The following is a 226295-nucleotide window of genomic DNA, read 5'->3' as shown; positions in this document are numbered from 1 at the left end:
GAACCTGGGTGCCAGGCTTTGTGCTCTGAAGGGAGTCGCACAGTTCATTGACAGCTGCGACATTGGGCTCGTAACGGCGGCTCAGGAGTTGTTCACGGAAAGATTCAGTAGCCATGGCTGTCATGTAAGTGCGGTGTCTCCTGCGGGGATCGGTCACGCTGCCGTACCGGAAGCGGGCGCGCCAAGTCCGGGACGATTTGAAATGAGGGTGGATCGATGCCTGATCGATCCTTATCAGTTTAGCAAGCCGCACCAAGGGCGAGTTCCGCTCCTGCTTCCTTGGCCGCGTTCTAGTAGGTAGACTGGTCTACCTACTAGGACAGGAGTTAAGGACGAGGATGAGCGGGCAAGAGGCAGCACCAAAGAGCCGATCACCCCGGGGGCACGCCCGCGAGGCGCTGATCCAGGCAGCCTCGCGGCGCTTTTATGCCGACGGTCTGGCTGGAACGGGAATTGACGCCATTACATCGGAGGCGGGGGTCGCGAAGAAAAGCCTCTACAACAACTTCGCCTCCAAGGCTGAGCTGGTCACGGCTTACCTGAACGCCCGCCACGAGGAGTGGATGGGGCTGTACCGGGCGCGGCTGGAGGGAGCAGCCAGTGCCAAGGAGCGCGTCCTGGCGGTCTTCGATGCCTATGCGGACCACGCCGATCTCGCATACGAGCGTGTTTTCAGGGGCTGTGGGCTTCTCAACGCAGCAGCCGAGTTGCCTGCGGGCGATCCTGGCAGGGCTGTGGTCCGGCGCCACAAGGAAGAGGTTGAGGCGTTGTTAGCCGAGCATGTGGCCCAACTTCTCGCGCACTCGCCGCAGCAGGCTGCTCCCCTTGCCCGGCACCTGGCCTTCCTGCTTGAAGGATCGATGGTTCGCGCAGGCCTCGAAGGAAACGACCGGTGTGTCAAGGAAGCCCGCGACATGGCGGCCGCACTGGTCGGCGGCCTGTGAGGACCGCCGGCTTTACGGGGAGCACGTGGGGCGCGGGGTTTGTGCTGGCGGCGTCGGTGTTGTGGGGAACAACCGGCACCGCGGCCACCTTCGCTCCGGACGTCAGCCCGCTCGCGATCGGCGCGGTGGCCATGGGTTTGGGCGGCCTGCTCCAGGCCGCTGTCGCGGCAGGGCCGATCGGTCTCTTCGCGGCCGCCCTGCGCAGGCAGTGGCCAACAGTGGCGCTGGGATCCCTTGCCGTCGCGACGTACCCGCTCGCTTTCTACTCCTCAATGCACCTGGCCGGCGTGGCTGTCGGGACCGTGGTCTCCATCGGTTCGGCTCCCCTCGCCTCCGCCGTCATTGAACGCGTTGTGGACAAGAGATTGTTCACGCGGCGGTGGGCAATGGGTGCAGTCCTCGGCCTGTCGGGCGCCGCGCTGTTGTGCTTTGCGGACGGCGGGCACGGCGGGCCGGGTCCTGACGCTGCAGGGGGCTGGTCCACACCCGCCGGTATTGGCCTCGGACTGGTTGCCGGGCTCACCTACGCCCTCTACTCCTGGGCTGCGCACCGCCTGATCAACACCGGCGTGCCCTCGAGGGCGGTGATGGGGACTGTCTTCGGCATAGGCGGGCTGCTGCTCATGCCTGTGCTGGTGATTACGGGTGCACCGCTGCTGGCCTCCTGGCAGAACATGGCTGTGGGCGTGTACATGGCGCTTGTCCCCATGTTCGCAGGCTACGTCCTGTTCGGCTGGGGGCTGGCCCGTGTCCGCGCGAGCGCTGCCACGACGATATCCCTCGCCGAGACACTGGTGGCCGCCGTCCTGGCTGTGCTGGTTGTCGGCGAGCAACTGCCGGCCTTGGCCTGGGCCGGTGCCGCCCTTATTACTGGCAGCCTGTTCGTCCTCACGCTGCCTGCCCCCGCGAAACGTTACGGACCGGCGGCACCGGCGGACGGCCCTGACGGTACTTCCGCGGCCGATCGGCTAAACTTGGGTGGTAAGAGCCCCGGAACTCTTGCGCTGAGCCCTGCGGTCAACACCGCGGACGCCGGCGATGAAATTCGGGGCATTCTCATGAACGGCGCTGACCCCGGCCAGTCACCACGGTGATGCAGGCAGGAATCGGCCCGAACGAATGGGGGAGGATCCCATGCCAGCAATCGTGATCGTCGGAGCCCAGTGGGGCGACGAAGGCAAAGGTAAGGCCACCGACCTGCTTGGCGGCCGCGTCGACTACGTCGTCAAGCCGAACGGCGGCAACAACGCCGGGCACACCGTCGTCGTGGGCGGTGAGAAGTATGAGCTCAAGCTCCTTCCTGCCGGCATCCTGAGCCCCAACGCGGTTCCGATCATCGGCAACGGCTGCGTGGTGAACCTGGAGGCACTGTTCCAGGAGATCGACGGCCTTGAAGCCCGCGGCGCGGACACCTCCAAGCTGCGCGTTTCGGCCAACGCCCACCTCGTCGCTCCGTACCACCAGGTGCTGGACAAGGTCACCGAGCGCTTCCTCGGCAGCCGCGCCATCGGCACCACGGGCCGCGGAATCGGCCCCGCCTACATGGACAAGGTGGCCCGCCTCGGCATCCGCGTCCAGGATGTCTTCGACGAGTCCATCCTGCGCCAGAAGGTGGAAGGCTCGCTGCGCCAGAAGAACGAACTCCTGGTCAAGGTGTACAACCGCCGGGGAATCCTGGTTGATGAGATTGTCAACTACTTCCTGTCCTTCGCGGAACGGCTGCGTCCCCTGGTCATCGACAGCACCCTCGTGCTGAACACCGCACTGGACGAGGGCAAGGTAGTGCTCATGGAGGGCGGCCAGGCCACGTTCCTGGACGTTGACCACGGCACCTATCCGTTCGTCACGTCCTCCAACCCGACCGCCGGCGGTGCTTCGGTGGGTTCCGGCATCGGCCCCACCCGGATCTCGCGCTCCATCGGCATCATCAAGGCCTACACCACGCGTGTGGGCGCCGGCCCGTTCCCTACGGAGCTGTTCGATGAGATGGGCGTATACCTGCAGAAGACCGGCGGCGAGTTCGGCGTGAACACGGGCCGCCCGCGCCGCTGCGGCTGGTACGACGCCGTCCTGGCCCGCCACGCTTCCCGTGTCAACGGTTTCACGGACTACTTCGTCACCAAGCTGGACGTCCTCACCGGCATCGAGCAGATCCCGGTCTGCGTGGCCTACGACGTCGACGGCGTCCGGCACGACGAAATGCCCATGACCCAGACCGAATTCCACCACGCCAAGCCCATCTTCGAATACTTCGAGGGCTGGACCGAGGACATCACCGGCGCCCGCACGCTCGCGGACCTGCCGGAGAACGCCCGGAACTACGTGCTGGCTCTGGAGAAGCTGTCCGGTACACGGTTCTCCGCGATCGGCGTTGGCCCGGACCGCGACCAGACGATCGTGCTGAACGACCTCATCAACGACTGACACTCCGGCTGCAACCTCAGCAGTCCCGACGGCGGCGGGTCACCTTTTAAGGTGGCCCGCCGCCGTCGTGCATCCGGCAATAAAAAGAATTTCCGTTGCCGCGTAACCTGCGCACCATCCGCTGCGATTACGTCTGTGTAAGCGCCGGGCCGGGACTGTCCCCCATCGGCCCCCGGCCCGGCCTTCAACCAACCAAAGGATGATTTTTTCTCATGAAGAGTGTTAGCAAGACCACCAAGATTGCTGTCGGCGCCGCCATCATCGCTATCGGAGGTTTCTCCAGCATCGGACTGGCCAACGCGGCCCAGGTAGCCAGCTCGCAGCACGCAGAGGTGACCCCCGCTACGCCCGCCGTTCCGGCCACGCCGTCTGTTCCCGCCACGCCTGAGGTCCCGGAGGTGCCCGCAGTTCCGGCCACCCCCGCCGTTCCCGCGACGCCGGACGCCAAGGCCAAGGCTGCCGGCGAGGCTGCTGACGCTGCTGACGCCGCTGTGGAAGCCGACAAGAACGCCGCTAACGCCAAGGTCAACGCCTCGGGCGCCGGTGCAGACGTGAACGTCACCATCCCCGCCACGCCTGCTGTTCCCGGCGGCGCCGGCGTTCCCGCCACCCCGGCCGTTCCCGCCACCCCGGCTGTCCCGGACGTTTCGGAGAAGGTCGGCACCCCGGCCGCCCCGTCGGTCTCCGCCGATGCCGAGGCCAACGCTGAAGCTGACGCCGACCTGCCCGAGGCCGGCAAGTAACACGATCCCTTACGGGACCGCGCAATAGGGCGATCCCCAAATAGGGTTGCGAGGTGTGCGGCGGCTAGGCTTACTACCGCCGCACACCAGCAGTAAGGGAAGGACAGCTTCTTGGCAGCCCAGCTGACCGATGACGAATTGTCAGCCGCCCTTGCTGGCGACCCTTCCGGCTTCAGCGCTGTCTACAGCACCATTTCCCCCGCCGTTCTCGGCTATTTCCGCGCCCGCGGCGTGGACGACGCCGAAGCCCTGACGCAGGACGTCTTTGTGGATATCCTGCCAAAACTGACCGGTGTAAAAGGCGGCCACACCGGGTTGCGGACGTTCATCTTCTCGGTGGCGCACGCCCGGCTCGTCGATTACCGGCGCCGGTCCGCCAGAACGCCCCACCTGACCGAATTCGACCCATCGCAGGACCAGCGGCGGTCGCGGTCAGCCGAGGACGAGGTCCTCGGGTCGCTGGGCGGAATAACCTCCTCGCTTTCGCAGCTCAATGACGAGCAGCGGGAAGTCCTGGTCCTGCGGATTGTCGCGGACCTCTCGGTCGAACAGGTGGCCGGCATTATGAACAAGACCCCCGGAGCCATCAAACAGCTCCAGCGGCGCGGGCTCATTGCCCTGCGCGAACTCGTCAAGGAAAAGGACCACGCAGCATCATGAGTGTCACGCCGACAGGCCGAGAAGACGGAGAGATCCAGGCGATCCTCCTGGATTCCGGGCTCGAAGAGGACGCCGATCTTCGCAGGTCCCTCGAGGAACTGCGCGGGCTGGCCCAGGTTGCTGCCCCGGCACCCCGCGCGGACCTCGCCGCACTGCTCACGCCGGGCGTGGCCAGCCTGGAACTGCGCCGCCGCAACAGGCAGCGGAGGATGGGGATCGTTGTGAGCGCCGCAGTGGTCGGGGCAATGGGCCTTGGCGCCGGCGCCGTGGCAGCCTCCAGCGAGGACTTCCGCCGCAGCGTGGGCCACGCCGTGGAGAACATTCTCCAGCCTGCCGGCCGGACGACGGCACCCGAGCCCGACACGGCCCCTCTTTCGCCCGCTGACATGCCTCCCGTGCTCGGGCCAACGGGCTCGGCGGTACCTTCAGCGCCGGTCCAGGCAGGAACGACCTCGCCGTCGGCACCGGCCGGGGCCGAGCCGCGCCACTCGGACGGTTCAGCTGAGCCTGGTGGTGGAAAGCAGACGCAGACTCCGCCTGCCGGGCCCGCACACGTTCCCGCTATTCCCGGGACCGGCACCGCTCCCAAGTTGCCTGCCAAGCCGCTGCCGTCACTTCCTTCGCTGCCACCGAATGTCCCCGGCGCGGTGCCCAGCCCAATCCCGACCGAGCCTGTCCCCGGGAAGCCCTGATTCGGCCGCAAAAAAAGTTCCAAAAACTTTTGGAGTCGGCGTAACCTCCCGGGCCCGCCCGTCGATTACCGAAGTGAGAGTGCCGCCTGGACATTGTCCCCCATCAATATCCAGGCCGGCACTTTTCTTGTTTCCAGTCCGTCGGCGGTTCCTTCCAGGCCGACTGCGACGTCCGCTGAGGCGTTCACTTATTCGATGAACGTGGGCAAAGCCTGCAGGAGTAGGCTGGCTGCATGGCACACGTTAACGATCGAGCAGTGATTGAACGCCTCATGCGAACTAAGGGGACGTGGGCCATCGTCGGCCTCAGCACGAACGAATGGCGCTCCGCCTATGACGTGGCCCTGTACGTCCGTGACCGGATGGGCATGGAGATCATTCCCGTGAACCTGCGCGGGGACGATGTCCACGGGGAAAAGGGGTACCGCTCCCTGGCCGACATACCGCTGGCGAAGCACCCCATCGACGTCGTGGAGTGCTTCGTGAACTCGCAAAAGGTCGGGGCGGTCATTGACCAGGCAATCGCCGTCGGCGCCAAGGCAGTCTGGCTGCAATTGGGTGTTTTCGATGACGCCGCCGTGGAGCGTGCAAAGGCCGCCGGGCTGGATGTCGTGGTGGACTCCTGCCCTGCCCGCGAAGGCTGGCACTACGGACTCTGAGACCGTTGGCTGGCCAAGCTCCGGAACAGCTCAGCGCTTCATCAGCTCCGGGTAGTGACGCTGCGTGACATCCGGGTGCGCCCGCATCCTGCCCTTGAGCATGTTCAGCCCGAACGAGGCGAGCATCGGGTTGGAAGGGTCGTCGGAGATGCCGCGGGCCTGCGCCTTGAGTTCTGCCGGAAGTGGTACCGGATCGATCACCGCATCGAGCCGTGGCGACCAGAAGAACGGCACAGAGTAACGGTCCACCCCGGGCGGCGGCGCCTGCACCCGGTGGATCGTGGCAGCGAGGTATCCCTCGGTGGCCACCTCCAGCATTTCACCGAGGTTCACCACCAGGGCTTCGGGGATGGGTTCCACCGGCACCCACTCGCTTGCGCCCGGCGGGAGCACTTCCAGCCCGCCCACCTGATCCTGCAGGAGGAGGGTCACAAAACCGTAGTCAGCGTGCGAGCCGACGCCTTGGTTGCCGGCCTCCTCGACGACTCCGCCGACATAGTGGACCAGTTTGCCCATCCAGGCCGGTGAGTCCCGGAAGGGTTCATCAAAGTAGTCTTCCGGCAGCCGGAGGGAAACGGCGATGGCGCGCATCAGTTCCGCCCCGACTTCCGCCATGAGCCCGGCCCATGCCATCGCCGCCGGCTTCAGCTCAGGCAGTGACTCATCCGGCCACAGGTTCGGGCCCTGGAGGAGCCAGTACGGCTGATCGGGAGGATAATCCCTTACCGGTTCGCGGTCCGGCGAGAAATCGATCTGTTCGCGCGCATCCGCCCTTCCCTGGGTGACTTCCGTGCCCATCCGGGTGTAGCCACGGAAATGGGGCGAGAGTCGGTTGTCGAGCTTCATCCGCTCCTCGAGGGGCAAATCAAAGAAGCGCTTGATCGTGGCCAGCAGCTCCTTCGCCTGGCCGGGTGAACCTCCGTAGCCGGTGACCTGGAAGAAGCCGACCCGGTGCGTGGCATCGCGGAGCTTGCCTATGAAGTCCGGGCTGAACGATCCATCGGCCTGGCGTGCCGCGCCAAGGTCAAGCACGGGTATGGTCTGCTGACCTGCTGCCATGCTCGCAGACTAGCACCGCAGGGAAAGGCTTTGTAGGCTCGCTGCATGAATCCAGCCGAATTGAGGGAAATCTGCCTGTCGTTCCCTGGCGCGTTTGAGGACTTCCCGTTCGGCCCGGAGACGTCGGTTTTCAAAGTCCGGGCGGCCGTAGCGGGAGGAGCCAGGCACGAGGCCAAGATGTTCGCGGCGTCCACTATGGATCCGGAGGACTGGTCCGTGAGCCTGAAGTGCGAACCGGCACTGGCCGAACAGCTGCGGGCCGTGCATCCCGAGATCACCGGCGCCTGGCACATGAACAAGATGCACTGGAACGGCGTCAGGCTGGACGGCACACTGCCGGACGACATGATCCGCGACATGGTGGAGGACTCCTACGACCTCGTGGTTGCCTCGCTGAGCCGGAAGCAGCGTGAGCAACTCGGATGGGCCAGACTCGTGGGCAATGACTGAAAGACGCCTGGCGCAGGGTGAGCTCAACTACCCGGGAATCGGCTCCACGCAGGGCGGGATGCCCCCTGCGGGGTTCCCTTGCCTGGTCACGCAGACGTATCTGGGAGAGGGACACGCGACGTACCGCCGGGTGGCCCGGGGCATCCTCTCCTGGGAGCTGCAGCGCCGCTCCGGGCTGCGGGTCCGCACCGAGTCCGACGCCGTGGTTCCCGGCGCACGCGTGGTGAGCGGCTTCGGCGTCGGGCCGTTCCGCATCAACGCACCCTGCGAGGTGGTCTGGGTGCGGCAGCCTGCGCCGGGCGCTGGGCCGCAGTCGGCCGGCTTTGCCTATGGAACACTCCCCGGCCATCCCGAACGGGGTGAGGAAGCCTTTGAAGTGGTGATCGACGAACAGCAACGTGTGTTTCTCAAGATCACGGCCTTCAGCAGGCACTCGAACTGGTTTTACACCGCAGGCGGTTTGCTGGCCAGGGCGGCGCAGCGGTACATCACTTCCCGATACATTGAAGGGGCACGCCAACTCGCAACCGGTGAAAGCTGATCAGGAGACGGTACATGCTGGACCAAAAGACCCTTGACCGACTGTGGGATTTCGACAACCCCGGGCTGTCCGAACGGCGGTTCCGGGAAGCGATGGACGACCAGAAGTACGACGCCGACGAAAGGGCGGAGCTCGCCACCCAGCTGGGCCGGGCGATCGGGCTGCAGGGCCGCTTCGAGGAGGCCGATGCCCTGCTGGACTCGATCGACGGCGAGGACGAACCCACGATCGGCATCCGCATCATTCTCGAGCGCGGACGGATCCTGAACTCCAGCGGCCACCCGGCGATGGCGGTTCCGTTGTTCGAACAGGCCGCAGAGCTGGGCGACCACCTGGGTGAGGAGTTCCTCGCCGTGGATGCCCTTCACATGCTCGCCATCGCCGATGCTGACCATGCGGAACTGTGGACCCGGAGTGCGCTGGAGTACGCTTCTACGGCCCATGACCCGAACACCAGGCGCTGGATGGTGGCGCTGCACAATAATCTGGGCTGGGCGCTCCATGGCGCCGGCCGTTTCGCCGAGGCGCTCGTGGAGTTTCAACTGGCCGAGCAATGGGCGGACCGGGTGGGAACGCCGGCCCAGCAGCAGTACGCCCGCGACGCCATCGCAGAATGCGAGCACGCCCTCGCCGGCTGACGCCGGTAGCATGAGGGCATGTGGATCGGATGGATTGAGTTCGACATCCTCCTTGGTGATGTTCACAGCCTGAAGGAGAAGCGTTCCGTGGTGAGGCCGCTGCTCGCTGAACTGAAACGCCGCTATGACGTCTCCGTGGCGGAGGTGGGGGAGCAGGACCAATACCGGCGCACCCGGCTCGGCGCCGGCCTCGTCGCCGCGGACCGGGCGCACCTCGTGGAGGTGCTCACCGCCGTCGAACGCTTTGTGGCCGCCCGCCCCGAAATGGACCTGCTCAGCGCGCGCCAGCGCGAAATCCACAGCGAGGACTGATCGACAGGTTAAGCGCGAACGGACTCTTGTGGCCCCAAGGGGCTGCAAGAGTCCGTTCGCGTTTGGTGCCCTGAGGGCTTAGCCGAAGTACTTCGGCAGGGTGGCCTCGTGGGCTTCGCGGAGGGCATCGAGCGGGAGTGCGTCCACGCCGTTGATCTCCAGCTGGCCGCTGGCAGCGTCCACCACACCGATGCGGATGTGGGCGAAGCCACGGGCGGTGCACATGTCCGTGAAGCGGACTTCCTCCGAGCGGGGGACGCCCACGATGGCGCGGCCCTGGGACTCCGAGAACAGCGCCGTGAACAGGTCAATGCCGTCGCGGTCCAGAACATCCTGCAGCGCGATCCGGGCACCGACGCCATAGCGGAGTGAGGACTCCACGAGAGCTGCCGCGAGGCCGCCCTCGGAGAGGTCGTGCGCGGAGTCCACCATGCCGTCGCGGGAGGCGTTGATCAGGATTTCACCCAGGGCGCGCTCGGCCGCCAGGTCAACCTTGGGCGGCAGGCCGCCGAGGTGTCCGCGCAGGTTCGACCACTCGGAACCGTCCAGCTCTGCGGCCGTCGTGCCCAGCAGGTAGATGGCCTGGCCGTCCTCGCGCCAGCCGGAGGGCGTGCGGCGCGCGACGTCGTCGAGCTTGCCCAGCACAGCAACCACCGGGGAAGGGTGGATCGGCGTCGTGCCGGTCTGGTTGTACAGCGAGACGTTGCCGCCCGTGACAGGGATGCCCAGCTCCATGCAGGCGTCCGACAGGCCGCGGATGGCCTCGGCGAGCTGCCACATCACGTCAGGATCCTCGGGGGAACCGAAGTTCAGGCAGTCGCTGACGGCCATGGGCACGGCGCCGGAGGTAGCTACGTTGCGGTAGGCCTCGGCGAGTGCCAGCTGGGCGCCCTGGTACGGGTCAAGGTAGGTGTAACGGCCGTTGGCATCGGTGGCCAGGGCAACGCCCAGGCCGGTTTCCTCGTCCACCCGGACCACGCCGGCGTCGTCCGGGAACGCCAAAGCCGTGTTGCCGCCGACATAGCGGTCGTACTGGTCCGTGATCCAGGACTTGTCGCACATGTTCGGCGAGGAAATGAGCTCGGTGACGGCGGCGGCCAGTTCCGCGGGGGCGGAGGGACGGCTGGTGTCCTGGACGGAGCCGGTGAAGGCGTCCGCCTGCACGGCGTCCTGCCATTCCGGCCGGGCGTACGGGCGGTCGTAGACCGGGCCGTCGTGGGCCACGGTGCGCGGGTCGACGTCGACGATGACCTCACCGTCCCAGGTGATGATCAGGCGGCCGGTGTCGGTCACCTCGCCCAGCCAGGAGTACTCCACGGCCCACTTGTCCATGACCGCTTCAAAAGCGGCGACATTCTCGGGCGTGACAACGGCCATCATGCGTTCCTGCGACTCGGACATCAGGATTTCGCCCGGGGTCAGCGTGGGATCGCGCAGCAGGACGGAGGTCAGCTCAACCTGCATCCCGCCGTCGCCGTTGGAGGCGAGCTCGGACGTGGCACAGGAGATGCCCGCAGCACCCAGATCCTGGATGCCTTCCACCAGTGAACCCTTGAACAGCTCAAGGCAGCACTCGATCAGGACCTTCTCGGCGAACGGGTCGCCCACCTGGACGGCGGGGCGCTTGGACGGCTTGGTGTCGTCGAAGGACTCCGAGGCCAGCACCGAGGCGCCGCCGATGCCGTCGCCGCCGGTGCGGGCACCGAACAGCACCACCTTGTTGCCCTTGCCGGAGGCGTTGGCGAGGCGGATGTCCTCGTGGCGCATGACGCCGACTGCCAGCGCGTTAACCAGCGGGTTGCCCTGGTAGACGGAGTCGAAGACCATTTCGCCGCCGATGTTGGGCAGGCCCAGCGAGTTGCCGTAGCCGCCGATGCCGGCGACGGCGCCGTGGATGACGCGGGCCGTATCAGGGTGGTCAATCGCTCCGAAACGCAGCGGATCCATCACGGCCACCGGGCGGGCGCCCATGGAGATGATGTCGCGGACAATGCCGCCGATGCCGGTTGCGGCGCCCTGGTAAGGCTCCACGAACGACGGCGAGTTGTGGGACTCGATCTTGAACGTCACGGCCCAGCCGTCGCCCAGATTGGTGACGCCGGCGTTTTCGCCGATGCCCACCAGCATGTCCTTCTTCATCTCGTCCGTCACCTTTTCGCCGAACTGGCGCAGGTGGTTCTTGGAGGACTTGTAGGAGCAGTGCTCGCTCCACATGACGGAGTACATGGCCAGTTCGGCGCCCGTGGGGCGGCGGCCCAGGACCTTCACGACCTCGTCGAACTCGTTCTGTTTCAGGCCGAGCTCGGCCCAGGGGAGTTCGGTGTCCGGGGTCTTGGCCGCGTTCTCGACAGTGTCGATGTTGAACTTCTTGCCGACGGTTTCAGCTGAGGTGGTCACTTGGCGCCTCCCACAATCTTGTTCAGTACGGAAGTGAAGAAGCCCAGGCCGTCCGTGTCGGTCCCGCCGATGCCGTCCAGGGACTGGGGGCCGAAGCCCTGCTCCACAGCGTGCTCGGGGTGCGGCATGAGGCCCACCACGTTGCCGGCGGCGTTGGAGATGCCGGCGATGTCGCGGCGTGAGCCGTTCGGGTTGAAGCCCACGTACCGGAACACGACGCGGCCTTCAGCCTCGAGCGCGTCCAGCGTCTTGTCGTCGGCGATGTACTGGCCGTCCTGGTTCTTCAGCGGCACCGTGATCTCCTGGCCCTCGGCGTAATCGAGGGTCCAGTCGGTGCGGCTGTTCTCGACGCGCAGCACCTGGTCGCGGCACATGAACTTCAGGTGGTCATTCTTGATCATGGATCCGGGCAGCAGGTGCGACTCGGTGAGGATCTGGAAGCCGTTGCAGATGCCGAGCACCGGCAGCCTGGCATCGGAGTTGGCGGCATCGATAACCTTGGACATCAGCGGAGCGAAACGCGCGATGGCACCGGCCCGGAGGTAGTCGCCATACGAGAAGCCACCGGGAATGATGACGGCGTCCACGTCACCGAGTGACGTGTCGGCGTGCCACAGGGATACGGGCGTGCCGCCCGCGAGCTGGACTGCGCGCGCAGCGTCGCGGTCATCGAGCGTGCCGGGGAAGGTGATGACGCCGATCTTCGCGCCCGCGAGGCTGCGAGCACCTGGAGCGCCGGCGACTGCCTCGCCGATCAGGGGGAGTTCAGTCATCTCAGGCCTCGACGACCTCGACGTTGACGACGTCCTCGATCACCGGGTTGGACAGCAGGGTCTCGGCAGCTTCCCGGGCCTGGGCCAGGATTGCTTCGGTCACCTCGCCGTCGACGGTCAGTTCGAAGCGCTTGCCCTGGCGGACAGAGCTAAAGCTGGTGAAGCCCAGGCGGGGGAGTGCACCCACGATGGCCTTCCCCTGCGGGTCCAGAATCTCGGGCTTGGGCATGACGTCGACAACGATCCGGGGCATCCGGTAACTCCTGTGCGTGAGCATTGGGTAAGGGCGCAGCGGAGTGGTGCCGTCTCACGCCGTTCGTCTGCGGCCTTCTGGCACAAATGGCACAACATGGACGGGCGCTCCGCGAGCTTGCCTGCCCATTCTACCGGCCCCAGCGGCGCAAGCCGTATTCGGGCCCAGTGACGCTGGCCTCCTGTGAAGGCCGACGGCGGCTCTGGTCCGCCGTCGGCCCCGTCAGTAGGATTGCGGCATGGCTCAAAAACCGAAATCCGTAGTGTTGCCAGTGGTCGTTGCCGCCGTGTTCGCAGGGCTGGGGAGGATGGTTCTGCAAAAGATCAAGGCGGACCGCGCCGCCAGGAACAGCCGCACGGCGGGTCATGTGGACGAGAAGACGCGCCAGTGGATCAGCGAGGTGGTCCGCACTCCGCGCCAGTAGCGCTCCGGGCAGCCGTCTTCGGATGGCGCCGGTTCCGTCCACGGCTCGGCGGGCACCCCTTCCAGGGTGCCCGCCTCCGTCATTTAAGGGCGCCTGTTGGTCTGAGTGACAAATTTTAAAAAGTGGTTTGTGGCATATGTCATAAGCGCGTGACAGTAGGTACTGTGGGGATCGGCTGACCTTGGGGGAATCGACAGGACCTGTCAATCTCGCGCGGCTTGGCCGCATGAGCCTGGCGGCGCAGCCGGGACCGTTCCTTCTGAAAGGTTCAAATCACTCGTGAATTCCGCAGGAAAAAGCTTCTTCCGAAGCCGGGGGGTGCGGAAAGCAGCGGCACTGTGTGTCGCTCTGCCTCTGCTCCTTTCAGCCCTCGCCACATCGCCGGCCGTCGCCGCCCCCACCCAGGGCATGACGCAAGCGGGGGAGCATAAGACCATTGATCCGAAGGACTTCCAGGCGGGCCGCTACATCGTGGTCCTCACTGACAAGCCCGCAGCCACGTACGACGGCGGCACCGCAGGATATGCGGCCACCAAACCGCGGGCAGGGCGGAAGCTTGACGCCCGCCGCGCCGAGGTGCGGAGGTACCAGTCCCACCTTGAGGCCAAGCAGACAGCGCTGGCCCAACGGGAAAATGTGCAGATCCGGCACAGGTACACCGCCGCCCTCAATGGATTCAGCGCCACACTGACGGCTGACCAGGCGGTGAACCTTGCCAAGGACCCGGGCGTCCTCACGGTCGCACCTGATACCCAGCGGGCACCGGATTACTCCACCACCGACTTCCTCAAGCTCAGTGGCCCCAACGGCACGTGGAATACACAGTTCGGCGGCCACGACAACGCGGGCAAAGGCGTTGTGGTCGGGGTCATTGATTCCGGCTACACCCCCTCCAGCGCCTTCTTCGCCGGAGGTGAGGTGAAGCCGCTCAAAGGGGAGCCGCAGGTCGGCGTCCCCTACCGCACCGCGGGCGGCAGGATTGCCATGCTGAAGTCGGACGGCAGCACCTTCGAAGGCGAGTGCCAGAAGGGCGAAGGATTCGATGGCAAAGCCTGCAATTCCAAGGTCCTGAGCGCCCGCTACTTCTCCGAAGCCTTCGAGGACACCGTGGCCAAGAAGGACCGTGCACCGGAAGAACTGATTTCCCCGGTGGACGTCGGCAGCCACGGCACACATACAGCCAGCACCGCCGCCGGCAACCCTAACGTCGAGGCATTCGTGGACGGCCGCAGCTTCGGCGTGACCAGCGGCGTTGCCCCGGCCGCCAAGCTTTCCATTTACAAAATCTGCTGGGAAGACAACGACCCCGCCACGGGGGGCTGCTACACCTCCGCTTCCATCGACGCCATCAACCAAGCGGTGCTGGACGGCGTTGACGTGCTGAACTACTCCATCTCGGGCACCACATCCACCACGACGGACCCGGTGTCCCTGGCGTTCCTGTCGGCAGCCTCGGCAGGCATTTTCGTTGCGGCGTCTGCCGGCAACTCCGGGCCTGCAGCCAGCACCGTCAACCACGGTGAACCCTGGGTCACGACGGTTGCGGCGAGCAGTTTCTCCCAGGAACTGCAGGGCACGGCTGAATTTTCGGACGGCAGCAGGTTCCGCGGCGCCAGCATCATGAACCGCGAGGTTACCGGCGCCGGGGTGGTCCTCGCCGCTAATGCAGGGTCCGGGCAGGATCCCGCCCCGCAGCTGTGCGGTCCGGGTTCCCTGGATCCGGCGAAGATTTCCGGCAGGGTGGTGGTTTGTGACCGCGGCACCTATGACCGCGTAGCCAAGAGTGCTGAGGTGGCCCGCGGCGGCGGTGTCGGAATGATCCTGGTCAACGTGACCAGTTCGTCCCTCGACGCGGACAAGCACTCTGTGCCCACCGTGCACGTCAACCCTCCTGCCACGGAGGAGATCAAAGCCAAAGTGACCGCGAACCCGGCCATTACGGTTTCGCTCGTGAACAAGGACACCACCGGACTGCCGGCCGAGGCGCAGCCGCAGATCGCCGGTTTCTCTTCCCGCGGACCGCTCATCGCCACGGACTCGGATCTCCTCAAGCCCGACGTCGCCGCCCCGGGCGTTGCTGTCCTGGCCGGCGTCTCGTCCATCGGTGCCGGCGGGGACACCTTCGGGTTCATGTCCGGGACGTCCATGGCGGCTCCGCATGTTGCCGGATTCGGCGCCCTCGTCCTGGGCAAGAACGCCCATTGGTCCCCGGCTGCTGTGAAATCGGCCATGATGACCACGGCCGGCGACGTCAAACTCGCCGACGGCTCGAAGAACACTGATGTCCATGCCACCGGTGCCGGCCAGGTCGACCCGGCCCGGATGCTGAACCCGGGCCTGGTCTACGATGCCGACGGCGATGACTACCTAAGGTTCATCCAGGGGACCGGGGTTGACCTGGGCATTCCGGACCTTGGCAGCACCAGGTCCCGTGACATGAATGTTCCGTCCTTCTCCCTCGGAAACCTGGCAGGCAGGATCGAGGTCACCCGGACGGTGACCGCGCTGACCCCGGGCGTGTACCGGGCCAAGGCAAGCGTGCCCGGTGTGAAGGTTGCGGTGACCCCGTCCATCCTGTCCTTCAACGCTCCCGGCGAAAAGCGCACGTTCAAGGTGTCCTTCGAGAACCAGAGCGCCGCACTGGGGCAGTTCGCCATGGGTTCTCTCACCTGGCAGGGCTCGGACACAAGCGTGGTCTCTCCAATCGCGGTGCGCCCGCAGTCAGTGGTGGCTCCCAAGAATGTTGCCTTCAGCTCCACTGGAGGCAACGGCTCCGGAGATGTCAGCATCGTCTCAGGCACCGATTCGCCTACCAACGTGACGCTCGACGGGCTGTCCAAAGCTGATTCTTCCGCCATTGAGCTGGTTCCCGGGCCGTTCAGTTACACGACTGACGCCTCGAACTTCGTGAAGACCGTGGAGGTTCCGGCCGGTGCCCCGCTGGCCAAGCTGTCCGTCTTCTCGGCCGATGGAAAGGCCGACTTCGACATGGTGGTCATCACGCCGGGCAACCAGGCGATTGTCGCAGCCACTGCATCGGCCAGTGAAACGGTGTCCATCCCCAACCCCGCACCGGGGACCTACCGGATGCACGTGAATCTGTACGACAGCCCGGGCGGCCAGGCGACCAAGGCCTCTGTGGATGCCGCGGTCCTGGGAGCAAACGTTGGAAACGCAACGGTAGCCCCTGACCCCGTGCGCCTCGACAACGGCAGATCCGGCAACTTGGCGCTGTCATGGCAGAACCTGGCACCCGGCTCGTACATCGGCCGGATCACGTTCGACGGCGCCAGCGCACCGACCTTCGTCAGCGTCGTGGTGACGCCGGGCGCCGTCGCGGGCGTTCCACCGGCTTCGGAAGATCCGAAGAAAAAGAAAGAACGGGGAAAGGTCCATAACGAGGACCTGACACGGATTCCGGATAACTCCATCTAGGAAGGTCCCGGAACCGGGTTCCCTTGGGGACTCCCTGGCAGCAGTGGCCGGCGGTGCACGCCGCCGGCCACTGCTGCTTTTAAGTGGGACTCTGTTGTTTTAACGCGCCCCTGCTGTCTTAGACTGCGCCGGTGGACCCGGAAACCCCACCCAGCAGCGGAGCGAGTGCGTGCCAGCGCGCAATTTCGCAGCCGTCTGTCAGGGAGAACCGGGAGTGCACCTGCCGGTCACCGAACGTTCCGGTGACCACGGCCACCTGCGGGCCACCGTACTGCTGCGTGCAGAGCATGGGAGGTCCCGGAACGGGAAAGAAAATCCCTTCCCCGAACCGTTCGACGGCGGCAACCGCCCCCGCAGGGTCCGGCAGATTCGATTCCGGGGGATGTCCCGGCCGCCGGGCCAGGCTGAAGGTCCACTCCGGACCTCCGGGCGTCTCGGTCAGGGTGACGGTCAGGTCCAGGTCCAGGCCTGAATCCGGGCCGGGGGCATTGGCGCCGGCGCCGGTCATTGCTGGCCTCCTGAAGCGTCCTCGCCGAGGTCCTCGAAGAGAGGAGCGAGCGCCGCCAGCAGTCTGCCGCGCAGCATCTGCGCCTCTGCGGAGAAGGCACGCTGCTGCTCAACGTAGGTGGCCTTGCCTTCTGCCGTCTCAATCCTGATCGGAGGATAGCCCCAGTCGGCGAGATCATAGGGAGAGGCCTGCATGTCCATGGCCCGCACCCGCCATGAAAGTTCAAAGCAGTCCATCACCAGTTCGCTTGGCAGCGCTGGCGAAAGCTTGTAGGCCCACTTGTACAGGTCCATGTTGGCGTGCAGGCAGCCTGGCTGTTCCATGGTCCGTTGGTTCTCCCTGCTGGGCGTGAGTTCGTTCAGCGGCAGCGCATCCGGCGTGTAGAAACGGTACGCGTCAAAATGCGAACACCGGATCCGGTTCTCTTCAACCACTTTGTCCGTGCGGGAGCCGCCCAGCCGCAGCTTCAGGTATTCGTGCCGCAGCTCAAACTTGTCTTGGCGGTACACCATGGCCCATTCGTGCAGGCCAAAGCAGCCGAACTGCGCCGGACGCGCGGCGGTGCCCGCCAGGATGATCCGGGCAAAAATGAGGGCGTCGCGTCGCGCGGCCAAAAACGCCGGGCGGTCGAACGTGACCGCGGTGCGGCCGGGCGGCAGGCCGCGCAAGGCGAGTTCGCCGGCGTCGAGCGCGCGGTAGAACTTCCATGTGCTGCGCGAGCCGGCTTCCGTTCCGGCGAGAATGACGCCGTCACCGGGATGCCAGCGCAGCAATTGGCCGGGTTTTTGCGTGTAATAGGTGAAGAGGAAGTCCTCCACCGGGTGCTTCCTGCCGGCGGAGCGCCGCTCAAGGTAGGGATCGGCGTAGCGGCGTACCCGTTCGGCATGGGCGGCTTCGCGGTCCCGCCAGTCGGCAGCCGGGAGAACGAGTGGGTGATCCTGCATCTCGAGCGTTACGCAGGGCACGGACCTAAACTGCCCCACCGGCAGACCCCAGGATGTCCTTGGCGGCGTTCCAGGCGCCAATTTCGCAGCCGTTGCGCAGCATGAAAGTACTCTCTACGGGGGTGCCGTCAACAGCTCCCGTGACCGTGGCTACCTGGGGGCCGCCGTACTGCTGGGTGCACGAGACGTCCTTGCGGGGTGCGGGCTGGTTCAGGACGGCGGGGTTCTCCTTCAAGGCGGCACAGGCCGCGGCGGCACTCGGATGCTGGCTTTCGGCCACCGGGGCGCCCGCCTTGCAGACGAGTGTGTAATTGACGGCGGTTCCGTCCCCGGATGGCTTAACGGCGATGGAGAGCTCGGCATCTCCGGTTCCGGGCCCCGAAGGCAGCGGAGCGGGCGCGGACGGAGCAGGGGCAGGCACGGTCGTCTCGGCGTCCGGGGGTGTGGTGCCCGGTGCTGTGGTGCCGGGCGCAGATGTACCGGGTTCAGAGGTGCCGGGTGATGCGCTCGTGGCTCCGGGAGTGGGCTGCCCCGTTCCGGTATCCGGACTGCAGGCAGCCAGGCCGCCCAGCACTCCGAGGGCGAGCAGCACAGAAATGAATTGCTTGCGCATGCCGGGTCTCCTCAAGTTTTTCCCATTCTACCGTCGGCCCATCCGGCGGTCCGGAACGGCCCGGTAACGGTGTCCGGCAATCGCTAACGGAAGGGTATCGATTCTTAGCGGCGTCCGCGGTATCTTTCTGACATTGACGGGTGCGCGGCTACAACCAAAGAGTGATGACGCCTAGGGGGGCGGAGCGTCCAGTTCGTGGGACCGAAGGTCTGCAGGTCCAAGAACCAAGGAAGGCATGTCCCCAATGACCACCCAGCAAGAATCCTCCCGCCCTAAACTCAGCAGGCGGCTGCCTGCCGTGCTCGCCGTCGGCCTCACCTTGGTCCTCGGCCAAGGGCTCGCCGCGCCCACATCGGCCGCACCCGGGCCGTCCGACGGCCAGTCGGCTTTCGACGACGGACGATACATCGTGATGCTCAAGGACAAGCCGCTGGCCACATACTCGGGCGGCGTGGCCGGCCTTCCGGGCACGGCCGTTCCGAAGGGCAAGAAGCTGGACTCCTCCGGGTCCAACTCCCGCAAATACGACGCGCACCTCAGGTACAAGCAGCGGCAAACGGCCGCCGCCAAGGGCGTGCAGATAGACCAGAGTTTCACCCTGGCCGTCAACGGCTTCAGCGCCGCCCTGTCCGCGGAACAGGCCAAGCAGCTGGCCGGTGACAGAAGTGTGCTGGCCGTGGTTCCCGATACGATGCGCAAGCCGGACTACTCCAGCACCGATTTCCTCGGTCTCCCCGGCCCGGACGGTGTCTGGAAGCAGCAGTTCGACGGCAGGGATGACGCCGGCAAGGGCGTCGTCGTCGGCGTCCTGGACACCGGCTATTCGCCGGACAATCCGTTCTTCGCGGGCGACACCGTCCCCCCGCTCTCGGGAAGCCCAAAGATAGGCCGGCCCTTCCACCTGCAGGGCAATGTCATCGCCATGCGCAAGGCCAACGGCGGCACGTTTGTTGGCGATTGCGTTGCCGGGGACGGGTTCGAGGGAACGGAGTGCAACAGCAAGGTCATTGGTGCCCGCTACTACGACCAGGCCTACAAGGCTGTTGTTCCACCCGAGCAGAGATCCCCGCAGGAGCTTTTCTCCCCCTTGGATGTCAACGGACACGGCTCGCACACGGCCAGTACGGCAGCCGGAAACAGCGACGTGACCCAGACGGCAGGCGGACGTGATTTCGGCACGAGTTCGGGCGTCGCCCCCGCGGCGAAGATTGCGGTGTACAAAGTCTGCTGGGAGGGCGCTACCCCCGCAACGACCGGGTGCCTGGAATCGGACATCATCAGGGCCATCCAGGACGCCATCCTCGATGGAGTGGACGTGATCAATTTCTCGATCTCGGGCAACAACACCACGACCATTGACGCGGTATCCCTCGCCTTCCTCAACGCCGCCGCCGCCGGGGTTTTCGTGGCAGCGTCGGGCGGCAATTCCGGCCCCGGTCCCAGCACGGTTAACCATGCCGGGCCTTGGCTGACCAGCGTTGCCGCTTCGACGTTCGACAGCTCACTCCGTGGAACCGTTGAACTCTCAGACGGAGCGAAGTTCGCCGGAGCGAGCGTGATGAGCACGGAGGTCACCGCGAAGCCGATCGTCCTCGCAGTCGCCGTCAAGGCTGCCGCCGCCGCTGATGCGGACGCGGCGCTGTGCATTCCGAACACGCTCGATCCGGCCAAGGCTGCGGGAAAAATCGTGGTGTGTGACCGCGGCATTATTCCCCGGGTCGACAAGAGCGTTGAAGTAGAGCGTGCCGGCGGAGTGGGCATGGTGCTGGTCAACCTGCTTCCAGGCTCACTGGATGCCGACTTGCACAGTGTTCCGACCGTCCACGTGGGCGATCCGAAGGTCAAGGACGTGGTCGCGGCGAATCCGGGCCTGACCGCCAGCCTCAAGGCAACAGACACCACGGGGGCGCCGCTTCCCCCGGTCCCGCAGATCGCCGAATTCTCGTCCCGCGGCCCGACGCTGGCATCCAACGGCGATCTCCTGAAGCCCGATGTCACGGCACCCGGTGTGGCTGTCCTGGCAGCCGTCTCGCCGATCGGCTTCAAGGGCGAGACCTTCGGCTTCCTCTCGGGAACGTCCATGGCCGCGCCGCACATTGCAGGATCGGCAGCGCTCCTGCTGGGTAAGAACCCGCAGTGGTCCCCGGCGGCTGTGAAGTCGGCCATCATGACCACGGCATATGACCTTGTGGGAGCGGACGGAGCGAAGGTTCACGACGTCTTTGCCCAGGGCTCAGGGCATGTGGATCCCTCCCGGTTCGCATCGCCCGGCCTGGTATACGACGCTGGGCTCGCTGACTGGTTCGGATTCCTGCAGGGCCTCGGCATTGACCTGGGTGTGGTGCCGGTGGCCGCCAAGGATGTCAACCTGCCCTCCGTGGCCCTTGGGTCCCTGGCCGGCAGCCAGACCGTCACCCGGACTGTTACCGCGGTCAAGGCGGGAACCTACCGCGCAACCATTGAGGTTCCGGGCGTGCAGGCGACAGTCAGCCCGGCGGTGCTGACCCTCCGCGAGGGCGAGAGTGCCACGTTCACGGTCACCTTCACCACGGCCGGAGCCCCTCTGAACACCTACGCCACAGGTTCGTTGACGTGGGCATCATCGGACAACACCGTGCGCTCGCCAGTGGCGGTGCGGCCCGTGGCCGCCCCGTAGCGGCGGCAACTCCGGCAGGCCCGCCGGGAAGGCATGCCAGCCAGAACGACGCCGGCACTCACCACGGGTGGTGAGTGCCGGCGTCGTTCGTTTACTAAGCCCGCGGGCCGGCGGTGGCGGCAATGAGATCCATCATGGTGCGGTGCAGCGACTCCACCTGTTCCCGGGTCAGCCCGAGCTTGGCCATCATGGTGCCCGGCACGGACGTCGCCTGTTGCCGCAGTGCTGCGCCGGCCGGCGTCAGGGCGACAGCCAGGGCGCGTTCGTTGCCTTCGACGCGCCGCCTCGTAATCAGCCCGGCGGATTCCAGCCTCCGGAGGAGCGGCGAGATGGTGGCGGGCTCCTGGGCGAGTGCCTCGCTGATGTCGCGCACCGTGCGCGGGCTGGATTCCCAGAGGCACAGCATCACCAGGTACTGGGGGTGTGTCAGGCCCAAACGCTCGAGTACCGGCTTGTACGCGCCAACAACGCTGCGGGAGGCGACGGTCAGTGCGAAGCACAATTGACGTTCCAGCAGGAGGTCGTCATCGGCCTCAATCACCGAGGTCCGCCGGGCTGCCCCGGCCGGGGCAATGTGCGGCGTTCCTTCGCTCCGGGAGGCGCTCATAGATGTCCCTTCAATAGTTAGTGCACTAATTATTAGTGTATCGTTGATTCTGGCAGCAGGAGATAGGGAGAAGTGGATACTGTGCCACAAGAGAACGCAACACAAAGGTTCATGCGCGCAACGGGCAAGCTAAGGGCGATTTTCGGCCCCGCGAACCGGAGCTCCCTGAGTCACGAAATGACCGAGGAAAACCGCCGGTTGCTGGCCCAGCGCGAGGCGGAAACCCAGCAGTGGGAAACGGTCCGCCGCCCTGACGGGAGCACGTATGTGGTGCCCCGTAATCCTGACGATAAGTCGCTCCGCTAGGCCCTTTGCCCCGACGGTTACCCGGGGCCGTGGGGCCGGGGCCTTTTCTGCCGGCCCGGCGTAAAATAAGGGCACTGGCAGTTACGAAGAGCAGATGCTCGCTACCTTCGATCAGGGAAGGGGGTGGTACTTGTGGCACATGTACTCACTGGTTTCATGAACCTGACCGACAGGCTTCGGTTCGTATTCGGCCCCGCCTCCGTAGGCGACAACGCAGCGCCCGTGGTTCACCGGCATGACGACTTCGAGCACGCCTCGGAGGAAGACCTGGCACAGTTCGAAGTCGAGACCGATTCCGAGGGCCACCACTACGCAATTCGCAAGAGTGACCTGAAGTACCTCGAATAGGCAGACACGAAAGCGGCCGCCAGCCTGGTTTTGCCAGGCGGGCGGCCGCTTCCATGTGCTGTGCCCGTTCCTTAGCGGCCCGTGCCGCCGTAAACGGTGGCCTCTGCTTCGCTGTCGAGGTCGAAGGCCCTGTGGATGACGCGCACTGCCTCGTCCAGGAGGTCGGCGTGGGTCACCACCGAAATACGGATCTCGGACGTGGAGATCATGTTGATGTTGATGCCGGCGTCGGACAGCGCCTTGAAGAACGTGGCGGAAACACCCGGGTGGGAGCGCATGCCAGCGCCGATCAGGGAGAGCTTGCCGATCTGCTCGTTGTACTCGATGCTCTCGAACCCGATCTCTGCCTCGGCGGCACGGAGGGCTGCAAGGGCATCCGCACCATCGACGATCGGGAGCGTGAATGAAATGTCCGTCCGGCCGGTCCCGTGGGTCGAGACGTTCTGCACGATCATGTCGATGTTCGAGTGTGCGTCCGCGATCACCTGGAAGATGGCGGCGGCCTTTCCGGGAATGTCCGGGACGCCCACCACGGTGACCTTGGCTTCGGAACGGTCGTGTGCAACACCGGAGATGATTGGCTGCTCCAAGGCAACTCCCTCTTGAGTCTTGATCTTGTCGTCGGCACCGGGCATGACCCACGTGCCTTCGTGCTGGCTGAATGAAGAACGGACGTGCAGGGGCACACCGAACCGGCGGGCATATTCGACGCACCGCAGGTGGAGGATCTTGGCCCCGGACGCGGCCAGTTCCAGCATCTCTTCGCTGGAAATGCGGTCGATCTTCTGGGCCGACGGCACCACACGCGGATCGGCCGTGTAGATGCCGTCCACGTCCGTGTAGATCTCGCAGACGTCGGCGTCCAGGGCTGCGGCAAGGGCAACGGCCGTGGTGTCTGAGCCGCCCCGGCCGAGGGTGGTGATCTCGTTGGTGCTGCGGCTCATGCCCTGGAAGCCGGCAACGATGGCAATGTGCCCCTTGTCGAGGGCGGTCCTGATGCGGTGCGGATCCACGTCGATGATCCGTGCCTTGCCGTGGATGCCATCCGTGATCATGCCGGCCTGGGAGCCCGTAAAGGACTGGGCGGAGGCTCCGAACTTGTTGATGGCCATGGCCAGCAGTGCCATGGAAATGCGCTCACCGGCGGAAAGGAGCATGTCCATTTCGCGCGCCGGAGCGGAGTCGGTGACCTGCGCGGCGAGGTCCAACAGTTCGTCGGTGGTGTCACCCATGGCCGAAACCACAACAACAACCTCGTTGCCGGCCTTCTGCGCGTCGACGACGCGCCGGGCAACCCGCTTGATGCCGTCAGCGTCGGCTACCGATGACCCGCCGAATTTTTGCACAATGAGCTGGGCGGTCGATGCCGGGTTGACGGTCAGCTCCTGCAGCTGCGGTTCGGTCTTCACATCGGTACTGGGCATACTCATGCGTGCACCCTCACTGGATCAAATCGGAGTTCTGGAGGCCAGGCGGCCTTGCGGCTCGACGGCGTAACTGATGTTGACAGTTTATCGCCGCCCTCCGCCGGGCGTTTAATTGTGACCGATTCCGGTCCCGAAGGTGCTCCGGGACTGGCCCGCCGGCGGCCTCTGATCAGCTGAGAGCGTTGCGCCGGCCCTCGAAAGCGCGGCCCAGTGTGACCTCATCGGCATACTCCAGGTCGCCGCCGACGGGGAGCCCGGAGGCCAGCCGGGTCACGGTGATGCCGATGGACTTGAGCATCCGGGCCAGATAGGTCGCCGTCGCCTCGCCCTCAAGATTGGGGTCGGTGGCGATGATGATTTCCTGGATGGCGCCGTCGTTGAGACGGGTCAGGAGTTCACGGATCCGCAGCTGTTCGGGGCCGACGCCGGCGATCGGATTTATGGCCCCTCCGAGCACGTGGTATCTGCCGCGGAAAGAGCGCGTCCGTTCCACGGCGAGGACGTCTTTGGACTCCTCCACCACGCAGATAACGGTCGGGTCCCGGCGGGAGTCCCGGCAGATATTGCAGAGCTCCTGCTCCGTCACGTTGCCACAGACCGTACAGAACTTCACGCGTTCCTTGACAGTGGTGATGGCCCGCACAAGGCGCTTCATGTCCTCGGGGTCGGCCTCCAGGATGTGGAAGGCCAGCCGCTGAGCCGACTTGGGCCCGACGCCGGGCAGGCGTCCGAGCTCGTCGATCAGTTCCTGAACTGCACCCTCGTACACAATGTCCTCGATTACCTGGTTGGATGATTACCGGCCGTGCTGGCCAACGTCGTGCCTGGTCAACATCGTGGGTTGCTGACGTACGGCCCGGTTGCCGTGCCTGCCGACGGTATGGGCTTCCGATTCCCTTGCAGGCGCCGGCCGCTGCCGCATGGCCGGAACCCGTTCGGTCTTGCTAGCGGGGCAGCAGAGGACTTCCGTCCAGCGACCGTTCCTCGATCAGCTTTCCGCCCAGAATACGCTCAACCGCAGCCCGGCCAAACACGCCTGATTCCTCGATGGTTTCGTCATCCGCGCTGGGGATGTCCTGTGCGTAGGAGGCCGTGGGCTCTGCTTGGCGGGCGGGGGCCTTGGCCCGCCCCGCTTCAGCCTCCGGGCTGTTCGACAATCGCTGGTACAGGCTCAGCTTGCCGTTGCCGGTGGGTGACGGAGCTGCCACAGCTGCCGTGCCCTGCGTTGCGCCGGGCGCCCCCGCCGGTGGAGAACCCAGTGCGGTCACCCGGGTCGGCGCCAGCTGGGGCTTCGCAGAGGGCACGGCGCCAACTGCAAACCCGGCCCCGCCTGATCCCGCCGCCGGCGCAGAGGCCATGGCATAGGCGGGAGCGAAATCGGCGGTGTCCGGCTCGGGCGCTGCCGGCTGCCCGGGTACGGGGCGGTGAGTGTGCTCTTCTGCCTGTACCTGGGACGGGCGGGAAGTACCTGCAGGGTCCGGAACCCGCGGCTGTGCTGAGGGCGGAACCTGGGCAGCCGCTGGCTCATAGTGGGGTGCGGCCGGCGCCGGGGGTTCCTGCCCGGCTTGGTCGCCCGCCTCGCTCAGGTATTTGCCGACGTTGGTTTCCGAGCCCAGGGCCCACACTCCAGGCGCCTGTTCAACGGCGCGCGACCACGGGTCGCTTGACGTGTCCCCGACCGGACGGGCTGGCCCGCCGGCCGGGGCGGCGGCCCGGGCAGGGGCGGCCGCCTGGACAGGCGCGGCGGACTGGGCAGCTGGGCGGGAAGCGGCCGCCGGTGAAGGCTCGCTGCGTGGCTCACGCGGGGCCGGGGGCTCCCAGTCAGCTGGCGGTTCTTCGTCCAGCGGCGGCGCATCTTCATCGAGCGGCGGGCCCCAGTCGTCGTCCGGATAGGAGTACGAATAGGTCTGTCCCGCATCGGCTAGCTGCCCGGGATCTGCGCGCTGCCCCGGATCGCCGGACTGCCCTGGATCACCGGACTGCAGGGGAGCTGAGGGCCCGAGGGGAGCGCCCACGGAAGGCGTGGAGGGCTGGATGTCCGCGTTGCCGTCGTGGCCGCGGCCGGGCGTCATGACTGACGGCTGCCCTGGCCGGCCTGACCCGGTTGCGGTATTGACAGTCTGGCCAGGGGCTGCCGGGGGAACAGGCATCTGCGGAGAGGCCGCCTGAGGCGCGGGGGCCTGCTCTTGCCGGTGAGCCGGTGCCGGTGCCTGTCCGGTGTCGGGCCCGGCAGGGGCCAGGCCCCAGTCCGCGTCCGTCGTGGTAGCCGGTATATCCCGGCTAATAGGACCTTTTGGGTTTGGCTCAGAGCTCGCTGCGCTGTTGGATCCGCCTGCTGTGGCGGTGATCTGGCAGTCGATGCCTATGGTCTTGTGGATGGCCTGCCGCAGGTTCTCGGAATGGTCGGCACGCCCGAACGCGCCGGCCAGTCCGGGCGTCGTGAAGACCAGCGTCAGGACCTGGCCGTCGAACTGGCCGACCTGGGCGTTCGGCTCGACCAGGGCCCACGTGCTGCGCTTGATCTTGGTGAGGGTCTGCAGGATCTCGGGCCAGGCGCGGCGGAGCACTTCGACGTCGGAGCCGCCACCCGGGGACGCCGGCTGCGCGGGACGGGGTGCGCCGGGGGCTGCCGCGGCTGGAGCCGGCCGGGCGTCCTGAGCTGGCGCAGGCCGTACGGGCGCCGGCTGAACGGGAGGCGTGGACTCGGGTCCGCCGGTGCGAACCTCATCGGCGGAGGGTCGGCGGGGGCCGGACTGCGGTTCGTCAACTGGCCAGTCGGTGGTGCTGATCCGTGGCGCGGAGATGGGCTCCCGCTGCGCGGGCAGCTGGGCCGCGGGGCCCGATGGCCCTGTGCCGGGCATCTCGGCGCCAGATGGAGGAGCTCCGTGAGCTGCCCCTGCCGGGGAAGGCGCCGGCCGCGGAGCAGAATCAACGGCAGAAGCCGCGGCAGCGGGTGCCGCGGAAGGCGCAGGGGCAACAGGGGCAGGAGGCACAGGCGCTGCGGGAACAGGGGCTGCGGAAACAGGGGTGGCCGTAGGGACGTCGGGTTCGTTCCCCGCGTAATTCAGTCTCCGCTCCACACGGTCAATACGTGCGGCAATTCCGCGTTCGGTCTGTTCGGAGCTTGGCAGCAGGATGCGGGCGCACAACAGTTCGAGATGCAGCCGGGGCGACGTGGCTCCCGTCATCTCGGTGAGCGCGGTGTTGGTGACGTCCGCCGCGCGGGACAGTTCCGCCGCGCCCAGGTTGTGCGACTGGCTCTGCATCCTGGCGATCTGGTCGGCGGGCATGCCACGAAGAATGGACTGGGCGCTCTCGGGCATGGCCTGGACGATGATGAGGTCACGGAAGCGCTCTAGGAGGTCTTCCACAAAGCGGCGCGGATCGTGACCGGTCTGGATGACGCGGTCAACCGCCCGGAAGACAGTGGCCGAGTCGGAGGCTGCAATGGCCTCGACCACATCGTCCAGGAGCGAGGCATGGGTGTATCCGAGCAGCGCCACGGCCAGCTCGTAGTCCAAGCCGTTCGGACCGGCACCCGCCATGAGCTGGTCCAGCACCGAGAGCGAATCCCTGACGGAACCGGCCCCGGCGCGGATGACCAGGGAGAGCACACCCGGCGCAACCGGGACGTTTTCCTGGTTGCAGAGAAGCTCGAGGTACGCCAGGAGCGGCTCCGGGGGCACGAGCCGGAACGGGTAGTGGTGCGTGCGGGAGCGGATCGTCCCGATGACCTTGTCCGGCTCCGTGGTGGCAAAGATGAACTTGATGTGTTCCGGCGGCTCTTCAACGATTTTCAGCAGGGCGTTGAATCCGGCGGACGTGACCATGTGGGCTTCATCGATGATGAAGATCTTGTAGCGGTCCCGCACCGGGGCATAGGTGGCCCGTTCCCGAAGGTCCCGAGCGTCGTCCACGCCGCCGTGGCTGGCGGCGTCGATCTCGATGACATCGAGGGATCCGGCACCGCCGCGGGCCAGTTCAACGCAACTGGGGCACACGCCGCACGGGGTATCTGTAGGGCCTTTGGCGCAGTTGAGGCAGCGTGCCAGGATGCGGGCCGACGTGGTTTTACCGCAGCCACGGGGACCCGAGAACAGGTAGGCGTGGTTCACGCGGTTCTTACGCAGGGCCGTCATGAGCGGCTCCGTGACATGTTCCTGCCCGATAACGTCTGCGAACGAGTCGGGACGGTATCTGCGGTAAAGGGCGGTAGTAACAGTCACAGGGAAAACCCTACCAATCGGGGCTGACATAAAAGACCCCCCATGCACCCGCCAGAGCCCGCCTACCCTTGCTACCTTCCGGTCCTGGGGGAGTTCAACAGGATGACGCCACATGAGGGGCCGTCAGATACTTTACCTGAAATTTCGGTGTGCCCCGAATCGGCCCGGTTGGCGGTTGGGTGGCCGGCTACCGGTGTCCGTTCACCGGCCAGCTCATGAAGGCCGGCTCCTCATAGGGGTGCGCCGTGCGCAGTGCACGCACGACGGCGTCGAGCACTTCATCCGCGACGACGCACTCCACACGCAGTTCGGCCACCTGCTCGGGAACTCCTTCGGCTCCGATAAATGGCCGGGAGCCGCTCAAGGGGGTGAAACGGCCTAAGCCGGGCGACGTGAACGAGCAATGCGAGTAGTCACCCAGCCGTCCGGCGCCGGCGTCTCCGATGGCGGCCAGCACGGCTTCGGCGTGGGACTCGGGAACGTAGACGACCAGGGCGTGCAGCTGCGACATGACACCATCCTGCCAGCGGGATGCAGCTAAGTCGCGGCTGCGCAGCCCTCGAGGGGCGGGCAGGTGGAGGGCAACAGCAGGAGGGCTTGGAGGCGGGCAAATTGCAGACCGCATCGCTCGATTGGGCGATGCCGGAAAGTTCGGGTATTCTAGTATCTGCTTTTGATTCAGAAGCAGCTGGAGAATTCGCCTAGCGGCCTATGGCGCACGCCTGGAACGCGTGTTGGGTTAACGCCCTCGGGGGTTCAAATCCCCCATTCTCCGCCACCGGAAACCCGGTTCCGATTTTGTCGGAACCGGGTTTTCTTTTTCTTCCGGTATTCGGCGCCGGCTACGCCAGCCCCAGCCGCCGAAGGCGCTGCCGAGCGGCACGTTCGCTGGGTCCCATCCGGCCCAGCGCCAGGCGTACGACGGCGAGAGTCACCCTTGTTGCCAGTCCCACCGGCAGGGGCAGCGGACCTAGCTGTGCCTTCCGCAGCCCCAACATCTCTCGGTACCGCGGCTCGAGGCTGAGCACTGCACCCGCGAAAAGCACCCGGTATCCAGGCATCAGCCATGGATGCAGGGGAGGGTTCCGGATAAAGGCTACGGTCTCGGCAACCCGTTCGTCCGCTCGCAAAGCACCCGTCGCGAACCAGTTGTTCAATTCCCGGACCACCTCGGCTTCACGGAGCGGCGGTGAACTGACGCCCATCAGCCGCCCTGCCTGGGCCCATTCACGGACATAGGCGTCGGGTCCGCCCGGAATGGGTCCGCCCCATTTCTTGTGCGCGGTGAGGAAGGAATCCGTAAACGTGACGTGGACCCAACGGAGTAAGTCCGGATCGTTCGCCGAATAGTCACGCGTGGCTCCGCCCCCGTCAACGTACTGCCCGCGGACCGAATCGTGAATCCGGAGGACGGAATCTGTCACTAAGCGGGCATCCGCCGTGGAGCCGTACGTGACGGCATGGATCCAGCGCGTCGTCCGGGCAAGGCGTCCGAGGGGGTCGTCATGGAATTGGGAGTGTTCATAGACACCGGCCATAACCCCGGGGTGCAGCGTCTGCATCAGAAGCGAGCGGATGCCCGCGACGATGGTGGGCATCCCGCGATGGACAGTCCAGACGGCGGAGCCGGGCAAATAAAAGCCCGGGTCATTTCCCTGGGCGAACTTCTCTGCCCAATCGGGCGGCGCAGAAGGGCTGCCCGTCAGCGTCCGTCTGACCTCCGCCTGCCATTCCCTGAGGAAATTGCGCATGCTCCATTCTCGCGCACCTAACTGAGAGCTGGACCACAATTTTGCGGGCCCTTCCGCCGGCCGGTTTGCGTGCCCGCAATGAAGGATCTGGCCCTCCATGCGGGGTGCCCGTTTGGGGGGGTTAAACCTATAAAGCACAGGGATTCACCCCCCAGTTTTAGGGGTTTCCCGGCGCCTTCACGTGTGGCCACAATGGAGGACATGCTCGTCGAGACAAGGAGTTGGCGGGTCCTACATCAGGAGAATTCTGTGGCAACACATGGGGGAAACCAAGACACCGCCAGGGCGAACGGGCCCGGACGAATCGCTTTGCGGAGCCTGTCTGCGGCGGTTGTCGTAGGCTTCTCCGTTTTCGCGTTCGGGTTCCAATCGCCGGCCAGCCACATCCAGACTCCGGCAGGGGCCCTCGACGAGGCTTCCGTCCGCGTGGTTCCGCCTTCCGGCGTCGTGGGACCTGCGCTGCTTGACCCGGCCAGCACTTCCGAGGGCCGCACCGTAAGCGGTCCGGTGGCGGAGTTGGTTGCCAAAGTACCGTTTGGCCGGACGATCGTAGAGACGTCGTCCAAAGGCGTTGCCTCCACGAGCAGGGTCAAGTCGCAGTCCCCCGGTGTTGCATCCGCCGCCTTGAAGCGGCCAGGAGCAGGTTTCCTCATGGCACCGCTCGAGGTTTTGTACCCGAGTTCCTCCTTCGGCCTGCGGCATAACCCCCTGACGGGGGAATCCGGTGAGTTCCACTGGGGCCAGGACTTCGCCGCTGCATGCGGCACCCGTGTCTACGCAGCCGATTCCGGTGTTGTCCGGGCCGCAGGATGGCATCCGTGGGGCGGCGGCAACAGGGTAGAGATCGACCATGGCAACGGGATCATCACCACGTATAACCACCTCCAGTCCGTGGCCGTTGCCAAGGGCGACGCAGTGCGTGTGGGTGAGGTCATTGCTCAGGTAGGTACCACAGGATCGTCCACCGGGTGCCACCTCCACTTCGAGGTCATCGAGGACGGGGAGCACCAGGATCCAGCAAAGTGGACCCTGCTGCCCATCCGGCAGGTAGATGCGCTGCAGCAGGCGGTCATGACCAGCTTCGATCCCGCTGCTGCCAATCTGGCGGGCTGGGCGATACCCTTCCTTCGCGGGAACACCGGCGACGGCAGCTCTGAGGCCTCCACCTATTATGATGCCCGGCCGTTCACCTGGAGCCCGTCTAGCCCCTCACTGATGCCCAGTTCGACGGCAACGTGGGCTTCAACCCCGCAGACCAGTTCCAGCCCGCTGCAGACCATCGCACCCGAACCGACGGCCACGTCCAAACCCGCTCCCTCGCCGTCGACGAAGCCGGCCCCCTCGACTCCGCCTGCAACGACGGCCCCCCCGACAACGACCACTCCGCCGACAACGACCACTCCTCCGACGACCACCGAGCCGCCGACGACCACCGAGCCGCCGGCAACGACTGAGCCGCCGGAGACCACTGATCCGCCGACGACTGAACCGCCGGCAACAACTGATCCGCCGGCCACTGATCCGCCGGAGACGACTGATCCGCCGACGACTGAGCCGCCGGCCACTGAGCCGCCGGCGACGACCGAGCCGGATCCTGCACCAGTAGAGCCGTTGCCCGAACCCGCCCCTGGTCCGCCTCCCGTTGATCCGACGCCGGACCCCTATGTTGAACCCGTCCCAACTCAGCCGGCACCCGCACCGGTGGATCCGCCCACCGCAATTGTTGTCGAGCCCGCGCCTGCTCCGGCTCCCGCTCCGGCTCCCGCGCCTGCTCCGGCTCCCGCGCCTGCTCCGGCCCCCGCTCCCGCGCCTGCTCCGGCTCCCGCTCCCGCGCCTGCTCCGGCCCCCGCTCCCGCGCCTGCTCCGGCTCCCGCTCCCGCGCCTGCTCCGGCTCCCGCTCCAGCTCCTGCACCCCCGGCCCCTCCGACGCCGCCGGCCCCGCCCGCAGCAACGCCTGTGCCAACAGCTGTCCCTGGCTCAACAGCTCCTGCAACTGCACCTGCAGGAACAGAAACAGCCGTGACGGCGGCCCCCACAACCGCGCCGTAGCGGCGCGGCGGGGTTCGCCGTCCGGCTGTTCACCAAACCGTGAGGAGGTCGAAGGAATGCACCGGAGCACATATCGGTTGTCATTAATGACGACCATGCAACCGGCCAGGGAGCACCAAGTGCAGTCCTTCCGAAGGATCCGGCTGACGTCCAAGGACGGAGCCGTACCCGAGGCCGCCGGTTTTGAGCCTGGGCAGCCCTCGCGCTGCCAGGGCCAACGGTCCCCGGCCGTCACATTTCCCCGTAGCGCCAGGGCAATTTCCCTTGGCCCGGGACGCAAAGTCGTGGGGCGGCCTGCCCCCGCCGTTGTTCCGGTGATCCCGGAACCGCGGCACTTCCAAAGCGGTCATCATCCGGTGCCCGCATAGATGAAACGAAAGCGAGGAGCGTTAGCAAGGTAAGCGGTAGGCATCGTAATTTTTCGACATGCCAACTGCAGTTTCCCCACAGTTTGCTTTTTGTCTGGTTGGATGGAGCGTACTGAGAGGGACACTGGAAGTACCCCGCTTCCTAACTACCGCGAAGGCAGCAATGGAGCTCATCGAGGCCGAGCACCCGAGGCCACGTCATTTTCTACTCCACCTGAGCGACCCCCATTTGTTGGGAGGTCCGGACCCACTGTATGGCGCTGTTGACAGCGAAGCCCGCCTGATCCAGCTCTTCGATGAAGTCCAGGCATCAGGCGCCCGCCCGGAAGCCGTGATTTTCACCGGCGACCTGGCGGACAAGGGAGACCCCGAGGCTTACGCCAAACTCCGCGCGATCGTTGACCCGGCGTGCAGGGACCTCGGCGCCAAAGTCATCTGGGCCATGGGAAACCACGACAACCGCGCGAATTTCAGGGCGGGCCTGCTGGACCAGCCGGGCAATGACGACCCGGTGGACCACAGCTATTACATCAACGGCCTGCGGGTCATCACCATGGACACGTCCGTGCCTGGGTACCATCACGGCGAACTCAGCGGCGACCAGCTGGACTGGCTGGCCGCGCAGCTGGAAACGCCCGCCCCCGACGGCACCATCCTGGCGCTGCACCATCCGCCGGTACCGTCGGTACTGGACCTGTCCGTGCTGGTGGAGCTCCGTGACCAGGCTTCCTTGGAGGCCGTGGTCCGCAACTCGGACGTCCGCACCATTTTGGCCGGGCACCTGCACTACTCGACGACGGCGAGCTTCGCCGGCATCCCTGTGTCGGTTGCCTCTGCCACGTGCTACACCCAGGACCTGAACGTTCCGGTGGGAGGAACCCGCGGGCGTGACGGCGGGCAGGCCTTCAACCTCGTGCACGTCTACGAGCACACCATTGTGCATTCCGTGGTGCCGCTGGGAAGCACACCGACCGTGGGGGAATACGTCACCCCCGAGGAAACGGAGCGGCGTCTGGCTGCTGCGGGTATCCGGATTCCCGAGCGGGCGAACCGGCCGATTCTTACACGAAACTAGCCTTAAGCCAAAGCCCCCCGCAGTCATGACTGCGGGGGGCTTTGGCTTAGGGTATTTACTTCTCCCAGGGTGCCTTGATTGGGTAGTACTTCTCCAGGAATTCGGTGACCAGATCGGCCCTTTCCCCAGCGGGAACCTCCGGGAAGCTGCCGTCATTGAGGCAGAAGAAATCCATGTTCCGCTTTGCGAGCAGCTTGGGCAGGTAGTTGAGCCCCGCACGCAGTGTGGTGTCCACGTACCTGACCTTGGCGGCGGTCTGGGTGACAGCGCGGCCGGTTAGCAGCGCGTAATAGTGGTAGAACGAATTGGTCACCGAGATGTTGTCCGCTGCGCGGAAGGTGCTGGCAGCAGTCTTGGCAAATTCGCTCGGGAATTCCTCCTCCATCTGCTCCACGACGCTGCGGCGCAGGGGTGCAGCCGTGTGTTCCAGGTGACGCGTAGTGATCCGGCCAAACCGGTTCCAGAGGAGCTTTCGGTTCACCCTGGCGGCATTCTCGAAGCCGCTGCGCTCGGCCGCATTCTCGCCGAGGCCGATGCGGGTCTCCGCCTCGATGAACTTCGTGATGCCGCCGGGCGTGAAGAACATGTCGGGCCCCACGGGACGGCCGAAGAACATGTCATCGTTGGAGTACAGGAAGTGCTCCGACAGGCCTTCGATATGGTGCAACTGGCATTCCACAGCCTGGGAATTGTGTGTAGGCAGCACGGAGGGATCGGCGAAGAACTCTTCACTCCGGACAATCGTCACGGACGGGTGGTCAGCCAGCCATTCAGGTGCGGGGGAGTCCGTGGCAATAAAGATGCGGCGGATCCATGGTGCGAACATGTAAACGGACCGGAGTGCGTACTTGAGTTCGTTGATCTGCCGGTAGCGTGCTTCATGGTCGTCGCCCTCCCCGAGCACGGCAGTGGCCTGGCGCGCCCGGCGTGCTGCGATGTATTCGGGAGAAGTGCCGTCCACCCACGAGAAAACCAGGTCGATGTCGAAGCTGATGTCACTTGCGTGGTCAGCGAACATATTCTCGATAGTGGGCCAGGTGTGCCCGTACCGTTCGACAGTTCCGCGCACGGCGTCTTGGGCCAGCATGGTCCGCCGGGTCAGGGAATTCTCGATCGGCAGGATCACCTCGTCGTCTTCGAAGCTCCAGAGCTCCACCTGCACGCCGGCTGAAGCGCCGAACTCGAAGCCGCCGTTAGGCTCCACCCGCGGCCTGTACAGCCTGAAGATTCTGGACTGACGGTTCGTGGAGAGCTCTCCGTCGGCCACGAGCACCGACGTCTTCTTCTTGGCATCCACGGTCATGGAGTAGAAAGGCTCATTGCGGCACGCGTCCACAAGGGCAGCGCGCAGCTTCTTGCGGTTTTTCCAGTCCAGCGCAATAACCGGGCGGTCGTTGTTGCCGCGGACCAGCAGGTAATCCAGGCCGGCCTGCGCCAGCACGTTCCGGAGGAAGAGCAGGTCCTCCACCATGGCCTGGTACGGCGTCCGGTTCTTGTTGATCAGGGCATACCGGCCTGAGGTGCGGACCACGTCCGGCCGGTGTTTGAGGCGCGCAACAGCAGCCGGCGATGTTACTTCCGCAAGTACGGGCACGTCCTCGGAAGTCTGTCCGCCATAGTAGATGTCATCCTGAACCGTTACGTCTGTAATGGTGATTCTCCGTGCTGCTAGGGGTGGGCTCTTACTTGCATGATAGTCCTGCAAAAAAAACTGCAAGGAAAGTTGCCGGTGGGGCGCGGCATGGCGCGAAGCGGCGGCAGCGGGCTCAGCCCGCCAATGCCTCACGCCAGCTGCGGAGAAATGCCGCTCCGGCGTCGTCGTGGATAACCGTCGCATCCATGCCGAGGTCTTCGGCCGTAAGAATATCGTAGGGCTTGTCCGGCACACCATCGGCGGGCCGGACATCCACATGCTTGACCGCGTGGTCATTGTGGTGCAGCCAGTCGGCCATGGCATAGTCCGTGCGCGAATCACCTACGGTCCGCCAGGCCTGCGGCGTGATGCCCTGTGCTGCCAGCAGCTCCACGGCCCGGCTTGCGCCCAGGTCCTTGCCGAGCCGCACTGATTCGATGTCTGTGGAAATAATCGTGGGGTCCACGCGGTAGTCGATCTCGTCGTCGGAATTGGGTGCGTGGTGGTCCAGGCGAACGACGCCCAGGCCGTGCCGCTGCATCAGCTCCATGGCTTCGGCGTCGAAGAGCCGCTGCTCGGCGAGGTACTCGCTGTTCGGCACCTTGATGTGCTGTTCGACCGAGACCATGGCGCGCTTGGTCTCGTCGAAGAACATGTGCGAGGAGTAGTCCTCAGCCACCATCCTCCGGATGTCGTCACCGTAGGCGGCGGGAACAGCCAGTTCGCGGTCCACGTGGATCGGTCCGGCCCCGGCGGAGGTGTAGCTGAACCAGACGGCGCCCTTTTCGCAAATGGCATGTATCAGGGTTCTGCCTGGCATGCCCGCCGCGATCATCGGCTCCATCACCTGCTCGCGGATGAAGGCGTCCGAGCGCCCGGTGTTGAAAATGACTGGTATTCCGGCGTTGGCGAGGGCCACCAGGTCCGCGATGATCTCCGGCTTGACGTCCCTGGTGACAGGGCTGGCCACCGGGCCATCGACGTCCAGGAGCAGGGCCAGGGCGGGTGCCGAGGGCGTGTGGGCGGTGAAGCCCGCGGCAGCATTCGCTGTAGGTACAGTCATGGTTCCATTCTGTCAGCCGCCGCCAGTGCGGAGTCCCAGGCAGGCACAAGTGCCGCGGATGTGACTCATGGTTACTGTTTGGCTACAACCTCGGTCCGCGACCCGATCCACATTCCCTAGAACAGGCAACATGCTTACGCTTGCAACGTGATATTCAAAGCTGTGGGCGAGGGACGCCCTTACCCCGACCATGGTTACAGCACGCCCAAGGACTGGGCAGCGCTGCCTCCCCGGCCCGTGCGGCTGGATGAACTTGTGACCACCAAGCGGACGCTGGACCTCGAAGCCCTGCTGGCCGAAGACTCCACCTTTTTCGGAGACCTTTTCCCGCACGTTGTGCAATATAAAGGAACGCTCTATCTCGAGGACGGCCTTCACCGGGCTGTCCGGACGGCGCTCCACCAGCGCACCGCAATCCACGCCCGGGTGCTGGTGATCGATGGCTAAGAAACCCAAGGACGTCACGGTTCTGCACGGACACCGTGTCATCACTGGTCCAGAGCTCCGTGCCACCCTCGTGGCCGACGACGACCCCGCTGACCACTCGGCAAAGCTGCGCCGGAAGATCCTGCACGGCGTGGTGCTGATGATGCTCCTCGGGCTGATCGTCACGGGCGTCATGGGAGCCGTGGCCGTCATGAAGGGGCAGATCAAGCTTCCCGGGACCGACGAGAGCCCGGCCCAGACGTCCGCGTGCCCGGCCACGACCTTCGATTACACGCCGAACGCCAAGGTCAAGGTCAACGTCCTCAATGCCACGACCAGGGGCGGGCTGGCGAGGTCAGCAGCCAACGAGTTCACCGTCCGCAAATTCGCAGTGGGCAAGGTCGGCAACGTCGAAACCGGCTACCGTGGCGTGGCCGCCATTGTGTCCGGCGCCGCCGGCCAGGCCGCGGCTTTCACCGTGCAACGGAACCTGCCCGGTTCGGACTACTTCCAGGACGGGCGCTCCGATGCCAGCGTGGACGTGATTCTGACCGGCGACTACCGGGGCCTGGCCAAGCCTGAACTCGTGGACCAGACTCCCGGCAAGCTGGAGTGCCCGCGGGAAAGCCGTCGCATTGCCGACGACGCCCAGTGGCCCGTAGTCCCCACACAGGGCGCGAAAGGCTAACCCCCTAGCCAGCCGCGGCGGGAGGTTCGCTCAGACGGATGGGACGGCCGCCGTCGTCGAACCTGGCTCCGGCACCCAACTGAATGAACCGCACTGTCCGGGAGATCCGTTCCTCCATGTCGTCCGCCTCCCCGCTGCCCCGGGCAGCGCTGGATGACAGGGTTCCATGGATCAGCTGCGCCTGCTGCCGGACGTCCGCCACCGGGAAGTAGCCCTGGTCCATGCCTTCGCGCAGGATCTCCTGGAGAAGGTCACTGAGGCCGCCGACGTGATCTGCAAGCTTGGCGAATGACGCCGGGGACAGCACAGCTCCCATGGCCGGGCCGGGCGGCAGGTGGCGGCGGCTGAGGTCCTCCACCTGCGAGCGCACATACAGCGCGAGCCGGTCCACCGGATTCTCCAGCAGGTTGAGGGACTCCTTCAGCTCCGCCAGGAAGCGCTCCGTTTCAATCAGGGCGTAGGAGATGAGCAGCTCTTCGATGTCCGCATAGTAGTTGTACACGGCAGTGCGCCCGATTCCTGCATGACGGGCAACATCCGTCATGGTCAGCCCGGGCAGCCCGTGCGTGAAGAGAAGTTCGCCAAAGGCATTGAGGATGCGGCGCTGGGTCTCGGCGCGCTGCGCAGCGTTGCTGGGGGCCGAAATCCGTGGCATACGGACACTTTACCGCGCTCTGTCAGTAAAACCGTGCGTGTCTTGCCCCCGCTAGACCGCGCAGCCGTCCGGGCCGCAGGCCCCGCCGTCCTGCACTCCGCCGACCTCTGGCCCGGGGTCGCCGGCGCTGACCATGGCCAACGGATGGGCGTCCGCCCAGGCTTGCTCGAGGGCCATGCTGAACGCTGCCGGGGGCTGGGCGCCGGAGAGACCGAATTTCCGGTCAATCACGAAGAAGGGGACCCCGCTGATGCCCAGCGCCCGCGCTTCGGCAATGTCATGGCGGACCTCGGCGGCGTACTTGTCAGTGGTGAAGAGCTCGGCAACGGCGCCGGCGTCGAGGCCCAGTTCCCCGCCCAGCATGGTGAGGTAGTCGCGGCTGCCGATGTCCTTGCCGTGTTCGAAATGATCACTGAGCAGCCGCTCCTTGGCGGCGTCCTGCTTCCCGGCCGCGGCGGCCAGGTGGATGAGCCGGTGGGCGGTAAAGCTGTTGGCGACCACGACGGCGTCGAACCGGTAGTGGAGGCCCTCACCCTTCGCCTGGGCCGCCACGTGGTCAAACATCTGTGAGACCTGCTCGGGGGCCAAGCCCTTGCGCGTGCTGAGGTAGTCAAGCTCGGTGCCGTCATAGTGTTCGGGCAGGGACGGATCCAGCTGATAGCTGCGCCACTGCACCTCCACGGCATCGCGGTGGGGAAACTCAGCCAGGGCGGTCTCGAAGCGCCGCTTGCCGATGTAGCACCACGGACACGCGACGTCTGACCAGATTTCAATCTTCATGCTTGCCACAACCTTCACCGGCGCTCTGGCATTCCGCCGCTGCGGTGTCGGATGGGCCACAGGCGGCCTGAAGGCGGACAGTCTTGCCCGCGGCCACGCGGGATCCTATCGTTTGACATAGGTTATGACGTCAGTCGTCGGATGGCGTTCATCCGAACGCACCCGTTACTCGGGTGTGCCGAGGCAGGCGCTTCTATCCGTTGTCCGGAAGCATCCTGCCCTGTGTCCCAGGAGGCCGGGCATGCGGATAGGACTAATTGCGGGACCGTGGATTCCGGTTCCCCCGCCCGCTTACGGCGGTACTGAGCGGGTAGTGGACAGCCTTGCCCGAGGGTTTGCGGAGGCCGGCCATGAGGTGGTGTTGGCTGTGCCGTCCGACAGCGAATGTCCCGGTCTCCGTGTCCCTGACATGCGGAAGGCCGAAACGGCCGAACTGGGGTTCACGCTTTCGGAACTGAGTCACGTGATACGCGCCTACCGGGGGATGGGGGGAGTGGACATCATCCACGATCACACCATGGCCGGCCCGCTGTACCCGCACCGCCCGCCCGGCGTGCCGGTGGTGACAACCATCCATTGCCAGCTGACGCCGTCGGCGGTGGACATTTACCGGGACATCGGCAGGACCGCAAGCATTGTTGCCATATCCCATGACCAGGTCAGCCGCACACCGGACGTGCCGGTGACGCGGGTAATCCATCACGGGATGGATCTGGCCGGAGTGCCCGTGGGCACGGGGCAGGGAGGCTACGCGTGCTTTGTGGGACGAATGTCCCCGGACAAGGGTCCGGCCCAAGCCATCGCCGTCGCCCAGAAGGCCGGAATCCCGCTGCGCCTCGCGGCAAAGATCCGCGAACCTGAGGAGCTGCGCTACTTCAGGGAGGTCGTTGAACCCCTTCTGGGGCCCACCGTGGAGTTCATCGGCGAGCTTGGGAATACCGAAAAGTACGCGCTGATGGGCGAAGCCTGCGCCTTCCTGAACCCCATCCAGTGGTCCGAACCTTTCGGGCTAGTGATGATCGAGGCCCTGGCCACAGGAACCCCCGTGATCGGCACGCCCATTGGTGCAGCGCCGGAAGTGGTGGACCACGGATCCACCGGCTACCTGGCTTCCCTTGACGAACTGCCGGCGCTGTTGCTCCAGGCTGGCGAGCTCAGCAGGGCAGCGTGCCGCGCCTCCGTCGAGCAACGGTTCAGCTCGGAACGGATGGTCGCGGACCACCTGGATCTATACACCCAGCTATTGGAGCAGAAGTTGCCTTCCGGGGTTTCCGATCCGGCCATGGTGCGTGAGAATCAGATACACGATTCGCTGGCGCCCGGTTCCTGACCCCAGCCGCGGCGCCTGGCAAGGGAAGGGATCAGCCCATGAATGCCTGGAATGCCGGTACCGAAGCGGGTCCATCCGAAGCCGGCTCGGTCACCGTGGTCGAAGGGTCCTCGTTCTGCATCTCCTCCCACAACGGCGACATCATTCCTGGCGGACCACAAGGGGTCTTCTACCAGGACACACGGGTGGTTTCCCGCTGGATGCTCCGGGTCAATGGAGCCCTCCGTGAACCGCTGGGCACCCAGACGCCTGCGCCCTTCCAGGCCACCTTCGTTGGCAGGGCGCGCTCCGCTGACGGTAGATTCGACAGCCCGCTGGTGGTGCGGCACCAGCGGCACATAGGTCCCGGGCTGAGGGACGACATCACTATCGTCAATTACTCGTCCGAGCCGGCGGACTGTGACATCGAGCTCAGCATCGAGGCCGACATGGCGGACCTCTTCGATGTCAAGGGTGGCAGGGCCGCAACCGGTGCCGTTGTCCGCAGGTCGGTCCAGGGTGCGGAGCTCCATATCGAAGCCGAGCGCAACAGCCAGCGCCGGGGTGCGGCCATCCGCGCAGCAGGGGCGCTGGTACGCGAGGATGCACTGGCTTTCCGGGTGGAAATTCCGCCCAGGGGACAATGGTCCACCGCCGTCATCGTGGTTCCACTGATCAACGGAGTGGGGCCGGATGAGCCCTTTTCCGAGGCTTCGCCTCCGCACCACAGGATGGGCGTTAAGAGGCATCTGGCTTGGGGGGAGCACGTACCGCGGGTGACCGTCCTGGATCGGAACGTTCAGAATGTTCTGAACCGGAGCCAGAACGACCTGGGCTCCTTGCGCATCTTCGATGATGCACACCCTGACCGGGCTGCTGTCGCCGCAGGCGCCCCGTGGTTCATGGCGCTCTTCGGCCGGGATTCGCTGCTGTCCGCGTACATGGCGCTGTTGGTCGACCCGAACCTGGCTGCCGGCACGCTGCAGACCCTCGCCGGGATCCAGGGCCAAAAGGTGGATCCGGACTCTGAGGAAGAGCCGGGGCGGATCCCCCACGAAGTGAGGTTTGGCATCAGTGCCGGCCTTGCCCTCGGTGGCACAGCGTATTACGGCACGGCCGACGCGACGCCCCTGTTCGTCTCCCTCCTGGGGGAGCTCAGCCGCTGGGGACTCGGCGAGGACATCATTGGATCGCTGTTGCCGCATGCGGATCGTGCCATGGAATGGATCGAGCATTTCGGGGACCGCGACGGGGACGGCTTTGTGGAGTACCAGAGGCCCAACCCCCACGGACTCTTAAACCAGGGGTGGAAGGACTCGTGGGACGGGATAAATTTCGCCGACGGCAGGATGGCCGAGCCGCCGATTGCGCTGTGCGAGGTCCAAGGCTACGTGTATGCCGCCTACGTGGCGCGGTCGCTGCTTGCCCGCTGGGAGGGTGACAAATCCAAGGAGCGCCACTGGGCTGCGCGCGCGGCCCGTTTAAGGACGTCCTTTAACGAACGCTTCTGGATGCCGGACAAGGGGTACTACGCCATCGCCCTGGACAAGGACAAGCAGCAAGTTGACTCGTGCGCATCAAACATGGGCCACTGCCTCTGGGTTGGACTCGTCGACGAGGATAAGGCCCCGCTGGTCGCGGAGCGCCTCATGTCACCGGAGATGTTCACGGGCTGGGGAATCAGGACACTGGCCTCGGACATGGGCGCGTACAACCCGGTCAGCTACCACAACGGTTCGGTATGGCCGCACGACAGCGCGCTCGTCGCCACCGGGCTGATGCGGTATGGCTTTGTGGACGAGGCCAGCAGGGTTGCGAGCGGGCTCTTCGCGGCGGCGGCCCACTTTGGCGGACAGCTGCCGGAATTGTTTTGCGGGTTTGACCGGGGCGACTTTCCGGAGCCGGTGCCGTATCCGACGGCGTGCTCCCCGCAGGCATGGGCGGCAGCGGCTCCGGTTCAGCTGGCCCGCATTCTTCTGCGCTTCGACCCGGACTTCACTCGGAACGAGGTCCACCTGGCACCGATCCTTCCGGACCGGATGGGCGACATCACCGCCGATAACGTTCTCCTGGGCAGTTCCAGGATCACCATCCGGGCCAAGGGAAGGGAAGGCAGCGTGGAGGGCCTGCCGCCGGGACTGACGCTCCGGAACGACCCCCGGCTGCCACTTTATAAAGACCTCGTGAGTTAGCCGCCCAGCCGCCGCTCCATCACGAAGTCGTGTTCCACAGCGCTTCCCAGCCGGAAGGATTTGGTCCCCACCTTCCGGAAGCCCGACTTTTCGTAGAACCGGATGGCCTTGGTGTTCTGGCTGTTGACGCCGAGCCACACTCCCGTTGCCCCGGCGGCTGCGGCGTGCCCGATGGTGGCCTGCATCAGGTCAGCCGCGGCGCCGAGGCCGTGATGGTCAGGGTGGACATAGCATTTGCTGAGCTCCGCCGAGGGCAGGGCGGTGAGCGCAGAGGCCACATCAGGATCCAGGGCAGGCCGGTTCACGAGCAGGCTGTAGCCGCGGAGACCGCCGCCGCCGGCATCGATGACCAGTATCGTCACACCGGGGTCGGCGAGATACGCGCGGAAGTGCCGCTCGCTGAGTGTGTCGGCGAGGTGGGCCGCTATGTCCTCGGGGGAGGAGCCCGGCGGGCACGCCAGCGGAAAGGTGACGGCCGCCAGCTCAGCCAGCCGCCCGGCGTCGTCCGCTGTTGCCTTACGGATGGTGTGTGTCATGGGTCCCGATGCTACTGCTTGAAGGCGGCGTCGAAGCTGCCTTGGGCTGCGGGGAAATCGAACTTCTTGAGCGCGGCGAGGGCTTCGGGGGCGCCGTGGAGGCGGTCCATGCCGGCGTCTTCCCATTCGATGCTGATGGGGCCGGTGTAGCCGATGGCGGTGAGGGCGCGGAACGAGGATTCCCAAGGGACATCGCCGCGTCCGGCGGAGACGAAGTCCCAGCCGCGGCGGGGGTCGCCCCAGGGCAGGTGCGAGCCCATGACGGTGTTCCGGCCCGTCATGCGCAGCTTGGTGTCCTTGCAGTCCACGTGGTAGATCCGGTCCTTGAAGTCCCAGATGAAGGAGACCGGGTCGATGCCCTGCCACATCATGTGGGAGGGGTCCCAGTTCAGGCCGAACGCCTCGCGGTGGCCGATCGCTTCCAGGGTCCGGACGGTGGTCCAGTAGTCGTAGGCGATCTCACTCGGGTGGACTTCATGGGCGAAGCGGACCCCGCATTCGTCAAAGACGTCCAGGATGGGGTTCCAGCGGTCCGCGAAGTCCTGGTACCCGGCGTCGATGACCTTTTCCGGCACGGGCGGGAACATCGCGACGTACTGCCAGATGGAGGAACCGGTGAAGCCGACAACGGTGTTCACGCCCAGGGCCTTGGCGAGCCGGGCGGTGTGTTTCATTTCCTCGGCGGCGCGCTGGCGGACGCCTTCGGGGTTCCCGTCGCCCCAGACCCTGGCGCCGACGATCGCCTCGTGACGGAAGTCGATCGGGTCATCGCAGACGGCCTGGCCCTTGAGGTGGTTCGAGATGGCCCAGACCTTCAGGTTGTACTTCTCCAGCACGGCGAGTTTGGATTCGACGTAGCCGGGTTCGTCCCAGCGCCAGGCGTCCAGATGGTCCCCGGACACGGCGATCTCGAGGCCGTCGTAGCCCCAGCCGGACGCGAGCCGGGCGACTTCCTCGAAGGGCAGGTCGGCCCACTGGCCGGTGAACAGGGTGTACGGGTGGGGCATGTCAGGCTCCTTCGGCGGGGGAAACGCTCACCGGGGCGGTGAGCTGGACGGTGGAGGACTTTGCGCTGGCGGACTCCTCGACGGCTGCCAGGACGCGCTGCACGGCCAGGCCCTCCTCGAAGGACGGCGAGGGGGCGCTGCCGCCGTCAATCGCAGTGAGGAAATCACGGATCTGGTGGGTGAACGTGTGTTCCCATCCGATGATGTGGCCTTGCGGCCACCAGGCGTCCATATAGGGATGTTCAGGTTCGTTCACAAGGATGCGGCGGAAGCCCTGTTCCCGGGCCGGGGCCGTCGCGTCCAGGAAGCCCAGCTCGTTCAGGTTCTCAAGGTCGAAGAGGAGGGCGCCTTTGTCGCCGTAGATTTCCAGCTTCAGTGAGTTCTTTTGCCCGGTGGCCATCCTGGAGACCTCGACCGAGGCGATGGCCCCGCCGGTGAGGGACAGCGTCGCCCAGGCGGCGTCGTCGACCGTTACATCCTCCGGGCCATGCTCACCAGGCCGGCTGGAAACGAAGGTGTGCAGCCGCCCGGAGACCTCGGTGACGGCTTCACCGAGGAGGAACATGACCTGGTCGATGGCGTGGGAAGCGATGTCGCCCAAAGCGCCGGAGCCCGCCGCGTCCTTGCGCAGCCTCCAGGTCATCGGAGCCTGTGCATCAGTGAGCCAGTCCTGCAGATAGGAGGCCCGGATATGGCGGACGGTGCCGAGCCGGCCTTCGGCGATGAGTTCCCTGGCCAGGGCAAGCGCCGGGACGCGGCGGTAGTTGAAGCCGATCATCGACTGCACTCCGCGTGTTCGCGCCGCCTGTGCCGCGCGGGTCATTGCTTCGGCCTCGGCCATGGTGTTGGCCAGCGGCTTTTCCACCAACACGTGTTTCCCGGCCTCGAGGGCAGCGAGTGCGATCTCCGCGTGCATCCACCCCGGGGCGCAGATGTCCACAATGTCGATGTCGTCGCGGTCCACGACGGCGCGCCAGTCGGTGGCGGACTCAGCCCACCCATAGGTGGCGGCGGCTTCGGCGACGTGGACCTTGTCCCGTCCCACGAGCACTGTCCGCTCGAAGGCCGGAACGTCGAAGTAGCTGGCCACGTTCCGCCAGGCGTTCGAGTGGGCCTTGCCCATGAACGCGTAACCGATCATGGCCACACCCAGCGGGCGGGCATCCGGGCGGGCACCAGGGCGGGTTTCTTGGGTCGTCATTGCGCTGTTCCTAAAGTGTGGAGGTGCTAAAGGGGCGAGGTCCTAGAGTGTGGAGGCAGTGGGGTCCCAGTCCTCAGGGAGTGCAGGGGAGGCCGGCGCGGAGCTTTCGACGTCGATGAACGTTCCGGAGTCCACGGACTCGGAGATGGCGACCATGGTGTCCAGCACGTGGTAGGCGAGCTGTCCTGTGGCGCGGTGCGGGCGGTCCGAGCGGATGGCGCGGGCCATGTCCAGGACGCCCATGCCGCGGCCGTGGGAGGGACCCGTGGCGGGGATGACGGTCCAGTCCTCGTCGCCGGCGCGCCAGAGCCTCAGGTCGCCGTCAAAATAGTTCGGATCCGGGAGGGCGATCGTGGCTTCGGTGCCCGTGATTTCCACGAAACCCACACGCTCGCGGGGCGATTCGAAGCTGAAGACGCTGTGTGAGGACTGGCCGCCTTCGAACTGTGCCATAGCGCTGACATGGGTGGGGACCTCGACGCTGAATTCCTCGCCCAGCCTCGGGCCGGACCCGATCACGCGGACCTCCCTGGACTTCGAACCCATGGCCGCCACTCTGCTGACCGGACCGAACGTCTGAACCAGGGCGGTGAGGTAGTACGGCCCCATGTCGAACAGCGGGCCGGCGCCGTATTGGAACAGGAACGCCGGGTTTGGATGCCATGATTCGGGCCCCGGCGTCTGGAAGGTGGTCATCGCCGTCAGTGGCGTGCCGATGTCGCCGCGTTCGATCAGGCGGCGGGCGGTTTGGAGGCCCGCACCGAGGAACGTGTCCGGGGCGCAGCCGAGCCTGCGTCCGGCGGCGTCTGCCGCTTTCAGCAGTCCCAGTCCGGATTCGCGGTCCAGCGAAAAGGGCTTCTCCGTCCAGACGTGCTTGCCGGCGGTGACGGCGGCGGTGGCCACTTCCACGTGGGCGGCCGGGATGGTCAGGTTGACGATGATTTCGACGTCGGGATGGTTCAGTGCCGCGTCCACCCCGCCTGAGGCGGGGATGCCGTATTCCCTGGCCCGCGCCGCCGCCGCGTCCTCGGAAAGGTCGGCGATGACGAGGACCTTCAGGTCAGGGAACACCGTCAGGTTGTCCAGGTACTGCTTGCTGATGTTGCCTGCGCCGATGACGGCGACGCCCACCGGGCCGCTGCCGCCTGCCGGTGTCTCGGTCATGAACGTACCTGCCCGGTTGCCGCCTTCTGCAGGAAGGACAGGCTCTGGGCGATCCCGTCAAAAATGTCTCCGGCGTAGTCGTCAAACTCGACCACCCCGACTTCCAGGGATTTTGCGGCGGCGATGACATCCAGCACTGCCACCTTGCCCTTGCCGGCCGGCAGTTGCGCCTTGGTATCTGTGGTGAGCGGGCCGTCCTTGATGTGGATGAGCCGCACCCTGTCGCCCAGCCGGGTGAGAATTTCGACAGGATCCTTGCCGCCAACAGCAACCCAGTAGGTGTCGACCTCCAGGACCACCTGAGGGTCCAGCAGCCCGGCGAAGTACTCCAGGGCGGACTGGCCGTCGATGGTGGACTCCAGCTCCCACTGGTGGTTGTGGTAGCCCACCCGGATGCCGTAGTCGGCAGCCTTCCTCGCGGCAGCATTGAGTTTCTCCGCGGTGGCCTGGATATCCTCGGCGGACTGCCAGTGCTCCGCCGGTATGTAGGGCTCGATGACTGTTTCCATGCCCAGGTCCCGGGCCGCGGCAAAAATCTGGTCCTGGTCCTCGCTGAGCAGGGGAGCGTGACCGGACGGGGCCGTCAGGCGGTTAGCCCTCAGCGCTTCCCCGAGCTCCTTGGCTGTCGCCACGAAGTTGTAGGGCTCCACTTGGGCGAAACCGATCTCGGCCACTCTTTGGATGGTGCCGGCAAGGTCCTCCTCGAGCGGTTCGCGGAGGGTATAGAGCTGGAGCGAGTAGGTCATGGCTTTCCTAACTTCGTTGCCGGCCTTACCGGCATCAGCGACGGGAAACGTGCCCGGGAGTAGGTCAATTACGAAGCTACGGCTACTTTTGCCGCAAGTCAATCAAAAGTTTGCAGAACTACTGACATAAGTCCTCCGTTGTGTGCTATTCCTTAAACCATGCAGACATCCCCCGCCCTTGAGCGGCCGTCGGAGGACACCGGGCTCCTGGCCCGTGCGGGCGACCTCTTTCAGATGCTCCGTGACGGCAAGGCACGGACCCGGGCCGAACTGACAGCGGTCACCGGCCTTGCGCGGACAACAGTGGCGGCCAGGATCGACGCCCTGTCAGCCCTGGGTTTCGTGGGACCCGCAGGCGAGGCAGCCTCCTCGGGCGGCCGGCCGCCGTCGCGGTTTGTCTTCAACGCGGGCATGAAGGTGGTGTTCGCGGCCGACGTCGGCGCTACGCATGCTTCCGTTGCCGTCACGGACCTGAACGGGGACATTCTGGCCCGCCACTCCGGTGGCCTGGCCATCTCGCAGGGTCCGGAAGCCGTCCTCGACTGGGTCATAGAGAACTGCAGGACGCTGCTGCGAAGCATCGGCCGTGCGGAAGGAGACGTGGCCGGTGTGGGAATCGGCCTGCCGGGGCCCGTGGAGCACGATACCGGCCGGCCGGTCAAGCCTCCCATCATGCCGGGCTGGGATGGGTTCGACGTGGCCGGCTATGTCGGCGCCGAGCTGGGAACCGACGTCCTGGTGGATAACGACGTCAACATCATGGCTGTGGGCGAGCGGCATGCCTACTGGCAGGACCACCGGAATCTGCTTTTTGTGAAGGCTGCCACCGGCATCGGGGCAGGCATCATCAGCAGCGGTCAGCTGCAGCGGGGAGCAGACGGCGCCTCGGGGGACCTTGGACACGTCCGCGTTCCCAGCGGCGAGGACGTCCAATGCCGCTGCGGCAACCACGGCTGCCTCGAGGCGTTGGCGTCCGGCCCCGCGCTGGCAGCAAAACTGAGGGCCCAGGGCATCGATGCGGACTCCGGGACTGCCGTGGTGGACCTGGCAGCACAAGGGGATGTGCAGGCCATTCTCGCGCTCCGGCAGGCGGGAAGGGACATGGGGGAGGTGCTTGCCATCTGCGTCAATCTCCTCAATCCCTCCGTAATCGTGGTTGGCGGCAGCCTCTCGCGGGCCGGTGACCAGCTCCTGGCAGGCATCCGGGAGACCGTCTACCGCCGCTCACAGCCGCTTGCCACATCCAAGCTGCGCATCGAGCAGTCCAAAGCGCCGGTTGATGCTGCCATCTGGGGAGCGAGCCGGATGGTCATTGAGCACGTACTTTCGCCCGAGGCGGTGGAATCCGCCATCAGGAATGCAGCCCTTCACACCGCCTAGCGTTTTCACATCGACGAGAAACAGAGGATTCATCCGTGAGCAACCATCAACCATCGTCCCTCCCGGGAACGGCACCCCTGAAAGTTGGGGTCGTCGGCATCGGATGGGCCGGTCAACAGCACATCAAGGCCTTCAAGAACATCGACGGTGTGGAGCTCGTCGCCGTCGCGGCCATGGAAGCGGACCTGCTGGCCGGTATCAAGGCCGAGTACGGCATCCCCCACACGTTTGCCCGCTGGGAGGACCTGATCGAACTCGAAGGGCTCGACGCCGTCAGCGTCGCTGTGCCGACGTTCCTGCACGCCCCGATTACGATCGCCGCGCTTGAGCGGGGGCTGCACGTGCTGAGCGAGAAGCCCCTGGCCCGCAACGGAGAAGAGGGCCGGCAGATGGTCGAGGCAGCCCGCGGGGCCGGCCGCGTCCTGGATGTCGCCTTCAACCACCGCCGCCGCGGCGACATCCAGAAGCTGAAGAGCATCATGGACGACGGCGAACTGGGCCGCCCGTACTACGCCAAGGCCTCCTGGCTCCGCCGGCAAGGCATCCCCATGCTGGGCAGCTGGTTCACCAATCCCGCGCTCGCCGGCGGCGGGCCGCTGGCGGACATCGGCGTCCACGTCCTGGACTACGCGCTGCACCTGCTGGGTGAACCGAAGGTCCTCTCCGTGTCTGCGTCCACACATTCGGAGCTTGGCCCCCGCGGTCTGGGCGGGAATGCCCGGTACACCGCGATGCAGTCGGCCCACAAGTTTGAGGTGGAAGACTTCGCCTCTGCCTTTATCCGGCTTGAAGGCGGAGGAACGCTCATCCTCGAGGCCGGCTGGGCGGCTTACCGGGACGAAGCAGACCTGATGGACTTCACCGTCTACGGTACCGACGGCGGGGCGGACCTGCGCGCCGTCGGGGCCTCCGACGCCCCCGTCGCAGACCTTCGCATCTTCAAGGAGAAGGACGGCGAAAACGCTGACTACACGGTGGTGGCGGAACCCGGCCGGGCACACCAGGCCGTGGTGGAAGATTTCGTGGAAGCCGTCCGGGGAGGCGAGTCCGTGTGGGGCGCCCACGACGGCTCACTGGCGTTGACCCGCGCCCTGGTGCTCGACGCCTGCTACAAGTCCGCCCTCGAACAGCGCGAAGTGAGGCTCTGACATGACTGACAAACTCAACATCCTGGTGTGGAACGAAGGTGTCCACGAGGCCCATAACGAGCCGGAAACCATGGCCGAGATGTACCCCACCGGCATCCATGGCGCCATCGCGGACGGCCTAAAGGGCTTTTACGCGGATTCCAGCATCACCACGGCCACCCTGGCCGACCCGGAGCACGGTCTTTCTGAGGAAACCCTGGCCGCGACCGACGTCCTGCTGTGGTGGGGGCATGTGGCCCACGGCGAGGTCAGCGACGAGGTCGTCGAACGCGTTCAGCGCCACGTCTTGGGCGGCATGGGGCTCATCGTCCTCCACTCCGGCCACTTCGCCAGGATCTTCACCAGGCTCCTGGGAACCACCTGTTCCCTCAAGTGGCGCAACGACGGCGAACGCGAACTCGTGTGGACAGTCAAACCTTCGCATCCGATTGCCGCCGGCGTGGAAAGCCCCATCGTCATCCCGAAGCAGGAGATGTACGGCGAGCTTTTCGACATTCCGGAGCCCGATGACCTGATTTTCATCAGTTCCTTCGAAGGCGGCGAAGTCTTCCGGTCCGGGGTCACTTTCTCCCGCGGCAAGGGCCGGATCTTCTACTTCAGCCCGGGTGATCAGGAGTACCCCGTCTACCATCAGCCCCAGATTCAGCAGGTGATCGCCAACGGCGTCGCCTGGGTGGCGCAGCCCGCCCAGTTCCGGGAAGCCCCCGGCGTGGGCAACGCCCAGCGGGGCTGGTACCTGTAGGGGCTGGCTCCGCCGGGCGGGACGCACGTGATAGCAATGAACTGATGAAACCGCCTGCCGTGCTCCCGCCCACCCACCCCGCCGTTCCATGAGGGACCGTGTCGGCTCTAGAATTCCCAGCAGCTGGATTCTCCTCGCCTGCATAGGCCTGATTGCCCTCAACATGCGGGGACCCTTCGTGGCTGTGGCACCTGTGGTGGCGCCGATGCAGCTGGACCTCGGGTTCTCACCGGTGGAGCTGGGTCTGCTCACAGGCATCCCGGTGCTGTGCTTCTCCCTCGCGTCGCCGCTTGCCTCGCTGGCGGCGCGCCGGCTGGGTGCGGAACTGGCCATCACCCTGACCCTCCTGGGGGTTCTGGCGGGCGTCGTCGTGCGCTCCGTGGGCGGCGGGGCCACGGTGATGCTCGGGACCGTGATTCTTGGCGTGGCCATCACGGTCGGGAACATCGCGGTGCCACTGATCATCCGGCGGGATTTTTCCTCCCGCCGGCAGGGGACTGCGCTGGGGATCTACACCGCCGCCCTGAACGTCGGTTCGTTCATCACGTCCGTGGTGACTGCGCCCCTGGCTGAAGCCGCCGGGTGGCGGCCGGCGCTTGCCGCCAGTGCGCTGTTCGCCGTCGCCGCAATCGCCTTCTGGGTTCCCGCAGCCGGACGCGGGGCATACATCCCCGCAGCCGACGATGGTTCCGGAGGCCCGCCTGCCAGCGGCCAGCCGGCCTCGCCGTGGACAACGGTGGGGCTGACCGCCGGTTTCGCCGGTCAAGCCATCTCCTATTACGGAGTGACGGCCTGGCTGCCCACGCTGCTGTCCGACGAACTCGGCATGGCACCGGCCGCCGCCGGCGCTGGGTCCTCCCTCTTCCAGATCCTGGCAATTCTGGGCGGACTGGGGGTTCCGCTGGCGGCGCGGTTCATGAGTACGACGGCGGTCGCCCTTACCTTGGGAGCCATGTGGCTCACCGTTCCCCTCGGGCTGCTGCTGGCGCCGCAGCTGTGGTGGCTCTGGTCGTCAGTCGGCGGCGTGGCACAGGGCGGTGGCATCACGGTGATCTTCACGGCCATCATCAAGCTGGCCCGCGACCAAACTTCGGCTGGCCGGATGTCGGCGGTGGTCCAGGGCGTAGGCTACGGCGTCGCGGCCGCAGCTCCGACGTTCGTGGGCTACGTCAACAGCGTCACCGGAGGCTGGACGGTGCCCCTGCTGGTGATCCTGGCATCGGTAGTGGCGTTCATCCTGGGCACGACGCTGTCTGTGCGCAAGGTGCCGAAACAGCGCTAAAGCCGCCACCCGCCGTCGTCCGCGCCCTTGAACACCAAGCGCGACCGGACACTCAAGCCTCCGGACGTGACCAGCTCTCCCTCACCGGCGAGGTGTAGGCGAACAGGCTGTTCCCACGGCTGACCCATATCGATAGGGTGATCACGGGCGGTGTCGATGAAGGATCGCCCGGTGGGATCAGCGGCCGGTAACGGGGGTGATCCCAGCCATTCGATTCTCGGGAGGAAGCATGACCAGTCCAGAGCAGGATCCAAGCCAGCAGGAAGGCCCGGCGGACGGTGGCGCGGCCGGCGTCCCCGGCATGCATGATGGGGGCGCCGACGGGGGAGCCGACAGCGGTGCAGACAGCGGCGCTGACGGCGGTGCAGACGGCGGCGCTGACAGCGGTGCCGACGGCGGCGCTGACAGCGGCGCTGACGGCGGTGCAGACAGCGGTGCCGATGGAGGCGCTGACAGCGGCGCTGACGGCGGTGCCGATGGAGGAGCCGCAGAACGGGGCATCTAAATTTTGAGCACCACCCGCACTGACCTCCACGACCCCGGCGCCGTGGAAGGCGCCGGGGTCCTGGAGACACGTCTGATTGATATCGGCCGCGAGAGGTTCGCCGGCGACATCTGGGGGCGCACAGCGCTGCTTACCCGTAGCGCCGGCGATTTCTCCGATCTGTTCTCTGCTGAGGCCGTCGACGAACTGATCTCGCGCCGTGGACTGCGCACGCCCTTCCTCCGCGTGGCCAAGGGCGGCTCCACATTTCCCGACTCGTCGTTCACCTCTCCCGCCGGTGTCGGCGCTACTATCTCTGACCAGCTGGACGATACCGCGCTTTGGCGGAAGTTCGCGGACGGTGCCACGCTCGTCCTGCAGGCCCTGCACCGCACGTGGGAGCCAGTCTCTGACTTCAGCACCAAACTGAGCACCGAACTCGGACATCCGGTACAGGCCAATGCCTACATCACCCCGCCTCAGAACCGTGGGTTCGACGATCACTACGACGTCCACGACGTCTTCGTGCTGCAGATCGCGGGGACGAAGCGCTGGATCATCCACGAGCCGGTCCACCCGGATCCACTCCGTAATCAACCCTGGACGGATCGCCGCTCCGCTGTCGCCGAGGCTGCGAAAGGCGAGGCCTATATCGATACCGTGCTCGAGCCCGGGGATGCCCTCTACCTGCCGCGTGGCTGGTTGCATGCCGCCCAGGCGCAGGGCGAAGTCTCCATCCACCTCACGCTCGGAATCCACAGCTGGACCCGCTACGCGTTGGCCGAACAGCTCGCGCAGGCCGCGCTTGCAGTGCTGTGCGACGACCCCGAGATGCGCCGTACCCTGCCACTGGGCGTCAACGGACCGGACGCGGAGATCGACACCGTCCGTGACCGTCTCGCCGCCGCCCTCGCTGAGGCTGATGCCACTTCTCTTTTCCACAGCACCCGGCGAGGTCAGGGACGCCCGGCGCCGCTGGGACCGCTGGCCCAGCTCGCCGCCGTCGAGGGCCTCAGCCCCGAGTCCGTGGTGCGGCTTCGTGGTGCGCTGGAAGCACGGCTAGAGGGCTCGCGCCTGACCACGCGCGTGGGCGGGTTCGACTTCGCAGAGACCGATCTGGCGTCTGTGACGCGCCTGCTCGACGGGGAGGTCCACACCGCGAACGATCTCGGTGTCGGACTCGTCGAAAGACTGTTGCGCGCGGGGGTCCTCGTTCCCGTTGAACAGTGACTCCGTGAACAGTGACTTCGTGACCAGTGACTCCGTGAACAGTGACTCCGCCGCAGTGGCTGCCACGGAACGCTTCTTCTGCTCTGAAGGCGCCCGGAAGCGCGGCGACCCGATTGCCGGCACGGCCTCGCACGGCGTCGTCTGGGTGCTCATCGAGTACCGGGGCGGGTGGCCGCTCAACGGCTTCGAGGGGCTTGATCTCGAGCCTGAGACCAAAGCAATCGTGCTCGCCGCCGCAAAGGCGGCGCAGGCGCGCGTGCTGCTGGTTAGGCGGCCCGGCCCCCGCCGCCGTGAGGGTCACAGCCATTGGGCAGTACTGCGCCATGAGAACTCCGGCGCCTATCGTCAACAATGGGGAACCTGGAGCAAGGATGAGGATCTGGCGGAGATTGCCACGGCCCTCAGCATCCCAGGAAAGCTCGGCCGTCCACCTGTCATCCTGGTCTGCACTCACAGTCAACATGACCAATGCTGTGCGGTGTGGGGACGGCCCGTGGGACGTGCACTGAGTGAGCGCTGGCCGGAGCTGGTGTGGGAATGTACGCATATTGGCGGTGACAGGTTCGCAGGCAACGTCGTTGTCGCTCCAGACGGCGTCTACTACGGCCGTCTGGATGCCGAGTCGTCCGTCGCCACGATCGAAGAGCATCTTGCCGGCCGCATCCAGGGGGAGTATCTGCGCGGATACACGGATCTCTTCCCGCCGCAGCAGGCCGCTGTCGCGGCCACACTCAGACGTTTCGGCCCGGCCGGCCGGCATGACTATCTGGTCACGGAGACCTTCCGCGACGGCGACCACTGGCGGATCCGCATTACCGGTCGGACGCCTCACCCGGCGCGTGTCGATGTCGAACTGGAGGCCCGCCGCGCCCCGCCGTGCCAGTTGACCTGCCGCGGACCGGGCATGAGCTCGGCCCTGGTCTACGAGCTCACATCGATCCGCCCAGTCTGAAGGTTGAGTCACGCCCGGGAAACGCGAACGGACACTTGAGCCCCCTCTGAAGGGGCCCAAGTGTCCGGTTCGCGATATGGAGATGGCTCCGCTGCCGGGCTGCCTCCCCGGATTTCGGGGGTGCTGTTGCGAAGGCGTGGCAGCCCGGCGGGCGGAAATCTGGGCCGGTCTTTTCTAGGCGGCCACGAGCTCGTCCTCGATGGCTTCGGCCGTGGCGTCCGCATTCTGGCGGGCCTCGTGCAGGTACCTGGCATAGGCCGGAACCGTCAGGAAGCTGGGGAACGTGTCGCTGAGCGTGACTTCCTCGAAGATGTCGCGGGCGTCGGCGAAGCGGTCGCCGTCAAAGCGTTCCAGCCGGGCGAACTCCTCGTCCAGCATGTCCTCGACCCACTCCTTGGTGATGATCTCGCCGTGGTCCGTGATGGCCCGCGAGTAGATCCACTGCCACAGCTGGGAGCGGGAGATCTCCGCGGTGGCGGCGTCTTCCATCAGGTTGTGGATGGCCACCGCGCCGTTGCCGCGCAGCCAGGATTCGATGTAGCGAATGCCCACTTCGATGTTGTTCCGGATGCCCTGCTCGGTAATGGTGCCGTGGGTGGCGGCGACGTTGATCAGGGCACGGTCGTCCGGGATAACGTCCTCACGGAGGCGGTCCAGCTGGTTGGGGCGGTTGCCGAGGACGGCGTCGAACACCTCGCGGCAGACGGGAACGAGGTCGGGGTGGGCCACCCAGGAGCCGTCGAAGCCGTCGGCGGCCTCGCGGGTCTTGTCCGCGCGGACCTTTTCGAAGGCGCTGGCGTTGGCGGCCTCGTCCTTGCGGTTCGGAACAGCGGCAGCCATGCCCCCAATAGCCATGGCTCCCCGCTTGTGGCAGGCGCGCACCAGCTGCTCGGTGTAGGCCCGCATGAAGGGCTGGGTCATGGTGACCTGGCCGCGGTCCGGCAGGACGAACCGGGGGCCGCGGGTGCGGAAGTTCTTGATCAGGGAGAAGATGTAGTCCCAGCGGCCGGCGTTGAGGCCGGAGGCGTGGTCCCGCAGTTCGTAGAGGATTTCCTCCATCTCGAAGGCTGCGGTGATGGTCTCGATCAGCACGGTGGCGCGGATGGTGCCCTGCGGGATGCCGATCAGGTCCTGGGCCAGGATGAAGATGTCATTCCACAGCCGGGCCTCGAGGTGGTTTTCGATCTTCGGCAGGTAGAAGTACGGGCCCTTGCCCTGGGCGAGCAGGCGGCGTGCGTTGTGGAAGAAGTACAGGCCGAAGTCCACGATGCCTCCGGCCACCGGGGCGCCGTCGATCAGCATGTGCTTCTCGGGCAGGTGCCAGCCGCGCGGCCGGACCACGATGGTGGGGAGTTCGTCCGCGGCGCGGAGCCTGTACTCCTTGCCCTCGGGGGAGGTGAAGTCGATCCGGCGTTCCAGCGCGTCCGTGAGGTTCAGCTGGCCCTGGATGACGTTGCGCCAGGACGGCGTGGAGGAGTCCTCCATGTCCGCGAGCCAGACCTTGGCGCCGGAGTTCAGCGCGTTGATGGTCATCTTCTTGTCCACCGGCCCGGTGATCTCCACCCGGCGGTCCTCCAGGCCGGGGGCCGGGGGAGCGACGCGCCAGTTCGGATCGTTGCGGACGGACTCGGTCTCCCGGAGGAACCGCGGGTCCTGGCCGCCGGCGATTTGATCCCGCCGTGCCCTGCGTGCCCTCAGCAGCTCCTCGCGCCGCCCGGCCGTGGCCTTGTGCAGCCTGGCGATGAACGCCAGAGCATCAGGAGTGAGCACCTCGCCCTGCCGGCAAATAGGCTGCGCAGTCAGCGTGATCCCGTTGATAGTGAAGGTATCGGTGAAGCTGTTCATTTCTGTCTCCTTAAAGACGAAAAAGGGAAGTTCGACGGCGCTTGGCGGCACTTCGGTGAGTCGGGCATGAAGCCGAAGGAGCCGGTATCGCGGCAGCGTGCGTAAAAGGGGCCCTGTGGCCGGCTTCGTCCTCGCTCAGCGAGGTAAGAAGCCGGCCATGGGGAATAGCATGCCGAGCGATGCCGGTCCGAAGGCCGGCGGCGACGACCGCCGTCGAACGGTAAGTTTTAGTGGAACTGGCCCTCTTCTGTGGATCCCACGAGTGCCAAAGTGGATGCGTTCGGGTTGAGCGCAGTGGCGATGTCGTCGAAGTAGCCGGTGCCGACTTCGCGCTGGTGCTTGGTTGCGGTGTAGCCGCGGGACTCGGAGGCGAATTCCTTCTCCTGCAGCTCGACGTAGGCGCTCATGCCTTCCCGGGCGTAGCCGTGGGCGAGGTCGAACATCGAGTAGTTCAGGGCGTGGAATCCGGCCAGGGTGATGAACTGGAAGGTGAAGCCCATGGCGCCGAGTTCGCGCTGGAACTTGGCGATGGTGGCGTCGTCCAGGTGCTTGCGCCAGTTGAACGACGGCGAGCAGTTGTAGGAGAGCATCTGGTCCGGGAACTCGGCCTTGACGGCTTCGGCGAACTTGCGGGCCAGCTCCAGGTCCGGTGTGCCGGTTTCCATCCAGATGAGGTCCGAGTACGGGGCGTAGGCCTTGGCGCGGGCGATGCAGGGTTCGATGCCGTTGCGGACCTTGTAGAAGCCCTCCGGGGTGCGGACCGGCTGTCCGCCTTCGCGGAGGATGAATTCCTGGTCGCGTTCGTCGACGTCGGAGGTGATCAGGGTGGCTGCCTCGGCGTCGGTGCGGGCGATGATGACGGACGGTGTGCCGGCGACGTCGGCGGCCAGGCGGGCGGCGTTCAGGGTCCGGACGTGCTGCTGGGTGGGGATGAGGACCTTGCCGCCGAGGTGGCCGCATTTCTTCTCCGAGGCGAGCTGGTCCTCCCAGTGAACGCCTGAGGCGCCGGCCTGGATCATGGACTTCATCAGCTCGTAGGCGTTGAGGGGTCCGCCGAAGCCGGCCTCGGCGTCGGCGACGATCGGGACCATCCAGTCCTCGACGGTCTGGATGCCTTCGGAGAATTCGATCTGGTCTGCGCGGAGCAGGGCGTTGTTGATGCGGCGGACCACGGTGGGAACGGAGTTTGCCGGGTACAGGGACTGGTCCGGGTAGGTGTGGCCGGAGTTGTTGGCGTCGGCGGCGACCTGCCAGCCGGAGAGGTAGATGGCGCGGAGGCCGGCCTTGACCTGCTGCACCGCCTGGTTGCCGGTGAGGGCGCCGAGGGCGTTGGTGTACTTGCCTTCCTTGTGCTCCTCGGTGAGCTGCTTCCACAGCTTTTCGGAGCCGCGGCGGGCCAGGGTGTGCTCTTCGGAGACGCGGCCGCGGAGGCGGACGACGTCGGAAGCCGAGTAGTCGCGGGTGACGCCTTCCCAACGCGGGTTGGCAGCCCACTCAAGCTCCAGGGCGGCAGCCTGCTCGCTTGCTGTGTCCTGTGCGGACGGCTGCTGGGTGGGCTCAAATGCTGCAGTCATCGTTGTCTCCTTGTTTGCTCCCGGGTCATTCCGGGTGATGGCTCCGGGCTGACCGGCCCTGCGCCTTTGCAGTTCCGGCCAGCTTCCGGAAGGGTGTTTCCTTCGTGACACTTACTTTTCTGCACTTTCCAAATGCTTTCTAGAGCAAAATGCTGGAAAGAAATGCAGTTCTTCACGTATTCTTCAGAAATGTCGCCTTCAAGCTGGAACAGGGAAGTTTCGCAACCGCCGTCGTCGCCGCCAACGGCGGAACTGGACGTCATCGCGCTGGGCCGCCGGGTCCGTCACCTGCGCAAGCAGGCTGGCATGACGCTCGATGACCTGAGTGCCGCCGTCGGGACCGCACCGAGCCAGCTGAGTCTCATCGAAAACGGCAAGCGGGAACCGAAACTCGGCCTGCTGCAGCACCTGGCAGGGGCGCTGAACGTCGGCATTGACCAGCTGCTCGGAGCCGAACCGCCCAGTCGCCGTGCGGGCCTGGAAATCGAGCTCGAACGCTACCAGCGCGGACCCCTCTACGAGTCCCTGAACCTGCCGAAAATCCGCATCAGCTCGCGGTTGCCGCTGGATGTCCTGGAGGCCCAGGTCGGACTGCTGCAGGAGCTCGAACGCAAGATGAACGAGCAGGTGGCCACACCGGAAGAGGCCCGCCGCGCGAACGGTGAACTGCGCGCCATGATGCGGGAACGGGGAAACTATTTTCCGGAGTACGAGGCCGAGGCGAAGAAGGTGCTCCAAGAGGTCGGTTACACCACCGGACCACTGAGCCAGCACGTCATCGCAGACATCGCGGCGCACCTCGGATTCACCCTTCACCACGTGGGTGACCTGCCGCATTCGACGCGTTCGGTGACCGATTTGAAGAACCGCAAAATTTACCTGACGCAGGGTGAACGGCAGGACCACGATCCCCGGTCCGTGCTGCTGCAGGCACTCGGCCATTACGTCCTGGGCCATGAAACGCCCCGGAACTACGGCGATTTCCTGGCCCAGCGGGTGGCTACGAACTATTTCGCTGCGGCCCTCCTGCTGCCGGAACAGGCCACCGTGGAATTTCTGCAGAAAGCCAAGGCCGCAAAGGAGATCGCGGTCGAGGACATCCGCGATGCCTTTGCCGTGTCCTACGAGACGGCCGCCCACCGATTTACCAACCTGGCCACGAAGCACCTGGGCATCACCACGCATTTCCAGAAGACACACCAGAGCGGGATCATCTACAAGGCCTACGAGAATGACGGCGTGGACTTCCCGCAGGACCACACGGGTGCCATCGAGGGGCAGCCGTCCTGCAAGGCCTGGACCTCGCGCGCCGTGTTCGACGTGCCTGACAAATTCAGCGCCTACAGCCAGTACACGGACACGCCCTCGGGCACATACTGGTGCACGGCACGCACCGACCGGTCGGCGAACGGGCAGTTCTCGCTGAGCATCGGGGTGCCGTACCAGCACGTGAAATGGTTCCGCGGACGGGAAACGACGGCGCGGGCAACATCAAACTGCCCGGATCCCAACTGCTGCAAGCGGCCGCCGGCTTCGCTGACGTCGGAGTGGGCAGGCAACGCGTGGCCATCCGCGCGGGCGCACTCCCACCTGCTCGCCGCCATGCCGCCGGGTGCCTTCCCCGGCGTGGACGAGACCGAGGTCTATACGTTCCTGCAGGCGCACTCGGGGAACTGAGGCGGGCGACGCTCCCTCACTTTTGGCCGGGTCTTGACCGACGCTCCCTCAGTTCCTGTCGGTTTGCCGGCGGACGCAGGGACTGCGCCGTACGGTCGATTACGTCCTGCGGCGCTCGGCGGCGAGCAGTGCCGCCGTCTTTTCGATGAGTTGGTACGGGATGGCTTTGCCCAACGGGAATTTCAAGGTCCCCTTGGCAGATCTGTACGGCGCGATTTCGGTGACGAACTCGGCGTCGCCCACTGGCACAGGGTATACGGAAATGTGGTGCGCCCAGGCCGCGAAGTACACCACATACTTGCCGTCCAGGGTGATGGTAGGGATGCCGTAACTGATCATTTCACCGCAACCAGGAACGGCCGCGTGGCACCGGATTCTGATCTGGTTTAGGGCGGCCTGCACTTCGACCGGGAACGACGAGATGTACTCATCAACGCTCGCGAAATGCTCTGTCATCGCTCGCTCCTCCGCTCGAGGTTCCGACGCAGCCGCTTGTGCTCCACATCCGGGTTGCCTCAAAGATACGCCCGGCAGCCAGTGCGAGAGCGTTTGGCCGGATCGCACGGGAAGTGAGGGAGCGCTGGGTCAAAACGTGCGAAAGGTGCGGGAGGGAAACCGAGACCGAAACGACAACAAACCGTGACCGGACAGGCATCGATACTGTCGGACCCTGGTGCTTGACTGTGGACAGGCGAAACTTCCGCTGACTGTGTTTCCGCTGACTGTCTGAGGACGGCGATGAAAAGGATTCGAGTGGCTAAATTGGTGGCGGCTTCGGCCGTGGCGGCCCTGACCGCGTGCTCGGCGGCGCAGCCCGGGCTCTTGAAGGCCGACGGCGTTCCCCGCGACACCGTGGACCGGGCCACGTACTCGGCCGAGCTGAAATCCCTGCGGGATTCCGCGCTGACACTCGGGGAGGCACTGCTGGCCGACGGCGGCGACGGTGCAAACGGCAATGTGGTGGCATCCCCAGGCAGCCTGCTGATTGCGCTCGCCATGCTGCGTGCGGGGGCATCGGGCGGGACGGCCGCCGAGATGGACACGGTCTTGCAGCTTCCGGTGGAACACCGCGACGAGGCCATGAACGCACTGCTTGCGTCCCTGGAAAAGTTCGACGGCGACCCCGGCTCTGTGGACGAAGCGAACCCGCCGCGCAAGCCCATAATGCACCCGGCGAACGGTTTGTTTGTCGACAAGGGTGTCACCACCGGCCCCGCCTACCTGGACACGCTGGCCCGGCACTACGGCACAGGCGTGTATCCGGTGGACTTCAGTGATGAGGCGGCCACCAAGCCTGCCATCGACGCATGGGTGGACAAGAACACAGGCGGCCGGATCAAGGAGGCTCCTGCGGAGTACGATCGCCGCAACACCTTCAGCGTCCTCAACGCGCTGTATTTCGCCGCCGCCTGGAATGCTCCGTTTGATCCGAACAACACCTCTGACCTGCCGTTCACCACGGCCGGGGGCAAGGAGGTCACCGCCCCCGCCATGCACAACCTGCTGCAGATGAAGTACGCGGAAGGCCGGGGTTGGCGCGGCGTGGACCTTCCGTATGCAGAGGGCTTCGTGATGCGGCTGGTCTTGCCTGACGAAGGGGCCGGCAAAGGAACGGGGCTGAGCGCGGAAACGTTGACGGACATCGCCGAAGCCATGGATACCGCCCGGTTGCAAACGGTCCGGATCCAGCTGCCGCGGTGGGACCACAAGTGCACCTTCGACCTCCGCAAGGTCTTCGAGTCACTGGGCCTGCGGAACACTCTCGCAACCACCGAGGACTTCAACGCGATCCAGCCCAAGATGGCAATCACCCAGGCCGCGCAGGCCGCCAACATCACCGTCGCTGAGAAAGGAACCGTGGCCGCGGCCGTAACCCAGATCAATGGCGTGGTCACGAGCGCGCCGCCCGCGCCGGACCGGACCATCGAGTTCGATAGGCCGTTCCATTACCAGGTTGTTCACGTCGAAACCGGACTGCCGCTCTTCATGGGCACTGTTGCGGATCCCCGCTGAGGGCAGGCTGTCGCCGTCGCTCTCTGCTGGCTAGCCGTGCAGTGTCCTGTACGCGGCCGCAGCAGCGGGATGCAGCGGGAGTCCCGCCGTGTTGATGAGCGATTCCGGGCTCAGGAACTGCACCCCGAGACTGGACCGCGGGACGAGCTCCTGGGCATGGTCCACCAGCAGTTCGACGGTCCGCTTCACCGTGCCGTCATCCAGATCGTTCCGGCACAGGAGCAGGTTGGCCACACCGACCGTCCACACAGCCTGAGTGCCTTCGTAGCCGCCCTCGGGAATCAGCACCCGGTCGTAGAACACGCCGTACCGCGACCGCATCACCGGGATGAGCGCAGAGAGGTCGAGCAGTCCGAGCCCGGTTTCCTTGTTGGCGGCAGCGATGGCGGCTGTGGGCACGCCTCCGGACCAGAACAAAGCGTCCACCGATCCGCTCTGGAGCGCTTTAAGTCCGTCGTTCAGGCCTAGGTTCATGACGGCCACTCTCTTCTCCCTGGCACCGGCACCGGGACCGGCCGGGGATGATGTCAGCCCGGCGGCGTCGATGAGGCGGGGAGTGATCAGTGACGTCCCCGAACCTGGCTGGCCGACGGCGACGGTCCTCCCTGCAAGGTCGGTGAAGGTCCGGATGCCGCTGTTCCTCCGCACGACGCAGTGGACGTAGTTTTCGTACACCTTCCCGAGGGCGGCAATTTCGACGTTCGACGTGCCCCCGGCTGCCACCTGCTGCGCCGCCGCGTCCGCCAGGGCGACGGCGAAGGTGGCCTTGCCCGTCAGAAGATGCTGCAGGTTGTCCAGGCTCCCTCCCGTGGTCAGTGCCACGGCATTGTCCGCCACTCCATGACGCTGCAGGGACTCTGCAAGCAGCGTTGAGAACTCAAGGTAGAAGCCACCCGGCTCACCCCCCGCCACGGTGACCGTACCCGGGCGGTTCTCGGAAGTGCATGCGCTGAGAGCCGGCACCAGTACGCCGGCCAGGCCCGCGGCCAGTCCGGCCTTGAGGGCGGCCCGTCGGGGAGGAAGCCCCCGGGCGGTGATCACGTCAGCCATGGGGGTGCTCCTGGCCGGGCGGGGTCACGGGGAAGGGAAACTCGAGTCCTGCAATCAGGCCGTGGGGTGCCCGTTCGGCCAGCAGCAGGCGGCCTCCATTGGCTCCCGCAAGCTTGTCCACGATGGTCATGCCCAGGCCGTTGCCGCGGATATCCCGGTTCCGCGGTGACCGCCAGAACCTGGTGGTGGCCGCGGCCCTTTCCTCCGCCGTAAGTCCGGGCCCGTCGTCGGACACCTCGATTATCGCCGCTCCCGACTGCGCGCGGACGCCAACGGAAATACGGGCGCCGGGGGCGTACTTGATCGCGTTGTTGAGAAGTTCCCCCACCATCTGGGCGAGTTCGGCGGCGTTGCAGGCCAGTTGGAGTGGCGGATCGGGTGGACCCTCGAGCAGGATTGAGGCTCCGGCGCGCTCCGCGGCTGGCCCTGCCCGTTCGACCTCTTCCTGCAGAACAGGGTAGGGGTCGATGAGTGCCCTGTTCCCGCCGGACCCGGGGCCAAGTGTGCTGCGTGCCGAATCCTCGAAGGCCCTGTGCTCGGCCGCCGCCAGCTTCAGGACCCCGTCCAGGATCTCTTCCACCCGTTCGAGCTCAGCCAAAACACCCGCCGCCGCGGTGTGTTCCCTGGCCGTCTGCAGTTCCAGCTGCAGCAAATCGATCCTCAACCGCAGGGCGCCGATGGGATTGCGCAACTGGTGGGACGTGTCGGCTATCAGCTGGCGTTGGGAATCAATGCTTTCGCTGACAGTCCGCGCCATGGTGGTGAAGGAACGGCTCAACTGCCTCAGTTCCGGCGGGCCGTCCTCGGGAAGATGGCTCGTCCGCCCCGTCGCTTCAAGTTCGGTCACCGCAGAATTCAGGCGATGGACAGGACGCAGCACCCAGCGGGTCACGCGCGCCGCGGCCAGGAGGAGCACCGCCCCAAGGGCGGACGCCGCCAGGCCGACGACGAGCCACCGCTCCCGCAGTTTCTGCCGGGCCGGCTCGGTGTTGACTTCGAGGACGGCCTCGCCAAGGACCTGGCTCGCGCTCCCAAAGGACCGTGAGATCACTTCAGCGCCGGATCCGAACGGTTGCAGCGGGGTCAGCGTGGTGTCGCTGAGGTTGAGGTTCGCCCTGGCCACTGCGTCCCGGACGTCCGCCCGGTCCTCGCCCAGGCCGCCGGAACGCAGCGTGCCCTGCTGGAGCCGGATCAGGACCCCCTCCCCGTACAGCTCGGAGTACCTATCCATCTCTCGCTGGAGCTGGGTGGAGTCGCCGTCCAGCGCCGCGTCATAGGCCACCTGGGCGAACCGGTTCAGCGCTGCCACCCGGTTGATCTGCAGCTCCTGGGTGAGCTCCCGGCTGGCGGACGTCAGGATGGCGTTGGAGACGAAGATGACCATGAGTACTGACAGCAGGCTGAGGATGCCCAATACACGCAGTTTCACGCAGGATCTGCCTCGATCCGGTAGCCGACACCGCGGACATTGATGATGAAACCGGGCAGTTGCAGCTTGGCCCTCAGACCGGTCAGGTGCACGTCCAGGGACCGCGATGATGCCAGGAAGGCGTCACCCCACAAAGCGTCGAGGATCTGTTCACGGGTGACCACGGAACCTGCATGGCGGGCCAGCAGCGCGAGGAGATCGAACTCGGTGGCTGTCAGGGGCAGCACGCGTGATCCGAGTGCCGCCACGCGCCGCTCGACGTCGACCTCCAGGTCTCCGAGCACGATGCTTTGCTGCACCTTCCCGCCGGAACGGCCCGCGCGCCGGGTGACAGCTTCGATGCGGGCCAGCAGTTCAACGAGTTTTACCGGCTTTACGAGGTAGTCATCAGCCCCGGACCGCAGCCCCAGCACCACGCTCCGTTCATCGTCGCGGGCGGTGAGGATCAGGATGGGACAGGGCGTGACCTGGCGAAGTTTCCGCAGCACCTCGAGGCCGTCCATATCCGGAAGCCCCAGGTCCAGCAGGATCACCTCGAACTTCCTGTGGACCAGCAGGGCATCAGCTCCCCGGGACACCCTGGTTGCCTTGTGGCCTGCGGAGATGACAGCTGCGTCAAGAGCGGCCGCCATGGCGTCGTCGTCCTCGACGATGAGCACTTCCATGGCCTGGTCCCTTTATCGCTGGTCGGGCGTCCGCATCTGCTGCCCGCTTTGGAGATTACCCTTTCTCCCGCTTTTTTGCCCTGCGCCGGTGTTGTCCGGCGGGATGGGCAGGAACGGAAAACCTAAGGAAGTGTTAGGAAATCCCCGTCCACGTTGGTTGTGCCCTGCATCACCAATAGTTTTGATCGGGTCCTCTGCTGTTCAGGGGACTGTCAACGTCGAGGAGGAACCATGAGCAAAGTTGCCGTGGACAGCATGAAAGTCTGCCCGGACCGGTCGCCGGTGGCGGCGCCGTCAAGGAAGGTTCAATGATGAGCACCCAGCAAGCCGTGACCCAGGATGACGCAGCCCAGACCCGCCGGGCCGTGAGCAACATCCTCAAGGGCTCCGCAGGCAACCTCGTGGAGTGGTACGACCTCTACGTCTACACAGTCTTCGCAGCCTACTTCCAGTCCCACTTCTTCAACTCCAAGGACGAGCTGCAGGCCGGCCTCGAAGCGATGGCCGTCTTCTCGACGTCGTTCCTCATGCGGCCCATTGGCAGCTGGTTCTTCGGCCGCTATGCCGACCGCAACGGCCGCAAGGCCGCCCTGACGCTTAGCGTGACCATGATGTCGGCCGGCTCATTCGCGATCGCCATCCTGCCCACCACCCAGCAGATCGGCGTCTGGGCACTGCTGCTGCTCATCCTCGTGCGCCTTGTCCAGGGCTTCTCCGTGGGCGGCGAATACGGCACCAGCGCCACGTACATGTCCGAGGCCGCCACCTCCAAGCGCCGCGGCTTCTTCTCCAGCTTCCAGTACGTCACCCTGATCGGCGGACAAATGCTGGCCCTGCTGATCCTCGTCATCCTGCAGAACACCATGGGTAAGGACGTGCTGACGGAGTGGGGCTGGCGCATTCCGTTCGCCATCGGCGGCGTCGCCGCGCTCGTGGTCCTGTGGCTGCGGCGCTCGATGGAAGAGACTGTCTCCGAGGAGCAGGTCCTTGCGGCCAAGGCACCGGTTGTGGCCGGCGAAGCCCGGCCCGGCACCATGAAGCTGCTGTTCACCCAGCACTGGAAGCCGCTGCTGATCTGCATCGGTGTGACCCTCGGCGGCACCGTTGCGTTCTACACGTACACCAACTTCATCCTGAAGTTCATGAACGATACGTCTGGCATCGCCAAGACCGACACCTCCGTCATCAACTTCTGGGCCCTGCTCATCTTCATGCTCCTGCAGCCCGTCTACGGCATGATCTCCGACAAGGTGGGCCGCAAGCCGCTGCTTCTCTGGTTCGGTTTCGGCGGCCTGCTGTTTACCTGGCCGCTGCTCTCCACCCTGGCCGGCACCAAGGATCCGTTCACCGCGTTCCTGCTCATGATGGGCGGCCTGCTGATCGTTGGCGGCTACACCTCCATCAACGCCCTGGTGAAGGCCGAGCTGTTCCCCGCGTCCATCCGCGCCCTCGGCGTCGGCCTCGGGTACGCGATCGCCAACTCGCTCTTCGGCGGGACCGTCCCGCTGATCGGTGCGGCGCTGCAGAAGGCCGGCCAGGTGGACCTATTCTTCACCTACGTCACCGTGGCAATCGGCCTCTCCCTGCTGGTCTACATCTTCGCGCTGAAGAACAAGAAGGCAACGCACCTGGACCGCGAGCAGGGCGACGCCTGGTCCCGGGCAGCTGTTGCCGCGGACGATGCCGCGGATGCAGGCCGCACGGACGACGACAAGGACCTCGTGGACGCCTCGCGGCGCTAGGTCCGCGGGCCGTTTCGATGGTTCCCTGCACACTCGATGCGCGAAAGCGTCGAGGCGGCAGGGAACCATCGAAATGGACGCGTACGACGGCGGGCGGCCGGCGCGCGTACGAGAGGCAACGCGGGTGAGAGAATGGGGTCGGTTCCGGCCAGCCCGGCGGGATCCGTCCAGTGCTAATACAGCCGGCTGCCGCTGCTTCCCGGGGAACCACGGCATCCGAGCGAACCACTACGAATGGAACAGCCATGACTTCCGCCCAGACTTTCCCGGCCGCCTCAGCACCGCCGAAATTCGCTTCGATCGGCTCGCCCTACTTCGGCATCATGCTGGCGGTCATGGCCGTGGTGCTGATCCTGTCCAACATCGGGGCGTCAAAGGGTGTGGCTCTGGGCCCCATCGTCACGGACGGCGGCTTCTTCCTGTTCCCCCTGGCCTACATCCTGGGTGACGTCATCAGCGAGGTGTACGGGTTCAGGGTGGCGCGCAGGGCCATCATCACCACGTTTGCGCTGTCCGCCTTCGCCTCCGTCTGCTACTGGATCATCATCGCGCTGCCCGGTTTCGGCGACGAGTTCGGCGCGTCGAAGCAGGCCGCCCTGGAGGGGGCGCTTGGCCCCGTGCCGCTGATCGTGCTCGCGTCACTGCTCGCGTTCCTCGCGGGCCAGACCCTCAACTCCTGGATCCTCGTCAGGATGAAGGCGCGCTCGGGCGAAAAATCGCTCTGGGCCCGCATCATGAGCTCCTCGGTGGCGGGTGAGTTTGTGGACACCCTGATTTTCTGCAGCATCGCGGCGTCCGTGATCGGCATCAGCGACTTCGGCATGTTCGTGAACTACGTGGTGGCGGGATTCCTCTACAAGACCCTGGTTGAGTTCCTCTTCGTGCCCGTGACGGCTCTCGTGATCGGCTGGATCAAGAAGCGCGAGCCGAGCTACGGCGCGGTGACCGGCGCAGCGTAACCGGTCGACCGCCGTCGTACTTTGGCCGCCGATTAGACGGTTCCTGCCCCACTCGATGATGCGTGACGTCGAGCCTGCAGGGAACCGTCGAAACGGCGCTAAGGGGGCTATCCGAAAGGACCACGGGCAAGCGCCCGGAGCACCCTGTATTTGAATTCCGTTTCATTGAACAGGTCTTTCCATTCGATCCGGAGGAAGATCCAGCCCTGTTCCATGAGCGCCTTTTCGCGCCGGCGCTCCGCAAACAGGACCTCATCGGTGGGCTGGTAGTCGAAGTACTTGGTCCTGCCGTCGAATTCGAGGGCCACTTTCCGCTTGCGCCAGGCGAAGTCCAGCCGGTGCTCGCCCAGTGGTGTGTGCACGACGTACTGGGGTTCGGGCGGTTCGATCCTGAGCCTGTGGAGCAGTTCCCTCGTCAGGGTTTCGCCGGGTGATTCGGAGCGCGGATCCGCCAGTTCGATGGCCCTGCGCAGTGCGACGACTCCGTTGCGCCCGGCCAGTTCAGTGCAGCGGGAACGCAGGGCCTCCAAGTCCGCCCCGAGCCGGCAGGCATGATCCATAAGGATGAGGGACTGGCGAATATTGAACATCAGGCAGCAGTCCACCACTGTCCGTTCAAGTGACGTGCAGGGGAGACCGTCCACGAAGCTGATGTCGCCCGGATCCAGGGCCCGCGTATGGGCGACAACGTCGCTGCCGTGCGAAATCCGGGACGGGCAGGTTTGCTGGGTCAGGTGGATCCGGCCGTCAGCCTTCCACAGGTGAAGCCGGCGCAGGCGGGCACTCGAGGTGTGGCTGTAAACAAAGCCGCCAGCCGACGTCGTAAGCGTCCCGTGTGCGTGGGCATGGATGAGGTAGCGGCTGCGCATGCCCGGCTTCAGGCCGTTCCACCAGCTGGCCCGGACATAGCAGCCACGCCGCGCACGCACCAGGTCTCCGCTGCGCATCAGGCGGCCGATGGCGCGTGCATGGAGGCCGGCGCCGAACAATTCCTGGGTGCGCCACATGTTGCCGGCGGGAAGCTGCGGCTGGGTCATGGTTCCAGCCTCAACTTCGCGGCGGCCTGTATCCAGACCGAACCTCGGCTATGTGGAAATCCGCTTCGACGGTTCCCTGCCGGCTAGATGCGGCCTTGCGTCGAGAGCGCAGGGAACCGTCGAAACGGAGGGCCTAGGCGTAGTACCGGCGCAGGGTCTCGGCCTTGAACTCGAAGAAGGAGCCGTCCTCGATGGCCAACCGGGCGTCGTCCACCATCTTCACCACGAACCGCTCGTTGTGGATGGAGATGAGGGTGGCGGACAGCATCTCCTTGGCCTTGAAGAGGTGGTGGATGTAGGCGCGGGAGTAATTCCGGCAGGCGTAGCAGTCGCAGCCTTCCTGCAGCGGGCCGAAGTCGCGCTTGTACTTGGCGCCGGACAGGTTGAACCGGCCGTCGGGAGTATAGAACGCCGAGTTGCGGGCCACCCGGGTGGGGGAAACGCAGTCGAAGGTGTCGGCGCCGTTTTCGATGGCCGTGAAGATGTCGTCCGGCTCGGAGATGCCCAGCAGGTGCCGCGGCTTGTTCTCCGGAAGCTCCTCGTTGCACCAGCGGACAATCGTGCCGAGGTTCTCCTTCTCGAGCGCCCCGCCGATCCCGTACCCATCAAATGCCATGGCGCCGAGGTCCCGGCAGGCCTTTCGGCGGAGGTCCTCGTACTGCGCCCCCTGGATCACGCCGAACAGCGCCTGGTAGGGCTTGCCTGCCCGGGCGGAGGTCAGCCGGAAATGCTCGTCCAGGCAGCGCACGGCCCACAGCCGCGTGCGTTCCAGCGACTCCTCCTGGTACCGGCGGGAGTTCTGCAGGGTGGTGAGCTCGTCGAAGGCGAACATGATGTCCGCCCCGATCTGGTGCTGGACCTGCATCGAGATCTCAGGCGAGAAGCGGTGGCGGTCCCCGTTGAGGTGGCTCTTGAACCACACGCCGTCGTCGTCCACGTGGGCGAGCCGCTCCTTGCCGGCGGCCACGGCGTCGTCAGACACAGCCTGGTCCTGGGGTGACACGGACTTCATGTCGATGACCTTCTTAAAGCCCGAGCCCAGGCTCATCACCTGGAAGCCGCCGGAATCGGTGAAGGTTGGGCCGGGCCAGTTCATGAAGGCTCCCAGCCCGCCGGCCTCGTCCAGGACGTCCGGCCCCGGCTGCAGATACAGGTGGTAGGCATTGGCCAGGAGGGCCTGCGCCCCGAGCTCCGCCATGGACTCCGGGAGCACGGACTTCACGGTCGCCTTTGTCCCGACGGCGATGAAGGCCGGAGTCTGGATTTCGCCGTGGGGCGTGGTGATGGTGCCGGTCCTGCCCAGGAATTCGCCGCCGTTGGCAGACACCTGCTCAGCGGATGGGCGGCAAGTTTCAGTGAGCCGCTTGCCGACGCGGAAGGAAAACTCCGACTGCCGGGCGGACGGCACTGACTCAGGCGGCATTTGTTCAGGATTGGCTGGCACGGTTCAAGTGTGCCAGCTACGGGCGGGCGGTCTCAGCGGATGGGCTCCGATGTGGGGTAGTTCTCAGAACGCCAGTCGTCCCAGAGCGTGCGGATGGTCTCCAGCGTGTGGGCGCCCAAATCGTAGGTCGAGATGATCACCATCGACCCGCCGTCGGGCCTGACCTCCGGAATCACGGGCTGGTCCGCCACGATCAGCAGGCCGTCGCCGTGCTCGGCGTAGCTGTGCACGGTCAGCCCGACCTGGTGGTTGGACTTGTACCAGACCTTGCCGGCGATCTCCTCACCCGTGCCCAGTGTCAGCGAATAGTCCTCGCCGCGTTTCGGTACCTCCTGGAGTCCGAGTTTCTCTATGGCCGAGCCGCCGCTTCCCGGAACCGAGAAGAACATCGTGTGACGCTTTCCATGCGGATGCCGCTCCAGTGCAAACCTGAGCTGCTGGAGGAAGGTGAGCCAGCCCTGGGTGATGTCCTCGTCCCAGGCCGCCCATTCGGAGTTGTGATCCAGCGCCGCCCGGGTCACGCTGACTTCCGTCCCGGTGGGCACGGGTTTCAGCGTGAACACGTCGCCGCCGTCGACTGTCAGCGAGGTATGGTCCGGGCTCTCGACAACGGTGCTGTTGAAGTAGATCTCATTGATTTCCGCGGCCAGGTCGTCTGCCTGCCAGCCATGCCACTCGGCCACTTTGGCGGGCTCACGCAGCATCGTCCAAACCTGCGGCGCATCAGAGTTGATCACGACACTCAGATTGTTCGTCATGGCCCGAATTTACAACGTAGCCACAGCCGCGGCTAGAGCAAAACCGCAATGCCTTCGCGGCCCTATCCGCGGACCGACTCCAGCTCGTTGGCGATCCGCCGCTCCAGCTCACCGGCACTGATGGTCTGTGACCCGCCATGCGCCCGCAGGAACAGCAGCGACTCCAGACGCAGCAGGCGCCACTCGCGCTCGGCCTCCGCGTTGGAGTTGTCTATGGACCGGAAGATCTCTTTGTCATAGAGGTTGGGCTCGTTCAGGGAGCGCTGGCGCACCCTCGCCTGCATGCGGGCCTTGAACGGGTCCGTCTCCTGGTTTTCGGGGGCCCGGAGCAGCTTCTCGTAGACGGCGGCACGCTCCTTCTGGCCGGTCTGGCGGCAGATGTACGTGGAAAGTGCGAGCGAAGCCTCCACGGACGACCAGCGGCCGGGATTTCCGTCGAAGGGCAGCACATTCAGGAGGTCAGCGACGGCGAGCGCGCCGTCCGCGTCCTTGAGCATGACGAACAGTTCGTGGGCGAGGTCGCTGAGGTCCTTCAGGCAGCTGCCGGATTTCGTGTTGATGCCTTTGACGAGCTTGTCGGCCAGCAGCTGCACACCCACAGAATCGGGATGCGCCTCCGCCACGGCCTCGACCACTGCTTCGGGGGTCCCTGCGGGTTCTGGGATGAGGGCCAGGTCCTCGACGCTGGGCCCGATGATCGCCGGCGTGGAGGCCGGCAGGGGAGGAACGACGACGGCGGGAGGCGCCGGGGGCAGCGCCGCCCCCTCGTTCTGGTTCCCGACCACCTGAAGCGGGGTGGCGGCGTCGGAATTCCTGGCAGCGCCGGACGCGGCGGTGGCCGCGGCACCGGCCTCGAAACCGGCGGCAGGGACAGGGCCGTTGGCAGGGACGGCGGTGCCCGGGCCAGTTCCGCCCTGCGTGACGGCGCCGTCCGTGGCGCCGTTGTCGGCGCTCGTTAGGCCCTGGACCGCGCCATTTTCGGCGGCGAAACCTGTTCCCTCGATCCGGACAGACGACCCGGCAGCAATGCGCAGCATGCCGCCCCCGGTCAGGGTTGCCAGGACGATGGCGGGCGCGCCGAAGTCATCATTTTCAATCTCTACGGAGTGGACTTCGGCCGTCCTGAGGCCGTCTGGCAAAAGAAGGTGATCCCCCGGCTGCAGAGACCCAGCCTGCTGTTCGCGGTAGGTCTGGGCAGCTGGTACGTGGTTCATGGGAGTCCTTAAGTTCTCTTGCGGTCCGCCCAACAGTCTACAAAGGAGGCAGTGCGAAGTCCGGGAGGCGGCGGCCTCAGGGTGCCGTCAGCTGCCGACGCCGGCGAACGCCAAGGCCTGGCGCACGAGCGAGCCGCGGCCGCCGCTGAACTCCTGCTGGACGTCCTCGCTGAGTACTTCCTGCGGAGTCATCCAGGTCAGTTCCAGCGCGTCCTGGCGCGGGTCGCATTCGCCAGTGACCGGGATGATGTAGCACAGCGAGACGGCGTGCTGGCGGTCGTCGGTGAATCCTGTGTGGGAAGGCGCGGGGAAGTACTCTGCCACGGTGAAAGGCACCGGGCTGATGGGCAGCTGCGGAAAAGCGAGCGGGCCGAGGTCCTTCTCCATGTGGCGCAGAAGCGCGGCGCGGATGGTTTCCCGGTACAGCACGCGGCCGGACACGAGGGAACGGACCATGGTGCCGTCGGCATCCGCCTGCAGGAGGGTGCCCACTTCGTTCACGAACCCCAGCGGGTCGAGTCGGACCGGCACTGCCTCGACATAAACCATGGGGAGCCGTCCGCGGGCCTCGAAGAGGTCCTCGTCGGAGAGCCAGCCGGGATTGGGGTCGGGGGTGCGCACGTTCATGGTTAAGTTCTACCCCATCGCCGTGCATCCGGCCGCCGACGCGTGGGATCTCCGCTCTTAGCGGAGGCCATATGACTAGGCACCGAGCGGAGCCTGCTTCGAGATCCACAGGGTGGGTGGTACGTGCGGTCCGGAGGCATCACCCGCCGCGTCGGGGTTGGCCAGGTGCAGGGTCCGCCCGAAGGCCTCCTCCGTCATGCTGACCTGGTGGCCCGCGGCGGCCAGCCGGTCCCGCAGGGCGGACAGGTCGCCGTCGTACTCAAAACCGAAGCCTGACCGCGCAGGGCCCGAACCGGGGCGCACCATCAGCACACCGCCGTTCTTGGCCGTAAAGTCCGCGGTCTCGTCATTATCCGGCACCGGTCGGGACCTCGCGCCGATGCTCCTGAGTGTCTCGGCGGCCGCGGCGGTGTCTTCGGTGAACCAGACGGCGACGACCGACAGCCCCGTGTCGGCGTCGGCGCACTGTGCGAAGTGGGCCGCTTTGTCCGCCAGGAAGCTGAAACCGTCCTTTCCGGTGATTCTGCAGGAGTCGCCGATGTCCGCGGGAATCAGTTCGGCCGGCGTGGTTCCGGACTCCACCCCCGCCAGATTGGTGCGGCGGACAAATTCCTCCAGGTCGCCCACCTCGACGGCGAAGGACGACGCGCCGTCGTTCTCGGCACCGGCAGGGACGTGCTGCAGCGCAAGCCGGCCAGACGCGGCGTCGAATTCCCGCCACGTGTCGTCATGAAGGGTTTTGATCATTCCCAGGTCCGTGAGGAGCCGCTCCCACTGGTCCAGGCGTGAAGTGAAATGGACGGGGCGGACACGCAGCATGGTCTCTCCTCGGACTCGAACGGCTTGGATTCAGCAACGGCGCAGTCATGGCCATAATGCCACGACTTGCATCCCGCGGCACCGGGGCCGAAAGGGGCAGAATAGGCGCATGGCTGCTGAACTCGAGGAACTGCTGGTCAAGGACGCCGCCGAGTGGCGACGCTGGCTCGAACTGAACCATTCCACGAGCCCGGGCGTGTGGCTGGTGCTGCACAAAAAGGGCGGCAGCGTCACGGAACTCGACTACGAGGCAGCCTTGCAGGAGGCACTATGCTTCGGATGGATCGACGGCCAGGGCAAAAGGCGCGACGACGAGAGCTCCTTCCAGCGGATGACCCGCCGGGGACCGAAGAGCGTCTGGTCGGCACGGAACGTGGACCGCATCGGGCGGTTGGAAGCCGCCGGCAGGATGGCAGAGGCCGGCCGGGCCGCCGTCGACGCGGCCAAGGCCGACGGGCGGTGGGAGGCGGCGTACTCCGGCCAGTCGTCAGCCGAAGTGCCGGAGGATCTCGCGGCCGCCATTGCCGCGGTTCCCGAAGCGCAGGCCATGTTCGACGTCCTTAGCTCAGTCAACCGCTACGCCCTGATCTACCGCACGAATTCGGTCAAGCAGGCCTCCACGCGGGCACGAAAAATCGCCGGTTTCGTCGAGATGCTGGCCCGCGGCGAGACACCCTACCCGCAGAAGAAGCGGCCTGCAGGCCCAGCAATTAACCCTTGACGCGGCCGGTGCCAGCACTCCCGGACAGCCCGGGAAAGGGGCCGCGGTAAAATTGAATCTGGCCCAGTGAAGCGCCGGCAGCGCTCGCAGCCTGCCGGCGCTTCCCCATTTTCCGACGATCGGCGGACATGCAGCTGAATTCCCTTCGAAAACTCGGCCCCCGAGGCAGCTGGATCGCGGTGGCCGCAGTCCTGGCTGTCGTGCTGGCCGTGGCTGCTGCGATAGTTCAGGGGAGCAGACCAGGAGACCAGCCCAACCCTGGCGCCGGGAACGGCGGCGCGCAGGAAACGGCGCCGGCCAGCCCCAACTTCAGCCGCCCGGAGGGGGCATCGCAGTTCCGGCCGGCCTACCACCTGACGCCGGAGAAGGAATGGATGAACGATCCGCAGCGGCCGTTCCTGCTGGACGGCGTCTGGCATTACTACTACCTCTACAACGCCGACCATCCGGAGGGGAACGGCACAGAGTGGTTCCACGTCACCAGCACTGACCTGGTGCACTGGAAAGACGAGGGCGTGGCCATCGAGAAATTCAAGAACGGCCTGGGCGACATTGAAACGGGCAGCGCCGTCGTGGACACGGACAACACCGCCGGCTTCGGCAAGGACGCCGTTATCGCCGTGATGACGCAGCAGGACAAGGGCGTCCAGCGGCAATCCCTGTTCTACTCCACCGACAAGGGTTTCAGCTTCAAGCCTTACGATCGGAACCCTGTCATGGACAACCCCGGCGCAGAGCACTGGCGGGATCCGAAGATCATCCGTGACGACGCCAACGGGCAGTGGGTCATGGCCCTGGCAGAGGGCGAGAAGATCGGTTTTTACACCTCCCGCGATCTCAAGGACTGGCGGTATGCCTCATCCTTTGAGCGCCGGGGGCTGGGCATCCTGGAATGTCCCGACCTTTTCCAGCTGGACGTCGACGGCGATCCCGCCAAGGGCACCTGGGTCCTGGCCGCAAGCGCCAACGGTTCCGAGGAAGGCCGGACGACGGGAGTGGCCTATTGGACGGGAAACTGGGACGGGACCGCCTTCACTCCGGCTGACGACCGGCACCAGTGGCTCGACGCCGGATCGGACTTTTACGCGGCCGTCACCTGGGATGATCCCCGGCTTCCGGAAAACCAGCGGATGGCGTCCCGCCATGCCATCGGCTGGATGAACAACTGGACCTATGCGCGCAATCTGCCCACCACTGACTGGCAGGGCGGCGCCGATTCGATCGTGCGGGACATCCGCCTCAAGACGGTCCAAGGCAGGCCATCCCTGGTGTCCAGCCCCACCAAGGCCGTGTCCGTTCTGGAGGGCGCCGCCGAGACCGTCACCGGCCGGCAGGTCACAGAGGACGGTGCGGGGGAACTGCCGGTGCCGGACAGCGGCGCCTACCGGCTGGATGTGACCCTCGAAAGGGGGCCGGACGACGACGCTTCTGAAGCCCTGCTGAAGCTGGGCAGCGGAGCGGCAGAAAAAGGCCCGGCGGACTTCGCCACGGTCGGATACGATTTCGACGACGGGACGGCCTTCGTGACGCGCTCCGCCGTGGTCCCTGGCGTCGAATCGCTCGGCCGAGTTTTCACCGACCGACGGTCAGCCGCGAGTCCACTGCGCGGCGGTTCGGCACCCGGCCGGGGGACCGTGGAGCTCACCGTGTTTGTGGATTATTCATCGGTGGAGGTCTTCGTCAACGGCGGCGAGCAGACCCTGACCTCGCTGGTTTTCCCGCGGGAGGGCGGACATACCGTCACCGCCGCGACGGCTGGCGGGAGCGCAACCCTGAAGTCGTTCAAGTACACACCGCTGGCCACGGCCGGCTGACGAAGAGGCGAGGCGAGGCCAGGCCAGGCCCAAGGTCAGGCCAGGCCGAAGGTCAGGGCTAGGCGGAAGGTCCGTCGCCGTTGACCGGGAATGCGACGGCCTCGCCCACGACGCGCAGGCAGAGCTCCATGCCCGGCCGGGCGATGGAGGCGTTCCAGTGCCGGATGGTGATCACTTCCCCGCCGCCGGGGTAGCGGTGGTCCGGCATGGCACCCGCGAGTTTCGGCGGCACGGCCAGCTTCAGCCGCACCGTGGTTTCGGGGCCGAAGTAGTCGGTGTCCACCACCACCCCGCGGATGTGCCCGTCCTCGGCAATGCGGATCTGCTCGGGACGCAGCATCAGCTGCACGCGGCCCTGGGCCGGAGGGCGGCGTACGGGGATGCCGCCCAGCGAACACGTTGCCAGCGAGCCTTCCATCCATGCGTCGAGGATCACGGCGTCGCCCAGGAACTCGGCAGTGGCCCGGTCCGCCGGGCGCGTATAGACAACAAACGGGTTGCCGATCTGCGCCAGCTTGCCGCCACGCATTACGGCCACCTGGTCCGCGAAGGAGAGGGCCTCCGCCTGGTCGTGCGTCACGAGGATCGTGGTCACACCGGCCTGGTTCAGCACCTTCGCCACGGCGCGGCGGGTGGCCACGCGGAGCCCGGCATCCAGGGCAGAAAACGGCTCATCCAGCAGCATGAGCTCAGGCTCGCGCGCCATGGCGCGGGCCAGGGCGACCCGCTGCTGCTGGCCGCCGGAAAGCTCATGCGGCCGTCGCTTGGCCATGGCGGGGTCCAGGGACACCATCTCCAGCAGCTCGGCAACCCTGGCCGCAACAGCACGCCGCCCGCCGTTGAGCTTTGATGCGCTCAGCCCGAAGGCGATGTTCTTCCCCACCGTCAGGTGCGGGAACAGGGCACCGTCCTGGGCCACATACCCGACGTGACGCTTGTGCGCGGGTGTCCACACGCCGTCGCCCGCCACAGGGGAACCGTTCAGCAAAATACTGCCGGTACCGGGATGCTCGAAGCCGGCGACCAGGCGCAGCAACGTGGTCTTGCCGGAACCGGACGGCCCCACGATCGCGGTGGTGCCGCCTCTCGCCACCGAAAGGTTGACGCCCCTGAGAACCGCCTGGGAACCGAAGTTTTTGGTGACGTCCTCGATCACCAGGTGGCTGTCCGTGCTTGGAGCCACTGACGGCGAGATGCGGGGTTCGGGAACCCTGGAAGGCAATTGTTCGGTCACTGTCCCGCTACTTTCTTGGACTGCTGGAAGAGCAAATACGTCATGGGTGCCGAGATCGCGATCATCAGCAGGGCATAGGGCGCCGCGCCGGCATAGTCGATTTCGCTGCTCTTGGCCCAGAACTCGGTGGCGAGCGTGCGCGTGCCGTTGGGGGAGAGGAGCAACGTTGCGGTGAGCTCGTTGACGATGGCCAGGAACACGAGGGCTGCACCGCCGGCGGCTGCCGGGGCCGTCAGCCTCAGCGTGACGCGGATGAAGGCCAGCAGCGGCGGCGTTCCCAGCGCCTGCGCCGCCTCATCCAGTTCCTTGGGCGCCTGGGCCAGCCCGGCCCGGATGTTCACCAGCGACCGGGGGAGGAACAGCAGCACGTACGCAGCGATCAGCACGCCCGCCGTCTGGTAGAGCTCAGGGACCAGCCGGATGCTGACGGTCACGAATGCAAGCCCCACCACAATGCCGGGCATGGCACTGGTGATGTAGTTGGACAGCTCCAGGGCCTTGCTGAACCAGCCGGGGTGACGCACGGCGAGGTAGGCCATGGGGAACGCCACGGCTGTGGTCACCACGGCGCCCCCGAGCCCGTAGCCGAGGGTCTGCAGGAGCGCAGGGAGGAACTCGTCAGCCGCCCAGATCTCCGCGCCGCCGGCCACGATCCACCGCAGCACGAAGGCCAGCGGAAGCCCGAACGCCAGCGCAGTGAGCGCCACAAGGAACAGCTGTGCGGGCACCTGGTAGGCGCGCAGGGGGAGCCGGAGTGCTTTGGCCTGGGCGCCCGAACCCACCCGGGCGTAGCGGGCGGTGCCGCGGCTCCGGACCTCAGCCAGCAGCAGCAGGAGGCAGAGAAACACCAGCACGCTGGCCAGCATGTTCCCTGCCGTGCCGTTGAAGGTGGACTGGTACTGCACCATGATGGCCGTGGTGAACGTGTCGAAGCGGATCATGGCGAACGCGCCGTATTCGGCCAGTAGATGCAGCGCAACCAGGAGGGCGCCGCCGGTCATGGCGATCCGCAGCTGCGGCAGGACCACCCGGAAGAAGGCCCGCCAGGCGCCCAGCCCCAGGGACGCCGCGGAATGCTCGATGGCGGGATCCAGCCGGCCCAGCGTCGCCGCGGCAGGGATGTAGACCAGCGGGAAATAGGAGAGGGTGGCAATCAGCACGCCGGAAAACAGGCCCTGCAGGGACGGGATGGCGGACACCCAGGCGTAGCTGTTCACGAACGCGGGGATGGCCAGCGGTGCGGCAAGGAGCACCGCCCAGACCTTGTTCCCCCGCAAGGTGGTCCGCTCCACCAGCCAGGCTCCGCCGACACCGAGGACCAGGCACAGCGGCACCGTGAGCACCACCAGCAACACCGTATTGAGGAGCAGTTCCCCCACGCGTTCGCGGAATATCAGCGCCGCGGCCGTCTCCCAGCCGGTGGCCACGGTCATGACGACGACGTAGCCAAGCGGAACAAGTGAAAACAGGGCGATCAGCACCGCCAGGACAGCAACAGCAGAAACGCCGAAAGGCGGGCGGGGGCGCTTGCCCCGGCCCGCCATCGTCGTGCCTCCGGAAACCTCCGGCGCCGATGCCTGCGCGGTCACAGAATTACAGGAGTCCTGCCTTGGTCATCAGCTCGGTGACCTTTGCGGAGTTCAGCTTGGCGGGGTCCACTGCCGGAGCCTGGAGTTCCTTGACCGGAACCAGCTTGTCGTGGGCCGGGACGCCGGAGGCAATCGCGTACTCGAACGAGTCGCCCTTCTGCAGCACTTCCTGGCCCTTCTTGCCAGTGATGAACTTGAGGAAGGCCTGCGCCTTGTCAGCGTTCTTGGAGGACTTCAGCACGCCGCCGCCGGACACGGAAAGGAAGGCGCCCGGGTCCTGGTTCTTGAAGTAGTACGGAGTGACGTTCTTGGAGTTCTCGCCGGTCTTGGCCTGGTCGCCGTAGTAGTAGTAGTGGTAGATGAGTGCGGCATCGACTTCGCCGGCGTTGACGGCCTTCATCGCGGTGCTGTTGCCCTTGTACGCCGTGAAGTTTTCCTTCATGCCCTTGAGCCAGGCCGCGGTTGCTGCTTCGCCCTTGAGTTCAAGCAGGGCGGACACGATGGCCTGGAAGTCAGCGCCGCTCGGGGATGCAGCCCACTTGCCCTTCCACTCCGGCTTGGCCAGATCCAGCATGGACTTGGGCAGCTTGTCCTCGGTCAGCTTGGCTTTGTCGTACACGAGGACGGTGGAGCGGGCCGCGATGCCGGTCCACTTGCCGGTGGTCGGACGGAATGCGGCGGGAACCTGGGCGATGGTGTCCTTGTTCACGTCCGCGAACAGGCCTGCGTTCTCCACCTGCGCCATTGCGGGGGAGTTCTCGGTCAGGAATACATCGGCGGGGGAGGCCGCGCCCTCCTGGACGATCTGGTTGGACATCTCCGTGTCCGAGCCCTGGCGGAGGGTGACCTTGATGCCGGTTTCCGCAGTGAACGCGTCCGCCCATTCCTTGGTGAGGCTTTCGTGCTGGGCGTTGTAGACCGTGATCTCGCCGTTGGTCGCTTCCGGGGAGGCGGTTCCGGCGGGGGATGGGGAGCCGCCGCAGGCAGCCAGTCCCAGTGCTGCGGTGGCGGCGAGTGCGATGCCGGCCAGGGCGTTCTTGCGGATCTTCATTGGGGCTTCTTTCTGAAAAAGTCACTCGGACCTTGGTCCTGGTGAGCAGGGGAAGTCAGGCGATGCTCACTTCCGAAACTGTAGGTTAGCCATACCTAAGTGGCATGCTTAAGTGACCATTATCACATCAATTACGGAAGTGTTGCATGACGTAATTCCGCGGCCCGCCGGTGTTCAGGACCCCCCTGCGGGTGGGTGCGGCGTGCCGGCGGTCGCTGCCGCTTCCAGCACCATCCACGCCTGCAGCTGTGTGGAAAGTTCGACGGCGGCGCCCGGCGGATAGGTATCAGTCGCCGGCCGCTGCGGATGGTGGGAAAAGATCAGCCGGCCCGGCCCGCCGTGCCTGGCAAGGGCTTCGTCGGGGGAAACGGCCCTGCGGCCCGCCCAGAGCGCGGCAGCGGTGTCGGTGACCATCCGGCCGGCGGTCGTGCGGGTCGCCTCGGGCAGGCGTCCGTCGCGCGCGGCCAGCGCCAGGTAGCGCGTCAGTATCCCGGTGAAGAGCCCGCCGTCGCCCGTTCCGTCGCAGCGGAGCACCGCGCCGCGATTTGCTGAGCCGCCGTTCGCTGAACCGCTGTTCGCTGAGCCGCTGTTCGCTGAACCGCTGGCCACCGCGCCGCCGTGGGTTGAGGTGCCGGCCATGCCCGGCGCAAGGCTCGCTTGTAGCGTAAGGTGCCGGGACACCGCATCCACCACCACGGCGGCGCGCTCCAGGTTCCTGGTTCCGCCAAGCTCCAGGAGGGCGCCGAGGACCGGGCCCTGGTTGTAGGTGTAGATCGCGTTCTCGAGGACGGTTTCGCCGGTGGGGCCGATCCGGAGTCCGTCCAGGTAGAGCCCGCGGCCCGCGTCGAAGAGCCTGGCGTCGAGCCAATCCAGGAGCGCCTGTGCCCGAGCCGTGTGGCCCGTGCGTGCGAAGTAGAGCGCCACCGGGGCCGTTGCCGGGGTGTTCTTGAAGTCGCGTTTCGTGCTCCAGAAAGTGCCGCCGCCAAGGTCGTCCGTGGACGCCGAATCGAACTGGAGCATCAGGCTCCGGCGGAGGCGCGCGTACCGGCGCGGGACCGGGCGGCGGCTTTCCTCCGCCAGCCTTTCGATCCGGAGGCTGGACAGTGCCAGCCACGCCATGTCGTCGTAATAGCTGTTGACGAAGGTGAAGAAATTGCGCAGCCGGATGCCGGTGACCAAGCGGGAGGCGAGCTGGCCGGCGCTGGCGCGGTGTTCGCCGTCGAACCGGGCAGGCGGCCGGCCAGCGGTGCCCAACTCACGGCGGCCGGTGTCAACGAGGCAGTCGACGTAGTGCGCCTGCCACCAGTAGTGCCACGGACGGAGGAGGCTCCTGAAGCCCCCGGAGGGGCGGGAAACCGCACCGATGTGGGTCCCCGGCAGGAAAAGGAGCCGGCAGCCGAACACTCGGGTGACTGACCGGGCGGCCTCGTCGGCGCGGGCGGCCCAGTCGGCCGGGGCTTCCGGCTTCCCCGGTGTTCCGGGTTTTCCGGGGCGGGGTCGGTCTCCGGGGGCCGCTGACGCATGGGGCTGGGTCATTCCGCCAGCCTAGCGAACCGGGGCAGGGTGCGCGCGTCCCGGCTTTCAGTTAACATTCACTAACTAATGTTCGCGCCGGCTGCCGGTTTCCGCATCAAGGAGGATGTATGGACATCAAGGGTTCTGTCGCGCTGGTCACTGGCGGGGCGTCGGGACTGGGCGCTGCCACTGCCCGGCGGCTGTTCGACGCCGGCGCCTCGGTGGTGATCGCGGACCTCGGCTCTTCGGCCGGCGCGGCTTTCGCCGAGGAGCTGAACTCCGGCCGAGCGGAAGTGCCTGCCCCCGGCGGTGCCGGGAACACCGCAGTCTTCGTTCCGACGGACGTTACTAGCGAGGGCGATGTGCAGGCCGCCGTCGACTCCGCAGCGGCGCTGGGTCCGCTGCGGATCCTGGTGAATTGCGCCGGCATTGCCACACCCGGCAAAGTACTGGGCCGCGACGGTGTCCTGCCGCTGGAGACCTTCACCCGCGTCATCCAGGTCAATCTGGTGGGCACCTTCAATGTGATCCGCCTCGCCGCCGCGGAAATGGCCCTTACGAAGCCGGCCGTCACCGATCTGGGCGGGGAAGAGCGCGGCGTCATCATCAACACGGCCTCCGTTGCCGCGTTCGATGGCCAGATCGGCCAGCCGGCCTACGCCGCCTCGAAAGGTGCCGTGGCGGCAATGACGCTGCCGCTGGCCAGGGAGCTGGCCCGTTCACTGATCCGCGTGGTCACCATCGCACCGGGCATCTTCGAGACACCCATGATGGCCGGCCTGCCGACGGAGGCACAGGAGTCCCTCGGCAAGCAGGTGCCGCACCCGTCCCGCCTGGGTCGGCCGGCTGAATACGCCAATCTCGCGGCGCACATCGTGGACAACGCGATGCTGAACGGTGAAACCATCCGCCTCGACGGCGCCATCCGGATGGGCCCGAAATGACGCATCTTTCTGCCGCTGAATCCGCCGTCGAAGCACTGCCCACCGCGGACTTCTACGACTACGAGTCCCTGCTCAGCGGCCCCGAACGGCGCAAGCTCCAGGAATTGCGGGAGTTCCTCGCCGCGGAGATCGCCCCGTACGCGGAGGAATGGTGGAACAAGGCCGAGTTTCCCTCCCAGCTCCTGCCGAAGCTCGCCGCACTCGAGCTGAGCACACCGGCCCAGCGCGGCTACAGCCACCTCTTCGCCGGACTCGTCATCGCGGAAATAACCCGCGTGGACACCTCGATCGCCACGTTCTTCCTGGTCCACCATGATCTCTTCGTCGAGGCGCTCTACAAGTTCGGGTCGGATGACCAGCGGAGCCGGCTGCTCGAGGACGCCTCCAACCTGCGCATCACCGGCGCCTTCGCGCTGACCGAACCGGGGCACGGCTCCGATGTCGCCGGCGGCATGGAGACACGTGCCCGCCGGATACCCAGCCAAAGCGGAGCAGCCGACGACGGCGGTGACTGCTGGGTGCTGAACGGCGCCAAACGCTGGATCGGCAACGGGACGTTCTGCGACTACATGCTGGTGTGGGCGCGGGACGAGGCCGACGGCGCCATCCGCGGGTTCATCGTGGACGCCTCCCTGCCGGGAGTGACGCGCAGCCGGATCGAAAACAAGATCGCGCTGCGGACCGTGCAGAACGCCGACATTGTGTTTGAAAATGTCCGCGTGCCCGAGGCCGACCGGTTTGCGACGGTCGACGGCTTCGAGGACACGAACGAACTGCTCCGCGGCTCACGCATCATGGTGGCGTGGCAGGCCGTGGGGCAGCAGCTGGCGGCATTCGACGTCGCCCGGCAGTACGCCGTCGAACGGCGGCAGTTCGGACGGCCGCTGGCAAAGTTCCAGCTGATCCAGCAGCAGCTCGTCTCGATGCTGGGCAACACCGTGGCCAGCATGGGCATGATGGTGCGGATCGCCCAGCTGCAGGACCGCGGCGCCGATGACATGGCGCAGGTGGCGCTGGCCAAGGCATACACATCGGCGAGGATGCGTGAAACGGCGGCCATGGGACGGTCTCTGCTCGGCGGCAACGGCATTGTCACGGACTACCGCATGGCCAAGATTTTCGCCGACGCCGAAGCGATCTACACGTATGAGGGCTCGTACGAAATCAACACCCTCATCGTGGGCCGCGCCGTCACCGGGGTCTCCGCCATCGTCTGAGCCGTCCCACCCAGAATACGAAGCGCGAACTGGCAGCTAATGCCCTCAAAACCCAGGTTTGAGGGCATTACCTGCCAGTTCGCGCTCAGGGGTTGGGCTGTTTTTCGCCTGCTTCGATCCTGGCGTCGAGGCTGTTGTTCTTCACGGGCATCGGGCAGGTGCCGTACGGCGTGAACGCACTGGGGTAATTGATGGCACGGTTGAAGTCCAGGACCACCGAAGCGTTTCCCGAAGCATCGACCCGTGGACGGGGCGTGGAGACTTTGCGCCATTCATCCGTGCTGTCTCCGTTCGTCTCGTCATGAAACGTGACCGTTAAGGCGCCGAGCTTCTCCTCCTCGGCGTGAAGCCGGTACTCGTGGTCCTTTCCCGGGAGCCGGAACACGAGCTCGCCCACTGTCCGGTGCACGCCGTCCACCAAAGGGTTGGCGGTGGCGATGGGGATGTCGACCGGTTCGGGATAGGCCTCAAAACGGGCCTCCACCACGAGGTCCGGGCGGTAATCAAAGGTGGGTACGCCGTCGAACTCCGTGAGCACCGGCGACAGCGAATCACGGGTGCGGATGGCGTACTTGTCGGCACGCATGGCAAGCTCCACCACCACCCGGCGGCCGTCGGGGCCGCCGAACTGGACCCACATCAGGGACTCCTCGTTGGAGAGCCGCGCCGTGACGGTCCCGTCCACCGGCTCGCCGGTTTCCACAAGCGTCAGCCCGTCGGCCGCCGCGGCGGTAAGTGCCGCCGTCGTGCCGTCGGTTGACCACAGCCCGGGGGCGAGATCGACGGCGGAGGGCTGGCTTTCGAGCCACTGGAACGACGTGAGCGTGAGCCAGCCGTGCTCAGCGGCGAGGGCGGCATTGCGGTTGTTGCGGAAACGGTGCCAGCGCTGCAGCTGGGCATCGGGTGCTGTGCTCATGGTTCCTCCAACGTAGACGGCTGCCTGTACAACCGCACGCAAAGATACTTCATTCCGTTCTGGATTCCGGTGCACGGGGCAGCTGCCGGCACGGGGGATGGTGCCCCATAGCGGGCCGGGATGCCCGGTTCAAGGCCGTAACAGGATCTGTGACATATTCCCGGCCGCGGCGCGCTGCGGGTAACATTCCATAGGAACAGGTAACCCGGCTCACAGTATCCAGCGCAGTGTACGAGCCAAGTCCGAACCCTCGAAAGATAGTTTCCATGGCTGACACTGCAATGAATTCCGAAACAGATCTCGCCGCCGAACTCCGCGCAGACGTGCGCCGCGTCTCCACCCTGCTGGGCGAATCGTTGGTCCGCCAGCACGGCCCCGAACTCCTGGACCTTGTGGAGCAGGTGCGCCTGCTGACCAAGGAGTCGAAGGAAGCCGCCCGCGGCGGTGCGGACGCCACCGGTCCGTGGAGCGCGCACGACGTCGTTGCCCAGGTCCGTGAGCTCCTCGCCTCCCTGCCCCTTGAGCAGGCCACCGACCTGGTCCGCGCCTTCGCGTTCTACTTCCATCTCGCCAATGCCGCCGAACAGGTCCACCGGGTCCGCGGCCTGCGCACGCGGCAGGAAAAGGACGGCTGGCTGGCCAAGGCGGTCGACGACATCGCCGGCCAGGCGGGCCCGGCAGTGCTCCAGGAAGTCGTCAATGAACTGGACGTGCGCCCCGTCTTCACCGCGCACCCCACCGAAGCCTCGCGGCGCTCCGTTCTGGATAAAATCCGCAAGCTCTCCGATGTGCTGGCCGAACCCACCGAGGAAGGCACCACGGCCCGGCGCCGGCAGGACCGCCAGCTGTCCGAGATGATCGACCAGATGTGGCAGACGGACGAGCTCCGCCAGGTGCGGCCCACGCCGGTAGATGAGGCCCGCAACGCCATCTACTACCTCAACAGCATCCTCACCGACGCGCTGCCGGAGATGCTCACGGACCTCTCCTCGCTCTTGGGCGAGCATGGCGTCACGCTGCCGGCGCACAGGGCCCCGATCAAGTTCGGTTCGTGGATCGGCGGCGACCGTGACGGCAACCCCAACGTCACCGCGGCCGTGACCCGTGAGATCCTACAGCTGCAGAACCAGAACGCCGTGCGGATCAGCATCGCCATGGTGGACGAGCTCATCTCCATCCTGTCCAATTCCACAGCCCTCGCCGGTGCGGACCAGGCGCTGCTGGACTCGATCGACGCGGACCTCGCCAAGCTGCCCGGCCTCGACCCGCGCGTCCTCAAGCTCAACGCCCAGGAGCCCTACCGGCTCAAACTCACCTGCATCAAGGCCAAGCTCATCAACACGGGCAAGCGCGTGGCCGCCGGTTCCGCGCATCAGCCAGGCCGCGACTACACCGCCACCGAGGAGCTCATCACCGAGCTCGAGCTGCTGGAACTCTCGCTGCGCAACCACTCGGCTTCCCTCGCGGCGGACGGCGCGCTGGCCCGCGTCCGGCGTGCCATCGCGTCCTTCGGCCTCCACCTGGCCACGCTGGACATCCGCGAGCACGCAGACCACCACCATGACGCCGTCGGTCAGCTCATGGACCGCCTCGGCGGACCCGGCATCCGGTATGCCGAACTGACCCGTGAACAGCGGCTCGAAGTGCTGAGCGCCGAGCTGGCCTCCCGCCGTCCGCTGTCCGGCCACCCGATTAAGCTCGACGGCGTCGCTGACGGCACGTACGACGTCTTCCGCGAGATCCGGCGCGCCCTGCGCACGTACGGCCCCGACGTCATCGAGACGTACATCATCTCCATGACCCGCGGCGCCGACGACGTCCTGGCCGCGGCCGTCCTGGCCCGCGAAGCCGGCCTGGTCAGCCTTTTCGGCGACGCCCCCTATGCGAAGATCGGCTTCGCGCCGCTGCTCGAAACCGTTGAGGAACTGCGTGCCTCCGCGGAGATCGTGGACCAGCTGCTGTCCGATTCCTCCTACCGGGAGCTGGTCCGCCTGCGTGGCGACATCCAGGAAGTCATGCTCGGATACTCGGACTCCAACAAGGAATCCGGCGTGATGACCAGCCAGTGGGAGATCCACAAGACCCAGCAGAAGCTGCGCGACATCGCCGCCAAGCACGGCGTCCGGGTCCGGCTGTTCCACGGCCGCGGCGGATCCGTGGGCCGCGGCGGAGGGCCCACCTACGACGCCATCATGGCCCAGCCCCACGGTGTCCTCGAGGGAGAAATCAAGTTCACCGAACAAGGCGAGGTCATCTCGGACAAGTATTCGCTGCCGGAGCTGGCCCGCGAGAACCTGGAGCTTTCCCTCGCCGCCGTGATGCAGGGGTCCGCCCTGCACCGCACACCCCGCAACTCCGACGACCAGCGCGAACGCTTCGGGCACGTCATGGAGATCATTTCCGACGCCGCCTTCGACCGCTACCGGAGCCTCATCGACCACCCGGACCTGCCCGCCTACTTCATGGCGTCCACCCCGGTGGAGCAGCTCGGTTCCCTGAACATCGGCTCCCGGCCCTCCAAGCGCCCGGACTCCGGTGCGGGTCTCGGCGGGCTGCGCGCCATCCCGTGGGTGTTTGGCTGGACGCAGTCGCGGCAGATCGTGCCGGGCTGGTTCGGCGTGGGATCCGGCCTGAGGGCCGCCCGCGAGGCCGGGAACTCCGCCCAGCTCGTGGAGATGATGGACCGTTGGCACTTTTTCCGTTCCGTGCTGTCCAACGTGGAGATGACCCTGGCCAAGACGGACCTCGACATCGCCGGCTACTACGTGGACACCCTGGTCCCCAAGGAGCTCCACCACCTCTTCCACGCCATCCGCGAAGAGTACGAACTGACTGTTACAGAGATCCAGAACCTCACCGGTGAGAACGTGCTCCTGGACGCCCAGCCGACGCTGAAGCGCTCGCTGGAAATCCGGGACCAGTATCTCGACCCGATCAGCTACCTGCAGGTGGAGCTGCTCCGCCGTGTGCGTACTGAAGCTGCGGCAGGCAAGTCCATTTCCGGCGGCGAGATCGACGACCGGCTCCAGCGCGCCATGCTGATCACGGTCAACGGAGTGGCGGCAGGCCTGCGCAACACCGGGTAGCCCCCGCGCCCTCCGTCGCTTTGCAGATAAGGGGCGGGAGGCACAGCGTTCCCCGGAGTCAGCTCATGCGTCCTGTCCTGCAGCAGTTTGCAGGGCCGGGGCGGCGGCCGTAGGAATATCCGCCGCCGACACGGCCGGGGCTGCGGCCGTAGGAATATCCGCGGCCGACACGGCGGATGCGGGAACGGCGGGTGCGGGAACGGCGGGTGAGGATACTGCCGGCGAGGCCGCATCGGGGACCAGCGCTAGGGGAGCCGCCTGCCCTGCCGGTGCGACCAGCGGGATCGACTCCGCCGGCGTCGCCTCCGTCCGGGCTGGAGGTGCCGGGGCGGCAGGTGGCGGCGGCGATTGCACGGATTCCCCCGGGATGGCCACGGACAGTACTCCGCCGCGGACCAGCAGCGGAAGCGGGTCCAGGTGCAGGTCTTTGTCCTCGAGGCAGGCCCCAGCGTGGTGCACGTCGAAGTGGCCGCGACAGGTGGGGCAGCGGAGGAGGCTTCCGCCGGTCTGTGGCGCGCCGGTCTGCGGCTCGCCGGCCTGCAGGGCTGCGCCGGCCATGGAGCCGGTGCAGCGCGGGCAGTAGTCGCGGTACGCGTAGACATCCTGTCCGGCGCGGCAGGCCAACACCGGGTAGCCGCCAATCAGGAAGCCCGCGACCTCCCCGGATTCGAGCCCGGCGATTTCCGGAACCGCTTCCCAGGTGCCGCCGGTCATGTCGTGCCAGGACGACGCGGGCGTTGCGTCCTGGGGATTGATCGCACGGACAGGCAGTGAGTCCACGGGAATGAGGTCCGGCATTCCGGGCTTTCTTTCCTCTTCGACGACGTCGATGGCGGCGACGTCCGGTGCCGCTGTTTTGATGGCTTCCTCCACGGCGGACTTGAGGTCGGGGGACGATGGCGGGCCACCCGGCTCGGTGTAGATCTTTAGCCGCACCACTCCGTCCGTGCTCGTCCCCTCCAGCTCCACGTCGCTGCCATGGGAACCGAGGTAGGGCCGGATCCGGTCCAGCGCCGCGGCCACGCGCGCTTCCAAGGGGCGCGGGTACAGCCCGTGGACCAGCAGGAGGGCAGACACGAGGTCGTCCGCCGTCAGCGCCTCCAGCGTGGCTTCGTCGAGCTTCCCCTGGCGGTGCAGGATTTCCATGATGCGCCGCAGCCCCGATCCATACAGCTCCGCCACCTGCCGGACCAGGTCCTCGGCGCCGCCGCGGGCGACCACACCATCAGTGCCCCAGACCCGGAGAAAACCGCGGATCCAGTCGCTGCTCTCCAGCGGCCGGTCTTCGCCCGACATGTTCTACCTGCCCGTCAGATTCTGGGTGGGGGAGTGGGCTTCTTCCGCCTTGCGGGCAGTTTCAGCAGGCATCGTTGCCTCTTTCAATGGCCCTTGCGGGGCCTGGTGTCCTCTTGTCAGCGATCCGGGCAAGGTGCCGGACCGGTTTGTGCCCGTATGAAATGCGGATGGAGGCCTCGTTGCCGCACCCGCACGTTGTACGCATTGTTCTATGGCACCTCCGCGGACATCAGTCTGAGTTTTCGGCCGCTGCGGACGTCAGCGCGGCCGCAGCCATAGAACGGGAACAGGGCAATACCGACGTTGAGTGCAGTGGCCGGCCGTTCTCCTGTAGGGTCCAGAACGGCGCCGGCAAGGCTCTGCGTGACAGAGAGTTCGTGCATGATCGCGCCCCTTTTTGCAAACATAGGCTCGCCCCAGACAAAACGCAACTGCCCAATTTCTCGGCCAACTTTTCCGCAGCGCGAACTGGCAGCATATGCCCCTTGGAGCCGGATTTGCGGGCGTCAGCTGCCCGTTCGCGCTCGGGAAGTGTCGGCTGTCATCTGCCGCGCCGCTAGGCTGGAGTCCATGCCGTCGTTCCAGACCAGACTGAAGATCACCGGGCTGAAGCCGGGCAATCCTCCCGAAGCAGTGATGGCCGCCGCTGTCGACGCCCTGGGTACGCGCCACCACGTGGAAGCGAACCAGCTGGAACTGGCAGGGGGTGTGCCGCAGCTGAACCTCCGGTTCCTCGTGGAGCCCACCGAATACAGCGGTGAGAACCACCAGGCGCTGGAATCGGCCGCAATGATGCGCGACGCCGTCGAGCGCGTTGCGGTGACCGGCTCGCTGGTGGTGCTCCGCCGCAGCCGCGGCAAGTGGGCGCCCGTCTGACCTTTTGGGGCGCCTGTCAGGGGACCGGCTACGCAGGCTCGTCAGGCTCGTCGACCGGGGACCTGCTGCCGCGGCGCCGGGTGGCGATGACCCCGACGACGGCGCCGATCACGAGGCCAGCGGCCACTCCGATGAGCGAGCTGGCCCAGAAGGGCAAGCGGGTGGCTGAGCCGGTGAAGTAGCCGAGCCCAACGAGCCACGTGGCCCAGAGAACCCCGCCCAGCCCCGCACAGAGGTTGAAGCCGCCCGAGGAGACGTCGGCGATCCCGGCCGCGGCGGATGTTGCGAGCCGGCCTCCCGGAATGAACCTGGCCCCGATGATGGTGCCGTACGTGGAGGACCGCCCCGCCTTGGCGATCGCTTCATGGATGCCGTGGTGCAGTTTCCTGCCCCACCGCCAGCGGTCCAGCACATGGCTCAGCCGCCGCTTGAACAGCTGGAACACCACGACGTCTCCCGCCCAGGAGGCCGAAGCTGCCAGGAGGCCTATCAGGAACAGGTTGGCACGGCCCTCGGCGGAGAGTGCGCCGCCGGTGATGAGGACCATCTCGGAGGGGACGGGCGGAAAGATGGCGTCGCCCAGTACCGCCGGGACGATCCAGAAATAGATCGCGGCCCCCCAGTTGTCCGCGTTGCCGAAGTCCATGCGGCCAAGGTACCGCACTTATTGCCGGCAGGGGATCCGCGGGTCTTCGTCCGAACCTGCAGCGGTGCCACACTGGCTGCATGCAGATCGACATTGTTCAGGGCGACATCACCGGCCGGCCCGTTGACGCGATCGTCAACGCAGCGAATTCGTCGTTGCTGGGCGGCGGCGGCGTGGACGGCGCGATCCACCGGGCAGCGGGGCCGGAACTGCTGGAGGCCTGCCGCGGGCTCCGCGCCGGGGAACTGCAGCACGGCCTGGCGGTTGGTGAAGCCGTTGCCACGCCGGGGTTCCGGCTGCCGGCGAAGTGGGTGATCCACACCGTTGGGCCGAACCGCAGCGCCGGCCAGACCAACCCGGCGCTGCTGGCCTCGTGCTTCACCCAGAGCCTGCGGATAGCTGAAGGTCTCGGGGCGCGGTCCGTGGCGTTTCCGGCTGTCAGCGCAGGCGTTTATGGCTGGGATGCCCGCACCGTGGCTCAGGTGGGGATCCAGGCGGTCCGCGCCTACGCCGGCCGTCCGCCGAAGGCCGGTGAGCAAAGGGTGGAGCTGGTGGAATTCGTGCTGTTCAGCGAGGAGACCGCCGAGATCTTCCGGCAGGCCCTGAATGAAACCGGCGGCTAGCGGGCCTCGCTCAGCTCGAGCCGGCTCCGGTACTCCACGGGCTTCCCGGTCATCGGATCCACGAAACGGATCCCGCGGGCGAGGAGCTGAAGCGGCTTGGTGTAGTCGTCCGGGGCCTTGTCCAGGAGCTCCGGATAGAAGGCATCGTGCAGGATGCCCAGGCCCAGCGATGCCATGTGCACCCGCAGCTGGTGGGTCTTGCCCGAGTGTGGCTCCAGCCGGTAGAGGCCGAGGCGCTGGGCCCGGTGGCCGGAGGGCCCGGTGTCCGCGGGGACCGCAGTGGTGGGTTGCCCGCCGTCGGCAGTTACGGCGTCGAAGGTCTTCAACAGGTCAATCCGGGTCTCGGCATTCGGCTCGCCGTCGATGACCTCGGCGAGCAGGTAGCTGCGGGACTTGGTCATCCGGTTCCGCACCACGACGGGGAAGTCGACGGCGGGGTGCCCGGCCGCGGGCTCAGCGGCGGCCACGCACTCGTATTCCTTCTGCACTTCGCGTTTCTCGAAGAGCACCTGGTATCTGCCGCGCGTTTCCGGGTTGGTGGAGAGCAACAGGATGCCGGCCGTCATGCGGTCGAGGCGGTGCATGGGAATCAGGTCCGGAAGGTTCAGCTGGTTCCGCAGCCGCACCAGCGCGGATTCCTGGATGTAGGTTCCACCGGGCGTGGTGGGAAGGAAATGGGGCTTATCCACCACGAGAATGTGATCGTCCTGGTGCAGGATGTTCAGCTCGACGGGCAGCCGCGTCTCGGGCGGGAGGGTGCGGTAGTACCAGATGAATGTGTGGTCCTCGAGCCGCGTCCGGCGGTCCAGGGGGATGCCGCCCTCGCCCACGATCTCGCCGGCGTCGAACCTGTCCTCGATGCCCTGCGGGTCGATGTGGCCCCAGCGGTGCATCATGTAGTCCATCGCGGTGTCCCACGGCCCCTCGTCCGGCAGGCGCAGGCGGGTTGCGTTCACGCCGTCGCGCACGGGGAGGGGGGATTGCATCACCGGTCCATTCTACGTGCCGGGCCGCGGTGGCGGACGGGTCAGGCGGCCCAGCCCCGGGTGACCCGTCTCCGACTGCTTGATCCCCGGGGGTCAGGCGATGGCCACGGCCGGGGAATCCCTGAGGGTTCTGCGCAGCTGCGGGGAGGCGTCCAGCCGGTCCTGGGCCGAGCGCAGTGCCAGGACCGCCTGCTCCAGCTTGTCCGGCGGCAGGGTGAACGGCACGCGGAGGTGGTTCTCAAAGACGCCGCCCACGCCGAAGCGCGGTCCGGCTGCGAGGCGGATGCCGAAGTCGGGCGCGATCACGGTCAGCGCCGTGCTGCTGGCGGAGGGCAGCCGGCACCAGACGGCCAGGCCGCCGTCGGGCCTTTCGGGCTGCCATTGCGGCAGGTGGGCGCCGAGCAGCTCCAGCAGCGCCGTCCGGCTTTCCCTGAGTGCGGCCAGGCGCGCCGGCAGCGGCTCCTCCAGGGCCCGGACCAAGTGGGCCGCGGCCAACTGCTCCACCACCGGGCCGCCGAGATCCATCGTGGTCCTGGCGGCGGCGAAGTGCTGGATCATGCTTTCGGAGGCCCGGATCCAGCCTGTGCGAAGCCCCGCCCAGTGCGACTTGCTCAGCGATCCGATGGAAACCACCGCGGGACTGAAGGCTGCCAGCGGCGCCGCGGCTCCGCCGTCGAGGTTCAGTTCCCGCAGGGTCTCGTCCGCCACCAGCACCGTGCCCGACGCCGCGGCGGCGCGGACCAGCCGGCGTCGCTGGGCGTCGGGCATGAGCCGTCCTGTGGGGTTGTGGAAGTCGGGGACGATGTATGCCAGCTTGGGCCGCTGCTGCATCAGGGCGGTCTCCACCGAGTCCAGGTCCCACCCGGAATCAGGCGCGGGGGGCAGTGCCACGGGGACCATCCGGCAGCCTTGCGCCCGGATGGCATCGAGGGCGTTTGGATACGTTGGCTGCTCCACCAGCACCCTGTCCTGCTTGCCGGCCATCGCCCGCAGCACGATATTCAGGGCATGCTGGGCTCCCGAGGTCACCAGAATCTGGGCCGGTGCGGTGGGCACCCCGACGGCGGAGTAGCGGGCAGCGATGGCCTCCCGGAGCGCTGGGACGCCCAGGGCGTCATAGCCGAATCCGGGCAGGAGCGCCGGCAGTTCGGTCAGCGCCGAAGCAAAGGCCCGGTGCACCACCTCGCCGCTGGCCGGGAGGGATGCGTAGGCGAGATCGATGACCCCGTCGGGGACGGCGAGGCCGGGAGCGCCCGAAAATGCTTTACCTGTCTCGGCGCCTGCCTCTGTGCCTGAGCCCGCGCCGGAGCTGCGGGGAAGGCAGGTGCGGCCGCGGGTGCCCTGGCCGCTGCTCAGGAATCCTTGTTCGCGCAGGCTGGCGTAGGCGGCGGTCACGGTGGTCCGGCTGACGTCCAGGGTGTCGGACAAGGTCCGCTCGCTCGGGAGCGCGGTTCCCAGGGGAATGCGGCCGTCGAGCACGAGAAGACGGACGACGTCGGCCAGTTCGCGGTAGGCGGGGGACGCACCACGGTGCCACTGGCCCAGGAGGCGTGCGAGTGCTGCGGGGCTGAGGGAGCCGGACATAAGGCCAGTATTTCAAACTGGCCATGGAAAACAAGGCCAGTTGTAACCCAAGATGAGTCAATGATGACTCGCAGACTGCTCCAGCTCTTCACCGGCCTTGCCATGTACGGCATCTCACTGGCCATGTTCATCCGCGCCGGGCTGGGCCTGGATCCGTGGGACGTGTTCCATCAGGGACTCGCTGGCAGGACCGGTTTGAGCATCGGGGCGGTGGTGATCATCGTCAGCTTCCTGGTGCTGCTGCTGTGGATTCCGCTGAAGCAGTGGCCCGGATTCGGAACGCTCTGCAACGCCGTGCTCGTGGGCCTATTCGCCGACATCGGCCTCGCCCTGATCCCCGATTTTTCGCACCTGGGAGGCCAGATCGCCCTGCTCGCCGGCGCCGTGGTGCTCAACGGCATCGCTTCCGCCTGCTACATCGGCGCACGGTTTGGTCCGGGCGCGCGTGACGGCCTCATGACCGGATTGGCCCGGCGCACGGGATGGTCCGTCCGGGTTTCCAGGACGCTGATCGAGGTGGTGGTTCTTGGCGCGGGCTGGCTGCTTGGCGGATCCGTCGGCGTGGGTACCGTGGTGTATGCGCTGGCGATCGGGCCGCTGGTGCAAATCCTGCTGCCGTACTTCATGGTCCCGGCTGCAGTTCCAGCTGCGTCAGAAGCGGCGCGGACGGCTGATGCTACCCAAACGGTCTGACGACACCCATATGACCGGACGCGACGGGAATACCAGCGTCGCCGGACCTTTTGCGCATCCCGTGGCAATTTGCGCGTCGGGAGGGGCAGCACCGGCTCGGATGCCGTTGCGGGTGTCAGGCGTCGGCCGCGCCCAACAGCGGCTGGCATTTCGGGCAGAAATAGATGTCGCGCTCCTCCGTGACCAGCTCCGGCACGCCTGCCGCCGGATTACCCGAAGGTTCACCCGCGCCCGGCGCGCCCCTGCCCGACGCGCCCCCACGCGGCGCGCCCCCACCCTGCACACCGGAGGCCGGGATGGACGCCGGTGATCCACTGCGGGGCACGGTCCGGCCCAGCACGCCATGACGGATGGGAGTCCGGCAGCGGAGACATGGCTGGTGCTCACGCCGGTAAACCCAGTACCCGGGGCGGCCAGCGGCCCTGCCTGCCGGCGTGCCTCGCGCATTCAGCACGGTGGTGCGCCGGCCCGGGCCGAGGTTGGCTTCGAGCAGCTGTTTGGCATTGTCGAACAGGGCCGGCAGGTCCGTCACGGCCGAGACCGGCGAGGCAGGGTGGATTCCCGAAAGGAAGCAGGCCTCGCAGCGGTAGATGTTGCCGATGCCGGCGAGGTTTCGCTGGTCCAGCAACGCCACACCGATCGGAACGTCCGGCGCTGCTGCCACGCGCCGCTCCGCCTCCGTCGGATCCCAGTCCGGGCCCAGGAGGTCCGGCCCCAGATACCCCACGGCCTTGTCCTCCTCGGAGGTTTTGATGACTTCAAGCAGCCCGAGGGAAAAGCCGACGGCGTCCGCCACCGGCGTGCGCAGCACGCACCGGGCGGTGAACCCCGGCTTCCGCCAGCGTCCGCCGGGCGGGTAGACCTGCCAGCTGCCTTCCATCTTGAGGTGGGAGTGGATGGTCAGCCGTTCACCGTCCGGACCGGCCAGCCGCATGAGCAGGTGCTTGCCCCGCGGAACCACTTCCTCCACTGTCCAGCCCCGGAGGTTGAGCGTGGCATAGCGCGGCACGCGGAAGTCCGAGGCCGTCAGTTTCTGGCCCGCGAGGGCGCCGTAGAGCTGATGGGCGGCGCGCCAGATCGAATCACCCTCAGGCACGGATTCTCAGTCCCTTCGGCGTGGAGTAGGCGCCCGCCGCCGTCAAAGCCGCGGCGGCCGGTGTGTCCAGGATGCTGTGGCCGTTGACCTTCTCCATGACCAGTTTGTCCACGGCGCCGCGTTTCACGACATCGACCAGCGCCGCGGCGGCGGCTGCCAGCACCGCATCGTCCTCCGTGAAAACGAGGAGTGTCTTGCCGCCGCGTTCCACATACAGCGCCAGGGCGCCGTCGACCAGCACCACCAGCGCTCCTGCCTTGCGGCCGGGACGGTGGCCGCTGCCGGCTTCGATGCTCAGGGCCGGCCAGGGCAGCGCGGCGCCGTAGGGGTTGGCCGGGTCCGTGGCGGCGAGGGCCAAAGCCACGGGTTCCGGCTTGGCAAGCTGGGTGTCCTCAGAATAGGAGCGCAGGCGGTCCACTGTGGCAGGAACGGCGAACTGGGCCGCTCCGAGGTGCTCGATGAAATAACCGCGGCGGCAGCGTCCGGCCTCCTCCAGTCGCGCGAGCACCTTATACATGAGTCCGAAGCCGCCCAGAATGTTTTCCGCCATGACCGAACCGCGGGTAACGACACCGTACCTGTCCAGGAGCAGTTCTGCTGTGGCACGGGCGTGAATGGTGGCATCGAGCTCAGGGGAGGGGAGGGCGGACCACCGTCCCGCAGCCAGCGGCGGCGTCGGGGCTTGTCCGGTGACGGCGCCGTACCGCCCGCCGGAAAGGCCCGGCGAACCCAGCAGGCCCGTTCCATGTGAGCGTCCCAGCCTGCTCATCCGCGGAGCACGGGCGCGGGGAGCCCGGGCTACCTGTCGGTGGGCCGTGTGCCCGCCGGCGATGAGGGCGCGGACGGGCGCGAACGTATCACCCGTCACGCGGCCCGCCCACGCCAGGTCCCACAGCGCGGACACCACGTCCTGATCGCTGAGCACGGCGTCCATTCCGCCAGCAATGTCGGTAAGTTGCCGGAAGAAGTAGCCGCCCCCGGCGGTCTGCAGGTGGTCCAGCAGCCTGCGCTGGGCATCACCGGGTTCGAAGTCGATGGCCGGATTCAGCGTCAGCTCCGCCGAATCGGCCAGATGCATGCTGATCCAGCCGTCGTTGCCGGGCAGGGAGCCTGCACCGGACCAGAGGACCTCGCCGGCTGCCATGAGCTCGTCCAGCATGGCGGGCTGGTAGTTGGACACACGGCTGGCCAGCACAAGCGGCTCCCAGGCCGACGCCGGAACGGGCACCCCGGAGAGCTGGTCGATGGCAGTGACTATTCCGTCCAGCCCGCGCAGCGCCGGTTGGCCTCGACGGGTTCCCGGACTTCGCACGTTCTGCCAGGCGGGCAGGAACCGGCCGTAGGCTGTCGCGTCGACGGGCTCCACTTCCGCCCGCAGCGCGGCCAGGGAACGACGGCGGAGCTTGCGCAGCACTTCGGCGTCGCACCATTCGCTCTGGGCGGGCAGCACGACGGTGGACGGCGGAACCGTCCCGGCAGGCGAATCGGCGCCGGTATGGTCTTCGGCCCCGGCCGCCGCAAAACCGCCGTCGCTCTGCCTTCCGGATGCATCCGGCGTGGGCTCCGCCGCCGGCTCGATATGGGGCCGGAACTCACCCTCTACGACGCGGCCGTCGGCGGCGAGCCGTTTCAGCGCAGTGCCCACGACGGCGACGCCAAGCCCGAGCCGCGCTGCGGCCTCCGTGGCGGTGAACGGACCATGCGTTCGCGCATACCGGGAGACGAGGTCGCCGAGGGGATCAGCCACCGGCTCGATGAAGGCCAGGGGCACACCCATGGGAAGGGGAACCCCAATGGCATCCCGCAGCCGGGAGGCGTCTTCCACCGCCGCGTAGCGTTCAACGCCCCCGACGCTCACCCTGATGGCGCGGTTGGCCCGCTGGAGTGCGGAGAGATGCGAGGCCGCGTCCGCCAGCGTGGCCTCGGACGGGGGGCTGTCGGCATGCTCGGCTGTCGGCTTAGTTTCGACAGGTTCCGCCAGCCCGGTGTCGGCAGGTTCAACAGGTTCGAGCCTGGCTGCGACTTCATCCGGCGACAACGGGCCCAGCAGCCGCAGCAGGTCGGCGACCCCTTCGACGCCCCGCACCTTGCGGTCCGGAGCAAGACGCTGCAGCTCGCGCTCGGTCGCTTCGATGACCCTGGCATCCAGCAGTTCCCGCAGCTCCACGCGGCCGAGGAGTTCGTTGAGGAGCGTGGAATCCAGGGCCAGCGCGGCGGCCCTGCGCTCCGCCAGCGGAGAATCTCCCTCGTAGAGGAACTGGGCCACGTAGCCGAACAGCAGGGACTTGGCGAACGGCGACGGCTGCTGGGTGGTGGTCTGGACGATGCGCAGCTCGCGGCGTTCAACGGATGTGGCGATCTCCTTCAGGGCCGGCAGGTCATAGACATCCTGCAGGCACTCGCGCACAGTCTCCAGGACGATGGGGAACGCCGGGTACTTCCGTGCGACGTCGAGCAGCTGGGCGGACCGCTGGCGCTGTTGCCACAGTGGTTGCCGTTTGCCCGGGGTTTGCCGCGGCAGCAACAGGGCACGGGCCGCGCATTCCCGGAAGCGTGAGGCGAACAGGGCGCTGCCACCAACCTCGGCCGTCACGATCTGCTCGAGCTCTTCCGGGTCAAAGAGGAAGAGCTCCGCGCCGGGTGGTTCATCCTCCATCATGGGAACGCGGAGCACGATGCCATCGTCGGCGGCCATGGCGGAGCCGTCCAGGCCGTAGCGCTGCTGGAGGCGCTGGCCCACGGCCAGTGCCCAGGGGGCATGGACGGGCATCCCGAACGGGCTGTGCAGGATCACCCGCCAGTCGCCGAGTTCATCGTGGAAGCGTTCCACCACCAGCGTGGTGTCGCTGGGCACCACTTCGGTGGCCAGCTTCTGCTCATTGAGGTACTGGAGCAGGTTGTTGGCGGCGAAGTCGTCAAGGCCGCTGGCCTTGCAGCGTTCGGTTGCCGGGCCGACGTCGGACGCTGACAGTTCCCGGACGAACGCGCCAAGGGCGCGGCCGAGGTCAACGGGCCGCCCCAAAGAGTCGCCCTTCCAGAATGGCAGTTTGCCGGGCTGGCCGAAGGCGGGCGAGACCAGCACGCGGTCGTGCGTGATGTCCTCGATCTTCCAGCTCGTGGCGCCGAGGGCGAAGATGTCACCGACCCTGGATTCGTAGACCATCTCCTCGTCGAGCTCGCCGACGCGCCGGCCGCCCTTTGCGGGAGAGGACGTGCCGGATGCCTTGCCGGCGGCGTCCCCGCCGGAAGGTGAGGCCGATCCCTCAACTTCGGTGCCGATGATGTAGACGCCGAACAGCCCCCGGTCGGGAATGGTGCCTCCGGACGTGACGGCGAGGCGCTGCGCGCCTGGCCTTCCCTCGATGGTTCCGGCGTTGCGGTCCCAGATGATGCGGGGCCGGAGCTCGGCGAATTCGTCGGACGGGTAGCGTCCGGCCAGCAGGTCGAGGGTGGCTTCGAAGGCGGAGCGCGGGAGCGTGGCGAACGGTGCGGAGCGCCGCACGGTGGCAAACCATTCCTCCACATCGATGCTGCCCAGGGCCGTTGCCGCGACGGTCTGCTGGGCCAGGATGTCAAGGGGGTTCGCCGGAACGCTGAGCCGCTCGATCTTGCCGTCCAGCATGCGCTCCACGGTGATCGCTGTATGGACGAGATCGGCCCGGTGTTTCGGAAAGAGGTAGCCCTGCGAGATCTCGCCCACCTGGTGTCCGGCACGGCCCACGCGCTGCAGCCCGCTGGCCACGGACGGCGGCGACTCCACCTGGACAACAAGGTCCACGGCGCCCATGTCGATGCCGAGTTCCAAGGACGACGTGGCCACCACGCAGCGCAGCCGTCCGGATTTCAGGTCATCCTCGATGAGCGCGCGCTGGTCCTTGGAGACGGAGCCGTGGTGGGCCCTGGCCAGCAGCGGCTCGGCGCCGGAGGTACTTCCTGCCTGCGCCATCATGTGGGCGGGGGTGGCTGTGGAGGTCGGGAGGGAGCCGGACAGGTCGGGCGCCGGCTCCTCCCAACCGCCCCCGACAGTCATGAGCTGACGCTCGGCATGGATCTCATTCAGCCGCGCGGTCAGCCGTTCGGCGAGCCTCCTGGAGTTGGCGAAAACGATGGTGGACTGGTTCGCCAGCACCAGGTCCACGATCTTCTCCTCCACATGCGGCCAGATGGAGGCCTGCGGCTGCAGCCCCGAGGCAGGACCTGAATCGAAGGCTCCGGCCGCGCCCTGGAGATCCGACATGTCCTCCACAGGGACAGATACGGTGAGATCCCAGTTCTTGCGGGACGGCGGGGCCACGATCTCGACGGGAGCCGAGCCAGCCAGAAACTGCGCGACGAGCTCCCGGGGCTCCACTGTGGCGGACAGGCCGATCCGCTGGGCCGGTTTGGGCAGCAGCGCATCGAGGCGCTCGAGTGAAACGGCGAGGTGGGCCCCTCGCTTGGTGCCGGCCACAGCGTGGACTTCGTCCACAATGATGGTGTCCACCTCGCTGAGGGTTTCCCGCGCCCTGGACGTCAGCATGAGGAACAGCGATTCCGGAGTGGTGATGAGGATATCCGGCGGGTTGCTGAGCAGGGCGCGGCGGTCAGACGCCGTCGTGTCCCCGGACCGGACGCCCACGGTGATCAGCGGGGCCGGCAGGTCCAGCCGCTTGGCCGTCTGCGTGATGCCGATCAGGGGTGAACGGAGGTTGCGTTCGACGTCGACGCCAAGCGCCTTGAGCGGCGAAATGTACAGGACACGGGTTTTCCGCTTTGGCGGCCTGGCTCGGGGCTGTTTGGCGGGGGCGGGAGGCTTCCCGCCGTCGGCCTTTTGGCTGTCCTCCTGCTCTGCGGGGCCGCTGGCCGTTGCCCCGGCAACCAGCAGTCTGTCTAGGGCCCACAGGAAGGCGGCGAGCGTCTTCCCCGAACCGGTGGGGGCGACGACCAGCGCGTGCGATCCCGAGGAAATGGCGTTCCAGGCACCGTGCTGGGCAGGGGTCGGCTCGGAGAAAGCGCCGAGGAACCACTCCCTGGTGGGCCGGCTGAACTGGCCCATGGAGTCCACCGAAGATGTGCCGCCGGATGTGCCGGCGGGCCCCTGCGACTGCATGCCTCCATCATGCCTCAAGGCAGCGACAGTATGGCCGCCGTCGACTGGCGGTCACCTTGGCCGGCACCGGCCACCGGAAGGCGCCCAGCACTGATCCGAGGGACGGGCGCTTTAGCCGTTGTCTTTCGGACCTGACTCCGCCGCAGGCTGCAGGTTGTGCGTGGCCGGTCCTTCCAGCAACGTGCCGTCGCTGCTGAAACGGGAACCGTGCAGGGGGCAGTCCCAGGATTTCTCGTTGTCGTTCCAGTGCACTATGCCGCCAAGATGCGTGCAGACGGCGGACAGGGAACACGTCGTCCCGTTCACGGTGGACGTGGCGACGGGCTTGCGCCCGCGGAGCGCAACGGTGCCCGTCCCCTCCGCGGGCGGGGTTGTGCCTTGCTGCGGCAGCTTCTGCAGTCCGGCCCGTGCCCAGTCCTTTGCCAGGGTGGCTGCCACACCGGCGTTCAGCGACACGGCGGACGCAGCCCCGGGAGGGGCCGTGACGCGGCGGTGGATAGTGTTGGCCCACTCCAGCTGGCCGCCGAGGATATCCGCGGCGATACCCAGGGACGCCGCAACGGCATTGGTCATTCCCCACTTGTTGTAGCCGGTGGCGAAGAAGATCCGGCCCCGCCCGCGGGGGAGTTTGCCGAAGAAGGGCATGAGGTTGACGGACTGGTAATCCTGGGCGGACCAAGTGTGTGTCACCGTGGCACCGGGATAGTGCGAGTGTGCCCAGGCCAGCAGTTCGTCCAGGTGGGCCTGCTCCGATTCCGCCCGTCCCACGGGATGGCCGTTGCCGCCTACGAGCAACAGGCGCCGGCCGTCGGCAGGGTAGTCTCGCAGCGACCGGACGGGGTGCTCCACGGACAGATACATGCCGTCCGGGGGCGCAGTGGAGTCCGCCAGTTCCATCGCCGCAGCATAGGAGCGTCCCGGCTTGAGCTTGGCAAAATACAGGCCACGGTTCAGGATGGGCGTTCCGGTGGCGAGTACAACCTCGTTGGCGCGAACGGTTCCGCGGTCCGTCTCAACCGTGGACGGCCCGGTACCGCCTACTTTCTGGACCCGGACGCCGGTGACCACGCTGCCGCCATGCGAACGAACGTCCCTGGCCAGGGCAAGGATGGCATCCATGGGATTGATCTGTGCCTGGCCGCGGAGGCGCACCGCACCGTGGACCGGGAAAGGGAGCCCGGGGTTCCGCACATAGTCCACTTCGACCCCCGCGGCCAAAGCCACGGCCAGTTCCTTGCGCAGCCTATCGGCGCCCTGCGGCGTCGCGGCATAGGTGTAAGCGTCACGCTCCTGGTACGGGAGGTTGCTGGATTCGAGGTACCGCAGCAGCCAGGCCTGCCCCTCGCGGTTGGCGGCCACGTACGCATCGATCATTTTCGCGGAGTATTGGGCACGGAGCGCTGAGAGGACAGTCCCCTGCAGCAGGGTGACCTTCGCGGTCGTGTTCCCGGTGGTTACTGCCCCGGGCGTCCTCGCTTCGAGCACGAGGACGTTTTTCCCCGAGCGTGCAAGCAGGAGCGCGGTTACCAACCCGGTGAGGCCCGCGCCGACGACAACAGTGTCATAGGCGGCGCCTTGGCGGAAGTCATCTCCGCTGAAAGTATCGGTGCGGTCCAACCAGAGCGACGTCATGCAAATCAACCTGCCTTCAACCGTAGCTGCATCGCGGAGCACTCGCGCCGCAGGCCCTGCCGGGCGGGTAAGGCCTCCGAGTATTCGTAAGTGTACTTACGGAATCGGGGTGGAGGAACACCGGAGCTAACTGCGCTGAAACGCCCCGATGCTGAGGAGTTCGATGGAGGCATTGCTGCAGGCGTCCGAAGGTCTGGCCACGAAGAGGGATGCGGTGTCCTCGGGCGGGTAGATCCGTAAGCCGGCCGCCTGGGCCAGGACGCAGTCCGGGTAGTTGCGGGCCTGGGTGTAGCGCAGCGTGGCTGAGCCGGACTGACCGGGGGCCAGTAGGACGTCGCTGACCGGTGTTGTCGCATCCCGACTGGCCGGTGCGCCGATCGGCTGGCCGCCGGCACCGTTGGTCAGCGAAACGCCGGGGAAGCCCTTGAGGTGGCAGGGTACGGTGCCGCTGTTGGTCAGGATCAGCCGCATGTAGACGCTGCCTGCTGCGCCCCCGCCGGTGGCATCCGTGCTGGCCTTCAGCGCTGATGCCTTGCACAGTTGCGCGCCGGCGGCTGTGGAACCTGGCGTTGCTGCCGCGCCAGTCGTCGCTGGCTTGGAGGGTGCCGGGATGGAAGGAGGGGTGGCAGCGGAGGACGACGGCGGGTCCGACGTTTCGGCGGCCCCCGGGCTTGCGCTGCTGCTTGCTTCGGCAGGGCCCGTCGTCTGCTCCGGGCTTGCCTGGCCGGAGGGTTGGCTCGGCCCGCAGGCCGTGAGCAAGAGCGCCAGTGCGGCAGCCGCCGTCGTGCCTGCCAGTCCGGTGGGGATTCGCTGAAGCCTCATGGGTCTAACTTTGCGGTCAGCACCGCCGGAGTCAACGAAGGCAGGACCGCGTGGCGGATTTGGTTCCCTGATTGTGACCTCAGCACCACGACGAGGGGTCATGGCGACGGTTAAGTCGGGGGCTCTTGGGCCTGCAGTTATAGATGCAACGATAAATCTTTTGCCACCCGAAAAAATGCCGCCACAAGGGGCTAAAAGTCCTTGGATAGCCCATTTCCCTATGTCAGAATGAGCGTGGTCTTACTTGCCCGAGAATTGAATAAATCTATTCGGATAAGAAAATAGCTCTCCGTCTGGCCGCGCCTGATCCATCACAGCGCGGCCAGCATCGTCCCCGATGTCGGGGACGTGCAGGGTTGAGGGAGGCAGCTCGGCATTCACACGCAGCAACGCCGCTGCGCGTGATCCTGAATAAGGCGCATCAGTAATTGGAACCTGGCAGAGATGCCCGTTCCAATAACGATGGGGGCTGAGGATATGACCGGTTGGCTTGTCCGCTGGAGTCTTAAGTTTCGTTTGATCGTATTGGCCGCTGCGGCCGGCATTTTAGGGCTTGGGTTGACCAGCCTGCCGTCCATGCCAGTGGATAATCTTCCCGAATTTTCTCCACCGCATGTGGAAATTCAAACCGAGGCGTTGGGCCTGTCCGCCGTGGAAGTCGAACAGCTCATCACCTCACCTATGGAGGCGGACCTGCTTAACGGGGTCGCCTGGCTCGATGAAATCCGTTCCGTGTCCGTTCCCGGCCTGTCGTCCATTGAGATGGTCTTTGAGCCCGGGACGGATGTTTTGCGTGCAAGGCAGCTGGTGGCCGAACGCCTGACGCAGGCCCACGCTCTGCCTAACGTCTCGGCTCCTCCGGTACTGATGCAGCCGCTGTCCTCCACGAGCCGGGTGATGATGGTCGAAATGACGTCGGAAGACGTCTCAGCCATCGATATGTCGGTGCTGGCCCGCTGGGACATCAAGCCCGCACTCATGGGTGTTCCCGGGGTGGCCAACGTCTCCATCTTCGGCCAGCGCGAGCAGCAGCTTCAGGTCCAGGTCGACCCGGCGAAGCTCCGGGCCCAAGATGTAAGCCTGAACCAGGTGGTGGAGACGGCCGGCAACGCTGTGTGGGTTTCACCGCTGAGCTTCTTGGAGGCGTCAACCCCGGGAACGGGCGGATTCCTGGAATCCGCAAACCAGCGGATCGGTATCCAGCACGTCCTTCCGATCCGCACTCCGGAGGATCTTGGCAAGGTCAGCATTGAGGGCAGCAAAAACGGGTCCCTGAAGCTGTCCGATGTGACGACCTTGGTTGAGGACCACCAGCCGCTGATCGGCGACGCAGTGACCGGAAAGTCTCCAGGCCTGCTTCTGGTGATCGAGAAATTCCCGGACACCAGCGTCGCGGAGGTGACTGCAGGCGTTGAGGAAGTTCTGGACGGCCTGCGCCCCGGCCTGTCAGGGATCACCGTCGATTCAACCGTCTTCCGTCCGGCGTCGTTCCTCGAATCCGCCGCCAGTGGACTTGGCGTGGCACTGCTGGTGAGCCTGTTGGTCGTGGTGGCTGCCATCGGACTGGCCTTCCGGTCCTGGCGGTACGCCCTGCTCGCACTTGTTGCCATTTCCGTGGCCGCAATGGGTGCAGCCCTGGTGCTGCAATTCCAGGGAGCAGTGCTGAATACGATGGCATTTGCCGGCCTCACGTTGGCGCTCATCGTTGTGGTGGGTGACATCATTCTGGACCTGCACAGCTTCCGGAGGGACGCCGCGAATGAAGGGCTGTCCCGGGAGGCTTTGCTTGCCCACGGGCTGCAGCGCTCCCGTGTCCCCGTCCTGTTCGCAGGCCTGGTAGCGCTGCTGGCGCTCGCTCCTGCGCTGTTCGTGCCCGGCGTGGACGGGGCATTCCTGAAGCCGCTGGTGCTGAGCTATCTGCTCGCCACCGCCGTGGCAATGCTGGTTGCACTGACGGTCACGCCTGCACTGGGAAGCCTCGTGTTGCGCGGCCGCCAGCGGCCACAGGCGAAAAGGTCGTTCTTGCATAAGCTGGGTGACCGCTACCGGAGGTCAACGGGATCCTTCACCAAGGGCGTGGCCGTTCTGGTCGCATCCGTGGCAGCCGTGCTGGCCATAATAGCCGTGGCGCTGGTGCCGGGGCTGACCAGGCAATTGCCGATCGTGAGCGCCGTTCCTGACCGCAGTCTCCTCGTTGAGTTGAACGCGTCCGGCGGAACAGGGCCGGACGTTATGAACCGGCTGATGACCAAAGCCGGCGAGGAGCTGACAAACATCGAGGGAGTAGCACGGGTGGGCGGCCACGTAGGACGCGCCATTACCTCGGATGCGTCATCCGATGTGAACTCCGGCGAACTCTGGATCACCATGGAAGACGGCGCGAACATTGCGAACGTCCGGGCCGATGTCCGGGGGATCGTGGAGGGCTACCCGGGCATGACGGCCAACGTCACCACCTATCCTGAGCAGCAGGTGGCCGCAGCCAGCGCTATCGACGACCAGCAGTTCAGGGTGCGCGTCTATGGCATCGACCTGTCAATCCTGCAGGAGAAAGCCAACGAAATCCGCGACATCCTGTCGCGCACGGCAGGAGTGGTTAACCCGACCGTGGAGGCCACGCCTTCTCAGCCTGTTGCCGAGATTGAGGTGGACCTCGCCAAAGCCCAGCAGGAAGGCGTCAAGCCCGGTGATGTGCGGCGCGCCGCTGCCACTGTCCTCCAGGGCATTGAGGTGGGTTACCTGTTCGAGCAGCAAAAGGTGTTCCAGGTCGTCGTCAAGGGTACGCCTGCGACACGTCACAGCTTGAGCAATGTTCGGGACCTGCTGATTGACAAGCCGGAAGGCGGACAGATCCGTCTCGGCGACGTCGCCGACATCCGGCTCAGCCCCAACCAAACAGTGATCAGCCACGATGACACCTCCAGGAGGATCGACGTGGTGGCTGACATCGAAGGCAGGAGCCTCGGCGATGTGACCGCAGACATTCAGAACGCGATCAGGGGTATGCAGTTCCCCGTTGAATATCACGCCGAGATCCCCAAGAAGTTCGGCGAGCAGCAGGCAGCCGGTGACCTGATGGTCTGGTTGGCCGCTGCAGCGGCGGCGGGCATTCTGGTGCTGCTGCTGACGGTTCTGGGCAGTTGGCGGCTCGCAGCGCTGGTATTCGTTCTGCTGCCTGTCGCATTGGTGGGAGGCGTCATTGCAGCCTGGCTGAGTGGGGGCTTCGGTTCCCTGTACGTGCTGGTAGCCCTGGCGGCTGTGCTCGCCGTCGCGGTCCGCGATGCGGTCATGCTCATGGGTACTTACCAGTCGATGCAGCTCAAGGACCCGACGGCGTCCTCGGCTGAGCAGATGAAGCGTGCGGTATCGGAGCGGCTGCAGCCGACAGTGCTGACGGCCATCATCACCGCCCTGGCGCTGGTGCCGCTGGTGCTGCTGGGCGGGCCCGTTGCCACGGCCATGCTGCTTCCAATGGCGCTCATCCTGTGGGGCGGTCTGATCACGTCCGCCCTGCTGACACTGTATATCCTGCCGATCCTCTTCCTGCGTTTTGGTCCGGCCGCCAACACGGACTGGGGGAGCTCATTGGTGATTAACAACGGACCGGTTCTGTCAGAGAGGTCGGAATTGTCATGAAAAGCAATAGTGGTTTTGGGGGCTGGCGTTCTGTTCTCGTGCTGGCCAGCGCGGCGTCACTGAGTCTTGCCGGCTGTGCGGCAGTGAAATCGGACTCTGCGCCTGCAGGGGAGGCTCCGGCCTCCCTGGAGAAGGTGGGATCAGATCTGAACCGGCTGACGCTGACAGAAAAGGCGGTGGAAAGGCTTGACCTGACCACGGAGAAGGTCACCAAAGGCACCGGCAGCGGCGTGGAAGTCCCTTACGGTTCGCTGATGTACGACGGCGCCGGCAAGACCTGGGTTTACACCAGCCCGGAGCCGCGGACCTACATCCGGGCCGCGGTGGTTGTGGACAAGATCACCGGCGACAAGGTCCAGCTCCGGTCCGGTCCGCCGGTTGGAACCGATGTTGTCACCGTGGGAGCTGCGGAACTGTTCGGAACCGAGTTCGGCACGAAGGGCCATTGACATGCGCCGGATTGTCGGATTCAGCCTCAAGTTCCGCGCCTTGGTGGTGGCCATCGCGGTGGCAATGATGGCGTTCGGCGGCGTCCAGCTCAGCACGGCCTCTGTGGATGTCTTTCCCGAATTTGCCCCTCCGAAGGTGGAGATCCAGACCATTGCCATTGGTCTGACCGCTGCCGAGGTGGAGCAGTTGGTGAGCGTTCCGCTCGAAGACGCCCTCAACGGCGTCGAGGGTCTGGAGGAAATCCGCTCCAAATCCGTGGAACAGCTGTCCTCGATCGTGCTCATTTTCGCTCCGGGGGCGGACCTGCTGAAGGCCCGCCAGTTGGTGTCGGAGCGTATCGCCACCGTCACGCCGTCGTTGCCCACCTGGGCGTCGCCGCCGATGATGCTGCAGCCGCTGTCGTCCACAAGCCGGGTCATGAAGATCGGCCTGACGTCGGATGAACGCTCGCTGATTGAGATGTCCATGATCTCCTACTGGAAGATCCGGCAGCACCTGCTGCGCGTCCCGGGTGTAGCCAACATCGCCATCTGGGGCGAGCGTCTGCAGATGCTGCAGGTACAGGCTGTTCCGGAAAAGCTGAAGGCGCACGATGTCAGCCTGAACCAGGTCATGGACGTCACAGCCAATGCCCTGGACGCAGGCCTTCTGCAGTACACGCCCGGGGCCGTCATCGGCACCGGCGGCCACGTTGAGACGCCAAACCAGCGGCTCAGCATCCAGCACGTGCTGCCGATCGCGACGCCGCAGGACCTCGCGGAGGTCGTCATCGAGGAACGGAACGGGAAGCCGCTCCGCCTGGCTGACGTGGCCAATGTGGTGGAAGACCACCAGCCGCTCATTGGTGACGCCGTGATCAACCAGGGCCCAGGGCTGATGCTCATTGTTGAGAAACTTCCATGGGGCAACACCCTGGAGGTCACCAAGGGTGTGGAGGCAGCCCTCAAGCAGATGGAGCCCGGGCTTAGCGGCATCACCATTGATACCGAGATTTTCCGTCCGGCGACCTTCATTGAGGAATCGCTCGACAACCTCAGCCGTGCGCTGCTGCTGGGCTGCATCCTCGTGGTGCTGGTGCTCGGGGCGTTTCTGTTCCAGTGGCGGACCGCGCTCATCAGCCTGATCGCGATCCCGCTGTCGCTGGTGACGGCGGCGTCCGTCCTCTATCTGACCGGCACCGCGGTGAATACCATGGTCCTGGCCGGGTTGGTGATTGCGGTCGGGGTGGTGGTGGATGATGCGATCATCGACATTGAGAACATCATCCGAAGACTCCGGCAGCACCGGGCGGCGGGCGGAACACGTTCTACTGCCTCGGTTGTGCTGGAGGCCTCCCTTGAGGTGCGCGGACCGATCGTCTATGCCACGCTGATCATCATCGCCGCGGCTGTGCCGATCTTCTTCCTTCAGGGACTTACCGGCGCCTTCTTCAGACCGCTGGCCATTTCCTACACCCTGGCGGTGCTGGCCTCAATGGTCGTGGCGCTGACTGTTACTCCTGCCCTGGCGCTGATCTTCATGCGCAAGGTTCCGTTGAAGGAGCAGGAGCCGCCGCTGGTCCGGGTGCTCAAGCGCGGCTATCACAAGGTGCTGAGCAAGATCATCCGGCGCCCGGCGGCAGGTTACGCCACCTTCGGCGCGATGGCGGCGGTTGGTGCCCTCACCGCACCGCTGCTTGGGCAGTCGCTGCTGCCAGATTTCAAGGAGCGCGACTTCCTGATGCACTGGCTGACCCAGCCGGGCACGTCCGTGCAAGAGGAATATCGGATTAGTCAGAAGGCCTGCGCTGAGCTCATGACCATCCCTGGAGTGCGGAATTGCGGTGCCCATATCGGGCAGGCCTTCAACGCCGATGAAGTGGTCGGTGTGTATTTCGGTGAGAACTGGATCAGCATCGACCCTGCAGTGGACTATGACAAGACCTTGGCTTCAGTCCACGAAGTTGTGGAGGGTTATCCCGGCATCGTGCGTGACGTCCAAACATATCTGAAGGAGAGAATCCGCGAGGTTCTCACGGGCGCCAGCACCGCCGTCGTAGTTCGCCTTTATGGGGACGATCTGGCACTTCTGCGCTCAAAGGCCGCGGAAGTCCAGGCGATCTTTGACGGCACCGAAGGAGCCATTGACGTCCACACCGAGCTGCAAAAGGACATTCCACAGCTCAATATTGAGGTCGATCTGGAAAAGGCCCAGAGCTACGGGCTGAAACCGGGCGACGTCAGGCGGGCCGCGGCAACACTTGTGGCCGGCGAGGAAGTCGGCGACGTCTACCGGGATGGCAAGGCGTATGACGTTCAGGTCTGGAGCCCTGTCAGCATCCGCTCGGACGTCACCAGCATCAGGAACCTTCCCATTGATACCCCCAGTGGAGAGAAAATCCTGTTGTCGGACGTGGCAAGCGTCGAGGTGAAGCCAACGCCCAACGTCATCGAACGTGATGCCCACTCAAGGCGGATCGACATCGAGGCAAACGTGACAGAAGGATCCCTGGCCACGGTCGTTGCGGCCATGGAGGAAGGACTGAAGGGCGTGGAGCTGCCGCCAGGCTTCCGCACCGAAATCCTCGGCGAATTCAAGGAGCGCCAAGAGGCTACCGCCACGCTGCTGACTCTCGCCACCGTGGCACTGGCCGTGATTTACCTGCTCCTGCAGGTGGCCTTCTCAAGCTGGAGGCTGGCCACGCTGGTCATCCTCACGCTGCCAATCGCCCTCGTCGGCGGCGTGTTCGCCGCCTGGCTGGGAGGTGGTGTCCTGTCACTGGGCTCGATTGTGGGCTTCCTGACAGTCATGGGTATCGCAGCAAGGAACGGTATTCTGCTCATCAACCACTGCCAGCACCTGGAGAAATATGAGGGCATGAAGTTCGGGCCCGAAATGGTGCTGCGCGGGGCGGGTGAGCGGCTTTCACCGATCCTGATGACCACCCTTGCCACGGGGCTGGCCCTCGTTCCGCTGGTGGTCCTGGGTGAAATTCCGGGCCACGAGATCGAGCATCCCATGGCAACAGTCATTCTCGGCGGGTTGGTGACGTCCACGCTGCTTAACCTCTTCGTGGTGCCGTCGCTCTACCTGAGGTTCGCCAAGTCCCGGAAGGAACGGGATGAGGCGCCGCCTCGGGAACCGGAGCTCGCCAACGCCTGACTAACTCCATACAGTAAGTAGGCCATCCGCCGCCCACGCCCCGCCAACCGCGGGAACGTGGGCGGCGGTGTGTCGCCCCCGTCTTTCAGGCACTGGCTTCGTTGGCGGCCCCGTCATCGCTGCGGATACTTCGGCACTACAGGTCCGCCACCACTCCGCTTGGTGTCATCCGCAAAGTCGTCACCCAATCCTCCGCCGTCTCGATGGCTCTCTGTACCTGGAGGCTGAAAGCTGCCATGGACGCTGCCTCCCGGGACTTGTCCGGCCACCTTGAGTGCCATGTGACCACGTCGATAGTGATTTTGGAATGGATTGTCTCCAGCGGCTCCAGAAAGGTGAACGTCCTAGTCTCACCATCACCGCTTCGTGCGGGGACAAGCAGAGTTACTACTCCCTCCGCGTCGATGTGCACAACACAGAGGTGCCCGAGGGCCAGCTGCATTGCCGATGCAAAAGACTGCAGTTCCAGTGTCATCGCTGCCTCCTTGCGCACCTGATGCGGCATCGGAAGTGGGACCTCGTGCTCCGGCGGATGGGGATACCGGCGGTACCTTGAAGACGCGTTTCATGGCGCTGCGGTTCACTCACTGTCCCGGTGCAGACTCAGGCCCGAAAGCGGCGGGCTGTCGGCCTCCGAGGACAGGCTTACGTTGGCGGCGATGCAAGGGCGCAAGGAGGCGCGTCCTTGAAGCGACCCAAAAAATCGACTTCCCCTCCCGCATGCGCCGCGTGACTAGGCCATCCGCCGCCCACGCCCCGCCAACCGAGGGAACGTGGGCGGCGGTGGTGTGGGCACTGCGTGCTGATCAGTGGAGGCCCGCCGGCGGCGCAGCTCCAAGGCGAGGCTTTCCTGCCCCCGTGCCATGGCCCAGCGGTGGTTGACCGCAAACGCTGGCTTCAGCAGCCAGCCCAGGCGCCGGAGCAGCGGTTTGCTGGCGCTGACACGCCAGTCATACGTGATGACGGTTTCCGGGCCGTCCTGTTCGAAAACCCAGCGGCCTGTGCCGTTGAGGTCCCCGGTGGCCCGGATGGTGAAGCCGCTGGCGGTGATGGGCGAGGTAACGGTCACGGTCCATCGCAGCGTGTAGGGCAGCCACCCCTTGGTGTGAAGCCTGGCCATGGCGCCGCTGCCGTCTTCCTTGCCCGCGTGGATGGGTTCTACCGACAGGTAGACCGACGGCCACCACTGCGGAAGTGTGGAAGCGTTGCCCAGGATGGCTGCCACCTCCTCCGGGGTCCCGGCAACGCGCCACACAGTGCAGAACTCGTAATCGGTGCTTCTGCCACGTTGCGGATCCACTGTTGCCTCCTCGCGATTACACGTCCGGACTTCATTGAAGCGCGTGGAGCGGGCTCGCTCAATGCCTTCCCGCTGGGGTCTTTGCGCCGGCTCCAAGCGGCTCCAAACCGGTTACCTGCCGTCTGTACGGGTGTAACCCGGCGCCCATAGACTGCTGACGTACGTCGCTCTCTAACGCAAGGAGAAGTCATGGATTACTCAGGGACCGGCAATGAGAAGGCTGTCGTGGCCACCGACCTCAACAGGACCCACGTAGGGCTGACGGTCAGCTTCCAGCCCGACGACGGCACCCTGGTTTTTGGTCGCATCGGCGCCATCGTCCGCAAGGACACCGGAGTGACGCTTGCCCTGGAAGGAGTGGACGGCACGGGAGGGCTGCAGACGAATTACACCGTGAACCCGACCCAAAACGTGTATGTCCAGCCGGACATGCTGACCAACACCGAGTCCACCATCAAGGATCTGTTCGGCAAGGTGCAGGAGAACCTGCGGGGCCACAAGGGGGACCAGAGGCCGGACGCCATGTAGCGGACGGGAAACCGTCACCGCCGGGCAAAGCTCTAGCCCCTGCTTCCCTCAACAAAGGGAAGCAGGGGCTTGGCTGTTGGTACCAGTCCTTACGGGGTGACGCTGATCCGTGCGACTTCCTGCAGAATCGGGTTGGTGATGATCACGGTGGAAGTTCCCGGCTTGATATCAAAGGCGACCTTGCCGCGCGCCTTGTCGCCGGCCGGGATCTCACCGGCACCGATTGCGTCATCCGTGAAGAGCTCAACGTTAGCCGCGCGGCCGTTAGCGTCCTTAGCCTTGAAGTACAGCGGGTTGCTGCTGGTCTCACCCTTTTCCGTCTCCCACAGCACATCCAGGATCAGAAAGCCGCCGTTCTTCGCCGGGCTGGCGAAGGGGCCGGTGGTGATCGCGTCGCCGTAGGTGGCGGAAACGATGGTGATCTTGGCGATGTCTCCGTTGCCCATGTCAGCGGTGAACGCTTGGCCGACCTTCTTTTCGGAGGACGCGGCCGGAGCTTCAGCCGCGGGGGCTGCGGCCGGGGCGGCCGGAGCTTCAGCCGCAGGGGCTGCAGCCGGAGGCGCGGAGATGGGAGCTGAAGCCGGCCGGGTGGAGTTGAAAACGATGCTGAGAAGAATGACCACGCCGGTCACAATGAGGGCGATTTTCTTGTGCTTCTCGTAGCCCTCCAGCCTGAGGCCCCGCTTGTCGCGCTGATTGTTCGTCAGAACGAGGATGAGGTCAATGAGCGCCCAAATACCCACGCCGCCCAAGGTAAACAGCTTGAGCAGGCCGGTACCGACTTTGCCCAGGTAGAAACGGTCCGCGCCGAGAATGCCAAGGAGCAAGGAGAGGAGCCAGGTCACGAGGAAGGACTTATCGCTGACGCCATATCCGCCGAATGAGGGGCCTCCCGGAAACGGCGCCGGGGCCCCGGGGTAGGGTGCCGGTGCGCCGGGGTAAGGCGCCGGGGCACCGGGGTACGTCTGGGTGGCCGCTGGTGCCTGTCCGTAGGGTGCCTGCGGCTGCTGCGGTGCGCCGTAGGGGCCTGGTGAGCTCATTGTGGTCCTTTCAAAGGGCGCCATGATGGTAGGCGTCCGGTGCGTCGTGGGTGCGAGAAATTACCGTCCGCTGGACGGAGCGCGATTGTGATTCATTGTGGGACGGGCGGAATGGATGGCTTGGCGCGCCTTGGTCATGCGTGGTCACTTCCCCCCAGAAGTGCGTCTATGGTGGACCGCCCGCGTTTAAGCATGCCCCAGCCGGGACGGGGTTTTAGGCAGCATCAGCGCAGGACTGGAGCAGGCTTCGCACAGTAAAAACGCACTTCCGTGGAAAGGCGCACGCTCCGCCGAAAGCGCGTTTCGTCTGAGACAGGCACTTGCTGCGCCGCGGAACACATGCCGATTAGCAGCCCGGTCCCAGCCTGGGATCCCTTCCCGGTCAGGAGCCTGCTGAGTACCATGGCGCACAGGGTTCCTTCCCTCGTCCTGGAGAGAAGACGTAGATGTATTGGGTCCACTCAGGTCTCGGCTGGCTCGGCATTATGGGCGCCGTGGCCTGGGCGTCGTTGGTTGCCCTGATGGCAGGGGACTGGGGGCCGCCGGGATCACTCGAATATGACCGGTACGAAGCCAACTCGCAGCTCTGGGTGTTCGCCTTCGCCCTCATGGCCTGCAGTTTCATCGGCCTGTTCCTGAGGTACAGAACATCACCACACGCTCGGAGACTCACTGCTACAGTCCCCATAGTTCTTGGGTTTATGCTCATGATGGCCGGCAACGTGGCCGAGTTCAGGTTCTTCAGCCAGCTGCCCTACGAGTCGGGTAACGCCCGAATGTGGGCATGGTTGATATTCCTGCTCGGGTTCCTGTCAACCCTCGTGGGATCGCTCCTGCTGGGAGTGCGGACGCGGAGACACGGGTTTTTTCCCCGGTGGGCTGCATGGATGTTCCTGCTGGCACTTCCCGGCACTTTTGTGGCTGCTGCCGCGTCGCTGTACCCCGTTCCGCTGTGCATTGCGACTGTTGCCGCAGGCATACTTGCTGCGCAGCCGAGGGGCAAAATGTGGGCAGGCCCATGAATCGGGCAAAGCAAAGGCCCCTGCTTCCCTTGTAAACAAAGGGAAGCAGGGGCCTCGCTACTTGGCGGTGACGGTGGGATTTGAACCCACGTTGGCTTTGACACCAAACAACATTTCGAGTGTTGCACCTTCGGCCGCTCGGACACGTCACCAACCTGACTAGGGTACCGGAGCAAGGCCCCCAACCCCAAAACGGCGGCCGCGAACCTGCCGCCGGCGTATACCCGCGCGTAGATCGAGGGGCCACGCCGGGCCTCCTCTTCCGCCTGAAGACGGCTGGGCACTAGATTCATAAGCAAGATGACTACCTCTCCGCAGCACGCAGAAGCAACCGCATACTGGACCATCGGCCCTGAACAGGGCGAGCTCCGAACCGAGGAGCTCCGGCGCCCCGGACCGGACGAGGCGCTGGTCCGCGCGCTGTATTCGGGGATCAGCAAGGGCACCGAACTCGTGGTGCATCATGCCGCCGTTCCGCCGTGCGTCGCGGAGCAGATGCGGGCCCCGCACCAAGAGGGCTCTTTCCCCTCGCCGGTGAAGTTCGGATACCTCTCCGTCGGAGTCGTGGAGGAGGGGCCGGAAGGCTGGCCCGGCCAGACGGTCTTCTGCCTCCATCCGCACCAGGACCGGTACGTTGTTCCTGTCTCCGCGCTGACCCGCGTTCCCGACGGCGTCCCTCCCCGCCGGGCGGTGCTCACCGGCACGGTGGAGACGGCCGTCAACGCGCTGTGGGAGGCAGGGCCGAGGCTGGGCGACCGCATCGCGGTAATCGGCGCAGGACTGGTGGGCGGCATGGTGGCAACGCTGCTCCGCAGCTTCCCGCTCGCGCGGCTCCAGCTGGTGGACATCGACCCCGGGCGCAAGGACCTCGCCGACGCCCTGGGCGTGGACTTCGCCCACCCGGATGACGCCCTGCCTGACTGCGACATCGTCTTCCACTGCTCCGCTTCGGAGGGCGGCCTGGAGCGCAGCCTGAAGCTCGTGGGCGACGAAGGCGAAATCATCGAGATGTCCTGGTACGCGGACCGGAAGGTTGCCCTGGCACTCGGTGAGGACTTCCACGCCCGCAGGCTGTCCCTCCGTGCAAGCCAGGTGGGTGCCGTGGCCCTGGCGCGCCGCCACCGCCGCACCAACGCCGACCGCCTCGAGACCGCGGTATCCCTGTTGAAAGACCCCGTCTTCGACGCATTCCTCACGGGCACGTCCGCATTCAAGGAACTGCCCGACGTCGTCGAGCGGCTATCAGACGGCGCGCTGGCAGCGCTCTGCCATGTCATCGAATACCCCGCAACCATCGAATACCCCGCAACCATCGAATACCCCACAACAGAAACCACGAGGTAACCAGTGTTCAGCCTGACCGTCCGCCGCCACTTCATGATCGCCCACAGCCTGCCCCGGAAAGCGTTCGGGCCGGCGCAGGCCCTGCACGGGGCAACATTCGTGACAGAGGTGACCTTCCGTCGTCGTGCGCTTAACGACGACGCGATCGTCCTGGACATCGGCGCCGCGGGCGGGATCATCGAAAAGGTGCTCGCCGATCTCAACTACCGGAACCTGGATGAACACCCTGACTTCGCGGGCAAACTGAGCACCACCGAAGCCCTGGCGCAGCATATCGCCGGGGCCGTGGCGGCGCAGTTGCGCGACGACGAGGACGGCCGCGAGCTGTCCGGCCTGGACGTCACGCTGCGGGAAAATCCGGATGCCTGGGCCACCTATACCCTCGATTTCGAATAGCAGCGTCATGCAGCCCCGTCCATCCGCCATCCGCCTGCTCGTTCCCGGCAACATCCGCCACAACTCCGGCGGCAACGTCTATAACGCGTCCCTCGTGCGCGGACTCGCCCAATTGGGCGTCAGCACCACCGTGGAACGAGTGGACGGCGACTGGCCGGTAGGCACGAGTGAAGACCGACGGCGGTTTGCCCGCCTGTTGGGGGAGGGTGCCTCTGCCCCGGACCAGGGATCTGAGAGGGGCGAAACGGTCACGATAGTGGACGGACTCGTCGCCTCCGGAGCCCCGGAGGCCATGGAAGCAGCAGCCGCGGACGGGCAGCAGCCGTGGATCCTGCTGCACATGGTTTTGGCCGACCATCCGGAGCTGGAGATCCGCGCCCTCCGCGCCGCCGCCGGCGTGATCTGTACCAGCGGCTCCGTGGCTGCCGAGATCACCCGCCGCCACGGCACCGGAAACGTGCACGTGGCGCTCCCAGGAACGGAAATGGGGGAGCCGGCCGAAGGATCGCAGCCGCCGCATCTGGTCTCCGTGGCGGCCCTGCTGCCAAACAAGGACCAGCTGATTCTCCTGGGTGCCCTGGCACAGTTGCAGGACCTGCCGTGGACGGCGGCCCTGGTCGGTTCCGATGAGGCAGACCCTGACTATGCGCGCGAGGTCAGGGCGGCGCTGCAGGAGTCCGGCCTGGAGGACCGCGTTCGCCTCCCCGGCGAGCTGAAGGGGCAGGCGCTGGAGAACGAATGGCACGCGGCAGACCTGAGCCTGCTCGTGTCCAAAGTGGAGGCCTTCGGCATGGCGGTCACCGAGTCGTTGGCGCGTGGCCTGCCGGTCGTCGTCCGCGCCGGCACGGGCGCGGTGGAGGCCCTAAGTCTGGGTGCGCCGCACGGGGCCGTGCTGGAAGGAGACGAATCCTCACTGCCAGGGGCCGTTGTCGTCCTTGACTCGGACCCGTCCCCGCTCGCGGCAGCGCTGCGGGGCTGGCTTACCTCGCCGGAGCAGCAGGCCGCGTGGCGCCGTGCTGCGCTCGCGGGCAGGGAGCGGCTTCCGGGCTGGGATGCGACCGCCCGGTCCGTCCTGGACGTCGTCGGCAAAGCGACGCCGCAGGCCGGGCATTCCTAGCCCAGGAATGCTGGTGGACAATGAGCCCATGACTCCCCGCGTCTCGGCCCCTGACAGCGTCGGCGCCGACGGTCTCCACGCTGAACGGCTCACACCCGCACTGCTCCGGGCGTGGGCCTGGCACAGACAGGGGCTGGACGGCACCCTCGCCGGTGCCACGCCAGAAGAGGTTTTCGCCCGCGCCGGCTGGGCACGGTCGCTGGGCGGGGCCAATCCCTACCTCACGCTCTTTGCGCGGGCCGGGATCCGCCGCGAACAAGTCGACCAGGACGTCCTGGACCTGAAAATCCAGGAGCTTCCCACGGCGCGGGGCTGCACCTACGTCCTGGGGCGGTCGGACTTCGCATGGGCCCTGAGCCTGGGCAAGAACTTCGAAGAGGCCTTCAGGGTCTTCGCGCGGCTGGGCGTGGACCGCGGCGAGATCACCCTGCTCGAAGAACAGGTCCTGCACGTGCTCTCTGAAGCCGAAGGTCCCTTGGACCCCAAACAGCTTAAGGACGAACTGGGCGAATCCGTCCGGAGCCTCGGCGACGAGGGCAGGAAAAAGGGTGTGTCCACCACCCTGCCGACGGCACTGGGGCTGCTGCAGGCGGACGGTCGGATCCGCCGGGTTCCCATCAACGGGCGCCTCGACCAGCAGCGCTACGCCTACACACTCTGGGGCTTGCCGCGCACCACCCTGGGCCCCGAGGAGGCCCGCGCCGAGTTGATCCGCCGCTACCTGGGCTGGACCGGCGGCGCCACCCTCAGGCAGTCCCAGTGGTTCACCGGGTTCACCGTCACCCAGAGCAAAGCGGCGCTGGCCGCCGCCGGCGCGGTCGAGATTCCCACCGCCGGGATTCCTACCGCCGGAGGCGGGGCACTGTGGATGCTGCCCGACGACGTCGACCGCCTCAGCGCGTTTAGGGCACCCCGGAAGGAGCAGATCCAGCTGCTGGCAGGAACGGACTCGCTGGTGCTGCAGCGGCGGAACTCTGCTGACCTGTTCGCCGAGGCGGACAAAGGCAGAAAGCTGCTGAATTCCACCCTGGCCCTGCAGGCGGACCTCCCGGACCACCCCATCCTGGACCGCGGACGCATCATCGGGCTCTGGCAGTACGACCCCGGCAAAGCGCGGATCGCGCACTGGGTCTTCAACGGCCCCACCCCTGCCGTTGCACGACGCATCGCCGAAGTGGAAGCCTGGATCCAGGAGGACCTCGGCGATTTCCGGTCCTTCAGCCTGGATTCGCCGGCGTCCCGGCAGGAGCGGATCGACGCGCTGGATGCTGCCGGTGGCCAGGGCTAGGAAGCCCTACAAGCGCGGGGACCCCCGGTGCGCGGCGAAGAATTCCCGCAGCACGGCACCGCACTCCTCCTCCTGGACGCCCGCGTAAACCTCCACCCAGTGGTTCAGGCGGCGCTCGCGGAGGATGTCGAAGACGGACCCGGCCGCTCCGGCCTTCTCATCCCAGGCGCCGAACACCACCCGGTGGATTCTCGCCAGCACGATCGCCCCGGCGCACATGGCGCATGGTTCCAGTGTCACCACGAGGGTGCAGTCCTCGAGCCGCCAGCCGTCGCCACGGCCGCCCTGGCGTACGGACCGTTCGCGGAGCCGGGCGGCCGCCTCCCTGATGGCAACGACTTCGGCGTGGGCAGTGGGGTCGCCCAGCGCCTCCCGTTCGTTCCGTCCGGATCCCAGCACAGTGCCGTCGGGACCGATGACGACGGCGCCGATGGGCACGTCCTCGGTGGCCAGCGCCCGCCGGGCTTCTTCGAGGGCAAGGCCCATCCATTCGAGGTGTTGCGGATCTGCCGGTGCCATGGCTCAATGATAGTTTCGAAGGGTACTTAGCTTCGGACAGCGCGTGACCGGGAGAGATGATGAAATCCCTGAATGATCGGTTTGGCCGGTGGCTCGGCCCGTACGCGGCGCTGTGGATCACACTCATAGTGGGCGGCTTCCTGGTCATCTCCCTGGCGCTGCTTGGGGCCGAGGTCTACCAGAGTGTTGTGGCCAAGGACGGCGTTGCCGGCCTGGACCAGCCGGCCCTTGAGATGGCCAAGCAGTACCGAAATCCTGGGCTGGATGCTGCCGTGACGGCGTTCACCAACATCGGCGGCGGCATCGGCATGCCGATTCTGGCGAGCATCCTCGTTGCCTGGCTGACCTATGTCAGCCGCAGCTGGCGGCCGCTCATCCTTGTGGGCGGGGCGGCGGCAGTATCAATCACCGCCACCACTGTGAGCAAGACGCTCATGGGCCGGGTCCGCCCGGAGCATATCGATGCCGTTCCGCCGTTCGAATTTTCGCCCTCGTTCCCCAGCGGACACACCCTGAATACCACGGTGGTGATCGGAGTCGTGGTGTACCTGATGTGCCTGCAGACGTACAGGAACCTGGTCCGGGTGGCCGTCATTACGGTGGGCCTGTTGTTCATCATCGCCATGGGCCTGAGCCGGGTCTTCCTGGGGCACCATTGGATGACCGACGTGATGGCGGCGTGGCTGCTCGGCTTCGCGTGGGTCGGCATGGTGATCCTGGCGCACCGGCTGTTCCACGTCATCCGGCGCCGTGAGCATGCAGGTCCCGCCCCGACCTTCGAGCACCCGGCCCGTATGCCGGATAAGGAGTCCTCCGACATAGGGGGATCCGAAGCGGAGAAAGGCTCCGGCGGCACTGCCGCAGGCGGCGGAAGCCGCGGCGGAAGGCCGCCCTCCGGGTGATAGTTTTGACCCATGCGAACTCTCGTCGTGGACCACCCGCTGGTCGCCCACAAACTCACCGTCCTGCGGGATAAGAACACGCCGTCCCCTGTTTTCCGCCAGCTGACCGAGGAGCTCGTCACCCTCCTCGCCTATGAGGCAACCCGAGACGTCCGCACCGAGCCTGTCACCATCGAGACGCCGATTGCGACCACCGTCGGCACCGCATTCACCAAGCCCACACCGCTGGTTGTACCGATTCTTCGGGCAGGCCTGGGCATGCTCGAAGGGATGACCAAACTGGTCCCCACGGCTGAGGTCGGTTTCCTCGGCATGGCCCGTGACGAGGAAACCCTCGATATCATCACCTACGCCGAGCGGCTGCCGGAAAACCTCACGGACCGGCAGATCTTCGTCCTGGACCCGATGCTCGCCACCGGGGGCACCCTGCGCGAGGCCATCAAGTTCCTCTTCAAGCGCGGAGCTTCAGACGTGACGTGCATCTGCCTGCTGGCCGCCCCGGAAGGCCTGGCCAAACTCGAGGAAGAACTCTCCGACGCCAACGTCACCATCGTCCTGGCTTCGATTGACGAGAAACTGAACGAGAAGTCCTACATCGTCCCCGGCCTGGGCGACGCCGGTGACCGCCTCTACGGCATCGCCCACTGACCTCGGCTACCTTGCCCGGACCCTTCCGGATGGTTCTGCCTCCGGGATAGCCTGTGCACCATGGACTGGAAACTTGAACTCATCTTTGTCCCGGTGTCCGACGTGGACCGCGCCAAGGACTTCTACGTCAACAAGGTAGGCTTCAACGCCGACTACGACGAGAGGCCCATGGACGGTCTCCGTTTCGTCCAGCTGACCCCTCCGGGCTCCGGCTGCTCGATTGCCATCGGCGAGGGCCTCAACGATGCTCCTCCCGGTACAGCACCCGGCCTCCAGCTTGTGGTCAGTGACATCCACAAAGCCCACGACCAGTTGAAGGCCAACGGCGTGGACGTCAGTGACGTCGACGTCCAGGACTGGGGCCACTTTGTCTACTTTGCCGATCCCGACGGCAACAAGTGGGCGGTGCAGTACATGGCCCACCGGCCGAACGGCTAAACGACCGCCCTGCCCTCCATGAGGCAGGATGGATCCATGAACCTTCCTGCCGAATCCGTCTCCACCGCCCTGGTTGCCCGTGCCGTCCTCTTTGACATGGACGGCACACTGGTTGATTCCACGGCGGTGGTGGAACAGGTGTGGGGTGAGTTCGCCGCCCGCTATGGTCTGGACATTGCAGAGATCCTGCGGACTTCCCACGGCGTGCAGGCACGGGACACCGTGCGGCGGTTTGCCCCCGCCGGCGCGGATGTTGCTGCACTCACCGCTGAGCTCGGTGCCATGGAACGCGTCCGGACCGAAGGCATTGTCGCCTTGCCCGGGGCTGCCGCACTCCTGCGCGCCTTGCCTGCCGACGCAGTGGCATTGGTGACGTCAGCCGACCGGGTGCTGGCGGACGTCCGCATGGGCGCAGCGGGCCTGCCCATGCCTGGCACGGCCGTCACGGCGGACCTTGTCACCTACGGCAAACCGCATCCCGAGGGGTACCTGCTCGCCGCCGAGCTGCTGGGCGTGGAGCCTGCGGATGCCGTGGTCTTCGAGGACGCGCCGGCCGGGATCGCTGCAGGCCTGGCGGCGGGAATCCGGACGGTGGCGGTGGGGCCGAATACCGGGGTTGTGCCCGACGGCGTGCCGCACATCCCGGACTACTCCGCTGTCACAGCCTCGGTGGAAGCCGACGAGGACGGGCGCCAGGTCATTTCCTTCCTGCTCTGACGCATATCTGCACCACTTTCCCGCCCGCAGCACGGTGCACAGACGCCGAAGGGCCCCGGATCGCGTGGATCCCGGGGCCCCTCGGACATTCAAAGCGGTGCAGAAATGCGTGCCACGCTCAAGACTGGTGACGGCTTAGTACCAGTTGTTGGCGTAGTGGAAGTTCAGTGCCTGGCAGGGCGAACCGTAGCGCTCCTTGATGTAGCCCAGGCCCCAGTTGATCTGGGTGCGGTAGTTGGTGCGGTAGTCGGCCCCGGAGCTAGCCATCTTCTCGGCGGGCAGGGACTGCACAATGCCGTAGGCCCCGCTGCTGGGGTTGGTGGCGGTGGTGCGCCACTCGGACTCCTTGGTCCAGAGCTTCTTCAGGCACTGCATCTGGTCTGCCGCCCAGCCGTACGAGGACAGCTTGCCGGCGGCATAGGCCTGGGCGCCGGCGGGGTCGTTCACTGCCACAGGGGCCGCAGGCTTGGGTGCCGGGGCCGCCTTGGCCGGGGCGGCCTTTACGGCCGGTGCGACGGCCTTGGGCTTGGCGGCAGCGGCCTTGGCGGGCGCCGGTTTGGCGGCGGCCTTGGGTGCGGCCTTCACAGCGGGTGCGGCCTTGGGCGCCACCGGCTTGGCAACGGACTGGGGTGCCACCGGGGCAGCTGTGGGGCTGGGCAGTGCGGAGATCAGCGTCTTGTCGAAGTTGAGCGTCGGCGGGGCTTCAGTTGTTGCCGATGCCGCCTCGGGCGCTGCCGCGGGGCTGGCCTGCTCGGCCGCCTGGCCGGCAGCGCCGACGCCGATCAGGACGGCGCAGGCTGTGGTCACAACGGCTGCGCGGCGGCCGAACGTCGGGATGTTCGCGGTGAGACGGCCCCAGGCTGATACGGGGCGGGCGGGCTCGGCGCGGTGGCGTGAAATCTTCTGCCGGGACTGTTTTGGATCGCGTTCAGGGCGCGTTGGTACCTTGAATTCAGACATGGTGGATTGCCTCTCAACACCTGCGGAGTTAGCTGTCGGGTTCGGATGAGGTCATCCGGCCGCACGGAAACACACGTGTCGGCTTCACCCCAAGGGCTGATGCGGATTGCCCGGGACTCTGGTTCCCCCGCCTCTGCCTGGTCAAGCGGAATCCGGGAAGCGGCAGAGCTGGGCGTCCATCCGGATATGCGGCCCAGATGATGGCCGCACCTTATCGACCGTACAGGAGGCTCACGCTTAAGTCACATTTAGGTAACGGACATCACGACGTCGGCGCGTCACCTTGCGCGGAAGGCCGCGCGGGCAGGCTGACGGTGAACTCGGTCCGGCCGGGACGCGACGCAACCCCCACGGCGCCGCCGTGGGCTTCGATGATGGACTGGACAATTGACAGGCCCAGGCCGCTGGTTCCCTCGGCCGCGGGGACAACACCGTCGGGGACAACACCGTCGGGGACAGCGCCGGCGGGCACCCGGACCGCGCGGGACGCGTCTGCGCGGGCGAAGCGGGCGAAAACCCGGTCCACGAATTCCGGCGGGATGCCTTCGCCGTCGTCAATCACGGCGATTACTGCAGCGCCGTCCGCGGCTGTCGCGACACGGGTGACCACTGTGGTGCCCGGATCAGTGTGCTTACGGGCATTCGACAGCAGGTTGACCAGCACCTGGTGCAGCTGGGAGGCATCGCCGCGCACCACCACCGGCTCATCGGGCAAATCGAGATGCCAGCTGCGGTCCGGAGCCATGACCTTTTCATCGCTCACCGTTTCGATCACCAGCTGGGTCAGGTCCACGTCCCCGAGCTTGAGCGGCTGGCCTTCGTCGAGCCGGGCGAGCAGCAGCAGGTCCTCCACTAGCGTGCTCATCCGCTCAGACTGGCTTTGTACCCGGGCGAGGGACCGCTGCCCGTCCGGGGTGAAGGTCTCGGTCATGCGCATCAGGTCCGTGTAGCCGCGGATGGCGGTGAGCGGCGTGCGGAGCTCGTGTGAAGCGTCTGCCACGAACTGGCGGACCTTCATTTCGCTCTCCTGCCGTGCCTCAAGCGCGTTGGACACGTTGTCCAGCATGAGGTTGAGCGCGTGCCCCACGCTGCCCACTTCCGTTCCGGGATGGGCGTTCGACGGCGGAACGCGGACTGCCAGCGCAACCTCGCCGGCGTCGAGGGGCAGGCGTGAAACCTGCGTGGCAACCTCGGAAAGCTGTTCGAGGGGTCTCATGGTGCGGCGGATGATCACTGTTCCGGCAAGCCCGATAAGCACAAGGCCGCCGAACGACACGATGCTGATGGTCCAGATGAGGGATGTCAGGGTTTTCTGCTTGTCGGCCAGGGGGAGGCCTGTGACCATGACATCCCCGTAGGGGCTCTGCTCGGCGACCAGGCGGTACCCCCCGGTGGACAGCGTCCGGTCGGCAGGGACCCCGCCGGGGGCGAGGCCCAGGAGAACCTCGTTGTCAGCTGCTGAGACCGAGGCGCGCGTGCCCTCCTTGGTGAGGAACCCCGCGCTCCAAACCTGTCCGTTTTCAATTCGGCCAACGAGCGTGCCCGGTCCCAAGCCCTTGGCATCCAACGGATCGGGCCTCTTCCCCTGCGCCCCGAGGGGCGGCCGCCCGAATACGCTGGCACGCTCTGATGCGCCGGTGAGCCGCTCGTCCAGCTGGCGTGTGAGGAAGGCGTCCATGGAGGCATAGCTGAACAGCCCGACCGCGGAGCAGATGGCCACCAGCAGGGCCATGGCTACGAGTACCAGGCGGGTGCGGAGATGCCAGGTTCCGGGGTTCAGCCAGCGGCGCTGTTGGCTCCGGGGGGCGCCGGTCGGCTTTGCCACGGCCTAGTCTGCCGGTTTGATGACGTAGCCCGCGCCGCGGACCGTGTGGATCATGGGCGGGTGGACGGCGTCCACCTTTTTGCGGAGGTACGAAATGTAGAGCTCCACGATGTTGGCCTGGCCGCCGAAGTCGTAATTCCACACGCGGTCCAGGATCTGCGCTTTGCTCACCACGCGCTTCGGGTTTTCCATGAGATAGCGCAGCAGCTCAAACTGCGTGGCAGTGAGCTGGAGTTCGTCCCCGGCCCGGGTGACCTCGCGGGTATCCAGATTCAGGACCAGGTCTCCCACGACGAGTTCGGAAGTGTCCATGGCAGCTGCGCCGGAGCGCTGCACCAGGCGGTGGAGGCGCAGCAGGACTTCCTCCATGCTGAAAGGCTTGGTCACGTAGTCGTCCCCTCCGGCGGCGAGGCCGACGATCCGGTCCTGCACCGCGTCCTTGGCGGTGAGGAAAAGCGCCGGCACTTCCGGCGCGAACGAGCGGATCCTGCCGAGGAGCTCAACGCCGTCGAACCCGGGGAGCATGACATCGAGCACCAGGACGTCGGGGCGGAATTCCTTCGCGAGCCTGACCGCCTCCGGGCCGTCCGCGGCCACGGCGACGGACCAGCCCGCCATCCGCAGGCCCGTGCTCATGAGTTCGGAGAGGCTGGGCTCGTCATCAACCACGAGGGCACGGATGGGGGAGCCGTCCGGGTGGGTGAGCTGGGGAAGGTTGTTCGTCATGGAGTGCGAGGGAGCCATGGGACAACTCTCCGATCTGCTGTTTAGCCGGTGCTTTGGGATTCCTGTGCGCGGGCTGTGAATCCCAGCCTAGCGAGCGGCATTGGCCCGTATAGGCGAGCGGCGCGGTGCCGCCGGCCCGCTTGACCCGCCCGGGGAAAGAATGCCCTGCCCAAAATTTTCCGTTTGGGCCGCGTCATAGCTGGACAATTGGCAATTTGTTGTCGCGTAATTCCGGCATGATTGAGTTGGCTGAATAATCGTCGATGAACAGGGAGTTTCGTGCAGATAATTCGGAAAAATGGCCTTTCTGAACGTTCGTTCTGGAAGAACGTCGGTGAAATCTGAAGTCTTCCAAGTTGTGATTTGGCCCACAATTGTGCGTTTCGTCTCACCATGCGGACCGAACGACCCATTGTTACTTGCAAGTTCTCATTGTTACGTTGCACACTTCCAATGTGAACAAGAACTCAACAGCACCTGCAGCCGCAGATTATTGGCCCAGCACACCCGCTGCTGTCGACATGCGCTGTTGTCGAATGCACGCCTAACTTTCCACCCCACAAAGTTTTTAGGCATTCGCCCCCAGAGCCCAGCGTCGGGCGCCCTCCCCAGAACTCATTGCGGGGAACCAAGCATTCGAGCCGCGATGACGGCCATTCACATTGAGGTAAGCATTCATGTCAGTTGCATCTGGATACGTCCACATCTCCGTCCGTAACGCCAACAAGCCTGGCCAGGCGTCAGGCCACCGCCAAGGTTTTGGCGCCCGCCCGGCATTCCCCGCCGGCCAAGGCTCCGCCGTTCCCGCGCCGGGCTACGCCCCCCAGGGGTACAACCCCAACTCCTACGGCCAGCTCCGCGCTGTCCAGGCTGAAGAAGCCGCGCCGATGACCGCCCCCACGCCTGTTGTGGCTCCGGCGCCCGGCGCCACCGTCCGGCCGGTGCAGAACGACAACGTGGCGCGCGGATTTGTCCTGTACATGGGGATCGACGAGGAAACCGCCGCAGCTGCCGGCACCTCCATTGCCAAGCTTGCCCAGGAAATCCGGGCCTACGCCCAGTCGCTGGTTTCCGGCGCTGAGAGCTACGCTGCCGTCGCCGTGGCACCGGCCAGCGCGCCCGGTTCCGCGCTCGACGTCGTCCGTTCCACCTTTGGTGACCCGACGGTGAACTCCCGGCAGCGCACCGAAACCACCCGGCTCCAGCCGGCCCAGGATCCCCGCCCGTCCGGTGTCCTGATCGACCTCGCTCGGCGCGAAGTGCACCTTGACGGCGAATCCCTGAACCTGACGTTCAAGGAGTTCGAGCTCCTCAACTACCTCGTCGAGAACGGCACGCGCACCGTGGGCCGCGACGAGCTTCTTGAAGGCCTGTGGCGCAACGCTGAGGAGGTGCCCAACGAGCGCACCATCGACGTCCACATCCGCCGCCTCCGCTCGAAGCTGGGCCGCCTCGCCAACACCGTGCGCACCGTCCGCGGCCAGGGCTACCGCTTCTACGAGCACCCCGAGGTTATCGTTTGGGCAGCTCCGGAATACTCGATCTAGTTTCCCCTTAGCGGATTCGCTCGTAAAGCGCCCGTTCCTCAATTGAGGGGCGGGCGCTTTTGCATGTGCCGCCGGGGGCACCTGTTTGGACCCTGTTGACTTTTCCTGGTCCGGCGTAGGCTCGGATCGTCCGTCCGGCCACCAGGAGGAAGACCATGTCTGTCGCACGCATCACCACCTTGAGCGCGAACTCCAAAACCTCTTTTGACGACGCCATCAAGGAAGGCATCGCCCGCGCCAACAAGACACTGCGCGGTGTCTCCGGCGCCTGGGTCAAGGAGCAGAAAGTCGAAATCACCGACGGCCAGGTAGTCGCCTGGCATGTGGTGCTGGAAGTGACGTTCGTCCTGGACGACTGAGCGGACACTGCCCGGCCTGCCGCCGGCCCGGGTAGTAGGGTGAGTCCATGAGCGGGCACCACAAGAAGCGGCTGGTCATCATGCGCCACGCCAAAGCCGACTGGCCCGGCGGCGTGGCGGACCATGACCGGCCGTTGGAAGAGCGCGGCCATCGCGAGGCTCCGTTGGCGGGCAAGTGGCTGGTCAAGCACAACATCGTCCCGGACTTCATCCTGTGCTCAAGCGCCCTGCGGACGAGGCAAACCTGCACCTGGGTATGCAGCGAGCTCGGCGACAAGGCTCCGACGCCGAAACTGGAGGACGGGCTCTACGGCGCGTCCGCGCTCGGCATGCTGTCGGTGATAAACCACGTCCCGGACACTGTCACCACGCTGATGGTGATCTCCCATATGCCCGGGGTCCAGGACCTTGCCATGCATCTGGCCTCCCGCGATTCAAACCATGACGCGTACATGGACGCCGCCACCCGCTTTCCCACCAGCGGACTGACGGTCCTCGAAACCGAAAAGTCGTGGGCCGAGCTGGACGGGCAGGACGCCCGAATCACACACTTTAAGGTTCCGCGCAAGCATTAGCGGCCTGGCCGTGCCCGCCAAGTGCCAGCTCTGATCCTCTAAATTCCAGCCGCTAAATTCCAGCCCCTGGGCGTCGAACGCCGGCGGGGACGCGGGTACGCTTAACCCCAGCGTCGTCTAGTGGGGAAGGGCCCGCCATGCTTGAATCTGGTTTGATGCAGTGGCGGGCGCATGCCCGGCGGTGCGCGGCCGCCGTCGTAGTTCTTGCTCTGTTCCTGACCGGTGCGCCGGCTGCCCAGGCAGCGCCGTCCGGAGAGCAGTTGTCGACGAGCGTTGTGACCACCCCCAGCCACCCCTGGGTCCTGGTGAACAAGTCCCGGCCGCTGAACCCGTTGCAGTTCGTTCCGCCGGACCTCGTGTCATGGAACGGCACCGGTCACGTGCTGCGGCGCGGCGTCTCCACCGCCGCAAACCAGCTGTTCACCGGAGCGCGCGCTGCAGGCCACTCGCTTGAGGTCGTCAGCGGCTACAGGTCCTATGCCACCCAGCGTGACCTGTACAACTACTACGTCCAGACCTATGGCCAGGCGTACGCGGACCAGATCTCTGCCCGGCCCGGTCACAGCGAGCACCAGACCGGCCTCGCCATGGACGTGGGAAACGTCGGCGGCGGCTGCGGGCTGACCGCTTGCTTCGGAGATACCCCGGGCGGACGCTGGGTGGCGGCCAACGCGTACCGCTACGGGTTCATTGTGCGGTACCCACAGGGATACACCCACATCACCGGGTACACATACGAGCCGTGGCACCTTCGCTACGTGGGGGTTGCGCTGGCCATCGACATGAAGAGCCGGGCCATTCCGACGATGGAGCAGTACTTCTCGCTCAGGCCCACCATCAGGAGCGCTGCCGATGTGCTCGCCGCCGACTCCAGCGGGGCCCTCTGGAACTATCCGGCCAATGGCCGCGGCGGTTTCGGCACACGCATCAAGATCGGCAGCTCCGGATGGACGGGCCTGAAATCCGGCTTCGTCGCGGACTGGAACTCCGACGGCATCAACGACATCGTGGCGCAATGGAACACCGGCAGGCTCACGGTGTACCGCGGCAAGGGATCCGGCGGGTTCCTCAGCCCCATCATCGTGGGAACCCGCGGCTGGCAGCCCATGAACATCACGGTGGGCAAGTGGCATAACGGCCACCGCTACCCGGGAGTTGTGGGGACAGGAGCCGACGGCACCATGCTCTACTACCCGAACCCCGGCGGCGGCGCACTGGGCGCCCCCCAGCGCATCGGGTTCGGCTTTCAGGGACTGAAGCTGACCATGGCGGACTTCGACAATGACCGCAGGCAGGACCTGCTGGTCACGAGGCCAACGGGTGAGCTCCTGCTGTACAGGTCGGACGGCGCGGCCAGGTTCGTCCAGGAGCCGCGGAGGAAGCTGGGGAGCGGCTGGAACGCCATCGCCCAGTCCCATGCCTCATTCGGGTTCCTGGGATCGGGAACGCGGGGGCTTAGTGCGAAGGCCACCGACGGGCGGCTGTTCTACTACAGTCTCGGGACCAACCAGTTCACCGGCGGCCGGCAGGTGGGCAGCGGATGGGGCCCGTACAGCATATTCCGGTGACCGTATTCTCCTGACCGCGGGATTCCCTGCCTGCTGACCAGCCGCATTCCCTGCGGATTCGCCGGCGGTACGCGTGCGGCCGGGTCAGCGGCGGGGCCGCCCAGCGGCGGACCTGGCCGCCCCGGTCTTCCCGGCCTGCCGCTGCGCCGGTTGGGCTTGAGCCGTTTGGCGCGGGGATTGCTGTTTCGGGGCTGGCTGCCGCTGCCCTGGTTGGGCTTGGGCGGCGGGCCGGCGTGCGGCCGGTTGGCCTTGCGCAGCTTGGCGTTGGGCTGGTTGGCGTTGCGACGCCGGGCGGCCGGCTGAAGCGCGCGACGGCGCCGGGCGACCCCTCCGGACGGGAGCACGGGAGCGGCGGCGCGCGTGGCCTCGTGACGGCCAGACCGCGGCGGCGAACAGCACCAGAAGCGTGAGCGTTCCGGAGGCGACAGCCAAGTAAAAGTAGATGTCCGAATCCGTCGTGGCCACCCCCGCATCAAGGGCAGCCGGATCCTGATTGAACGCCAGCCCCCACATTCGCAGGAACGCGATGGTGCACCCAATGAACAGGCTGGTCCCCGCGGCACCCGCCAGCAGGGCGAGGTGGCGCCGCCGGGAGAAAGCCTCCGCCACCGAAGCCACGTAACCCACTGCAACGAGTCCGACGAATGTCAGCAGCACAGCTGTCTCAAGGGTGATGGCCGTCAGCACCAGCATGCCGAGGGCAGCGAGAAATGCCCCGACGGCGACCTTCCCGGTGTTACCCATGTGGCTCATGGGACTAATCATCCCTGAGGATCCGGCTACTTCAGGGCGTAGCCGCGCATGATTGCCATGATGGCTGCAACACTTTGGTCACGGGCCGCCGGGGGTGGGGACGCCTGACGGTCCACCCGTCAGTTCGCACGGACGTCAGAGACCGTACTTTTCCAGGAGCCGCAGCCAGACTTCGCTGATCGTGGGGTAGGAGGGGACGGCGTGCCACAGCCGGTCGAGCGGGACTTCGCCGACCACCGCTATGGTCGCCGCGTGGAGCAACTCGGCGACGTCCGGTCCGGCAAACGTGGCGCCGAGCAGGACCCTCCGGTCCTCGTCGATCACGAGCTGCGCCCAGCCCTGGTAATTCTCAGCATGAAGGGATGAGCCGGCAACGGAGATGGGCAGCTCCACAGACGACACGTTGTAGCCTTCCTTCCTCGCCTGCTCCACTGAGCGGCCAACATTAGCCACCTCGGGGTCGGTGAACACCACATTGGGAATGGCATGCTCGTCGGCGGTCTGTGCGTAGCGGCTCCAGGCCTCGGGGGCGCCCTGCAGTTCGCCCTTGGCACGGGCGGCGATGGCGGCACCGGTGGCCCGGGCCTCATACTTGCCCTGATGCGTGAGGAGCGCCTTGCCGGCCGCGTCGCCGATGGCGTACAGCCAGGGTCCGTCGTCACTTCCGGCAGCGGCGCTGACCAGTCCGGTCGAGTCGGTGCTGAGCGTCAGCGGCTTTCCGTCGCGGCCCGCAAGCCCCACGCTTTCCAGACCAAGGCCGTCCAGGGCAGGACGCCGTCCGGTAGCGACGAGCAGCCGGTCCACGGAGCGGGTGCCGCCGTCCTCGAACGTCAGGGTGAGCGAGCCGTCGTCGTTCTGGCTGACGCTTCGCGTCGTGGTGTTCAGGTGGAGTTCCACGCCGTCGGCACGCAGTCCTGTCTCCACCAGCTTGCCGGCCTCTTCAGGGAAAGTGCCCAGCAGGCCCCTGCGGGTCACGAGTATGACGGCCGATCCGAGCCGGGAAAAGGCCTGGGCCAGTTCCGTGCCTGCCACACCTCCTCCCAGGACGGCAAGGCGCTCCGGCACCTCTTTAGCCGAGGTAGCCTCGCGCGTTCCCCAGTACCGGACCCCGGACAGCCCATCGATAGGCGGGATGTTCGGCGTCGAACCGTTGGCCAGTACGACGGCGTGACGCGCCGTGAGTTTGTAGGGGTTGCCGTCGCGGCCGGCCACGTCAACGGTGCGGGGGCCGGTGATCCGGCCGGTGCCACGGAGCAGCTCGATGCCGGCCCCGTCCACCCATTCCACCTGGCTGTCATCCTGCCAGTGCGACGTGAAGGAGTCGCGGCGGTCGAGGACGGCCCCGGCATCTAGGGTGCGAGTGACTGCCTCGCTGGCGCCCGGGACTGTCTGTGCGCCGTGCAGGGCGGTGCCGGGCCGAAGCAGGGCCTTGGACGGCATGCAGGCCCAGTAGGAGCATTCACCGCCCACCAGTTCGGCCTCCACGAGTACAGCGGTGAGGCCGCCCTGCACCACACGGTCCGCAACGTTCTCCCCGGCGGCGCCGGCGCCGATCACAACGACATCGACTTCGCGCTCAACAGCATCTGGCGTCATGGCAACAGCCTACGCCCGCCTCGGGCACGCACGGCGGGACTGGATGTTGCCTGCTGCGCCCGGGTCTGCGCGGCTTCTCCGGTGGTTCCTCCAACGGCTCCGTCAGGTTTCGGGGAGTTCGCGGGCACACTCTGCAGCGTAATAATGCAAGGCACCCCGGCCGGAGGACATGGGACATCCGATACCGTGGAAAACAGCCTCGCAAAGGAGTTCCAATGCCGCCGCCTGTCGACAGCGTTCCGCCCGCACGGTTCAGCGCCCAGGCCCGCCTTCGCGCCCTTCAGTCGGACATCATGGAACTCATCCTCGACCGCGACCTCGAACCCGGGGATGCCCTGCCTACCGAGAACGAGCTGTGCGTCGCCCTGGGCGTAGGGCGGAACACGCTCAGGGAATCGCTCAAGGTGCTGCAGGCCCTCGGCGTCATTGAGATCCGCCATGGGTTGGGCATGTTCGTGGCGCCCAGCAACTTCGAGGCGCTCGCGGACGGGCTCATGTTCCGGGCCAGGTTATCGCTGCGGCACCACGGCCTCGAAGCGCTGCAGCTCGTGGACGTGCGCCAGGCCCTGGAATCGGGGCTTATCAGCAGCGCGATGGACGTCATGACCGCGGAGGACCTTGCCGCCGTCGAGGCGTCCGTGGCCCGGATGGAGGAACTGGCGGCCGCCGGCGAGACCTTCGTTGAGGCTGACTCCGATTTTCACAGCAGGCTCTTTGCGCCCCTGAACAATGAGTTGCTGCTCAACCTGCTGGGCGTTTTCTGGAGGGTGTACCGCAAGATCCACACGGAGATCGGACCGGGCAGCGAAGACCGCGTTGCCTTGGCCGCGCTGCACCGCAGCATCTACACGGCCGTCGCTGCCGGCGACAAAGCTAAGGCTACCGAACTGCTGACCCGCCACTTCGACGGTATCCGCCGGCGTATAAGGGAGGCAGTAGGGGAGTAGCCCCAAGGCAGGGCGGTCACTCGGCCCCTCGACGCGGCGGGCGCCCTCGGCCGGCGGGCCATGGAAACGCGCTGCCGGCGGGTCACAGCATGTCAATCACGCCTTAACGCAGAAGATCCGCACCGGTTTCCCGGTGCGGATCTTCATTCTGTGCGCCCAAAGGGATTCGAACCCCTGACCTTCTGTTCCGTAGACAGACGCTCTATCCAGCTGAGCTATGGGCGCATCTTCCGGTCCTTTGCGAACTTTCCGCTCGCCCCGAACCTCGAATAACTTTACGCGAGGACGGCCTTAGTTCCAAATCGAGTGGCATGTAATATCCGCTACTAGACCGGTCTATGTGACCTTCGTCACCAATTTAGGAAAGTCTCAATCGCTGATTCTTGAGTTTCCGCGGTTTTTATCTCTGGAGCAGGTGAATGTCAGATGTCTGACCACGAAATGGGCCAGACCATTGGAAATAACATTTAGGACACACCACTGAACCCGAAGAAGGGAACCGAAATGGGCCATCTGGCGCGACTGCCGCTGCTTGAAGAAGCACCCACCACACATGCCGGTCTACTGGCATGGGTTGAAGAGGTCGCTGGGCTGACCCAGCCGGACCGGATTCACTGGGTGGACGGCTCTGAGGAAGAAAACACCCGGCTGACCGACGAACTCGTCGCTGCGGGCACCCTGAAACGGCTGAACCAGGAACTGTTCCCCAACTCCTTCGCTGCGTTCTCCGACCCTGCCGACGTGGCCCGGGTTGAAGAGCAGACCTTCATCTGCTCCGAAAAGGAGCACGACGCCGGCTTCACCAACAACTGGATGGCCCCGGCTGAGATGAAGGAGAAGCTGCGCGGCCTGTTCGCAGGCTCCATGCGCGGCCGCACCATGTACGTCATCCCGTTCGTCATGGGACACCTCGACGCCGAGGACCCCAAGTTCGGCGTGGAGATCACGGACAGCGCCTACGTTGTCGCCTCGATGCGCATCATGGCACGCATCGGCACCGACGTGCTGAACCGGATCACCGAGACCAACGCGTTCTTCGTTCCGGCCCTGCACTCCCTCGGGGCTCCGCTGGAGGCTGGCCAGGCCGACGTCCCCTGGCCCTGCAACCCCGACAAGTGGATCGTGCACTTCCCCGAGGAGCGCTCCATCTGGTCGTTCGGTTCGGGCTACGGCGGAAACGCCCTGCTGGGCAAGAAGTGCTACGCGCTGCGCATCGCCTCCGTCATGGCTCATGACGAGGGCTGGCTGGCCGAGCACATGCTGATCCTCAAGCTGACTTCGCCGGAGAAGAAGACGTACTACGTCTCCGCGGCCTTCCCGTCCGCCTGCGGCAAGACCAACCTGGCGCTGCTGGATCCGACCATCGATGGCTGGAAGGTGGAGACCCTCGGGGACGACATCACCTGGATGCGCTTCGGCAAGGAGGGCGAGCTCCGCGCCGTCAACCCCGAGGCTGGTCTGTTCGGCGTCGCTCCCGGCACCGGCTGGGGCACCAACCCCAATGCCATGCGCGCCATCGCCAAGGGCAACAGCATCTTCACGAACGTCGCACTGACCGACGACGGCGGCGTGTGGTGGGAAGGCATGACCGAGGAAGTGCCCGCCCACCTCACCGACTGGCAGGGCAACTCCTGGACGCCCGACTCCGACAAGCCAGCTGCACACCCCAACTCGCGCTTCTGCACGCCGATCGACCAGATCGACATGCTTGCCGAGGAATACCACAACCCCGACGGTGTGGAGCTCTCCGCCATCCTCTTCGGCGGCCGCCGCAAGACCACGATCCCGCTGGTCACCGAGGCCCGCGACTGGTCCAACGGCATCTTCATGGGAGCCACGCTCTCCTCGGAGACCACGGCTGCAGCAGCCGGCGCCGTTGGCGTTGTGCGCCGCGACCCGATGGCCATGCTCCCGTTCATCGGCTACGACGCAGGGGACTACCTGAACCACTGGGTGAACCTCTCCGCCAAGGCCAACCCGGAGCGTCTGCCCAAGATCTTCCTGGTGAACTGGTTCCGCCGCACGGCCGAGGGCGGCTTCGCCTGGCCCGGCTTCGGCGACAACGCCCGTGTCCTCAAGTGGGCCATCGAACGCCTCGAAGGCAAGGCTGACGCGGTTGAGACCCCGATCGGTTTCGTGCCGACCGGTGACTCCATCGACCTCACCGGACTGGACATGACCCCGGAGCAGGTGGAGGAAGCCGTGCACGTGGATCCCGCCGAGTGGCAGACCGAGCTGGCATCCATCGAGGAATGGTTCGCCAACTTCGGCAGCTCGCTGCCGGTTGCCCTCCAGCAGGAGCTTGAGGGTCTGAAGGCCCGCCTGGGCTAGTCCCCACCCGCAAGACAGTACGACGGCGGCCCCGCACCTTTCAGCGAAAAGTGCGGGGCCGCCGTCGTTCTTTGCGGGAGCGTTTCTCCGGCTAATTGGCCAGCCAGATGTCCGGGCCGAAGACCTCATAGTGGATCTTTGTGGCGGGGATGCCGGCATCGATTGCCTCGCTGCGGATCTTCATCATGAACGGCAGCGGGCCGCAGAGGTACAGGGACGCGTCGGCCGGCAGGTCCACTTCGCGCAGCTACATGAAGCCGGCCTTGGAGCCGGCCTGCGGCTGCTCGAGCCAAAGCTGGAGGTTGGCGCCTTCCAGCCGGGCCACATCCTCGGTCATCTGCCCGCGCAGGGCCCAGCTGTCCAGTGTGCTTTCGGCATGCAGCACCAGGACTTCGCGGTCTGTGCCGGCGTCGGCCAAAGAGCGGAGGATGGACGCCGTGGGCGTGCAGCCGATCCCGGCCGAGGCCAGGACCACCGGGCCGTCGCCGTCCTTGAGCGTGATCTCGCCGTACGGGTTGGAAATCTCCAGGATGTCGCCGACCTCGACGCCGTTGTGCAGCACCGGGGATACCTCGCCGCCGTCGTCCAGCTTCGTGGTGAATGTGCGGCTGGTTCCGGCGTCGCCGGAGAGGGAGTACTGGCGGACCTGGCGGAGGCCATCCGGAAGCTGGACCTTCACGCTGACATACTGGCCCGGAAGCGCGGCGGTGACCGGAGTGCCGTCCGCGGGTTCGAGGGTGAAGGTCATGGCCCCGTGCCTGCGGGCGCTTTTGCGGCAACGCGCCACGGGGTCCACATCTTACCGTTGGCCTGTGCCGCGTAAAGCCCCTTCTCCAGCTTGATCAGGGCATCCGCCATGAGCCAGTAGACCTCGGTCCAGGCCTCCGCGATTTCGGGCGTGATGACACCGGCCAGATCTTCGGCGATGGCAGCAAACAAGTGCTCATAGACCACCTGGTACTGCGGTTCGGTGATACCCAGTGAGGCGTGCTTGTGGGCGATCCGGGACAGGACCGTCTTGGGGAGGGTGCCCGGGTTGTTGACGAGGTGCGTGGCGAAGGCGGCAATGCTGCCGGCGAGGGCCTGCTGCTGGTTGCCCGAGCGCTGGTTGGAGCGGCTGAACAGACCATCGAGGAGTTCGGGGTGGGCCGCGAACAGTCGGGAGAGGCAGGAAGCCTGCTAGAGGCCCGGGCGCATGCCGATCCCCTCGAAGACCGGCCCCATCTGGTGAGAAGCGGGCAGGGAAGCGACCACGACGTCATCAAGCTCGCGGTAGAACGCCTCTCGGGCGCGGGCCAGGGCGCCCCGCAGGCGGCAGCCGTGAATCAGCGGGCATTGGCCTCCCGGTCCAATGCAGTCCGCAGGGTCCTCGCGGGTATCGAGTTGCCTGAGGACCTGCCCCACCGTGACATTGCGCCCTGCGGCGTTCAGCCGCGAGCCGCCGTTGCGCCCGCGCTCAACATCAATCAGTCCCAGCATGCGCAGCTTGGCCATGGCCTTGCTGACGTGGTTGTAGGGCGTGCCCACGGCGTCCGCCACGGCTTGGGTAGTGAGGAGGTCGGCCTCGGGCGCGGCTGCGAGCACCATGAGGGCGCGCAGGCTGACGTCCGCGAAGGCATTGATCTTCATGACCTAAGCCTAATGATGCCGTCCAACTGACCTCCGCACATGCCCGGGCTAGTCCACCCAGATGACTGGTTCATTCGTGTCCGCGCTGAGTTCGCCGAATTCCCATTCCCGCGTGGACTCTTTCGCAGCGTAGGGCAGGACGGCAGCGAAGACGGCACCGTCGCGGTGTTCCGTTGCCACGTGGATGGCATCGGAGCCTTCTTCTACCAGCGTGATGTCGCAGACGATCGCGGCAGCCCGGAAATCTTCGCGGTTCTGGCGCAGGAGTTCGGTGATGTCACGGATCATGCCGTCGGCATCGAACTCGTCACTGGAGCCGCTCGCGGAATCTGCCGGCGAGACCGCCACCAGACGGACTTCGCCGTCGTTCTCCACCACGAGCGCGAACGGCAGGAAACCGCCGTTGCGCTCCAACTGCTCCTGGGCGGCCCCCATGCCGGTGCCCAGCAGGTTTTCCAGATCGGTGGCGGTAGCCTCCGGAACTGATGTCCGCCAGGATTGCCCAGGCTGCGGTGCTGTTTCTGCCACTGCTGGTCCTAGCTGCGGACCAGGGCGAGCACGCGGTCGCGGACGCGCTCCATGGTGGCGTGGTCGGTGGCTTCGGCGTTGAGGCGCAGGTACGGCTCGGTGTTGGACGGGCGAAGGTTGAACCAGTAGCTGCCGTCCACTGCCGTGAACGTGCTGCCGTCCATGGTGTCCACGGTGACGTCCTCCCCGGCGAAATCAGCGCGGACGCGCTCCACGGCGCCGGCCTTGTCCTCGATCTCCGAGTTGATCTCGCCGGAGGAAACGTATGGCTCGTACTCGCGGCCGAGCTCGGACAGCGGGCCGTCCTGCTCGCCCAGGGCGGCCAGCACGTGCATCGCGGCGAGCATGCCGGTGTCTGCGTTCCAGAAGTCGCGGAAGTAGAAGTGGGCGGAGTGTTCGCCGCCGAACACCGCGCCTTCCGTGGCCATGACGGCTTTGATGAAGGAGTGGCCCACGCGCGTGCGGACGGCCCGGCCGCCCTCCTGCGCCACGAGCTCTGGCACCGCACGGGAGGTCAGCAGGTTGTGGATAATGGTGGGTGTTTCCTCACCCTGGGCCTTGGCGCGTGCGATCTCACGGCGGGCAACCATTCCGGTGATGGCCGACGGCGAGACGGGCTGGCCCTTTTCGTCGATGACGAAGCAGCGGTCGGCATCGCCGTCGAAGGCCAGTCCGATGTCCGCGCCGTGCTCGACGACGGCGGCCTGAAGGTCGCGCAGGTTTTCCGGCTCCAGGGGATTGGCCGGGTGGTTCGGGAAGGAGCCGTCCAGCTCGAAGTACAGCGGGATGATGTCGAGGGGCAGCTTCGGCAGCAGGGTGTCGCCGAGGACTGCGGGGGTGGTGAGTCCGGCCATGCCGTTGCCGGCATCCACCACGACCTTCAGCGGGCGGGACCCGGAGAGGTCCACGAGCGTGCGCAGGTATTCGGCATAGCCCTTGAGGACGTCCTGGACGCCGATCTGGCCGCGGTTCGCGGCGGCGGGGATGGAGCCTGCGTTGAGGTACTGCTCGGCCAGGGCCTGGATCTCCTTAAGCCCTGATTCCGAGGAAATGGGCACGGCGCCTGCCTTGGCCATCTTGATGCCGTTGTATTCGGCCGGGTTGTGGCTTGCCGTGAACGTCGCACCGGCCGCGTTGAGGGAGCCGCACGCGTAATAGAGCTCATCCGTGGAGATGAGGTCCAGCAGCTGGACGTTTGCCCCGCGGGTGGCGGCGCCGCTGGCAAAGGCCTTGCTGAACTCGGGGGAGGAGGGGCGCATGTCACCGCCGACCAGGACCGTCTGGCCTTCCAGTTCCAGCACGTCAACGAAGGCGGCCCCCACGGCTTCGACGATTTCAGCGGTGATGGAATCGCCCACGATGCCGCGGACGTCATACGCCTTGAACGAGGCTGAAAGGTCAAAAGTATTGGTCTGGTTGCTAGTCACGGGATTTATCTTACGTTGCAGCGCCCAGTGGGCCAGAGAGGAGGAGTCACGGAAATGCGCAGCAGGCGGCGGCTGACCTCCCGGCCGGGTCGGCGCGTGGGTTGTCCACATGGCCGGAAGCGCGCTTTGGGGTGTCTGAGGGGACTGGGATACTGAATCAATGGCCAATAACCAGCACGCCGCAGTTCTTCCGTCCGAATCCAGCACTCCATCCGGCACGTCCTCCAGGACCGGAACACCGGTTCCGGGATCCCGCGGCCAGGCGCTGGAGGTGCTGCGGGACCTCGTCGGGAACCCCGGCGCCGACTTCCATGACGGACAGTTTGAGGCGATCGAGGCCCTGGTCGACGGCGGCCGGCGGGCATTGGTGGTGCAGCGGACGGGCTGGGGGAAATCGGCCGTGTACTTCGTGGCGTCGCTGTTGCTCCGCCGGCGCGGGGCCGGCCCCACGCTCATTGTTTCGCCGCTGCTCGCACTGATGCGGGACCAGGTTGCCGCCGCAGCCCGTGCCGGGGTCAGGGCCGTCGCCATCAACTCGGCCAACCAGCTCGAGTGGGACACTGTGCGCGAGCAGCTCGCGGAGGACCAGGTGGACGTTCTGCTCGTTTCGCCCGAGCGGCTCACCAACCCTTCCTTCCGGGAACACCAGCTGCCCGAGTTGGTCCGCCGCACCGGCCTGCTGGTCATCGATGAAGCCCACTGTATTTCGGACTGGGGACACGACTTCCGCCCCGACTACCGGCGCATCGCGGACCTCATCACTCAGCTTCCGGATACGGTTCCGGTGCTGGCCACCACAGCCACAGCCAACTCCCGCGTGGTCCACGACATTGAAGAGCAGCTGGGCGACGGCGTGCTCACCATCCGGGGCTCCCTGGGCAGGGAGTCCCTGCGGCTCGGAGTGCTCACCCTGCCGGATTCCCGCGAACGGCTCGGCTGGCTGCTGACCCATCTGGCGGATCTGCCGGGAAGCGGCATCATCTACACCCTGACCGTCTCGGCGGCCGAGGATACCGCCCGGCTGCTGGCCGAGGCCGGTCACCAGGTGCTGGCCTACACCGGCCGCACCGACCCCGCTGACCGCGAACGGGCAGAACAGCTCCTCAAGGACAACGAGGTCAAGGCACTCGTGGCCACGTCAGCGCTGGGCATGGGCTTCGACAAACCCGATCTCGGCTTCGTGGTCCACCTCGGCGCGCCGTCATCTCCGGTGGCGTACTACCAGCAGGTGGGCCGTGCCGGCCGCGGCGCCGCCAATGCGGATGTGCTGCTCCTGCCCGGGTCCGAGGACAGGGACATCTGGCAGTATTTCGCCACGGCCTCCATGCCTTCGGAGGAGAAAGCCACGGCGGTGCTGACGGCACTGGCCGAGGCCGGGACGGCAGTGTCCACGGTGGCGCTGGAAGCACGCGTGGACCTGCGCCGGACTCCGCTTGAGCTGCTGCTGAAGGTGCTGGCGGTCGATGGCGCCGTGGAGCGCGTGGGCGGCGGGTGGCGTTCCACCGGACAGCCCTGGATCTACGACGCCGAACGCTACAGCCGGATCGCGGAAGCCCGGGTGGACGAGCAGGACTCCATGGTTATCTACCAGGACACCGCCGGATGCCGCATGGAGTACATCACGTCGGTGCTCGACGACGAGACTGCCGCGGCGTGCGGCCGGTGCGACAACTGCGCCGGCCGGTGGTTCCCTCTCGATGTCGCGTCGTCGGCGACCGAGGCCGCCGGGCAGACCCTCAGTCGTGCCGGTATGGTGCTGGAGCCGCGGCTGCAGTGGCCCAGTGGTATGGACCGGCTGGGCGTGCCCGTCAAGGGAAAGATCAAGCCCGACGAAAGCCTGTCAGAAGGCCGTGTGCTGGCCAGGCTGACGGACCTGGGCTGGGGCGGGGCGCTCCGAGAGCTCTTCGCAGCTGGCGCCCCGGACCGCCCCGTGGACGCGGGCATGCTGCAGGCCTGCGTCCAGGTGCTGCGCGAATGGGGCGCCGGTGACTCGCGCGGTCCGGGCTGGAGCGGGGTGGGGCGGCCGGCGGCCATCGTCAGCCTGCCGTCGCGCGGAAAGCCGGCGCTCGTGGAATCGCTGGCCCGGGGCATCTCGGAGATCGGCCGCATTCCGTACCTGGGCCAGCTGGACATGGAGCATGGCGGACCGACGGGTGGTCGCGGCGGCAACAGCGCCTACCGGCTGGCAGGGGTATGGGACCGGCTTGTTGTGGGCCCCGGCCTGGAGCCTGCCCTGGCAGGGATTGGAGGCCAGAGCGTGATGCTCATCGACGACCTTGTGGACAGCCGCTGGACCGTCACCGTGGCCGGCCGCGCCCTCAGGCGGGCCGGCGCCGGGGCCGTTCTGCCGCTGGTGCTCGCCCAGGCCGGCTGACCTGTGCCCCGGCGTGGCGGTGCAGCATGAGGCTGTCCGCCGTGCTGAGGAGCATCAGCAGGGCGATGGAAAGGAAAGCTCCGCGGTAGGGGGCCACCCCGGTATCCGGCGAGGCACCCAGCATCCCGCCTATGCCGCTAGCAAGCAAAGGAGCCGAGTCGAACACTCGAAGGAGGAGGGCCCCCACGGCGATGCCTGCCCCGGTGGAGAGCTGAACGAGTGTGGCCGAGACCGCGTTGGCCGAGGTCAGCTGAGCGGGCACGATGTCCGCGTACTGGACCGAGGCGTAGGCGGAAAACCCGATCGAGCGGAACGCGCCGCTGCACACGAGGAGCGCGAAGATCAGCGGTTCCGGCGTGTGCTCAGAGAGCAGGGCACAGAGTGCGAAGGTTACCGCCGACGCCAGCGACGCAAAGACGAGCACGGGCTTGAACCCGAAACGCCGGATCAGCGGCGTGGTGGCCGGTTTGATGCCGATGTTTCCGATGAAAACTGCCGCCACCATGATGCCTGCGTGCAGGGGACTCCAGCCGAAGCCCTCCTGGAACATCAGCGGCAGGAGGAAGGGCACGGCGCTGATGGTCAACCGGTAGATGAAGCCGCCGCTGTTCGTTGCCCGGAACGTCCTGGTGGAAAACACTGTGAGGTCGAACAGCGGATTCGCCGCCCGGAGCATCCACAGCACGGCGGACCCCAGGGCTGCCGTCCCGGACACCACGCTCAGCAGGGTCCACGGCCCTTCCGGATGGCTGCTCGCCAGCTCCAGGCCCACCACCAAGGCACCCACGCCGAAGGTGGTGAGGGCCAGCCCCAGCCAGTCGAGCCTGCGCTTCCGGTCACCGGCGACCCTGGGCACGAGGCGGAGGGCGGCCAGGAAGGCTGCAACGCCCAGCGGCAGGTTGACGAGGAAGATCCAGTGCCAGGACAGGTACGTGGTCAGCGCCCCGCCCACGAGCGGTGCCAGCACGGGTGCCAGGAGCCCGGGCCACACAAGGTAGGCGGTGGCCCGCAGCAGCTCGGACTTGGGCGTCCCGCGGAGCACGACGAGTGTTCCAACAGGGACCATCATGGCCCCGCCGGCCCCTTGCAGGATGCGGCTTAGTGTCAGCATGGTCAGGTCCTGGCTCAGGGCGCAGAGCAGGGATGCAACGGTGAAGAGTGCGATGGCCACGCAAAAGATGCTGCGAGCTCCGAACCGTTCGGCGAGCCAGCCGCTGAGCGGTATGCCCATCGCCACGGTCATCAGGTAGGCCGTCATGGTGATGTTTACGCTGGCAGCCGCCACGCCGAAGTCGCCGGCGATGCTGGGGATGGCGGTGACCAGCACCGTGCCATCGAGGAACTCCATGAAGAACGTCGCGGCCACGAGCAGGGCCAGCCGCGGGTTCCACGCTTCGGGGGCCGCCGGATGGGACCCCGCCGGCATGCTCCCGGACGCGTTGGCCGCGGACACATCACGGCCGTCGGCGCCGCCGCTCATAAGCCGCGGGCCATTTCCAGGACAGCCATGGCGGCGTTGTGCCCTCCGATGGCGCTGACAGCCCCGCCCCGGCGCGCACCGGAGCCGCACAGCAGGATGCGCTCATCGCGCGTGGCCACGCCCCAGCGGCGGGCAGGGGTGTCCAGCGGGCTGCCGTCCTCGACGAATGGCCAGTCGAGGCCGCCGTGGAAAATGTTGCCCCGCGGCATTCCGAGCGCGTGCTGGATGTCCCGTGTTGTTTTGGTTTCGATGCACGGGCTGCCATCCGGTGCAGTCATGATGAGGGGCTCGATGGGCTCGGCAAGTACGGTATTCAGGGACCTGAGCACGGCGGCCTGCAGCTCCGCCCGCCGGGCATCGTTATTCTCCCCGGTGATGAGGCGGTCCGGGACGTGCAGGCCGAACACCGTGAGGGTGTGAGCGCCGGCATCCTGAAGCTCCTGAGACAGAATGCTGGGATCCGTCAGCGAGTGGCAGTAAATTTCGCAGGGCAACGGCTCGGGAACGGATCCGGATTCGGCCGTCAGATACGCCCGGTCGAGCTGGTCCCATGACTCGTTGATGTGGAAGGTCCCGCCGAACGCGGCCTCGGGGCCAACAGCGTCGTCGAGGAGGCGCGGGAGCCGGGTGAGCAGCAGGTTCACTTTGACCTGGGCGCCTTCCCGGGCCTGATTCGGATGTGCAGGCCTCGCATCCGATGCGCTCCCGGATCCAGTACCGCGCGTCCGCAGCCGGTCCAGGACGGCAGGGGCAACGTTGGCGAGCACCCAGCTCGCTGTGGCCTCGTGCTGCCCGCCGGCGCGGCGGTAGCTCACGCGTCCGGCGGGATCGATTGCCGTCACTTCAGCGCCGGTGAGCACGGTGGCACCTGCGTCACGGGCGGCCCGCTCCAGCTCCGCGGACACCGCCCCCATGCCGCCGATCGGCACGTCCCAGTCGCCGGTGCCGCCGCCGATCAGGTGGTACAGGAAGCAAATGTTCTGCTGGAGGTCTGTGTCCCCGGCCCGGGCGAACGTGCCGATCAGGGCATCGGTCAGGACAGTGCCGCGCACCAGGTCATGTTGCAGGGCGCCGACGATGGCTTCGCCGATGGGCCGCTCCATCACGGCGTCCCAGGCCTCCGCGGCGCCGGCAGCCGAGGCCAGCGTCCGTGCCTCCGAGCGCGTCCGCAGCGGGGCCGTCATCGTGGGCCAGAGCGCCGCGGTGAGCTCGCGGCAACTGGCGTAGAAGCTGTCGAAAGCCTCCGCCTCGCCCTCCGGAGCGCCGATGGCGGCGAACGATGCCGCGGTGGATGCGGCATCGCCATTGTCGATCAGGAGGCCCCGCCCCGGACGCGACGGGTCCGGCGTGTAGGACGAAATCCGCCGGCGGGCCAGCCGGATCCGCAGCCCGAGGTCATCGATGACCTGCTGCGGCAGGAGGCTGACCAGATACGAGTAGCGCGAAAGGCGGGCCGCGACGCCGTCGAACGCCTGGGCCGAGACGGCCGCCCCGCCGGACTGCCCGAGTTTTTCCAGCACCAGCACGCGCTGGCCAGCTTTCGCCAGGTACGCGGCGGCCGCCAGCCCGTTGTGTCCGCCGCCCACCACGATGGAGTCGAATGCCTCGTTGCCGGTCATGCGAACATCCTGCCACCCGGGACGTCACGACGGCGCCACGCGTCCGCTACCCGGACGGAAAAAAGTGTCCGGGTACGCAAAAGGCCCCGGTCCGGGGACCGGGGCCAAACGCGGAGACGGGGGGATTTGAACCCCCGGTGGAGTTGTGCCCCACACTTCATTAGCAGTGAAGCCCATTCGGCCGCTCTGGCACGTCTCCATTCGCTATTACTAGCCAACCAAGGATACGCAGAACCGGCCATGCAGTGCAAAACGGCGCACCGCGCGGCCCTGTGGGCTCGGGTGTGCGCCGCTGGCTGTCAGGCGGTCCCGCCGGCCAGCGACTTCCAGAGAAAGTGCTGGCTCCGGGTCTGCAGCGCGGCGGCCTGCCTGTTGTCCGAAGCGCCGGCGTGCCCACCCTCGAGTGCCTCGTGGAACCAGACGTTGGGGATGCCCATGGCCTGCATGCGGGCGGCCATCTTGCGGGCCTGCACCGGGCCCACCCGGTCATCGGAGGTGGCTGTCCAGATGAAGGTTTCCGGGTAGTCCACGCCGTCCTTCAGCAGGTGGTAGGGCGAGAAGGTCCGGATGAAGTCCCAGTGCTCCGGGAGTTCGGGGTCACCGTACTCGGCGATCCACGAATGCCCCGCGGACAGCTTGGTGTACCGCCTCATGTCCAGAAGGGGAACGCCGCAGGACACCGCGCCGAACAGGTCCGGGTACCTGGTCAGCATGTTTCCCACGAGAAGGCCGCCGTTGGAGCCGCCGACGCAGCCTAAGCGTTCCCGGCTCGTGACGCCCCGCGAGATCAGGTGTTTCGCCACCGCGGCGAAGTCCTCGAAGGCCCGGTGCCGGTTTTCCTGCAGCGCCGCCCGATGCCAGGACGGCCCATATTCGCCGCCGCCGCGGATGTTGGCCACGACATAGACGCCGCCGCGGCTGTGGGGCGCAACGCCGTCGGATGGGGCGGTCCGGCGCTCCAGCCAGGCACGTCCCACGGCGCCGCTGTAGGCCGGCGTGCGGGACACCTCAAAACCTCCGTAGCCGGACAGCTGGGTGGGGTTCTGACCGTCCAGCACCAGGTCGCGCGCCGCAATCTGAAAGTACGGCACCCGAGTGCCGTCGTCGGAAACGGCGAAATGCTGCTGGACCTCGTACGCCGCGTCGTTGAAGAACGACGGCGATGCCTTGACCACCGTGTGGCTGCTCACCACGCCCTCGTCCCCGGCAGGGTTTCCGCGCGTAAGGGTTCCGCGGGTCAGGGTGGTGGGGGTGGTGAATCCGGTGGCCACGAGCCAGAAATCGTCCCCTGCCCCTCTCGGGCCGCCGGGGGAGCGGTGGTCACCCTCGGAGCCGCCCTCGGCGTCGTCTTCGTCATCCACGGCGAAGGCATTGACGTCGTGCAGCGGAGGGCAGGCGTCCAACACCGAGGACGACCACCCGGCAGACGGGTTGAGCACGCGGATTTCCGAGGAGACGTCGCGCAGCAGGTTGAGCAGCAGGAAGTTCCGTGTCCAGCTCCAGGACTGCAGGGACGTGTGGGCATCCGGGGTGAAGAGGACGGTCAATGAGCGCTCGCCGGCAATGTAACGGTCAAGGTCCGCCGCGAGCAGCGACCCGGCCGGATAAGTGGTTCCGTCCACCGTCCACTCGCGGCGCGGCCGGAAGACCAGCCAGTCCCGGTGGGCGCTGAGATTAACGTCCGTGGGCACATCGATGGCCGTCCAGGACCCGTCCTGCAGCAATGACGTGGTCCTGTTGAAGAAATCGATCCAGTCCACCGCGAAGGTCCGCTCGAAACCGGGCGTGGAGTCGTGCGTCACGATCGCCATCATGTGGTCCTCGGGGATCTCGAAGATGCGGGCGGCATCGGCCAGGGACTGGCCGCGACGCAGCCTCACGGCGGTGCGCGCATAGGACGAGGCGGTCCGCGGCAGGCCATCGGCGGTGCTGGCGACCAGCAGGGTGTCCGCATCCAGCCACGAGACGTTCCCCTTCGCCGTCGGCAGGTCAAACCCGCCGGCTGCCGGGTCAACGAACGTGCGGGTCTCGACGTCGAACTCGCGGTAGCGGTCGGCGTCACCGCCGTCGGGGGACAGGGCCAGCAGCGCCAGCCGGTAAGGCTGGCCGGGCTCCGGCCGGAGGAAGTTTGCCCCGTGGAAAACCCATTCCTCCCCTTCCTCTGCCGCGAGCGCATCCACATCCAGCAGCACATCCCATTCCGGGGCGTCGGTGCAGTAGCTCTCCCACGTGGTCCGGCGCCACAGGCCCTTCGGGTTCTCCCGGTCCTTCCAGAAGTTGTAGTACCAGCCGCCGCGCTTGGTCACCATGGCGATCTTGTCAGTCGAGTCCAGCACTTCGAGGATCCCGCCCTCAAGGCGCGCGTACTCCGCGTCCTCCAGCAGGTCCTCTGTCCGGGCGTTCTGCTCGCGGACCCAAGCCAGCTGTTCTTCGCCGTAGATGTCCTCCAGCCAAATGTTTTCGTCGGTGGGCTCGGGCGCGGTTCCCTCGGGAACGCTGCCGGACGCGAAGGCAGAATCAGCTGCGGTGGTGGTCATCGCCCCATCCAAACAACATCCCGGCTCAGCTAGCAAGTCACATGCCGATACTCTGGATGCCGTGGTCACATCGCAAAGTATCCGGACGGCACTGATAGGCGCCGGCCCGAGGGGTACCAGCGTACTGGAGCGGCTGCTGGCCAACTGGGCCGCCGGCGGGGCCGTCCGGGCGGGATCCCGCCTCCACATCGATGTGATCGATCCCCACCCGGCCGGCCCAGGGCATGTGTGGCAGCCCGGGCAGTCGCGCCTGTACCTGATGAACACGCAGTCGTTCTACCCCACGCTCATCCCGGAGGACCCGCAGCTGGCCGCGCCCGTGGCCGGCACGACGTTCGACCGCTGGCGGCAGCGCCAGCAGCAGGACCCCCTGCCCGCACTGACGGAGGACGATCGCGCCGAACTCGCCGTCCTCGGGTCCCGCGACTTCCCCAGCCGCGCACTGTACGGCCGGTATCTCCGCTGCACGCTCGAGGAACTGCTCGCCGTACTGCCCGACGGCGTCACCGTGGATTTCCACGAAACGGCGGCAACCGCCGTGCGGCGAGTCGGGGACGGAAAGTTCGACGTCGAACTGGCCGGCGGCGGCACGTTCACCGCGGACTCGGTGGTGTTCGCCCTGGGCCACCTGGACTCCCGTCTCAGCCCGGAGCAGCGGCAGCTGCAGGCAGCAGCCGCCCAGCTGGGGCTGCGGTACTTTCCGCCCGCCGTCCCCGCAGACGTCGATTGGTCCGCAGTCCCGGCCCGGGAACCCGTGCTGGTCCGCGGCATGGGGCTGAACTTTTTCGACGTGATGGGCCAGCTCACCGAGGGGCGGGGCGGAAAATTCGTTGACGCCGGAGACACCCTCGAATACCTGCCGTCGGGACAGGAACCGCTCATCATCGCGGCATCCCGGCGGGGCACCCCGTACCGGGCCAAAGCCAGGCTGGAGGGCTACTACCCGGCGTCGGTGACCCTGCGGTACTGCACCGGGCAAGCGCTGCAGCGATTCGAGTCGACAGGCATCATCCCCGCTTTCGACCATGACCTCTGGCCCCTCCTGCACCGCGATGCCCTGTGGGCCTACTACTCCACGCTGATGCGCTCGGAGCCCGGAGCGGTGCCCGATCCCGCAGCGTTCCTGGACGAACTGGACGAGGCGCTGCACCCGCACGCGCATACCACGGCGAAGTGGGAGGAGACGGTCAGAGCCGTCGTCGAAAGCCATGTCCGCCCTGAACATAGGCTGGACCTGCTGAGCCTCGCCGCGCCGCTGGCGGGACGGACTTTCGAATCCCGTGCCGATCTGGATGCCGCCGTCGTCGACTATCTGCTCGACGACGCCCGCCGCTCAGCCCTTGGCGAGGGCGACCCCGTGAAAATGACCATCGGCGCGCTGCACCACGGCAGGGCGGTGCTGAAGTCGGTGGTGGCCGACGGCGGCATCACCGACGAGTCCTGGGTCGCCGGCCTGCGTGGCTGGTTCGAGTCCTTCGTGGAGGGCCTGGCAAGCGGTCCGCCGGCGCTCCGGGCCGAGCAGCTGGCCGCGCTGGCACGGGCGGGGGTGGTCAGCTTCGTCGGGCCGGACCCCAAATTTGGCCTGGACCGGAAGGCCGGGCTCTTCACGGCCGCCTCACCGTGGGTGGCCGGCGGCGCCGCGGCAGCGCGCACCATGGTGGAGGCCCTGGCACCGGCCAACCGGGTGACCGTCAACGAGTCGCCACTGCTGCAGCAGCTCCTCGCTGACGGCCTGGTGCGGCCGCGGACCATGATGACCGTGGAAGGGACTCCCGTCCAGGCCACGGGGCTGGATGTCAGGCCGCACCCGTACCGCCCGGTGGCCGCCAATGGAGAAGTCTCCGGGCGGCTCTTCGTGCTGGGCCTCCAGCTTTCGTCAAACCAGTGGGGAACGGCCATCGCCGCAGAGGCCGTGCCGCAGGCCGGACCGGTCTACCCCAGCGGCCAGCGCACCCTGCGCGACGCCGACGAGATAGCCCGCGCCATCCTCGCCCTCTGATTCGACGCTCCCGCAGTTTCTGCCGTCTTTCGGGCGACCCTCCTGCAGTTGCCGTCGTCTTTCGGGCGACCCTCCCGCAGTTCAAATGCAGAATGCTCCCCGCCGCTGCGGGGAGCATTCTCTGCCGGCATCCGGGTCTGAGGTTTAGCCCCTCAGGCACTTCCTGTACTCGGTCAAGGCGATGGCGTATCTGATCCAACCGGCGAGGTCGTACCAGCGGGTGGGCGGAACGGGGGCCGTGCACACCGGCGGGACGGGACCGCTGGCTGCGACCCTAACCGCGGCTTTGACCACCGTTCCGGACTCCGCGGCAGTCAGGGTCAAGGTTCCCCCGCCGGGAGCCGCCTTGGCGGGAACGGCGAGATTCACCGTGGCCGTACCTCCCGAAACCGGAATGGTGCCCAGCGGAGTGGACGTTCCGGCAGAGTCGGTGAACACCGCACTCAGTGACCTGTTGACCGGGCTGCCCAGCGAGGTCAGGTCCAGCCGGGAGACCTCCAGCGTCATGGGGTCCCCGGCTTTGACCTCGGCCGCCGTGGTGTTCACCAGGGCAACCGTGCGCCGCGCGAAGTCCGGTGCCACCGGGGTGTGCTCCTGGAGGTACCTGATCCAGGCGTCCCGGTCCACGAGTCCGGAATCCTTAGTGCCGGCGCCCCCCGAGAAGATCCGGAAGTTGTCGCCGCCGGAGGCCAGGAAGCTGAAGGTGCCGATCCGGTAGGACTTTGCCGGATCCATCAGGTTCCCGTCCACCCGGATAGAGGTGATGCGGTCGCCCGCCGGTCGGGCGGCGTCGTAGGTGTAGTTGACGTTCCTGGACAGCCCCAGTTGCAGGTAGGGGCGGCTGGGAACCGTCCCGTCGGCGTTGGTCTGCCACTGCTGTTCCAGAAGCGTCTTGAACTGTGCCCCCGACAGGGAGGTGGTCCACAGGTTGTTCACGAAGGGCAGGACAGAGTTGGCCTCGGCGTAGGTGATGGTTCCGTCGGGCGCGAAGTACAGCTCGTTGCGCAGTCCACCCGGGTTGACGACGCCGATCTCCGCGCCGCCGGTCTCCGGGGCCTTCAGGGCCTCCACGAGCGAATCCGCCACGAGGTTGCCCAGGGTGGACTCGCTCGCGCGGTCATCCCGCTTGGCAGGTGTGGTCTCGGTCGCCGGCGTAAAGGCCGTGGTGATATCGGCGGTCACCTTGCCCACCGGCTGGTTTCCGATTTCCGCGGCATCGGCCAGGGCCTTCTTGACGATGGCGTCGACGGCGGCCACCCTCGGGTAGGCGGCTATCAGGTCAGCGGCTGCGTCGGTGGTGCGTTTGACGTTCCCCGCTTTGTGGCCGGTGACCTCTTTGGTCGTGGTGTCGACGGTCAGCTGGATTCGGCCGATGTGCTCGCCGTAGTTGCCGGTCTGCACAATGGGCCGGGTTTTGCCGGGAACGCCGGGCACGGGTGCGTCCCAGGCGTATTCCTTGTGTGTGTGGCCGTTGAAGATCGCGTCCACGTCGGCGGACGTTTCGGTGACCAGCTTGGCGAAGGGGCCGCCGGCGGCGACTTCCTGCTCCAGGGTGGCGCCTTCGGGCGTTCCGGCACCGGCGCCGTCGTGGTTCTCCACGATGATGACGTCGGCAAGCTCCCCGGCCTTGATCTTGCCAGCGACGCGGTTGATGGCGTCTACGGGGTCTCCGAAGTCCAGATCGCTGATCCCAGCGGGCGTGACCAGGGCCGGCACTTCCTGGGTCACGGTGCCGATGACGGCCACCTTGATGCCGCTCATCTCGAGGACCGTGAACTCCGGAAGGACGGGGTCGGTGGTGCCCTTCCTGTACACGTTGGCCCCCAGATACGGGAACCGGGCGCCGGCGGCGACGCGGTCACGCAAGTCAGCCCACCCGCCGTCGAACTCGTGGTTGCCCACGGCGGAGGCTTTCACATCGAGGGCGTTCAGGACGTCGATGGTGGGCTGGTCCTTGGCAACGGCGGAGGCGAAGAGCGAAGCCCCAATGTTGTCCCCGGCAGACAGGAAAGCGGTGGCCCCCGGAGCGGCCTCCGCGCGCAGCTTCTCGACCGTGCCGGCGAACAGCACCGTGTTCGTATCGATGCGGCCGTGGAAGTCGTTGATGCCCAGGAAGTTCAGGTCCACGCTGGCCGGCGTGGCCGGTGACGCCGGCAGGTCGAGACCAACTACAACGGGGTCGTGGTCGCTGGCCCGGTACTGGTCCGGCGCATAGTAGTTGGTCACGTTGTTGTTATACCTGCTGTACTCCAGCGCGACGGACTCCACCGAGTTGATGTTCCAGATGTCGGCGCCCGTCACCGCTGCGTCGGCGGCAGGTGACGCCAGGATGTGGTCGATCGAACCCGTCAGGCCGCCGAAGAGGTAGGAGTGCTTGGCCGTTCCATCGGCGTGCTTCGCCTTCTCGTCCTGGTTCACGTAGCCGGCCGCGGTGAGGACGTTGATGGGGTCCTCCTTGGCGTAGGCGTTGAAGTCGCCCATCAGGAAGACCTTGTCGGTTCCCTTCGACGCTTTCAGCCCGTCGGCGAAGGCCACCAGGGACTTCGCCTGCTCAGTGCGGGCAAGGTTTGAGGCTCCTTGCCCCTTGTCGGTGTCGTCCGGGGTGGCGGCGGATCCCTTGGACTTGAAGTGGTTCGCGATGGCGATGAACTTTTTGTCCTCCGCGCCGCCCACCGGCCTGAACACCTGGGCCAAGGGCTTCCGGGCGCTCGCGAAGGCCACGGTGTCGTTGTGGATGACGGATTCGCCGACGGGCTCGGCCGCGGCTTTCTTGAAGATGAAGGCGGTGCGGATCATGTCCTCGTCCGCCAGCGGGGGAGCGTTGGCTGGTGAGCGGACGTAGTCCCAGATCCCGGGGGTGGCGATGTTGAGCGCTTCCACGAGCTTCGCCAGGGCGTCGTCCCGGTCCTTGCCGAACTGCGCGGAGTTTTCTACCTCCATGAGGGATACGACATCGGCGCCGGCCTTCGTGATCGCAGCCACGATCTTGTCCTGCTGGCGTTTCAGGTTCTCCGCATTCGCGGCCCCTCGGACGCTGCAGCCGTCCTTGACGGTGATGGGGTTGCCGTCCCTGTCAGTGTAGAAAGTGCAGCCCGCCACCTGGTCCCCGGTGGTGGTGAAGTAATTGAGCACGTTGAAGGAGGCGATTTTCAGGTTTCCGCCCACGGCGGCGGGGGCGTCGGTCCGGGTGGCGCCGAAGGATGCCGGCTGGACGGCGTCTGCATTTGCCGCCGTCAGGTGGGTCAGCGGCTGGAACTTCCAGGCGTTGTTGGCGTAGCCGAGCACCACATTCGTTGTGAAGGTCACCGGGGACCCGACCCGGACGGGGTCCGTTGCCGTCAGGTACGGGAGAACCTGCGACTTCGTGGCGGTGTCCTTCAGGAAATTGGTGCTGGCGCCGTCGTCGAGCCTGATCCCGCGGGCGGCGTTGGCCGCCACCGTCGCCGTGTACTCTGCCGAACCGTAGGGGGCGACGGCGGTCGGCTGGACCAGGGTGGTGGTCCCGCCGGACAGGCCGATCTCGCCGTACTGATTGAGGGCGTAGTTGTCCGAGACCGTGAACGCGCCCTGTGGCGCGAGCAGCATGCCTTCCAGCGACTCGCGGAACGGCTCAGCAGCCGGCAGGGAGAATCCGGTGGCCTTGACTTCGGGTGCCGCCTCGGTGAGTTTGGTCAGGCCCGCGGCGCTGCCCACTGAAACCTGTGTCATGCCGTAGAACTCGCTGACGGTTCCGCTGACCTCCACGTGGTCACCGGTCCGGACGCTGCCCACCGTTGCGGGGGAGAAGACGAAAACAGCGTCCGACGCCGCGTGGTTGGCTGGCGTCAGATCGCCGCCGGTTCCCGGCGTCTGAAGGTAGTAACCGGCGAAGCCCCCGGTGGGGAAGACCGCCGTCACCCGGCCCCTCGTGGTCACAGCGGAGCCGGCCAGCGGACTCGCGGCGCCCGTTCCCTGGATCTCGGCAATGGTCGTAAGCGCGCCTGGATTCGGATCAACGGGTTCCGTGGGAGCCGGGTCCGCGGCCTGGTTTGCCGCTCCCGGCGTAATGGACGGGCTCAGCATGAGATCTGCGGCGTTATTGTTGCTGTCCGTGCCCGAGGTCCGGTTCAGGCTCCGAACGTCTCCGTTGCCGGACGGCGCCGCTGCCACCTGGGTTTCGAAGGTATTGGACGTTCCATAGCCCAGCAGGTCCGCGACGTTTTCAGGCTCAACGACCGAACCGGTCGGGAGCGGGTTGAGAGCCGTGGCCTGCCTGGCAAGCACGATCGTACCGGTAGTGCCTGACGGGCTGAATCCCGGGGCCTGGACGTCGGCGGCGGGAAGATCCGGGGCCGTGGAAGCCGTGTTGTTGGTTCCGCCTTTGACGACAAAGTATCCCTTCGCGGGGATGCTGCCGCTCAGCTTCCCGATGTTGCTCGGGGCTCCGGTCGCAGTTGCCGAGCGGTATTGGATGGACCAGCCTTCCAGCGAAACAGGGGAGTCCGAGGAATTATAGAGCTCCACGAACTTGTTCTTGTACGCCGCTCCGGCGCTGCCGCCGCTGAGGTAGGCCTCGTTGATGACGACGGGCGATGATCCTGCAGCGGCCGGCGAGTCCTCCACTGCATTCGCAGGGACAGCGGTCAGCGGGGCTGCGATGAGCCCCGCCGACAACACTGCGCCCAGTGTGAATTTCCAAGGTGTTTGATGCATCCGCTCTGGCTCTCACTAAGGGTGTCCCGGGTAAGGGACCCAATGGAATGTGCACACACTTACTGCCAGCAGATGGACCGGGCACGGCGTCTGGTGAGGCAGTTCCGGGCCATCAGAACAGGGCCGGATGAACGCAGGGTTGATGGCGCGTGCATTTGGCGGAACGCTCCCCAGCGGAACGGACTGCCCCCCCAGCCAGCACAAAGACTACCGGCCGGTAGCTTGATGGACAGCTGCCGGCCGGTAATTTCTTTCGAAGAATTTTTACAGGGGAATCGAAGGAACTCAGCCCTGCGCTGACTGGCCGGTGTCCGCTACGATTTTAAACATGGCGCCGGTGGGGTCGGTCCGCGTTGCGATCCGCCCGAAGGGAGTGTCGTCCGGTCCGTCAACGACTGTCCCGCCCATGCTGATGGCTTTTTCGATGGACGCGTCGGCATCTCCCACGGCGAAGTAGACCTGCCAGCTGGACGGGACCTCAGCAGGGAGGTAGCCGGAGGCATCCATGATGCCGGCCTTGGCGTCCTGGCCGGCCCCCAACGTGGTGTAGCGGAACTCCGGGGTGTCGCTCATGACGTCCGTGTCCCAGCCAAAGACCTCCTGGTAGAACTTCACCGCGGCGTCGTAGTCCTTGGTGTGCAGCTCGTGCCATGCAGGCGCGCCGTTCTCGGCCACCAGCTCATACCCACGCATTTCCCTCGACTGCCACACTCCGACGGCAGCGCCGGAGACGTCGCCGAAGAACGCCATCTGGCCCTGCTCGGGGATGTCCATGGGTTCCACGTAGATTTCCCCGCCGTTTGCGGTGACAGCCGCGGCCGTAGCAGAGGCGTCGTCCGTGCGCAGGTACGTGGCCCACGTATCCGGCATGGCACCCTGGTCCGCCGGCTTTTGCATTATGCCCGCGACCATCTTGCCGTTCTTGTTTGCGGTGATGTAACCGCCGTACTTTTCCTGGTCACCGGTCTGGAATTCCCAGCCGAACAGATCGCCGTAGAACTGCTTCGCGGTGTCAGGGTTGGAAGTCATCAGGTCAATCCAGCAGGGCGCACCGGGCGTGATCTCAGGCGTGGGCATAGTCAGCTCCTGTCTGTGTGCCGCGGAATGTATGTCCGCAGGTCAAGGGGATGTTGAGACAGGACCGACACTATGCCGGGGCTATGACAGTTTCAATGGTGTCCGCCGTCAGGGGCGGTCGGAAAACGACGTTCCGGGCTCGTTGTCGTCGTCGGCCTCAACCCACTCGATGAAGTCCTTAAGGGACATGCACCAGTAGTAGTCCGAGTACCTCAGGCTCTGCTTCTCGGCCTTGCTCACGACGACTACCTTCCCCCAAAAACGGCGGCGGGTGGGGAACGGTGCCCTTATCTCGGAACCGGGGCAGGAGCACCGTTGGTTCCTTCAAGTGAACGCCCTCAGGGGCGGTCCGCGCATGAGTGGTGCGTACTCGATTTTTCCGGGCGCCGGTACTCGCCGGTACTTGTTTTCCGGTTCCGGGTACACGCGATACCTGCACACGCAAAAGGCCGGTGGGACCAAACCTGCGGTCGGCCCCACCGGCCCTCATAGTGCGCACAGTGCGCCGCGCGGAAGGTAAGAGATTCGAACTCTTGGTACGGGGTTACCGCACACTGGTTTTCAAGACCAGCTCCTTCGGCCGCTCGGACAACCTTCCCTGACTAGTAGTGTTTCATAGGCAGTTGGCTGCAACAAAAACCGAAATGTGGCGGTTGCTGCCGCTGCGCACTATTTTTGGGGCAGGAATCAGCTAGAAATCGGGAGTTCTCCATGAAAGCCGTCTACATCTCCGAGCCGGGCGGGCCGGAAATGCTGGAAATCCGGGAGGTCCCGGCTCCCGTTCCCGGGCACGGCGAGGTCCTGATCGACGTGGTGGCGGCAGGCCTGAACCGCGCGGACGTGCATCAGCGGAAGGGCTTCTATCCGCCGCCGCCGGGCGCCTCGGAGGTTCCGGGGCTGGAAGTTTCCGGCCGCATCGCCGGTTTCGGCCCGGGGGTCACCAAACCCTTCTCCATTGGAGACAAGGTGGTGGCGTTGCTGGCCGGCGGCGGATATGCGCAGCAGGTCGCCGTCCGTTCGGAGCAGGTAGTCAGAATTCCCGACGGCGTTGACCTGGTCACCGCCGCGGCCCTCCCGGAGGTTGCCGCGACCGTCTACTCCAACCTCATCATGACCGCCCAGCTGCAGGCAGGTGAAACGGTCCTGGTCCACGGTGCCACCGGCGGGATCGGCACCATGGCCATCCAGTTTGCCAAGGCGATCGGGGCCACCGTCGCCACCACGGCCGGCACCGACGAGAAAGTCGGCACGGCCAAGGCTTTCCTGGGGGCCGACATCGCCATCAACTATGCGGAGGAGAATTTCGCCGAGAGCCTCCGGGCCCAGAACGGCGGCAAGGGCGCCGACGTGATCCTGGATGTCGTGGGTGCCAAGTATCTGCAGCAGAACGTCGACGCCCTGGCTGACTACGGCCGGCTCATCGTCATCGGACTCCAAGGCGGCACGAAGGGCGAACTGGACCTCGGACAGCTGCTGCGGAAACGCGCGGCCGTCGTCGCCACGGCACTCCGGCCCCGGCCCGTGGAAGAGAAGGGCGCCATCATGACGGCCGTCCGGGACGCCGTGTGGCCTCTCATCGCCGATGGGCGGGTCCATCCCCTCGTGGACAAGACATTTCCTTTGGACCAGGTCAGGGCTGCCCACGAATACTTCGACGCGGGGGAGCACGTAGGCAAGATCCTGCTGGTGGTTTAGTGTCCGTCCGGCACAGTCTCCTGGCCCTGCTGCACGACCGGCCGCAGTACGGCTACCAGCTCAGGAGCGAGTTCCACGACCGCACAGGCTCCGCCTGGCCGCTGAACATCGGACAGGTCTACACCACGCTTGACCGGCTGGAGCGTGACGGTCTGGTCCGGAAGGAAGGCGGCGACGGCGGCAGCCAGGTGGTCTATGGCATCACCGGTGCCGGGGCCGGGGAGGTGCGGGCCTGGTTCTCCTCGCCCGTGGAGCGCGGCACGCCGCCCCGCAACGAACTGGCCATCAAGCTCTCCCTTGCCCTGACGCTGCCCGGAGTGGACGTGACCGCCATGATCCGGGTCCAGCGCGCAGCCTCACTGGCCGTGCTGCAGGAATACACGAAGTCCAGGCGGGACATGGCCGCCAGCCCGCGCAGCGCCGACCTCGCGGGGCTGCTGGTGCTGGATTCCCTGATCTTCCAGGCAGAGGCGGAGGTCCGCTGGCTGGACCTCTGCGAGGCGCGCATGGCGCAGCTGGCACCGGCCCCGGTGACCGCTGAACGCTGACCCGTGACCGCTTGCCGCTTTGTCCGGCGGCACCCGGCGAGCGAGCGTATCGATTCGGGGCACCCGTTGGTAATGTGCGCTTGAGAGGGTTGTCACATTTTTTGATCTCAAGGAGGAGACATGAGCAGCATGCCTGGCAGCAGGGCTCGGACCGCGGACGATGATCTGGAACTGACACCGGACCCGTCACTCCCGCCGACCGCCGTGGATGACGCGGTCCGCGAAGCGGAAGAGAAGAAGTGGACTCCCACCAAGATTGCCGTCTGGGTGGCGATCGCGCTGCTGGGCGGCGTGGCCTGGTTCATGCTGGCGATCATTCGTGGAGAAACGGTCAACGCGATCTGGTTCGTGTTCGCGTCCGTCTGCACGTACCTGATCGGCTACCGCTTTTACTCGAAGGTGATCGAACGCTACATCACCCGGCCGAACGACCGCCGCGCCACTCCGGCCGAATACAAGGCGGACGGCAAGGACTATGTCCGTACCGACCGCAACGTCCTGTTCGGCCACCACTTTGCCGCCATCGCGGGCGCCGGTCCGCTCGTTGGACCCGTCATCGCGGCCCAGATGGGCTACCTCCCCGGCACCATCTGGATCATCATCGGCGTCGTGCTGGCCGGAGCCGTCCAGGACTACCTCGTCCTGTTCTTCTCGATGAGGCGCGGTGGCCGCTCCCTGGGCCAGATGGCCCGCGAGGAACTCGGCGTGATCGGCGGAACAGCCGCCCTCGTCGCGACGCTGCTGATCATGGTGATCATCGTCGCCATCCTCGCGCTTGTCGTCGTGAACGCTCTCGGCGAAAGCCCGTGGGGCGTCTTCTCCGTGGGAATGACCATCCCCATTGCCCTCTTCATGGGCGTCTACCTGCGCTTCATCAGGCCAGGAAAAGTCATGGAAGTGTCGCTGATCGGCTTCGTCCTGCTCATGGCAGCCATCATCGGGGGCGGCATGGTCGCCGAGACTGAGTGGGGCGCCGCGTTCTTCCACCTGGACAAGGTCACCATCGCGTGGGGCCTCATCGTTTACGGCTTTATCGCCGCGATCCTGCCCGTGTGGCTGCTCCTCGCTCCGCGCGACTACCTCTCCACGTTCATGAAGATCGGCGTCATCGTCATGCTGGCGCTGGCCATCATCGTGGTCCGCCCCGAAATCACGGTGCCGGCCTTCAGCGAGTTCGCCAGCCGCGAGAACGGTCCGGTGTTCCCCGGGGCGCTGTTCCCGTTCCTCTTCGTCACGATTGCCTGCGGCGCGCTGTCCGGCTTCCACGCACTGATCTCCTCCGGCACCACGCCGAAACTGATCGAAAAGGAACGCCAGACCCGCCTCATCGGCTATGGCGGCATGCTGATGGAATCCTTCGTGGCCATCATGGCCCTCGTGGCAGCCATCTCCATCGACCGCGGACTGTACTTCGCCATGAACTCGCCCGCCGCCCTGACCGGTGGAACCGTGGAAACCGCGGCCACCTGGGTGAACAGCCTCGGGCTCACGGGCGTGAACCTGACACCGGACCTCCTGTCGCAGACGGCGGCCAACGTCGGTGAGGAAAGCATTGTCTCCCGCACCGGCGGCGCACCAACACTGGCCGTAGGGCTGGCCCACATCATGCAGCAGTTCATTGGCGGCACCGCCATGATGGCGTTTTGGTACCACTTCGCCATCATGTTCGAGGCGCTGTTCATCCTGACCGCCGTGGACGCCGGAACCCGCGTTGCCCGCTTCATGCTGCAGGACTCCATCGGCAACTTCGTCCCGAAGTTCAAGGAGCACTCGTGGCGGCCGGGAGCCTGGCTCTGCACGGCGATCATGGTCGGTGCGTGGGGTGCGGTGCTGCTGATGGGTGTCACCGACCCGCTGGGCGGCATTAACACCCTGTTCCCGCTGTTCGGCATCGCGAACCAGCTGCTTGCCGCCATCGCCCTTTCGGTATGCATGGCCATCGCGGCCAAACGCGGCACCTTCAAGTACCTGTGGATTGTGGCCCTGCCGCTGGCCTTCGCGGCCGTGGTCACCATCACTGCCAGCTTCCACAAGATCTTCTCCCCGGTGCCGGCTGTCGGCTACTTCGCCAACAACGCGGCCTTCTCCCGGGCACTGGCGGACGGCAAGACGGAATTCGGTACCGCGAAGACCGTTGCCGCCATGGAAGCCGTGGTCCGCAACACCATGATCCAGGGGTGGCTGTCGGTGATCTTCGTACTGCTGAGCATCATCGTCATCATCACGGCCATCATCGCCACCGTGAAGGCCTTCCGCCACGAGGCCTCCGGCCTGGAGCACGCGGACCACGAGGACCCGGCGGTCGCGTCCAGGGGCTACGCGCCCGCAGGACTGATTCCGACGCCCGCCGAGCGTGAGCTGATGGCCGAGTGGAACAAACTTCCGGCGGACCTGCGGCTTGAGAAGTCCGCCCACCACTGATGCGGAGCCGGTCATGAACGCGATAGCAGAAGGGTTCCGGGGCTTCGCCCGGTACCTCGGCGGAGTGATGGGGGCCGACGCCTACCAGAAATACCTGGAGCACCACTTCGCCTCGGGGCACCTGGCCCAGCCGATGACGGAGCGGGAATTCTGGCGGGACAGGACGGACCGCCAGGACAGCAACCCGCAGGGACGGTGCTGTTGACCATGGCTGTTCCCTCCGCCGCGCTGTCGATCCGCAGGATCGGGCCGGAGGACGGTGCATCGCTCAATGCCCTTGCGGAGACGGACAACCTGTTCGATGAAGATCCCGCCGTGGCGCCGTCGGGCGCGTTAACGCCCGACGGCGCCAGGGACTTCCTGGCGGATCCCACCGTCCTGTTCTGGCTGGTTCAGTCGGAAGACCGGACGGTGGGCTTCCTGCATTGCTGCGTGCAACGCCGTCGTACTGCCGGCCCATGGGCCGAACTGCTCCTCATGGAGATGGGCACCCACGCCAATTACCGCAGGCAGGGCATCGGGCGCGCCCTGATCGGCGCCATGGAGGACTGGATGCGTGCCAACGGGGTGCGCGACGTATGGGTTCCTGCCAACACCTCAGCCGTTGGCTTCTACCGGAAATGCGGTTTCGCTACGGACGAAGGCGAAATCCTGGTCAAGGAGCTTCATTGACTGGACTCCGCATTCCGGGCTCATGAGAGTATGAACGCATGACCGATCCGAACGACACTCAAACCGGCCCTGCGGCTGCCTCCGGCGCCGGCCTCCAGGCAGCGCGGCCAGGTGACGACGTCCCTGTGGAGGGCACTCCCGTAGAGGTTGAGGCGATCCCTGCCAATGGCGACAAGCCCGCGGAGCCGGCCAAGCCGAGGGGAAGCAGCCTTCAGGACCTCGTGGACGAGCCGGCCAAGGTAATGCGCATCGGCACCATGATCCGCCAGCTGCTCGAGGAAGTGAAGTCGGCACCGCTTGACGATGCCGCGCGGGGCAGGCTTGCCGAGATTCACGAGCGCTCCATCAAGGAGCTCGAGGACGGCCTGGCGCCGGAACTGGTGCAGGAGCTGGAACGGATCAGCCTGCCCTTCCCGGACGACGGGACGCCGTCGGACGCCGAGCTTCGGATCGCCCAGGCCCAGTTGGTGGGCTGGCTGGAAGGCCTGTTCCATGGCATCCAGACGGCGATCGCCGCCCAGCACGCGGCACGGGAACACGCCATGGCGCAGATGCAACTGAAGCAGCTTCCTCCCGGGACGGTCATCGCGCCCGGGGTAGTCATCGGAGAGAACGGCGAACCGCAGCGGGCGAAGGCCCCGCAGCAGCCGGGCTCGGATCCGCTAAAGCCGGGCCGGCAGGAAGAACCTGACCACGGCCCGGGCCAGTACCTGTAGGTCCGGCTTGGGGTTCTTCACTGCTGCCCGGCAAGGGCGGAAAGACGACGCCGAACTCGGTAAGGGGCTATGGCGCCGCGCCAACGACCGCTTCCACAGGGGTCTGGACCGCTACCACCAGGTCCTCGAGGGCGTGGAGGATGAGCAGCTGTATGCCGAGCTGGTCGACATAGCCAACCAGCTGGCGGAATTGTCCGGCCGTGTCCGGAAAGTCTGCGTCGAGGCGCAGCTGCGTTCCCCAAGCGACGGGCTGGACATCCCGCACTCACTGTCCGGTGTCCACCGTGCGCTGTCGAAGGCGGGAAATTCCCTGGCGGCCACGGCAGAGGCGGCAGCGATGCTGCGGCTTGCGGTCGGCCCGGTTCCCGTGGGGGCAGCCTCGGTCTGGAGGCGGGCAGAGACCGTCTTCGAACAGGTGGCGGATGCTGAGCGGCTGCTGGCCGAATCCTGAGTCCCTCAAAAAATTCCCGCCACCGGGCATTAAGCGCCTAGCTTAGCTTCCGGACATTGGCTGCATCCCGGCGGGAGTGTTGGCAGGATGGATGAATGACTCCTTCACCGACACTGACATTCAATGACGGAAACACGATTCCCCAGCTCGGCTACGGGGTGTGGCAGGTGGAAGACGACGTTGCCGAAAAGGTCGTCTTCCAGGCTTTCCAGGCGGGGTTCCGCCACATCGACACGGCCAGGATTTACGGCAATGAGTCCGGGGTGGGCCGGGCCATCGCCGGTTCCGGGCTGTCGCCGGAGGAACTCTTCATCACCACCAAGCTGTGGAACTCCGACCAGGGCTACGAATCAACGCTTGCGGCGTTCGAGGAATCCATGGAGCGCCTGGGACTCGAGACGCTGGATCTGTACCTGATCCACTGGCTCCAGCCGAAACAGGACAAGTACGTGGACACCTGGAAGGCCCTGATTGAGCTGCAGCAGCGCGGCCGGGTGAAGTCCATCGGCGTTTCCAACTTCACCGTCGAGGGACTGCAGCGCATCATCGACGAAACCGGAGTGGTGCCTGCCATCAACCAGGTGGAACTGCACCCCTTCTTCAACCAGGCCGAGCTCCGCGAGTTCAATGCCTCGCAGGGCATTCTGACCCAGGCCTGGTCGCCGCTGGGTCAGGGCGGCGAGCTGCTGGAGGATGCCACCATCACCGCCATCGCGGAGAAGCACGGCGCCACGCCCGCCCAGGTGGTTATCGCCTGGCACCTGGCCATCGGCAACGTGGTGATCCCCAAGTCCGTCACTGAGTCGCGGATCCGCGAGAACTATGCGGCGCTGAACATCACCCTGGACGCCGGGGACGTGGAAGCCATCAACGGCCTGGACCGCACGGCCGCCGGAACGGGCCGCATCGGACCTGATCCGGCCGTCTCTGACTTCGCCTGATCTCAGTCACGACTACCGCCGCGCGGGCCCTGCACCGCTGAAACTGCCCTTGCGGCAGCACCATTCAACGGGGCGGGGCCCGTGTGAGCCACGGCGTGCGCGGCCCGGGCGCGAGTCCCGTCAGGCGGCCGCTTGCTGCTGACGGATGGCCACGGCGTCAACGGTGGCCCAGTCGTCCTCACAGGACAGGCAACGGCTCATGAACCGCTCGGCGGCGGCGGAGGTATCAAAAACCTCGGTCCGGATCCGGCCGCTGTCGGCTTCGAAGAATGTGACGTGGAATTCCTGGTTCATTTCCATGACTCCATGGTGCAACCGGGGTCTGACATTTTTTGTTCTTCAGTCCGGTGTGTTGCGCAGCCGGAGCACCCGCTGCTTCGCAAGCTCCGCCGTCCGCTGGCTCCGTTCAGCGGCCCGGGCGGCTTGCTTTGCCTCTGCTGCTGCCGCCTCGCGGTCCTTTCGGGCGGCCTCCAGCGCGGCCTCCAATGCCTTTAGCCGTTGCCTGGCCTCCTGGACGTCGGCCGTCAGCCGGGTGAACTCCCCGGACGCCTCCCGGAAGGCTTCCTCCCGGGTTTCGGCCTCCGTCGCGGCTGTTGCCGCCGCCGTCTCGGCCTCCGCGAGGGCGGCAAGGGCTTTATCCAGGATGGAGGGCGACGGCGGACGGGGCGTTCGTCCCACGGCCTGGAGGCGGGGCTTCTCCGGCGCGTCTGCAGGCTGTCGCCTTGTCGACGGCTTCGTCGGCTGCCTCGATCGCCCGCCGGCCGCGCGTGGAGTTTCCGGTTCCGGGCCCGCCGGCATCGGCTGCGGCGGTGCGGGCGGCTCGGGCAATTGCCCGAGCGCGGAAGGAACGGCGACCGCGCCTTCGAGATCAACCCGGTCCACGCCGTCGGCCGTAAGAACCCGCAGAAGCATGCCGCTCTGGACGGCAGCGGCCGCAGCCGCGTCTGCTGTGGCTGCCCGCAGCGTTTCTTCCACTTCAGAGGCCACCGGGCCGCTGATGGCCCGGCCCTGCTGTTCCGCAGCGAGACGGGCGGCGCTGACGGCTTCAGCGAGGAGCTTGCGCCGCTCCCGGGACAGCTCCCGCAGGGCCGCGGCGTCGAGCGCGGCTTGCGCGCCCTGCATCGTCTCCCCAAGGTTCCGCAGCTGCCGCACGGCCTCCGGCATGTGGTGCGCCAGCATGTTGACCGCCCAGGCCGCGGCTGAGGGTTTGGGAAGGGCTTTGATGGCCTGGGAGAGCGGCCGGTTGGACCCGGCCGCGGCGGTCTTCGCAGCGGCGGCGCGGGCTGTCACGAATTCGTCGAAGGGCAGGGCATACAGGCGCCCGGCGACGTCGGCAAGCTCCTGCTCTTCCATGAAGGCCATCTTAGGACGGCGGCGATCGCCGCATCGCACCACGCGGTGAACGGATTTCGTGTAGGGATTCCGCGCCCCAAAGGGCCGACGACGGCTGGGGGGACACCGCCCTGGTCTCAGACAGGCGGCACCGCCGCCGGCCCAGCCCCGGTGATCCACTTCCCATTATCCTCCCTGTTAAGGCGGTGAAACAGCTTGGCGGACAACATCATTCATGGCTGCGGGTGGCTGCGGATCCTTGTCGGCGGGTGGCTGGTGCCGGCGGACGTGCTTCTATAGGGCGGCCAGCAGTTGCCGCATTTCCTGGATTTCGGCTTCCTGTGCGCTCACGATGTCCTTGCTGAGTTTGACCGCGTCCGTATTCTTACCGGCAGTGGTCTCGGTCTTGGCCATAACGATCGCGCCTTCATGGTGGGCGATCATCTGCTGCAGGAAGAGCCGGGCAGCCTCCCTTCCCTGGGCGGCGTCGAGCTTCTTGAGGTCCTCATCGCCCACCATGCCGCCCATGCTGTGGCTGCTGTGGCCGGAGGGCATCTGCGTGGGTTCGTTCCAGCTCTGGAGCCAGCCGGTCATCAGATCAATTTCTGGGTCCTGGGCGGCCTTGATCTTGGTGGCCAGGGCCGTCACCTGGACAGGAATGTCCTGCTTCTTCAGCATCTTGTCGCTCATGTCCACGGCTTGGGCGTGGTGCGGGATCATCATCTGGGCGAACGTGACGTCCGCGGCGTTGTGATCGGTGGCCGAGTCCGGGGCGCCGGTGGAGGGTGCGCTGGAGGAAGTGCCGCCGTGGTCCATGCCGGGCATGGACGTGCCTGAGGATCCGGTGCCGGATCCGCTGGCGCAGCCGGCCAGGGCAAGGGCTGCGGCGATGGCTGTGGCGGAGAGGGGGAGAAGTTTCTTGTTCATGGCAAATCAGGTCCTTCAGATCATCATGGGCGTATGGTGCCCCGGGAGGTGCGCATCAGGGCTGCGGGCTGCGGCCCGGACGGGCCGCAGCAAGGGACTGCGCGGGAACTGGTCATTTCCGGCGCAAATATCCTGCTTTACGTCCTGCTGATGGACAGCTCGCCCGGCGACGGACTGCCGGGAAGATAGGGATAGGACCCGTGGACGGCCGCGGGCGCGCCTGCGCTGGAGACGGCGCCGAAAACGGCCGTGCCCGGCACCGGGACGGTCAGCGACCCGGTCTTCCCTGACGGGGTACAGGACACCGTCATCGAGTGCATGCCCGCGCAGTTGCCGGAGCAGGAGCACTCCTCGGCCGAGACGCCGTCAGCATTGTGCCCGCCCGAAGAATGGCGGCCAGAAGACGTGCCGGGGGTGCTATGCGCCGCATGACCACCAACCGCTGCGGATCCTGCATGGTCCGTCGCAGCGTGCGCAGCCGTGAGGGCGGCAGGGGGATGCATGCCGTGGCTCCCCGTGATGACGTGCATGCCCAGGATTCCGGCGAGGACGGCAAGGATGCCGGCCAGCAGCCCGGCGCGGCAGAAGAACGCGGACGCGGCGTTCCGGCGGGATGCAGCCATGATGCTCCTCCTTCCGTTCGGGCTGGTGTTTAGGCTACCGGCCTTGACCGGGTGGCCGGTGCTTTAGGCCGGTGGGTCAACGAACCGCGGCGGGGTTGAGTTTCACCCGCCGCAGCAGCTGGGCATTGAGCGCAACCACGATGGTGGAGGCGGACATCAGCACCGCGCCCGCGGCAGGGGAGAGGACGACGCCGGCAAAGGCCAGCACCCCGGCGGCCAGCGGGACGGAAATGATGTTGTAGCCGGTGGCCCAGACCAGGTTTTGCCACATCTTCCGGTAGCTGGCGCGGGACAGATCGACCATCGACAGGACCGCCCGGGGGTCGTTGCCTGCCAGCACCACCCCGGCTGATTCCATCGCCACATCGGTACCAGCACCGATGGCGATGCCGACCTCCGCCCTGGCCAGTGCCGGGGAGTCGTTCACGCCGTCACCAACCATGGCTACCCTCATTCCGCGTGCCTGCAGCTCCGCGACCTTCTTGTCCTTGTCGGCGGGAAGGACCTCGGCGAAGACCTCGTCGATGTTTAGCTCGGCGGCGACGGCGGCGGCGACCTGGTGGGCGTCGCCCGTGATCACGGCGACCTTGATGCCCCGTCCTTGAAGGGCCGCGACAGCCTGGCGTGATTCTTCCCGGACCGCGTCCTCCAGGCTCACGGCGCCCAGAATCCGGTTTCCGTCCACGATGTGCAGCACGGCTGCGCCGCGGTCCATCCACGTCCGGGTGGCCGCTGACAGGGCTTCGGGTTCCGTCCTGCGCAGTTCCTTCAGCAGCGCCGGGCCGCCGACCTGGACAGTTCGCCCGCCGACGGTGGCGCGGACGCCCCGGCCTGTCATGGATGTGAAGCCTGTGGCCTGGGGGAGGTCCAGGCCCTGCTGGCGGGCCGCCCGGACGATGGCGCGCGCCACAGGGTGTTCGCTGTCGGACTCGACGGCGGCGGCCAGGGCCAGCAGTTCCTCACGGCTGATGCCGTCCGCAGCGGCAACATCTTTGAGCTCCGGTGCGCCCTTGGTCAGGGTGCCGGTTTTGTCGAAGAGGACGACGTCAATGGTGCGCATGCGTTCCAGAGCCATGCGGTTCTTGATCAGTACGCCTGCCCGGGCCGCCTGCTCGGTGGAGATGGCGATAACCAGCGGGATGGCCAGGCCCAGGGCGTGCGGGCACGCGATGACCAGTACGGTCACAGTCCGGGTGACGGCATCCGGAACGCTGCCCAGCAGGGTCCAGGCGATGAAGGTGATGGCACCGGCAGCCGTTGCGAAGTAGAACAGGAAGGCCGCGGCCCGGTCGGCCAGCGCCTGGGCTTTGGAGGATGAGGCCTGCGCCTCGGCAACCAGGCGCTGGATGCCGGCCAGCGCGGTGTCGTCTCCCACGGCGGTAACGCGGACCCTGACCGTGTTCTCCGTGGCGACCGTTCCGGCGACCACGGAATCACCGGCGGACCGGAGCACGGTCTTGGATTCGCCGGTGATCATTGACTCGTCGAATTCGGCCTGGCCGTCGATGATGGTGCCGTCTGCGGGCATGCGGGCGCCGGAGCGAACCAGCACCGTGTCCCCGGGCTGAAGGTCTGTGACGCTGACCGTTTCCGTGCCCGTGGAGGTGATGCGTTCGGCCTCATCGGGCAGCAGGGCGGCCAGTGCGTCGAGGGCGCCCCGGGCGGAGCCGAGGGCGCGCATTTCGATCCAGTGGCCCAGCAGCATGATGGCCACCAGCAGGGCCAGCTCCCACCAGAAGTCCAGATCGAAGCCGCCGATCCCCAAGCTCGTCACCCAGGAAGCAACGAAGGCGACCGTGATGGCCATGCCGATCAGCAGCATCATGCCTGGTTTCCGGCTCCTCAGCTCGTTCAGGCCGCCTTTGAGGAATGGCTGGCCTCCGTAGAGGAAGATCACCGTTCCCAGGAGGGGAGGGATCCAGATCGAGCCCGGGAATTCGGGCGGCATGTAGCCGAGCAGGTGCCCGAACATCGGGCTGAAGTACACCACCGGCACCGACAGGACGAGCGTCAGCCAGAACCTGTCCTTGAACATGGCCGTGCTGTGCCCGGCATGCTGGCCGTGGCTGTGCACCACATGGTCATCCTGGGCGCCGTGGCCTGCGTGGCTGTGGCGTCCGGGCGCGGTTGCCAGCGCCGCCGGCGGGGACGTCGACGCCCCGCCGCTGCCGGCGCCGTGTGGAGTGTGATCGGGGTGGTTATGGTGCTGAGTGTGGTCTTCCATGGTTCCTCCCTTTGAGGATGCGGGCTGTCCTGCGGACGGGATCTCCCGGGACAGCGGACCGGATTAGCGGGGGACCAGGCTGTATCCGGTGGAGGCGACGGCGTCATGGATCGCCTCGCGGGGCGCAGATCCGGAGATGACCAGGCGGGAGCGGCCGCCGGGGACTAGGTCGACAGATGCGGCTTCCACGCCCTTCACCGAGGCGAGGGTCTGCTGAACTGTCGCGACGCAGTGACTGCACGTCAGCCCTTCAAGGGCGTATTCGGCATCTTCGGTGGCCGCCAGGGATTCTGTTGTCTCATGCGAGCAGCAGCTGCAGCCCGAGTCGGCGGACACCAGTGGGAGTTCCTTACGGGATTCATTTCCGCACATGTCAGTTCCATTCCTTGAGAAGAAGTTATGGTCGCTGGGGTTGAACGGCTGTGACGGCGATGCGATGCACCGGCCTGGACATACCACTTCACTGACAACACCCTCAATATACCCCCAGGGGGTATAGCTGGCAAGTGTCTGAGGCCCTGAGCTTGTTCCGCTTTAAGCGAGTGCTTGAAGTGAACGATGCCATCAGGATGCGGGTCCGGCTCCCAGACGATGGGCGGTTTCCCGGGAGCCACTGTCGATCTGCAGCAGCTGCAGCGCCTCGGCAGCCGGAGATCCCGGATCGGCTGCGTACATCAAAATCCGGTGCCCGGACTCATCCGGCGGCGTGAGGACCTCGAAGTTGAGTTGCAGGTCGCCAACTTCCGGGTGGTGCATGAACTTCACGCCCGACATGCAGTTCTCCACCGGGTGTTTGGCCCATATGTTGGCGAATTCCTCGCTTTTCAAGGTCAGCTCACCGACCAGGGAGACCAGTTCCTGGTCATCGGCTGTGCGCCCGGCCACGAGCCGCAGGGACGCGACAGCACGCGTTACCTCTTCCTGCCAGTGCGTGTACAGCTCACGCGTGTGGCGGTCAAGGAACAGCAGCCGGGTCATGTTCGGACGGGTGGCGAGCATGTCGGGTGCGGCAAAGTCCAAATGGCCAGCCACCAGGCGGTGCCCGAGCGGGTTCCAGGCCAGGACCTCACTGCGCCGTCCAAGCACGACAGCCGGAGTGCCGGACATGGACCGGATCAGTCGGAGCGTTCCGGGCCGGACCTTGTCCGGCCTGGTCAGTGTGCGGCGCTTGCTCCTCCCCGGACGGGCCAGATTGAACAGGTGGGCGCGTTCGTCTTTGTTCAGGTCCAGCGCCCGGGCGATCGCGTCAATCACGGATTCAGAGGCATTGTTGCTCAGTCCCTGCTCAAGGCGGGTGTAGTACGTGTTGCTGACTCCGGCGATCATGGCCAGTTCCTCCCGGCGGAGGCCCGGCACACGGCGGATGCCGTAGTTCAGGAGGCCGACGTCTTCGGGCTGCAGTGCTGCCCTTCGGACACGAAGGAACTCCCCAAGTTCACTGAGATTGCTCATGGGGCTCATTCTGCCGGTCTTCAATGTCCGTGTCCTGTCACTGGGAGGGGTAGGCAGCGGAGGGTGTGGTTGATCCTCGGAGGGTCCCTGAGTCTGGAGAGGTGAAAGTGCCGCCAAATGCGGCCATATCTGCAGACAAGGATCACGCATATGACCACCCAACCGGAAGTATTCACCGGAGCCGGTATCCCGCCGTCGTTCGAGACCGAGACTTCGGCTGCCGGCAAGATGACCGGCCGGCAGCGGCTGGCGCTCATCGTCCTGCTCGCCGCGAGCTTCACCCTCGCCGTCGACTTCTCCATCCTCAACGTAGCGCTGCCGGCCATCGGCGCCGACGTCGGCTTTACCCTGGAAAACCTCCAGTGGATCGCCACGTCGTTCGCCCTCTGCGCCGCGGGGCTGACCCTGCTGTTCGGACGGGTCGCGGACGTGGCCGGCCGGCGGAAAATGTTCCTCATCGGCATGGCCCTCCTAGGCGCCGCGTCTCTGGCAGGAGGCCTGGCCGGCGACCCCGCCCTGCTGCTCATCGCCCGTGTCGGGCAGGGCATCGCCACGGCCATCGTGGTGCCCGCCGCACTGTCGCTGCTGCTGAACTCCTTCCCTGAAGGAGCACTGCGGGACAAAGCCCTTGGACTTAACGGCTCGCTCATGGCAGCCGGGTTCACCACGGGAGCAATCCTGGGCGGGCTGCTGACGGACCTGCTGAGCTGGCGCTGGGCGTTCTTCATCAACGTCCCGGTCGCCGCCGCGGTGCTGCTCATCGCCCCCGCTGTCCTTGCCGAAAGCAGGCCCACCACCAAACTCAGGCTCGACGTACCAGGCGCCCTCTCAGTGACTCTGGGCCTGTTGGCGCTGGTCTTCGGCCTGACCAACGCCGCTGAGCACTCCTGGAGCCACCCCCTCACCCTTGGCTCCCTCGCTGCGGCCGTGGTGCTGTTCATCGTTTTCACCGCCCTCGAGCACAAGGCCCCGTCGCCCCTGGTGCCGCTGGGTGTCCTGAAGCGCTCCACTGTCGCGTGGGGCAACATCGCAGGAATGCTGGCATTCGTCACCGAAACGTCCCTGGTGTTCCTGCTGACCCTGTACCTGCAGCAGGTCCTCGGCTACACCCCGCTCGGCGCCGGCCTGTCCTTCGCGGTGCTGGGCCTGGGCACAGTTTTGGGCGGCATTCTCGGACCCAAGGTCATCGCCAAGGTCGGGAACAAGAAAGCCATCCTTTACGGTTTCATCATCCAGGCCATCGCCACCGGAGCCCTCGTCCTGCTCAGCGCCGACCCGGCATCCATCGTCCTGCTCCTGGCGGCCACCTTCATCGGCGGCGTCGCCAACCTCGTCGTCATCGTCGGCTTCATGGTCACAGCCACATCCGGGCTGCCCGATACCGAACAGGGCCTTGCAACTGGCCTGACCACCATGAGCCAGCAGATCGGCATCACCATGGGCATCCCGATCATGAGCGCCATCTTCACCGCCCAGTTGCTCGCCCTGGGATCCACCTCAAGCCCGGCGGTTCTCAACAGCGTGGCCCTGGCCATCGGCGTGAACGCCGGCCTGTGCCTCGCCGCGGCGCTGGCTGTCGCGCTTTTCCTCCGCGAACCAGTCCCAGCGGAAGCTGTGAAATCCATCGCAATGCCGCCCGCCGACAAGGACGTTGCCAAGCTGGCAGGCGGCTAGGCTCAACCTGTGATGAGTTCGCAGAACGACGACGAACGCTACGTCGTCCGCCGGTGGTGGAGGGGGAGATCACTGCCTTGGGCGGCCCTGGTTGTTGTCTCCATAGTGCTGACAGGCATCGCCCTGGAGCGGACTGCATTCTTCTTATACGAACCTGTCCCGGCGTTTGTTGAGCGGCTGCGCGTGGGCAGGCTGTTCATGCTCGCGGGGTCCGCCGCGTCGATTGCAGCAGCGGTGTGGTCACAGGTCCGGAGCTACCCGCTTTGGGTAACGATCTGCGTGGCCGCGCCGGCAGTGCTGGCTGGCATGGCGACGATGATCACGGCGCCCCCGTCTCTGACTCCACAGATCGCCGGTCTCGTCGCCCTACCGGCAGCCCTGGCAGGGCTGGTCGGAGGGCTGCTTTTTCGGCGCCAAGGGACGATCCAGCCTGGTCATGCGTCAGACCCATGAACCCGCCTGGGTGTCCTCAGCGCCGGCGGCATCATGGCAAGCCTTGGGCTGCTGCTCGTCGTGCCGGTGGTGCTCGCGATCCTGTCCGGCGGCTTTGGCCGGTGCAATTGTGACGGTGAAGCGACGGGACGCATGAGCACTCTCCGGCGGTGACAGGGTTTCCGGGTGGCCGGCGGGGGCGGTGACCGCAGTCAGAGCGCGCGAATGGCGTCAGGGTGACGCTCTCTCCGTGCCAGCCCGCGGACTACAGCCAGTCCACCGTGTCGACGCACCGCAAGCTGCGCCAGGACCGTTGCGACTTCCTCGTAGGCCTTCTGCGGCAGATCCGGCCCCCTTTTGTCTCCCACGCTGACGGCAAGGTCATCGAGGTGAACGACCAGTTCCACCAGGCGCGTCCTCAGATACTCCTCCACAGTCACTACGACGCCGTTAAGGACTTCGATGCGCTGGTCCATCACCGCCTCATTGAGACGCGTGGACAACCGTTGACGCGCTTCCCCGACCTCCCGGGCCAGAGACTCCGGTCCGACTGAGGCAGCATCCCGGGAGCGGGCGCGCACAGCTCGGTGGAAGTCGCTGTCTACGGGGTCGTGTGCGCCCAGCACAGCAACCATGTATCCGGCGGCGTCGGTGACCTCAGTGTTGTCGGCGGCGGGTACGTCGATGTACTTCTCAACTGTCAGCACGCCACGCGCCAGGTGCCCAGTCAGGCCGGCGACGGTGTACCCCTCAAGGGCACTGGAGTCCTCCCAGTGCCTGGCTACAGCCTCACTGCAGAGTGCCACCTCAACCCGTTCAGCCGCAGCCAAGAATGTACTGAGCACGCTGGGCCATGAACTAGTCACACAAACTCCGATTCCGCTGTCCCATGACTCCTACTCCGGAGGGTCCATGCCGCTGCCATTGCTCGCGAACCGTCCCGAGAGGAACTTACCAGCCAGGCGGCGGCCCTAAGGATTTATCTGCGTCACGCAACAGATTAATCGTCAAATGACGATTAATCTGTTAGAGTTGCACCATGATCTCGACATTCGCGAAGTTTCCGCAGGGCTGGACATCCTTCTCCCGAGCCACCGGGATGCGTTTCCCCGCCGGGGAATGCCACATCCAGACCGACAAGGTCATGGACGGCGAAACCCCGCTCTACCTGTATCTGACGGGCGCGGACGCCAACGATTACGTCACCGCAGGCATGTGGATCGACTACGCCCACCAGGCCGGCCACAAGGTCACCGCCCTCATCCCGTACCTCCCCGGGGCCCGGCAGGACCGCGGCAACCCGTTCGGAGCCAAGGTGTACGCCAACCTGATCAACGCCATGGAAGCCGACGAGGTCGTCTGCTTCGACCCGCATTCCGAGACGATGCCCGCCCTGGTGAAGAACCTGCGCGTGGTCCACTCCGACTCCGTGATCAAGAAGGCCCTCCGCAAGCACCTGGCCGGATACGCCGGCATCATCTGCCCCGACGCCGGGGCCCGGGAGCGGACCGAAAAGACTGCGGCAACCCTCGAGCTGCCCGTCTACTACGCCACCAAGCACCGCGACTTCACCACCGGCCGGCTCTCCCACTTCGAGTGCGAAGAACTTCCCGCCGACGGCAAGTTCCTGGTCGTTGATGACATTTGCGACGGCGGAGGCACCTTCCGCGGCCTCGCCGAAGCGACCGGCCTGCCCAAGGAACGCCTCGACCTGTGGGTCAGCCACGGGGTGTTCTCCGGGAACGCCGCCGCCCTTAACGAGCACTTCGGCAACATCTTTACCACCGACTCCCACCCCGGCGCCGTCAACCCCTCAGTCGGGGCCAGCGTCTCACCCCTGATTCACCACCTCCTCGAAGGGACCAAGTAACCATGAGCACCGTCCTCAGCACCCGAATCACCGCCCCGTCCGTCACCGCCGCCCTGTTTGAGACGGACGCTTACAAGCTGGGCCACCGCGCGCTCTACCCCGCGGGGACCACAGGTATCCTCAGCAACTACACCAGCCGCGGTTCCCGTATCGACGGCGTCACCAAGGCCGTCCACTTCGGCCTCCAGGCCTTCCTGCAGTCCTACTGCATCGAAGCGTTCGCACCCTTCTTCGCAGCAGACGAGGACGAGGCCGTCGCCGAATACGCAGCCGTCCTCGAATCGATCCTCGGTCCGAACGACATCGAGACCGACCACGTCCGCGCCCTGCACCGCCGCGGCTACCTGCCCCTGATCTTCCGCGCTGTTCCGGAAGGCACCAAGGTGCCGCTGCGCGTTCCCTCCTTCACCATCGAGAACACCGAGCCGGAATTCTTCTGGCTCGTCAACTACATCGAGACGGTCCTCTCCGCCGCTGTCTGGCACCCCTCCACCACAGCGACCATCGCCGACCACTACCGCGGCATCCTGGAGGAGGCCGCGGAAGTCACAGGCGTGGACCGGGCGAGCGTGAACTGGCAGCTGCATGACTTCTCCTACCGGGGCATGACCGGCACGGCAGCCGCAGCCGCCAGCGGTGCCGGACACCTGCTGTCCTTCACAGGCAGCGATTCCCTTGCCACCCTCGACTGGGTCAACCGCTACTACCCGTCTGAAGCCGGGAAGGACAACGGACTGGTTCTCGGCTCGGTCCCGGCCACCGAACACTCCGTGATGTGCGCAGGCATCAGCGAATCCAGTGAACTTGAAACTTTCGAGCGCATCCTGGACAAGCACAAGTCCGGCATCGTGTCGGTGGTTTCCGACACCGACGACTTCTTCAAGGTCCTCACCCAGATCCTGCCGGCGCTGAAAGACCGGATCCTGCAGCGCGACGGCAAGCTCGTCATCCGCCCCGACTCCGGTGATCCCGCAGACATCATCTGCGGCACGATGTCCCGCCCGGGTACCGTCGTCGCCGACCAGGTCCGCACCATGGACGAGTCACCGGAGTTCTACGGCGCGGTCCAGCTGCTCTGGAACGTCTTCGGCGGCACCACCAACGCCAAGGGCTACAAGGTCCTCGACAGGCACATCGGCCTCATCTACGGCGACTCCATCACCATCGACCGTGCCAAGGACATCTGGACCCGTCTGGAAGCCATGGGCTTCGCCTCAGAAAACATCGTCTTCGGGGTCGGATCCTTCTCCTACCAGTACGTCACCCGCGACAGCCTCGCCTCGGCCATCAAGGCCACCTGGGCAAAGATCAACGACGTCGAGCACAACCTGCTCAAGGACCCGGCCACCGACAACGGAACCAAGAAGTCCGCCACCGGGCGCCTGGCCGTGTTCCGCAATGACGACGGCGAGCTGTACCTCGTGGAGAAGGCCACCCCGGAGCAGGAAGCGGCGTCGCTGCTCCAGCCGGTCTGGGCCAACGGCCAGTTCATCCGCCGCCAGTCCTTCGCCGACGTCCGCGCAGTCCTCGGCAACATCGCGTCCTAGGCAATCCCGTGGCACCGACAAAAGGACCCGAAATGGAACCACATACGGTCGCCGCATGCCTGGCCAGCGCCGAGCGGGAGCTGGATGGATTCGAACGCCAGCCCCCGCTCGGTGCCCGCGCCTATCTGCGCGGCCGAAACTCGCGCCGCGCAATCATCCTCGAACTTAGAGAAGAATTGACGCATGACCAAGAGTGACCTTCCGCAGCAGCCGCTCGTCTCCATCGACACGGTGCCCCTGATTCTCCGCGAAGGCCAGTGGCGCGTTGTGCTCGGCATCCGCGAGTTCGAGCCGTACGTCGGCCAGGCTGCCCTGCCAGGCGTGCTCCTGCGTCCCATGGAGAGGCTGGCGGAGGCAGCGCTCCGCGCGCTCGAAACGAAGGTCAACATCCCGGAAAAGCATGTCCTGTTCCTGATGAACACGGGTGCTTTCGACAATCCCGACCGCGACCCCCGCGGACCAACCCTCTCAATCGCCCATCTTGCCGTGATCGACCCGGAGGACGAGCCCGAGGGCGTCGTCTACCAGCGGCTGGCCGTTACCACCGACCTGCCCTTCGACCACTCTGCCATCATCATGGCCGCCGCCAAGGCAGCGCTGGACGCGCTTTGGGTGAACGAGATGCTCACCCGCGCCCTGCTGGGGGAGAAGTTCAGCACCGCGGACGTCGCCCGCCTCATGCGAGACCTCTCAGCGGCCGCCTCGGAGAACGAACCCGACACCTCCAACCTGGGCCGGGAACTGGCGCGGAACCCACGGCTGGTCAAGGCAGCCGCCCCTGCCGCGCCGGTCGGAAAAGGACGCCCCGCAGCGGCGTGGGCCTGGGCAGAATCTTGGTCCAGGCCGACCCGCAATGCGGCCTCCTAAGCGGCGGGCGCATCCTCAATAAGAGCTCCCGGACGTCGGCGTACAGGAACAGGTTTGGCGCTCAGCGGCCAAGCTCGGTGGAGAGCCGATGCTTGGCAGGGATGTTTAGGGCAGACTGGTGGCGTGAGCGGAATCCGGTGGGTGCTGCATGTCGATCTCGACCAGTTCATTGCGGCGGTCGAAGTGCTCCGGCGGCCGGAGCTTGCGGGCAAGCCGATCATTGTCGGCGGTCGGGGCGACCCCACGGAACGAGCTGTGGTGTCCACCGCATCCTACGAGGCCAGGGCGTTCGGGGTGGGTTCGGGAATGCCCTTGCGCATTGCGGCCCGGAAAGTGCCCGACGCAGTGATTCTGCCCGTCGACCAGGAGGCTTACCTCGCGGCGTCTGAAACGGTGATGGCCACCCTGCGCGCGCAGCCCGGCGCCACCGTGCAGGTGCTGGGCTGGGATGAAGCCTTTGTAGGCACTGAGACAGAGGACCCGGAAGCCTACGCCCGGCAGGTGCAGGCGGCTGTCCTCGAGCGAACGCAGCTGCATTGCAGCGTGGGCATCGGCGACACCTTGGTCCGAGCCAAGGTCGCCACCGGTTTCGGTAAGCCGGCCGGCGTCTTCCGTCTCACTGCCGGGAACTGGCTCGACGTCATGGGCAGCCGGCCCACCAAGGACCTGTGGGGCGTCGGAACCAAAGTGTCGGGCCGGCTGGCCAAACTCGGCATCAACACAGTCGCCGAGCTCGCAGCGTCAGACCCCCAAGACCTGGTCCCGGAGTTCGGCCCCAAGATGGGTCCCTGGTACGCGGAGCTCGGACGCGGGGACGGCGCCAGCGTTGTGGATGACACCCCGTGGGTTGCCCGCGGGCACAGCCGGGAGACCACCTTCCAGCAGGACCTGACCGAGCCCGCCCAGGTGGACGACGCCGTGAGGGAGCTGACAGCGCGCGTCCTGGAGGATGTTGTGGGCGAAGGACGGCCCGTGGTTGGGCTGACCCTTAAAGTTCGGTACGCGCCGTTCTTCACCAAGACCCACGCGAAGAAGATTCCCGAGACATTCGACCGGAACGAAATCCTCGCGCGGGCCTTGGACCTCGCAGCCGGAATCGAAGCGGGCCGTCCGATCCGGCTCCTGGGCCTGCGGGCTGAAATGGCAATGCCCGATGATGCCCGAAAGGGACATACGCCGACGCGTGGCGGTTGGTGACGGCCTCGGTCGACGATGACGCCACCTTCGACAAGCCGGAGTCTCGTGGCCGAACGAGAGGCGGTGTTGATGGCCTCTTGGACGTGGACGGAAAGCATCGCGATTGACGTCTTCTCCAGCGTCCAAACCGGTCCGCCCTCATGTTGATGACGGGCACCCTGTCTCTGTACTCAAGGCCTCGGCGACTCAGCAGCTTTAACCAGCAAAAAACCCCGCATCATCGTCGAGATCAACGACAATACGGGGTTCTTCCCGAGCTTCCTATCAGAATCGAACTGATGACCTTTTCATTACGAGTGAAGGAATCACGGGGCCTCACGGGCAGTCCCGGTGGTGGTCTGAGCCCTGTCATCTAGCCAAATTTCCTGGGCGAAGCACTCACGGACCCTCCCGTCAGTCACTTTCCAAAGTGTGCCCCAAAGTGTGCCCTTCAGGGGTGATGTCGAAAAGTGACACCTGCCGTCTTTCGTGCGGCATAGGGAAGGCTGTGAAGAGAAATGAAGACACCGAGAAGACAATCTGGCTGACCCGCAAGGAGGCAGCAGAGCACATCCGGCTCAGCCCGGCCACCCTCGCAAATTGGGCAAGCCTCGAGTGCGGACCTGAATACGTCCGAATCGGCCGGGGCCGCGTCCTCTATCAGTTGGCCGACATTGAGGCTTGGATGCAAAACCAGGCGAAGAGGGCAGGCTAAATGGGCCGCGCAAAGATGCCCGCCTGGCAACTTTTTCAGTACAAACCCAGGAAAGACGAATCTGGTGTGTGGACAGCCCGAAGCCGGTACAACGACGATGCGGGAGTTCGGCATGACATCAAGCGGTCAGGCCGGACCAAAGGCGCCGCCGACCTTGCCTTGCGGCGTGCCGTCGAAGAGGCTCAAAAACAAGCCGAACAGCGTAAGAAGGATGCCGAAGAAGCCGAGGCGGAGGCCTCTGTCGTAACTCTGGAAGAGCTGTCGGAGCGCTGGTTGCAGGTACGCAAACCTTCCCCTGTGAAAATCGATCACATCACCCAAACCGGTGCGTCGCCTACCAACGGCCTGCGTATGCAGACATGGACCTCGTACGCAGGAAACCTCCGTCGCCATCTACTTCCTGTCCTGGGAGGATTCCCTGTGGCTGAGCTGAAAACCCCCGAGTGCGAAAATGCCATCCATAGCCTGTACGACAAGGAAACCGGAACGGGGTACAGAACCGCAGATATGGCTAAACAGGTGCTTAGCCAGATCATGGACTACGCCGTACGCCAAGGGCTTCGGCCAGACAACCCTGTCCGCTTTGTCTCCAAGGTGCCCAGCCCCAGGAAGCTCCCGACAAGACTGAAGCCATCCACGGTGGCAGCAGTACATGAGGCAGTACGCGCCCGGCAGCCAGAGCCAGGAGTCGGAGGGCCCAAACCGACCGGACGGCTGTCCGACGTTGTGGAATTCCTCTTCGCTACCGGCGTTCGCATTGGTGAGGCACTTGCCGTGCGCTGGGACGACATCCATTTCGATGGAGACCGCATCTTGGTAACGGTGAGTGGCACCTTGGTTGAGAAAGACGGACTCTTCTACCGTCAGGACTATCCCAAGACCGATAGCCAACGGATACTGCAGCTGACGCAGGACTGGATCCAAGCCATGATTCGGCAACGGCACAGGAACAAGCGTCCCACCCGCACCAACGCTGTTTTTGCCACACGGAACGGGACCTTCGTCCGGCCCAGCAATCTCAGGGACGACCTGAAGAAGGCAAAAACGGCAGCCCATATCAGCGAGAAAATCACGCCACACCTCTTCCGATCAACGGTCAGCAGCGAGATCGCTGAGCACTACCGCGATGAAGCCGCGCAACAACAGCTGGGCCATTCCTCACCCGAGACGACACGCAGGCATTACATCCATCGACCGGAGATTGTGCCCGACTACTCAGACGGACTCAAGAATGTCGCTCCTCCAAAGAAAGGAAACTCTGAGTCTGACTGACCGTCTTTCAGTTTCCCGGTCGCTACACAAGATTGGTCCACGCCTTTAGGCATTTCCGCTGGTGTTGCGGACTGCAGTGCTTGAACGCATGGCTGGGCTCTTGATGATTCGTCTGCAGCGACGGGCCAGACCTCGACGCTTTTTATTGCTCATCCAGCATGCGAGAAATTTGTCTTTGCTCGGGCTCTGACGCTGTATTACGCCGTGCTTCGGAGAGGTCCACGCCCGCTCAGTGCGCCATAATCACTTGAGCTTCTTCTGCATGCCAGTCAGCCGTTCCACGAGCCCGACGTGGTCGTCGGTCAGGCAGTTGCGGCATTCGACGAGATCCAGTGCCATGGGACGTGCCTTCCGAACGTGCTCACGGGTTGGGGCCACCCAAACGTTAGCAACGCATGTCCCGACCAGTTGAAGACCGCCACAAAATCGAACAGCGGTCCGGGGCAGCCGCTAGCCTCGACGCGGCGATGAGAACCGCTCGATGATCCTTTCCACTTGGCGGGCGATGCGCGACCAGGGGCCGTATGGCCCCCAGATCTCCGGCGGGAAGAGGCGCCGCCAGAAAGTCAGGAACCGGTCAGTGATGGGTTGCAGCCAGGACAGAACCCTGCAGAGGATGACAATGACCCAGCTCGGGGTCGCGTACATGCACAGGTTGATCAGGCCGGCATCGACGTCGAGGATGATGTTCTTCATTTCCGTCCAGGTGGGGAAGAACGTCTGCGTCTTGTTGAACTCGATGACGAACCCGGCAAGCTTTCCTTTCCCGGGGTTGAGGAACTCGCGCGTGAAGGCCCAGTCTTCGCTGGTGCCGGAGGTCGGGTATGTCGTGGACTGCCACAGCCAGAAGGCCTGTTTGCTGACATACCCCTGGTTGCGGACGGCATTGATCCCGTCGCGTATCACGTTGGCAGCGGCGGTGACCTCAGCCTGGCGGGCTGCCGGGAAGTACTCGCCGTAAGCATCGTCGGCTACGCCGCGCTTCCCGTCCCAGGCGGTGTTCATGAACGACTTGGAGGCGTCTGTGCTCTGGTTCTCGTCGTCACCCCACGGGTACAGGACGTTGCCGGTGTAGGAGTGCACGTCCACGAAGTAGCGGGTCTTCGGGAAGCGGTCCACGAGCCATTGGACGTTCCGGCCCTCGGGCTCGGAGAACGGGCCGGTCCCGTGGAAGAGAGGAGATGCCGGATCTTCCGAGGCGAGGGTGCCTGCGTACGCAGATGGGGAGAACTTGGTCTTGAAGTCCCAGAGGAAGTCATAGTTTCGGTTGACGTCCACGCCGATCTTTGCCGGGTCGCCGCCGCTGCTGGCGGGGTTGCGGTTCTTCCGCCAGAGCGCCTGGTTGGAGTTGGGCGCCCCGCCCATGCTGTATTTGCGCCCGTCAGGGTTGATGTCGGGGAAAACAACGACATCTGTGCGGTCCACGATCGTGCGGATAGTTGAGGCGGTGAACGTCTTCCCGCCATAGGCGAGGCCCGAGTTGGTGGTATAGGCCTTGAGGAGGTCTGCGGCGAGGTTGACCAGGACATCGGGGCCACCCCACTCGCGGGCGTGCACACCACTGACGAACACCAGCGTAGGCCGGCAACGGAAGCGCGGGTTTCCGCGGATCAGGAGAGCGTGGCTGCGGAATCTCTCGTGCGTGAGGTTGGGCAGGTCGAACAGTTGCGTCAGCCCGGGATAGGTGTTGTTGAGCCCGATGAGGGCCGATTCGATCTCGGTGACGTTGAGGAATGTCATGACCCTGCCTTCCCGCTGGGGTCGGTGTTCTCGCCGACCTTGCGGCCCAGACCTTCGGGTGCGATGCGGCCGCCGTCGTACCGGTCGCCTTTGCCAACTTCATCCAGGCGGACACGGGCCTGCTCCGACAGGTTGTCGCCGACGCTGATTTCGTACCCGTCGGCGCGGAGGGTTTCGATCTGCCGGGAGGAGAGGAACGCGTCCAGCGACCCGGTCCCGTCTTGGTTGTCGGAAATGTTCGGGTGGTCGCCGATGTCGACCTCACCCTCGCGGAGCAGCTGGTTGATCTGCTCCGGGTTGCCTTTGACCTTGACCGCGAACCTGTCGTCCGCGCGTTCCGGTCCGCTGTCGTCGGCTGCCTGGTCTGTCATTGCGTGGACTCAGTCCCCTACTCGGCTCGGCCCTCCCCCGCGCATATGCTACGGCGAACTCCCGTTCGGCAACAGTGCGGAAACCTACTATTCTGGCGGCCGGTAGCCGGGTCAGGGCGGCGCGTCCTGGCGAGAGCGGCACCAACGTCCGCGATAAGGGATGCGGACAAGGTTCCGCTGGCTCACAGGGCGGATGCTGGCGGTAACCTTTCCTCTTTTTCACCGCTGCGTTCGTCGGCACTCTAACCTCAGAGAAAAATCTGAGTGACTGGGGGACTTCGATGAGACCATTACTGACCGGGACCGTCCTGACGGCGGCGATGCTGCTGAGCGCATGCTCCACGCCGGAGCAGGGGGCCCAACAGGCATCCACAGCGGCGCACCTATGTTCCAGCCGCAATCTAGGGCGAAATCGCAGGAAAAACGCAGGATCTCCGCCAAAGCTCAAGAACAAAAGAACTTCTAGGTTAAAGTTTTGGCGGGGGCCCGGGCCGTTCAGAGTACTCGTGTTTCCCGCCCCCGCCCGTCCGCCGGTGCCAGCGCCGGCCATGTCCCTGAGGACCACATGCCAGCACCGCGCCTGACCAGCGTCGTCGCCTCACTCAGCGCCGCCGCCCTCTTGCTCAGCACATTGTTCGCCCTTCCCGCGGCAGCCGCCCAGGAGCCGGCCATCGACCCGGGGCCGGTGGCACCGCCTTCAACAGCCAAAGAGCTGCCCGCCCAGGCGGCCAACCGCTTCGTCGTGAAGTTCAAGCCCGGGACTGCCGGGGCCGCCAGCGCGCGGGCCAAAGCCTACCGACAGGCCGGCCGCACCTCAAGGGTCTCCGTGAAGGAGCTCCGGGCGACGGCCACCGGGGAAACCGTCGTCCAGACCAGTGAGACTCTGACCCCCGGCGAACGCGCCAGCGTCGTCGCCTCACTGCGGGGTCAGACCAATGTCGAGTACGTCGCGCCGGACACCTTCGTCCGACCAGCCGCGACCGTCTCCGACCCTTTCTTCCAGTACCAGTGGGACTATTCGGAATCCACCGCCGGCATACAAGTACCGGCCGCGTGGGACGTGACCACCGGTCGAGGGGCCACCGTCGCCGTCATCGACACGGGCATCACCACGCACAGCGACCTGGCGGCCAACATCGTCCCCGGCTACGACTTCATCTCTGACCCGGGCATCAGCAACGACGGGGACGGCCGCGACACGGACGCGACCGACGCCGGTGACTACTGCAACGGCGCACCCTCCTCCTGGCACGGAACCCACGTGGCCGGCACTATCGCCGGAGTCGGCAACAACGGCCGAGGAATCGCCGGCGTCGCCTACGGCGCCAAGGTCCAGCCGCTCCGTGCCCTCGGATCGTGCGGCGGCTACATGAGCGACATCGCCGACGCCGTCGTCTGGGCCGCAGGCGGAACGGTCACCGGCCTGCCCGCCAACCCCACGCCCGCCCAGGTCATCAACATGTCCCTTGGCGGCTCAGGGCAGTGCGAGGCCTACTTCCAGTCCGCTTTGGACTTCGCCTCATCCAGGGGAACGGCTGTGATCGCCGCGGCCGGCAACGAGAACTCGCCGACCTCCGAGTCCACCCCCGCCAACTGCGACAAGGTCATCACCGTCGGCGCCACCGGCCGGGACGGCAGCCGGGCGTTCTATTCCAACTACGGCCCGGAAGTGGATGTCAGCGCACCCGGCGGTGACGCGACCGCCAGCGGTTTCAACGCGATCCTGTCCACGTGGAATGACGGCGAGACCACCGTCGGCACCGAAGCGTACGGCTTCATGCAGGGCACCTCGATGGCCGCACCCCACGTGGCCGCCCTCGCCGCGCTGATGATGACCTCCGGTTCCACCCTCACCCCAGCCGATGTGGAAGCGAAAATGAAGGCCACCGCCAGGCCGCTGCCCGGCACCTGCGACACGGGCGGCTGCGGCACCGGTCTGGTCGACGCGTGGGCGGCAGTCCGGGCCTCGATGCCCGTAGCACCCGCGCTCACTCCCGGGAAGCCAGCCATTCTGGGTAACCCAGAGTACGACCGGACATTGACCGCAGACGAGGGCGCTTGGACGCCGACGGGACTTATCTACAGCTACGAATGGCGGCGCAACGGCGAGCCCATTCCCGGCGCCACCGACCGCAGCTACCATCTCGACCTCGGCGACCTTGGTGCGTCCATCAGCGTCCGGGTCGTTGGTTACAAGCAGGGATGGGGCTCCGCCTCCGCGGTTTCTGACCCCGTAGTCGTCCCGGAACCGACACCGATCGCTACCATCGCTCCTGCGCCGAGTGACACGCCCACGCCGGAACCCACCCCCACGGAGACGGTCGCGCCTTCGCCAGCCTACGCCCCCTCGATTACGGGTGAGGCGAAAGTCGGCTCAACGTTGACGGCTCAGGAAGGCAGATATGGTTTCTGGACCTACCGGTGGTCGAACAGCGATGGTCCCATCGCCTGGGCCAACGGCAGGACCTACACTTCAAAACCTTCCGATCTCGGGAAGACCATTACGGTCACCGTCACGGTGCATAGCCTGTCACTGGATGAGGGGACCGTCACAGGAACCTCCGCCCAAACCGAGCCGGTCTCCGAAGGGACACTCACTGCCCCCAAGCCGACCGTCGCCGGTGACCCGGCCGTCGGTGCCACACTTTCTGCGGTTCCGGGCACTTGGACAGGGGACGCAACTCTTCGCTACCAGTGGTACCGGAGCGGTGCGTCAATCCCGACAGCGACGGCAAGGACTTACACTCCTGTCGCCGAAGACTTGGGACAGCCGCTCACGGTCGCCATCGCCGGCTCCGTTGCCGGCTACACTCCGCTCACGGTTGAATCCGATGCAACGGCACCAGTTGCCGCCGGCACCCTTACCGGAGCCACTCCTACGATCACTGGAACGGCAACTGTCGGCCAGAAACTGACTGCAGTCGCGGGTATCTGGACCGCGGGCACCACGCTGAACTACCAGTGGTACCGGAATGGAGTCGCCATCCTGGGCGCAATGACCAGCTCGTACACAACGGACGCCGCAGACCTCGGTCATCCAATGGCCGTCACGGTCACAGGAGCCAAAGTCGGATACTCATCGCTGACTCTTGGGTCTGCGGCAACGGCAGTGGTGATCGCTGGAACGCTCAGTGCCAGCAGCCCTTACATCCCGTCCAAGGCACCGCAATTGGGGGTCCAGATGCTGGCAGCCGACATGCAGTCGACGTGGCCCTCGGGCACCCGGATAACCAAATCCTGGTATCGGGCCGGAGTGCAAATTCCCAACTCCGGCAGCGTCTTCTACACCCCGCACGTGGAGGATGTCGGAAAGACCTTGACGATCAGAGTGACCGGCACGAAGGACGGCTACACACCGTTGACCTTGGAATCGGCCCCGACCGCTCCCGTTCTGGCAGGAACGCTTGCTGACCCAAACCCCATCATTACAGGCACCCCGAAGGTTGGATCTGTTCTCACAGCGCATGCGGACACTTCAAAGTGGCCGTTCATCACGCCAACTTTCCAGTGGCTTCGATCGGGCGCAGTCATCACCAACGCGAACAGCTCTGCCTACACCCTCACAGCCGCGGACTTGGGTAAAACGATCAAGGTCCGAGTTACGGGCGCCAAGGCCGGTTACACCACACTCGTCAAAGATTCACCCCAAACATCCTTGGTCGCCCTCGGGACGCTTTCAGCACCAACGCCGGTCATCAGCGGGACCAGGAAGGTGGGCTACGCGCTGACCGCAACGCCGGGCGCATGGACTGCGGGCACCACGCTGAAATATCAGTGGTACCGCTCCGGCGTCGCCATTGTCGGCGCCACCGCCTCGAAGTACACGCTGCCGGCTGCTGACCTCGGCAAGACTATGAAGGTCCGTGTCACCGGATCCAAGCCCGGCTACACCACCGTTATTAAGGACTCAGCTTCAACGACCGCCGTGGTCGCGGGCACCCTGGTTGCCCCGACCCCGTGGATCTCCGGCGTACCCCGGTACGGCTACACCCTCACCGCCAACACTGGCACGTGGACCTACGGGACGACCCTGAGGTACCAGTGGTACCGCTCCGGCGTTGCCATCACCGGGGCCACCGCCAAGACGTACCGCCTCGTCGCCGCGGACCGTTACGACACCCTCAAAGTCCGGGTTGTCGGGTCCAAGGCCGGGTACACGACGGTCACCAAATACTCCGGCCCCACCCTTCGGATTCCCTAGCAGCGTGGCTATCCCGACCTCAGCCCCGTGGCCGGGATAGTTTTTGCTATTTTCGAGACCCGCAGCCATTTTCTTGCTGCGGGTCTTCGTTTGGAGCTAACCGACGAAGACGCCAGTGAGCGATGAGTGCTGCCAGATGGGCCAAAAGTCAAAATGGAGTAAGCCTCAGCCGGTAGGAGCGACTGGTGTGGCAGGCATGGAGTCACTTTTCCTGGGCAGCAACGGGGGCTGAACGGCGTGGGCCGCTCCGACCCGGACCGGGAATTCCGCGACCTCATGCTCGGCGCCGTGGCAACCGCCGGCACACGACCCGGCTACTGACGCTCCCCGGCACTTGACCGAGTCTGGCCGACGCTAGGCTGGTTCGGAAAACGGTGCCGAAGGCGGGTACCAGCGGGGAGTGGGGGCAAGGTGCTGCAGGATCACCAGGTTGGGCTGCTGAAGAGATTCGTCCTGCGGGCGCGTATCGTTCAGGATCATTCCCTGGCGCAGGACATCGGGGAACTGCGGAAGATCGCACAGGAACAGGTCAAGCCCGTCCTCAAGCGAAACGTCAAGACCGGCGAAACGAGCGTTGAAATGACTCCGGTGGTGCTCATCCCGACGGAGCAGCTGGAGTCGGCCGCGGCCCGGGTCCGCCCCGTGTTTCTCAAGAGCGACAAGGTGCACTACGATGCCGTCCTCGACGCGGTCACGACTGCCATGAAGCGGCGCAATGGTGCCGCGGGCCTGATACAGCGGGCCAAGTTGCTGCGAAGAGAGTTCCACGTGGCGGACCCCGACTACCCCCACGGGATGCCCAAGACGCGGTGGGTCGGCGGCACCCTCACTAACAAGCAGCTCGCCGGGGCGTGGCTGTACGGGCACCTGCTTCACGAGGACGAAATCCGCCGCTCCTACAGCGGCGGGATGTACCCGGAAGAAATGTACCTGGCGGCCATGCACACGGTCTGCCGGGAGATGCTGGCCGTCATCGGAACGCTGCACCTCATCGAGGAGCTGCAGATCAGGGGCTGGCTGGATCTCCCTGAGGACATCTTCACCGGCGAGGTGACGGTGACTGCCACGTCCTGGGTGCCGCCGGGGGAAATCAGGCTGTACATTGCACCGGTTGATACACCCATGCCGGAGAGCCTCGACCTTGACCTGGAAACCGCTGGCTGGAAGGACGCCGTAGACGAATTCCTCCCGCTGCCGCCGCAACAGCAAAATTAGGACCCAGGGCTTTTTGAAACCCCTTCCGTTGCATGGGTTTCTTCGCCATACTTGGGCTCGTCATGCCGTTTGATGCCGCCCGCCACCATGAGCTGCACGGATGCGTGACAGCGAGTGGTGCCTTGTGCGCCGGGCCGTGACTGCGGCGGGAACTCGTCCGATGAGGTGCGGGCAGCCCCTTGGGAAGTGGGCGTAAGCTAGCTTCCCCCTGAAAAATCTCGCAAATTGATGGTGAGGCAATGATGCTTTCGATCAAAGACATCCAGTGGGCACAAATCCTGAAACAGAACCACTACCACCCGTCGCCGCGCGACTGGTCAGATCAAGTGATCTACTTCCTCCTGGTCGACCGATTCTCCGACGGCAAGGAGAACGGTTACAAGGATGTAGCCGGCAACGTCGTCCAGGGCACCACCCAACTGTTCACGCCCGCTGATGCCGGCAACGCGGTCACGACGCCAGCGGACATACAAGCGTGGGAGGCTGCCGGAGCCCGATGGCTTGGCGGCACCCTCAAAGGGATCGCCTCCAAGCTTGGCTACCTGAAGCGGCTCGGCGTCTCGACACTGTGGATCAGCCCGGTGATGCGGCAACGTAAGGCCGTGGACGACTACCACGGCTACGGGATCCAGAACTTCCTTGAAATCGACCCCCACTTCGGCACTGACCAGGACTTCAAAGACCTCGTAACGGCCGCGCATAACGCCGGGCTCTACGTCATTCTGGACGTGATCCTGAACCACTCTGCCGACGTCTTCGAGTACGACACCCCCTCCAGGCCGTCATGGACCGGGGCGACCTACCAGGTTCGGGGATGGCGAGATCCCAGCGGTGCGGCCACCTTGCCCTTCCCGAATCCAGTCAATCTTGCAGACGTGGACAGCGCCGTATGGCCCAAGGAGCTTCAGTCCGAGGACGCCTTCACGCGCAAGGGAGAGATCGTCAACTGGATCGAGAGGAATCTGGATGCAATAGAAGGCGATTTCAACGGCCTGAAAGATGTTCATCAGGGCACTGGGCCCCTGCCTGACTATGTGCCGTCGAACGCTCTCCGGACCATTACGGAGGCCTATGAGTACTGGCTCGCCTACGCGGATTTGGACGGTTTCCGGGTCGATACCGTCAAGCACATGGACCACGGCGCAACCCGGTTCTTCGCCTCCGAGATTCATGAGTTCGCCCAGTCCATCGGCAAGGATGCGTTCTTCCTCGTGGGAGAGATTGGAGGCAGCCGCCAAGATGCGATTACGACCCGCGACCAGACGGGGCTCGACGCGGCCTTGGGGCTGATGGATGTCCAGAACTTCATGGTGGACACCGTCAAAGGTTGGGGCCGGCCGGCAAACTACTTCGATCTCTTCCGAAACTCCAGCGAGGTGGTGAAACCATCCCACACGTGGTTCCGCAATCACGTGGTCACAGGCTTCGACGACCACGACCTTATCCGCATGGGTCCCAATCGCAAGGCGCGGTTCGCGTCCGATCCGGAAGGGCGTGTACTGGAGCTGGCTATCCTGGCCATGAATGCAATCACGCTGGGGATCCCTTGCATCTACTACGGCAGCGAACAGCGCTTCGACGGTAAATTCCCCACCCCGGTTGATCCGCAACCTCAAAGCAACGACAAGGCTGACAGGTTCATCCGCGAAACGATGTTCGGAGGAGGTTTCGGATCGTTCATGAGCCGGAACAGGCACTTCTTCGACGAGACAGGGCAGACCTACCTGGAGCTGGCGAAGATTCTGGCGGTTCGCGCCGGTGAGCTCGCTCTGCGGCGTGGCCGGCAGTACCTGCGGCCCATCTCCGAGGACGGGGCAACGTTCTGGTATCCGGACCGGATCGGCCAGGGCCGGATGACATCCATCGTCGCCTGGAGCCGGATCCTGGCGAACCGTGAGGTGGTGTGCGCCATCAACACGGAACTGGCTGCCGCGCGGACGGCGTGGGTGACCATTGACTCGCGCCTGCACTCGGTGGGCAGCAAGTTCAAGTACGCCTACTCGACGGACCAGGCGAAGCTGGGGTTGGAGGTGGCGGCGGAGGCCCGGAACGGGCTGGCGATCAGTGTTACCGTCCCGCCCGCGGGCGTCGTCATCCTGACGCCCTAAAGGCACTCCAAAAGCAGGGGGGCGGAGCTCCGACCCCCCCTGCTTCCTGTCAGGAGAGGTAGTTGCTGAGCACGCTCCGGATTTCCTTCTGTCCGCGACCCGGGAAAGCGGACAGCTCGCGGTCGTTCAGGTCTCGGATGACGAGGGCGAAGCCGCGCTGCAGGGCGTAGCTGATGAACGCCGTCAGCCCGTTGCCCAGCTCATAAGAGGCGACCTCGTTGCGGCCGTTGTTGCGATACTCCCGGACGCAGAAGCGAACCTCGCGCGGATCTGTCCCGGTCATCAGTGAGGGGTCGACCTGTTCGGCGACGCGGTGCCGGGTATCTGACATCAGGGGTGCTCATGATGTCCTTCGGGGGGAGGGGAGTGTCTGCTCTTCATATGTGCGGACGTGGGCCCTCCGGTGCACGGCACCCATGCGGGTCGGCCACCGGAATCCGGGGGAGAGCGCCCCGCCATCATCGTGCACATCGCCTCAGCTGAGAGCCAGGGGGCCGGACTGCCGACCCCCTGGCCAATCCGGCTTGGAGGAGGAGCAGAGCTGGCGATCCCGCAGCGGCACGGGACACGGTCAGCCGTGAGGTATCAGGTTCGGCCGTTCGAAACATGTAATCTGACTCCGATCACGTCACTACGCATGGGGGAACCTTGCCCGAAAACATCCCGGCACCGCAGCCGCAGAGCTACCCGTCCCACGCGACGTCAGGCCCCGTCCCCGGCAATGAGCCGCCGTACGGACCGCCGCAGCCGTACGGACAGCAGGCTCCTCCCGCCTACGGTCAGCAGACCTACCAGCAGCCCCAGTACGCGCCCTACCCGCCCCAGCCGTATGCAGTGGCACAGCAGCGTTGGCAGCAAAAGGCGAAGTCCTCCGGCCTCCGGGTGGCGTCCGGGATCATCACTATTGTGCTCGGGCTCTGGTCGCTGGTTTCATCCATCGCCGGTGTGTCCATGGTCATCGACTATGACGGCAACGTGTACGCCTTGACCTACGCGGTGCTGTTCCTCCTTGTGGGGTTGGGGCTTCTGACGTGCGGCATCATCCTGCTCGTCAAGCACCGCCAGCGGAAGGGCATCATCCCTTTCCTGATTTTGGGGCTGACCGCCGGGACCGCCGTCGTCGCCGTGACCTCGACCGTCAGGCAGCTGTACGGTCCGGCGCCCACGGTGATCAACGTCCTGCTCGCGCTGCCAATCTTCATCCTGCTCGGAATCGGGATCGCCAAGGAACGCAAGGGCTGACGCTACTGATGGACGTCCATCGCTGGCCCCTCGGAGCGAGGTATTCCCCCCGAGAACGAGATGACCACGAGGAAGAGCAGTGCCGAAGATCGTCACCAAGCAAAGTCCGGCCCCGAAAGTGCCCGAGCACCCCATCGGATCATTGCTCACTGGCAGTAGCCTGACGTCCAAACTTGAAGAGACGGCGCGGGCTAAGCTGACGGCCGCCGGCGTGAACCTCGTGGGGGAGCGTCTCGGGATCCAGCGCGGACTCGATGAGCCCAGGAACAAGTACCCGGTCCTCACCCCTGACCTGATCGTCGCGGACAGCCGCGTCTGCGTCGAGATCGATTCGGAGAAGGACCATGCCGACAGGGTGGAGCAGGACCAGCGCCGCAACGAGCTGCTGGCCGAAGCTGGCTGGCGGGTTGTCCGGCTGCGGCTCGGCGGGCTGGAGGCGATAGGGGAACGGGATGTCGTCTCGGATTCCGGTACGTTGACTGTCGCCGCGTTCCCGGCACTCGTGGAGGCCATTGGTGACGCCGTCGCTGGCCGCCCGGGTGTCGTCCGTACCGTCGCACGGAAGCCCTCACCCCCGAAGAAGAAGTCGCGGCTCGGGGCGATCCGGGAAGACGAATACATGTTCGGGGTTCACACCATGACCTGGAAGCAGGCGTCCGGTGAGAACCTGCACCTGGCAGTCGTGGGCGGCGGCCGCTACCTTGGCCGCGTCATGAGGGCAGAGTTCCCTCGCTTCGTCCGCCCGCTCGACCTGCAGGGGAGCGACAAGGCTCATTGGCGCGCCGTCCTGGAGCCGCTGCTCGAGGGCCTGGACGAGCCGGATTTTGAACCAATCTCAAGGTTCCCCTGGGGAGAATCGCTGTTCATCGGGCCACTGGCCAAAGTCATCTGGCTCGGGGACAAGTTCAGTCCCTTCGGCCCGGGATGGTCCGGCACGGCGAATCTGGAAGGGGCTGCGGAATATGACACGTCCATAGTCCGGGACGGCGCTGGGGCAGTCCTGGTGGAACTGCATGCAGAAGCGATAGCGCTCGGATGGGAGATCCAGGGCATTCAGCCGCGCACGGGGCGGCACGGCGACTACCACGAGATCGAGCTCGTCCGCAGGGGCTTCGCCGGATAGCACCCGGATCGTGCTCCAATCCTGCTCGGTGCGGACGGTCAGGCTAGAGCCGAATGGCCGGCTCGGCGTGGGTGTACGATGCGAAGCTGCCCCGGTTGGAGGCGCGGTCGTCTTGCCGCGGCCGGCGGCGATGGCTGCCTTGGCCATCCCGTTCTGGAGCTTCCACTGGGCGTCCCACAGTTCCTGCTGCAGCTGGAACAGGTCGGCGGGGGTGCCCCGGTTGCCTTTCGTGTCGGTGTACTCCACTCCTCACACTGTGACCGTTCCTCGCCGGCGCCGAGCGGACCGTAGGCCTTGGTCACGTAGGCTCCCCTGTTGGTTACTTCGTGGCTGATCTCGTTGTCGCCGCGAAAGACCCCGCCGGTGCCCCGACCGTGTTGGAGTCGGGCTCATGGCGTGACGCGCTTGCGTCGTACACGGCACACAAAATCTGCTCGTGGAGCTAGGTCTTCTCCGTGTCCTGGCTGTGCATCCTCACCGCTAGTCTCCTTGTCGGAGCCGCGCAGACCCCCTTCATGGCGGGCCTGGCCGGGGCCGCGCTGACACCCTTCATGGCGGGCCTGGCCGGGGCCGCCGTGATCGCTGCCTTTGGCAACAACTGGGCCGTCGAAGCGGTCCGTTTGCGGCGCCGCGAAGGCCTAGTCCAAACCAAGCCCGGGCAGCGAATCCACAATTCGGTTCGTTTCCAGACTGAGGGCCACAACACGGCCGATCAGGTCGATGATATAGCGGGGTTGCTCGTGCTCACGGGACCAGTCGTTCGGGTCATTCACGATGCCCGATGCCTTGTCCTGCTTCACTTGGTAGCGCTCCAGGATCCAGTCGACGGCTGAGCGGGAGCCCAGCATGTAGCCGTGGGCGTCCTCCGGAATGCCTTCCAGCGTTATGTGTGAGTTGTAGATGATGCGGGTCTTGTCCCAGGCGCCGGCCTTGCCGGCGTACTTCATCTTCTTGACCGAATACCTGGCATACTCGCCTTGCTCTACCGCCAAGCCAGTTGCTACTTCCTTCAGCGCGTAGGGCTCCAGCGACTCGTAGCCGACGTGCAGGTCAGAGAGCGCCTTGCCGGCGTCAACGAAGGCGCGGAACTTCTCGACGCCGGGTACCCGGGGGATGCGTGCCAGCATTTTCTTCAGGTCCGCGGCGAACCGATCTCTGTACTCGGGTGACTGCAGGATCCCGTAGACGTAGAAGAAGAGGTCATCCTTGGTCACTTCGGACCCGTACGTTGCGCGAAAGTCAGCTAAGCCCGCGTCGGTGATGTTGTCGATCCTCTCCGGACCGTCTAACGACAGGTTCAGTGAACTCAGGAGGTGATCATCATCATCAGGCAACGACGGACCAGTGTAGGTGTACCGGGGGAAAAATTGGCCCCCTTCGGAACCGAACATATTCAAATCAGGGATTTCTTTGGTCATTAAGCAGGAGAAGGGTTTTGTTGCACCAGCGCCTAAGAGGTAGAAGCCGAAATTTTCTATGCCCGGCTGAGGGAAACATCGATTAATGATCGCGGGCCTGTGGACAAGCTCGGCAACCGCTGTCACATGTCGGTGTTCGAACGGACGGTAGAGGCTTGGGAGGACCCTTGTTGCGTCCGCCACGAGCTGCACCCTGTCGTCGAAGCGCTTTCTGAGCCCAGCAGTCCAACTAACTTCATGGGGGTCCAAGCGCTGCTCACCGGTTTTAACCTGGTCGTTGAAGTGGCCGATCGTTCGCCGGATGTTTCCGGTCAATGCTTCTTGTGAGCTGTTGTAGGCCCAAGCATCGCGGCCAGTTTCTAGTCCTCGAACGTACGAGTCGAAGATCCGCAATTCACGTCCCTGGCCACCGACAGGGGTCAAGGATTCAAACGCGATATTTCGTTGGTTGATCCAGTCGCCATCACTGTTTGGCGCGATTGCCTTCCACTCGATATTGCTCAGCGATGCTTCGTCGATCATAGAGAGCTTGGTTTTGCGGTCGAGGTAGTCACCGATGTCGCAATAGTGGAGCCGGCTTTCGTTGACGTGACCAGCCCGCTTCACCATGATGAGGACGGCGACAGTGTTGCGACTTCCGGAATCGAAAATCTTGCCGCCCTCTTTGCGGCTCTGTTCACCCGAGGTTCGCTGGTTTCCGCGAAGGTTGTAGACGTAGATCTCGTGGAATTCGCGGGCCAGAGTCTTGCGGATACCGTCGGCGGTGTTGCCGTCGATATAGCTGCCGTTGGAGACATAGGCGACCACGCCACCGTCGGCGGAGTTAAGGATGCGGTTAGAACCCCAGCGGATGGCCCGGATGTAGGAGTCGTAGAGAGAGTTCTTGTTCGTGGCAGTGGAAAGTTCCGCATAAGTGCTGCGAATAGACTCGTCCAGCGTCGGATACTTGAAATTCGCGTTGTCGTCGTTTCCGCTTCCCTGTTTGGCGCTGTACGGCGGGTTGCCAATGATGACGCGTATGTCCAAAGCGTTCTGAGCCACTGCACGCGCGTTGTTGGAGGTGAAGACGAAGTCGTCCAAGGTGTCGCCGTCTTCAGTCATCTGGAACGTGTCCGTGAGGACGATGCCGTCGAAGGGGAGATACGGGACGGCGCCCGCGTCCTGGCCTGCGGCAGCCGCCTGTTCCTCGAGCAGCCCATGAACTGTGGCCTCGATGTTGATCGCGGCGATGTAGTAGGCCATGAGGAGCAGTTCATTGGCGTGCAGCTCGGAAGTGTATTTCCGGAGCAGGTCAGCGGGCTTGATCCGTCCCGACTGCAGCAACCGCACCATGAAGGTGCCGGTCCCGGTGAACGGGTCCAGGACGTGGACTCCTTCGTCACTGATGGAGGCACCGAAGTCCTTCGCCAGAACATCGTCCACGGCGCGGATGATGAAGTCCACAACCTCGACCGGGGTGTAGACGATGCCGAGGGATTCGGCGGTGCGGGGGAATGCCAGTTTGAAGAACTTCTCGTACAGCTCGGTGACGATCTTCTGCTTGCCTTCGGCGTTGGTGATCCCTTCGGCGCGGACCCGGACGGAGCGGTAGAACGATTCGAGGCTGGCGACCTCGGAGTCCAGGTTGTACTTCTCCAGGATGTCGACCATGGAGTCCATGACCTGGGAGACCGGGTTGTTGGCCGCGAACGAGTAGCCCTCGAACAGGGCCTCGAACACCGGCTTGGTGATCAGGTGCTGCGAGAGCATATCGATGGCGTCCGACTCGGTGATGGAGTCGTTCAGGTTCCCGCGCAGGCCCTGCAGGAAGACGCTGAATTCTTCCCGGGGCCGGACGTCCTCGCCGTCCAGGATGGTGCGGATCCGCAGCACGTGCCGGTCCGCGATCTCCTTGACGTCCTTGGCCCAGGACTCCCAGTAGCGGCGGTCACCGACCTTGCGGACCATCCGGGCGAAGATCGCGTTGCGCCACTCGTCGGCGCCGGCCAGGTGGAACAGCGCCTCGGCCCCGGTCCCGGCAGCCTTCTCGCCGGAGGTGCCTGATCCGTCACCGTCCCCGAACGGGTCCGCTACCGTGATGACGTCGATCTTGTCGTTGGCGTTCCAGTTCAGCTCGAGTTTGTTGATCATCGCTTCGAACCGGTCATCGTGCGCGCGGAGGGCCTGCAGGACGTCCCAGACGACCTTGTATTTCTTGTTGTCGTTCAGGGCCGTCTCGGGGTCCTGGCTGGCCGGGACGGCGATCGGCAGGATGATGTAGCCGTACTCCTTGCCTTCGGCTTTGCGCATGACGCGGCCGACGGACTGGACGACGTCGACCTGAGAGTTGCGCGGGTTCAGGAACAGCACCGCGTCCAGGGAGGGGACGTCGACGCCTTCGGAGAGGCAGCGGGCGTTGGAGAGGATCCGGCAGGTGTCTTCGCCGTCGGCGGTGGCGGTGTCTTCGGCTTTGAGCCAGTCCAGCTTGGATGAGCGCTCCAGGACGTTGAAGGTGCCGTCCACGTGGTCAGCTTCGAGCTTGAGGGCCGGCGCCTCTGTCTCGCCACGGTTCACGAGCAGCTGTCGGCCCACCAGTTCGAAGTCGGCGGCCAGCTTCTTGGATTCCTTGATGTTCCGAGCGAACGCGACGGCCCGACGCATGGGGGAGCTGTCAGTGATGTCCAGCCGCTGGCCGTTTACGCCACGCTTGGACAGACCGTTCCAGCAGCCGACGATCCGGGCGGCGTCATCCAGGTTCAGGTCTCCGTTGTCTTCGAAGAGGCTCTGGAAGGACTTGCTGACGGTCTCCTCATCCACGGCGAGGACCAGGACCTTGTAGTCGGCCAGGTGGCCCATCTCAACGGCCTTGCCGAACCCGAGGTGGTGGAACTCTGGGCCGTAGATGTCCTCGTCGTCCATGGAGTACATCTTGACGTCATCCTGGCCGGCCTTGGCTTTGGCTTCCTGGACATAGATCCGCGGGGTGGCCGTCATATAGAGCCGCTTGCCGGACTCGATGTAGGTGTTGTCGTGCACCCTGACGAACGCCGAGTCGTCGTGAGTGGCCTCGGTGATGCCTGTGGTCCGGTGGGCCTCGTCGCAGACAATGAGGTCGAACTCGGGCAGGCCGTCCTTCTGGGCCTGGTGGATGACGTCAATGGATTGGTAGGTGGAGAACACGACCGTGATGGCTTCCTGGCCGGTGCTGATCCGGGCACGGTTCAGGAGCTTGGCAGGGTCGGTGGTAGCCGGGAACGCCAGGTCGTGGACGCTGACATCCTCGTGATCTTTGCGTCCGACCTTCGTGTCCGAACAGACGGCCAAGGGCCGCAGCGGGACGGTGGCCTGGGCGGTCCATTCGTTCAGGGTCTGCTGCAGCAGGGCGATGGAGGGGACCAGGAACAGTACTGAGCCACCGATGGGGACGATTTCCTCGACCATCTTCAGGGAAGTGTAGGTCTTGCCGGTGCCGCAGGCCATGATGAGCCGGCCGCGGTCACTCGTTGTGAAGCCTTCCTTCACGTCCTCGATGGCCTGGCGCTGGTACTTGCGCGGCTCCTTGCCGCCCAGCTGCTTCATCTGCTCCGGGGCGTCAAGACTGAACTCGGACCAGTCGATGGTGGAGTCGGCCAAATCCGCGAAACGCAGCCGGGTCATCGGCTTTGACTGGCCCTCCAGCGCGTCCTCGGCGTGCTTTGACCATTTGTCCGTGGTGGAGACGACCATGCCGTAGGAGAAGTCGCTTTTGCCGACGGCGGTAAAGAACGAGTCGATCTGCTTCTTGTCCAGGGTCCGCACAGGGTCGTAGAACTTGCACTGGATGCCGGTCAGTTCGCCCGTGTAACGGTCTTTGGCGACCAGGTCGATACCGGTGTCGACATGCCCGTTGCGCCCCGGCCATTCGGTCCAGAGCCAGACGTCCGAGAACTGGTCGGCGTACTTGGGTTCGAGCTCGAGGTACCGCTTCATCAGATGCTCGAATTTGGTTCCCTTGTCGTGCTGGTCGGTCGCCGAAAAATAGAGGCGGTCGAGGACATCCTCGAAACTTGCTGAACCCATGGGAAGTATCTTGCCCTACCTAGGTGTGGGGCATTGAATCTGCGGAGAGCAGGACCAGCCATGCCTCAGACATCACGTGTACGGAGCCGGCTTACTGCCACACGTCGAGGCGGAGCGCCGTCCTAGTCGCTGTGCGGCCCGAACGTGTCCGGTCCACGAAGTCGTCAGACCCGCCGGTGTCACGTCTGGACGGTAACCGGTTCAATAGGTACAGGTGCGCCAGTGGGCTTCCCCGGGTATCCGACCGCTTCTTTGCTTGCCGATCCGGTGTCCTCATAAATGCCGGCTCCCTGTCCTCGCGCGTTCGGCAAGACTCCGCAAGTGCTGGCACAGCAGACTATCCCCCATAAAAATCTGCAGGCGCTGAGATGACTGAATGCTGTGAGCGTTGCCCTAGGGCGAATGCGATTGCGGCTAGGGCTGCCTGCCGTGGGAAAGATGCTTTCCAGGGCTTCGCAGGGTTACGTGATAACCATCGTCTAGAGCCGGAATCTCGTTCCTCCGGTATCACGAGGCCTAAAAGGAAGGTCTCTCACCTGTAATGGAACCAGTACTCCACCACAATTGACCCCTCAATCGCTCGAGAACCTACCGCCGGTAGAGTGGCAAAATGGCCCTGCATCCCAATGCTGGCGCGGTTTTTGTTCCCGTCGGACCTCCCGCTCGACCAAAACGACCTGGGAGGGGACATATATATAAAGGGAAAGTGTACTAAGTAGGAAGGAGGGGGCTCTCTAGGAAGAGAACAAGGGTCCCCTATATATATCTCTCTTTTAAGGTCGTTTAAGTAGAGTAGTAGTAGTAGGGGCCCTATATTCCCCTATATTCCGCGGATTTTCCCACTCGACCACCTGGTCGTTTCGTGGTCGTTTGGTGGGAGTGGCCGGACGGGTCGTGAATCAGTACTCGCGGAAAGGCCGTAGCTGCCGAAAAGTCGGGATGCCAGTCTAGAGCACCAATTTGAGGGCCAAAGGTTGCCGAGTTGCTAGCGGATCCGTCTCTCAGATAACATTTCTATGAGGACGAATTCGGGGTTTACCTTCCACGTAAGTCTTCAATCTGTTTGCCGTATAAACTCCACAGTGATGCCATAGTTCGGTTGATTTCAGAGCCAAGGATATAACCAGAAAACTCGCTTTCACGCGATAAGCCAGGGATCCGCGTGCGGACGATTGGCCCCGCAGTTTTGTTTGAGCTCTGCCGTTATCCAGGCCTCCATCGCCTCCACCTTTTTTCACACTACGCGCAGCCGCGTTCAAGTTGAGGCTAGGTAGGGAATCCGCGTGCGGACGAACGACCAGCCCAAAGAACCGGAAATTAGACGCCGCGTAACACCAAACTCCCCGATGACTTCCGGGACCCACTCGGTTTCAGTTAGTCCGTCGCATACCCCTTAGTACCCGGCAGCCAGGGCGCTGGCCATGGCGAGGACGGACTGCACTGAGCCGCCAGCCTGCAGCCACGCGGCCACGGTTACCGCTTCACCGTTGATGACCAGGTCCGGCTGAGGGGTTAGGAAGAAACCGGCCACAGCTTGCGGTTGAAGGTCATGAGGGAGAGCAGCGAGGATTCTGACCAGACCGGGAAGGGGGCAGTTTCCCTGCTCGGTGAATTGCCAGGTCGGGAACAGGAGGCGGCCATTGGCCAAGTACGAGTAAAGCTTCCGCCCCGCCTTGTATTGCCGGACGGTTGAAGGCGAAAGACGCAGATTCTCGGCGACCTCCGCAGCGGTAAGCGACGAGGAGTCCATCAGGACCTGCGCCGCGGCGTTGTTTGCAGATCCGCGGGAGACGGCGTCTGGGTCCGGGGTGATCCCCGAACGGGCAGCCCAAAAGTCGCGGTCGCGGCCAGGAAGCTCCACGGCCGAGTCACTGCGCTGCAGGGCTTCCAACGCGGCGACGAGGTCCTCAGCGGTTAGCTTCAGGTGCATGGAGGCAAGGACCCTTTGGAGGGGTGCGCTACCTAAGGCTGCTGCGGCGTCCCCGCGCCGGGTGCTCGCCGCGGAAGGGCTCCTAGGTGCTGTCCCGCTCATGGCTGCCTCCTTCACTCACCCCCACAACTTACGCCCCTGCCGATCACTGTGGGATTGGAAGGGAGGCGTCAGTCGTCCTTGTTCATTGCCCTGGCGTAGTAGCTGTCGGGACCATATCCCGAGTCATCGTCCAGGCCGCGTGCGGAGTGGTCGTCGTCCAGGGAATCGTCAATGCCTCGGCGCCGCCCCTTTCCGGCGCGGAGCTGCGTGATGATCGCCCCCGATGAGTCGATGGCGTAGCCGGCGGCCGCGTGGCGGATCCGGTTGAGCCGTTCCGGTCGGAGAATGCGCTCGGCACCCTGCCAGAACATGTCGTCGTCGCACAGCTGGGCCGGCTCGTCCGGCAGGACCCGTTCCTGCTCCAGGCGGTCAATGAAGGCGTTCTGCTCTTCGGTCGCCGGCACGAAATGGGAGGCCGTTTTGTCGTGGTGGCAGTGGCTGCACAGCAGCTGCAGGTTTTCGGGATCGTTCGAATCTCCGTCGACGTGGTCGATCTCCTGACCGGGGCCGCCGCACTGGACACAAACCTCGTCGCGGCCGAAGACGAATGCCCTGACCCCGGCCGGGATGGTCCGGCCCGCGGCGTTGTAGCCGCCGGCGAGGAGGTGGGCGATCCGGGTGTGCAGCGCCAGACGGACCTCTGGGTCGTTCTGCAGGCGCCCGTCCCTGAGCGCTTTGCGCCAGTACCGGATGTCCTTGGCGACGCTGTTGCACAGCTCCGTACAGAACAGGGCTGGCGTGTGCTTGTCGTCGTTAGGGAGCGGCTCGAAGCAGTTCGCGCACCGGTCCGCTTCGAAGCGGAGTGACACAGGGTTGGCGGCAGCAGTTGTCATGGGCCAAGTGTTGCAGGTCAAGCCAGCACTTTGCGGTGTTTCATCACTCGAAAGCCCCGGCTTTCTGCGTAGCAGGTAGCCGTATAGCCGCGGAAAGGGCGTGTTGGCTTGGAACATTCATCTACTGAGAATAGGCGGCCCAATGTGAGGGGCCGTCATTGCGGCTGCAAGCTGTCGACGGCATCGAGGCTTACGTTGTGCTGCTCCTGCCGCGAGTTTCTCGGCGGCGTAGATCTGCTGTGACCAACACGATTGTGGCCTACGGCCGCCGGAAAGCCCGAACCCTATTCAGCCCTTCAGCCTGACTGCCTGCACCACGTCGTCCTCGTACAGGCGGTGCACGGTGGCTTGCCAGGATTCATTCCTCCCGTAGTTGCGGGTATTCAGCATGAACTCCCAGCTCAGTTCGAGTTCGTTCCGCAGATCCTCTGGCCAATACTGATAGTCCGCATTCGGGCCCATTCCGGCGGCCAAGACACGGGCGTCAACGTCCTCGAAGATGCCATCCAGGCGGCTTATGTACTCCTCGTCGGTCTCACCCGGCAGTTCAATGACAAGAGGCCTCCTGTTCAAGGCTGAATGCCAGTCACCGTAGCGCGAGAGCACCACCCGTTCGCGGGGCACTCTGCACGTCATGAGCACTTCCCCCGGTGAATTCCTGCAGAGCTCCACGAGCTCGGCTCGCCGAATCTGTGCCCAGAACCAGACTGCCCCATCTCCAGTGGTGGGCGCTCGCGCAGCCATCTGCCGGTAGAGCCATCCGTAAGCGTCGGCATGCAGAGGCTCCACGCGCGACGGGTCCGACACGAACATCCCCGTGGACAGCAACTCGTCTAACACCTCCTGCGGCTGAATCGTGTGCAGCAGGAGCTTCTCGGCGGAAAGGTTATAGCCCATACGACCTGCCGGCACGGCGTGGGCGGGGCGAGTTGTCGTGATCGGAAATGCAGGCACGTCACCATCATCGCTGAAACCCAGCATCCCGCTGGCACAGGCAGGACCTGCGCATCGCCGCTTACTGATGGGGGCTGCCCGCCGGTGGTCCATTGCTGGTCCACGAGTGGTCCTTTAGTGGTCCAGAGGGTGGTCCTTGGACCAATTGATAAAGACCGCTGTGTGGACCGGGGTGGACCACCGGGTGGACCGGTTGCCGCTCGGGGCAAGAGTACGGGTCATCCGCTGGCGGTGGCGACCACCACCTAGGCTTCGATGCCTCATACAGCAGAAGGAGTGGAAGCCGGTCGCGGCGCCGTGTGCTGACTTCCGAGTTGGATAATCAGCCTCGCCCAGGATGGCCTCGTAAATCTGCAGCTCTGGTCGCGCACTGATGTAGCGGAGTGGGTAGAAGAAGATCTAGCACGTTGCGGACGGACAACGTTAGGCTGGCCATGTGGCCGACTCGCTGCCGTCCGAACCTATCCACATCATCGTGCACACTGCTCCTGCTGAGTGGTGGCAGATCGTTGCTGCCCTGGGTCCCTATGCGGTTCTGCTCGTTGCTGAAATCTGGTTGTGTATCGAACTGAATAGGGACCGGAGGCGAACAGCGGCAGAGCTCCGGGGCCTCTCGGAAACATCGCGGGTGATCGGAGACAGGTAGCGCTCATGAGCAAGGCGCCAAAGCTCCTCGTATCCATCGAGTTGTAGCTTGTTCGTGTGTCCAGCGCGATGTGTCCGGAAATATCGCTACGTTCATCGCGTCGAAAGAACCGGGTCCTGCTTTGTGGCCGCAACTCCGCTTACGATCGAAGGCCGGGGCGTGTTTTCAGTCGCTGGTTCATTGGCCTCTTCCGCTCGCGAATGCCGTACGTGTGTGCCTGAAGTAATTGTGGCCCAGGCTTCTTCCTCGCCAAGAGTATTGGGTGCCCGCTGAGGGATACGTTTGCGGGACACCGGTTCCTGACCGTTCATCTTCGACAGGTCAGGGCTGCGGAGTCGGGAAGTGATGATCCAAGAACCGACGCCCGGCGGGGGTGATGGCTTCGGAATTGATGTCCTCCGGTAGGGGAACCAAGGTCCCGTACTCGTCGCGGAGTCGATTTGCGAGCCGAGGCGTGTACTTCTTTTCGGAGCCGCGCCTGAGTGGATGAACCCAGACCCAGGCCAGCGTGCCGCCATCGGGTGTCCGATGCACTTCGGCGGCCCCCGCGATGCGGAGGGCGCCGACGCCGGCCGTTCCCGCGTCGGTGACAAGCCAGACCTCGCCCGCTTTTTCGTAGGACGGGAAGCCGTATGACGAGAATCCGGACTCTGCCTTGAACTGGCGGTACGTCCCCGTGACGGCATTCCAATCCCCCAGCTCGGCGCGGAACACTGACTGGGCTTTTCGTTTCCCATCGTGGTCATCGACCGCGTACATCGAGATTGTCACGTCCAACGAGTCCAAATCGACCTGTTGCTGGGTACTCGTGCGGGGGTCGTCCTCGAAAGAGTGCAACATGGTTTCCTCTCAGCTCGTTGGGGGTGCTTACTGGTGGCAGGTGGTGCATGTTGATAGACCTCGCTACCCTCGACTGAGGAGCTTCTCCTTCTGCCGAGCGAACTCATCCCGCGTGAGGACACCACGCTCAAGCAGCCGTGCGAGCTGCTCCAATTCATCGGCAATTGTGTCCGGTCGGGAACCGATCGATTGACGACGCCCCAGTAGTGTTTGCAGCACGAGGCCGAGGACGAAGACAGCTCCGCCGAAACCAATGATGCCCCAGTAGATCACCGATTGCTGCCCGGCCGCTGCTCGGCACTCGTCAGAGTAGTTCGACAGCCTTCCGTTCATTGCGCTGGCGATGTCGGCGCCGGCAGCTGACGTCTGCTGCGTGAAGGCCCCGTCGCAGTACGGTCCTACGCCTACTGTGTACCCGAGGAAGATACCAACACTGATGATCGCGAGCCCCAGCAGCAGCGGCCAGATGGGGGTCGAACGGGTACCGCCTGGCCGCTCGGTGGCTATGGCCGACGCCCCTGCAGTCTCGGAGCGGTTCCGCTTGGCAAGTGCTGACCTTCCTCTAACGACGAGCGACCATACGAGGCCGATCGTGAAGAGAGCAAGGCCAACGACAATGACAGCCGTCCAGATCGGTACGAATTGAACCGCATTCGTCTGGCAGGTCGTGTAGGCGGCCATGGCATACATGCCGCCTTCCGCTCCCTCCGCTTCCTTTGAGAATTTCTGGAGTGTGAAAGCGCCTGAGCAGTAGAGCCCCACGGGCAGCAGATAGCCACAGGCCGCCCCTATGACTGCGACAACCAGCCCCCCTGCGGTCAATACGAAGCGCGGCTTGAACATCGGTCCCCCTGTGGTCGACGTCGGTCTTCGCAGAGCATATGCCACAACGCTGGTTCCGTGTCGCTGGCTTGCCGTATCCGCGGGGCCAGCAGTGATCTCGTGCCGGTTGTCATCGGCAACTAGCGACAAGAGCGACCACAGAACACCGCCCGGCGAGACACGGCCAAACCGCAAAGCTAATGCCCGGGTCTCGACGAACGACCAGGACGTTACCGCCCAACGCAATGCCCTCGCTGCTCTGGGTGTGGAGGAGGCCCAGATCTTCGTGGATCACGGACTTACGGGAGCGAATCGAGTGCGCCCTGGGCTCCGTGAAGCGATGGCGGCCTGCCGGGCCGGCGATACGCTCGTGGTGACCAAGCTCGACCGGCTGGCGCGCTCTCTTTCTGATGCCAGGGACATTGCCGATGAGCTGACGGCAAGGGGGTTGTGCTTAGTCTCGACCGCAACAGTCACGACCCGACTGACCCAGTAGGCCGGCTCCTGGGAATGGTGGCCGAGTTTGAGGCGGATCTGATCCGGATGCGCACCCGCGAGGGCATGGCGGTCACAAAGGCGAAGGGGCGACTGAAAGGCAAGCAGCCAAAATTGTCCAAGACGCAGCGGAAGCACCTTCTGACACTGCATGACGCCGGCGAGCATACACAGGCCGAACTGGCCGAGCTGTTCCGGGTGTACGGACGACTGTGTGTACCGCGAGCTCCAAAGGCGCACCATCTGAGGATTGGTGCGGCGCCGTCTGCTAAGAGTGCCAATTAGCGCTGCAAAAAGAACGCCATTTAGCGCTGCGATTCACAGCCCAACGACAGCGCTTGTTGTTTGGCCGCGAAAAGCTGCACGATGGACGACCGGCTAACGGGCAGCTGTGCAACAGTGACGTTACGTGTTGGGTTCTTCTTCCTGGGATGCCTGCAGAGCGCCGACCTCCCGAAGCAGGTATTGCAACGCGATCCAACGGATCTTGACGAACCGGGTCCTTGGCCGCTGCTTAGCGGCTTGACGCATCCTCAGCAGCCAGTAGGGCTCGGGAGATTCAATTCCAGACCCGGCCATGGAACTATCCTAAATTTGGTCGGGTGAGATGGAACCGTCCCCTGAAAACCTTGGGGAAAAAATCCGGTTCTCCCATTTCAGGATTCCCCGGGATGCCCAATGCAGAAGCCTTAGATACCTCCGCTGGCCAATGCGGGCTCTTCAGGGGGACTGTGCGGATCACTTGCCGGCGTTGATCTCTGTCCGTGGAGTAAGGCCCCGCGCTTTGTAATACTGCGTTCGGTGATCTAGTACTGGGAAAGGTTTGGCCTTCGGCCCCAGGCGCTGGAGCTGATTGAAGATTTGGAATACTGCGCTGTGATGCAAGAGTGGCGGGTCCGTGAGGTGTACCAGGTCCATGGATGGGTCCTCGAGCAGTTGCTTAAGGTGTTCCTCGAACTTGGTGTAGTTCCAGTTCGGGTCGGTGGTGTCCTCCGCGGTGACCGCGTATTGGTCCATATAGTTGATGGCTGCGAGCTCCCGTGAGTTGGACCGGAGGAATTCAGTGAGGATGATGTTACGTGGGCGGCGAATGGTGTGTCCGCCGATGGCGCTGACAAAATTCCGTTGGATCCTCCAATGCCCATGGTGCTTCGAGTCAAACGGGTTGCTATGTCCTGCGACAGTGACCTCTGCATGGATCGACAGCTCACGGAGTGATGGATCCTTGTCGAACTCAGCATCGACGATGGACCAGTAGTCGAACAGCAGCGTCCTTCGATCATAGGGTTCGAGTCGGAAGTAGTCCTCTGGCCGCGCGTCCGACCCCCCGTATCCTTCGAGAAGGAACGATCGGGGCGTGATGACCGTGTAATTCGCCCGGTTGAGTCCCTCGAGGCGCAGGCCGACGCTCGTTACTGTCACGCCTGTGCGGCCTGGGTTTTCGATGATGATCTGCGCAAGCTCCACTGACGGTTCCGGGGATTCGTTGAGGAAGAACTTACCCTTGTCGCTCCGTCCCAAGCTGCCGGTGCCAGAGAAGGGAAAATAGGCGGCGGCGTTCATCCGGACTTGGACCCTCCCACCGGCGTCCTTGTGTATGCGCCACGTGGTCCACGCCGCAACGCATGCCACCAGGAGTGCTAGACCGGCCATCATGTCTGTGGGGGAGAGGTCCATGTCTTTCATCTTTCCATCCAGTCAGTGCTTTCCTTGGCTGGATCGTCCTGCTTGACGACAGCTATTAATTGGGGCCACGTCAGGCAGAATGGCTTCATGTGCGGCAGATACGTGATGTCCAAAGCCACCGGCGACCTTCTCAGCTACTTTGAGGCCAAGGAGGTGGAGGGTACTCCGCCGCCACCGAGCTGGAATGTGGCGCCCACCCAGAGTGTGCCGATCGTTGCCGAACGCCTGGACGAGGGCACCATTGACCGGCATCTGATTGTCGCCCGATGGGGTCTGGTGCCGTCTTGGGCGAAGGACGTCAAGATCGGCTCCAAGCTGATTAACGCCCGCAGCGAGAGCATCCTGGAGAAGCCGTCGTTCCGGAAGGCGGCTGTGAAGCGCCGCGCAATCGTCCCCGCCGAGGGCTATTACGAGTGGCAGAAGACTGAGGACGGGAAGAAGATCCCGAACTACCTGTACTCGGAGAATGAGCCGTTGCTGGGTTTCGCCGGCCTGTACGAGTGGTGGGCTGACCCATCCCTGCCGGAAGATGATCCGGAAAGGTGGCTGCTCAGCTGCACGGTGCTCACCACAACCACCCAAGACGCCTTGGGCCACGTCCATGACCGTTCCCCGGTCATCATCCCGCGGGACCGCTTCGCGGAATGGCTCGACCCGGACCTGATCGACAAGAACGAGGTCCAGCACTTGCTGGGTTCCCTGCCGGAACCGACCCTAACACCTCGGATTGTCAGCCCCCGGGTCAACAGCGTGCGGAACAACGGGCCGGAGCTCATCGAACCCGCCGAGCCTGCAGCCAAATAAACTCATGCGGTGAAAGTCACCGGCACCATTACTAACCCGGACGGCAGCTACGGACACATCGAGGCCGAAGGCGACACCTATGACGAAGCACGGGAAACCTCTATGTCCAGATATAAACCAGTAGGGAGGAAATTATGATCACTCACCTCGTCGCTCAAGGTGGCAGACACCGTCCAGCTTGTGGAGTGGACCGGGCTATTGGATCGCATCACCTGGTTCAAAACTTATGTCACTTGTAACAAGTGCAGAGGGACCAAGTTATTCCTGGAAGCTGAGAGTGCTTTTGAACCTGCACATACTCGAGCCCTCCACTACCTCGGGATAGCGCTCCGAGCTGTTGAGGCATCCATCAAAATGGCCGATGAAGAAAACATAGATATAGATGACCCTGGCGAGTGGCAACGCTTGGGTGAGGAGCGGGACCAGCTACTTATGTCTGTCGCCACCTTGAAGGCTCTCCAGTCAGTCGAACTTATGGTCCAGAAATAGATGTAGAAAATGAGGAACATGCTCCCGGTGCGCTTCTGGAAGAGGGCTAAAACCTCATAGCCATCCGCAAGGACCTCTAGCCCGCGTGAAGTCGGTCAGGCAGGGTGACATCGGCAGGGGATAGCTCCGGCCTGACCCTGAGTATCCGCAAGGGATGCCGGAAGGACCTCCCGGACCACGCGGTGTCTGCGGAGACCTCCACAACCATGGGTTCCACGAGGGTCAGCGCCACGGGTTCCTTGTCCCGATTAAACCTGTCCAGGGCCGTACCTTTCACAATGGCCGGCCAAGGGTGCTCATCCATTGGAGACTGAAGCCATCGCGCCAGTTCCCGGCTTTCCCTCGCCTTCAATGGGGTGGACCGGCCAACGATCCGCAGCTCACCGTCAAGGATGAGGCCGGCGACAACCTCGGAGGGTTGGGTGATCGGCCCGATCACTGCGCCGCAGATAACGTCCAGGGTTTCCCTGCGCTTCAGCTTTAACCAGGAACGGGCACCGGGCGTGTACGGCTCGTTCGTGCTTTTGATGACCAGCCCTTCGATCCCGGTGTGCGGCAGCTCTTCGAGCCACTGTTCGGCTACGCCGCGGTCGGCGGTAATGGGGGAGAGTGACAGCGGGGGTTCCCAGCCGTTGGCGAGTTCTTCGAGGAGTGCACGCCGGTCGCTCAGAGGCAGGTCCCTTGCGTCATGTCCGGCCACGGCCAGGACGTCGAAGGCAACATAGTTGGCAGGCGCTGCCATGACCAGCGCAGGCAGGGTCTTTGGTCCTGCGCCCAGGCGCTGCTGCAAGGCGTCGAAGTTCAGCCGTCCCTGGCTCCAGACCACGGCTTCGCCGTCGATCACACATCCCGGTGGGACGGCCGCAGCGACCGCTGAGCAGAGTTCAGGGAAGTACCCTGTCAGTTCCTTGCCTTGCCGGGACCACAGTGTGGCGCCGTGGTCATCCCTGACTGCAACACATCTATACCCATCCCACTTGGGTTCAAACAGTAGAGTTCCGTGTGATGCGTCACCGCTTGGCATCTTGGCGATGGCGCGGGCCAGCGCGACTTTTACCGGCGGGGCGAGCCCAGCCGGTAGCCCGGCTACGTAGTCCATGGCCCCTACGCTACGCACAGCCTGGCTCAGATGTCAGTGATGGCCTCCAGCAACCACTGCTCAGCGAGGGGATCGCGACGCAGTTCAAAGGTCCGAAGCGGCGAGTTCGACCCGCCGAGACGAACCTGAACACGCCAGTGTTCGATGTCTACAACATTGCCGACGCCGACGGGCCCGCTTCGGCGGGTTTCCCACCACGAGTCCCTGGTAAACCAGTGCACCGGCTCGGCTGCCACTGCCCAAATTTTCCCGTCGTAGCGGACAGCCAGGGGAGTGTCGGCGATGGTGAACCTGACGTCCACCGGGGTGTTGAGGTTGGGGCTTCGTGAGTGATGGTCATGTGCTTGTTTTCTTCCTGGGTGGTGCAAAGAGCAACCGTTTAGGCGGCTTTGACGAGGGGGAGCTCGTCCCAGTGAGTGGTGTATCTGGGGGAGAGCATGTCGCGTTTCATGGTCCAGTCCGGCCCGCCCCGGATCCCGCCGTGGCCCAGGCCGATGGAGCCGCGCCCGTACCGTCGGGTGACGTCTTCGAGCAGGGTGCCGATGTGGCGTTCCTCGTGGGGGTTTTCGAACAGTGACAGGGGTGCCTGGTTGCCGGTGGGGCGCAGGTCGGTGACCATGATCCCTGCCCTGGCGTACCGGACGCCCTCAACAATCCGGGGCAGGAGGGCGTGGCCGGCTTTGGTGAGGATCACCGGGTCAGCGGTGGGCATAGGCAACGGCACACACACTGAGGGGTAGGAGGTGTCGTTGGGGTTGAAGTGCGAGGTTCCGGCGAACGCGGTCAGGACCTTGGCCTGCAGCCCGTGTTTGGCCAGCCGCGCCGATGCCTGCTGCCCGTAAACACTCATGACTTGGCGGATCCCGGCCGCGGTGGTGATGGGTTTGGCGAAGGACCGGGAGAAGATCAGCTGGTCCCGCCCGATCCTTTCTTCTTCCATTGGGATGCAGGGGGTGCCCTGCAGTTCCAGGACGGTGCGCATCATCACGACCGAGAACTTGTCCCGGATCGCGACGGGGTCGGTCCGGACCAGATCGGCGATGGTGAAGATGCCCATCACGTTCAGCCGCCTGGTCAGCCGTCCGGCGATGCCCCACACCTCCTCGACGGACAGCCGGCCCAGCAACGCGTCCCGCTCAGGTGCGGGGACGGACTCCCAGTGGCAGACCCCGCCGAAAGCGGGGTTGTGTTTAGCCCACTTGTTGGCCAGCTTCGCCAGCGTCTTCGTCGGTGCGATTCCGACGCAGACCGGCACGCCGACGTTCCGGCGGACCGCGGCCTTCATTGCCCGGCCCAGCGCGAGCAGCTCGTCCGGGGAGCCTTTGACGCCGAGAAAGGCTTCGTCGATGCTGTAGACCTCCAGCCAGGCCGAGTACCGGCCCAGCAGCTCCATCACCCTGGCGCTGATGTCCCCGTACAGTTCGTAGTTGCTGGACAGTGCGACCAGGCCCCATTCCTTCGCCCGTGGGGCGAGCTTGAACCAGGGATCGCCCATCGCGATCCCGAGGGCCTTGGCCTCGGGGGAGCGGGTGACAGCGCAGCCGTCGTTGTTGGACAGCACGATCACCGGCTTGCCTTCCAGGGAAGGGTTGAACGCCCGCTCCGCGGATGCGTAGAAGCAGTTCACATCCACGTGCGCGATCTGCGGCATGTGCCGCATCAGTGCCGGCTTAGACATGGTGCAGGCACCTGGTGGCGACGCCCCACACGGTCAGCTCCGACAGCGCAGGGACGCGGATGTCCGGGTACTTGGGGTTCTCCGCCTGTAGCACCACGCCCGTGGCGGTGATGCGCAGCCGCTTGATGGTCAGCTCCCCGTCCAGGACGGCGACGACGACCGAACCGTCGGTGGGTTCCAGGGCCCGGTTGACGATCAGTTCGTCACCGTCGCTGATTCCGGCGCCCTCCATCGAGTCCCCGGTCACCCGCACGACATAGGTGCTGGTGATGTCTTTGATCAGGTGCTCGTTCAGGTCGATACGGCCGTCGAAGTAGTCCTGCGCCGGGGACGGGTACCCAGCAGCGACCGGTACCGGGGAGACCAGCACCGACAACAATGAGACTCCCGCGTCTACCACACGGGGACCAATGACAACGCCCACAACACACCCTAATTCGAATATATGTTCGATATTTAAGTGTAGCGGGAGGGCGGACAATGTAGCGGGATCAATCTAAACTAGTGTGCTCATGGAGGGCTGCTGCGATGCGCGGCGTAGCAGCAGACACACAGCCTCAGTTCGCGGTGATCCTGGCTCTTCAGTGTGGTGTATCAGGAAAATCTGGACGCGCTTTGGGTTTTCAGATTCAAGTGCAATTGCCGTCATCCACTGGGGGTGGCAGTGAATCCAAGCGCGCCGTCGAAGTCTGACGGCGCGGTATTACTCCGGCTGTTCCTTGGACAGGGCGATGATCCAGTCCTCAGTCTGTTCGCCTGTTAACTTGTTGAGTGTGATCCTCGCCTTGGCGGCGGCAATCTGGACCTTCCGCTCCGCGGGGGTTACTGATGCCGGCCGACGTGACGGTGCAATCTCATCCGTTTCGGCGTGGGAAGGTCTGCTGTTTTTTACCAGCCGTGCCATGGCGATCGTCGACCTTCTACCTGTAGATGCCGTGATTGGTTCTCTTCTTTGTCGCGTGGTGTTCCGGGGTCGTCCACCCACTTGGCTGAATCACGTAAGCAGTGAGGAGGATCCTGCCCCGGCTTTCGCCTGTCGGGTCCGCTCTTCCACGGGGCCTTCCGCGCTAATCTTCGGCTGCGACCGCTATTCCCGCGTAACGCGTTTGCTCTGGGCCTAGGGCCACTTCGGACTCCACATAGGATGAACGGGTGACCGACGAAAGCAAGAAGCGCCGCTTCCTGACCATCGAGCAGGCCGCGGAGGAGCTGAATGTCTCCGACAGCCAGATCCGGGCCCTGCTAAAAACGGGCGAGTTGCGCGGCATCCAGGTCGGCGGCCGCGGAGTGTGGCGCATCGGGGCCACCGACCTCGAAGACTTCATAACTGACGCATACCGCCGCACCGCCGAGCGTATTGCCACAGGTGAGTTGAAAGACGGCGGGGGCCCCGAAGATTAGCCCGGTGTGAAAGCCCATCCATCCGCTGTGCGTAGCGGCGACTAATACCTGGCCGGGCCAAGGCGCCCATCCGAAATCGTCGTTTTTCTACCCCACTGAGATCCGAGGACAACGTTGGATACCGCTGAATGGGCTCTTGAGCTAACCGACACTTTGACACACTCGGGTCATGGACTAGTGCAGATGACGGTGGCAACCTTCCGGGATGTGGCGTACAGGGACGAAATCATTGAAACCGCCAGGGGCGTTACTGCGGCGGCGGGCTGGCCACTCTACGAACTCTCAGCAAGGAGCGTGGAGCCCGACCCGTCAGTATTGCCTGAAGCGGGTTTCGTGATTCTGCGCGACGTAGACGCACCCCTTCCAATGGCCGTTCCCGTGCTCATTGGCGCCTTCCAGCATCTTGTGCAAAGAGATCTCCCTGTCGGGCTGCTCGTTGTTGCGACGACGCGAGGGATCAGGGCGCTTCGACTCCATCAGGGCTTGGGTTTCCTCAGCCGCGCGGAAACCTTGACTCAAACTTAAGCATGTCGCGGGCACGCGGCTGCTTCCAGTGGCTGGGATTCCTCGAAGGCCAGTCCAGACCTCGCCCAGCTGGAACTAGGCCCAGAGCACGTAGTGGTCCGAGATCCGCCAGGCGCTTTCGTTCTTCGTAAGCCCGGTCAAAACGTAAGGGATGAAGTCGAAGGACCGGGCCCGCTGGTTGTAGGCGATGCCGTCCAGCAGCGGGGTGCCGTCGGCTCCGAGAACCAGGCGATCTGGTCGTAGAAGCGGTTGGCACCGCTGTCATCGAAGATGGTCCGTGGCACCGTATCTCACTTCCGTTGGCGGCCACAGGCCGGTGGCGACGAACGCCTCGTAGAGCGGGTCAGCCATGCGGTCCAGGTTGAAGTCGCCCAGGACCATCAGATTGTCGTTCCAGTCGTTGGGGCGGTCTGCCCGTGCCCTCATCCACTGCTCGAAGGCGGTCACTTCCGGGAAGCGCTCTGCGGCGTTCCTGCCCCCGAGCACGTGCACCGAAGCCAGCGTGAACTCTGTGCCGGCCCGGCTGACGCTGCCGAAGTGGCCAGGCTCGTGTCCAAGCTTCACCCCGGCGGCGCAGGCCGCTTCATTGCCGTTGAACCTACCCTCCGAAAGGTCGTGGCGGCATGATCGCCAAGTACCGCAAGTACCGTGCAAAAGTCCATGCCGACGGCGTCAAACCCCTGACCTTCACCGAGTGGCTCCTGGGCCGTATCGCCGGCCGCCTGCTGGTCAGCGTCGCCACCATGGCAGCCAAGCGAAAAGACTTTGCATCGCTGAACAGCGCCCTGCTCACCGTCTGGGCTGGAAATCGCAGCGATCGCAGCCAAGCCCTGATCACTGAAGTTTCCCCCGCCGAGCTGCGCCAAGCCATCAAGGAAGGACGCCTCCGCCTTGTCCTCGACCCGCAAACCCCGTAGCCGCCGCCAGACCCTCGCCGCCATCGCGCGGCGCGGGAGTGACATCATCTCGCTGAACCGAGCAATGGCCGCGAGCATGCTCCTCCGGGAGGGCTCGGGGACGCCACAGCCCGGTGATCTTGCCCGGGCACTACGTGAAGGCCGTGTCACGATCGTAATCGCCCCTGCTGACCCGCCGGAGGATGACATCGCGGCGGCGTGATCTATAGGTTGCAACAGGGTTTCTCTAGGTTGCCGCGCTTATCCTCCGCTGATGTGGCAATCCGGCCGCACTGACGGAAGGGACGATCGTGAAGAAGACCATTGGCATGCTTGCTCTCGTTATCCTGACGCTTACTCAGGCCTTGGTTGCCTCAGTTCCAAGCAGCGCCGCGACAAGTGTCACCAAGATAAAATCATTCGGCCAGGCCTCCATCGCCGAGTTTGTCAATGTTGAGGGGTGCATCAGAACCCAAATCGAAGTTTTTGCAAATGTCAGCGAAGTCAAGGGGTCGTCCGCACCCGAAAAAATTGCGGCCGTTGCCGTGACCAGGCTAAATCAGTGCACGAACCTCTTGGAGGTTTTGGGTTTCGGGCAAACAACTGATTTCTCATTAGTGACAGAGAAGAGTCTCTCGTCCTCAACACTGAGCGTGTCTCTTCCAATCTCGAACATCCTCGTAGGGACATCGTCACTGATGACTCTGAACCTCGATTTTGCTGCGACTCCTGGGAGGGTGCAGACCGTGACAAGCGACAAATTTGAAGTCGAGGGAGTGGTGTTCGCTTCCAAGGCGTCAGTTGCCAGCCGGGCCGCCGTGGCTACCGGAACGGCCGTTCTGGGTTCGGAGGTCATCCTGGACCCTAGTACTCCATCGCAGACGGCGAGCATCAACCAGGCGAGGACACAGGAAGGGACACGAGTGACGGGACAGCCGTAACCGCTGGGCCTCGGAGGTCTGGGTTCTGTGGGACCCCGAGGCTCGGAAGGTGGCTCCCAAACACAGCGCGTTCGTCTCCGTCGTCCCCTCGAGGTCCCCGCGGCGTAAAGCCCACACGGGGCTCGGCTACGCCAGGTCAGCCATCACCGGCCGGCTCTACAGCGGCGTGGCTAAGGAGGACATGTCGATCCTCCAGCTGGACCCGGTCACCGGCGAATACACCCTGCTCCACGACATCCCCAAGGGCACCCTCAAATCCCAGCTGCCCTGGTAGCGGAAAGAAGCCATGCACCCCTTCTCCAACCTCCGTGTCATCCGCTCCGAAGCGGAACTTGAAGCCGTCGCAATCGACTCGCTTGTCTGCCCGGCCTACTTTCTGGGCAGCATTTACGAGAAGGCCGCCCCGCACAAGTGGGTGGAGCCAGGGTGCGAGGACAGCATCCCGACCGCCGCCGTGTGGGAGGTTATGACCGGGTCCTACGACGGTCTCGTTATGGATGAGGGCCGCGAGGTGTGGGTCCTTATCGATGCCGCCGCGCCGAAGCTGGTCCGCCCGCCCCCCGAGAAGTCCCCGGACTACGCCACCCGCGTTCAGCTGCGCACCGCAGAGTTCATGGTCCACCACACCCTCGAAGAAACCCAGCAGGCCATGGAGGACTCGGTCGGGGACGGCGTCGCCGTCGGGCACACCAACATCTGGAAACGCCCCCGTGACGGCTACGAGTACCGTTCGATCGTCCACATCAAGGCCGGCACCGCCGTGGCGACTTTCCCTTGAAGTCAGCCACCGCCGCTACGATGTGATCCACAGCGACTGCTGTACCGAGGGTTAGAAGTCCTGTGCGGAGGACCGAAACGCGCGGGCGTCTCCGGCCAGCGCAATGATCTCCCTCTGGGTCTGCGCCAGGGAGCCGTTGGGTGAGGGCTGCCGGGTTGTTCAGGGCCTCATGCAGGGCTACCCACAGCGGGTTCAGCTCGGAGCCGTCAATGAGCAGGTCCACTCCGGTGGCATCCTCAAACGAAGGCCCTCCAGTCGGCAAGCACAGTGTTCTTGTCGGCGTAGCCGAACTTCCCGAAGTCTTCAGGCGTCGCTTCGAACTCCTCCCCGTTTTCGAGGCGGACAATCATCGTGGCCTTTACCGGGCGCTCATATGTAGGGGTCGTCATGGTAGCCACGTGTGCGGAGGACGACGCCGGCCTCTTCGCCCATGCGCGGAAGAGGGGAGAGCTGTAGATGGACAATCCATTTGGTCCTTCGGACAACCTATTTGGTCCTTGGTGTGAGTTGACGACTTAGTTGGCGGAACTGAGGATAGTTGGCGCCGCGACATACAGCGTGGCACAGTGCCAACTATCATAGGTGGACTCTTTGCAAGAAGCCGTGAGTAGCCCACTTGCTGTCACGTTGAGGGGCGGGCGCCTGAAGGTTCAAGGAGTTGGGAGCTCGTAGCGGTTTGTCGCTGCGGGTGGGTTACTCGGTAGTGCAGCCCCAGGTTGTGGTCGTCCACCCAAGCCACGCAGGCTCCTGTTTTTTCGTACAGTCTTCTGCTGCCGACCGCTGGCTGGACCCAGAGGATGTTTCCGTCTGCGGTGACGGCGTCAACCTTTCCCGTGCACACGGGGGTGCTGTGGATCTTAATGACGGCGGTGGCCCCGGTCAGTGCGGTCCAGTCGTCGATGCGTATGAATTTGGTGGCCATGCTTTTTGTCCTTCCGGCGGTATGTGCTCTCGGCCAAGCACGGGCTCGTCCATCCGGACGAGGTCATCGAGCCGTACGACATGCGGCTCGGCACGAACCATCGCACATCCCCTCCGATCCACGAGTGGGCCGACCAGGTGCGGGAGCAGCTCGCCAGCGAGCTGACCGGCATCGACAACCTGAGGCTCATCGCCCTGGCCGGGGAGCAGTACCGGTACGCGGTCTACAGGGGCCCGTGGGAGTACGAGGTGCCCATGCAGGGACTTGGGATCGGCCAGCAGCTCGGCTGGCTGACCGCGCAGCTCTCCGGCGATGGCCGCCGCTAGGGGTTTGGCCGGACTCGAGGCCGCAGACAGGGCCGACGGCGGGCTTGGAGTGACGGCGAAGGGGATGGGGGCATACCCTTAGCGCCAGCCGCCGCCGGTCCCGCGCATCATAGGCGGCAGACCCTGCAGAGAACGTGGGCTCGTATCGGAAGGAAGCGAATCGGACCCCCAATTCTGAGGGTAAGGCCGTGTCCGCGCCGCGACGTCCGCCCCGGATTTCCCAACGTACGCAGGCCACACTGGCTGTGCCCTGACGCTAAAGGTAGCCGCACCCGTCGGTTCAGGGTTGGCCGGGTCCGGTTGCATTCCCTCCAGATGCCGGACCCGGCTATCCGGGTCTTCGCCGCTTCAGCGGCTTTGGATAACCCGGCAAGGCAGGGTTGGTTGACGATGCATTGCGCCGGCCCCACTATTAGCCTGCGACCGCAGAAGGATTCAGGCATGGCGGAGGACACGCTCGACCCGGCACCTCGGGGCTGGTGGGAGAAGATGCTGACGAGGTCATTTGGGCTGCTGCTCTTCCTGGCTACCTTCACGTCGGACCTTCTCAGCGAACGCTTCGGATTCTGGGGTTCGACGACCATGTCCTTCGGTGCCTTTGGGTTGGGCGCTCTCCTGCTCGTTCGCATGGCAGCGCCGGAGAGGAGGGAACGCCTGGCACGAGACGCCGAACGAGGCATCATCGAGTGCGCGATCCGCTATCCAAATTCCCATCCGGGTTCCACCCGCCACCGCTGGCTGCCCGGGTTCGCCCAAGTGACCCGCGGTGCGGTCAGGTTCCAGCCGGATCTTGTCGGCGAAGGTGACCCGGCCGGCACGATCAGGCCGTTCTTCGATGTCATCCTCAAAGGCCCGGTTGAACCGCCGGCCAAGAGACCCACCGAGGTGAAGCGAGGCTGGCGCATCGTCGCCTTGGAAACGGACGAGGCGGTGCTGCATCTGGCGGCCGGTGAAACCGGACTGCAGCTGCTGGAGGATCGGCTAGGAAGCCCAATGGACGAGAAGTGAAGCTGACATGCTCAGCCTTCCGGTACGTCTGGGCGTTGCCCAGACAGGGCCTGTACCGCGTCCGCTATGCCTACGCCTGCACGGTCGACGTCCTGCATATAGAGCCTGCCTGCAGTGATTTGGCCGTTCTTCACTTCAAAGAGCGTCACGCCGCAGAGCTGGAAGTCTCGGCCGTCAACCCGGTTTCCGGACCAGGCCCACTCGCTCCACGTTGTGTCGCCGTCATCCACGGAGCGGATTAGTTCGGCGTGGAAATCGGGAATCCCTGCGAACATTGCCTGCCAGTTGGCGTGCATTTGCGCCCGACCAACAAAGGCTTCGCCAGGATGGGCGGGCTGCTCGCTGCGGTAGTTTTCGTGGATAAGAGCCGCCGCCGCTTCGAGGTCGTGGGCATTTAGGGCCGCCGCTAATCTATCTACAACTTCACTCATCAGCCCATCCATCTTTCAGAGTCATTCTGATACTTGCCACACTAGGCTCGGTGCCGGCCAAGCCCAAGGGGATCCTGGCCGAGGGGTTGTCAGCCCAGCCGGAATTCGGCCCAGAGCGGGTAGTGGTCGGAGATCCGCCAGGAGATTTCGTTCTTCGTCAGCCCGGTCATGACGTGGGGGATGAAGTCGAAGGATCCGGCGCGCTGGTTGTAGGCAATGCCGTCCAGCAGCGGGGTGCCGTCGGGTTCGGAAAACCAGGCGATCTGGTCGTAGAAGTTGTTGGCTCCGCTGTCGTCGAAGATGGTCCGCGGCACCGTGTTCAGTTCCGTGGGCGGCCAGAGGCCGGTGTCGACGAAGGCCTCGTAGAGCGGGTCGCCGATGCGGTCCAGGTTAAAGTCGCCCAGGACCATCAGGTTGTGGTTCCAGTCGTTGGGCCGGTCCGCCCAGTTCCGCATCCACTGGGCGAAGGCAGTGACCTCGGGGAGCCGCTCGGCGGCGTTCTTGCCCCAGAGGACGTGCACCGAGGCGAGGGTGAATTCGGTGCCGGCCCGGCTGAACCCGGCGAAGTACGGGGTGCGGGCGAACTGCCGTGCCGGATCGTCCCCGATGGGTGGGAGCACGATCTCGCCGACCAGGCCTGAGGGCTGGACCCGATCGGAGTCGTAGAGGAAGGCGAGCCGTTCCCCGTTGCCGGCGGAACCCTCGGCGACGTCGGAGGCGATGACCCGCCAGGCAGGCCCGAGCCGCTCGAGCAGGAACCGGAGCGCCTTGGTGCTGCGCCGCGCCTCCTGCAGGGCGATGACGTCGAAGCGGGAGATGACCTCGGCGATGCACGCCACCGCATGCCAATCCCGCTTGGGGGAGTCCCTCGGTCCCGCGGCCCACTTGGCGGTGAGATCGCCGAACGCCCGGACGTTCCAGGTCGCCACCAGGAGGTTGGACTCTGTCCTGGCCGGGATCGTAGTGTCCAGGGCGGCCGAGAGCCTGTCCAGGTCCTGGGTGACAGCAGCGGGAGGAGGGGTAACCATCGCTCCATCGAATCACGCTGACCGGCGCTTGCTCCGTCGCGCCGGCGGCAAGTCCTTTCGGTGCCCGGGGCTACTTAGATGAATGCGTAGATCGGGAAGAGCTTGGGAATCATGGATTCTCTGCCACCTGAACCGGTGTCTTCAGGGTCGTGGTGGCCCAAGATCTTCCCGAGTTCATCCGCCTTGGCGTCCTGGACGGTGCCCGGGAAACTGTCCTCTCGGTTATTCCCGGGCGTCACTGTCATCGACATAGTCGCACTGCCTGGCATTCAGCTGGCCCCCTCTAGCCTTCAGCCGGGAACCTCTCCCCAAGCTTCTCTGACAGGGTAACCCCTGTCCGCCTGGAATTGACCAATTCATGAAGTCTGCAATTGCGGAGTCACTGCGCTGTCGCCGGTGGCGCACCCTGGAAGCCTGCAATCACCCTACCGAAGCCGGTCCGCGTCGTTGTGGCGGTCATAGCGCGTGCGTAGACTCCCCGGTAGACGGTCAGGCCCGCCGCCCCTTGGCGGACCAACGAAAACCCTCCCGTCGGTTTGCAGCCACCGCATCCCCTACAGATCCGCGCATCTCCAGTGCCAGCGGCCCTTTGAGGGCCATCCCACCGACAAGAGGATCCACCGTGAATGCCGCCAGTCATGCCGCCGCAGTGCCAGGAGCTCCCGGCTCCGGTCCGTTGCCCCGTAACCGCTGGATTGTTCCTGTTGCCCTGATTTTCCTCAGCCTTATTCCCCTGCTTGCCGGTGGTGCGCGCCTCACCGAGTTGGCCGGAGGTGCCGACATCACGCCCAAGAACGAGCGGTTCTTCACCTCACCCGTCCCGGTGGTGGTCCACATCGTCAGCGTCACGGTCTACTCCGTCCTGGGAGCCTTCCAGTTCGTTCCATCACTGCGCAGGGGCAGGCGGCCCTGGCACCAGGCTGCCGGCCGGGTCCTGATACCCGCGGGTCTGCTCGCTGCCCTTTCCGGTTTGTGGATGGCGCTGTTCTACGCGCTGCCACCCAGCGACGGGCTCATCCTTCTGATTCTTCGGCTGGTCTTCGGCACCGGAATGTTGGCCAGCATCCTCCTCGGGATCCTCGCCCTCAGGCGCCGTGACTTCACTACACATGGGGCCTGGATGACCCGCGCCTACGCGATTGGTGTCGCGGCCGGGACGCAGGCGCTCATCCTCATCGGCCCGGAGCTGCTGGCCGGCCCGCCCGATGTGACCACCCGTGCCGTTCTCATGGGGGCCGCCGGCTGGCCAACCTGGCCGTGGCCGAGTACGTCATCCGCCGCCGCGCGCGTCTCAGTGCACGGTTGCAGCGTCCCCGTCACGAGACTGCTGCATACAGTTCCACAACTCCTGAGTGAGGGCTGCGACCTAGCGGCGGGAGCACCGAGAAGAGACCGCGAAGTCCGGACGGGCCACAGGCTGCATGCAATCCTTACTGGCGGCGTCTCCAGCGGTGCACCTGAAAGGCCAGCCAGGCCGTGCCGGCGATCGGCAGCAGCGGGAAGACGAGTTGGCCCGTGCTTATCGCGATGCCAAAAATGATCCAGAGCACGCCCGCAATGACGGCCGCGGAGATCAGCGATTTGCGGGTGACCGGATATGAGGGCAGTTCAATCCCTTCGGCGCGCAGCTGGCGTGTTTCGAGGACGGCCGCCCGGATAAGAGGCACGAAGACGGCGGCCAGCACAGCAGCCACGAGCAGTGAGCGCCACGGCTGCGCAACGCCCACTGCCTCGAAGGCAGGCCCGAGCAGCCCGCCAAGGAGAAGGAACCAGAAGATCACCACCCATCCAGCCAGGCGCCTGCGCTTCGGCGGCATGCCCTCGAGCGAATCCGGCGGCCAGGACTGCCACTCGTACTTGTTCCCGTCCTTCCCTGCCCCCGTTGCCATATCCATAGAGTAGCCGTGCTTCAACTGGTACAGTCTCGGCATCGTCAGGTGGATCGGCGGGCAGGAGTGGCCACATGGAATTCGTCGTGTTGTACAGTCTCAGCGAAGGCATCGATCGCTCGCGCATCCTTGAAACGTACCCCCGCCATCAGGCCTACTTTGAAGCGTTCCATGCCGGCGGCGGCGGGCTCCTCGCACTCGGCCCGTTTCAAACAACGGATCCGGCCGGTGCATCGATGGGGATATTCAGATCGCGCAAGGACGCTGAGCGCTTTATCGCCGGTGACCCGTTTGTTCTCGAGGGACTCGCCGTTCCAAGAATCCTTGAGTGGGACGCCGTGCGCTTCGACTGAGCGCATGGCCGCGGCGCCGGAAGACTCGTGCTGCCTCTGAGAAGAAGGAGGCGTTGCAGCTGGCCGCACTGACAACAGACGGAACAGAAGTCGGGGCGAAGGCACGCAAAGCCGTGCGTGCGGCACCGGCGACGGCTGATCATTGTTCGCCCATGCCCCTTCTCCTCACACCGGCCCCGCAGTAAACTGCGTCGGGGATACGGCGGCCAATCTGGGGCCGGACAATGGCAGGGGGAGCCAATGAGTGATGCTCAAATTCAGTCAGGCGGAACGGCGTCCGAGGACGCAGCGCCCCAGGATCAGGGGTTCTTCTCCGGAGTCTGTGAGCGTCCTGTACGCCCTGAGGTTTCGGCCGGGTACAACCGGGACCATTGGCCTGACTACTGACCATTCAGTCGGGCCCCAACTCGATTCGGCCCGAACCTCAAAGACACTGGGGCGTCCTCGCCATGGAGGACCTGCGGTCATCTGACCGCTGACTCCGTAGAACGGCATCATCACTTCTGAATGGAGTCGAAAGCTTATTAGCCTGCCGGAGAAAGGACTGGGACTCGAGGGAGGACACGAGCCAGCATTAGCGACGATAGGCTGGAGCCATGACGTTGGGGGACGCGGGGCAGCCGCAGGAGTGTATAGAGGATGCCCCGGGCGGAGCGGAGATCCGTGAACCTACTCGGCCCGACAGTATATGAGGCGGCGGGAGATCTGGGGCGCCGCCCTCGTCGCCGTGGCCGTACTAGCCTCATCGTGCAGCCATGCGGCCAACGAGGTGGTCCGTGAGGCGGCGGGCCGCCACCTTGTCATCTACATCGGTGTGCCCGGCAGTTCCGTCGTCTACTCACTCCTGGTCCTGGTGTTCCTCGCCGGCGCCGCCGGCACGCTGCTTCTGGCCCCGTCGCTGATCAGCCGCATCCCCCGGAAATGGCTGCGGCGAACTGTCGGCTGGACACTGGCCCTGGCGGCCGCCGCGGCCGTACCCTTCCTTGGTCTCGTGTTCTTTTTCGCGGTTTTGCTTGCCGCTGGCTCTGGTGATTACGTGAAGGTGGTAGCCCCGGATGGCCAGTCCGTTCTCGTCACCCAGGATGACTTCGACGGGGACGTCGTCCACATCTTCACGCAGCACGACGACTTTACGTACAAGTTCAGCCGCGAGGCGCCGGAACTCTCGGGCTGGCCCCGCGTCGAGGACCAGGGCTGCCAGCTGGGGACCCTCGGGGAGGAGCTTAAGCTCACTTGCGGGGCAAAGGTGTTGTCGCTCAACCCGGAGGAGTACAAGTGACCGGTGCATTGGGTCAGGCGCGGTCTGCGGGGGCAGGCTTCGCGGCAGTCTATGTAGGAGCGCTGGTGATCTTGGCTCCTGGCATTCTGCTTTGGGTCGTTCTCGCTGGCTTGTCGGGGCTTTCTCCGGGTGCTTCAACTCGTAACGGGTGGCTAGTTGTTCTCGTGGCGGCAGCCAGCGGTTTGTCAGTCCTGGCGTACCTCCGGATAGGGAAGAGCGACGAGACGCCTGCGCTGGCTGTGGTTTTTGACGGCCCTGGTACTGGTTGTCGCCGCATCCTCCCCGGCCGCGATGTCATTCGGAGGAGCAGTTGCCGAGGAATGGTGCGAAAGCCAGCCTGGCGGCAGGGGATATGTCGACAACGGGTCTCCCGAAGAGGTTCCACTGGTTTGCCGCTGACTTCGGACATAGTCCTCCCGGGCAGGTGCCGGCAATATCGTTCTGAATCGGGGGTGTTACCGCCTTCCAGCCAGCAAACCTGAGCGTTTCGGAAACATCCTGCCGATTCCAGTGGAGAATCAGAGATCAGCTCACGGCTATGCCTCCGGGAGTTGCCGCCGCTTCATCTCGGCCGAAACGAACAGCCCGCGCAGGCCCGTCACGGCGCCGCCGTGGATCCGGTTGAGCAGATAGTCCGGCGGGAACGTCCGCACGAGCCGGGCTTCCAGGGTGTCGTAGTTGATGGTCCGCGAGGCTAAGATCCGGGTCGTGTCCAGGGCGCGGAACGAATCGATCGACATCACTGATTCCTCGACGCCGCCCCACAGGAGCCGGTCAAACTGCTTGGTGCCGGACCAGTGCGCCTTGATCCGCTTGCGCATGTCCCACGAGGCCTGGCCGATGTAGGCCTGCCGGTATTCGTCCAGCACCAGCACGTAGACGCCCCATTCTCCGTCCAGGGACTTCAGGTCGGTCACAGGCCGCAGGCGCTTGTTCTTCCGGAGCAGCTCGGCCAGTGCTTCGTCGAAGTTGTCCTGGGGGATCTGGGAGAAGAAGGCCATGTTCAGGTCGAAGTTCTCCAGGGCCATTTCCCGGTGGTGCCGACAGAACTCGTCGGTGTGAACCGTCATCTCAGCGTCCTCATAGTGCGGCGCCAAGAGGGCCCGCAGCTCCTCGGTGAGCATGTGCTCGGGGATCCGGGTCGAGGACTTCTTGTTCACCAGCGCGTACATCTCTCGGGTCAGGCGGTGACCGTACTTCCCTGGCCGGACCAGCTCACCGAAATGCTCGACGGCGGACGCGTTTTGCAACGGGCTTCCTGTCATCTCTACTCCTCGATCCTAGACTCAGGTCAGGTCAGGTCAGGTCAAGGCAGTGAGGCGATGACGCTGTGCGGCCACTCTTTGGTGAGCACATCGTTCAGCACTTCGTCAGGGCTGCTCACGCAGTAGGGCGTGTGATCCGGGTTCAGGACGGCGAGGTCTACCGGGACGGCGAAAAGGCCCCACGGCTCAAGCCTGTTGGCCAGGTAGCCCGTGAGTTTCAGGTCGCTGTACTCAGGAGAGTTCCAGACGGCGCAGGCGCGCTGGATGTCGTCGGGGTGGATAGCGATCCAGACGCCGAACCGAAGTTCGTGCCCTCCCTCCAGCCGGACCGGAAGCAGCGCCCGGACGAACGGGCTGACGTTCGGGATCTGCATGAGCGTGGCGAGGTTTGGGTCCGGGTCGCTCAGCCAGCTTCCTTCGGCGTGGTGCTGCTCCGGGCTGTCCAGGACCGGATCGGGTAGCCGAAAGCGGACGTCCCTGTCGTGGTCCGACGTCTGCCGCCCGCACATCTCGCACACATGTGCCTTCAACGAGTCCATAGATCCCCCAATGGTTGTCTGCTGTGAGTCTACGCGGGCCCATCTTGGGGGAACGTGCTGCTGTTGGCCGGGAGAGCTGGAGCCAGGGTGCTGGTCTTGTAGGATGGCTGACAAGGTTGCCAGCAAGCTGCCGGCAACTCCTCCCAGGGTCTGGCTGAACTTCCTCGCCACGACCGGCCGGCGGGCGCGGTTCATTACTGCGCACGAGAACCATGGCGAAGTCCTGGCGGAGCGCACCGAGGATCGCCGCTTTCTTTGATCTGCGGCCCACCCTGGTCTTCGCTGCCCTGGCGGACCGGCTGGTCATCGAGTGGACAAAGGACGCGGTGAACTGGGCCAAGACAGGAGACCAGGCAACCAACATGACGGTGGTCGAGATCTCCGACCCGTCAAGTGTGCCGTTCCCGGGATTTGATTCGCTCCTTGTCAGCTTCGACGAGCTCCAGGCCGTCATCAACGACGACCGCTACGTCCAATGGCGGACGGCGCTCAGCAACGTGCAGGGCATCTACCTCATCGCCGACACCAGCACCGGCAGGCTGTACGTGGGGAAGGCCGACGGCGCCGAGCGCTTCCTGGGACGCTGGAGTGGACGTGCGACAAAGTTCTCTCCGATCGAGCCCGTAGGCTCTGATGTGACTTCCATTTGTCACTAGCAGAGAGAGGCCGGACATGTCCCACGCGGCAGATCAGCAAACCTGAATATGGCAGTTTGGTTCAGGACCGGTGAGACGATGAACTCAATGTCAACTACCAATTTCCCTTCCGACAAAGCGGGTACTGCCGGTGAAACCGGGCCCGCTGCCGCCCAACCGGTTCCGGCACACCCAAGTGAATCCCGCTCCAGTGCCATCATGGCCGCCGGAACGCTGATTTCCCGCTTCCTGGGGTTCGGCAAGACCTGGATGCTCGGCATTGCCCTTGGACTTGGGTCCACCGTCAACGACACCTTCATCAACGCAAACAACCTTCCCAACCTGATCTTCCTGCTGGTTGCGGGCGGCGTCTTTAACGCCGTGCTGGTGCCCCAGATCATCAAGGCAAGCAAGGCGCCGGACAGGGGAGCGGATTACATCAGCCGGCTGCTAACCCTGGCCGTGCTCCTGCTGCTGGGGCTCACGGCCCTGGTGACCCTTGCGGCCCCATGGGTGATTGAACTGACCACGCAGGGTTACTCGCCACAGCAGAAGTCGCTAGCGGTGGCTTTTGCGTTCTGGTGCCTGCCACAGATCTTCTTCTACGGCCTGTACGCGCTCCTCACCCAGGTGCTGAACGCAAACGGAGCCTTTGGCCCTGCCATGTGGGCACCCATCCTGAGCAACCTTGTGGCCATCGCGGGGCTGGGGATGTTCATCTGGATCTTCGGCGCCAACATCGCCAACCCGCACACCCTAGAAAACTGGGGTCCTTCACAGACCCTGCTCGTGGCGGGATTTTCCAGCATCGGTGTAGTGGCCCAGACCGCCATCCTGCTGGTGCCTGTGTTCCGTCTGAAGCTGAAGCTGCGTCCGCGGTTTGGCTGGCGGGGAGTGGGACTTGGCCAGGCCGCAAAACTCAGCGTGTGGACGCTGCTGACTGCCGCCGTCGGGCAGCTCGCTTTCCTGTATGTCATGCGTATCGCCACGATTCCCGGAGCCGAGCGGCTCAGGCTCCAGGCTGCCGGTGATCCGGCTGCCGCCATGCTGCCCGGCAACGCCGTGCTGGAGGTGGCCAGTCAGATGTATCTGCTGCCGCACTCGATCATCGCGATCTCGCTGGCCACAGTCCTGTTCAATCGGATGACCCGTGCCTCCCAGGACGGCAACCGGGACGAGCTCCGTGCCGCCCTGTCCCACGGGCTGCGCACCATGGCTGTGGCCACTGTTTTTGGCGCCTTGGCCCTCTTCGCCCTGGCGGGCCCGCTGGGCATGTTCTTCTCGGGCGGCTCCAGGCAGGACGGTGTGATGCTGGCCCAGACGCTCACGCTCCTGGCCCTCAGCACGCCGTTTATGAGCGCGAATTTCATGATGTCCCGTGTCTTCTACGCCAACGAGGACGCCCGCACACCGTTCTACATCCAGCTTCTGCTCGCCCTTACCAACGTTGTCGGTGCGTTCGCCATCCAGTTCCTGCCCGTCGGCCAGATCATCTACGCCATCGCCATCCTCTACATGATCGGCAACATCCTCTCCGTGGTCATCAGTGCCTACTTCCTGCGCCGGCTGCTGGGGCACCTTGACGGTCCCCGGATTGCCAATTCGTATATCAGGATGGGGTACGCGGCGCTGGGATCCGCCGTTGCAGGCGCCGGCGCGTTATGGCTGATGGGCAGTTACAGCCCGGACGGCTTTGCCTGGACCAACCAGGCAACCGCCTTGGTGACCCTCATCGTCGTCGGGCCCATCATGCTGGTGGTCTATGTCTTCCTGCTCAAAATCTTCCATGTGGCCGAACTCCGTGACCTCCTCCGGCCCCTACTGGGGCGGCTCGGCCGCGGCCCGTCCTCAGGCGAAGCAGAACCTGCGGCGGAACCCGGGGAAGGGCCATCCTCGCCGCGAGCTGCCCCCGGCCCAAAAACGGGACGTTCGACGCCGGAGCGCGCCACCGTCTCGATGGATACCGGCCTGATACCCAGGATCTCCGGGGAATTCGACGCCGCCTCCTTCCGGGCCGGCCCGGTGCCCGAACGATCACCAATGCCCGCCGTGCCTGTGAACCCCGAAACCGGCTCCTCCTCCGGCGCCCGCTACTTGCCTGCCGAAGACATTCCCGGTACGGCACAGGGAAGCCTGCTTCGGGACGAGATCCCGCTGCCAGGCCGGCGTACCTTCCAGGGCAAGGCGGGCCACAACCCTCATTTCAAGCCCCGGCGGCCGCGGAAAAATTGATCTCCGCCCCGCTGCGCTTCCGCCCCACGTCCTTTGGACTATCGTGATGTTGGTGGGCATCATGGCGGCCTACTCGGCGGCCTTCGCTGCCTTGATCCTGGTGCTCCGCCGAGACTGGCGGTAGAGGCCTATTACCGGACCCGGACCCGTTTCGGAAACAGGGCCTCAAAACCGACGTTCTAATGGTTTCCTAAAAGCCCCACACGTGCTGTGTCGCGCCAGCATGGTCCTGGATCAGGCCGTCTCTGTGGCCCTGATTCAGGTTGACATACTCACTGGAGCGCAAACGCACAAAACGGCCACGGCGGCAATGTGGCCCTCCGGGAGCTGGCCGCCGCCGACGCCCGGCACCGGCAGCACTTCCAGCTCAGCATCCTGCAGGTCTTTTCGCCGAGCGCGCCGGCCGCGCAGGTCGGTGCAGCCGAGTCCCATTTCAAGAGGGCGCTCCTGACCCGGCAGTTCGGCATGAACCTGAACTAGCGGCTCAGCCTGTCACCCGGTGACGGTGTCCGTGTCTCTACGGCCAGCCAGGCGCCGGCCGAGCGCAGCCTCCGCTGTGCTTAATTCGGCAGCCATGCTTCCGCCAAGCTCCCACCGGGCGGACTCACCTGCCCGGTTGCGCGTGCTGCCCACTTTTAGGGCCTCGTCAATCTGGTGGCGCACGGCCTCCTGGCTGTCCGGTTCAGCCGCAAAAACTACGCGCAGAACTACGGCCATCCCTGCCCTCTCAGCATGTGTATGGTGCGGGACGCGGCACGGGGGCTCGTGGTCCAAGCTGCCGCACAGCTTTAGCGTAACGGCGGCTCCAGGAGCATCAAGGTCATCCTCCGCACTCATCACCAAAGTCGCCTGATGGACAAAAGGTGTCAGCATGGCGCAATTGTGCCAGCGCAAGGCAGGCACCACTAGTAGGTCCTGCTTGCTTCCTCGCCCGGGATTCACACCTTCGGCGGCGTCTCATGAACTCTAGTTAAGGGGGAATGTCGCCACTGCCCGGATTTCCCGGCATTTCAATGTCGTAGCTGTCTCATACAGTCTGTCTTATCGGGTCGTCTTGATACTCCTTAAGGACTAATGAGACGAGACAGGACGGGGGCAGCCATGAAACTGGGGTACGCGCGGATCAGCACGGGTGACCAGAACGCAACGATGCAGGTAGAGGCCCTGGTCGCGGCAGGGGTCGCTGAGGACAAGATCTTCGTGGACGAGATGTCCGGCGCAAAGACAGCGAAGGAACGTCCCCAGATGGTCCGGCTGCTCGAGTATGCGCGGGATGGGGATGAAATTTTCTGTTGGAGGATCGATCGCCTCGGCAGGTCCCTGGTTGATGTCGTGAACACCGTCAACGACATCACGTCCCGAGGCATTCGGCTCTACTCGATTATGGACGGGGTTGATCCCTCCACGCCGCACGGCCGGCTCCAGCTGGCCCTGTTCGCCAGCCTTGCCGAGTACGAACGCGAACTCATCAACGAAAGGGTCAAGGCAGGCGTGATGGCTGCGAAGGCACGCGGCGTGCAGTTCGGCAAGCCGGCGCCCAAAGCAGAAACGGTGGAAACTAAGGTGCGGCTGTGTCGGCAAATGATGGCGGAAGGAATGTCTTCCACTGACGCCGCGGAGGCGGTCAACTGGTCCAAAGCCACGATGTACCGCTACCTGAAACAGTTCGGCGCTGTGGGACCCGTTACCGGCCCCGTTCGAGCCCGCCGAGGTGCCCCCAAGTACGCCGGCCAACGGCACGAACCGGCGCCCCGCCGCTGAGCGTCTGCGCATGTTCCTTGGCAGAAGGCCAAATAAAGGAGATGCACTGTGGAGTTCGCGCGCATAAAGTCGGAAGCCGCCAAAGCCGAGCTAGCGGGCAACACTGCCGCGGCGGTCGCCGAGCCGGCCGAGCCAGCTCCCGAGTTCGTCTACAACCCCTGGAAGCTCAAGGCGCTCCGACACGTGGACGGCCAATCACTGATGCCGTCGTTTACCCTTGTGCCAGGGGGATAGGACTTGTGCTGAAGAAAATTGACCAGTGGAATGTGCGGGTCTTATATGCCGCGCTGATCGCGCTGCTAGTGGCGGTGTTCGTATGGTTCTTCCACAACTGGCTGTTTGAGGCCTCGTTCTTTTTCACGTTGTCGGTGGTCTGTGCGGTTCTCCTGTACCGGGTCGCCTCGCAGTCAGAGCGTGCTTTCACGGTGATGCTCTGGGCGTTGTTCCTGAACTTCCTCGCGTTGACCTCCATCGAGAATGGCCTGGGTGTTCCTGCGGCGGGGCCCTGGTTCCTCGGGTTCATCGTCGGTTCAATTGCTGGCGGATACGTGTGGCGCGGCCCGCGGGCCGGGACGGAATTCAAACAGCCGAAACGCATCCGTCAAGCCGACGGAAGTTTCACGGGCGGGCGTCGTCTCGCGGCGGTCAACGGCGTCTGCGCCCTGGTGTTGGTCGCAATCGGCGCCGCCCAACTCGCTCTGCTGTCACCGACAGTGACTGCTGTTGCCGTTCTTGCCGTCGCTGTCCTGGGAGGCTGGGCTCTCTTCCGCTTCCCGCCACCGTTGCAAGTCCGAAACTGTCTCCTCCTGGTTATACCTGTTGTCTGGTTCGCCTTGGCGTTCGTCGGCGGTGGCACGGACCAAATGGCCTTGCCACATGCGTGGGCTTACGGCGTCCTCGCCGGCATTCTTATCGGCGGCAGGTACTGGGCCGGTCCCAGACTCGGTGAGCCCCGACCGCCGTTCAATGGTCCGGGCAAGCGCCGAAGACGGAAGCGCCGACCCCGGTCGAAACAGAAGAGGGCGCAGGGATGCCCTGAATCCGCTGTCGCAGCGACTCATGAGTAGCCACCCCATGAGCCAGGGAGGACTCCACCCGTGGAAGCTCTGCTGCGCCGCCGGACTGGTCTTGGCCCTCTCATCGTGCGCCGCGCCGACCATCGAGGAGCTCGGACGCAGCGCCATCCGGGAAAAGGCCGCAGAGGGCAAAGACTGGTTCACCAGGTTCACGGAAACCACGGACACGACCGACAGGGAGCTGGTGGCCTCGAAGCTTGAAGGACAGATGGTCCGCCTTTACGCCTTCGGGTGGAACCCCGTCGGGGGCTTCCATACCGAGCACTACTACCGGGAACACCTCACGACCAGCGGCGGCTGGTTGAGCAAGCAGCGCACCGTCAGCGCCTGCGTCCGGTTCGAGCTGGAGTCGGGGTCGGCGATTGCGACATCCATCGACTGCCCCGACCGACCACCGTTCTCC

Annotated in this window: 205 protein-coding genes, 5 tRNA genes, 1 other RNA gene, 3 pseudogenes and 1 riboswitch (2 of these 215 only partly in view); of the genes and pseudogenes, 107 read left to right on the top strand and 107 right to left on the bottom strand. The window is 65.4% G+C overall.

Features of this window, described 5'->3' with window-relative positions:
* Nucleotides 1-124, bottom strand: the 5' end (the start) of a protein-coding gene (locus AC5RUM_RS01345; RefSeq protein ID WP_494033248.1) for a uracil-DNA glycosylase family protein. 512 nt of this gene lie to the left of the window's left edge; only the first 124 of its 636 coding nucleotides appear in the window; it begins with the start codon at nucleotides 122-124; its stop codon lies beyond the left edge, outside the window.
* 214 nt (nucleotides 125-338) lie between these two features.
* Between AC5RUM_RS01345 and AC5RUM_RS01340 the strand changes: the two genes are divergently transcribed.
* The 7 genes from AC5RUM_RS01340 (at nucleotide 339) to AC5RUM_RS01310 (ending at nucleotide 6122) form a co-directional block, all read left to right on the top strand.
* Complete coding sequence (locus AC5RUM_RS01340) at nucleotides 339-944, top strand: TetR/AcrR family transcriptional regulator (RefSeq protein ID WP_494033247.1); 606 nt, start codon at nucleotides 339-341, stop codon at nucleotides 942-944.
* A complete protein-coding gene (locus AC5RUM_RS01335; protein ID WP_494033246.1) occupies nucleotides 941-2038 on the top strand; it encodes a DMT family transporter in 1098 nt (365 codons plus the stop codon). The genes AC5RUM_RS01340 and AC5RUM_RS01335 overlap by 4 nt, the downstream gene beginning before the upstream one ends.
* Before the next feature lie 40 nt (nucleotides 2039-2078).
* Entirely contained in the window at nucleotides 2079-3368 is a 1290-nt protein-coding gene (locus tag AC5RUM_RS01330) for an adenylosuccinate synthase (protein ID WP_487440125.1), read from the top strand.
* A 212-nt stretch (nucleotides 3369-3580) separates the two neighbouring features.
* Nucleotides 3581-4111, top strand: a complete 531-nt coding sequence (locus AC5RUM_RS01325) for a hypothetical protein (RefSeq protein ID WP_494033245.1) — start codon at nucleotides 3581-3583, stop codon at nucleotides 4109-4111.
* A gap of 111 nt (nucleotides 4112-4222) precedes the next feature.
* The gene (locus AC5RUM_RS01320; RefSeq protein ID WP_494033244.1) at nucleotides 4223-4771 is read left to right on the top strand and encodes an RNA polymerase sigma factor; all 549 of its coding nucleotides are present in this window, start codon (nucleotides 4223-4225) and stop codon (nucleotides 4769-4771) included.
* Complete coding sequence (locus tag AC5RUM_RS01315) at nucleotides 4768-5463, top strand: hypothetical protein (RefSeq protein WP_494033243.1); 696 nt, start codon at nucleotides 4768-4770, stop codon at nucleotides 5461-5463. The genes AC5RUM_RS01320 and AC5RUM_RS01315 overlap by 4 nt, the downstream gene beginning before the upstream one ends.
* Nucleotides 5464-5696: 233 nt before the next feature.
* Nucleotides 5697-6122, top strand: a complete 426-nt coding sequence (locus AC5RUM_RS01310; protein ID WP_494033242.1) for a CoA-binding protein — start codon at nucleotides 5697-5699, stop codon at nucleotides 6120-6122.
* Between the two features lie 30 nt (nucleotides 6123-6152).
* Here AC5RUM_RS01310 and AC5RUM_RS01305 read toward each other — a convergent pair whose 3' ends face one another.
* Entirely contained in the window at nucleotides 6153-7181 is a 1029-nt protein-coding gene (locus AC5RUM_RS01305; RefSeq protein WP_494033241.1) for an isopenicillin N synthase family dioxygenase, read from the bottom strand.
* Between the two features lie 45 nt (nucleotides 7182-7226).
* On the opposite strand from AC5RUM_RS01305, the gene AC5RUM_RS01300 reads away from it, so the two are divergent.
* Genes AC5RUM_RS01300 through AC5RUM_RS01285 form a run of 4 tightly spaced genes read left to right on the top strand, consistent with a single transcriptional unit; the run spans nucleotide 7227 to nucleotide 9122 of the window.
* Complete coding sequence (locus tag AC5RUM_RS01300; RefSeq protein WP_494033240.1) at nucleotides 7227-7631, top strand: MmcQ/YjbR family DNA-binding protein; 405 nt, start codon at nucleotides 7227-7229, stop codon at nucleotides 7629-7631.
* Nucleotides 7624-8172 (top strand): DUF1990 domain-containing protein, encoded by a 549-nt coding sequence (locus tag AC5RUM_RS01295; RefSeq protein ID WP_494033239.1) that lies wholly within the window; start codon nucleotides 7624-7626, stop codon nucleotides 8170-8172. The genes AC5RUM_RS01300 and AC5RUM_RS01295 overlap by 8 nt, the downstream gene beginning before the upstream one ends.
* 14 nt (nucleotides 8173-8186) lie before the next feature.
* The gene (locus tag AC5RUM_RS01290) at nucleotides 8187-8810 is read left to right on the top strand and encodes a hypothetical protein (protein WP_494033238.1); all 624 of its coding nucleotides are present in this window, start codon (nucleotides 8187-8189) and stop codon (nucleotides 8808-8810) included.
* An 18-nt stretch (nucleotides 8811-8828) separates the two neighbouring features.
* Complete coding sequence (locus AC5RUM_RS01285; protein ID WP_494033237.1) at nucleotides 8829-9122, top strand: DUF503 domain-containing protein; 294 nt, start codon at nucleotides 8829-8831, stop codon at nucleotides 9120-9122.
* A gap of 78 nt (nucleotides 9123-9200) precedes the next feature.
* Here AC5RUM_RS01285 and purL read toward each other — a convergent pair whose 3' ends face one another.
* From purL to purS, 3 genes are read right to left on the bottom strand one after another with little or no spacing between them, the layout of a single operon-like run.
* On the bottom strand, nucleotides 9201-11519 hold the full coding sequence (gene purL / locus AC5RUM_RS01280) for a phosphoribosylformylglycinamidine synthase subunit PurL (RefSeq protein WP_494033236.1): 2319 nt from the start codon (nucleotides 11517-11519) through the stop codon (nucleotides 9201-9203).
* On the bottom strand, nucleotides 11516-12292 hold the full coding sequence (gene purQ / locus AC5RUM_RS01275; protein WP_494033235.1) for a phosphoribosylformylglycinamidine synthase subunit PurQ: 777 nt from the start codon (nucleotides 12290-12292) through the stop codon (nucleotides 11516-11518). Before purQ ends, purL begins: the two co-directional genes overlap by 4 nt.
* 1 nt (nucleotide 12293) lies before the next feature.
* Nucleotides 12294-12545, bottom strand: a complete 252-nt coding sequence (gene purS / locus AC5RUM_RS01270; RefSeq protein WP_400579806.1) for a phosphoribosylformylglycinamidine synthase subunit PurS — start codon at nucleotides 12543-12545, stop codon at nucleotides 12294-12296.
* A gap of 238 nt (nucleotides 12546-12783) precedes the next feature.
* On the opposite strand from purS, the gene AC5RUM_RS01265 reads away from it, so the two are divergent.
* Both AC5RUM_RS01265 and AC5RUM_RS01260 read left to right on the top strand, forming a co-directional pair.
* A complete protein-coding gene (locus AC5RUM_RS01265; protein WP_494033234.1) occupies nucleotides 12784-12969 on the top strand; it encodes a hypothetical protein in 186 nt (61 codons plus the stop codon).
* A gap of 279 nt (nucleotides 12970-13248) precedes the next feature.
* The gene (locus AC5RUM_RS01260; RefSeq protein WP_494033233.1) at nucleotides 13249-16404 is read left to right on the top strand and encodes a S8 family serine peptidase; all 3156 of its coding nucleotides are present in this window, start codon (nucleotides 13249-13251) and stop codon (nucleotides 16402-16404) included.
* 118 nt (nucleotides 16405-16522) lie between these two features.
* On the opposite strand, the gene AC5RUM_RS01255 is transcribed toward AC5RUM_RS01260, so the two are convergent.
* The 3 genes from AC5RUM_RS01255 to AC5RUM_RS01245 are packed head-to-tail and all read right to left on the bottom strand — an operon-like array spanning nucleotide 16523 to nucleotide 18469.
* On the bottom strand, nucleotides 16523-16912 hold the full coding sequence (locus tag AC5RUM_RS01255) for a serine protease inhibitor (protein WP_494033232.1): 390 nt from the start codon (nucleotides 16910-16912) through the stop codon (nucleotides 16523-16525).
* Nucleotides 16909-17856, bottom strand: coding sequence for a 3-methyladenine DNA glycosylase (locus tag AC5RUM_RS01250; RefSeq protein WP_494033231.1), 948 nt, complete (start codon nucleotides 17854-17856; stop codon nucleotides 16909-16911). Before AC5RUM_RS01250 ends, AC5RUM_RS01255 begins: the two co-directional genes overlap by 4 nt.
* Nucleotides 17857-17881: 25 nt before the next feature.
* The gene (locus AC5RUM_RS01245; RefSeq protein ID WP_494033230.1) at nucleotides 17882-18469 is read right to left on the bottom strand and encodes an SSI family serine proteinase inhibitor; all 588 of its coding nucleotides are present in this window, start codon (nucleotides 18467-18469) and stop codon (nucleotides 17882-17884) included.
* Between the two features lie 244 nt (nucleotides 18470-18713).
* Here AC5RUM_RS01245 and AC5RUM_RS01240 point away from each other — a divergent pair, with 244 nt between their 5' ends.
* On the top strand, nucleotides 18714-21125 hold the full coding sequence (locus AC5RUM_RS01240) for a S8 family serine peptidase (protein WP_494033229.1): 2412 nt from the start codon (nucleotides 18714-18716) through the stop codon (nucleotides 21123-21125).
* Nucleotides 21126-21219: 94 nt separating this feature from the next.
* Here the strand turns inward: AC5RUM_RS01240 and AC5RUM_RS01235 are convergent, their stop codons facing one another.
* Entirely contained in the window at nucleotides 21220-21732 is a 513-nt protein-coding gene (locus AC5RUM_RS01235) for a MarR family winged helix-turn-helix transcriptional regulator (protein ID WP_494033228.1), read from the bottom strand.
* Nucleotides 21733-21843: 111 nt separating this feature from the next.
* Between AC5RUM_RS01235 and AC5RUM_RS01230 the strand changes: the two genes are divergently transcribed.
* Nucleotides 21844-22038, top strand: coding sequence for a hypothetical protein (locus tag AC5RUM_RS01230; RefSeq protein ID WP_400579813.1), 195 nt, complete (start codon nucleotides 21844-21846; stop codon nucleotides 22036-22038).
* 156 nt (nucleotides 22039-22194) lie between these two features.
* A complete protein-coding gene (locus AC5RUM_RS01225; RefSeq protein WP_494033227.1) occupies nucleotides 22195-22386 on the top strand; it encodes a hypothetical protein in 192 nt (63 codons plus the stop codon).
* A 71-nt stretch (nucleotides 22387-22457) separates the two neighbouring features.
* Here AC5RUM_RS01225 and AC5RUM_RS01220 read toward each other — a convergent pair whose 3' ends face one another.
* The 5 genes from AC5RUM_RS01220 to AC5RUM_RS01200 form a co-directional block, all read right to left on the bottom strand.
* On the bottom strand, nucleotides 22458-23816 hold the full coding sequence (locus AC5RUM_RS01220; RefSeq protein WP_400579815.1) for an aspartate kinase: 1359 nt from the start codon (nucleotides 23814-23816) through the stop codon (nucleotides 22458-22460).
* 166 nt (nucleotides 23817-23982) lie between these two features.
* Nucleotides 23983-24582 carry a recombination mediator RecR gene (gene recR, locus AC5RUM_RS01215; RefSeq protein ID WP_494033226.1) on the bottom strand — a complete coding sequence of 200 codons (600 nt, stop codon included), beginning with the start codon at nucleotides 24580-24582 and terminating at the stop codon, nucleotides 23983-23985.
* 175 nt (nucleotides 24583-24757) lie between these two features.
* Nucleotides 24758-28069, bottom strand: coding sequence for a DNA polymerase III subunit gamma and tau (locus tag AC5RUM_RS01210; protein WP_494033225.1), 3312 nt, complete (start codon nucleotides 28067-28069; stop codon nucleotides 24758-24760).
* Nucleotides 28068-28164, bottom strand: an RNA gene (ffs, locus tag AC5RUM_RS01205) — signal recognition particle sRNA small type. Before ffs ends, AC5RUM_RS01210 begins: the two co-directional genes overlap by 2 nt.
* 62 nt (nucleotides 28165-28226) lie before the next feature.
* Nucleotides 28227-28550 carry a hypothetical protein gene (locus AC5RUM_RS01200; RefSeq protein ID WP_494033224.1) on the bottom strand — a complete coding sequence of 108 codons (324 nt, stop codon included), beginning with the start codon at nucleotides 28548-28550 and terminating at the stop codon, nucleotides 28227-28229.
* Nucleotides 28551-28729: 179 nt separating this feature from the next.
* On the opposite strand from AC5RUM_RS01200, the gene AC5RUM_RS01195 reads away from it, so the two are divergent.
* Nucleotides 28730-28817: transfer RNA gene (locus AC5RUM_RS01195), tRNA-Ser, on the top strand.
* A 64-nt stretch (nucleotides 28818-28881) separates the two neighbouring features.
* Here the strand turns inward: AC5RUM_RS01195 and AC5RUM_RS01190 are convergent.
* Complete coding sequence (locus tag AC5RUM_RS01190; RefSeq protein WP_494033223.1) at nucleotides 28882-29790, bottom strand: oxygenase MpaB family protein; 909 nt, start codon at nucleotides 29788-29790, stop codon at nucleotides 28882-28884.
* A gap of 78 nt (nucleotides 29791-29868) precedes the next feature.
* On the opposite strand from AC5RUM_RS01190, the pseudogene AC5RUM_RS01185 reads away from it, so the two are divergent.
* A pseudogene (locus AC5RUM_RS01185) lies at nucleotides 29869-30795 on the top strand (M23 family metallopeptidase); the annotation flags it as partial.
* A gap of 164 nt (nucleotides 30796-30959) precedes the next feature.
* On the opposite strand, the gene AC5RUM_RS01180 reads toward AC5RUM_RS01185, so the two are convergent.
* On the bottom strand, nucleotides 30960-31355 hold the full coding sequence (locus AC5RUM_RS01180) for a hypothetical protein (RefSeq protein ID WP_494033893.1): 396 nt from the start codon (nucleotides 31353-31355) through the stop codon (nucleotides 30960-30962).
* A 1015-nt stretch (nucleotides 31356-32370) separates the two neighbouring features.
* Here AC5RUM_RS01180 and AC5RUM_RS01175 point away from each other — a divergent pair.
* Nucleotides 32371-33282, top strand: a complete 912-nt coding sequence (locus tag AC5RUM_RS01175) for a phosphodiesterase (protein ID WP_494033222.1) — start codon at nucleotides 32371-32373, stop codon at nucleotides 33280-33282.
* A gap of 55 nt (nucleotides 33283-33337) precedes the next feature.
* Here the strand turns inward: AC5RUM_RS01175 and AC5RUM_RS01170 are convergent, their stop codons facing one another.
* Together AC5RUM_RS01170 and AC5RUM_RS01165 are read right to left on the bottom strand one after the other, a co-directional pair.
* The gene (locus tag AC5RUM_RS01170) at nucleotides 33338-34876 is read right to left on the bottom strand and encodes a stealth conserved region 3 domain-containing protein (RefSeq protein ID WP_494033221.1); all 1539 of its coding nucleotides are present in this window, start codon (nucleotides 34874-34876) and stop codon (nucleotides 33338-33340) included.
* A gap of 172 nt (nucleotides 34877-35048) precedes the next feature.
* On the bottom strand, nucleotides 35049-35978 hold the full coding sequence (locus AC5RUM_RS01165) for a Cof-type HAD-IIB family hydrolase (protein WP_494033220.1): 930 nt from the start codon (nucleotides 35976-35978) through the stop codon (nucleotides 35049-35051).
* A 147-nt stretch (nucleotides 35979-36125) separates the two neighbouring features.
* Between AC5RUM_RS01165 and AC5RUM_RS01160 the strand changes: the two genes are divergently transcribed.
* Entirely contained in the window at nucleotides 36126-36425 is a 300-nt protein-coding gene (locus AC5RUM_RS01160) for a type II toxin-antitoxin system VapB family antitoxin (protein WP_205651433.1), read from the top strand.
* Nucleotides 36418-37092 carry a LytR C-terminal domain-containing protein gene (locus AC5RUM_RS01155; protein WP_494033219.1) on the top strand — a complete coding sequence of 225 codons (675 nt, stop codon included), beginning with the start codon at nucleotides 36418-36420 and terminating at the stop codon, nucleotides 37090-37092. Before AC5RUM_RS01160 ends, AC5RUM_RS01155 begins: the two co-directional genes overlap by 8 nt.
* Before the next feature lie 4 nt (nucleotides 37093-37096).
* Here the strand turns inward: AC5RUM_RS01155 and AC5RUM_RS01150 are convergent, their stop codons facing one another.
* Together AC5RUM_RS01150 and AC5RUM_RS01145 are read right to left on the bottom strand one after the other, a co-directional pair.
* Nucleotides 37097-37747, bottom strand: a complete 651-nt coding sequence (locus AC5RUM_RS01150) for a TetR/AcrR family transcriptional regulator (RefSeq protein ID WP_494033218.1) — start codon at nucleotides 37745-37747, stop codon at nucleotides 37097-37099.
* A 51-nt stretch (nucleotides 37748-37798) separates the two neighbouring features.
* Complete coding sequence (locus tag AC5RUM_RS01145) at nucleotides 37799-38527, bottom strand: DsbA family oxidoreductase (RefSeq protein ID WP_494033217.1); 729 nt, start codon at nucleotides 38525-38527, stop codon at nucleotides 37799-37801.
* A gap of 241 nt (nucleotides 38528-38768) precedes the next feature.
* On the opposite strand from AC5RUM_RS01145, the gene AC5RUM_RS01140 reads away from it, so the two are divergent.
* Together AC5RUM_RS01140 and AC5RUM_RS01135 are read left to right on the top strand one after the other, a co-directional pair.
* Nucleotides 38769-39857 (top strand): glycosyltransferase family 4 protein, encoded by a 1089-nt coding sequence (locus AC5RUM_RS01140; RefSeq protein ID WP_494033216.1) that lies wholly within the window; start codon nucleotides 38769-38771, stop codon nucleotides 39855-39857.
* Between the two features lie 38 nt (nucleotides 39858-39895).
* Nucleotides 39896-42028 carry an amylo-alpha-1,6-glucosidase gene (locus tag AC5RUM_RS01135; RefSeq protein ID WP_494033215.1) on the top strand — a complete coding sequence of 711 codons (2133 nt, stop codon included), beginning with the start codon at nucleotides 39896-39898 and terminating at the stop codon, nucleotides 42026-42028.
* Here the strand turns inward: AC5RUM_RS01135 and AC5RUM_RS01130 are convergent.
* The 5 genes from AC5RUM_RS01130 to AC5RUM_RS01110 are packed head-to-tail and all read right to left on the bottom strand — an operon-like array spanning nucleotide 42025 to nucleotide 46682.
* Nucleotides 42025-42564, bottom strand: coding sequence for a GNAT family N-acetyltransferase (locus AC5RUM_RS01130; RefSeq protein ID WP_494033214.1), 540 nt, complete (start codon nucleotides 42562-42564; stop codon nucleotides 42025-42027). The two genes, AC5RUM_RS01135 and AC5RUM_RS01130, sit on opposite strands and share 4 nt — an antisense overlap.
* A gap of 11 nt (nucleotides 42565-42575) precedes the next feature.
* On the bottom strand, nucleotides 42576-43571 hold the full coding sequence (locus AC5RUM_RS01125) for a sugar phosphate isomerase/epimerase family protein (RefSeq protein WP_494033213.1): 996 nt from the start codon (nucleotides 43569-43571) through the stop codon (nucleotides 42576-42578).
* Nucleotide 43572: 1 nt separating this feature from the next.
* Nucleotides 43573-44772: a Gfo/Idh/MocA family protein gene (locus AC5RUM_RS01120; protein ID WP_494033212.1), complete on the bottom strand. Its 1200-nt coding sequence runs from the start codon at nucleotides 44770-44772 to the stop codon at nucleotides 43573-43575.
* 42 nt (nucleotides 44773-44814) lie between these two features.
* Nucleotides 44815-45936, bottom strand: coding sequence for a Gfo/Idh/MocA family protein (locus tag AC5RUM_RS01115; protein WP_494033211.1), 1122 nt, complete (start codon nucleotides 45934-45936; stop codon nucleotides 44815-44817).
* A complete protein-coding gene (locus AC5RUM_RS01110) occupies nucleotides 45933-46682 on the bottom strand; it encodes a sugar phosphate isomerase/epimerase family protein (RefSeq protein ID WP_494033210.1) in 750 nt (249 codons plus the stop codon). The genes AC5RUM_RS01115 and AC5RUM_RS01110 overlap by 4 nt, the downstream gene beginning before the upstream one ends.
* A gap of 159 nt (nucleotides 46683-46841) precedes the next feature.
* Between AC5RUM_RS01110 and AC5RUM_RS01105 the strand changes: the two genes are divergently transcribed.
* The 7 genes from AC5RUM_RS01105 to AC5RUM_RS01075 all read left to right on the top strand — a co-directional run bounded on the left by AC5RUM_RS01105 (nucleotide 46842) and on the right by AC5RUM_RS01075 (nucleotide 53900).
* Nucleotides 46842-48062 carry an ROK family protein gene (locus AC5RUM_RS01105; protein ID WP_494033209.1) on the top strand — a complete coding sequence of 407 codons (1221 nt, stop codon included), beginning with the start codon at nucleotides 46842-46844 and terminating at the stop codon, nucleotides 48060-48062.
* A gap of 35 nt (nucleotides 48063-48097) precedes the next feature.
* Nucleotides 48098-49210, top strand: coding sequence for a Gfo/Idh/MocA family protein (locus AC5RUM_RS01100; RefSeq protein ID WP_494033208.1), 1113 nt, complete (start codon nucleotides 48098-48100; stop codon nucleotides 49208-49210).
* A gap of 1 nt (nucleotide 49211) precedes the next feature.
* A complete protein-coding gene (locus AC5RUM_RS01095; RefSeq protein WP_494033207.1) occupies nucleotides 49212-49952 on the top strand; it encodes a ThuA domain-containing protein in 741 nt (246 codons plus the stop codon).
* An 88-nt stretch (nucleotides 49953-50040) separates the two neighbouring features.
* Entirely contained in the window at nucleotides 50041-51234 is a 1194-nt protein-coding gene (locus tag AC5RUM_RS01090; RefSeq protein ID WP_494033206.1) for an MFS transporter, read from the top strand.
* A 229-nt stretch (nucleotides 51235-51463) separates the two neighbouring features.
* Complete coding sequence (locus AC5RUM_RS01085) at nucleotides 51464-51739, top strand: BatC protein (RefSeq protein ID WP_494033205.1); 276 nt, start codon at nucleotides 51464-51466, stop codon at nucleotides 51737-51739.
* A gap of 3 nt (nucleotides 51740-51742) precedes the next feature.
* Entirely contained in the window at nucleotides 51743-52948 is a 1206-nt protein-coding gene (locus AC5RUM_RS01080) for a cupin domain-containing protein (RefSeq protein ID WP_494033204.1), read from the top strand.
* Nucleotides 52949-53060: 112 nt separating this feature from the next.
* A complete protein-coding gene (locus AC5RUM_RS01075) occupies nucleotides 53061-53900 on the top strand; it encodes a sucrase ferredoxin (protein ID WP_494033860.1) in 840 nt (279 codons plus the stop codon).
* A 174-nt stretch (nucleotides 53901-54074) separates the two neighbouring features.
* Here AC5RUM_RS01075 and aceB read toward each other — a convergent pair whose 3' ends face one another.
* Both aceB and aceA read right to left on the bottom strand, forming a co-directional pair.
* Nucleotides 54075-55745 (bottom strand): malate synthase A, encoded by a 1671-nt coding sequence (aceB, locus tag AC5RUM_RS01070; RefSeq protein ID WP_494033203.1) that lies wholly within the window; start codon nucleotides 55743-55745, stop codon nucleotides 54075-54077.
* 227 nt (nucleotides 55746-55972) lie between these two features.
* Nucleotides 55973-57319, bottom strand: a complete 1347-nt coding sequence (gene aceA / locus AC5RUM_RS01065) for an isocitrate lyase (RefSeq protein WP_494033202.1) — start codon at nucleotides 57317-57319, stop codon at nucleotides 55973-55975.
* Nucleotides 57320-57481: 162 nt separating this feature from the next.
* On the opposite strand from aceA, the gene AC5RUM_RS01060 reads away from it, so the two are divergent.
* On the top strand, nucleotides 57482-58996 hold the full coding sequence (locus tag AC5RUM_RS01060) for a helix-turn-helix domain-containing protein (protein ID WP_494033201.1): 1515 nt from the start codon (nucleotides 57482-57484) through the stop codon (nucleotides 58994-58996).
* A gap of 99 nt (nucleotides 58997-59095) precedes the next feature.
* Here AC5RUM_RS01060 and AC5RUM_RS01055 read toward each other — a convergent pair whose 3' ends face one another.
* Complete coding sequence (locus AC5RUM_RS01055; RefSeq protein ID WP_494033200.1) at nucleotides 59096-59452, bottom strand: iron chaperone; 357 nt, start codon at nucleotides 59450-59452, stop codon at nucleotides 59096-59098.
* A 297-nt stretch (nucleotides 59453-59749) separates the two neighbouring features.
* Here AC5RUM_RS01055 and AC5RUM_RS01050 point away from each other — a divergent pair, with 297 nt between their 5' ends.
* On the top strand, nucleotides 59750-61009 hold the full coding sequence (locus AC5RUM_RS01050; protein WP_494033199.1) for a serpin family protein: 1260 nt from the start codon (nucleotides 59750-59752) through the stop codon (nucleotides 61007-61009).
* Between the two features lie 30 nt (nucleotides 61010-61039).
* Here the strand turns inward: AC5RUM_RS01050 and AC5RUM_RS01045 are convergent, their stop codons facing one another.
* The 3 genes from AC5RUM_RS01045 to AC5RUM_RS01035 are packed head-to-tail and all read right to left on the bottom strand — an operon-like array spanning nucleotide 61040 to nucleotide 64153.
* A complete protein-coding gene (locus AC5RUM_RS01045) occupies nucleotides 61040-62059 on the bottom strand; it encodes a TAXI family TRAP transporter solute-binding subunit (protein ID WP_494033198.1) in 1020 nt (339 codons plus the stop codon).
* The gene (locus AC5RUM_RS01040; protein WP_494033197.1) at nucleotides 62052-63488 is read right to left on the bottom strand and encodes a HAMP domain-containing sensor histidine kinase; all 1437 of its coding nucleotides are present in this window, start codon (nucleotides 63486-63488) and stop codon (nucleotides 62052-62054) included. The genes AC5RUM_RS01045 and AC5RUM_RS01040 overlap by 8 nt, the downstream gene beginning before the upstream one ends.
* Complete coding sequence (locus AC5RUM_RS01035) at nucleotides 63485-64153, bottom strand: response regulator transcription factor (protein ID WP_494033196.1); 669 nt, start codon at nucleotides 64151-64153, stop codon at nucleotides 63485-63487. Before AC5RUM_RS01035 ends, AC5RUM_RS01040 begins: the two co-directional genes overlap by 4 nt.
* Before the next feature lie 311 nt (nucleotides 64154-64464).
* Here AC5RUM_RS01035 and AC5RUM_RS01030 point away from each other — a divergent pair, with 311 nt between their 5' ends.
* Nucleotides 64465-65895: an MFS transporter gene (locus AC5RUM_RS01030; RefSeq protein ID WP_494033859.1), complete on the top strand. Its 1431-nt coding sequence runs from the start codon at nucleotides 64465-64467 to the stop codon at nucleotides 65893-65895.
* Between the two features lie 245 nt (nucleotides 65896-66140).
* Nucleotides 66141-66854, top strand: a complete 714-nt coding sequence (locus tag AC5RUM_RS01025; protein ID WP_494033195.1) for a queuosine precursor transporter — start codon at nucleotides 66141-66143, stop codon at nucleotides 66852-66854.
* A 107-nt stretch (nucleotides 66855-66961) separates the two neighbouring features.
* On the opposite strand, the gene AC5RUM_RS01020 is transcribed toward AC5RUM_RS01025, so the two are convergent.
* The 6 genes from AC5RUM_RS01020 to AC5RUM_RS00995 form a co-directional block, all read right to left on the bottom strand.
* Nucleotides 66962-67891, bottom strand: coding sequence for a type IV toxin-antitoxin system AbiEi family antitoxin domain-containing protein (locus AC5RUM_RS01020; RefSeq protein ID WP_494033194.1), 930 nt, complete (start codon nucleotides 67889-67891; stop codon nucleotides 66962-66964).
* A gap of 133 nt (nucleotides 67892-68024) precedes the next feature.
* Nucleotides 68025-69314: a tRNA guanosine(34) transglycosylase Tgt gene (gene tgt / locus AC5RUM_RS01015; RefSeq protein WP_494033193.1), complete on the bottom strand. Its 1290-nt coding sequence runs from the start codon at nucleotides 69312-69314 to the stop codon at nucleotides 68025-68027.
* Between the two features lie 53 nt (nucleotides 69315-69367).
* Complete coding sequence (locus tag AC5RUM_RS01010; RefSeq protein ID WP_494033192.1) at nucleotides 69368-70093, bottom strand: SRPBCC family protein; 726 nt, start codon at nucleotides 70091-70093, stop codon at nucleotides 69368-69370.
* Nucleotides 70094-70155: 62 nt separating this feature from the next.
* On the bottom strand, nucleotides 70156-71307 hold the full coding sequence (locus AC5RUM_RS01005) for a DUF6707 family protein (protein ID WP_494033191.1): 1152 nt from the start codon (nucleotides 71305-71307) through the stop codon (nucleotides 70156-70158).
* 87 nt (nucleotides 71308-71394) lie between these two features.
* Nucleotides 71395-71934 (bottom strand): NUDIX hydrolase family protein, encoded by a 540-nt coding sequence (locus AC5RUM_RS01000; RefSeq protein ID WP_494033190.1) that lies wholly within the window; start codon nucleotides 71932-71934, stop codon nucleotides 71395-71397.
* A gap of 75 nt (nucleotides 71935-72009) precedes the next feature.
* Nucleotides 72010-72753: a VOC family protein gene (locus AC5RUM_RS00995; protein WP_494033189.1), complete on the bottom strand. Its 744-nt coding sequence runs from the start codon at nucleotides 72751-72753 to the stop codon at nucleotides 72010-72012.
* A 109-nt stretch (nucleotides 72754-72862) separates the two neighbouring features.
* Between AC5RUM_RS00995 and AC5RUM_RS00990 the strand changes: the two genes are divergently transcribed.
* Nucleotides 72863-73474, top strand: a complete 612-nt coding sequence (locus AC5RUM_RS00990; RefSeq protein WP_494033188.1) for a YdeI/OmpD-associated family protein — start codon at nucleotides 72863-72865, stop codon at nucleotides 73472-73474.
* A 128-nt stretch (nucleotides 73475-73602) separates the two neighbouring features.
* A complete protein-coding gene (locus AC5RUM_RS00985; RefSeq protein ID WP_494033187.1) occupies nucleotides 73603-75288 on the top strand; it encodes a glycoside hydrolase family 32 protein in 1686 nt (561 codons plus the stop codon).
* Between the two features lie 58 nt (nucleotides 75289-75346).
* Here AC5RUM_RS00985 and AC5RUM_RS00980 read toward each other — a convergent pair whose 3' ends face one another.
* The 4 genes from AC5RUM_RS00980 to AC5RUM_RS00965 form a co-directional block, all read right to left on the bottom strand.
* The gene (locus AC5RUM_RS00980; RefSeq protein WP_494033186.1) at nucleotides 75347-76522 is read right to left on the bottom strand and encodes an ABC transporter ATP-binding protein; all 1176 of its coding nucleotides are present in this window, start codon (nucleotides 76520-76522) and stop codon (nucleotides 75347-75349) included.
* Nucleotides 76519-78111 (bottom strand): ABC transporter permease, encoded by a 1593-nt coding sequence (locus AC5RUM_RS00975; protein WP_494033185.1) that lies wholly within the window; start codon nucleotides 78109-78111, stop codon nucleotides 76519-76521. Before AC5RUM_RS00975 ends, AC5RUM_RS00980 begins: the two co-directional genes overlap by 4 nt.
* 4 nt (nucleotides 78112-78115) lie before the next feature.
* A complete protein-coding gene (locus AC5RUM_RS00970) occupies nucleotides 78116-79162 on the bottom strand; it encodes an iron ABC transporter substrate-binding protein (RefSeq protein WP_494033184.1) in 1047 nt (348 codons plus the stop codon).
* 174 nt (nucleotides 79163-79336) lie between these two features.
* A complete protein-coding gene (locus AC5RUM_RS00965) occupies nucleotides 79337-80698 on the bottom strand; it encodes a glycoside hydrolase family 76 protein (protein WP_494033183.1) in 1362 nt (453 codons plus the stop codon).
* A gap of 107 nt (nucleotides 80699-80805) precedes the next feature.
* Here AC5RUM_RS00965 and AC5RUM_RS00960 point away from each other — a divergent pair, with 107 nt between their 5' ends.
* A complete protein-coding gene (locus AC5RUM_RS00960) occupies nucleotides 80806-81621 on the top strand; it encodes a 3-hydroxyacyl-CoA dehydrogenase (protein WP_494033182.1) in 816 nt (271 codons plus the stop codon).
* Entirely contained in the window at nucleotides 81618-82838 is a 1221-nt protein-coding gene (locus AC5RUM_RS00955) for an acyl-CoA dehydrogenase family protein (RefSeq protein ID WP_494033181.1), read from the top strand. The genes AC5RUM_RS00960 and AC5RUM_RS00955 overlap by 4 nt, the downstream gene beginning before the upstream one ends.
* Nucleotides 82839-82923: 85 nt before the next feature.
* On the opposite strand, the gene AC5RUM_RS00950 is transcribed toward AC5RUM_RS00955, so the two are convergent.
* A complete protein-coding gene (locus AC5RUM_RS00950) occupies nucleotides 82924-83754 on the bottom strand; it encodes a DUF1684 domain-containing protein (protein WP_494033180.1) in 831 nt (276 codons plus the stop codon).
* 266 nt (nucleotides 83755-84020) lie between these two features.
* On the opposite strand from AC5RUM_RS00950, the gene ppc reads away from it, so the two are divergent.
* Complete coding sequence (ppc, locus tag AC5RUM_RS00945) at nucleotides 84021-86840, top strand: phosphoenolpyruvate carboxylase (protein WP_494033179.1); 2820 nt, start codon at nucleotides 84021-84023, stop codon at nucleotides 86838-86840.
* A 63-nt stretch (nucleotides 86841-86903) separates the two neighbouring features.
* Here ppc and AC5RUM_RS00940 read toward each other — a convergent pair whose 3' ends face one another.
* Together AC5RUM_RS00940 and AC5RUM_RS00935 are read right to left on the bottom strand one after the other, a co-directional pair.
* A complete protein-coding gene (locus AC5RUM_RS00940; protein ID WP_494033178.1) occupies nucleotides 86904-88136 on the bottom strand; it encodes a NifU-related iron-sulfur-binding protein in 1233 nt (410 codons plus the stop codon).
* Nucleotides 88137-88345: 209 nt separating this feature from the next.
* On the bottom strand, nucleotides 88346-88519 hold the full coding sequence (locus tag AC5RUM_RS00935; protein ID WP_494033177.1) for a hypothetical protein: 174 nt from the start codon (nucleotides 88517-88519) through the stop codon (nucleotides 88346-88348).
* A gap of 187 nt (nucleotides 88520-88706) precedes the next feature.
* Here AC5RUM_RS00935 and AC5RUM_RS00930 point away from each other — a divergent pair, with 187 nt between their 5' ends.
* Nucleotides 88707-89012, top strand: coding sequence for a hypothetical protein (locus AC5RUM_RS00930; protein ID WP_494033176.1), 306 nt, complete (start codon nucleotides 88707-88709; stop codon nucleotides 89010-89012).
* A 28-nt stretch (nucleotides 89013-89040) separates the two neighbouring features.
* Here AC5RUM_RS00930 and AC5RUM_RS00925 read toward each other — a convergent pair whose 3' ends face one another.
* Complete coding sequence (locus AC5RUM_RS00925; protein ID WP_400579895.1) at nucleotides 89041-89658, bottom strand: DedA family protein; 618 nt, start codon at nucleotides 89656-89658, stop codon at nucleotides 89041-89043.
* Nucleotides 89659-89738: 80 nt separating this feature from the next.
* Here AC5RUM_RS00925 and AC5RUM_RS00920 point away from each other — a divergent pair, with 80 nt between their 5' ends.
* Nucleotides 89739-90281 carry an O-acetyl-ADP-ribose deacetylase gene (locus AC5RUM_RS00920; RefSeq protein WP_494033175.1) on the top strand — a complete coding sequence of 181 codons (543 nt, stop codon included), beginning with the start codon at nucleotides 89739-89741 and terminating at the stop codon, nucleotides 90279-90281.
* On the opposite strand, the gene AC5RUM_RS00915 is transcribed toward AC5RUM_RS00920, so the two are convergent.
* Both AC5RUM_RS00915 and yczR read right to left on the bottom strand, forming a co-directional pair.
* Nucleotides 90278-91267, bottom strand: a complete 990-nt coding sequence (locus AC5RUM_RS00915; RefSeq protein ID WP_494033858.1) for an RluA family pseudouridine synthase — start codon at nucleotides 91265-91267, stop codon at nucleotides 90278-90280. The two genes, AC5RUM_RS00920 and AC5RUM_RS00915, sit on opposite strands and share 4 nt — an antisense overlap.
* Before the next feature lie 93 nt (nucleotides 91268-91360).
* Nucleotides 91361-92851 (bottom strand): MocR-like transcription factor YczR, encoded by a 1491-nt coding sequence (gene yczR / locus AC5RUM_RS00910; RefSeq protein WP_494033174.1) that lies wholly within the window; start codon nucleotides 92849-92851, stop codon nucleotides 91361-91363.
* A 60-nt stretch (nucleotides 92852-92911) separates the two neighbouring features.
* On the opposite strand from yczR, the gene yczE reads away from it, so the two are divergent.
* Nucleotides 92912-93544 (top strand): membrane protein YczE, encoded by a 633-nt coding sequence (yczE, locus tag AC5RUM_RS00905; RefSeq protein WP_494033173.1) that lies wholly within the window; start codon nucleotides 92912-92914, stop codon nucleotides 93542-93544.
* Nucleotides 93545-93659: 115 nt separating this feature from the next.
* On the opposite strand, the gene AC5RUM_RS00900 is transcribed toward yczE, so the two are convergent.
* The 4 genes from AC5RUM_RS00900 to AC5RUM_RS00885 form a co-directional block, all read right to left on the bottom strand.
* Nucleotides 93660-94640 (bottom strand): DNA-formamidopyrimidine glycosylase family protein, encoded by a 981-nt coding sequence (locus AC5RUM_RS00900; RefSeq protein ID WP_494033172.1) that lies wholly within the window; start codon nucleotides 94638-94640, stop codon nucleotides 93660-93662.
* Nucleotides 94633-99675 (bottom strand): ATP-dependent helicase, encoded by a 5043-nt coding sequence (locus AC5RUM_RS00895; RefSeq protein WP_494033857.1) that lies wholly within the window; start codon nucleotides 99673-99675, stop codon nucleotides 94633-94635. The genes AC5RUM_RS00900 and AC5RUM_RS00895 overlap by 8 nt, the downstream gene beginning before the upstream one ends.
* A gap of 165 nt (nucleotides 99676-99840) precedes the next feature.
* Nucleotides 99841-101361 (bottom strand): FAD-dependent oxidoreductase, encoded by a 1521-nt coding sequence (locus AC5RUM_RS00890; RefSeq protein ID WP_494033171.1) that lies wholly within the window; start codon nucleotides 101359-101361, stop codon nucleotides 99841-99843.
* Nucleotides 101362-101487: 126 nt separating this feature from the next.
* Nucleotides 101488-102183, bottom strand: coding sequence for a DUF4232 domain-containing protein (locus AC5RUM_RS00885; protein WP_494033170.1), 696 nt, complete (start codon nucleotides 102181-102183; stop codon nucleotides 101488-101490).
* 444 nt (nucleotides 102184-102627) lie between these two features.
* Between AC5RUM_RS00885 and AC5RUM_RS00880 the strand changes: the two genes are divergently transcribed.
* From AC5RUM_RS00880 to AC5RUM_RS00870, 3 genes are read left to right on the top strand one after another with little or no spacing between them, the layout of a single operon-like run.
* Entirely contained in the window at nucleotides 102628-105819 is a 3192-nt protein-coding gene (locus tag AC5RUM_RS00880; protein WP_494033169.1) for an efflux RND transporter permease subunit, read from the top strand.
* The gene (locus tag AC5RUM_RS00875) at nucleotides 105816-106268 is read left to right on the top strand and encodes a hypothetical protein (protein ID WP_494033168.1); all 453 of its coding nucleotides are present in this window, start codon (nucleotides 105816-105818) and stop codon (nucleotides 106266-106268) included. Before AC5RUM_RS00880 ends, AC5RUM_RS00875 begins: the two co-directional genes overlap by 4 nt.
* 1 nt (nucleotide 106269) lies before the next feature.
* Nucleotides 106270-109410 (top strand): efflux RND transporter permease subunit, encoded by a 3141-nt coding sequence (locus tag AC5RUM_RS00870; RefSeq protein WP_494033167.1) that lies wholly within the window; start codon nucleotides 106270-106272, stop codon nucleotides 109408-109410.
* A 136-nt stretch (nucleotides 109411-109546) separates the two neighbouring features.
* Here the strand turns inward: AC5RUM_RS00870 and AC5RUM_RS00865 are convergent, their stop codons facing one another.
* Nucleotides 109547-109885 carry a hypothetical protein gene (locus tag AC5RUM_RS00865; protein WP_494033166.1) on the bottom strand — a complete coding sequence of 113 codons (339 nt, stop codon included), beginning with the start codon at nucleotides 109883-109885 and terminating at the stop codon, nucleotides 109547-109549.
* Nucleotides 109886-110143: 258 nt separating this feature from the next.
* Nucleotides 110144-110710, bottom strand: a complete 567-nt coding sequence (locus tag AC5RUM_RS00860) for an SRPBCC family protein (protein WP_494033165.1) — start codon at nucleotides 110708-110710, stop codon at nucleotides 110144-110146.
* 189 nt (nucleotides 110711-110899) lie between these two features.
* Between AC5RUM_RS00860 and AC5RUM_RS00855 the strand changes: the two genes are divergently transcribed.
* A complete protein-coding gene (locus AC5RUM_RS00855; protein WP_494033164.1) occupies nucleotides 110900-111238 on the top strand; it encodes a hypothetical protein in 339 nt (112 codons plus the stop codon).
* An 89-nt stretch (nucleotides 111239-111327) separates the two neighbouring features.
* Here AC5RUM_RS00855 and AC5RUM_RS00850 read toward each other — a convergent pair whose 3' ends face one another.
* Entirely contained in the window at nucleotides 111328-112278 is a 951-nt protein-coding gene (locus tag AC5RUM_RS00850) for a TM2 domain-containing protein (protein ID WP_494033163.1), read from the bottom strand.
* 446 nt (nucleotides 112279-112724) lie between these two features.
* On the opposite strand from AC5RUM_RS00850, the gene AC5RUM_RS00845 reads away from it, so the two are divergent.
* Complete coding sequence (locus AC5RUM_RS00845; protein WP_494033162.1) at nucleotides 112725-113300, top strand: hypothetical protein; 576 nt, start codon at nucleotides 112725-112727, stop codon at nucleotides 113298-113300.
* A gap of 62 nt (nucleotides 113301-113362) precedes the next feature.
* Here the strand turns inward: AC5RUM_RS00845 and AC5RUM_RS00840 are convergent.
* Nucleotides 113363-113452, bottom strand: a tRNA-Ser gene (locus tag AC5RUM_RS00840).
* 148 nt (nucleotides 113453-113600) lie between these two features.
* Here AC5RUM_RS00840 and AC5RUM_RS00835 point away from each other — a divergent pair.
* The 4 genes from AC5RUM_RS00835 to AC5RUM_RS00820 are packed head-to-tail and all read left to right on the top strand — an operon-like array spanning nucleotide 113601 to nucleotide 117445.
* On the top strand, nucleotides 113601-114644 hold the full coding sequence (locus AC5RUM_RS00835) for a zinc-dependent alcohol dehydrogenase (protein ID WP_494033161.1): 1044 nt from the start codon (nucleotides 113601-113603) through the stop codon (nucleotides 114642-114644).
* Nucleotides 114645-114647: 3 nt separating this feature from the next.
* A complete protein-coding gene (locus AC5RUM_RS00830; RefSeq protein WP_494033160.1) occupies nucleotides 114648-115040 on the top strand; it encodes a 6-pyruvoyl trahydropterin synthase family protein in 393 nt (130 codons plus the stop codon).
* Between the two features lie 7 nt (nucleotides 115041-115047).
* On the top strand, nucleotides 115048-116157 hold the full coding sequence (locus tag AC5RUM_RS00825) for a glycosyltransferase family 4 protein (protein WP_494033159.1): 1110 nt from the start codon (nucleotides 115048-115050) through the stop codon (nucleotides 116155-116157).
* A 13-nt stretch (nucleotides 116158-116170) separates the two neighbouring features.
* Entirely contained in the window at nucleotides 116171-117445 is a 1275-nt protein-coding gene (locus AC5RUM_RS00820) for a DNA glycosylase AlkZ-like family protein (RefSeq protein WP_494033158.1), read from the top strand.
* 6 nt (nucleotides 117446-117451) lie between these two features.
* Here AC5RUM_RS00820 and AC5RUM_RS00815 read toward each other — a convergent pair whose 3' ends face one another.
* Nucleotides 117452-117964, bottom strand: coding sequence for a nucleoside deaminase (locus AC5RUM_RS00815; protein WP_494033157.1), 513 nt, complete (start codon nucleotides 117962-117964; stop codon nucleotides 117452-117454).
* A 59-nt stretch (nucleotides 117965-118023) separates the two neighbouring features.
* Between AC5RUM_RS00815 and AC5RUM_RS00810 the strand changes: the two genes are divergently transcribed.
* The 4 genes from AC5RUM_RS00810 to AC5RUM_RS00795 are packed head-to-tail and all read left to right on the top strand — an operon-like array spanning nucleotide 118024 to nucleotide 120669.
* Complete coding sequence (locus tag AC5RUM_RS00810; RefSeq protein WP_494033856.1) at nucleotides 118024-118866, top strand: phosphatase PAP2 family protein; 843 nt, start codon at nucleotides 118024-118026, stop codon at nucleotides 118864-118866.
* 12 nt (nucleotides 118867-118878) lie between these two features.
* Nucleotides 118879-119514, top strand: coding sequence for a uracil phosphoribosyltransferase (gene upp, locus AC5RUM_RS00805; RefSeq protein WP_494033156.1), 636 nt, complete (start codon nucleotides 118879-118881; stop codon nucleotides 119512-119514).
* A 60-nt stretch (nucleotides 119515-119574) separates the two neighbouring features.
* Nucleotides 119575-119952, top strand: a complete 378-nt coding sequence (locus tag AC5RUM_RS00800; protein ID WP_494033155.1) for a VOC family protein — start codon at nucleotides 119575-119577, stop codon at nucleotides 119950-119952.
* A gap of 36 nt (nucleotides 119953-119988) precedes the next feature.
* Nucleotides 119989-120669 (top strand): HAD-IA family hydrolase, encoded by a 681-nt coding sequence (locus tag AC5RUM_RS00795; RefSeq protein WP_494033154.1) that lies wholly within the window; start codon nucleotides 119989-119991, stop codon nucleotides 120667-120669.
* A gap of 135 nt (nucleotides 120670-120804) precedes the next feature.
* Here AC5RUM_RS00795 and AC5RUM_RS00790 read toward each other — a convergent pair whose 3' ends face one another.
* The 3 genes from AC5RUM_RS00790 to AC5RUM_RS00780 all read right to left on the bottom strand — a co-directional run bounded on the left by AC5RUM_RS00790 (nucleotide 120805) and on the right by AC5RUM_RS00780 (nucleotide 124198).
* The gene (locus AC5RUM_RS00790; protein WP_494033153.1) at nucleotides 120805-121629 is read right to left on the bottom strand and encodes an aggregation-promoting factor C-terminal-like domain-containing protein; all 825 of its coding nucleotides are present in this window, start codon (nucleotides 121627-121629) and stop codon (nucleotides 120805-120807) included.
* A gap of 5 nt (nucleotides 121630-121634) precedes the next feature.
* Nucleotides 121635-121797, bottom strand: a riboswitch (cyclic di-AMP (ydaO/yuaA leader).
* A gap of 94 nt (nucleotides 121798-121891) precedes the next feature.
* Entirely contained in the window at nucleotides 121892-123454 is a 1563-nt protein-coding gene (locus AC5RUM_RS00785) for a HAMP domain-containing sensor histidine kinase (protein ID WP_494033152.1), read from the bottom strand.
* Between the two features lie 3 nt (nucleotides 123455-123457).
* A complete protein-coding gene (locus AC5RUM_RS00780; RefSeq protein ID WP_494033151.1) occupies nucleotides 123458-124198 on the bottom strand; it encodes a response regulator transcription factor in 741 nt (246 codons plus the stop codon).
* A 659-nt stretch (nucleotides 124199-124857) separates the two neighbouring features.
* On the opposite strand from AC5RUM_RS00780, the gene AC5RUM_RS00775 reads away from it, so the two are divergent.
* The 4 genes from AC5RUM_RS00775 (at nucleotide 124858) to AC5RUM_RS00760 (ending at nucleotide 128229) form a co-directional block, all read left to right on the top strand.
* Nucleotides 124858-125727 (top strand): winged helix-turn-helix domain-containing protein, encoded by an 870-nt coding sequence (locus AC5RUM_RS00775; protein ID WP_494033150.1) that lies wholly within the window; start codon nucleotides 124858-124860, stop codon nucleotides 125725-125727.
* 155 nt (nucleotides 125728-125882) lie between these two features.
* The gene (locus AC5RUM_RS00770) at nucleotides 125883-126086 is read left to right on the top strand and encodes a dodecin family protein (protein ID WP_400579948.1); all 204 of its coding nucleotides are present in this window, start codon (nucleotides 125883-125885) and stop codon (nucleotides 126084-126086) included.
* Between the two features lie 47 nt (nucleotides 126087-126133).
* Nucleotides 126134-126661, top strand: a complete 528-nt coding sequence (locus AC5RUM_RS00765) for a SixA phosphatase family protein (protein WP_400579950.1) — start codon at nucleotides 126134-126136, stop codon at nucleotides 126659-126661.
* A 137-nt stretch (nucleotides 126662-126798) separates the two neighbouring features.
* A complete protein-coding gene (locus AC5RUM_RS00760) occupies nucleotides 126799-128229 on the top strand; it encodes a D-alanyl-D-alanine carboxypeptidase family protein (protein WP_494033149.1) in 1431 nt (476 codons plus the stop codon).
* A gap of 84 nt (nucleotides 128230-128313) precedes the next feature.
* On the opposite strand, the gene AC5RUM_RS00755 is transcribed toward AC5RUM_RS00760, so the two are convergent.
* The gene (locus AC5RUM_RS00755; RefSeq protein WP_494033148.1) at nucleotides 128314-128982 is read right to left on the bottom strand and encodes a hypothetical protein; all 669 of its coding nucleotides are present in this window, start codon (nucleotides 128980-128982) and stop codon (nucleotides 128314-128316) included.
* A 135-nt stretch (nucleotides 128983-129117) separates the two neighbouring features.
* Nucleotides 129118-130578, bottom strand: a complete 1461-nt coding sequence (locus AC5RUM_RS00750) for a dihydrolipoyl dehydrogenase family protein (RefSeq protein ID WP_494033147.1) — start codon at nucleotides 130576-130578, stop codon at nucleotides 129118-129120.
* Nucleotides 130579-130793: 215 nt separating this feature from the next.
* Between AC5RUM_RS00750 and AC5RUM_RS00745 the strand changes: the two genes are divergently transcribed.
* Nucleotides 130794-131525: a FadR/GntR family transcriptional regulator gene (locus AC5RUM_RS00745; RefSeq protein ID WP_494033146.1), complete on the top strand. Its 732-nt coding sequence runs from the start codon at nucleotides 130794-130796 to the stop codon at nucleotides 131523-131525.
* A gap of 151 nt (nucleotides 131526-131676) precedes the next feature.
* Here the strand turns inward: AC5RUM_RS00745 and AC5RUM_RS00740 are convergent.
* A tRNA-Arg gene (locus AC5RUM_RS00740) sits at nucleotides 131677-131750 on the bottom strand.
* A 279-nt stretch (nucleotides 131751-132029) separates the two neighbouring features.
* Between AC5RUM_RS00740 and AC5RUM_RS00735 the strand changes: the two genes are divergently transcribed.
* Nucleotides 132030-133856: a phosphoenolpyruvate carboxykinase (GTP) gene (locus AC5RUM_RS00735; protein ID WP_494033145.1), complete on the top strand. Its 1827-nt coding sequence runs from the start codon at nucleotides 132030-132032 to the stop codon at nucleotides 133854-133856.
* A gap of 91 nt (nucleotides 133857-133947) precedes the next feature.
* On the opposite strand, the pseudogene AC5RUM_RS00730 reads toward AC5RUM_RS00735, so the two are convergent.
* From AC5RUM_RS00730 to AC5RUM_RS00715, 4 genes and pseudogenes are all read right to left on the bottom strand, one after another.
* Nucleotides 133948-135020: pseudogene (locus AC5RUM_RS00730) on the bottom strand (globin domain-containing protein); the annotation flags it as partial.
* Between the two features lie 15 nt (nucleotides 135021-135035).
* Entirely contained in the window at nucleotides 135036-135485 is a 450-nt protein-coding gene (locus tag AC5RUM_RS00725; protein WP_494033144.1) for an RrF2 family transcriptional regulator, read from the bottom strand.
* Nucleotides 135486-135533: 48 nt separating this feature from the next.
* Nucleotides 135534-136013 carry a hypothetical protein gene (locus tag AC5RUM_RS00720; protein ID WP_400579959.1) on the bottom strand — a complete coding sequence of 160 codons (480 nt, stop codon included), beginning with the start codon at nucleotides 136011-136013 and terminating at the stop codon, nucleotides 135534-135536.
* A gap of 8 nt (nucleotides 136014-136021) precedes the next feature.
* A complete protein-coding gene (locus tag AC5RUM_RS00715) occupies nucleotides 136022-137440 on the bottom strand; it encodes a phosphomannomutase/phosphoglucomutase (RefSeq protein ID WP_494033143.1) in 1419 nt (472 codons plus the stop codon).
* A 160-nt stretch (nucleotides 137441-137600) separates the two neighbouring features.
* Between AC5RUM_RS00715 and AC5RUM_RS00710 the strand changes: the two genes are divergently transcribed.
* A complete protein-coding gene (locus AC5RUM_RS00710; RefSeq protein ID WP_494033142.1) occupies nucleotides 137601-139814 on the top strand; it encodes a RecQ family ATP-dependent DNA helicase in 2214 nt (737 codons plus the stop codon).
* Here AC5RUM_RS00710 and AC5RUM_RS00705 read toward each other — a convergent pair.
* The 4 genes from AC5RUM_RS00705 to AC5RUM_RS00690 all read right to left on the bottom strand — a co-directional run bounded on the left by AC5RUM_RS00705 (nucleotide 139759) and on the right by AC5RUM_RS00690 (nucleotide 145450).
* The gene (locus AC5RUM_RS00705; RefSeq protein WP_494033855.1) at nucleotides 139759-141240 is read right to left on the bottom strand and encodes an MFS transporter; all 1482 of its coding nucleotides are present in this window, start codon (nucleotides 141238-141240) and stop codon (nucleotides 139759-139761) included. The genes AC5RUM_RS00710 and AC5RUM_RS00705 overlap by 56 nt on opposite strands.
* Nucleotides 141241-141290: 50 nt before the next feature.
* Entirely contained in the window at nucleotides 141291-142913 is a 1623-nt protein-coding gene (locus tag AC5RUM_RS00700; protein WP_494033141.1) for a phytoene desaturase family protein, read from the bottom strand.
* Nucleotides 142914-143024: 111 nt separating this feature from the next.
* Nucleotides 143025-143112: transfer RNA gene (locus AC5RUM_RS00695), tRNA-Ser, on the bottom strand.
* Between the two features lie 100 nt (nucleotides 143113-143212).
* Nucleotides 143213-145450 (bottom strand): prolyl oligopeptidase family serine peptidase, encoded by a 2238-nt coding sequence (locus tag AC5RUM_RS00690; protein ID WP_494033140.1) that lies wholly within the window; start codon nucleotides 145448-145450, stop codon nucleotides 143213-143215.
* 61 nt (nucleotides 145451-145511) lie between these two features.
* Here AC5RUM_RS00690 and AC5RUM_RS00685 point away from each other — a divergent pair, with 61 nt between their 5' ends.
* Nucleotides 145512-147449, top strand: a complete 1938-nt coding sequence (locus AC5RUM_RS00685; protein ID WP_494033139.1) for an FAD/NAD(P)-binding protein — start codon at nucleotides 145512-145514, stop codon at nucleotides 147447-147449.
* Nucleotides 147450-147593: 144 nt separating this feature from the next.
* Here the strand turns inward: AC5RUM_RS00685 and AC5RUM_RS00680 are convergent, their stop codons facing one another.
* From AC5RUM_RS00680 to AC5RUM_RS00665, 4 genes are all read right to left on the bottom strand, one after another.
* On the bottom strand, nucleotides 147594-152141 hold the full coding sequence (locus tag AC5RUM_RS00680) for an ExeM/NucH family extracellular endonuclease (protein WP_494033138.1): 4548 nt from the start codon (nucleotides 152139-152141) through the stop codon (nucleotides 147594-147596).
* Between the two features lie 285 nt (nucleotides 152142-152426).
* The gene (locus tag AC5RUM_RS00675; protein WP_494033137.1) at nucleotides 152427-153218 is read right to left on the bottom strand and encodes a VOC family protein; all 792 of its coding nucleotides are present in this window, start codon (nucleotides 153216-153218) and stop codon (nucleotides 152427-152429) included.
* Nucleotides 153219-153326: 108 nt separating this feature from the next.
* Complete coding sequence (locus tag AC5RUM_RS00670; protein ID WP_400579971.1) at nucleotides 153327-153458, bottom strand: hypothetical protein; 132 nt, start codon at nucleotides 153456-153458, stop codon at nucleotides 153327-153329.
* A gap of 270 nt (nucleotides 153459-153728) precedes the next feature.
* Nucleotides 153729-153816 (bottom strand) — tRNA-Ser (locus AC5RUM_RS00665).
* 113 nt (nucleotides 153817-153929) lie between these two features.
* Between AC5RUM_RS00665 and AC5RUM_RS00660 the strand changes: the two genes are divergently transcribed.
* From AC5RUM_RS00660 to AC5RUM_RS00625, 8 genes are all read left to right on the top strand, one after another.
* Complete coding sequence (locus tag AC5RUM_RS00660; protein WP_400579973.1) at nucleotides 153930-154913, top strand: NAD(P)H-quinone oxidoreductase; 984 nt, start codon at nucleotides 153930-153932, stop codon at nucleotides 154911-154913.
* A complete protein-coding gene (locus AC5RUM_RS00655; RefSeq protein WP_494033136.1) occupies nucleotides 154913-155461 on the top strand; it encodes a PadR family transcriptional regulator in 549 nt (182 codons plus the stop codon). Before AC5RUM_RS00660 ends, AC5RUM_RS00655 begins: the two co-directional genes overlap by 1 nt.
* A 129-nt stretch (nucleotides 155462-155590) precedes the next feature.
* Nucleotides 155591-157882 carry a carbon starvation CstA family protein gene (locus AC5RUM_RS00650; RefSeq protein ID WP_494033854.1) on the top strand — a complete coding sequence of 764 codons (2292 nt, stop codon included), beginning with the start codon at nucleotides 155591-155593 and terminating at the stop codon, nucleotides 157880-157882.
* 13 nt (nucleotides 157883-157895) lie between these two features.
* On the top strand, nucleotides 157896-158087 hold the full coding sequence (locus AC5RUM_RS00645; RefSeq protein WP_494033135.1) for a YbdD/YjiX family protein: 192 nt from the start codon (nucleotides 157896-157898) through the stop codon (nucleotides 158085-158087).
* Between the two features lie 2 nt (nucleotides 158088-158089).
* Nucleotides 158090-158554: a GNAT family N-acetyltransferase gene (locus AC5RUM_RS00640; RefSeq protein WP_494033134.1), complete on the top strand. Its 465-nt coding sequence runs from the start codon at nucleotides 158090-158092 to the stop codon at nucleotides 158552-158554.
* A 38-nt stretch (nucleotides 158555-158592) separates the two neighbouring features.
* Nucleotides 158593-159270, top strand: coding sequence for a bacterial proteasome activator family protein (locus AC5RUM_RS00635; protein WP_494033133.1), 678 nt, complete (start codon nucleotides 158593-158595; stop codon nucleotides 159268-159270).
* A gap of 7 nt (nucleotides 159271-159277) precedes the next feature.
* On the top strand, nucleotides 159278-159721 hold the full coding sequence (locus AC5RUM_RS00630) for a hypothetical protein (protein WP_494033132.1): 444 nt from the start codon (nucleotides 159278-159280) through the stop codon (nucleotides 159719-159721).
* A 95-nt stretch (nucleotides 159722-159816) separates the two neighbouring features.
* Nucleotides 159817-160662: an aldo/keto reductase gene (locus AC5RUM_RS00625; protein ID WP_400579984.1), complete on the top strand. Its 846-nt coding sequence runs from the start codon at nucleotides 159817-159819 to the stop codon at nucleotides 160660-160662.
* A gap of 120 nt (nucleotides 160663-160782) precedes the next feature.
* Here AC5RUM_RS00625 and AC5RUM_RS00620 read toward each other — a convergent pair whose 3' ends face one another.
* The 7 genes from AC5RUM_RS00620 to AC5RUM_RS00590 form a co-directional block, all read right to left on the bottom strand.
* A complete protein-coding gene (locus AC5RUM_RS00620; protein ID WP_494033131.1) occupies nucleotides 160783-160962 on the bottom strand; it encodes a hypothetical protein in 180 nt (59 codons plus the stop codon).
* Nucleotides 160963-161001: 39 nt separating this feature from the next.
* Nucleotides 161002-162015 (bottom strand): hypothetical protein, encoded by a 1014-nt coding sequence (locus tag AC5RUM_RS00615; RefSeq protein ID WP_494033130.1) that lies wholly within the window; start codon nucleotides 162013-162015, stop codon nucleotides 161002-161004.
* Nucleotides 162016-162288: 273 nt separating this feature from the next.
* Nucleotides 162289-162921 carry a DUF305 domain-containing protein gene (locus AC5RUM_RS00610; protein ID WP_494033129.1) on the bottom strand — a complete coding sequence of 211 codons (633 nt, stop codon included), beginning with the start codon at nucleotides 162919-162921 and terminating at the stop codon, nucleotides 162289-162291.
* Between the two features lie 137 nt (nucleotides 162922-163058).
* On the bottom strand, nucleotides 163059-163544 hold the full coding sequence (locus tag AC5RUM_RS00605) for a hypothetical protein (RefSeq protein ID WP_494033128.1): 486 nt from the start codon (nucleotides 163542-163544) through the stop codon (nucleotides 163059-163061).
* A 76-nt stretch (nucleotides 163545-163620) separates the two neighbouring features.
* Nucleotides 163621-165768 (bottom strand): heavy metal translocating P-type ATPase, encoded by a 2148-nt coding sequence (locus tag AC5RUM_RS00600; RefSeq protein WP_494033127.1) that lies wholly within the window; start codon nucleotides 165766-165768, stop codon nucleotides 163621-163623.
* A gap of 63 nt (nucleotides 165769-165831) precedes the next feature.
* A complete protein-coding gene (locus AC5RUM_RS00595) occupies nucleotides 165832-166140 on the bottom strand; it encodes a heavy-metal-associated domain-containing protein (RefSeq protein ID WP_494033126.1) in 309 nt (102 codons plus the stop codon).
* Nucleotides 166141-166332: 192 nt separating this feature from the next.
* Nucleotides 166333-167220 carry a helix-turn-helix transcriptional regulator gene (locus AC5RUM_RS00590; protein ID WP_494033125.1) on the bottom strand — a complete coding sequence of 296 codons (888 nt, stop codon included), beginning with the start codon at nucleotides 167218-167220 and terminating at the stop codon, nucleotides 166333-166335.
* Nucleotides 167221-167448: 228 nt separating this feature from the next.
* Between AC5RUM_RS00590 and AC5RUM_RS00585 the strand changes: the two genes are divergently transcribed.
* Together AC5RUM_RS00585 and AC5RUM_RS00580 are read left to right on the top strand one after the other, a co-directional pair.
* Nucleotides 167449-168894: an MFS transporter gene (locus AC5RUM_RS00585; protein ID WP_494033853.1), complete on the top strand. Its 1446-nt coding sequence runs from the start codon at nucleotides 167449-167451 to the stop codon at nucleotides 168892-168894.
* 9 nt (nucleotides 168895-168903) lie between these two features.
* Complete coding sequence (locus AC5RUM_RS00580; RefSeq protein ID WP_494033124.1) at nucleotides 168904-169347, top strand: hypothetical protein; 444 nt, start codon at nucleotides 168904-168906, stop codon at nucleotides 169345-169347.
* Nucleotides 169348-169538: 191 nt separating this feature from the next.
* On the opposite strand, the gene AC5RUM_RS00575 is transcribed toward AC5RUM_RS00580, so the two are convergent.
* Nucleotides 169539-170192, bottom strand: coding sequence for a maleylpyruvate isomerase N-terminal domain-containing protein (locus tag AC5RUM_RS00575; RefSeq protein WP_494033123.1), 654 nt, complete (start codon nucleotides 170190-170192; stop codon nucleotides 169539-169541).
* A gap of 173 nt (nucleotides 170193-170365) precedes the next feature.
* On the opposite strand from AC5RUM_RS00575, the gene AC5RUM_RS00570 reads away from it, so the two are divergent.
* The 7 genes from AC5RUM_RS00570 (at nucleotide 170366) to AC5RUM_RS00540 (ending at nucleotide 176773) form a co-directional block, all read left to right on the top strand.
* Complete coding sequence (locus AC5RUM_RS00570; protein WP_494033122.1) at nucleotides 170366-171196, top strand: phosphoribosyltransferase family protein; 831 nt, start codon at nucleotides 170366-170368, stop codon at nucleotides 171194-171196.
* 2 nt (nucleotides 171197-171198) lie between these two features.
* The gene (locus AC5RUM_RS00565; protein ID WP_494033121.1) at nucleotides 171199-172743 is read left to right on the top strand and encodes a nicotinate phosphoribosyltransferase; all 1545 of its coding nucleotides are present in this window, start codon (nucleotides 171199-171201) and stop codon (nucleotides 172741-172743) included.
* Nucleotides 172744-172775: 32 nt separating this feature from the next.
* Nucleotides 172776-172940: a hypothetical protein gene (locus AC5RUM_RS00560; RefSeq protein ID WP_494033120.1), complete on the top strand. Its 165-nt coding sequence runs from the start codon at nucleotides 172776-172778 to the stop codon at nucleotides 172938-172940.
* Nucleotides 172927-173610 carry a hypothetical protein gene (locus AC5RUM_RS00555; protein WP_494033119.1) on the top strand — a complete coding sequence of 228 codons (684 nt, stop codon included), beginning with the start codon at nucleotides 172927-172929 and terminating at the stop codon, nucleotides 173608-173610. Before AC5RUM_RS00560 ends, AC5RUM_RS00555 begins: the two co-directional genes overlap by 14 nt.
* Before the next feature lie 123 nt (nucleotides 173611-173733).
* The gene (locus tag AC5RUM_RS00550) at nucleotides 173734-174807 is read left to right on the top strand and encodes a DNA polymerase IV (protein WP_494033118.1); all 1074 of its coding nucleotides are present in this window, start codon (nucleotides 173734-173736) and stop codon (nucleotides 174805-174807) included.
* Between the two features lie 487 nt (nucleotides 174808-175294).
* Complete coding sequence (locus tag AC5RUM_RS00545; RefSeq protein ID WP_494033117.1) at nucleotides 175295-175501, top strand: helix-turn-helix transcriptional regulator; 207 nt, start codon at nucleotides 175295-175297, stop codon at nucleotides 175499-175501.
* Nucleotides 175502-176773, top strand: a complete 1272-nt coding sequence (locus AC5RUM_RS00540; RefSeq protein WP_494033116.1) for a tyrosine-type recombinase/integrase — start codon at nucleotides 175502-175504, stop codon at nucleotides 176771-176773.
* A gap of 450 nt (nucleotides 176774-177223) precedes the next feature.
* On the opposite strand, the gene AC5RUM_RS00535 is transcribed toward AC5RUM_RS00540, so the two are convergent.
* Nucleotides 177224-178513, bottom strand: coding sequence for a M14 family metallopeptidase (locus AC5RUM_RS00535; RefSeq protein ID WP_494033115.1), 1290 nt, complete (start codon nucleotides 178511-178513; stop codon nucleotides 177224-177226).
* A complete protein-coding gene (locus AC5RUM_RS00530; RefSeq protein WP_494033114.1) occupies nucleotides 178510-178884 on the bottom strand; it encodes a hypothetical protein in 375 nt (124 codons plus the stop codon). Before AC5RUM_RS00530 ends, AC5RUM_RS00535 begins: the two co-directional genes overlap by 4 nt.
* Nucleotides 178885-179449: 565 nt before the next feature.
* Here AC5RUM_RS00530 and AC5RUM_RS00525 point away from each other — a divergent pair.
* From AC5RUM_RS00525 to AC5RUM_RS00515, 3 genes are all read left to right on the top strand, one after another.
* Complete coding sequence (locus tag AC5RUM_RS00525) at nucleotides 179450-183085, top strand: S8 family serine peptidase (protein ID WP_494033113.1); 3636 nt, start codon at nucleotides 179450-179452, stop codon at nucleotides 183083-183085.
* A gap of 411 nt (nucleotides 183086-183496) precedes the next feature.
* Nucleotides 183497-184300, top strand: coding sequence for a hypothetical protein (locus tag AC5RUM_RS00520; protein ID WP_494033112.1), 804 nt, complete (start codon nucleotides 183497-183499; stop codon nucleotides 184298-184300).
* 239 nt (nucleotides 184301-184539) lie between these two features.
* The gene (locus AC5RUM_RS00515; RefSeq protein ID WP_494033111.1) at nucleotides 184540-186408 is read left to right on the top strand and encodes an alpha-amylase family glycosyl hydrolase; all 1869 of its coding nucleotides are present in this window, start codon (nucleotides 184540-184542) and stop codon (nucleotides 186406-186408) included.
* Nucleotides 186409-186457: 49 nt separating this feature from the next.
* Here AC5RUM_RS00515 and AC5RUM_RS00510 read toward each other — a convergent pair whose 3' ends face one another.
* Nucleotides 186458-186739 carry a hypothetical protein gene (locus AC5RUM_RS00510; RefSeq protein ID WP_494033110.1) on the bottom strand — a complete coding sequence of 94 codons (282 nt, stop codon included), beginning with the start codon at nucleotides 186737-186739 and terminating at the stop codon, nucleotides 186458-186460.
* 317 nt (nucleotides 186740-187056) lie between these two features.
* On the opposite strand from AC5RUM_RS00510, the gene AC5RUM_RS00505 reads away from it, so the two are divergent.
* The gene (locus tag AC5RUM_RS00505; protein WP_494033109.1) at nucleotides 187057-187650 is read left to right on the top strand and encodes a hypothetical protein; all 594 of its coding nucleotides are present in this window, start codon (nucleotides 187057-187059) and stop codon (nucleotides 187648-187650) included.
* A gap of 79 nt (nucleotides 187651-187729) precedes the next feature.
* Complete coding sequence (locus AC5RUM_RS00500; protein WP_494033108.1) at nucleotides 187730-188773, top strand: DUF559 domain-containing protein; 1044 nt, start codon at nucleotides 187730-187732, stop codon at nucleotides 188771-188773.
* A gap of 638 nt (nucleotides 188774-189411) precedes the next feature.
* On the opposite strand, the gene AC5RUM_RS00495 is transcribed toward AC5RUM_RS00500, so the two are convergent.
* The 4 genes from AC5RUM_RS00495 to AC5RUM_RS00480 all read right to left on the bottom strand — a co-directional run bounded on the left by AC5RUM_RS00495 (nucleotide 189412) and on the right by AC5RUM_RS00480 (nucleotide 197991).
* Entirely contained in the window at nucleotides 189412-194229 is a 4818-nt protein-coding gene (locus AC5RUM_RS00495) for a DEAD/DEAH box helicase (RefSeq protein WP_494033107.1), read from the bottom strand.
* Between the two features lie 1393 nt (nucleotides 194230-195622).
* A complete protein-coding gene (locus AC5RUM_RS00490) occupies nucleotides 195623-196261 on the bottom strand; it encodes a hypothetical protein (protein ID WP_494033106.1) in 639 nt (212 codons plus the stop codon).
* A 68-nt stretch (nucleotides 196262-196329) separates the two neighbouring features.
* Nucleotides 196330-197094: an HNH endonuclease gene (locus tag AC5RUM_RS00485; protein ID WP_494033105.1), complete on the bottom strand. Its 765-nt coding sequence runs from the start codon at nucleotides 197092-197094 to the stop codon at nucleotides 196330-196332.
* A 288-nt stretch (nucleotides 197095-197382) separates the two neighbouring features.
* Nucleotides 197383-197991 carry a DUF3841 domain-containing protein gene (locus AC5RUM_RS00480; RefSeq protein WP_494033104.1) on the bottom strand — a complete coding sequence of 203 codons (609 nt, stop codon included), beginning with the start codon at nucleotides 197989-197991 and terminating at the stop codon, nucleotides 197383-197385.
* A gap of 493 nt (nucleotides 197992-198484) precedes the next feature.
* Here AC5RUM_RS00480 and AC5RUM_RS00475 point away from each other — a divergent pair, with 493 nt between their 5' ends.
* Nucleotides 198485-198694, top strand: coding sequence for a hypothetical protein (locus tag AC5RUM_RS00475; protein ID WP_494033103.1), 210 nt, complete (start codon nucleotides 198485-198487; stop codon nucleotides 198692-198694).
* 321 nt (nucleotides 198695-199015) lie between these two features.
* Here the strand turns inward: AC5RUM_RS00475 and AC5RUM_RS00470 are convergent, their stop codons facing one another.
* Nucleotides 199016-199534, bottom strand: coding sequence for a hypothetical protein (locus AC5RUM_RS00470; RefSeq protein WP_494033102.1), 519 nt, complete (start codon nucleotides 199532-199534; stop codon nucleotides 199016-199018).
* A 63-nt stretch (nucleotides 199535-199597) separates the two neighbouring features.
* Complete coding sequence (locus tag AC5RUM_RS00465) at nucleotides 199598-200377, bottom strand: SHOCT domain-containing protein (protein ID WP_494033101.1); 780 nt, start codon at nucleotides 200375-200377, stop codon at nucleotides 199598-199600.
* A 238-nt stretch (nucleotides 200378-200615) separates the two neighbouring features.
* Between AC5RUM_RS00465 and AC5RUM_RS00460 the strand changes: the two are divergent.
* Nucleotides 200616-201098: pseudogene (locus AC5RUM_RS00460) on the top strand (recombinase family protein).
* A gap of 491 nt (nucleotides 201099-201589) precedes the next feature.
* On the opposite strand, the gene AC5RUM_RS00455 reads toward AC5RUM_RS00460, so the two are convergent.
* Nucleotides 201590-202537, bottom strand: coding sequence for a hypothetical protein (locus AC5RUM_RS00455; protein WP_494033100.1), 948 nt, complete (start codon nucleotides 202535-202537; stop codon nucleotides 201590-201592).
* An 87-nt stretch (nucleotides 202538-202624) separates the two neighbouring features.
* Here AC5RUM_RS00455 and AC5RUM_RS00450 point away from each other — a divergent pair, with 87 nt between their 5' ends.
* Both AC5RUM_RS00450 and AC5RUM_RS00445 read left to right on the top strand, forming a co-directional pair.
* Nucleotides 202625-203341 (top strand): SOS response-associated peptidase, encoded by a 717-nt coding sequence (locus AC5RUM_RS00450; protein WP_494033099.1) that lies wholly within the window; start codon nucleotides 202625-202627, stop codon nucleotides 203339-203341.
* Between the two features lie 9 nt (nucleotides 203342-203350).
* Nucleotides 203351-203479, top strand: a complete 129-nt coding sequence (locus tag AC5RUM_RS00445; protein WP_494033098.1) for a hypothetical protein — start codon at nucleotides 203351-203353, stop codon at nucleotides 203477-203479.
* Nucleotides 203480-203906: 427 nt separating this feature from the next.
* On the opposite strand, the gene AC5RUM_RS00440 is transcribed toward AC5RUM_RS00445, so the two are convergent.
* The 5 genes from AC5RUM_RS00440 to AC5RUM_RS00420 all read right to left on the bottom strand — a co-directional run bounded on the left by AC5RUM_RS00440 (nucleotide 203907) and on the right by AC5RUM_RS00420 (nucleotide 207511).
* Nucleotides 203907-204929, bottom strand: a complete 1023-nt coding sequence (locus tag AC5RUM_RS00440) for an ATP-dependent DNA ligase (RefSeq protein ID WP_494033097.1) — start codon at nucleotides 204927-204929, stop codon at nucleotides 203907-203909.
* Nucleotides 204930-204955: 26 nt separating this feature from the next.
* Nucleotides 204956-205231, bottom strand: a complete 276-nt coding sequence (locus AC5RUM_RS00435; RefSeq protein WP_494033096.1) for a hypothetical protein — start codon at nucleotides 205229-205231, stop codon at nucleotides 204956-204958.
* A gap of 77 nt (nucleotides 205232-205308) precedes the next feature.
* Complete coding sequence (locus tag AC5RUM_RS00430; protein ID WP_494033095.1) at nucleotides 205309-206607, bottom strand: Y-family DNA polymerase; 1299 nt, start codon at nucleotides 206605-206607, stop codon at nucleotides 205309-205311.
* Nucleotides 206600-207031, bottom strand: coding sequence for a LexA family protein (locus tag AC5RUM_RS00425; RefSeq protein WP_494033094.1), 432 nt, complete (start codon nucleotides 207029-207031; stop codon nucleotides 206600-206602). The genes AC5RUM_RS00430 and AC5RUM_RS00425 overlap by 8 nt, the downstream gene beginning before the upstream one ends.
* Nucleotides 207032-207310: 279 nt before the next feature.
* On the bottom strand, nucleotides 207311-207511 hold the full coding sequence (locus AC5RUM_RS00420) for a hypothetical protein (RefSeq protein ID WP_494033093.1): 201 nt from the start codon (nucleotides 207509-207511) through the stop codon (nucleotides 207311-207313).
* Nucleotides 207512-207759: 248 nt separating this feature from the next.
* Between AC5RUM_RS00420 and AC5RUM_RS00415 the strand changes: the two genes are divergently transcribed.
* A complete protein-coding gene (locus tag AC5RUM_RS00415) occupies nucleotides 207760-208008 on the top strand; it encodes a helix-turn-helix domain-containing protein (protein WP_494033092.1) in 249 nt (82 codons plus the stop codon).
* A gap of 786 nt (nucleotides 208009-208794) precedes the next feature.
* Here AC5RUM_RS00415 and AC5RUM_RS00410 read toward each other — a convergent pair.
* Nucleotides 208795-209097 (bottom strand): hypothetical protein, encoded by a 303-nt coding sequence (locus tag AC5RUM_RS00410; protein ID WP_494033091.1) that lies wholly within the window; start codon nucleotides 209095-209097, stop codon nucleotides 208795-208797.
* A 59-nt stretch (nucleotides 209098-209156) separates the two neighbouring features.
* On the opposite strand from AC5RUM_RS00410, the gene AC5RUM_RS00405 reads away from it, so the two are divergent.
* The 5 genes from AC5RUM_RS00405 (at nucleotide 209157) to AC5RUM_RS00385 (ending at nucleotide 211148) form a co-directional block, all read left to right on the top strand.
* Nucleotides 209157-209450: a hypothetical protein gene (locus AC5RUM_RS00405; protein ID WP_494033090.1), complete on the top strand. Its 294-nt coding sequence runs from the start codon at nucleotides 209157-209159 to the stop codon at nucleotides 209448-209450.
* A complete protein-coding gene (locus AC5RUM_RS00400; protein ID WP_494033089.1) occupies nucleotides 209425-209652 on the top strand; it encodes a hypothetical protein in 228 nt (75 codons plus the stop codon). Before AC5RUM_RS00405 ends, AC5RUM_RS00400 begins: the two co-directional genes overlap by 26 nt.
* 88 nt (nucleotides 209653-209740) lie before the next feature.
* The gene (locus AC5RUM_RS00395) at nucleotides 209741-210370 is read left to right on the top strand and encodes a hypothetical protein (RefSeq protein WP_494033088.1); all 630 of its coding nucleotides are present in this window, start codon (nucleotides 209741-209743) and stop codon (nucleotides 210368-210370) included.
* A 49-nt stretch (nucleotides 210371-210419) separates the two neighbouring features.
* Nucleotides 210420-210644, top strand: a complete 225-nt coding sequence (locus AC5RUM_RS00390) for a hypothetical protein (protein WP_494033087.1) — start codon at nucleotides 210420-210422, stop codon at nucleotides 210642-210644.
* A 12-nt stretch (nucleotides 210645-210656) separates the two neighbouring features.
* Entirely contained in the window at nucleotides 210657-211148 is a 492-nt protein-coding gene (locus tag AC5RUM_RS00385; RefSeq protein WP_494033086.1) for a hypothetical protein, read from the top strand.
* A 236-nt stretch (nucleotides 211149-211384) separates the two neighbouring features.
* On the opposite strand, the gene AC5RUM_RS00380 is transcribed toward AC5RUM_RS00385, so the two are convergent.
* Both AC5RUM_RS00380 and AC5RUM_RS00375 read right to left on the bottom strand, forming a co-directional pair.
* Nucleotides 211385-211537 carry a hypothetical protein gene (locus AC5RUM_RS00380; RefSeq protein WP_494033085.1) on the bottom strand — a complete coding sequence of 51 codons (153 nt, stop codon included), beginning with the start codon at nucleotides 211535-211537 and terminating at the stop codon, nucleotides 211385-211387.
* Nucleotides 211538-211770: 233 nt separating this feature from the next.
* Entirely contained in the window at nucleotides 211771-212070 is a 300-nt protein-coding gene (locus AC5RUM_RS00375; protein ID WP_494033084.1) for a hypothetical protein, read from the bottom strand.
* Between the two features lie 5 nt (nucleotides 212071-212075).
* Here AC5RUM_RS00375 and AC5RUM_RS00370 point away from each other — a divergent pair, with 5 nt between their 5' ends.
* Together AC5RUM_RS00370 and AC5RUM_RS00365 are read left to right on the top strand one after the other, a co-directional pair.
* Nucleotides 212076-212396, top strand: coding sequence for a DUF6884 domain-containing protein (locus AC5RUM_RS00370; RefSeq protein WP_494033083.1), 321 nt, complete (start codon nucleotides 212076-212078; stop codon nucleotides 212394-212396).
* 441 nt (nucleotides 212397-212837) lie between these two features.
* Nucleotides 212838-213404 carry a hypothetical protein gene (locus AC5RUM_RS00365; protein ID WP_494033082.1) on the top strand — a complete coding sequence of 189 codons (567 nt, stop codon included), beginning with the start codon at nucleotides 212838-212840 and terminating at the stop codon, nucleotides 213402-213404.
* 11 nt (nucleotides 213405-213415) lie between these two features.
* On the opposite strand, the gene AC5RUM_RS00360 is transcribed toward AC5RUM_RS00365, so the two are convergent.
* The 3 genes from AC5RUM_RS00360 to AC5RUM_RS00350 form a co-directional block, all read right to left on the bottom strand.
* Complete coding sequence (locus tag AC5RUM_RS00360) at nucleotides 213416-213835, bottom strand: nuclear transport factor 2 family protein (RefSeq protein ID WP_494033081.1); 420 nt, start codon at nucleotides 213833-213835, stop codon at nucleotides 213416-213418.
* 89 nt (nucleotides 213836-213924) lie between these two features.
* Nucleotides 213925-214863, bottom strand: coding sequence for an endonuclease/exonuclease/phosphatase family protein (locus tag AC5RUM_RS00355; RefSeq protein WP_494033080.1), 939 nt, complete (start codon nucleotides 214861-214863; stop codon nucleotides 213925-213927).
* A gap of 74 nt (nucleotides 214864-214937) precedes the next feature.
* Complete coding sequence (locus AC5RUM_RS00350) at nucleotides 214938-215114, bottom strand: hypothetical protein (RefSeq protein ID WP_494033079.1); 177 nt, start codon at nucleotides 215112-215114, stop codon at nucleotides 214938-214940.
* A 107-nt stretch (nucleotides 215115-215221) separates the two neighbouring features.
* Here AC5RUM_RS00350 and AC5RUM_RS00345 point away from each other — a divergent pair, with 107 nt between their 5' ends.
* Nucleotides 215222-216403: a DUF2306 domain-containing protein gene (locus AC5RUM_RS00345; RefSeq protein WP_494033078.1), complete on the top strand. Its 1182-nt coding sequence runs from the start codon at nucleotides 215222-215224 to the stop codon at nucleotides 216401-216403.
* Here the strand turns inward: AC5RUM_RS00345 and AC5RUM_RS00340 are convergent.
* Nucleotides 216294-216752: a hypothetical protein gene (locus AC5RUM_RS00340; protein ID WP_494033077.1), complete on the bottom strand. Its 459-nt coding sequence runs from the start codon at nucleotides 216750-216752 to the stop codon at nucleotides 216294-216296. The two genes, AC5RUM_RS00345 and AC5RUM_RS00340, sit on opposite strands and share 110 nt — an antisense overlap.
* Before the next feature lie 74 nt (nucleotides 216753-216826).
* Between AC5RUM_RS00340 and AC5RUM_RS00335 the strand changes: the two genes are divergently transcribed.
* Entirely contained in the window at nucleotides 216827-217105 is a 279-nt protein-coding gene (locus AC5RUM_RS00335; RefSeq protein WP_494033076.1) for a YciI family protein, read from the top strand.
* Nucleotides 217106-217793: 688 nt separating this feature from the next.
* Nucleotides 217794-218384 carry a hypothetical protein gene (locus AC5RUM_RS00330; protein ID WP_494033075.1) on the top strand — a complete coding sequence of 197 codons (591 nt, stop codon included), beginning with the start codon at nucleotides 217794-217796 and terminating at the stop codon, nucleotides 218382-218384.
* 536 nt (nucleotides 218385-218920) lie between these two features.
* Here the strand turns inward: AC5RUM_RS00330 and AC5RUM_RS00325 are convergent.
* Entirely contained in the window at nucleotides 218921-219649 is a 729-nt protein-coding gene (locus AC5RUM_RS00325) for a GIY-YIG nuclease family protein (protein WP_494033074.1), read from the bottom strand.
* Nucleotides 219650-219690: 41 nt separating this feature from the next.
* Complete coding sequence (locus AC5RUM_RS00320) at nucleotides 219691-220188, bottom strand: DUF2199 domain-containing protein (RefSeq protein ID WP_494033073.1); 498 nt, start codon at nucleotides 220186-220188, stop codon at nucleotides 219691-219693.
* Between the two features lie 212 nt (nucleotides 220189-220400).
* Here AC5RUM_RS00320 and AC5RUM_RS00315 point away from each other — a divergent pair, with 212 nt between their 5' ends.
* The 3 genes from AC5RUM_RS00315 to AC5RUM_RS00305 all read left to right on the top strand — a co-directional run bounded on the left by AC5RUM_RS00315 (nucleotide 220401) and on the right by AC5RUM_RS00305 (nucleotide 223535).
* Entirely contained in the window at nucleotides 220401-220844 is a 444-nt protein-coding gene (locus tag AC5RUM_RS00315; protein ID WP_494033072.1) for a GIY-YIG nuclease family protein, read from the top strand.
* Between the two features lie 87 nt (nucleotides 220845-220931).
* Complete coding sequence (gene murJ / locus AC5RUM_RS00310; protein ID WP_494033071.1) at nucleotides 220932-223055, top strand: murein biosynthesis integral membrane protein MurJ; 2124 nt, start codon at nucleotides 220932-220934, stop codon at nucleotides 223053-223055.
* A gap of 312 nt (nucleotides 223056-223367) precedes the next feature.
* The gene (locus AC5RUM_RS00305; protein WP_494033070.1) at nucleotides 223368-223535 is read left to right on the top strand and encodes a GIY-YIG nuclease family protein; all 168 of its coding nucleotides are present in this window, start codon (nucleotides 223368-223370) and stop codon (nucleotides 223533-223535) included.
* Between the two features lie 12 nt (nucleotides 223536-223547).
* Here AC5RUM_RS00305 and AC5RUM_RS00300 read toward each other — a convergent pair whose 3' ends face one another.
* Entirely contained in the window at nucleotides 223548-223772 is a 225-nt protein-coding gene (locus tag AC5RUM_RS00300) for a hypothetical protein (protein WP_494033069.1), read from the bottom strand.
* A 384-nt stretch (nucleotides 223773-224156) separates the two neighbouring features.
* Between AC5RUM_RS00300 and AC5RUM_RS00295 the strand changes: the two genes are divergently transcribed.
* The 4 genes in view from AC5RUM_RS00295 to AC5RUM_RS00280 are tightly spaced (at most 48 nt apart) and all read left to right on the top strand, a layout consistent with a single transcriptional unit that may run on beyond the window.
* Entirely contained in the window at nucleotides 224157-224816 is a 660-nt protein-coding gene (locus AC5RUM_RS00295) for a recombinase family protein (protein WP_494033068.1), read from the top strand.
* 48 nt (nucleotides 224817-224864) lie between these two features.
* The gene (locus AC5RUM_RS00290) at nucleotides 224865-225050 is read left to right on the top strand and encodes a hypothetical protein (protein ID WP_494033067.1); all 186 of its coding nucleotides are present in this window, start codon (nucleotides 224865-224867) and stop codon (nucleotides 225048-225050) included.
* 5 nt (nucleotides 225051-225055) lie between these two features.
* Complete coding sequence (locus AC5RUM_RS00285) at nucleotides 225056-225883, top strand: hypothetical protein (RefSeq protein WP_494033066.1); 828 nt, start codon at nucleotides 225056-225058, stop codon at nucleotides 225881-225883.
* 7 nt (nucleotides 225884-225890) lie between these two features.
* A protein-coding gene (locus tag AC5RUM_RS00280) for a hypothetical protein (RefSeq protein ID WP_494033065.1) crosses the window boundary here: on the top strand, nucleotides 225891-226295 show its 5' portion. 33 nt of this gene lie beyond the right edge of the window; 405 of the gene's 438 nt are visible here — the first part of the coding sequence; its start codon is at nucleotides 225891-225893; its stop codon lies beyond the right edge, outside the window.

The organism is Arthrobacter sp. B2060 (assembly GCF_059090445.1).
Note: the sequence above shows the minus strand (reverse complement) of the source record. Positions and strands in the feature narration are given on the sequence as shown.

Bases quoted from the DNA above. Each gene is read 5' to 3' on its own strand.
- AC5RUM_RS01175 (WP_494033222.1), top strand. From the start codon at position 32,371: ATGGAGCTCATCGAGGCCGAGCACCCGAGGCCACGTCATTTTCTACTC.
- AC5RUM_RS00325 (WP_494033074.1), bottom strand. From the start codon at position 219,649: ATGACAGGAAGCCCGTTGCAAAACGCGTCCGCCGTCGAGCATTTCGGT.
- AC5RUM_RS00880 (WP_494033169.1), top strand. From the start codon at position 102,628: ATGCCCGTTCCAATAACGATGGGGGCTGAGGATATGACCGGTTGGCTT.
- AC5RUM_RS00890 (WP_494033171.1), bottom strand. From the start codon at position 101,361: ATGACGTCGCTCTGGTTGGACCGCACCGATACTTTCAGCGGAGATGAC.
- AC5RUM_RS00850 (WP_494033163.1), bottom strand. From the start codon at position 112,278: ATGAGCTCACCAGGCCCCTACGGCGCACCGCAGCAGCCGCAGGCACCC.
- aceA (WP_494033202.1), bottom strand. From the start codon at position 57,319: ATGACTGCAGCATTTGAGCCCACCCAGCAGCCGTCCGCACAGGACACA.
- AC5RUM_RS00380 (WP_494033085.1), bottom strand. From the start codon at position 211,537: ATGACGACCCCTACATATGAGCGCCCGGTAAAGGCCACGATGATTGTC.
- AC5RUM_RS00755 (WP_494033148.1), bottom strand. From the start codon at position 128,982: ATGAGCCACATGGGTAACACCGGGAAGGTCGCCGTCGGGGCATTTCTC.
- AC5RUM_RS00915 (WP_494033858.1), bottom strand. From the start codon at position 91,267: ATGCAATCCCCCCTCCCCGTGCGCGACGGCGTGAACGCAACCCGCCTG.
- AC5RUM_RS00570 (WP_494033122.1), top strand. From the start codon at position 170,366: ATGATCTCGACATTCGCGAAGTTTCCGCAGGGCTGGACATCCTTCTCC.
- AC5RUM_RS01045 (WP_494033198.1), bottom strand. From the start codon at position 62,059: ATGGCTGACGTGATCACCGCCCGGGGGCTTCCTCCCCGACGGGCCGCC.
- AC5RUM_RS00440 (WP_494033097.1), bottom strand. From the start codon at position 204,929: ATGGACTACGTAGCCGGGCTACCGGCTGGGCTCGCCCCGCCGGTAAAA.
- AC5RUM_RS01325 (WP_494033245.1), top strand. From the start codon at position 3,581: ATGAAGAGTGTTAGCAAGACCACCAAGATTGCTGTCGGCGCCGCCATC.
- AC5RUM_RS00835 (WP_494033161.1), top strand. From the start codon at position 113,601: ATGACTACCTCTCCGCAGCACGCAGAAGCAACCGCATACTGGACCATC.
- AC5RUM_RS01005 (WP_494033191.1), bottom strand. From the start codon at position 71,307: ATGAACCACGTACCAGCTGCCCAGACCTACCGCGAACAGCAGGCTGGG.
- AC5RUM_RS01265 (WP_494033234.1), top strand. From the start codon at position 12,784: ATGGCTCAAAAACCGAAATCCGTAGTGTTGCCAGTGGTCGTTGCCGCC.
- AC5RUM_RS00810 (WP_494033856.1), top strand. From the start codon at position 118,024: ATGAAATCCCTGAATGATCGGTTTGGCCGGTGGCTCGGCCCGTACGCG.
- AC5RUM_RS00940 (WP_494033178.1), bottom strand. From the start codon at position 88,136: ATGTCGGGCGAAGACCGGCCGCTGGAGAGCAGCGACTGGATCCGCGGT.
- AC5RUM_RS00750 (WP_494033147.1), bottom strand. From the start codon at position 130,578: ATGACGCCAGATGCTGTTGAGCGCGAAGTCGATGTCGTTGTGATCGGC.
- AC5RUM_RS00895 (WP_494033857.1), bottom strand. From the start codon at position 99,675: ATGGGCCAGTTCAGCCGGCCCACCAGGGAGTGGTTCCTCGGCGCTTTC.
- AC5RUM_RS00735 (WP_494033145.1), top strand. From the start codon at position 132,030: ATGGGCCATCTGGCGCGACTGCCGCTGCTTGAAGAAGCACCCACCACA.
- AC5RUM_RS01035 (WP_494033196.1), bottom strand. From the start codon at position 64,153: ATGGAAGTGCTCATCGTCGAGGACGACGACGCCATGGCGGCCGCTCTT.
- AC5RUM_RS00930 (WP_494033176.1), top strand. From the start codon at position 88,707: ATGCCGTCGTTCCAGACCAGACTGAAGATCACCGGGCTGAAGCCGGGC.
- AC5RUM_RS00780 (WP_494033151.1), bottom strand. From the start codon at position 124,198: ATGGCTCCCTCGCACTCCATGACGAACAACCTTCCCCAGCTCACCCAC.
- AC5RUM_RS00320 (WP_494033073.1), bottom strand. From the start codon at position 220,188: ATGGACTCGTTGAAGGCACATGTGTGCGAGATGTGCGGGCGGCAGACG.
- AC5RUM_RS00600 (WP_494033127.1), bottom strand. From the start codon at position 165,768: ATGGAAGACCACACTCAGCACCATAACCACCCCGATCACACTCCACAC.
- AC5RUM_RS00955 (WP_494033181.1), top strand. From the start codon at position 81,618: ATGACGCATCTTTCTGCCGCTGAATCCGCCGTCGAAGCACTGCCCACC.
- AC5RUM_RS00420 (WP_494033093.1), bottom strand. From the start codon at position 207,511: ATGGCACGGCTGGTAAAAAACAGCAGACCTTCCCACGCCGAAACGGAT.
- AC5RUM_RS00490 (WP_494033106.1), bottom strand. From the start codon at position 196,261: ATGAGCGGGACAGCACCTAGGAGCCCTTCCGCGGCGAGCACCCGGCGC.
- AC5RUM_RS00770 (WP_400579948.1), top strand. From the start codon at position 125,883: ATGTCTGTCGCACGCATCACCACCTTGAGCGCGAACTCCAAAACCTCT.
- AC5RUM_RS00345 (WP_494033078.1), top strand. From the start codon at position 215,222: ATGAAGTCTGCAATTGCGGAGTCACTGCGCTGTCGCCGGTGGCGCACC.
- AC5RUM_RS00590 (WP_494033125.1), bottom strand. From the start codon at position 167,220: ATGAGCAATCTCAGTGAACTTGGGGAGTTCCTTCGTGTCCGAAGGGCA.
- AC5RUM_RS00920 (WP_494033175.1), top strand. From the start codon at position 89,739: ATGCAGATCGACATTGTTCAGGGCGACATCACCGGCCGGCCCGTTGAC.
- AC5RUM_RS00845 (WP_494033162.1), top strand. From the start codon at position 112,725: ATGTATTGGGTCCACTCAGGTCTCGGCTGGCTCGGCATTATGGGCGCC.
- AC5RUM_RS00700 (WP_494033141.1), bottom strand. From the start codon at position 142,913: ATGACCGGCAACGAGGCATTCGACTCCATCGTGGTGGGCGGCGGACAC.
- AC5RUM_RS00620 (WP_494033131.1), bottom strand. From the start codon at position 160,962: ATGGAAATGAACCAGGAATTCCACGTCACATTCTTCGAAGCCGACAGC.
- AC5RUM_RS00645 (WP_494033135.1), top strand. From the start codon at position 157,896: ATGAACGCGATAGCAGAAGGGTTCCGGGGCTTCGCCCGGTACCTCGGC.
- AC5RUM_RS00295 (WP_494033068.1), top strand. From the start codon at position 224,157: ATGAAACTGGGGTACGCGCGGATCAGCACGGGTGACCAGAACGCAACG.
- AC5RUM_RS01285 (WP_494033237.1), top strand. From the start codon at position 8,829: ATGTGGATCGGATGGATTGAGTTCGACATCCTCCTTGGTGATGTTCAC.
- AC5RUM_RS01250 (WP_494033231.1), bottom strand. From the start codon at position 17,856: ATGCAGGATCACCCACTCGTTCTCCCGGCTGCCGACTGGCGGGACCGC.
- AC5RUM_RS00495 (WP_494033107.1), bottom strand. From the start codon at position 194,229: ATGGGTTCAGCAAGTTTCGAGGATGTCCTCGACCGCCTCTATTTTTCG.
- AC5RUM_RS00710 (WP_494033142.1), top strand. From the start codon at position 137,601: ATGGCCAATAACCAGCACGCCGCAGTTCTTCCGTCCGAATCCAGCACT.
- AC5RUM_RS00800 (WP_494033155.1), top strand. From the start codon at position 119,575: ATGGACTGGAAACTTGAACTCATCTTTGTCCCGGTGTCCGACGTGGAC.
- AC5RUM_RS00340 (WP_494033077.1), bottom strand. From the start codon at position 216,752: ATGGCAACGGGGGCAGGGAAGGACGGGAACAAGTACGAGTGGCAGTCC.
- AC5RUM_RS01085 (WP_494033205.1), top strand. From the start codon at position 51,464: ATGACCAGTCCAGAGCAGGATCCAAGCCAGCAGGAAGGCCCGGCGGAC.
- AC5RUM_RS00405 (WP_494033090.1), top strand. From the start codon at position 209,157: ATGATCGCCAAGTACCGCAAGTACCGTGCAAAAGTCCATGCCGACGGC.
- AC5RUM_RS00315 (WP_494033072.1), top strand. From the start codon at position 220,401: ATGGCGAAGTCCTGGCGGAGCGCACCGAGGATCGCCGCTTTCTTTGAT.
- AC5RUM_RS00615 (WP_494033130.1), bottom strand. From the start codon at position 162,015: ATGGAAGAGCAGGAGCTTGCCGACGTCGCCGGGCGCCTGTATGCCCTG.
- AC5RUM_RS00660 (WP_400579973.1), top strand. From the start codon at position 153,930: ATGAAAGCCGTCTACATCTCCGAGCCGGGCGGGCCGGAAATGCTGGAA.
- AC5RUM_RS00855 (WP_494033164.1), top strand. From the start codon at position 110,900: ATGGATTACTCAGGGACCGGCAATGAGAAGGCTGTCGTGGCCACCGAC.
- AC5RUM_RS00515 (WP_494033111.1), top strand. From the start codon at position 184,540: ATGATGCTTTCGATCAAAGACATCCAGTGGGCACAAATCCTGAAACAG.
- AC5RUM_RS00960 (WP_494033182.1), top strand. From the start codon at position 80,806: ATGGACATCAAGGGTTCTGTCGCGCTGGTCACTGGCGGGGCGTCGGGA.
- AC5RUM_RS00485 (WP_494033105.1), bottom strand. From the start codon at position 197,094: ATGACAACTGCTGCCGCCAACCCTGTGTCACTCCGCTTCGAAGCGGAC.
- AC5RUM_RS00300 (WP_494033069.1), bottom strand. From the start codon at position 223,772: ATGGCCGTAGTTCTGCGCGTAGTTTTTGCGGCTGAACCGGACAGCCAG.
- AC5RUM_RS01330 (WP_487440125.1), top strand. From the start codon at position 2,079: ATGCCAGCAATCGTGATCGTCGGAGCCCAGTGGGGCGACGAAGGCAAA.
- AC5RUM_RS01225 (WP_494033227.1), top strand. From the start codon at position 22,195: ATGAACCTGACCGACAGGCTTCGGTTCGTATTCGGCCCCGCCTCCGTA.
- AC5RUM_RS00680 (WP_494033138.1), bottom strand. From the start codon at position 152,141: ATGCATCAAACACCTTGGAAATTCACACTGGGCGCAGTGTTGTCGGCG.
- AC5RUM_RS00605 (WP_494033128.1), bottom strand. From the start codon at position 163,544: ATGGCTGCATCCCGCCGGAACGCCGCGTCCGCGTTCTTCTGCCGCGCC.
- AC5RUM_RS00865 (WP_494033166.1), bottom strand. From the start codon at position 109,885: ATGACACTGGAACTGCAGTCTTTTGCATCGGCAATGCAGCTGGCCCTC.
- AC5RUM_RS01165 (WP_494033220.1), bottom strand. From the start codon at position 35,978: ATGACTGTACCTACAGCGAATGCTGCCGCGGGCTTCACCGCCCACACG.
- upp (WP_494033156.1), top strand. From the start codon at position 118,879: ATGCGAACTCTCGTCGTGGACCACCCGCTGGTCGCCCACAAACTCACC.
- AC5RUM_RS00465 (WP_494033101.1), bottom strand. From the start codon at position 200,377: ATGTTCAAGCCGCGCTTCGTATTGACCGCAGGGGGGCTGGTTGTCGCA.
- AC5RUM_RS00995 (WP_494033189.1), bottom strand. From the start codon at position 72,753: ATGCTGCGTGTCCGCCCCGTCCATTTCACTTCACGCCTGGACCAGTGG.
- AC5RUM_RS01095 (WP_494033207.1), top strand. From the start codon at position 49,212: ATGACTGACAAACTCAACATCCTGGTGTGGAACGAAGGTGTCCACGAG.
- AC5RUM_RS00650 (WP_494033854.1), top strand. From the start codon at position 155,591: ATGCCTGGCAGCAGGGCTCGGACCGCGGACGATGATCTGGAACTGACA.
- AC5RUM_RS01010 (WP_494033192.1), bottom strand. From the start codon at position 70,093: ATGACGAACAATCTGAGTGTCGTGATCAACTCTGATGCGCCGCAGGTT.
- AC5RUM_RS01220 (WP_400579815.1), bottom strand. From the start codon at position 23,816: ATGAGTATGCCCAGTACCGATGTGAAGACCGAACCGCAGCTGCAGGAG.
- AC5RUM_RS01020 (WP_494033194.1), bottom strand. From the start codon at position 67,891: ATGACCCAGCCGCAGCTTCCCGCCGGCAACATGTGGCGCACCCAGGAA.
- AC5RUM_RS00935 (WP_494033177.1), bottom strand. From the start codon at position 88,519: ATGCACGAACTCTCTGTCACGCAGAGCCTTGCCGGCGCCGTTCTGGAC.
- AC5RUM_RS00790 (WP_494033153.1), bottom strand. From the start codon at position 121,629: ATGTCTGAATTCAAGGTACCAACGCGCCCTGAACGCGATCCAAAACAG.
- AC5RUM_RS01140 (WP_494033216.1), top strand. From the start codon at position 38,769: ATGCGGATAGGACTAATTGCGGGACCGTGGATTCCGGTTCCCCCGCCC.
- AC5RUM_RS01030 (WP_494033859.1), top strand. From the start codon at position 64,465: ATGAGCACCCAGCAAGCCGTGACCCAGGATGACGCAGCCCAGACCCGC.
- AC5RUM_RS00690 (WP_494033140.1), bottom strand. From the start codon at position 145,450: ATGACCACCACCGCAGCTGATTCTGCCTTCGCGTCCGGCAGCGTTCCC.
- AC5RUM_RS01105 (WP_494033209.1), top strand. From the start codon at position 46,842: ATGCAGACATCCCCCGCCCTTGAGCGGCCGTCGGAGGACACCGGGCTC.
- AC5RUM_RS01060 (WP_494033201.1), top strand. From the start codon at position 57,482: ATGCAGTTCTTCACGTATTCTTCAGAAATGTCGCCTTCAAGCTGGAAC.
- AC5RUM_RS01000 (WP_494033190.1), bottom strand. From the start codon at position 71,934: ATGAACGTGCGCACCCCCGACCCCAATCCCGGCTGGCTCTCCGACGAG.
- AC5RUM_RS01125 (WP_494033213.1), bottom strand. From the start codon at position 43,571: ATGCCCCACCCGTACACCCTGTTCACCGGCCAGTGGGCCGACCTGCCC.
- AC5RUM_RS01300 (WP_494033240.1), top strand. From the start codon at position 7,227: ATGAATCCAGCCGAATTGAGGGAAATCTGCCTGTCGTTCCCTGGCGCG.
- AC5RUM_RS01255 (WP_494033232.1), bottom strand. From the start codon at position 16,912: ATGACCGGCGCCGGCGCCAATGCCCCCGGCCCGGATTCAGGCCTGGAC.
- AC5RUM_RS00335 (WP_494033076.1), top strand. From the start codon at position 216,827: ATGGAATTCGTCGTGTTGTACAGTCTCAGCGAAGGCATCGATCGCTCG.
- AC5RUM_RS01130 (WP_494033214.1), bottom strand. From the start codon at position 42,564: ATGACACACACCATCCGTAAGGCAACAGCGGACGACGCCGGGCGGCTG.
- murJ (WP_494033071.1), top strand. From the start codon at position 220,932: ATGTCAACTACCAATTTCCCTTCCGACAAAGCGGGTACTGCCGGTGAA.
- AC5RUM_RS00775 (WP_494033150.1), top strand. From the start codon at position 124,858: ATGTCAGTTGCATCTGGATACGTCCACATCTCCGTCCGTAACGCCAAC.
- AC5RUM_RS01090 (WP_494033206.1), top strand. From the start codon at position 50,041: ATGAGGGACCGTGTCGGCTCTAGAATTCCCAGCAGCTGGATTCTCCTC.
- AC5RUM_RS00950 (WP_494033180.1), bottom strand. From the start codon at position 83,754: ATGAGCACAGCACCCGATGCCCAGCTGCAGCGCTGGCACCGTTTCCGC.
- AC5RUM_RS01295 (WP_494033239.1), top strand. From the start codon at position 7,624: ATGACTGAAAGACGCCTGGCGCAGGGTGAGCTCAACTACCCGGGAATC.
- AC5RUM_RS01190 (WP_494033223.1), bottom strand. From the start codon at position 29,790: ATGCGCAATTTCCTCAGGGAATGGCAGGCGGAGGTCAGACGGACGCTG.
- AC5RUM_RS01055 (WP_494033200.1), bottom strand. From the start codon at position 59,452: ATGACAGAGCATTTCGCGAGCGTTGATGAGTACATCTCGTCGTTCCCG.
- AC5RUM_RS00530 (WP_494033114.1), bottom strand. From the start codon at position 178,884: ATGACAGACCAGGCAGCCGACGACAGCGGACCGGAACGCGCGGACGAC.
- AC5RUM_RS01240 (WP_494033229.1), top strand. From the start codon at position 18,714: ATGACCACCCAGCAAGAATCCTCCCGCCCTAAACTCAGCAGGCGGCTG.
- AC5RUM_RS00450 (WP_494033099.1), top strand. From the start codon at position 202,625: ATGTGCGGCAGATACGTGATGTCCAAAGCCACCGGCGACCTTCTCAGC.
- AC5RUM_RS00470 (WP_494033102.1), bottom strand. From the start codon at position 199,534: ATGTTGCACTCTTTCGAGGACGACCCCCGCACGAGTACCCAGCAACAG.
- AC5RUM_RS00385 (WP_494033086.1), top strand. From the start codon at position 210,657: ATGCACCCCTTCTCCAACCTCCGTGTCATCCGCTCCGAAGCGGAACTT.
- AC5RUM_RS00540 (WP_494033116.1), top strand. From the start codon at position 175,502: ATGGGCCGCGCAAAGATGCCCGCCTGGCAACTTTTTCAGTACAAACCC.
- AC5RUM_RS00525 (WP_494033113.1), top strand. From the start codon at position 179,450: ATGCCAGCACCGCGCCTGACCAGCGTCGTCGCCTCACTCAGCGCCGCC.
- tgt (WP_494033193.1), bottom strand. From the start codon at position 69,314: ATGCCGCCTGAGTCAGTGCCGTCCGCCCGGCAGTCGGAGTTTTCCTTC.
- AC5RUM_RS00535 (WP_494033115.1), bottom strand. From the start codon at position 178,513: ATGACATTCCTCAACGTCACCGAGATCGAATCGGCCCTCATCGGGCTC.
- AC5RUM_RS01135 (WP_494033215.1), top strand. From the start codon at position 39,896: ATGAATGCCTGGAATGCCGGTACCGAAGCGGGTCCATCCGAAGCCGGC.
- AC5RUM_RS01025 (WP_494033195.1), top strand. From the start codon at position 66,141: ATGACTTCCGCCCAGACTTTCCCGGCCGCCTCAGCACCGCCGAAATTC.
- AC5RUM_RS00365 (WP_494033082.1), top strand. From the start codon at position 212,838: ATGGCGGAGGACACGCTCGACCCGGCACCTCGGGGCTGGTGGGAGAAG.
- AC5RUM_RS01230 (WP_400579813.1), top strand. From the start codon at position 21,844: ATGCGCGCAACGGGCAAGCTAAGGGCGATTTTCGGCCCCGCGAACCGG.
- AC5RUM_RS01155 (WP_494033219.1), top strand. From the start codon at position 36,418: ATGGCTAAGAAACCCAAGGACGTCACGGTTCTGCACGGACACCGTGTC.
- AC5RUM_RS00455 (WP_494033100.1), bottom strand. From the start codon at position 202,537: ATGAAAGACATGGACCTCTCCCCCACAGACATGATGGCCGGTCTAGCA.
- AC5RUM_RS01145 (WP_494033217.1), bottom strand. From the start codon at position 38,527: ATGAAGATTGAAATCTGGTCAGACGTCGCGTGTCCGTGGTGCTACATC.
- AC5RUM_RS00330 (WP_494033075.1), top strand. From the start codon at position 217,794: ATGAGGCGGCGGGAGATCTGGGGCGCCGCCCTCGTCGCCGTGGCCGTA.
- AC5RUM_RS01245 (WP_494033230.1), bottom strand. From the start codon at position 18,469: ATGCGCAAGCAATTCATTTCTGTGCTGCTCGCCCTCGGAGTGCTGGGC.
- yczE (WP_494033173.1), top strand. From the start codon at position 92,912: ATGATGACTCGCAGACTGCTCCAGCTCTTCACCGGCCTTGCCATGTAC.
- AC5RUM_RS00875 (WP_494033168.1), top strand. From the start codon at position 105,816: ATGAAAAGCAATAGTGGTTTTGGGGGCTGGCGTTCTGTTCTCGTGCTG.
- AC5RUM_RS01210 (WP_494033225.1), bottom strand. From the start codon at position 28,069: ATGTCAGCCCCGATTGGTAGGGTTTTCCCTGTGACTGTTACTACCGCC.
- AC5RUM_RS00510 (WP_494033110.1), bottom strand. From the start codon at position 186,739: ATGTCAGATACCCGGCACCGCGTCGCCGAACAGGTCGACCCCTCACTG.
- AC5RUM_RS00625 (WP_400579984.1), top strand. From the start codon at position 159,817: ATGACTCCTTCACCGACACTGACATTCAATGACGGAAACACGATTCCC.
- AC5RUM_RS01150 (WP_494033218.1), bottom strand. From the start codon at position 37,747: ATGCCACGGATTTCGGCCCCCAGCAACGCTGCGCAGCGCGCCGAGACC.
- AC5RUM_RS00705 (WP_494033855.1), bottom strand. From the start codon at position 141,240: ATGCCGGCGGGGTCCCATCCGGCGGCCCCCGAAGCGTGGAACCCGCGG.
- AC5RUM_RS01315 (WP_494033243.1), top strand. From the start codon at position 4,768: ATGAGTGTCACGCCGACAGGCCGAGAAGACGGAGAGATCCAGGCGATC.
- AC5RUM_RS00795 (WP_494033154.1), top strand. From the start codon at position 119,989: ATGAACCTTCCTGCCGAATCCGTCTCCACCGCCCTGGTTGCCCGTGCC.
- AC5RUM_RS00350 (WP_494033079.1), bottom strand. From the start codon at position 215,114: ATGTCGATGACAGTGACGCCCGGGAATAACCGAGAGGACAGTTTCCCG.
- AC5RUM_RS00965 (WP_494033183.1), bottom strand. From the start codon at position 80,698: ATGACCCAGCCCCATGCGTCAGCGGCCCCCGGAGACCGACCCCGCCCC.
- AC5RUM_RS00375 (WP_494033084.1), bottom strand. From the start codon at position 212,070: ATGGCCACCAAATTCATACGCATCGACGACTGGACCGCACTGACCGGG.
- AC5RUM_RS00885 (WP_494033170.1), bottom strand. From the start codon at position 102,183: ATGAGGCTTCAGCGAATCCCCACCGGACTGGCAGGCACGACGGCGGCT.
- ppc (WP_494033179.1), top strand. From the start codon at position 84,021: ATGGCTGACACTGCAATGAATTCCGAAACAGATCTCGCCGCCGAACTC.
- AC5RUM_RS00480 (WP_494033104.1), bottom strand. From the start codon at position 197,991: ATGGGCTATAACCTTTCCGCCGAGAAGCTCCTGCTGCACACGATTCAG.
- AC5RUM_RS00990 (WP_494033188.1), top strand. From the start codon at position 72,863: ATGGCTGCTGAACTCGAGGAACTGCTGGTCAAGGACGCCGCCGAGTGG.
- AC5RUM_RS00565 (WP_494033121.1), top strand. From the start codon at position 171,199: ATGAGCACCGTCCTCAGCACCCGAATCACCGCCCCGTCCGTCACCGCC.
- AC5RUM_RS00555 (WP_494033119.1), top strand. From the start codon at position 172,927: ATGACCAAGAGTGACCTTCCGCAGCAGCCGCTCGTCTCCATCGACACG.
- AC5RUM_RS01235 (WP_494033228.1), bottom strand. From the start codon at position 21,732: ATGAGCGCCTCCCGGAGCGAAGGAACGCCGCACATTGCCCCGGCCGGG.
- AC5RUM_RS00610 (WP_494033129.1), bottom strand. From the start codon at position 162,921: ATGAACAAGAAACTTCTCCCCCTCTCCGCCACAGCCATCGCCGCAGCC.
- AC5RUM_RS01200 (WP_494033224.1), bottom strand. From the start codon at position 28,550: ATGTCGCAGCTGCACGCCCTGGTCGTCTACGTTCCCGAGTCCCACGCC.
- AC5RUM_RS01115 (WP_494033211.1), bottom strand. From the start codon at position 45,936: ATGACCGAGACACCGGCAGGCGGCAGCGGCCCGGTGGGCGTCGCCGTC.
- AC5RUM_RS00760 (WP_494033149.1), top strand. From the start codon at position 126,799: ATGCTTGAATCTGGTTTGATGCAGTGGCGGGCGCATGCCCGGCGGTGC.
- AC5RUM_RS00635 (WP_494033133.1), top strand. From the start codon at position 158,593: ATGACCGATCCGAACGACACTCAAACCGGCCCTGCGGCTGCCTCCGGC.
- AC5RUM_RS00430 (WP_494033095.1), bottom strand. From the start codon at position 206,607: ATGTCTAAGCCGGCACTGATGCGGCACATGCCGCAGATCGCGCACGTG.
- AC5RUM_RS01120 (WP_494033212.1), bottom strand. From the start codon at position 44,772: ATGACGACCCAAGAAACCCGCCCTGGTGCCCGCCCGGATGCCCGCCCG.
- yczR (WP_494033174.1), bottom strand. From the start codon at position 92,851: ATGTCCGGCTCCCTCAGCCCCGCAGCACTCGCACGCCTCCTGGGCCAG.
- AC5RUM_RS00985 (WP_494033187.1), top strand. From the start codon at position 73,603: ATGCAGCTGAATTCCCTTCGAAAACTCGGCCCCCGAGGCAGCTGGATC.
- AC5RUM_RS00765 (WP_400579950.1), top strand. From the start codon at position 126,134: ATGAGCGGGCACCACAAGAAGCGGCTGGTCATCATGCGCCACGCCAAA.
- AC5RUM_RS00825 (WP_494033159.1), top strand. From the start codon at position 115,048: ATGCAGCCCCGTCCATCCGCCATCCGCCTGCTCGTTCCCGGCAACATC.
- AC5RUM_RS00725 (WP_494033144.1), bottom strand. From the start codon at position 135,485: ATGAAGATCAATGCCTTCGCGGACGTCAGCCTGCGCGCCCTCATGGTG.
- purS (WP_400579806.1), bottom strand. From the start codon at position 12,545: ATGCCCCGGATCGTTGTCGACGTCATGCCCAAGCCCGAGATTCTGGAC.
- AC5RUM_RS01305 (WP_494033241.1), bottom strand. From the start codon at position 7,181: ATGGCAGCAGGTCAGCAGACCATACCCGTGCTTGACCTTGGCGCGGCA.
- AC5RUM_RS00870 (WP_494033167.1), top strand. From the start codon at position 106,270: ATGCGCCGGATTGTCGGATTCAGCCTCAAGTTCCGCGCCTTGGTGGTG.
- AC5RUM_RS01340 (WP_494033247.1), top strand. From the start codon at position 339: ATGAGCGGGCAAGAGGCAGCACCAAAGAGCCGATCACCCCGGGGGCAC.
- AC5RUM_RS00355 (WP_494033080.1), bottom strand. From the start codon at position 214,863: ATGGTTACCCCTCCTCCCGCTGCTGTCACCCAGGACCTGGACAGGCTC.
- AC5RUM_RS00970 (WP_494033184.1), bottom strand. From the start codon at position 79,162: ATGAAGATCCGCAAGAACGCCCTGGCCGGCATCGCACTCGCCGCCACC.
- AC5RUM_RS00745 (WP_494033146.1), top strand. From the start codon at position 130,794: ATGCCGCCGCCTGTCGACAGCGTTCCGCCCGCACGGTTCAGCGCCCAG.
- AC5RUM_RS00815 (WP_494033157.1), bottom strand. From the start codon at position 117,964: ATGGCACCGGCAGATCCGCAACACCTCGAATGGATGGGCCTTGCCCTC.
- AC5RUM_RS00360 (WP_494033081.1), bottom strand. From the start codon at position 213,835: ATGAGTGAAGTTGTAGATAGATTAGCGGCGGCCCTAAATGCCCACGAC.
- AC5RUM_RS00675 (WP_494033137.1), bottom strand. From the start codon at position 153,218: ATGCCCACGCCTGAGATCACGCCCGGTGCGCCCTGCTGGATTGACCTG.
- AC5RUM_RS00595 (WP_494033126.1), bottom strand. From the start codon at position 166,140: ATGTGCGGAAATGAATCCCGTAAGGAACTCCCACTGGTGTCCGCCGAC.
- AC5RUM_RS01310 (WP_494033242.1), top strand. From the start codon at position 5,697: ATGGCACACGTTAACGATCGAGCAGTGATTGAACGCCTCATGCGAACT.
- AC5RUM_RS00925 (WP_400579895.1), bottom strand. From the start codon at position 89,658: ATGGACTTCGGCAACGCGGACAACTGGGGGGCCGCGATCTATTTCTGG.
- AC5RUM_RS00640 (WP_494033134.1), top strand. From the start codon at position 158,090: ATGGCTGTTCCCTCCGCCGCGCTGTCGATCCGCAGGATCGGGCCGGAG.
- purQ (WP_494033235.1), bottom strand. From the start codon at position 12,292: ATGACTGAACTCCCCCTGATCGGCGAGGCAGTCGCCGGCGCTCCAGGT.
- aceB (WP_494033203.1), bottom strand. From the start codon at position 55,745: ATGAACAGCTTCACCGATACCTTCACTATCAACGGGATCACGCTGACT.
- AC5RUM_RS00585 (WP_494033853.1), top strand. From the start codon at position 167,449: ATGACCGGCCGGCAGCGGCTGGCGCTCATCGTCCTGCTCGCCGCGAGC.
- AC5RUM_RS01290 (WP_494033238.1), top strand. From the start codon at position 8,187: ATGCTGGACCAAAAGACCCTTGACCGACTGTGGGATTTCGACAACCCC.
- AC5RUM_RS01110 (WP_494033210.1), bottom strand. From the start codon at position 46,682: ATGACCTACTCGCTCCAGCTCTATACCCTCCGCGAACCGCTCGAGGAG.
- AC5RUM_RS00560 (WP_494033120.1), top strand. From the start codon at position 172,776: ATGGAACCACATACGGTCGCCGCATGCCTGGCCAGCGCCGAGCGGGAG.